The organism is Edaphobacter modestus (assembly GCF_004217555.1).
GTDB lineage: Bacteria > Acidobacteriota > Terriglobia > Terriglobales > Acidobacteriaceae > Edaphobacter > Edaphobacter modestus.
The window spans coordinates 5,644,947-5,874,541 of sequence record NZ_SHKW01000001.1 but is presented as its reverse complement, the minus strand read 5'-3'; the positions used below and the strand labels follow the sequence as shown (position 1 = coordinate 5,874,541).

Annotated in this window: 216 protein-coding genes, 5 tRNA genes and 1 riboswitch (2 of these 222 cut by a window edge); of the genes, 108 read left to right on the top strand and 113 right to left on the bottom strand. The window is 58.6% G+C overall.

Translation table 11 applies throughout. The features are described from left to right. Positions 1–788, bottom strand: the beginning of a protein-coding gene (locus BDD14_RS24895) for a hypothetical protein (protein ID WP_130422204.1). The gene continues 1,006 nt to the left of window position 1, outside the view; only the first 788 of its 1,794 coding nucleotides appear in the window; it begins with the start codon at positions 786–788; its stop codon lies off the left edge, out of view. Positions 789–1,051: 263 nt separating this feature from the next. On the opposite strand from BDD14_RS24895, the gene BDD14_RS24890 reads away from it, so the two are divergent. The 4 genes from BDD14_RS24890 to BDD14_RS24875 all read left to right on the top strand — a co-directional run bounded on the left by BDD14_RS24890 (position 1,052) and on the right by BDD14_RS24875 (position 7,243). Then, entirely contained in the window at positions 1,052–3,181 is a 2,130-nt protein-coding gene (locus tag BDD14_RS24890; RefSeq protein WP_130422202.1) for a glycoside hydrolase family 20 zincin-like fold domain-containing protein, read from the top strand. A gap of 104 nt (positions 3,182–3,285) precedes the next feature. Next, positions 3,286–4,452 (top strand): N-acetylglucosamine-6-phosphate deacetylase, encoded by a 1,167-nt coding sequence (nagA, locus tag BDD14_RS24885; RefSeq protein ID WP_130422200.1) that lies wholly within the window; start codon positions 3,286–3,288, stop codon positions 4,450–4,452. Positions 4,453–4,640: 188 nt separating this feature from the next. Next, a complete protein-coding gene (locus tag BDD14_RS24880; RefSeq protein WP_242618184.1) occupies positions 4,641–5,690 on the top strand; it encodes a YncE family protein in 1,050 nt (349 codons plus the stop codon). A gap of 398 nt (positions 5,691–6,088) precedes the next feature. Then, the gene (locus BDD14_RS24875) at positions 6,089–7,243 is read left to right on the top strand and encodes a DNA polymerase III subunit (protein ID WP_130422198.1); all 1,155 of its coding nucleotides are present in this window, start codon (positions 6,089–6,091) and stop codon (positions 7,241–7,243) included. 59 nt (positions 7,244–7,302) lie between these two features. Here BDD14_RS24875 and BDD14_RS24870 read toward each other — a convergent pair whose 3' ends face one another. After that, complete coding sequence (locus BDD14_RS24870; protein ID WP_130422196.1) at positions 7,303–8,349, bottom strand: L-threonylcarbamoyladenylate synthase; 1,047 nt, start codon at positions 8,347–8,349, stop codon at positions 7,303–7,305. Between the two features lie 53 nt (positions 8,350–8,402). On the opposite strand from BDD14_RS24870, the gene BDD14_RS24865 reads away from it, so the two are divergent. The 3 genes from BDD14_RS24865 (at position 8,403) to BDD14_RS24855 (ending at position 11,167) form a co-directional block, all read left to right on the top strand. Beyond that, positions 8,403–9,002, top strand: coding sequence for a class IV adenylate cyclase (locus tag BDD14_RS24865; protein WP_130422194.1), 600 nt, complete (start codon positions 8,403–8,405; stop codon positions 9,000–9,002). 62 nt (positions 9,003–9,064) lie between these two features. Continuing rightward, positions 9,065–9,391, top strand: a complete 327-nt coding sequence (locus tag BDD14_RS32580; RefSeq protein WP_207231821.1) for a TonB family protein — start codon at positions 9,065–9,067, stop codon at positions 9,389–9,391. A gap of 63 nt (positions 9,392–9,454) precedes the next feature. Beyond that, a complete protein-coding gene (locus tag BDD14_RS24855) occupies positions 9,455–11,167 on the top strand; it encodes a methyl-accepting chemotaxis protein (protein ID WP_130422192.1) in 1,713 nt (570 codons plus the stop codon). A 115-nt stretch (positions 11,168–11,282) separates the two neighbouring features. Here BDD14_RS24855 and BDD14_RS24850 read toward each other — a convergent pair whose 3' ends face one another. Beyond that, entirely contained in the window at positions 11,283–12,440 is a 1,158-nt protein-coding gene (locus BDD14_RS24850) for an energy transducer TonB (protein WP_130422190.1), read from the bottom strand. A 278-nt stretch (positions 12,441–12,718) separates the two neighbouring features. Here BDD14_RS24850 and ileS point away from each other — a divergent pair, with 278 nt between their 5' ends. Continuing rightward, a complete protein-coding gene (ileS, locus tag BDD14_RS24845; RefSeq protein WP_130422188.1) occupies positions 12,719–15,715 on the top strand; it encodes an isoleucine--tRNA ligase in 2,997 nt (998 codons plus the stop codon). 7 nt (positions 15,716–15,722) lie between these two features. Further along, positions 15,723–16,286 carry a signal peptidase II gene (gene lspA, locus BDD14_RS24840; protein ID WP_130422186.1) on the top strand — a complete coding sequence of 188 codons (564 nt, stop codon included), beginning with the start codon at positions 15,723–15,725 and terminating at the stop codon, positions 16,284–16,286. A 66-nt stretch (positions 16,287–16,352) separates the two neighbouring features. Here the strand turns inward: lspA and BDD14_RS24835 are convergent, their stop codons facing one another. Further along, positions 16,353–17,414, bottom strand: coding sequence for an NAD(P)-dependent alcohol dehydrogenase (locus tag BDD14_RS24835; protein WP_130422184.1), 1,062 nt, complete (start codon positions 17,412–17,414; stop codon positions 16,353–16,355). 145 nt (positions 17,415–17,559) lie between these two features. On the opposite strand from BDD14_RS24835, the gene BDD14_RS24830 reads away from it, so the two are divergent. The 3 genes from BDD14_RS24830 (at position 17,560) to BDD14_RS24820 (ending at position 23,527) form a co-directional block, all read left to right on the top strand. Continuing rightward, positions 17,560–18,468, top strand: coding sequence for a DUF5996 family protein (locus BDD14_RS24830; RefSeq protein WP_130422182.1), 909 nt, complete (start codon positions 17,560–17,562; stop codon positions 18,466–18,468). Positions 18,469–18,840: 372 nt separating this feature from the next. Beyond that, positions 18,841–21,933: an excinuclease ABC subunit UvrA gene (uvrA, locus tag BDD14_RS24825; protein WP_130422180.1), complete on the top strand. Its 3,093-nt coding sequence runs from the start codon at positions 18,841–18,843 to the stop codon at positions 21,931–21,933. Between the two features lie 265 nt (positions 21,934–22,198). Beyond that, entirely contained in the window at positions 22,199–23,527 is a 1,329-nt protein-coding gene (locus BDD14_RS24820; protein ID WP_165420228.1) for a sensor domain-containing diguanylate cyclase, read from the top strand. A 111-nt stretch (positions 23,528–23,638) separates the two neighbouring features. Here BDD14_RS24820 and BDD14_RS24815 read toward each other — a convergent pair whose 3' ends face one another. Then, a complete protein-coding gene (locus BDD14_RS24815; RefSeq protein WP_130422175.1) occupies positions 23,639–24,091 on the bottom strand; it encodes a hypothetical protein in 453 nt (150 codons plus the stop codon). A gap of 245 nt (positions 24,092–24,336) precedes the next feature. Between BDD14_RS24815 and BDD14_RS24810 the strand changes: the two genes are divergently transcribed. The 6 genes from BDD14_RS24810 to aqpZ all read left to right on the top strand — a co-directional run bounded on the left by BDD14_RS24810 (position 24,337) and on the right by aqpZ (position 29,782). Beyond that, a complete protein-coding gene (locus BDD14_RS24810; RefSeq protein WP_130422173.1) occupies positions 24,337–25,695 on the top strand; it encodes a tetratricopeptide repeat protein in 1,359 nt (452 codons plus the stop codon). Between the two features lie 75 nt (positions 25,696–25,770). Further along, positions 25,771–26,223, top strand: a complete 453-nt coding sequence (locus BDD14_RS24805; protein ID WP_130422171.1) for a hypothetical protein — start codon at positions 25,771–25,773, stop codon at positions 26,221–26,223. A 23-nt stretch (positions 26,224–26,246) separates the two neighbouring features. After that, positions 26,247–26,786: a hypothetical protein gene (locus BDD14_RS24800; RefSeq protein ID WP_130422169.1), complete on the top strand. Its 540-nt coding sequence runs from the start codon at positions 26,247–26,249 to the stop codon at positions 26,784–26,786. A gap of 68 nt (positions 26,787–26,854) precedes the next feature. Further along, positions 26,855–27,961, top strand: coding sequence for an oxidoreductase (locus tag BDD14_RS24795; protein WP_130422167.1), 1,107 nt, complete (start codon positions 26,855–26,857; stop codon positions 27,959–27,961). A 204-nt stretch (positions 27,962–28,165) separates the two neighbouring features. Further along, on the top strand, positions 28,166–28,885 hold the full coding sequence (locus tag BDD14_RS24790) for a M48 family metalloprotease (protein ID WP_242618183.1): 720 nt from the start codon (positions 28,166–28,168) through the stop codon (positions 28,883–28,885). Positions 28,886–29,056: 171 nt separating this feature from the next. Continuing rightward, the gene (gene aqpZ / locus BDD14_RS24785) at positions 29,057–29,782 is read left to right on the top strand and encodes an aquaporin Z (RefSeq protein WP_130422165.1); all 726 of its coding nucleotides are present in this window, start codon (positions 29,057–29,059) and stop codon (positions 29,780–29,782) included. A gap of 63 nt (positions 29,783–29,845) precedes the next feature. Here aqpZ and BDD14_RS24780 read toward each other — a convergent pair whose 3' ends face one another. Next, positions 29,846–30,709, bottom strand: a complete 864-nt coding sequence (locus BDD14_RS24780; protein WP_130422163.1) for a prolipoprotein diacylglyceryl transferase — start codon at positions 30,707–30,709, stop codon at positions 29,846–29,848. A gap of 111 nt (positions 30,710–30,820) precedes the next feature. On the opposite strand from BDD14_RS24780, the gene hpt reads away from it, so the two are divergent. Together hpt and BDD14_RS24770 are read left to right on the top strand one after the other, a co-directional pair. Beyond that, positions 30,821–31,396 carry a hypoxanthine phosphoribosyltransferase gene (hpt, locus tag BDD14_RS24775; RefSeq protein WP_130422161.1) on the top strand — a complete coding sequence of 192 codons (576 nt, stop codon included), beginning with the start codon at positions 30,821–30,823 and terminating at the stop codon, positions 31,394–31,396. A gap of 18 nt (positions 31,397–31,414) precedes the next feature. Next, positions 31,415–31,867 carry a glyoxalase superfamily protein gene (locus BDD14_RS24770; protein WP_130422159.1) on the top strand — a complete coding sequence of 151 codons (453 nt, stop codon included), beginning with the start codon at positions 31,415–31,417 and terminating at the stop codon, positions 31,865–31,867. 3 nt (positions 31,868–31,870) lie between these two features. On the opposite strand, the gene BDD14_RS24765 is transcribed toward BDD14_RS24770, so the two are convergent. Both BDD14_RS24765 and BDD14_RS24760 read right to left on the bottom strand, forming a co-directional pair. Continuing rightward, on the bottom strand, positions 31,871–32,344 hold the full coding sequence (locus tag BDD14_RS24765) for a RidA family protein (RefSeq protein ID WP_207231820.1): 474 nt from the start codon (positions 32,342–32,344) through the stop codon (positions 31,871–31,873). An 82-nt stretch (positions 32,345–32,426) separates the two neighbouring features. Further along, on the bottom strand, positions 32,427–33,512 hold the full coding sequence (locus BDD14_RS24760) for an LLM class flavin-dependent oxidoreductase (protein WP_242618182.1): 1,086 nt from the start codon (positions 33,510–33,512) through the stop codon (positions 32,427–32,429). A gap of 535 nt (positions 33,513–34,047) precedes the next feature. Between BDD14_RS24760 and deoC the strand changes: the two genes are divergently transcribed. Then, positions 34,048–34,824, top strand: coding sequence for a deoxyribose-phosphate aldolase (deoC, locus tag BDD14_RS24755; protein WP_130422155.1), 777 nt, complete (start codon positions 34,048–34,050; stop codon positions 34,822–34,824). A gap of 83 nt (positions 34,825–34,907) precedes the next feature. After that, positions 34,908–36,782 carry a SpoIIE family protein phosphatase gene (locus BDD14_RS24750; RefSeq protein ID WP_423201768.1) on the top strand — a complete coding sequence of 625 codons (1,875 nt, stop codon included), beginning with the start codon at positions 34,908–34,910 and terminating at the stop codon, positions 36,780–36,782. Between the two features lie 4 nt (positions 36,783–36,786). On the opposite strand, the gene BDD14_RS24745 is transcribed toward BDD14_RS24750, so the two are convergent. Further along, positions 36,787–37,860, bottom strand: a complete 1,074-nt coding sequence (locus tag BDD14_RS24745) for a hypothetical protein (RefSeq protein ID WP_130422153.1) — start codon at positions 37,858–37,860, stop codon at positions 36,787–36,789. Positions 37,861–37,964: 104 nt separating this feature from the next. On the opposite strand from BDD14_RS24745, the gene aroA reads away from it, so the two are divergent. Beyond that, positions 37,965–39,281: a 3-phosphoshikimate 1-carboxyvinyltransferase gene (gene aroA / locus BDD14_RS24740; RefSeq protein ID WP_130422151.1), complete on the top strand. Its 1,317-nt coding sequence runs from the start codon at positions 37,965–37,967 to the stop codon at positions 39,279–39,281. An 11-nt stretch (positions 39,282–39,292) separates the two neighbouring features. Here aroA and BDD14_RS24735 read toward each other — a convergent pair whose 3' ends face one another. From BDD14_RS24735 to BDD14_RS33265, 4 genes are all read right to left on the bottom strand, one after another. Continuing rightward, on the bottom strand, positions 39,293–40,405 hold the full coding sequence (locus BDD14_RS24735; protein WP_165420227.1) for a glycosyltransferase family 9 protein: 1,113 nt from the start codon (positions 40,403–40,405) through the stop codon (positions 39,293–39,295). A gap of 32 nt (positions 40,406–40,437) precedes the next feature. Next, complete coding sequence (locus BDD14_RS24730; protein WP_130422147.1) at positions 40,438–40,962, bottom strand: bifunctional nuclease family protein; 525 nt, start codon at positions 40,960–40,962, stop codon at positions 40,438–40,440. Position 40,963: 1 nt separating this feature from the next. Beyond that, the gene (miaB, locus tag BDD14_RS24725; RefSeq protein WP_130422145.1) at positions 40,964–42,397 is read right to left on the bottom strand and encodes a tRNA (N6-isopentenyl adenosine(37)-C2)-methylthiotransferase MiaB; all 1,434 of its coding nucleotides are present in this window, start codon (positions 42,395–42,397) and stop codon (positions 40,964–40,966) included. Between the two features lie 337 nt (positions 42,398–42,734). Continuing rightward, entirely contained in the window at positions 42,735–42,962 is a 228-nt protein-coding gene (locus BDD14_RS33265) for a hypothetical protein (protein ID WP_242618181.1), read from the bottom strand. Between the two features lie 31 nt (positions 42,963–42,993). Here BDD14_RS33265 and BDD14_RS33260 point away from each other — a divergent pair, with 31 nt between their 5' ends. After that, positions 42,994–43,287, top strand: a complete 294-nt coding sequence (locus BDD14_RS33260) for a hypothetical protein (RefSeq protein ID WP_242618180.1) — start codon at positions 42,994–42,996, stop codon at positions 43,285–43,287. A gap of 54 nt (positions 43,288–43,341) precedes the next feature. On the opposite strand, the gene BDD14_RS24715 is transcribed toward BDD14_RS33260, so the two are convergent. The 6 genes from BDD14_RS24715 to BDD14_RS24690 all read right to left on the bottom strand — a co-directional run bounded on the left by BDD14_RS24715 (position 43,342) and on the right by BDD14_RS24690 (position 45,804). Then, on the bottom strand, positions 43,342–43,938 hold the full coding sequence (locus BDD14_RS24715) for a hypothetical protein (RefSeq protein ID WP_130422141.1): 597 nt from the start codon (positions 43,936–43,938) through the stop codon (positions 43,342–43,344). Positions 43,939–44,570: 632 nt separating this feature from the next. After that, positions 44,571–44,647 (bottom strand) — tRNA-Glu (locus BDD14_RS24710). 24 nt (positions 44,648–44,671) lie between these two features. Then, positions 44,672–44,748 (bottom strand) — tRNA-Glu (locus BDD14_RS24705). 101 nt (positions 44,749–44,849) lie between these two features. Beyond that, positions 44,850–45,125, bottom strand: a complete 276-nt coding sequence (locus BDD14_RS33830; RefSeq protein ID WP_130422139.1) for a DUF507 family protein — start codon at positions 45,123–45,125, stop codon at positions 44,850–44,852. Next, a complete protein-coding gene (locus BDD14_RS33825; protein ID WP_423201767.1) occupies positions 45,122–45,331 on the bottom strand; it encodes a DUF507 domain-containing protein in 210 nt (69 codons plus the stop codon). Before BDD14_RS33825 ends, BDD14_RS33830 begins: the two co-directional genes overlap by 4 nt. Positions 45,332–45,453: 122 nt before the next feature. Further along, on the bottom strand, positions 45,454–45,804 hold the full coding sequence (locus tag BDD14_RS24690; RefSeq protein ID WP_130422135.1) for a (2Fe-2S) ferredoxin domain-containing protein: 351 nt from the start codon (positions 45,802–45,804) through the stop codon (positions 45,454–45,456). Between the two features lie 94 nt (positions 45,805–45,898). On the opposite strand from BDD14_RS24690, the gene BDD14_RS24685 reads away from it, so the two are divergent. The 7 genes from BDD14_RS24685 to hpnJ all read left to right on the top strand — a co-directional run bounded on the left by BDD14_RS24685 (position 45,899) and on the right by hpnJ (position 53,761). Then, positions 45,899–46,363, top strand: a complete 465-nt coding sequence (locus BDD14_RS24685; protein ID WP_130422133.1) for a hypothetical protein — start codon at positions 45,899–45,901, stop codon at positions 46,361–46,363. An 18-nt stretch (positions 46,364–46,381) separates the two neighbouring features. Then, positions 46,382–48,208 carry a single-stranded-DNA-specific exonuclease RecJ gene (recJ, locus tag BDD14_RS24680; protein ID WP_242618179.1) on the top strand — a complete coding sequence of 609 codons (1,827 nt, stop codon included), beginning with the start codon at positions 46,382–46,384 and terminating at the stop codon, positions 48,206–48,208. Positions 48,209–48,294: 86 nt separating this feature from the next. Further along, positions 48,295–49,536, top strand: a complete 1,242-nt coding sequence (locus BDD14_RS24675; RefSeq protein WP_242618178.1) for an efflux RND transporter periplasmic adaptor subunit — start codon at positions 48,295–48,297, stop codon at positions 49,534–49,536. A gap of 2 nt (positions 49,537–49,538) precedes the next feature. After that, on the top strand, positions 49,539–50,516 hold the full coding sequence (locus BDD14_RS24670; protein ID WP_130422131.1) for a tetratricopeptide repeat protein: 978 nt from the start codon (positions 49,539–49,541) through the stop codon (positions 50,514–50,516). A gap of 54 nt (positions 50,517–50,570) precedes the next feature. Continuing rightward, positions 50,571–51,902 carry a TolC family protein gene (locus BDD14_RS24665; RefSeq protein WP_130422129.1) on the top strand — a complete coding sequence of 444 codons (1,332 nt, stop codon included), beginning with the start codon at positions 50,571–50,573 and terminating at the stop codon, positions 51,900–51,902. Continuing rightward, positions 51,899–52,213: a hypothetical protein gene (locus BDD14_RS24660; protein ID WP_130422127.1), complete on the top strand. Its 315-nt coding sequence runs from the start codon at positions 51,899–51,901 to the stop codon at positions 52,211–52,213. Before BDD14_RS24665 ends, BDD14_RS24660 begins: the two co-directional genes overlap by 4 nt. 69 nt (positions 52,214–52,282) lie before the next feature. Beyond that, positions 52,283–53,761: a hopanoid biosynthesis associated radical SAM protein HpnJ gene (hpnJ, locus tag BDD14_RS24655; RefSeq protein WP_130422125.1), complete on the top strand. Its 1,479-nt coding sequence runs from the start codon at positions 52,283–52,285 to the stop codon at positions 53,759–53,761. A gap of 34 nt (positions 53,762–53,795) precedes the next feature. On the opposite strand, the gene BDD14_RS24650 is transcribed toward hpnJ, so the two are convergent. After that, positions 53,796–54,575 carry a hypothetical protein gene (locus tag BDD14_RS24650; RefSeq protein WP_130422123.1) on the bottom strand — a complete coding sequence of 260 codons (780 nt, stop codon included), beginning with the start codon at positions 54,573–54,575 and terminating at the stop codon, positions 53,796–53,798. Between the two features lie 163 nt (positions 54,576–54,738). Here BDD14_RS24650 and BDD14_RS24645 point away from each other — a divergent pair, with 163 nt between their 5' ends. Together BDD14_RS24645 and BDD14_RS24640 are read left to right on the top strand one after the other, a co-directional pair. Further along, the gene (locus tag BDD14_RS24645) at positions 54,739–55,446 is read left to right on the top strand and encodes a metallophosphoesterase family protein (RefSeq protein ID WP_207231819.1); all 708 of its coding nucleotides are present in this window, start codon (positions 54,739–54,741) and stop codon (positions 55,444–55,446) included. Positions 55,447–55,713: 267 nt separating this feature from the next. After that, positions 55,714–57,966 (top strand): PQQ-binding-like beta-propeller repeat protein, encoded by a 2,253-nt coding sequence (locus BDD14_RS24640; protein ID WP_207231818.1) that lies wholly within the window; start codon positions 55,714–55,716, stop codon positions 57,964–57,966. A gap of 117 nt (positions 57,967–58,083) precedes the next feature. Here the strand turns inward: BDD14_RS24640 and BDD14_RS24635 are convergent, their stop codons facing one another. Both BDD14_RS24635 and BDD14_RS24630 read right to left on the bottom strand, forming a co-directional pair. After that, positions 58,084–58,545 (bottom strand): ion channel, encoded by a 462-nt coding sequence (locus BDD14_RS24635; RefSeq protein WP_130422121.1) that lies wholly within the window; start codon positions 58,543–58,545, stop codon positions 58,084–58,086. A 175-nt stretch (positions 58,546–58,720) separates the two neighbouring features. Next, a complete protein-coding gene (locus BDD14_RS24630) occupies positions 58,721–58,909 on the bottom strand; it encodes a hypothetical protein (RefSeq protein ID WP_130422119.1) in 189 nt (62 codons plus the stop codon). Positions 58,910–59,002: 93 nt separating this feature from the next. Between BDD14_RS24630 and BDD14_RS24625 the strand changes: the two genes are divergently transcribed. From BDD14_RS24625 to BDD14_RS24615, 3 genes are all read left to right on the top strand, one after another. Then, positions 59,003–59,443 carry a DMT family transporter gene (locus BDD14_RS24625; RefSeq protein WP_130423585.1) on the top strand — a complete coding sequence of 147 codons (441 nt, stop codon included), beginning with the start codon at positions 59,003–59,005 and terminating at the stop codon, positions 59,441–59,443. Beyond that, a complete protein-coding gene (locus tag BDD14_RS24620; RefSeq protein ID WP_130422117.1) occupies positions 59,443–59,856 on the top strand; it encodes an EamA family transporter in 414 nt (137 codons plus the stop codon). The genes BDD14_RS24625 and BDD14_RS24620 overlap by 1 nt, the downstream gene beginning before the upstream one ends. 317 nt (positions 59,857–60,173) lie before the next feature. After that, entirely contained in the window at positions 60,174–60,392 is a 219-nt protein-coding gene (locus tag BDD14_RS24615) for a hypothetical protein (protein WP_130422115.1), read from the top strand. Between the two features lie 313 nt (positions 60,393–60,705). Here BDD14_RS24615 and hpnE read toward each other — a convergent pair whose 3' ends face one another. From hpnE to BDD14_RS24595, 4 genes are read right to left on the bottom strand one after another with little or no spacing between them, the layout of a single operon-like run. Next, a complete protein-coding gene (gene hpnE, locus BDD14_RS24610) occupies positions 60,706–62,088 on the bottom strand; it encodes a hydroxysqualene dehydroxylase HpnE (RefSeq protein ID WP_130422113.1) in 1,383 nt (460 codons plus the stop codon). Positions 62,089–62,093: 5 nt separating this feature from the next. Beyond that, a complete protein-coding gene (locus tag BDD14_RS24605; RefSeq protein ID WP_130422111.1) occupies positions 62,094–62,999 on the bottom strand; it encodes a phytoene/squalene synthase family protein in 906 nt (301 codons plus the stop codon). Further along, on the bottom strand, positions 62,996–63,937 hold the full coding sequence (gene hpnC / locus BDD14_RS24600; RefSeq protein WP_130422109.1) for a squalene synthase HpnC: 942 nt from the start codon (positions 63,935–63,937) through the stop codon (positions 62,996–62,998). Before hpnC ends, BDD14_RS24605 begins: the two co-directional genes overlap by 4 nt. Further along, a complete protein-coding gene (locus BDD14_RS24595; protein WP_130422107.1) occupies positions 63,934–65,001 on the bottom strand; it encodes a zinc-dependent alcohol dehydrogenase in 1,068 nt (355 codons plus the stop codon). The genes hpnC and BDD14_RS24595 overlap by 4 nt, the downstream gene beginning before the upstream one ends. A gap of 121 nt (positions 65,002–65,122) precedes the next feature. Here BDD14_RS24595 and BDD14_RS24590 point away from each other — a divergent pair, with 121 nt between their 5' ends. Both BDD14_RS24590 and BDD14_RS24585 read left to right on the top strand, forming a co-directional pair. After that, positions 65,123–65,902, top strand: coding sequence for an MlaE family ABC transporter permease (locus tag BDD14_RS24590; RefSeq protein WP_130422105.1), 780 nt, complete (start codon positions 65,123–65,125; stop codon positions 65,900–65,902). A 10-nt stretch (positions 65,903–65,912) separates the two neighbouring features. Further along, positions 65,913–66,755, top strand: a complete 843-nt coding sequence (locus BDD14_RS24585; RefSeq protein WP_130422103.1) for an ABC transporter ATP-binding protein — start codon at positions 65,913–65,915, stop codon at positions 66,753–66,755. 3 nt (positions 66,756–66,758) lie between these two features. On the opposite strand, the gene BDD14_RS24580 is transcribed toward BDD14_RS24585, so the two are convergent. The 3 genes from BDD14_RS24580 to BDD14_RS24570 form a co-directional block, all read right to left on the bottom strand. After that, complete coding sequence (locus tag BDD14_RS24580; RefSeq protein ID WP_130422101.1) at positions 66,759–67,397, bottom strand: flavin reductase family protein; 639 nt, start codon at positions 67,395–67,397, stop codon at positions 66,759–66,761. Positions 67,398–67,474: 77 nt separating this feature from the next. After that, positions 67,475–68,245: a phenylalanine 4-monooxygenase gene (locus BDD14_RS24575; protein ID WP_130422099.1), complete on the bottom strand. Its 771-nt coding sequence runs from the start codon at positions 68,243–68,245 to the stop codon at positions 67,475–67,477. 88 nt (positions 68,246–68,333) lie between these two features. Next, positions 68,334–69,656 (bottom strand): MFS transporter, encoded by a 1,323-nt coding sequence (locus BDD14_RS24570; RefSeq protein ID WP_242618177.1) that lies wholly within the window; start codon positions 69,654–69,656, stop codon positions 68,334–68,336. Positions 69,657–69,840: 184 nt separating this feature from the next. On the opposite strand from BDD14_RS24570, the gene BDD14_RS24565 reads away from it, so the two are divergent. Further along, the gene (locus BDD14_RS24565) at positions 69,841–70,425 is read left to right on the top strand and encodes a YceI family protein (protein ID WP_130422097.1); all 585 of its coding nucleotides are present in this window, start codon (positions 69,841–69,843) and stop codon (positions 70,423–70,425) included. A gap of 66 nt (positions 70,426–70,491) precedes the next feature. On the opposite strand, the gene BDD14_RS24560 is transcribed toward BDD14_RS24565, so the two are convergent. Together BDD14_RS24560 and BDD14_RS24555 are read right to left on the bottom strand one after the other, a co-directional pair. Next, positions 70,492–71,274 carry a response regulator transcription factor gene (locus tag BDD14_RS24560; protein WP_130422095.1) on the bottom strand — a complete coding sequence of 261 codons (783 nt, stop codon included), beginning with the start codon at positions 71,272–71,274 and terminating at the stop codon, positions 70,492–70,494. 4 nt (positions 71,275–71,278) lie between these two features. Then, positions 71,279–71,605 (bottom strand): PilZ domain-containing protein, encoded by a 327-nt coding sequence (locus tag BDD14_RS24555; protein ID WP_165420226.1) that lies wholly within the window; start codon positions 71,603–71,605, stop codon positions 71,279–71,281. Positions 71,606–71,885: 280 nt separating this feature from the next. On the opposite strand from BDD14_RS24555, the gene rpsP reads away from it, so the two are divergent. The 3 genes from rpsP (at position 71,886) to rimM (ending at position 73,333) form a co-directional block, all read left to right on the top strand. Further along, entirely contained in the window at positions 71,886–72,134 is a 249-nt protein-coding gene (gene rpsP, locus BDD14_RS24550; RefSeq protein ID WP_130423579.1) for a 30S ribosomal protein S16, read from the top strand. Positions 72,135–72,408: 274 nt separating this feature from the next. Further along, positions 72,409–72,702 carry a KH domain-containing protein gene (locus BDD14_RS24545; protein WP_130422093.1) on the top strand — a complete coding sequence of 98 codons (294 nt, stop codon included), beginning with the start codon at positions 72,409–72,411 and terminating at the stop codon, positions 72,700–72,702. A gap of 43 nt (positions 72,703–72,745) precedes the next feature. After that, on the top strand, positions 72,746–73,333 hold the full coding sequence (gene rimM, locus BDD14_RS24540) for a ribosome maturation factor RimM (protein WP_130422091.1): 588 nt from the start codon (positions 72,746–72,748) through the stop codon (positions 73,331–73,333). Here rimM and BDD14_RS24535 read toward each other — a convergent pair. Next, positions 73,330–74,256, bottom strand: a complete 927-nt coding sequence (locus tag BDD14_RS24535; protein WP_130422089.1) for a hypothetical protein — start codon at positions 74,254–74,256, stop codon at positions 73,330–73,332. The two genes, rimM and BDD14_RS24535, sit on opposite strands and share 4 nt — an antisense overlap. Before the next feature lie 104 nt (positions 74,257–74,360). On the opposite strand from BDD14_RS24535, the gene trmD reads away from it, so the two are divergent. The 8 genes from trmD to BDD14_RS24495 all read left to right on the top strand — a co-directional run bounded on the left by trmD (position 74,361) and on the right by BDD14_RS24495 (position 83,307). After that, positions 74,361–75,191, top strand: coding sequence for a tRNA (guanosine(37)-N1)-methyltransferase TrmD (gene trmD / locus BDD14_RS24530; protein ID WP_130423577.1), 831 nt, complete (start codon positions 74,361–74,363; stop codon positions 75,189–75,191). 110 nt (positions 75,192–75,301) lie between these two features. Next, complete coding sequence (rplS, locus tag BDD14_RS24525; protein ID WP_130422087.1) at positions 75,302–75,658, top strand: 50S ribosomal protein L19; 357 nt, start codon at positions 75,302–75,304, stop codon at positions 75,656–75,658. A gap of 85 nt (positions 75,659–75,743) precedes the next feature. Continuing rightward, positions 75,744–76,511, top strand: coding sequence for a ribonuclease HII (locus BDD14_RS24520; protein WP_130422085.1), 768 nt, complete (start codon positions 75,744–75,746; stop codon positions 76,509–76,511). Next, the gene (locus tag BDD14_RS24515) at positions 76,496–77,227 is read left to right on the top strand and encodes a PIG-L deacetylase family protein (RefSeq protein WP_130422083.1); all 732 of its coding nucleotides are present in this window, start codon (positions 76,496–76,498) and stop codon (positions 77,225–77,227) included. The genes BDD14_RS24520 and BDD14_RS24515 overlap by 16 nt, the downstream gene beginning before the upstream one ends. A gap of 285 nt (positions 77,228–77,512) precedes the next feature. Further along, positions 77,513–78,106: a pyridoxamine 5'-phosphate oxidase gene (gene pdxH, locus BDD14_RS24510; protein ID WP_130422081.1), complete on the top strand. Its 594-nt coding sequence runs from the start codon at positions 77,513–77,515 to the stop codon at positions 78,104–78,106. A gap of 90 nt (positions 78,107–78,196) precedes the next feature. Then, the gene (locus tag BDD14_RS24505; RefSeq protein ID WP_130422079.1) at positions 78,197–80,404 is read left to right on the top strand and encodes a carboxypeptidase-like regulatory domain-containing protein; all 2,208 of its coding nucleotides are present in this window, start codon (positions 78,197–78,199) and stop codon (positions 80,402–80,404) included. Positions 80,405–80,665: 261 nt separating this feature from the next. Continuing rightward, positions 80,666–81,871, top strand: coding sequence for a Gfo/Idh/MocA family protein (locus tag BDD14_RS24500; protein ID WP_130422077.1), 1,206 nt, complete (start codon positions 80,666–80,668; stop codon positions 81,869–81,871). A 56-nt stretch (positions 81,872–81,927) separates the two neighbouring features. Further along, positions 81,928–83,307 carry a Gfo/Idh/MocA family protein gene (locus tag BDD14_RS24495; RefSeq protein ID WP_130422076.1) on the top strand — a complete coding sequence of 460 codons (1,380 nt, stop codon included), beginning with the start codon at positions 81,928–81,930 and terminating at the stop codon, positions 83,305–83,307. Between the two features lie 9 nt (positions 83,308–83,316). On the opposite strand, the gene BDD14_RS24490 is transcribed toward BDD14_RS24495, so the two are convergent. The 6 genes from BDD14_RS24490 to msrP all read right to left on the bottom strand — a co-directional run bounded on the left by BDD14_RS24490 (position 83,317) and on the right by msrP (position 88,732). Beyond that, the gene (locus BDD14_RS24490; RefSeq protein WP_207231817.1) at positions 83,317–83,748 is read right to left on the bottom strand and encodes a low affinity iron permease family protein; all 432 of its coding nucleotides are present in this window, start codon (positions 83,746–83,748) and stop codon (positions 83,317–83,319) included. An 85-nt stretch (positions 83,749–83,833) separates the two neighbouring features. After that, positions 83,834–84,415, bottom strand: coding sequence for a cupin (locus BDD14_RS24485; RefSeq protein WP_130422074.1), 582 nt, complete (start codon positions 84,413–84,415; stop codon positions 83,834–83,836). A 6-nt stretch (positions 84,416–84,421) separates the two neighbouring features. Beyond that, positions 84,422–84,811 (bottom strand): MmcQ/YjbR family DNA-binding protein, encoded by a 390-nt coding sequence (locus tag BDD14_RS24480; protein WP_130422072.1) that lies wholly within the window; start codon positions 84,809–84,811, stop codon positions 84,422–84,424. Between the two features lie 35 nt (positions 84,812–84,846). Then, positions 84,847–86,943 (bottom strand): DUF1800 domain-containing protein, encoded by a 2,097-nt coding sequence (locus tag BDD14_RS24475; protein WP_130422070.1) that lies wholly within the window; start codon positions 86,941–86,943, stop codon positions 84,847–84,849. Between the two features lie 73 nt (positions 86,944–87,016). Continuing rightward, positions 87,017–87,724, bottom strand: a complete 708-nt coding sequence (locus BDD14_RS24470; RefSeq protein ID WP_130422068.1) for a protein-methionine-sulfoxide reductase heme-binding subunit MsrQ — start codon at positions 87,722–87,724, stop codon at positions 87,017–87,019. Positions 87,725–87,745: 21 nt separating this feature from the next. Further along, positions 87,746–88,732, bottom strand: coding sequence for a protein-methionine-sulfoxide reductase catalytic subunit MsrP (gene msrP, locus BDD14_RS24465; protein ID WP_130422066.1), 987 nt, complete (start codon positions 88,730–88,732; stop codon positions 87,746–87,748). A gap of 154 nt (positions 88,733–88,886) precedes the next feature. Between msrP and BDD14_RS24460 the strand changes: the two genes are divergently transcribed. From BDD14_RS24460 to ligD, 3 genes are all read left to right on the top strand, one after another. Beyond that, positions 88,887–89,657: a 2-keto-4-pentenoate hydratase gene (locus BDD14_RS24460; RefSeq protein ID WP_165420225.1), complete on the top strand. Its 771-nt coding sequence runs from the start codon at positions 88,887–88,889 to the stop codon at positions 89,655–89,657. Positions 89,658–89,889: 232 nt separating this feature from the next. Then, positions 89,890–90,828, top strand: a complete 939-nt coding sequence (gene ku / locus BDD14_RS24455) for a non-homologous end joining protein Ku (RefSeq protein WP_130422064.1) — start codon at positions 89,890–89,892, stop codon at positions 90,826–90,828. Positions 90,829–90,882: 54 nt separating this feature from the next. Next, the gene (ligD, locus tag BDD14_RS24450; RefSeq protein ID WP_130422062.1) at positions 90,883–93,627 is read left to right on the top strand and encodes a DNA ligase D; all 2,745 of its coding nucleotides are present in this window, start codon (positions 90,883–90,885) and stop codon (positions 93,625–93,627) included. Between the two features lie 18 nt (positions 93,628–93,645). Here ligD and BDD14_RS24445 read toward each other — a convergent pair whose 3' ends face one another. The 4 genes from BDD14_RS24445 to BDD14_RS24430 form a co-directional block, all read right to left on the bottom strand. Continuing rightward, entirely contained in the window at positions 93,646–94,527 is an 882-nt protein-coding gene (locus tag BDD14_RS24445; protein ID WP_130422060.1) for a dimethylarginine dimethylaminohydrolase family protein, read from the bottom strand. 183 nt (positions 94,528–94,710) lie between these two features. Continuing rightward, on the bottom strand, positions 94,711–97,896 hold the full coding sequence (locus tag BDD14_RS24440) for an efflux RND transporter permease subunit (RefSeq protein WP_130422058.1): 3,186 nt from the start codon (positions 97,894–97,896) through the stop codon (positions 94,711–94,713). A 112-nt stretch (positions 97,897–98,008) separates the two neighbouring features. Next, complete coding sequence (locus BDD14_RS24435) at positions 98,009–99,109, bottom strand: efflux RND transporter periplasmic adaptor subunit (protein ID WP_341273319.1); 1,101 nt, start codon at positions 99,107–99,109, stop codon at positions 98,009–98,011. A gap of 213 nt (positions 99,110–99,322) precedes the next feature. After that, positions 99,323–100,012 carry a queuosine precursor transporter gene (locus tag BDD14_RS24430; RefSeq protein WP_130422056.1) on the bottom strand — a complete coding sequence of 230 codons (690 nt, stop codon included), beginning with the start codon at positions 100,010–100,012 and terminating at the stop codon, positions 99,323–99,325. A gap of 136 nt (positions 100,013–100,148) precedes the next feature. Here BDD14_RS24430 and BDD14_RS24425 point away from each other — a divergent pair. Next, positions 100,149–100,226, top strand: a tRNA-Glu gene (locus BDD14_RS24425). 30 nt (positions 100,227–100,256) lie between these two features. Here BDD14_RS24425 and BDD14_RS33820 read toward each other — a convergent pair. From BDD14_RS33820 to BDD14_RS24410, 3 genes are all read right to left on the bottom strand, one after another. Further along, the gene (locus tag BDD14_RS33820; protein WP_278045533.1) at positions 100,257–100,568 is read right to left on the bottom strand and encodes a tyrosine-type recombinase/integrase; all 312 of its coding nucleotides are present in this window, start codon (positions 100,566–100,568) and stop codon (positions 100,257–100,259) included. Between the two features lie 67 nt (positions 100,569–100,635). Next, complete coding sequence (locus tag BDD14_RS33815; RefSeq protein ID WP_165420224.1) at positions 100,636–101,157, bottom strand: tyrosine-type recombinase/integrase; 522 nt, start codon at positions 101,155–101,157, stop codon at positions 100,636–100,638. 266 nt (positions 101,158–101,423) lie between these two features. Continuing rightward, positions 101,424–102,095 carry a hypothetical protein gene (locus BDD14_RS24410; RefSeq protein WP_130422050.1) on the bottom strand — a complete coding sequence of 224 codons (672 nt, stop codon included), beginning with the start codon at positions 102,093–102,095 and terminating at the stop codon, positions 101,424–101,426. A 318-nt stretch (positions 102,096–102,413) separates the two neighbouring features. Between BDD14_RS24410 and BDD14_RS24405 the strand changes: the two genes are divergently transcribed. From BDD14_RS24405 to BDD14_RS24390, 4 genes are read left to right on the top strand one after another with little or no spacing between them, the layout of a single operon-like run. After that, positions 102,414–102,620: a helix-turn-helix domain-containing protein gene (locus tag BDD14_RS24405; protein ID WP_130422048.1), complete on the top strand. Its 207-nt coding sequence runs from the start codon at positions 102,414–102,416 to the stop codon at positions 102,618–102,620. A gap of 57 nt (positions 102,621–102,677) precedes the next feature. Then, positions 102,678–102,980 carry a CHC2 zinc finger domain-containing protein gene (locus BDD14_RS24400; protein WP_130422046.1) on the top strand — a complete coding sequence of 101 codons (303 nt, stop codon included), beginning with the start codon at positions 102,678–102,680 and terminating at the stop codon, positions 102,978–102,980. Then, positions 102,980–104,833, top strand: coding sequence for a DUF3631 domain-containing protein (locus BDD14_RS24395; RefSeq protein WP_130422044.1), 1,854 nt, complete (start codon positions 102,980–102,982; stop codon positions 104,831–104,833). The genes BDD14_RS24400 and BDD14_RS24395 overlap by 1 nt, the downstream gene beginning before the upstream one ends. A 2-nt stretch (positions 104,834–104,835) precedes the next feature. Next, on the top strand, positions 104,836–105,240 hold the full coding sequence (locus BDD14_RS24390) for a hypothetical protein (RefSeq protein WP_130422042.1): 405 nt from the start codon (positions 104,836–104,838) through the stop codon (positions 105,238–105,240). Between the two features lie 6 nt (positions 105,241–105,246). On the opposite strand, the gene BDD14_RS24385 is transcribed toward BDD14_RS24390, so the two are convergent. Next, positions 105,247–105,630, bottom strand: coding sequence for a hypothetical protein (locus BDD14_RS24385; protein ID WP_130422040.1), 384 nt, complete (start codon positions 105,628–105,630; stop codon positions 105,247–105,249). Positions 105,631–105,671: 41 nt separating this feature from the next. Next, positions 105,672–107,948, bottom strand: a complete 2,277-nt coding sequence (locus BDD14_RS24380; RefSeq protein WP_130422038.1) for a winged helix-turn-helix domain-containing protein — start codon at positions 107,946–107,948, stop codon at positions 105,672–105,674. Positions 107,949–108,191: 243 nt separating this feature from the next. On the opposite strand from BDD14_RS24380, the gene BDD14_RS24375 reads away from it, so the two are divergent. Further along, a complete protein-coding gene (locus tag BDD14_RS24375) occupies positions 108,192–108,632 on the top strand; it encodes a hypothetical protein (RefSeq protein ID WP_130422036.1) in 441 nt (146 codons plus the stop codon). Positions 108,633–108,787: 155 nt separating this feature from the next. On the opposite strand, the gene BDD14_RS33810 is transcribed toward BDD14_RS24375, so the two are convergent. From BDD14_RS33810 to BDD14_RS24330, 9 genes are all read right to left on the bottom strand, one after another. Beyond that, complete coding sequence (locus tag BDD14_RS33810; protein ID WP_130422034.1) at positions 108,788–109,300, bottom strand: IS66 family transposase; 513 nt, start codon at positions 109,298–109,300, stop codon at positions 108,788–108,790. Beyond that, a complete protein-coding gene (locus tag BDD14_RS33805; RefSeq protein ID WP_165420223.1) occupies positions 109,227–109,793 on the bottom strand; it encodes an IS66 family transposase in 567 nt (188 codons plus the stop codon). Before BDD14_RS33805 ends, BDD14_RS33810 begins: the two co-directional genes overlap by 74 nt. Beyond that, positions 109,762–110,187, bottom strand: coding sequence for an IS66 family transposase zinc-finger binding domain-containing protein (locus BDD14_RS24360; protein WP_130422030.1), 426 nt, complete (start codon positions 110,185–110,187; stop codon positions 109,762–109,764). The genes BDD14_RS33805 and BDD14_RS24360 overlap by 32 nt, the downstream gene beginning before the upstream one ends. 21 nt (positions 110,188–110,208) lie before the next feature. Then, entirely contained in the window at positions 110,209–110,388 is a 180-nt protein-coding gene (locus tag BDD14_RS24355; RefSeq protein ID WP_130422028.1) for a hypothetical protein, read from the bottom strand. Positions 110,389–110,476: 88 nt separating this feature from the next. Continuing rightward, entirely contained in the window at positions 110,477–110,890 is a 414-nt protein-coding gene (tnpB, locus tag BDD14_RS24350; protein ID WP_242618176.1) for an IS66 family insertion sequence element accessory protein TnpB, read from the bottom strand. Next, positions 110,823–111,230 carry an IS66 family insertion sequence element accessory protein TnpA gene (tnpA, locus tag BDD14_RS32030; RefSeq protein ID WP_165419825.1) on the bottom strand — a complete coding sequence of 136 codons (408 nt, stop codon included), beginning with the start codon at positions 111,228–111,230 and terminating at the stop codon, positions 110,823–110,825. Before tnpA ends, tnpB begins: the two co-directional genes overlap by 68 nt. 505 nt (positions 111,231–111,735) lie before the next feature. Beyond that, complete coding sequence (locus BDD14_RS24340) at positions 111,736–112,032, bottom strand: type I restriction enzyme endonuclease domain-containing protein (protein ID WP_242618175.1); 297 nt, start codon at positions 112,030–112,032, stop codon at positions 111,736–111,738. A 381-nt stretch (positions 112,033–112,413) separates the two neighbouring features. Further along, on the bottom strand, positions 112,414–113,337 hold the full coding sequence (locus BDD14_RS24335) for a SphA family protein (protein WP_130422022.1): 924 nt from the start codon (positions 113,335–113,337) through the stop codon (positions 112,414–112,416). Next, positions 113,334–113,909: an NADPH-dependent FMN reductase gene (locus BDD14_RS24330; protein WP_130422020.1), complete on the bottom strand. Its 576-nt coding sequence runs from the start codon at positions 113,907–113,909 to the stop codon at positions 113,334–113,336. The genes BDD14_RS24335 and BDD14_RS24330 overlap by 4 nt, the downstream gene beginning before the upstream one ends. Before the next feature lie 139 nt (positions 113,910–114,048). Here BDD14_RS24330 and BDD14_RS24325 point away from each other — a divergent pair, with 139 nt between their 5' ends. After that, the gene (locus BDD14_RS24325; protein ID WP_130422018.1) at positions 114,049–114,984 is read left to right on the top strand and encodes a LysR family transcriptional regulator; all 936 of its coding nucleotides are present in this window, start codon (positions 114,049–114,051) and stop codon (positions 114,982–114,984) included. 254 nt (positions 114,985–115,238) lie between these two features. On the opposite strand, the gene BDD14_RS24320 is transcribed toward BDD14_RS24325, so the two are convergent. The 3 genes from BDD14_RS24320 to BDD14_RS24310 all read right to left on the bottom strand — a co-directional run bounded on the left by BDD14_RS24320 (position 115,239) and on the right by BDD14_RS24310 (position 120,607). Next, a complete protein-coding gene (locus BDD14_RS24320) occupies positions 115,239–116,135 on the bottom strand; it encodes a phospholipase C/P1 nuclease family protein (RefSeq protein WP_207231816.1) in 897 nt (298 codons plus the stop codon). A 242-nt stretch (positions 116,136–116,377) separates the two neighbouring features. Beyond that, positions 116,378–117,637: a YdcF family protein gene (locus tag BDD14_RS24315; protein WP_130422014.1), complete on the bottom strand. Its 1,260-nt coding sequence runs from the start codon at positions 117,635–117,637 to the stop codon at positions 116,378–116,380. 105 nt (positions 117,638–117,742) lie between these two features. Continuing rightward, entirely contained in the window at positions 117,743–120,607 is a 2,865-nt protein-coding gene (locus BDD14_RS24310; protein WP_165420222.1) for a TonB-dependent receptor, read from the bottom strand. Positions 120,608–120,831: 224 nt separating this feature from the next. Between BDD14_RS24310 and BDD14_RS24305 the strand changes: the two genes are divergently transcribed. Further along, positions 120,832–122,163 carry a hypothetical protein gene (locus BDD14_RS24305; RefSeq protein WP_130422010.1) on the top strand — a complete coding sequence of 444 codons (1,332 nt, stop codon included), beginning with the start codon at positions 120,832–120,834 and terminating at the stop codon, positions 122,161–122,163. 211 nt (positions 122,164–122,374) lie between these two features. Here the strand turns inward: BDD14_RS24305 and BDD14_RS24300 are convergent, their stop codons facing one another. Together BDD14_RS24300 and BDD14_RS24295 are read right to left on the bottom strand one after the other, a co-directional pair. After that, positions 122,375–123,106, bottom strand: coding sequence for an SDR family NAD(P)-dependent oxidoreductase (locus BDD14_RS24300; protein ID WP_130422008.1), 732 nt, complete (start codon positions 123,104–123,106; stop codon positions 122,375–122,377). 80 nt (positions 123,107–123,186) lie between these two features. After that, complete coding sequence (locus BDD14_RS24295; protein ID WP_130422006.1) at positions 123,187–123,933, bottom strand: glucose 1-dehydrogenase; 747 nt, start codon at positions 123,931–123,933, stop codon at positions 123,187–123,189. 164 nt (positions 123,934–124,097) lie between these two features. On the opposite strand from BDD14_RS24295, the gene BDD14_RS24290 reads away from it, so the two are divergent. From BDD14_RS24290 to BDD14_RS24280, 3 genes are all read left to right on the top strand, one after another. Continuing rightward, entirely contained in the window at positions 124,098–124,493 is a 396-nt protein-coding gene (locus tag BDD14_RS24290) for an ArsR/SmtB family transcription factor (protein ID WP_242618174.1), read from the top strand. A 200-nt stretch (positions 124,494–124,693) separates the two neighbouring features. Further along, entirely contained in the window at positions 124,694–125,965 is a 1,272-nt protein-coding gene (gene dctA, locus BDD14_RS24285; RefSeq protein ID WP_130422002.1) for a C4-dicarboxylate transporter DctA, read from the top strand. A gap of 89 nt (positions 125,966–126,054) precedes the next feature. Then, positions 126,055–127,143, top strand: a complete 1,089-nt coding sequence (locus tag BDD14_RS24280) for a tartrate dehydrogenase (RefSeq protein WP_130422000.1) — start codon at positions 126,055–126,057, stop codon at positions 127,141–127,143. Positions 127,144–127,210: 67 nt separating this feature from the next. Here the strand turns inward: BDD14_RS24280 and BDD14_RS24275 are convergent, their stop codons facing one another. The 4 genes from BDD14_RS24275 to BDD14_RS24260 all read right to left on the bottom strand — a co-directional run bounded on the left by BDD14_RS24275 (position 127,211) and on the right by BDD14_RS24260 (position 133,522). Beyond that, positions 127,211–127,438, bottom strand: a complete 228-nt coding sequence (locus tag BDD14_RS24275) for a hypothetical protein (RefSeq protein ID WP_130421998.1) — start codon at positions 127,436–127,438, stop codon at positions 127,211–127,213. Between the two features lie 158 nt (positions 127,439–127,596). Next, positions 127,597–129,072, bottom strand: coding sequence for an efflux transporter outer membrane subunit (locus tag BDD14_RS24270; protein WP_207231815.1), 1,476 nt, complete (start codon positions 129,070–129,072; stop codon positions 127,597–127,599). Then, positions 129,069–130,337 (bottom strand): efflux RND transporter periplasmic adaptor subunit, encoded by a 1,269-nt coding sequence (locus BDD14_RS24265; protein WP_242618173.1) that lies wholly within the window; start codon positions 130,335–130,337, stop codon positions 129,069–129,071. Before BDD14_RS24265 ends, BDD14_RS24270 begins: the two co-directional genes overlap by 4 nt. After that, a complete protein-coding gene (locus tag BDD14_RS24260) occupies positions 130,334–133,522 on the bottom strand; it encodes an efflux RND transporter permease subunit (protein ID WP_130421996.1) in 3,189 nt (1,062 codons plus the stop codon). Before BDD14_RS24260 ends, BDD14_RS24265 begins: the two co-directional genes overlap by 4 nt. Before the next feature lie 130 nt (positions 133,523–133,652). Here BDD14_RS24260 and BDD14_RS24255 point away from each other — a divergent pair, with 130 nt between their 5' ends. The 3 genes from BDD14_RS24255 (at position 133,653) to BDD14_RS24245 (ending at position 139,400) form a co-directional block, all read left to right on the top strand. Continuing rightward, complete coding sequence (locus tag BDD14_RS24255; RefSeq protein WP_130421994.1) at positions 133,653–134,555, top strand: LysR family transcriptional regulator; 903 nt, start codon at positions 133,653–133,655, stop codon at positions 134,553–134,555. A gap of 219 nt (positions 134,556–134,774) precedes the next feature. Beyond that, positions 134,775–135,935, top strand: a complete 1,161-nt coding sequence (locus BDD14_RS24250; RefSeq protein WP_130421992.1) for an alginate lyase family protein — start codon at positions 134,775–134,777, stop codon at positions 135,933–135,935. Positions 135,936–136,106: 171 nt separating this feature from the next. Then, the gene (locus BDD14_RS24245; protein ID WP_130421990.1) at positions 136,107–139,400 is read left to right on the top strand and encodes a TonB-dependent receptor; all 3,294 of its coding nucleotides are present in this window, start codon (positions 136,107–136,109) and stop codon (positions 139,398–139,400) included. An 80-nt stretch (positions 139,401–139,480) separates the two neighbouring features. On the opposite strand, the gene BDD14_RS24240 is transcribed toward BDD14_RS24245, so the two are convergent. From BDD14_RS24240 to kduI, 4 genes are all read right to left on the bottom strand, one after another. Then, on the bottom strand, positions 139,481–142,846 hold the full coding sequence (locus tag BDD14_RS24240; protein ID WP_130421988.1) for a carboxypeptidase-like regulatory domain-containing protein: 3,366 nt from the start codon (positions 142,844–142,846) through the stop codon (positions 139,481–139,483). 872 nt (positions 142,847–143,718) lie between these two features. Continuing rightward, positions 143,719–144,375 carry a bifunctional 4-hydroxy-2-oxoglutarate aldolase/2-dehydro-3-deoxy-phosphogluconate aldolase gene (gene eda / locus BDD14_RS24235; RefSeq protein ID WP_130421986.1) on the bottom strand — a complete coding sequence of 219 codons (657 nt, stop codon included), beginning with the start codon at positions 144,373–144,375 and terminating at the stop codon, positions 143,719–143,721. 94 nt (positions 144,376–144,469) lie between these two features. Beyond that, positions 144,470–145,579 carry a sugar kinase gene (locus tag BDD14_RS24230; protein ID WP_130421984.1) on the bottom strand — a complete coding sequence of 370 codons (1,110 nt, stop codon included), beginning with the start codon at positions 145,577–145,579 and terminating at the stop codon, positions 144,470–144,472. After that, a complete protein-coding gene (gene kduI / locus BDD14_RS24225; RefSeq protein ID WP_130421982.1) occupies positions 145,580–146,410 on the bottom strand; it encodes a 5-dehydro-4-deoxy-D-glucuronate isomerase in 831 nt (276 codons plus the stop codon). Between the two features lie 324 nt (positions 146,411–146,734). Between kduI and BDD14_RS24220 the strand changes: the two genes are divergently transcribed. Continuing rightward, positions 146,735–147,496: a glucose 1-dehydrogenase gene (locus BDD14_RS24220; RefSeq protein ID WP_130421980.1), complete on the top strand. Its 762-nt coding sequence runs from the start codon at positions 146,735–146,737 to the stop codon at positions 147,494–147,496. Positions 147,497–147,525: 29 nt separating this feature from the next. Beyond that, positions 147,526–147,717, top strand: coding sequence for a hypothetical protein (locus BDD14_RS24215; RefSeq protein ID WP_130421978.1), 192 nt, complete (start codon positions 147,526–147,528; stop codon positions 147,715–147,717). A 32-nt stretch (positions 147,718–147,749) separates the two neighbouring features. Here the strand turns inward: BDD14_RS24215 and BDD14_RS24210 are convergent, their stop codons facing one another. Continuing rightward, positions 147,750–148,829, bottom strand: a complete 1,080-nt coding sequence (locus tag BDD14_RS24210) for a Gfo/Idh/MocA family protein (protein ID WP_130421976.1) — start codon at positions 148,827–148,829, stop codon at positions 147,750–147,752. Positions 148,830–148,960: 131 nt separating this feature from the next. Between BDD14_RS24210 and BDD14_RS24205 the strand changes: the two genes are divergently transcribed. From BDD14_RS24205 to BDD14_RS24170, 8 genes are all read left to right on the top strand, one after another. Beyond that, positions 148,961–149,719, top strand: a complete 759-nt coding sequence (locus BDD14_RS24205) for a HoxN/HupN/NixA family nickel/cobalt transporter (RefSeq protein ID WP_130421974.1) — start codon at positions 148,961–148,963, stop codon at positions 149,717–149,719. Between the two features lie 32 nt (positions 149,720–149,751). Continuing rightward, positions 149,752–150,759 (top strand): 3-dehydro-L-gulonate 2-dehydrogenase, encoded by a 1,008-nt coding sequence (gene yiaK, locus BDD14_RS24200; protein ID WP_130421972.1) that lies wholly within the window; start codon positions 149,752–149,754, stop codon positions 150,757–150,759. A gap of 37 nt (positions 150,760–150,796) precedes the next feature. Beyond that, entirely contained in the window at positions 150,797–151,636 is an 840-nt protein-coding gene (larE, locus tag BDD14_RS24195) for an ATP-dependent sacrificial sulfur transferase LarE (RefSeq protein WP_130421970.1), read from the top strand. Between the two features lie 5 nt (positions 151,637–151,641). Then, the gene (gene larC, locus BDD14_RS24190) at positions 151,642–152,958 is read left to right on the top strand and encodes a nickel pincer cofactor biosynthesis protein LarC (protein WP_130421968.1); all 1,317 of its coding nucleotides are present in this window, start codon (positions 151,642–151,644) and stop codon (positions 152,956–152,958) included. Positions 152,959–152,967: 9 nt separating this feature from the next. After that, a complete protein-coding gene (larB, locus tag BDD14_RS24185; RefSeq protein WP_130421966.1) occupies positions 152,968–153,726 on the top strand; it encodes a nickel pincer cofactor biosynthesis protein LarB in 759 nt (252 codons plus the stop codon). A gap of 54 nt (positions 153,727–153,780) precedes the next feature. Beyond that, complete coding sequence (locus tag BDD14_RS24180) at positions 153,781–154,800, top strand: aldo/keto reductase (protein ID WP_130421964.1); 1,020 nt, start codon at positions 153,781–153,783, stop codon at positions 154,798–154,800. Between the two features lie 27 nt (positions 154,801–154,827). After that, positions 154,828–155,103: a hypothetical protein gene (locus BDD14_RS24175; protein ID WP_130421962.1), complete on the top strand. Its 276-nt coding sequence runs from the start codon at positions 154,828–154,830 to the stop codon at positions 155,101–155,103. 52 nt (positions 155,104–155,155) lie between these two features. After that, positions 155,156–155,232: transfer RNA gene (locus BDD14_RS24170), tRNA-Arg, on the top strand. An 82-nt stretch (positions 155,233–155,314) separates the two neighbouring features. On the opposite strand, the gene BDD14_RS24165 is transcribed toward BDD14_RS24170, so the two are convergent. Next, positions 155,315–156,088, bottom strand: coding sequence for an SDR family oxidoreductase (locus BDD14_RS24165; protein ID WP_130421960.1), 774 nt, complete (start codon positions 156,086–156,088; stop codon positions 155,315–155,317). Between the two features lie 93 nt (positions 156,089–156,181). Here BDD14_RS24165 and BDD14_RS24160 point away from each other — a divergent pair, with 93 nt between their 5' ends. After that, positions 156,182–156,631, top strand: coding sequence for a winged helix-turn-helix transcriptional regulator (locus BDD14_RS24160; RefSeq protein ID WP_130421958.1), 450 nt, complete (start codon positions 156,182–156,184; stop codon positions 156,629–156,631). Positions 156,632–156,697: 66 nt separating this feature from the next. Next, a tRNA-Arg gene (locus BDD14_RS24155) sits at positions 156,698–156,774 on the top strand. Positions 156,775–156,911: 137 nt separating this feature from the next. Here the strand turns inward: BDD14_RS24155 and BDD14_RS24150 are convergent. From BDD14_RS24150 to BDD14_RS24130, 5 genes are all read right to left on the bottom strand, one after another. After that, the gene (locus BDD14_RS24150; protein ID WP_130421956.1) at positions 156,912–158,075 is read right to left on the bottom strand and encodes a M48 family metallopeptidase; all 1,164 of its coding nucleotides are present in this window, start codon (positions 158,073–158,075) and stop codon (positions 156,912–156,914) included. 208 nt (positions 158,076–158,283) lie between these two features. Beyond that, the gene (locus tag BDD14_RS33240; protein ID WP_242618172.1) at positions 158,284–158,916 is read right to left on the bottom strand and encodes a PEP-CTERM sorting domain-containing protein; all 633 of its coding nucleotides are present in this window, start codon (positions 158,914–158,916) and stop codon (positions 158,284–158,286) included. Between the two features lie 224 nt (positions 158,917–159,140). After that, the gene (locus tag BDD14_RS24140) at positions 159,141–159,557 is read right to left on the bottom strand and encodes a type II secretion system protein (protein ID WP_130421954.1); all 417 of its coding nucleotides are present in this window, start codon (positions 159,555–159,557) and stop codon (positions 159,141–159,143) included. Then, positions 159,551–160,015: a type II secretion system protein gene (locus BDD14_RS24135; protein ID WP_423201766.1), complete on the bottom strand. Its 465-nt coding sequence runs from the start codon at positions 160,013–160,015 to the stop codon at positions 159,551–159,553. The genes BDD14_RS24140 and BDD14_RS24135 overlap by 7 nt, the downstream gene beginning before the upstream one ends. Before the next feature lie 77 nt (positions 160,016–160,092). Continuing rightward, positions 160,093–162,621: a cohesin domain-containing protein gene (locus BDD14_RS24130; protein WP_130421950.1), complete on the bottom strand. Its 2,529-nt coding sequence runs from the start codon at positions 162,619–162,621 to the stop codon at positions 160,093–160,095. Between the two features lie 168 nt (positions 162,622–162,789). On the opposite strand from BDD14_RS24130, the gene smpB reads away from it, so the two are divergent. After that, positions 162,790–163,332 (top strand): SsrA-binding protein SmpB, encoded by a 543-nt coding sequence (smpB, locus tag BDD14_RS24125; protein WP_130421948.1) that lies wholly within the window; start codon positions 162,790–162,792, stop codon positions 163,330–163,332. A gap of 110 nt (positions 163,333–163,442) precedes the next feature. Next, positions 163,443–164,999, top strand: coding sequence for a leucyl aminopeptidase (locus BDD14_RS24120; RefSeq protein ID WP_130421946.1), 1,557 nt, complete (start codon positions 163,443–163,445; stop codon positions 164,997–164,999). Positions 165,000–165,057: 58 nt separating this feature from the next. On the opposite strand, the gene BDD14_RS24115 is transcribed toward BDD14_RS24120, so the two are convergent. Both BDD14_RS24115 and BDD14_RS24110 read right to left on the bottom strand, forming a co-directional pair. After that, positions 165,058–165,654, bottom strand: a complete 597-nt coding sequence (locus tag BDD14_RS24115; RefSeq protein ID WP_130421944.1) for a type 1 glutamine amidotransferase domain-containing protein — start codon at positions 165,652–165,654, stop codon at positions 165,058–165,060. Positions 165,655–165,766: 112 nt separating this feature from the next. Further along, entirely contained in the window at positions 165,767–166,879 is a 1,113-nt protein-coding gene (locus BDD14_RS24110; protein ID WP_242618171.1) for a pyridoxal phosphate-dependent aminotransferase, read from the bottom strand. An 87-nt stretch (positions 166,880–166,966) separates the two neighbouring features. Here BDD14_RS24110 and BDD14_RS24105 point away from each other — a divergent pair, with 87 nt between their 5' ends. Both BDD14_RS24105 and BDD14_RS24100 read left to right on the top strand, forming a co-directional pair. Further along, positions 166,967–167,632: an HAD family hydrolase gene (locus tag BDD14_RS24105; RefSeq protein ID WP_130421940.1), complete on the top strand. Its 666-nt coding sequence runs from the start codon at positions 166,967–166,969 to the stop codon at positions 167,630–167,632. A gap of 64 nt (positions 167,633–167,696) precedes the next feature. Then, positions 167,697–167,948: a hypothetical protein gene (locus tag BDD14_RS24100; RefSeq protein ID WP_130421938.1), complete on the top strand. Its 252-nt coding sequence runs from the start codon at positions 167,697–167,699 to the stop codon at positions 167,946–167,948. Here BDD14_RS24100 and ribB read toward each other — a convergent pair. From ribB to BDD14_RS24080, 4 genes are all read right to left on the bottom strand, one after another. After that, complete coding sequence (gene ribB, locus BDD14_RS24095) at positions 167,945–169,090, bottom strand: 3,4-dihydroxy-2-butanone-4-phosphate synthase (protein WP_242618170.1); 1,146 nt, start codon at positions 169,088–169,090, stop codon at positions 167,945–167,947. The genes BDD14_RS24100 and ribB overlap by 4 nt on opposite strands. Positions 169,091–169,197: 107 nt before the next feature. Next, complete coding sequence (locus BDD14_RS24090; protein ID WP_020713518.1) at positions 169,198–169,425, bottom strand: hypothetical protein; 228 nt, start codon at positions 169,423–169,425, stop codon at positions 169,198–169,200. Positions 169,426–169,591: 166 nt separating this feature from the next. Further along, entirely contained in the window at positions 169,592–171,160 is a 1,569-nt protein-coding gene (locus BDD14_RS24085) for a S10 family peptidase (RefSeq protein WP_242618169.1), read from the bottom strand. A 127-nt stretch (positions 171,161–171,287) separates the two neighbouring features. Continuing rightward, positions 171,288–171,746, bottom strand: coding sequence for a rhodanese-like domain-containing protein (locus tag BDD14_RS24080; protein ID WP_130421936.1), 459 nt, complete (start codon positions 171,744–171,746; stop codon positions 171,288–171,290). A gap of 189 nt (positions 171,747–171,935) precedes the next feature. Between BDD14_RS24080 and BDD14_RS24075 the strand changes: the two genes are divergently transcribed. Further along, entirely contained in the window at positions 171,936–174,374 is a 2,439-nt protein-coding gene (locus tag BDD14_RS24075) for a RecQ family ATP-dependent DNA helicase (RefSeq protein ID WP_130421934.1), read from the top strand. 31 nt (positions 174,375–174,405) lie between these two features. Continuing rightward, positions 174,406–174,909: a PaaI family thioesterase gene (locus BDD14_RS24070; RefSeq protein WP_130421932.1), complete on the top strand. Its 504-nt coding sequence runs from the start codon at positions 174,406–174,408 to the stop codon at positions 174,907–174,909. Here the strand turns inward: BDD14_RS24070 and BDD14_RS24065 are convergent. Next, entirely contained in the window at positions 174,906–175,628 is a 723-nt protein-coding gene (locus BDD14_RS24065) for a glycosyltransferase (RefSeq protein ID WP_130421930.1), read from the bottom strand. The genes BDD14_RS24070 and BDD14_RS24065 overlap by 4 nt on opposite strands. Before the next feature lie 219 nt (positions 175,629–175,847). On the opposite strand from BDD14_RS24065, the gene pdxS reads away from it, so the two are divergent. Both pdxS and BDD14_RS24055 read left to right on the top strand, forming a co-directional pair. Next, positions 175,848–176,801, top strand: a complete 954-nt coding sequence (pdxS, locus tag BDD14_RS24060; protein WP_130421928.1) for a pyridoxal 5'-phosphate synthase lyase subunit PdxS — start codon at positions 175,848–175,850, stop codon at positions 176,799–176,801. A gap of 108 nt (positions 176,802–176,909) precedes the next feature. Then, entirely contained in the window at positions 176,910–177,254 is a 345-nt protein-coding gene (locus BDD14_RS24055) for a GIY-YIG nuclease family protein (RefSeq protein WP_130421926.1), read from the top strand. A gap of 150 nt (positions 177,255–177,404) precedes the next feature. On the opposite strand, the gene BDD14_RS24050 is transcribed toward BDD14_RS24055, so the two are convergent. Beyond that, positions 177,405–178,172 carry an SDR family NAD(P)-dependent oxidoreductase gene (locus BDD14_RS24050; protein ID WP_165420221.1) on the bottom strand — a complete coding sequence of 256 codons (768 nt, stop codon included), beginning with the start codon at positions 178,170–178,172 and terminating at the stop codon, positions 177,405–177,407. A gap of 421 nt (positions 178,173–178,593) precedes the next feature. Between BDD14_RS24050 and pdxT the strand changes: the two genes are divergently transcribed. After that, on the top strand, positions 178,594–179,214 hold the full coding sequence (gene pdxT / locus BDD14_RS24045) for a pyridoxal 5'-phosphate synthase glutaminase subunit PdxT (RefSeq protein WP_130421924.1): 621 nt from the start codon (positions 178,594–178,596) through the stop codon (positions 179,212–179,214). Here the strand turns inward: pdxT and BDD14_RS24040 are convergent. Next, positions 179,211–179,582: a hypothetical protein gene (locus BDD14_RS24040; RefSeq protein WP_130421922.1), complete on the bottom strand. Its 372-nt coding sequence runs from the start codon at positions 179,580–179,582 to the stop codon at positions 179,211–179,213. The genes pdxT and BDD14_RS24040 overlap by 4 nt on opposite strands. Further along, positions 179,564–180,109, bottom strand: a complete 546-nt coding sequence (locus BDD14_RS24035) for an RNA polymerase sigma factor (protein WP_130421920.1) — start codon at positions 180,107–180,109, stop codon at positions 179,564–179,566. Before BDD14_RS24035 ends, BDD14_RS24040 begins: the two co-directional genes overlap by 19 nt. A 100-nt stretch (positions 180,110–180,209) precedes the next feature. On the opposite strand from BDD14_RS24035, the gene BDD14_RS24030 reads away from it, so the two are divergent. After that, on the top strand, positions 180,210–180,656 hold the full coding sequence (locus tag BDD14_RS24030; RefSeq protein WP_130421918.1) for a DUF6249 domain-containing protein: 447 nt from the start codon (positions 180,210–180,212) through the stop codon (positions 180,654–180,656). Here BDD14_RS24030 and BDD14_RS24025 read toward each other — a convergent pair. Then, the gene (locus tag BDD14_RS24025; RefSeq protein WP_130421916.1) at positions 180,649–181,377 is read right to left on the bottom strand and encodes an SDR family NAD(P)-dependent oxidoreductase; all 729 of its coding nucleotides are present in this window, start codon (positions 181,375–181,377) and stop codon (positions 180,649–180,651) included. The two genes, BDD14_RS24030 and BDD14_RS24025, sit on opposite strands and share 8 nt — an antisense overlap. A gap of 8 nt (positions 181,378–181,385) precedes the next feature. Beyond that, the gene (locus BDD14_RS24020) at positions 181,386–181,976 is read right to left on the bottom strand and encodes a hypothetical protein (protein WP_130421914.1); all 591 of its coding nucleotides are present in this window, start codon (positions 181,974–181,976) and stop codon (positions 181,386–181,388) included. Positions 181,977–182,432: 456 nt separating this feature from the next. On the opposite strand from BDD14_RS24020, the gene BDD14_RS24015 reads away from it, so the two are divergent. From BDD14_RS24015 to BDD14_RS24005, 3 genes are all read left to right on the top strand, one after another. Beyond that, on the top strand, positions 182,433–182,726 hold the full coding sequence (locus BDD14_RS24015; protein WP_130421912.1) for a co-chaperone GroES: 294 nt from the start codon (positions 182,433–182,435) through the stop codon (positions 182,724–182,726). A gap of 132 nt (positions 182,727–182,858) precedes the next feature. Continuing rightward, positions 182,859–184,529 carry a chaperonin GroEL gene (gene groL / locus BDD14_RS24010; RefSeq protein WP_130421910.1) on the top strand — a complete coding sequence of 557 codons (1,671 nt, stop codon included), beginning with the start codon at positions 182,859–182,861 and terminating at the stop codon, positions 184,527–184,529. A gap of 212 nt (positions 184,530–184,741) precedes the next feature. Next, positions 184,742–185,848 (top strand): Gfo/Idh/MocA family protein, encoded by a 1,107-nt coding sequence (locus BDD14_RS24005; RefSeq protein WP_130421908.1) that lies wholly within the window; start codon positions 184,742–184,744, stop codon positions 185,846–185,848. On the opposite strand, the gene BDD14_RS24000 is transcribed toward BDD14_RS24005, so the two are convergent. From BDD14_RS24000 to BDD14_RS23950, 11 genes are all read right to left on the bottom strand, one after another. After that, positions 185,845–186,792, bottom strand: a complete 948-nt coding sequence (locus tag BDD14_RS24000; RefSeq protein ID WP_130421906.1) for a vWA domain-containing protein — start codon at positions 186,790–186,792, stop codon at positions 185,845–185,847. The two genes, BDD14_RS24005 and BDD14_RS24000, sit on opposite strands and share 4 nt — an antisense overlap. Before the next feature lie 116 nt (positions 186,793–186,908). Continuing rightward, complete coding sequence (locus BDD14_RS23995) at positions 186,909–187,091, bottom strand: hypothetical protein (protein ID WP_130421904.1); 183 nt, start codon at positions 187,089–187,091, stop codon at positions 186,909–186,911. An 86-nt stretch (positions 187,092–187,177) separates the two neighbouring features. Beyond that, complete coding sequence (locus BDD14_RS23990; RefSeq protein WP_423201765.1) at positions 187,178–189,727, bottom strand: TonB-dependent receptor; 2,550 nt, start codon at positions 189,725–189,727, stop codon at positions 187,178–187,180. Then, positions 189,683–189,887, bottom strand: a riboswitch (cobalamin riboswitch). Its footprint overlaps the gene before it by 45 nt. 93 nt (positions 189,888–189,980) lie before the next feature. After that, positions 189,981–190,337, bottom strand: a complete 357-nt coding sequence (locus tag BDD14_RS23985) for a hypothetical protein (protein ID WP_130421900.1) — start codon at positions 190,335–190,337, stop codon at positions 189,981–189,983. 11 nt (positions 190,338–190,348) lie between these two features. Continuing rightward, complete coding sequence (locus BDD14_RS23980; protein ID WP_130421898.1) at positions 190,349–191,320, bottom strand: quinone oxidoreductase family protein; 972 nt, start codon at positions 191,318–191,320, stop codon at positions 190,349–190,351. Between the two features lie 128 nt (positions 191,321–191,448). Continuing rightward, positions 191,449–191,781, bottom strand: a complete 333-nt coding sequence (locus tag BDD14_RS23975) for a YegP family protein (RefSeq protein WP_130421896.1) — start codon at positions 191,779–191,781, stop codon at positions 191,449–191,451. Positions 191,782–191,933: 152 nt separating this feature from the next. Then, complete coding sequence (locus BDD14_RS23970) at positions 191,934–192,908, bottom strand: glycosyltransferase family 2 protein (RefSeq protein ID WP_130423559.1); 975 nt, start codon at positions 192,906–192,908, stop codon at positions 191,934–191,936. A 185-nt stretch (positions 192,909–193,093) separates the two neighbouring features. Then, positions 193,094–194,053 carry an alpha/beta hydrolase gene (locus tag BDD14_RS23965; protein WP_130421894.1) on the bottom strand — a complete coding sequence of 320 codons (960 nt, stop codon included), beginning with the start codon at positions 194,051–194,053 and terminating at the stop codon, positions 193,094–193,096. 19 nt (positions 194,054–194,072) lie between these two features. After that, the gene (gene alaC, locus BDD14_RS23960) at positions 194,073–195,254 is read right to left on the bottom strand and encodes an alanine transaminase (protein WP_130421892.1); all 1,182 of its coding nucleotides are present in this window, start codon (positions 195,252–195,254) and stop codon (positions 194,073–194,075) included. A gap of 82 nt (positions 195,255–195,336) precedes the next feature. Further along, the gene (locus tag BDD14_RS23955) at positions 195,337–195,831 is read right to left on the bottom strand and encodes a protein-disulfide reductase DsbD domain-containing protein (protein ID WP_130421890.1); all 495 of its coding nucleotides are present in this window, start codon (positions 195,829–195,831) and stop codon (positions 195,337–195,339) included. Continuing rightward, on the bottom strand, positions 195,828–196,463 hold the full coding sequence (locus tag BDD14_RS23950) for a TlpA family protein disulfide reductase (RefSeq protein ID WP_242618168.1): 636 nt from the start codon (positions 196,461–196,463) through the stop codon (positions 195,828–195,830). The genes BDD14_RS23955 and BDD14_RS23950 overlap by 4 nt, the downstream gene beginning before the upstream one ends. A 148-nt stretch (positions 196,464–196,611) precedes the next feature. Between BDD14_RS23950 and BDD14_RS23945 the strand changes: the two genes are divergently transcribed. The 4 genes from BDD14_RS23945 to BDD14_RS23930 all read left to right on the top strand — a co-directional run bounded on the left by BDD14_RS23945 (position 196,612) and on the right by BDD14_RS23930 (position 202,770). Continuing rightward, positions 196,612–197,616: a KpsF/GutQ family sugar-phosphate isomerase gene (locus BDD14_RS23945; RefSeq protein ID WP_130421888.1), complete on the top strand. Its 1,005-nt coding sequence runs from the start codon at positions 196,612–196,614 to the stop codon at positions 197,614–197,616. Between the two features lie 51 nt (positions 197,617–197,667). Next, complete coding sequence (locus tag BDD14_RS23940; RefSeq protein WP_130421886.1) at positions 197,668–198,120, top strand: GNAT family N-acetyltransferase; 453 nt, start codon at positions 197,668–197,670, stop codon at positions 198,118–198,120. A gap of 219 nt (positions 198,121–198,339) precedes the next feature. After that, complete coding sequence (locus tag BDD14_RS23935; protein ID WP_130421884.1) at positions 198,340–200,148, top strand: proline--tRNA ligase; 1,809 nt, start codon at positions 198,340–198,342, stop codon at positions 200,146–200,148. 12 nt (positions 200,149–200,160) lie between these two features. Beyond that, the gene (locus BDD14_RS23930; RefSeq protein WP_130421882.1) at positions 200,161–202,770 is read left to right on the top strand and encodes a transglycosylase domain-containing protein; all 2,610 of its coding nucleotides are present in this window, start codon (positions 200,161–200,163) and stop codon (positions 202,768–202,770) included. A 56-nt stretch (positions 202,771–202,826) separates the two neighbouring features. On the opposite strand, the gene BDD14_RS23925 is transcribed toward BDD14_RS23930, so the two are convergent. From BDD14_RS23925 to BDD14_RS23905, 5 genes are all read right to left on the bottom strand, one after another. Continuing rightward, positions 202,827–203,651 carry a CheR family methyltransferase gene (locus tag BDD14_RS23925; protein WP_130421880.1) on the bottom strand — a complete coding sequence of 275 codons (825 nt, stop codon included), beginning with the start codon at positions 203,649–203,651 and terminating at the stop codon, positions 202,827–202,829. Beyond that, entirely contained in the window at positions 203,638–204,852 is a 1,215-nt protein-coding gene (gene cheB, locus BDD14_RS23920; protein WP_130421878.1) for a chemotaxis-specific protein-glutamate methyltransferase CheB, read from the bottom strand. Before cheB ends, BDD14_RS23925 begins: the two co-directional genes overlap by 14 nt. Positions 204,853–204,916: 64 nt before the next feature. Beyond that, positions 204,917–205,285: a response regulator gene (locus BDD14_RS23915; protein WP_130421876.1), complete on the bottom strand. Its 369-nt coding sequence runs from the start codon at positions 205,283–205,285 to the stop codon at positions 204,917–204,919. Then, positions 205,282–205,797, bottom strand: coding sequence for a chemotaxis protein CheW (locus BDD14_RS23910; RefSeq protein ID WP_130421874.1), 516 nt, complete (start codon positions 205,795–205,797; stop codon positions 205,282–205,284). Before BDD14_RS23910 ends, BDD14_RS23915 begins: the two co-directional genes overlap by 4 nt. Further along, a complete protein-coding gene (locus BDD14_RS23905; RefSeq protein WP_130421872.1) occupies positions 205,794–207,944 on the bottom strand; it encodes a chemotaxis protein CheA in 2,151 nt (716 codons plus the stop codon). Before BDD14_RS23905 ends, BDD14_RS23910 begins: the two co-directional genes overlap by 4 nt. An 81-nt stretch (positions 207,945–208,025) precedes the next feature. Between BDD14_RS23905 and cdd the strand changes: the two genes are divergently transcribed. From cdd to BDD14_RS23860, 9 genes are all read left to right on the top strand, one after another. Next, positions 208,026–208,460 carry a cytidine deaminase gene (gene cdd / locus BDD14_RS23900; RefSeq protein WP_130421870.1) on the top strand — a complete coding sequence of 145 codons (435 nt, stop codon included), beginning with the start codon at positions 208,026–208,028 and terminating at the stop codon, positions 208,458–208,460. Between the two features lie 26 nt (positions 208,461–208,486). Continuing rightward, entirely contained in the window at positions 208,487–209,920 is a 1,434-nt protein-coding gene (locus BDD14_RS23895) for a thymidine phosphorylase (protein ID WP_130421868.1), read from the top strand. Then, complete coding sequence (locus tag BDD14_RS23890) at positions 209,904–210,461, top strand: sugar O-acetyltransferase (RefSeq protein WP_130421866.1); 558 nt, start codon at positions 209,904–209,906, stop codon at positions 210,459–210,461. The genes BDD14_RS23895 and BDD14_RS23890 overlap by 17 nt, the downstream gene beginning before the upstream one ends. A 143-nt stretch (positions 210,462–210,604) precedes the next feature. Then, positions 210,605–211,915, top strand: coding sequence for a GGDEF domain-containing protein (locus BDD14_RS23885; RefSeq protein WP_130421864.1), 1,311 nt, complete (start codon positions 210,605–210,607; stop codon positions 211,913–211,915). Between the two features lie 80 nt (positions 211,916–211,995). Continuing rightward, positions 211,996–213,234, top strand: a complete 1,239-nt coding sequence (locus BDD14_RS23880; protein WP_130421862.1) for a NupC/NupG family nucleoside CNT transporter — start codon at positions 211,996–211,998, stop codon at positions 213,232–213,234. A gap of 108 nt (positions 213,235–213,342) precedes the next feature. Next, positions 213,343–213,687, top strand: a complete 345-nt coding sequence (locus tag BDD14_RS23875; protein WP_130421860.1) for a hypothetical protein — start codon at positions 213,343–213,345, stop codon at positions 213,685–213,687. 322 nt (positions 213,688–214,009) lie between these two features. Further along, positions 214,010–215,362, top strand: a complete 1,353-nt coding sequence (locus BDD14_RS23870; protein ID WP_130421858.1) for a Gfo/Idh/MocA family protein — start codon at positions 214,010–214,012, stop codon at positions 215,360–215,362. A 258-nt stretch (positions 215,363–215,620) separates the two neighbouring features. Beyond that, positions 215,621–216,745 (top strand): Gfo/Idh/MocA family protein, encoded by a 1,125-nt coding sequence (locus BDD14_RS23865; protein ID WP_130421856.1) that lies wholly within the window; start codon positions 215,621–215,623, stop codon positions 216,743–216,745. Between the two features lie 6 nt (positions 216,746–216,751). Further along, on the top strand, positions 216,752–218,080 hold the full coding sequence (locus BDD14_RS23860) for an FG-GAP repeat domain-containing protein (RefSeq protein ID WP_130421854.1): 1,329 nt from the start codon (positions 216,752–216,754) through the stop codon (positions 218,078–218,080). A gap of 250 nt (positions 218,081–218,330) precedes the next feature. Here BDD14_RS23860 and BDD14_RS23855 read toward each other — a convergent pair whose 3' ends face one another. The 4 genes from BDD14_RS23855 to BDD14_RS23840 all read right to left on the bottom strand — a co-directional run bounded on the left by BDD14_RS23855 (position 218,331) and on the right by BDD14_RS23840 (position 222,891). Beyond that, positions 218,331–219,911 (bottom strand): hypothetical protein, encoded by a 1,581-nt coding sequence (locus BDD14_RS23855; RefSeq protein WP_207231814.1) that lies wholly within the window; start codon positions 219,909–219,911, stop codon positions 218,331–218,333. Beyond that, positions 219,911–220,933 (bottom strand): glycosyltransferase, encoded by a 1,023-nt coding sequence (locus tag BDD14_RS23850; RefSeq protein ID WP_130421850.1) that lies wholly within the window; start codon positions 220,931–220,933, stop codon positions 219,911–219,913. Before BDD14_RS23850 ends, BDD14_RS23855 begins: the two co-directional genes overlap by 1 nt. 70 nt (positions 220,934–221,003) lie before the next feature. Then, positions 221,004–221,717 (bottom strand): class I SAM-dependent methyltransferase, encoded by a 714-nt coding sequence (locus tag BDD14_RS23845; RefSeq protein ID WP_130421848.1) that lies wholly within the window; start codon positions 221,715–221,717, stop codon positions 221,004–221,006. Between the two features lie 172 nt (positions 221,718–221,889). Then, positions 221,890–222,891, bottom strand: coding sequence for a hypothetical protein (locus tag BDD14_RS23840; RefSeq protein ID WP_130421846.1), 1,002 nt, complete (start codon positions 222,889–222,891; stop codon positions 221,890–221,892). Positions 222,892–223,235: 344 nt separating this feature from the next. Here BDD14_RS23840 and BDD14_RS23835 point away from each other — a divergent pair, with 344 nt between their 5' ends. Both BDD14_RS23835 and udk read left to right on the top strand, forming a co-directional pair. Next, positions 223,236–224,099 carry a purine-nucleoside phosphorylase gene (locus tag BDD14_RS23835; protein ID WP_130421843.1) on the top strand — a complete coding sequence of 288 codons (864 nt, stop codon included), beginning with the start codon at positions 223,236–223,238 and terminating at the stop codon, positions 224,097–224,099. An 89-nt stretch (positions 224,100–224,188) separates the two neighbouring features. Further along, the gene (gene udk, locus BDD14_RS23830; protein WP_242618167.1) at positions 224,189–224,866 is read left to right on the top strand and encodes a uridine kinase; all 678 of its coding nucleotides are present in this window, start codon (positions 224,189–224,191) and stop codon (positions 224,864–224,866) included. Here the strand turns inward: udk and BDD14_RS23825 are convergent. From BDD14_RS23825 to BDD14_RS23815, 3 genes are all read right to left on the bottom strand, one after another. Then, a complete protein-coding gene (locus BDD14_RS23825; protein WP_165420220.1) occupies positions 224,804–225,595 on the bottom strand; it encodes a lysophospholipid acyltransferase family protein in 792 nt (263 codons plus the stop codon). The genes udk and BDD14_RS23825 overlap by 63 nt on opposite strands. Position 225,596: 1 nt before the next feature. After that, positions 225,597–226,406 (bottom strand): GNAT family N-acetyltransferase, encoded by an 810-nt coding sequence (locus tag BDD14_RS23820; RefSeq protein ID WP_130421838.1) that lies wholly within the window; start codon positions 226,404–226,406, stop codon positions 225,597–225,599. 93 nt (positions 226,407–226,499) lie between these two features. Then, on the bottom strand, positions 226,500–227,279 hold the full coding sequence (locus BDD14_RS23815; RefSeq protein ID WP_130421836.1) for a lysophospholipid acyltransferase family protein: 780 nt from the start codon (positions 227,277–227,279) through the stop codon (positions 226,500–226,502). Between the two features lie 63 nt (positions 227,280–227,342). Here BDD14_RS23815 and BDD14_RS23810 point away from each other — a divergent pair, with 63 nt between their 5' ends. After that, complete coding sequence (locus BDD14_RS23810; RefSeq protein ID WP_130421834.1) at positions 227,343–227,885, top strand: DUF2062 domain-containing protein; 543 nt, start codon at positions 227,343–227,345, stop codon at positions 227,883–227,885. Positions 227,886–227,907: 22 nt separating this feature from the next. Here the strand turns inward: BDD14_RS23810 and BDD14_RS23805 are convergent, their stop codons facing one another. Both BDD14_RS23805 and pncB read right to left on the bottom strand, forming a co-directional pair. Continuing rightward, complete coding sequence (locus tag BDD14_RS23805; RefSeq protein ID WP_130421832.1) at positions 227,908–228,846, bottom strand: S1/P1 nuclease; 939 nt, start codon at positions 228,844–228,846, stop codon at positions 227,908–227,910. A 31-nt stretch (positions 228,847–228,877) separates the two neighbouring features. Continuing rightward, positions 228,878–229,595, bottom strand: the 3' portion of a protein-coding gene (gene pncB / locus BDD14_RS23800; protein ID WP_130421830.1) for a nicotinate phosphoribosyltransferase. It continues 587 nt past the right edge of the window; 718 of the gene's 1,305 nt are visible here — the last part of the coding sequence; its start codon lies beyond the right edge, outside the window; it ends in the stop codon at positions 228,878–228,880.

Here is a 229,595-nt window from a genome sequence, read left to right as displayed (position 1 = left end):
CCCGTCACCGCGAAGCCCGACTGTGTCGCCGCCTGACCCCAGATCTGGCGCTGCCGCAGCGTATAGCTGTTGCTCTGGTTGTCGTTCGAGGTCGCACCCGCCGAAAGGAAGTCCGCCTCCACATAACCGGACAGCTTGAACGGCCCCGTGTTGCCCTCAAAGAGCGCGCCCAATCGGCTCTGCCGGCCCGAGAAGTTCAGCTCGCTCACATGAGCCATTCCTGATCCCATGTAAGGAGTGGAGTTGAACGGCGTATTGACATCCGACGCCATCGCCCGCGACCGCCACACCGATTCAAGCGCGAAAAACGCGACCGGCGTAATCGTCACACCCTTGTAGTGGATCGTCGTGGGAGATTCGATCGCACTCGTAACATCTCTCTTCGTATCGCTGATCGTCTGTGCCAGTCCGGTATTGGCTACCTTCAGGTCAGAGACCGAGCTCGAGAGCGTCGCCATCTCCTCATGGTTCGATTGGATCGCCGTCAACGCCTCCTGTGCCCGTGCCGCCGCCGCATTCGCAGAGGCTGTCGCAGCCTGCGCATCCTGGGAAGTCGTGCTCAACTTAGCGTCTCGGTCAGCCAACAGGCGCTTCAGCTCATCAATCTGAGCCTGCTGAGCCTGCATCTGCTCCCGTAATTCCCTAAGGGTCCGTTCAAGTGGACTCTCAGCCTTCTTCCGAACCGCTCTCTTAGTAGCCGTTCGCTCAGACGTTCCCGTTTGCGCCTGCATCGATGCCGTACTCAAAATCAGCACCGCTGCGAGCGCAGCTCGTAGTTGCTTCGTCATGGACCCTCGCAATATTTAAGCGGCCGGATAAGACAGAGATAGGGAGCCCGGACCTGTTTTTGAAGCGATCCGTGGCTGCGCTGCTCTTCCGAGCCATTGCGCTGATTCTTCCAAAATCGTGTGAACAGGAAAATAATTAGCAATCCATTAACCTTCGAGATTGCAGTCCCTAACCGACCGCTGACGTAGAAATACGACCGATGTTCGACCTCCTGGGACTCACGGCCTGTCAGTTCAGCGCTAACTGATTTACCGTTATCGGCATGCGCTTTTTTTCCGTTGCCTCCCTGCTGCTCACTGCTCTCGCTGTGTCTACTGCCGCTCAGTCCCCCCTGAAGTTGATCCCCATCCCTCGCGAAGTGCGTGAAGCCACCGCCCAATCTCTCTCGCAGGGAGTTCAGATCGCATGCACCTCCCCTTGCGACAGCGAGGATGCCTTCGCCGTCGACGACCTCAAGAGCTACCTCGCCTCGCAGGGTGTGACCGTCAACGCAACCTCCCCGGTCAACATCCTCGTCGTGCGCTACGGTTCGCCGATCTCGAAATCGATCCTCTCCGACGCCTCCCCCGATAAAAAAACGCAGGCTGACTTCCCCGCCGAGATGAAGGCCGAAGGCTACGCCATCATTCCCGACGGCAAAGGCCTGGCGATCACAGCCGACAGCGGCTCCGGCATCTTCTACGCTCTCCAGACCGTCAAGCAGCTCGTCACCGGTTACGGCACAAACGCCACCCTCCACACCGCGACCATCCGCGACTGGCCCGCCATGCGCTACCGCGGCCTCAGCGACGACCTCTCCCGCGGCCCCTTCCCCACCTTCGAGTTCCAGAAGAAGCAGATCCGCACTCTGGCCGCCTACAAGGTCAATATCTACTCGCCTTACTTCGAGCACACCATGCAGTACACCGGCCACCCCCTCATGGCGCCCCCCGGAGGCTCCCTTACCCAGGCGCAGGCCCGCGAGCTTGGCGCCTATGCCTCGAAATACCACATCATCATCATTCCCGAGCAGGAAGCCTTCGGCCACCTCCACTATCTCCTCAACTGGGAGAAGTACTCTCCGATCGCAGAGACCCCCCACGGCCAGGTCCTCGCCCCCGGACAAGCCGACGCACAGAAGCTCACCCACGACATGTTCAGCGAGCTCGCCCAGATCTACCCCGGGCCCTTCCTCCATCTCGGGGCCGACGAGACCGTCGAGCTCGGCAAAGGCCAGACCAAGGCCGAAGTCGACTCCAGGGGCCTCGGAACCGTCTACCTCGACTTCCTCCAGCGAATCGTCACCGATCTCCAGCCTTTGAACCGCAAGCTCCTCTTCTGGGGTGACATCGCCTATAAAGAACCCGATCTCCTCAAACAGCTCCCCGACTCCTTCAAGAAAGCCACCATCGCCGTCCCCTGGGAGTACAACCCCCACCCCAACGGCTTCGATCGCTACATCAAGCCCTTCACCGACGCCGGCTTCGAAACCTGGGTCGCGCCCGGCATCAACAACTGGTCGCGCGTCTATCCCAACTGGAACAACGGCCTCGACAATATCCAGCGGTTCACCCTCGATGGACAGAAGCTAGGAGCCACCGGTCAGCTCAACACCATCTGGAACGACGACGGCGAAGCCCTCGTCAACGCCGACTGGTACGGCATCCTCTACGGCGCCGAGGCCGCCTGGCACAAGGGCGAAGCCTCGATTCCTGCCTTTCAGTCCAGCTTCGGCGAAAACTTCCACGGGGATGCTACCGGCAAGATCGACGAAGCCCAGCGCGAGCTGATGGCAGCTCACAAGCTCCTCAAGGACTCGCCCTATAAGGTCGACGGGCAGGACCTCCTCTTCTGGCAGGACCCCTGGAACTCCGATGGCCAGCGCATCGCCGGTCAGCTTCGTCCCCTCCTCTCCGAGCTTCGCCTGCACTCCGAGCGCGCCCTCGTTCTAGTCGCCGAAGCCCGCACCGCCAATCCCAACCTCCGCGAAACCGACGCGCTCGACGTGCTCGATCTCGGCGCCCGCCGCATGGATCTCATCGGGCTCAAGTTCCAGATCTCCGACGAGATCGCCAACAGCTACGCCCACGCCTTCGCCCTGCAGACCTCCAAAACCAAGGAGGATCATGAGGAGCTGGCCCGCGAGCTGAACTCCATCAACGCTGTAAACGGCAAGCTGCAGGATCTCCGTAACAACTATTCCCTCTTGCGCGACCTCTACGAGCAGGCATGGCTCAAGAGCTACCGGCCCTACTTCCTGCGCAACAATCTCGAGCGTTACGACTTCACCATCCAGATGTGGCTTGGCCGCATCGACCGTATGCGCACGGCACAGCGCCAGTGGACCAACTCACAGACCCTGCCCACAGCCGCGGAGCTGGGAATTCCCGCGCCAGCCTTGCCCCTCAACTAGCCCTTCCCTCGGAGAAACACTTCTGCATAAGTGTTTCTCCGAAAATTCTTCCTCTTCTCACTCATACTTTCGTTTTCGATTCAGGCGAGACTAGACTAACCGCGATGCTCCAGACTCTCTCAGCACGACGACTTATCACCGCTACAGAAACCATCGAGCGGCCTACCGTCACCATCCACCGCGACGGCACGATCGCGGCCATCGAGCCGGATTCCGCCCCCCAGGCCGCGGACACCACGCTGACCACAACCTTCCTGGACATTCATACCCATGGCGGTGCCGGTCACGACGTCATGGAAGGAACTCCCGAGGCTCTCTGCAACGTCAGCCGCTTCATGGCCAGCCATGGCGTCGGCCACTTTCTCCCCACGACCGTCACCGCTGCGATCGACAAAACCCTCGCCTCACTCGAAGGAATCGCCCAGGCGATCGATCGCGCCTCCACCTCTGCGTGGGACCCCGATCTCGCTCGCCCCATCGGAATCCATCTCGAGGGACCCTTCATCTCGCACGCCAAACGCGGCGTCCATCCACCCGCCCACATCCTTCCTCCCGATATCGGCCTCTTCGATCGTTTCCAGCAGGCCGCCGCAGGCCACATCCGACTCATCACCATCGCCCCCGAGATCCCCGGCGCAATCGATCTCATCCGGCACTGCGCCGAACAAGGCGTCCGCGTGAGCATCGGGCATACCAACGCGACCTCGGCGGAAGCCCGCGCAGGTATCCATGCCGGTGCCCGCAGCGCAACGCACACCTACAACGCCATGCGCGCCCTCGATCATCGTGAGCCCGGCGTCCTCGGCGTCGTACTCGACGACGACAACCTCTACGCAGAGCTCATCTGCGACGGAATCCACGTCGCGCCCGAACTCGTCCGTCTCTGGCTCAAGGCCAAAGGTCCCGACCGGGCCATCCTGGTCACCGACAGCATGGCTGCGGCGGGCATGCCCGAGGGCGAATACATGCTCGGGACCTTCGCCGTGACCGTCGCCAATGGCCGGGCTCTCTCCGCCGAGGACCTCGCCCAGGGCAAGCACACCCTTGCCGGAAGCGTCCTCACGCTAGATCGCGCTGTCTCCAACCTCCAGCAGTTCACCGGCGCCACGCTTCAGGTCGCATCCTGTCTCGCATCGCATAATCCGGCCAGACTCCTGGGCCTCGACGACAGCCTGGGCCTGATTCAGCCCGGCCAGCCAGCGAACTTCAACGTCTTCAACTCCAGCGGAGCCCGCGAGCGGACCGTGATCTACGGAAGAACTCTCGAATAGGGAAACCCCTGTCCGTTGTTGTTCGTCCCTCCATAGCCGCACAAAAAATCTGTCCTCGAACGCCACCGCAACCAACCAGCTACCTGGTATTCACCAGGAGCACAAATCAGCAGCCTGCGTTCCTTTCACCGCGGGGGCAAAGTTGTGAACCTGCACCTGTCTCCTCTAAAAGGAGGGATACCCGCTCGATGATCTCCAAGTCCTACGTTCTGGCCGCGGCCCTGACACTCTTCGCCGCATCGACCCACGCCCAGTCACCTTCAACACAGTCACCTTCACCACGCGAAGCTCTGCTCGTCGTCACCAAGCAGTCTCACGCTCTCGCCATCGTTGACGCCCTCAGCCTTCGCGTCCTCGCTCATGTTCCCATCGGCGAAGATCCTCACGAAGTCGTCGTAGGCCCCGACCATCGCACAGCCTTCATCTCCAACTACGGCGAAGGAACCCTCCACACGCTCGCCCGGGTCGATCTCGTCAATCAAAAGCCTCTCCCCCCTGTCGACCTCTCACCTCTGGTCGGTGCTCACGGCATCTTCCTGCACGATGGAAGCCTGTGGGTCACCACCGAAGGCTCCAAGTCTCTCGCCGTCATCAATCCCGCCACCAGCCGCGTCACCTCCGTCCTCGGCACCGGTCAGGACAAGACGCATCTCGTCTGGGTCTCCCCCGATGGCAAAAAAATAGTCGCTTCGAACGCCGGCTCACGCACCATGAGCATCTTCGATCAGGTCGAGATCAAACCCACAGTCGTCCCCGGCGCACCCGCTCCCCCGGCCTCCTACACCCACGCCGGATGGCACCACACCCTCATCCCGGTCGGCGAAGCCGCCGAAGGCTTCGCCGTCTCCCCCGACGCCCGGGAGCTCTGGGTCGGTAATGCGGACGGAACCATCTCCCTCATCAATCTCGTCACCGAAAAAGTTCAGGACATCCTCCATCCCGGCATCGTTGGGGCCAATCGTCTGAAGTTCACCCCCGACGGCCGCCTCGTCATCGTCACCACTCACACCGGCAAAGACCTCGTCATCATCGACTCCCGAAATCACGCCGTCGTAAAACGCATCCCCATCGAGCAGCGCGGAGCGTCGGGAATCCAGATCGAGCCCAACGGCAAGCGTGCCTTCATCGCCTGCCCGCGCGACCACTACGTCGCCGTCGTCGATCTCACGAAACTGGAGATGATCGGCAGAATCGACGCCGGGCGCGAACCCGACGGCCTCGCCTGGTGGACCTACTGAGGCGAGCCGTAGCGATTCAGTGCAGGACCCAACTACGGGTGCCCCATCTTCGCGACGGCTCCATCGTCGCTAAGGTGGGCATTCGAGCGAAGCTCGAACCGTTCCACATCCCTCAGATCGACCATCACGCTCGAGCGATTGGCCATCGCACGAAAAGGCTGTCAATTAGGCCCGGACTAAGATTTGCCCATGCGACGTCAACTCAAAACACATATTTTCAATTACTTAAATTGCATCCATCAAGTAAAACTAGAGGTGCCGATCAGTTTGCTCCCATAGCCTAAGATAGAAGGAGAGAGAAACTGAGCCGGATCGGATCGATTCCCCTGCGACATTTCGGGAGGTCCACCCCTAAGTTCTCTGAATCGAAGATTTTGCCCGAAAAGAGGGGGAGGGGCATGGCCCAGAATCCGGAGATCCAGATCGCCTATCCGGCTGACTTCAACGCCTTCCTCGGAAACGCCGCCGCCGTCGAGCACCTTCGCACCGCGATCGCCGCCGGCCGCTTCCCGCACGCTCTCATCCTCTCCGGCCCCGCAGGCGCCGGAAAATATACCCTCGCCCTCATGCTCGCGATGGCCATCGAGTGCGAGCGACAGCCCCGCGACCTCTGGTCGAACGGACAGTCTCTCGCCGGCTTCTGCGGAGTCTGTCGCAACTGCACCCGCATCGCCACCGCCTTCGCCCTCGACGACGAGATCGACAAGGCCGTCGCCGCCCGCGAAGAGCTGCGCGAGACCGACAAGAAAGAGACCCGCGTCCTCATCCAGCCGCACCCGGACGTCCTCATCATCCCGCCCGACCCGCCACAGCTGCTCATCAAGCTCGGCCAGGTCCGCACCCTCATCCACAGCGCCAACTACCTCCCCGGCGAAGCGCCGCGCAAGATCTTCATCCTCACCGCCTCCAGCTTCATGAAGGAGGCCGCAAACTCCCTCCTCAAAGTTCTCGAGGAGCCGCCCGCGACCGTCCACATCATCCTGCTCTCCGAAAATCCAGGCGAGCTTCTCCCCACCATCCGCTCCCGCGCCGCGCTCGTCCGCCTCGGAGCCCTTCCGGTCGAAGAGATCGAGATGCTGCTCAGCGATCGCCGCCCTGACGTTCCGCCGAAGCAGCGCACGCTCATCGCCCGCCTCGCTCAAGGAGCGGCAGGACGCGCCCTTGGCTTCGACCTCGCCACGTATACCGCCGCGCGTGCCGACGCCATGCTTCTGCTCCGTCAAGCCACACAGGAACCCGATCACACCGTCCTGTTCAAAATGACCGAGACCTATCGCGCCGGAGCGGAAGGCCAGCAGAAGACCGCCGATCTCCTGCGCACCCTCACCCTCCTGCTCGAAGACGTCCTCCTCATCCAGTCCGGAACCCCCGAGCTGGTGCGCAACACCGATCTGCGCGCCGAGCTCGATCGCATCGCACAGACGGTTTCCTTCCAGTGGATCGAGCAGGCCTCCCGCGCCCTTGACCAGGTCTGGAGCGGAATGCGCCGCAACCTTCTGCGCTCGCTATCACTCGACGCCTTCGCCGGTCAGCTCGCCACCGCCACCCGCTGACACCAGGCCATACTGCTGCCGTGTCATCCTGAGCGCAGCGAAGTCGAAGGACCTGGTGGTCACTTCTCCCGAGCGGCCTTCCCCAGCCGGTCACGAATCGCCTCGCCAATTCCGCCTATCTCCGGCACCGGGCAGACGATCACCGATGCTCCCGCCTCATCCAGCTCTCGCAGACCTGCAAACAAGCGCCGCGCCAGACCCGCTCCATCACTCCACGCGCCCCAGTGGTAAACCAGCGGAGCAGACGAGCTCTCCCATCCCTCCGGGAGCATCACCCCTACGGTCCCATCCTCTCGAGAGACCTCTTCAATCGCAGGAATAAGGCTTCCCTCCAGCGGAAGCGAAAGCTCCGAAACCAGCCGAAGTCGAGCCCGTGGAGCATAGTGACGAATCCCAACTCCCGGCGAAGGCAGGCTCTCCGGTGTGCCGGCATTCCCGGCCGGCCGATACACCTTCACCATCCCCGCTCCCAGCACCTGTTCCAGCTCCTCCCTGGAGACTCCGCCGGGCCGATACATCATCCAACCCTCACACTCCTCGGCAGGACCAATCACCGTCGACTCGACCCCAACCTCCGTCGATCCGCCATCCAGCACAGCATCGATCCGTCCATCCAGATCCTCCAGTACATGAGCTGCGGTCGTAGGGCTTGTCCTCCCAAACCGATTCGCGCTCGGAGCCGCAATCGGAACCCCAGCCGCGCGAATCAGCCCAAGCGCCAATTCATGGCGCGGCATCCTCACTCCGACCAGACGACGCCCCGCAGTCACCGCATCCGGCACCGCAGACGTCCGAGGCAGCAGGAGTGTCAATGGTCCTGGCCAGAACGCCGTGATTAGTGCCTCCACCTGGGTCTTCCTCGCAGCTGGGATCGCAGCCACCCTCTCTACCATCACAGGGTCGGAGACATGCACGATCACCGGATCCCATCCGGGCCTCTCCTTGGCCGCGAAGATCTTCGCAACTGCCTCTGCATCAAGGGCATTCGCTCCCAGCCCGTAGACCGTCTCCGTAGGAAACGCCACGGTTCCGCCCTCGCGCAGAATCTCCGCCGCACGCGGGATTCCCTGCGTTCCTTCTAAACGCTCCGTTTTTCCGCCGGACATATCTTTCCATCCTACCGCCGCCGCTCGAGCCCCAACCGCCGTATACTCACCCCATGTCGAACGCTGAGATCGAACTCAAGCTCCCCATCTCCGATCCCGCAGCCTTCCAATCTCGACTTCTCGAGCTGGGCTTTCACATCGAGACTCGGCGCACGTTTGAGCACAACACCCTCTACGACACTCCCTCTCGCGACCTCCGCGCCCGTACCGAGATCCTCCGCATCCGTCAGTACGGGAACACCTATATCGTCACCCACAAGGGGCTGGCCGATCCTCACAGCGCACCAGACTCCACCCGTTACAAGGTGCGTATCGAGACAGAAACGACCGTAGGCGACGGTCCCACCCTCGCCGCCATCTTCGAACACCTCGGCTACGCTCCGGCCTTCGTCTACGAGAAATATCGCACCGAGTGGTCTCATGCGTCCGAACCGTCCGCGCATGTAGTTGTCGATGAGACCCCCATCGGGACCTATGCCGAGCTCGAGGGGCCTCCAGACTGGATCGAGCGAACCCTCAGCCAGCTCTCGATCGACCCAGCGACCTGCCTCACCGACAGCTATGGAAAGCTCTTCCTCGACTGGAAGCAGCGCACCGGCAGTACGGCCGAAAATCTTACCTTCGCGGAGATCGGCGCTCCCGCCCTTGTCTAACCGCTAAAGCCCAAGGCTCCATCTGCCGATACAGCCTCTGAAATCTATTTTGGAGGCAAATCGTGGCACTCTCTCGTCGTTTTCTCTCTCCACTTCTTCTCATCGCGGTTCTTGCACTTGGTCCCGGCAGCGCATCGGCCGCGGGCCATCGCGCCATCGTCAGCAGGGTGCCGCCCGTTTATCCCGAACTCGCCCGCCGCATGCACGTCAGCGGAGTAGTTGTGGTTCAACTTGTGGTCGCTCCTGATGGCTCGGTCTCGGATGCGAAGGTCGAATCCGGCCATGCTCTTCTCGGCACAGCCGCGCAGGACGCCGTTCGCCGCTGGCGCTTCGAGCCGGCCACGGAGGCCACCAGCATGACGGTCGACGTCAACTTCGCCAATCAGTAATTCTTCGCACGTAAGCGGCGGCAACTCACAACTTCTATTCCACCCTCAGCGACGGGAAGGCTCATGAAACTCGAACAGAAACTCGGCCTCGCGACAGGCGCTCTCATCTTCGCCATGCTTCTAAGTGCATTTACTGCAACCATGCGCATCCAGGAGGCGAACCGCCTGGCCACAAGCGCCACAACTCAACACATCCCCCTCAATGCGGCCACACGCGATCTTCGTCTCCGCATGGTCTACAGCATCCATGCGCTTGAGTCCTACATGCTCTTTGGAGTCGACCCCGCCTCGTCGGCCGCCTTCCGCCGCGCACGACAGGAATATCTCGTCCAGGCCGATGAGTCCATGACGAAGCTCAGGCAGTATGCCGAACGCTCGAACCTTGGGTATGACTCCACACGCATCCAGGAGCTCGCGTCCGGACTCTCCACGTTGAAGAATCTCGAAGAAAAAGTGGAACAACTGAACGAGAGCAAGACCTCGCAGGGTACAGCGCAGGCATACGAGATCTTTCAAAATCAGATTCTGCCGCTCGAGAAGTCGCTCTTCGCTATGACCGGCGATCTCGGTGACTCCCAGATGACCCAGGCGGACCTTGAGATTACGCAACTTCAGCACGCCAACAGCTCCACGCTCTGGACTCTATGGATCGCGACCATCCTCGGAGCCCTGGTGGGCGGCTTCATCTCCTTTACCCTCTCGCGCCGCATCACCCGTTCGATCGATCTCGTTGCCGAACGCGCCGATTCCATCGCCGAAGGAGACCTGACTGGCGATGAGCTGGCGCATCTCTACGGCAGCGACCAGATCGGAACGCTCGCCAAAGCCATGCAGAAGATGCAATCCAATCTGGGCGCGATCATCGGCACCGTCGTCCAGACCGCCGGCTCCCTTACCGGAAGCGCGGTCTCCATGCGATCCGCCTCCGATCAGATTCATCGCCGCATCGATCAGCAGAGCCAGCAGACGCAACAGGCAGCCACAGCAATGCAGGAGATGTCCGCTTCCATCGCCGAGGTCTCCCGCCACACGCAGTCTGCTGCGGAGACGGCACGCAACGCGGCGCAAACCGCTCGCGACGGCGGAGACATCGTCAAGCAGGTGCTCGGTTCCATGCACTCGATCGCGTCGGCCGTCAGCGAGACCTCGTCCACGGTCGGCCTGCTCGGCGAGGACTCCAAGCGCATCTCGCAGATCGTTACGGTCATCGACGAGATCGCCCGCAAGACCAACCTGCTTGCACTGAACGCCGCCATCGAGGCCGCTCGCGCCGGCGACCATGGCCGTGGATTCGCGGTCGTCGCCGGCGAGGTTCGCCGCCTTGCCGAGAGCACCGCGCAGGCGACGGGCGAGATCGCAACCATGATTCAGGAGATCCAGGACCGTACCCGCGTCGCCATCTCCAGCATGGAAAGCGGTACCGGAACCGTTCAACAGGGCGTCGTCACCACAAACCAGGCCGGCGAGGCACTGGAGCGCATCATCGGAATGGCCGAACGCGTCGACAAGATGATCGCCCAGATCGCCATCGCCGCCTCACAACAGGCAGCGGCGGCCGATCAGTCCTCTGCGAGCCTCGACTCCATCCACTCTCTCAGCAATGAGAACCTGGCTGGAATGGCAACGACTACCTCGGGGATCGAGTCTCTCCGAACCACCGCAGTGACGCTCGAAGAGCAGGTTGATCGCTTTCAGCTACAGACCCAAAGCGTGAAGATGATCCGTTCCGCCAACACTCCTACGCCGCACGCGAGCCGAGCTTCGCACGCAGCATAACCTGCCTCGATACGCGCCAAAGGGAAAGACCTGCGGCAACGGCAGGTCTTTTCCCTTTGGATTCCTCTTCGCTGAAATCGATACCCCCGCGACACTCGCAGAGTTCCCCGAGATGCTAGAAGATCTGGAAGTTCACCTCGACATTCAGTTCCACCAGCACCGGCTTTCCATTCTCCATCGCCGGCTTGAACTTGTACTGCCGCACGGCCTCGATCGCCTTCTCATCGAGTCCCATACCCACTCCGCGGATGATCCGCACGTGGCTGGGATTGCCGTTGGTGTCGACCCACAGGTTCACAAGCACATTCCCGGCGACCTTGGCCTTGCGGGCCTCTTCAGAGAACTCAGGCTCGACCGAGTAGATCAGCTGCGGCGCCGAAACGCCTCCGCCGATGCGCCTCGGTCCGCCACCCGTATTCCCTCCCGAGCCCGGCCCGATTCCCGAGCCGCTGCCGGAACCCAGCCCGGTACCCGAACCGTTGCCCATTGACATACCGATCAGCGGCGAGTTCGCCACGCCGATCTGCGGGATGCTGCTCGCCATGTGAACGTCCTTCTGGACCTCCACCGTCGGCTCGATCTTGATCTTCGGCTCCTGCAGCGGGGGCGCCTTTGGAGGCACGATCTGGGTCTCCGCAAACTTTGGCGGAGTTCCCTTTGTGACCGGAGTCGGTCCACGCTGTCCGCCGCCTCCTCCCATCGCCTGGGCCCTCATGGGCGCCAATGGTGGAATCGACACATTCGTCAGCTCAGGCTGCTTGAACGGAGCCGCAAACGGTACCTTCTTGTGCAGCATCCATGCAACGAGAAGAAAGAGAAGAGCGTAGACCGCGATTGCGGATCCCGTCGCCTTCGGGTCCTGCTTGGCCCTCAGCAGATCCTGTACCGGGATCGGCTTCGACTCCAGGACCAACGGAGGCAGCTTCTGCGGGAAGAAGACATCGCGAATACTGTTCTTCAGCGAGGTGAAGACGCCCTCTTCCTCGATGACGAGGTCGCTCTCCACCGGTTGCGATTCCAGATTCAGCGGTGCCTGTTTTACGGGATTGAAGACATCACGCAGGTTCTCGATGAGGGAGGCCCACATCGAGCCTTCTGTCTCTTCGTTCAGCTTTGGAGCCTCTACCGCCGGACGCAGCGTCGGGCCTGCATCCTTGGTTTCCTCATCCGTTGAATTCAGCCAAGTATTTGCCATTAAGCTGCTTTGCCTCGACGACAGCTGAGCCACTTCGGCATCACCGCCGGTTTCCTGGGGAAGTCGAACATCTCCCATCTCTCCTACCGGTCTTCCGCCGGCTTCCTCTGTTGTACCGCGAAGGCAGGCAACTGGCTCCGGGAATATTCTACAAAGATTCGCCTCGCCGCGCTCGTCTCATTTGACTCGCGGCGTCATCGGATCGTCTCTTGCCTTTTCTCAGGAAATATGCAACCTCCCCCGCTAGCGTCTTCGACACACTCGCCCTCCGCTCCCGGAGAGATCCAACACCGGCCTTCCAGCCCAGATACAATAGACGTTTGCCGTACCTCCTGAAAAGCGAGCCAAACGAACCGATGCCGGAAGTAACCGCGACCAAGTCCGAGACCACCCAGACCGAACCTCAGGCCAAGCCCCTGAAGTCGACCCTGAACCTGCCCCAGACCGCCTTCGCCATGAAGGCCAATCTCCCGGTCAACGAGCCTATTCGCCTTGCCGCCTGGCAGCAACAGGATATTTACGCCCAGATTCGCTCTGCCCGTGCCGGCGCCCCCAAATACATCCTCCACGATGGCCCGCCCTACGCCAACGGAGCCATCCACCTTGGCCATGCGCTCAACAAGTGCATCAAGGACTTTGTCGTCAAAACCAAGACCATGGCGGGTTTCGACGCCCCTTACGTCCCCGGATGGGACTGTCACGGTCTTCCCATCGAGATCAAGGTCGACGAACAGCTAGGCCGCAAGAAGCTCGAGATGGACCCGCTCGCCGTGCGCAAGGCCTGCCGCGAGTACGCACAGAAGTACGTTGACCTGCAGCGCTCCCAGTTCGAGCGCATCGGCGTCTTCGGCCGCTGGTCAAATCCCTACCTCACGATGTCCCTCCCCTACGAGGCCTCCATCGTCGAGACCTTCTACAACTTCTTCGAGAAGGGCTTTGTCTACAAGGGACTGAAGCCCGTCTACTGGTGCATCCACGACAGGACCGCCCTCGCCGAGGCCGAGATCGAGTACGAGATGCACACCTCGCCCTCGATCTACGTCCGTTACGCGCTCACAAGTGAAGCCGCGGCCATCGATCCGGCGCTCGCGAACCTTCCCGTCTACACCATCATCTGGACGACCACCCCGTGGACGCTCCCGGCCTCCCTCGCCGTCGCTTTCAATCCCGAACTCGATTACGTAGCCCTCAAGAACACCGATGGCAACATCTACATCGTCGCCGAAGCGCTCGCCGCGCAGACCCGCGACGCCTGCAACCTTCCTGACGCCAAAGAAATCGCGCGCTTCAAGGGCACGCAGCTCGATCGCGTCACCTTCCAACACCCCTTCCTGCAGGAAAATGGAAAAGCGCGTGAGATCCTCGGCGTCAACGCCGACTACGTCACCACCGACCAGGGCACCGGAGCCGTCCACACCGCGCCCTCGCACGGCGCCGACGACTTCGCCACCGGAACCCGCTACGGCCTCTCCCAGCTCTGCGACGTCGACGCCGCGGGCCGCCTCCGCAACGGCCTGCCCGAGTACGACGGCCTGCAGATCTTCAAGGCCAACCCGGCCATCATCGAGCTGGTTCGAGCTCGCGGCGCGCTCATGGGCCTGAGCGAGATCCACCACTCCTATCCGCACTGCTGGCGCTGCCACAATCCCGTCATCTTCCGGGCTACCGAGCAGTGGTTCATCTCCATGGAAACTCCCATGCCGGCACAAACTTCAAATGCCGTCACTCTGAGCGGAGCGAAGAATCCCGGTAGCTCGCCCGAAGTGCCACAACCACCCGCTACCACTACGGAGACCTTCCGCCAGCGCACACTCGACGAGATCGCAAACGTCATCTGGGACCCGTCCTGGGGGCAGGAGCGCATCTCCAACATGATCGCCACCCGGCCCGACTGGACCATCTCCCGCCAGCGCATCTGGGGCGTGCCCATCGCCGTCTTCATGTGCGAGAAGTGCCACACGCCTCTCAACGATCCCACGATCAACAAGAGCATCGTCGATCTCTTCCACCGCGAGGGAGCCGACGCCTGGTACGCCCACGACGTCGCCGCGCTTCTTCCCGCCGGAACCGCCTGCGCCTCCTGCGCCGGAACCGCGTTCCGCAAGGAGATGGACATCCTCGACGTCTGGTTCGAATCCGGCGCGAGCTGGCACGCCGTTCTCGATGTCGAACCCGAGCTTGAATGGCCGGCCGACCTCTACACCGAGGGCGGGGATCAGCATCGCGGCTGGTTCCACTCCTCCATCCTTACCTCTGTCGCGGTTCGTGGCAAAGCGCCGTATCGCATGGTCGCCACCTCCGGCTGGACCCTCGACGAGCAAGGCCGCGCCTTCTCCAAGTCCCTCGGCAACGGCGTCGACCCCGTCGACATCGCCAAGCGCCTCGGCGGCGAGATCGTCCGTCTCTGGGTCGCCTCCGTCGACTTCCGCGAAGACGTCGCCGCCAGCGAGAACCTGATGCAGCGCGTCAGCGACAACTATCGCAAGCTGCGCAACACCTTCCGCTTCCTTCTCGGCAACCTGCACGACTTCAACCCGGCCACCGATGCCGTCCATAATTTTGCAAAGCTCGAACCCTTAGACCAGTACATCTTCGCCAGACTCGCCGAGCTGGACAAAAAGATCCGCCGCGCCTATGACGACTTCGAGTTCCACCGCGCCTATCACGCGCTCAACGAGTTCATCAACACCGACCTCAGCGCTCTCTATCTCGACGTGCTCAAAGATCGGCTCTACACCTTCGCACCCAACGCACCCGCACGCCGCTCCGCCCAGACCGCGCTCTGGCGCATCGCCGAGACGCTCACCCGTCTCGTCGCACCCATCCTCAGCTTCACCGCCGAAGAGGTCTGGCATTCACTCCCGAAGATCGAGAACCGCGAAGCCAGCGTCCATCTCGCTCTCTTCCCCAGCCTCTCGGAGGTCATCCCGGTTGACACGAAGAACCTCCTCGAAGACTGGCAGAAGCTGCTCGACGTTCGCAGCGAGGCTCTCGTCAGCATCGAGGCCGAGCGCAAGGCGGGCCGCGTCGGCAAGGGACTGGACGCCTCCGTCGACCTGCTCATCAGCGACGCTGCCCTGTCACAGCTCCTCGCTCGCTACTCCACCGCTCTGCCTGAACTGTTCAACGTCTCGCATGTCACGCTCAAAGGAGCGGTAGCCTCCAGCAACCCGCAGTCAGTACCTGTTGCTGCAATCACCGTTCCGGCCTCCGGCACCAAGTGCGAACGCTGCTGGCGCTACACCACCGACGTGGGCGATGAAGCAAAATATCCCACTGTCTGCCTGCGTTGCGCCGACGCTCTTGACGCTATCGGGTATCCTCCTTATGCCGCCTCATCTCCTACGGAGTAAGCCCTGAATGCCCGAGCGCTACGAGTACCCGCCAACCGAGTTCGACCCCCAGCCCCGCCGCGCCCGCGCCACAGGACAGCGGCGGCGCTACTTCCCCCTGCTGCTCGGGCTCGCGGCCTTCGTCGCCATCGCCGATCACGTCAGCAAGAAGTTCATCACCCACCGCCTTCCAGTGGGCCGCTCTCACACGGTCATCCCGGGAATCCTGAACATCACTCACGTCCTCAACACGGGCGCCGCCTTCAGCTTCCTCGCCGACACCGCCTCGCCCGACCTCGTTCTGCGCGGACTGATCCTCTTCTCCGTCGCCGCCGTTCTCATCGTCGGCGTAATGCTCATCCGCAGCTGCAATTGCCTCTCGTTGACCTGTATCGCACTCGCCCTCATCCTCGGCGGAGCAGTTGGCAACCTCTACGACCGCATCGTCTACCACTACGTCATCGACTTCATCGGCTTCCACATCGGCCCCTACCACTGGCCCGACTTCAACTTCGCGGACTCCGCCATCGTCATCGGAGCCTGCCTGCTGATGATCGAGATCATTCGCCCACAGCCGGAACCCCGGAGCTGACACCCTCGCCCCAAGGGAAACTCAGTCTCTCGGGAGGCGACAGCGAATGCCGACAAGCGCGTTTCGTCAAAACTTGACGACGGCTCGCCCCACAATATCGCCGCCGCGCATCAGCTCAATGTTTTCGTTGATCTTCTCAAACCGGACGATCTTGAGTTTGTGACGGATCTTTCCCTGCTGCGCGAGCGTGACGACTTCGCTGAGGTCGTTGTAGTTCCCCCAGAAGGAGCCGTGGTAGGTATATTCGCGGGCGACCAGGGGAAACAGTGGAAGGCTGATCTTGTCCCCCACCAGGCCGACCGAGCAATAATGACCCGAAGGCGACAATAGACTGAACCCTAACTGGATCATCTCTTCCGCCCCTGCGCAGTCGATCACCGCGTCAAGTTCGCCCTGTCCTATCGTCCGGCTCAGTTCTTTCCGAATCTCATCCAGAGATTTTCCCGTGGTGTTAATCACGAAATCGGCGCCGAGGTCTTTGGCTGCTTTGAGCTTTTCCTGATTTCGGGCAAAGGCGACGACCGTCGCACCGCCCGACAGCAGCTTCGCATATTGCACGGCATAGGTACCGAGACCACCGATGCCAAAGACCGCGAGGACACGATTGGGACCAAGGGCACCTGCATCGCGCAGCTTCTTGATTCCGCGATAGGGAGTCAGCCCCGCGTCCGTGAGCGGAGCGAGTTCTTCCGCCTTCAGCTTGAAGCGCTTGTCTACCTTGATCAGATATCGATAGGGCACCGGAAGATATTCGGAGTAGCCGCCATAAGGCCCAAACCCCGGCCATCTTCCATGGATGCAGATCTGCGTGTCGCCCTTCTGGCACCAGCGACATATTCCATCTCCCCAGCCGCCCACCACCACCACCTCGTCGCCGTCCTCGAAACCCGCAACCTTGGGGACCATGTTCCCGATCTTGTCGATAGTTCCGGCAATCTCATGACCGAGTATGGCGGGAAGTGGTATTGGGGCATATTTGTGGAAATATCCGTCAATCAGTTGCAGGTCGGTGCGACACATTCCAGCCGCCGTAACTCTGACAAGAACTTCGTCAGCAGCGATCTCGGGAACCGGCACCTCTTCAAGAACCAACGGCTGTTTGTAGGCATGCATCCTTGCTGCTCGCATCGTTCGTCGTCCTCAGTTTCTAAGCCGACCGTGCTCTGCAGGGCTTCACTTCACCGCGTTGGCGTTTTATGGTACGGGATTATAAGCGAGGCACGGTGAAACGTGCCCTTCGTGATATATCCTTCCACCAACAATGGGGGGCGCTATGAGTGCTGCTGCGTGGCCTGAGTTACCGTGGAGCGACTGGTCTGAAACCGCCGACACGCTGCATATGTGGACACAGATCGTCGGCAAGACACGCCTGGCGCTTACGCCGCTACAGAATCACTGGTGGAACGTCCCTCTCTATGTCACGGCACGTGGCTTGACGACGTCGGCAATGGATTACGGGGACGATGTCCTCGATATCGAGTTCGACTTCCTCAATCATCAACTGCTGATGCGCCTTGGCTCGGGAAAGAGTCAATCTCTTGCCCTGAAACCGAAGTCTGTTGCCGAGTTCTACCGCGAATACTTCCAATGCCTGGATGCGCTCGGCGTTTCCGTAAAGATATGGCCGATGCCGGTCGAGGTTAAGGATCCCATCCGCTTTGACCTCGATACACAGCACAACGCCTACGACCCGGAGTATGTGCACAGGTTCTGGCAAGTCCTGGTTCACGCGGAAAAGGTGTTTCGTGCCTGGGCTCCCGGCTTTCTGGGAAAGGTGAGTCCCGCCCATTTTTTCTGGGGAAGCTTCGATTTCGTGGTAACCCGCTTTTCGGGCCGTCCCGCGCAGCCTCGCGCGGGTGCTGACTCGATTCAACGGGAGGCTTACTCCCACGAGGTCATCTCTGCCGGATTCTGGCCGGGAAACGGCGGATACGGTGCTGCGGCGTTCTACTGTTACGCGGCTCCTGTGCCGCCCGACCTGTCGGAGAAGAATATCTCCCCCGCCGCAGCGAAATGGGACAACACGCTCGGGGAATATGTCTTCCTGTACGACGATGTGCGGCGTCAGGCGTCGCCGGAAGCAGCCCTGCTCGAGTTCTTCGAGAATGCATATTCCGCTGCTGCGGACTCCGCGAAGTGGGATCGAAATACCCTGGAACGGAAACCGCAAGAGGTCAGATGAACCTGGCATACTTCAACTTCGCCGACTCCACCATCGTCATCTGACCCTGCCTGCTCGTGCTTGAGATCTTCCCGCCGCAGTCCATAAGACAAGGGCCTCCGCATAACCGATACAGCCGTCATTCTGAGCGAAGCGAAGAATCTCAGTAGTTCGCCGGTAAAGCCACGGCTTTCCGCGCTAAAGCCAAGGCGGTGTGTCAATTTGATTGGAGTAGATGTGATTCGTTCCGTCGGCGCATAAGGTAAAGAACAGACAGGACGGAACCTTGGATAGCCAGCCCAACGACCGCAACCCCCCGGAAACGCAGCCTACGGTCTTGCAAGCCCAAAACTCGCATTTCCCCGCCTCATGCCTGAAAATAGAAGTTTGGCTATGAGCATCCCGAAGCCCGACCAGAACCTGAACCAGATCACCATCCGCGGTGCCCGAACCCACAACCTCAAGGGCATCGACGTCGACATTCCGCACAACGCCCTCACGGTCGTCTCCGGCGTCTCGGGCTCGGGCAAGTCCTCGCTCGCCTTCGACACCGTCTACGCCGAGGGCCAGCGCCGCTACGTCGAGTCGCTCTCCGCCTACGCGCGCCAGTTCCTCGAACGCATCGAGAAGCCCGACGTCGACCACATCGACGGCCTCGCCCCTGCCATCGCCATCAAGCAGAAGAACCAGACGCGCAACCCGCGCTCCACCGTCGCCACCGCGACCGAGATCTACGACTACCTCCGTCTCCTCTACGCCCGCTGCGGCAGCGTCACCTGCCTCCACTGCGGAGGCATCGTCAAGACCGACACCGTCGACGAGATCGTCGCGTCCGTCCTGGCGCAGCCGGAAGGCACACGCGTCTACGCGCTCTTCCCCATCACCCGCGCCGAGCTGAAGCTCGAGCCCATGCAGCCGGCCTCCACCGAGACGCCCGCCGCAGAAGCACCCAAGCCGAAGAAGGCCGCTGCCAAAAAATCCGCGAAGCCAGCAAAGCCCGAGCCCATACTCGACCTCGCCGATTCCCTCAAGGAACGTCTGGGCGAACTCCGTCGTCGCGGCTACAACCGTCTCTATCAAAACGGAAGCATCGTCGAGTTCTCCACCCCCGAGTCCCTCCTCGAACTCGACTTCTCGCAGCCCATCTTCGTTCTCGTCGACCGCCTCGCCCTCTCCCCCGAGATCCGCTCGCGCCTCGTCGACGCCATCGAGACCGGCTACCGCGAGTCCGGCGAGATCCGCTTCCTCACCGTTCCGCGCAATCCCGAACCCGTACAGGAAAGCGGTGTCATCCTGAGCGAAGCGCGCCAGCGCGGAGTCGAAGGATCTGCGGTTTCATCGACGCCCCGGCTCCTACGTTTTTCCGCCGCCTTCGAGTGCACCACCTGCCACCGCGCCTACCGTGAGCCCGAGCCGCGCCTCTTCTCCTTCAACAATCCCTATGGAGCCTGCCCGCGCTGCCAGGGCTTCGGCAACACCATCGACTTCGACCCCAACCTCATCCTCCCCGACAAGTCGAAGACCCTCGCGCAGGGCGCCGTCGCCCCCTGGACCACTACCAAGTACCGTCCCCACCACGGCGAGATGCTCCGCGCAGCGAAATCGGCCGGCGTTCCCACCGACGTACCCTGGTACGACCTCACGCCCGAGCAACAGAGCTTCATTCAGGAAGGCTCGGGTTCCTTCCCCGGCATCCGCGGCTTCTTCGCCGCGCTCGAGCACAAGAAGTACAAGCTCCACGTCCGCGTCTTCCTGTCCAAGTACCGCGGCTACGCCACCTGCCCCGACTGCCGAGGCCAGCGGCTGCGCGCCGAGGCCCGCGCCGTCTTAATCAACGACAAAAATATCTGTGAGGTCTCCGCCCTCACCGTCACCGGCGCACGCGACTTCTTCGACTCGCTCAACCTCACGCCCTCGCAGGCCGAGATCGCCGGAAAGATCTTCGAAGAGGTCCGCCAGCGCATCCACTTCCTCGACCAGGTTGGCCTCGACTACCTCACGCTCGACCGCCTCTCCTCCACGCTCTCCGGCGGCGAGTCGCAGCGCATCCAGCTCGCCACTTCGCTAGGCTCGCGTCTCGTCGGCGCGCTCTACGTCCTCGACGAGCCCTCCATCGGCCTCCACACCCGCGACACCGCCCGCCTCATCCACATCATGGAAGAGCTGCGCGACCTCGGCAACACCATCCTCGTCGTCGAGCACGACCCCGACGTCATACGCTCCGCCGACCACCTTCTCGATCTGGGCCCCGGCGCAGGCGAGCTGGGCGGACAGCTCCTCGCCAGCGGAACCGTCGCCGAAGTCACGGCGAATCCAAACTCCATCACCGGCAAATATCTCTCCGGCCGCGCCTCCATCGCCGTCCCTAAGCACCGCCGCGAACCTGGCCGCGAGCGCGTCAAGCTCACCGGCGCGCGTATCCATAATCTGCGCGGCGTCGACATCGAGATCCCACTCAACATGCTCGTCTGCGTCACCGGAGTCTCCGGCTCCGGCAAATCCACGCTCGTCCACCAGGTCCTCTACCGCGCACTCATCCAGGCGCTCGGACAGGAAGGCGCCGCCGACGGCATCGACCCCACGCACCTCTATCGCGAGCTCTCCGGCGTGCAGCACCTCAACGACGTCATTCTCGTAGATCAATCCCCCATCGGCCGCACCCCGCGCTCCAACCCTGTCACCTACATCAAGGCCTTCGACGACGTCCGCGCCCTCTTCGCCGCGCAGCCCGACGCCAAGCGCCGCGGCCTCACCGCCGGCCACTTCTCCTTTAACGTCCCCGGCGGACGCTGCGATGTCTGCGAAGGCGACGGCACCGTCACCGTAGAGATGCAGTTCCTCGCCGACGTCGAGCTGCCCTGCGAAGAATGTAACGGAACCCGTTACAAGCCCTCCATCCTCGAGATTCGCTACAAAGGCAAAAACATCCACGACGTTCTCAACATGACCGTCAAGGAAGCCCTCGTCTACTTCGCCGGCCACCCTAAGATCGTCGATAAGCTTTACGTCCTCGATGAGGTAGGCCTTGGCTACGTCCGTCTCGGCCAGTCGGCCACCACGCTCTCCGGCGGCGAAGCCCAGCGCGTCAAGCTCGCCTCGCACCTCGCCTCGGCACGCTCCGCCTCCAATCGCTCCAACGGCAACGACGCCGCGGCCAGGGCCCGCAGCCGCACCCTCTACATCCTCGATGAGCCCACCACCGGCCTGCACTTCGACGACGTCGCCAAACTCCTCGCCGCCTTCCGCAAGCTCATCGAAGGCGGAGGCTCGCTGCTCGTCATCGAACACAACCTCGACGTCATCAAGTCCGCCGACTGGGTCATCGACCTCGGCCCCGAGGGAGGAAGCCGCGGCGGCCAGATCGTAGCCACCGGCACCCCCGAAGAGATCGCAGCCAACCCAGCCTCCCACACCGGCCACTGGCTCGCGCCCGTCCTCAAGCCTTCTACTCCAAAGCCCGAGCCGGAGCTCCAGGTCACTGCATAGCGCGCAACAGGATCGATCGACAAGAAAACGAGCGTCCTCTGACACGGCAAGGGAGCGGCAGTTCCGCGAAGGCTCCCAAAGGAGTCGGCTTCGCCGCCCTCTGGATGCTCTTCGCTCCAGGCATCCGCGCACGAATTCGGGTCTGAACTAGGATTCAGTCCCAAAACGATTCTCACAGACACAATCCGCCCCCTCTGTAACCGCAGTGGTATTGTCGCTTCCCCGAAGATTTGCTCTAATTTGCGAAAGATCATCTGGATATTTCGTGAAAAGCACCTTGACCGCCTCACAGATCGTTCGAACGATTCTGTCCTTTGCCCTTTTTGCGTTAATTGCGGTCTTTACCCTGGCCCACCCTCTCGCCCTTCATCTGCCCGGTAGCGGATATGCCTTCCTTCGCGGCAACTTCGGCCTGAAGCTCGCTACGGCGTTCCTCTGTATCGCCGCTCTAATCCTGCTGGGACGAATTACCTATTCTCTGCGCGATTTCTCGCCGCTCCTCTATGCGAGCTACGTGCTATTTGCATTCATCGTCTTCTTCGTGCTGGAGCGCCTCACCTGCGATGTCGGACCATCCTCGCACTGGATTACGTACCGGATCCAGTGGATCCAGATACTCAGCGCGATCTCCGTCGCCATCATCGCTGCAACGGTCTCGCCGAACCTCCAACGCAGGTTCGAAGGCCCCCATGCACGCCTGGAGCATGACAAGTTTCTGGCCGCTGCGGAGAGCAGCCTGGACGACTTCTACATCTTCTCCGGCATCCCCGACTCCTCCGGCAACATCGTCGACTTTCGCTTCGCGTACCTGAACCCGAATGCAGAGCGCAGGCTCCATACCAGTCGAGAAACGCTGATTGGGAAAGTGCTCTCCGAGGTTCGTCCGTTTGCGGTATCCTCGGGCATCCTCGAGCGTTATCTGGAAGTTGTCCGGACAGGAGTTCCGTTCACGACCGAGGTTTTTATCGACGACGAGATGATCAAGGCGACCTGGATCCACGTCCAGGCGGTTAAACTCGGCGACGGAGTAGCCGTCACCAGTCGCGACTTCACCGAGCGGAAACGAATCACCGATCGCGTGAACTTTCTCGCGCACTATGATCCGCTGACGGAACTCGCCAACCGCACACTGCTCCAGTACCGTCTCGATGCGGCAATCGTCCAGGCTCAGCGGGAGAATCAGAAGGTCGCGGTCTTTATGATCGATATCGACCATTTCAAACAAATCAATGACTCGCTGGGCCACTCCGTCGGCGATCTTCTGCTTCAGGCTGTCGGCAAAAGACTGCTCTCCTCCGTGCGCGAAACCGATACGGTCGCCCGCATGGGCGGGGATGAGTTCGTCATCGTGATTCCCAACTTTAAAAGCCTGAGCGACGTTGAGCGATTTGGAATGCAGATGGTCAAGGCAGTCGACCAGTCCATTAGCATCGGGGATCACGAGCTCAACGTCACGGCCAGCATAGGCCTCTCCATCTACCCCGACGCTGGCCTGGAAGCAGAACAACTGCTCAAAAACGCCGACGCCGCCATGTACGTCGTCAAGGACACCGGTCGCAACGGCCTCCACCTCTTCAGCCAAACCATGTCTTAGACAAAGCGATCAGCCTGCAACCTGAGAGATAGCAGGATCCAAAACCCACTCACCGCAATAGGCCGAAACCATGCCAACTGCTCCCCAAACCTCTCCCGTTAAAACCTGTCGTCAGAGAGACTCAACAGAGGGCGTGGGCCGACTCGCTCCCAAACCCAAAAACCAGCGAAACAGCATCATCGCGCACGCTCCAATGCCTGCGCCAAAGGCTGGCAACGCACTCTTCTCGGAATTCCAGTCTTCCTGAAGATGTATGCTTCCGTTCAAAATCAATGCCGTAAGGACGAAAGGAAGCAACACCACCAGAATGCCCGCGATAGCTCCGGCGATTCCCATCAGTAGGATTGGAACTTTCAGCACGCGATCGCCCATCGCGATCATGGGAAGCCCGACCAAAACCCACCCCGCAATAAAAAATGGCACACTCCAGAAGAAGAAAGCAAGAGTAGCACCGCCATCCCGGAGGTACACTCCGAACGCAATAGATCCCATGAACCAGCAGATCGCTAAGGCTCCCACCGAGGCCCAGAGGCGCAGAATCACCGGTAGCGTCGTCTCTTTCATCGATCTTTCGCTCCCCGGAACTCCGCTCATCTTACACATCCCCTGATCCCTTCCGCAGCCGGCGAGGGGCGAAGCGGCTTGACAACGCTGGTAAAATTTAATCAGGAAAGAAGAGAAGACCCGGCGGGATGCCGGGTCTTTGCATTTAAACTGAGCTTGTCCGCACGTATACCAGGTCCGGGCTTATCTTACCTGTTTTGAATATTTTGAGTATTTTTTGACGGGAGGGGAGAGGGTACACATCGATGCACGAGGCGAATCACAATCCGGAGGAGCGGAACCGGTCGAGGCTCATCCGACGAACCACGCTCGCAACAATTTTCTGTATGGCCTCCATCGTCTACGCCCAGCTTCCCGCCGGAACCCGCGACGCCTCCTCCCAGGCTGAAGCCCACCAGGATCCTCTCCGCGCTCAGGCCGCCGACGCCCTGGCCAAACAGGATTACGCGACCGCCGTAAAGCTCCTCTCCACGCTGGCCGAGAAGAACCCCAGGGACGCCCAGGTTCTCTATAACCTCGGCTCCGCCCAGGACGCACTTGACCAGACCTCAGACGCCGAGGCCACCTACCGACGCGCCATCGCCGCCGGCCCTAACCTGCTGGAGCCACATCTCGCCCTGGGCCTCCTGCTCGCCCGGGCGGGCAAAGTCTCCGACGCCCATGCCGAGCTGGCCGCCGCAGCCGCCATTCCCAACGGTGACCCAGCTCTTCGTGCCCGCGCCTACCGCGCCATGGCCCGGCTCGACCAGCCCTCCAATCCCGCCGGAGCCAGCGACGAACTCCTCGCCGCCCTCAAGCTCTCTCCCGAGACGGCCGATGACGTCCTCCTCACCGGCGAGCTCGCCGAGGCCAACAACGATGCCGCCTCCGCCGAAGCTGCCTATCGTCGAATTCTCGCCGCCGACCCCGACAATCTGCAGGCCATCGCCGCGCTCTCCCATCTCCTTCTCCAGCAGAGAAAGCCCGATCAGGCCGAGCCCCTCCTCACCGCTGCTCTTCAGAAGCACCCCGACGATCCGATTCTCAGCTCCCAGCTTGCCGGCCTCTATGAATCACAGAACAAGGCGGATAAGGCGCTTCCCATCGTCGAACGGCTCCACGCCAGCCAGCCGCAGGACGCCGCCATCTCCCGTCTCCTCGCGAGACTCTACGTTCGGGACCGTCAATTCGAAAAGGCCCTTCCGCTCTATGCCTCCCTCTCCGCAGCCTCCCCAAACGACCCCACCCTGCTTGACGATCAGGCCGATACCCTCATCCGGATGCGCCGCTCCGCCGATGCGGAACCCCTGCTGCAGCGTGCGGTAGCCAATCCCAAAGCCTTTCCCACCCCCGAAGCCTTTGGCGCCGCCGCCAGTCACCTCGCCTTTGCAGCTACAAATAACAACGATCCGGCCACTGTCTTGCATGCGCTCCAACTTCGTGCTACAGTGCTGCCACCATCGCCGTCGACAATATTTCTTGCAGCGACGGCGCATGACAAACTCCACCAGGTCAAGGAGGCATCTGACCTGTACAAACAGTTCCTCGCGGTAGCCAAGGGCCAGTTTCCAGACGAAGAATGGGAGGCTCGCCATCGACTTCTCGCCCTGGAGCACATGAAGTAAGGTAGTTACAAAACACGGCACGACGTCGACTCCAACGGAACACTGAAGCCAGACGCCCCTACAACGAGGTGCGTTATGCGATTCATCCTTAAATCGTTTGCTATGCTTTTCCTGGTTCTCAACTGCATCCCTTCTCGCGCAGCCGACAAAGCAGCCATTGACGAACAGCAGCTCATCCAGCTTGAGCAGCGTGCCGAGCAAGCCAACCCTCGCGATCAGTGCTTCCTCTATACCGAACTCGTCTCGGTGATGACCGATGTCGCCGGACGCCAGCTGCGAGACGGTGATCCCGATCGCGCCACAGCTACCCTCAAGAAGATCGCCGGATACGCCCAGCGTATCCAGAACAGCCTCACCCACGATGCCAAGCGTCTGAAGAATGCCGAAAAACTCATGCACGACACCACGTACCGGCTCAATCAATATCTGCATAGCGCCGCGTACGAGGATCGTCCGACACTCCAGGCCACGCTCAAGCAGCTGAACCAGGTACAGACCCAGCTGCTCACCCAGGTCTTCAGCCGCTGAGACGACAGGCTACAATCACCCGGATGCGACGCCTCGCGCTGTCCCTCCTCGTGTTTTCTCTCCTCGCCCCCTGCGCTCTCGCCCAGCGCGGCGAGGCCCCGTTGTCAGAGGGCGAGATCGAACAGCTCCGCGACTCCGCGTATATCGCCAATGATCGGGTCGTGGTCTTTATCAAGCTCATCGATTCCCGCATCAAGTCGCTGCAGGACATGTACGCCAAACCACGCCGCCCAGGTCGTGAACAGGATACCCATGACCTTCTCGAGCAGTTCACCTCGCTGGCTGACGAACTCAGTGACAACCTCGACGACTACGGCCCCCGCCATCGCGATATCCGCAAAGCACTTCCCAAGCTGATTGAGGCCACCGAACGCTGGGCCACTGCGATCAAGTCTCCGCCCGATAACGATCTCTACAACGTCTCCCGCAGGATTGCGCTCGAATCCGTCCAGGACCTGAAGGGTCAGGCCAGCGAGATGATCGAAGAACAGAAGGCGTGGTTTGCGGCTCATCCGCCGCAGAAAAAGCAGAACCCCGCCGATGCCGACATGGCCCCGCGCTGACACCTGGGCATGCCCGGCGTGCCTTGGGTCCGCCGCATGCTGCTAGTCTGAATAGACAGACGAGCATCATGACAAAGCACTCCTCGGACCTCATTCGCACCGGACTGATCGGCTATGGCTACGCTGGCAAAACCTTCCACGCTCCACTGATTCGCGCTGTTCCTGGAATGGACCTCACGGTCGTCGGCTCAAGCAGGCCCGACCGGGTCCTCGCCGACATCCCGGGAGTTCAGATCTGTTCCGCCGAGGAAACGGCGATTCATCCTGATCTCGACCTGATCGTTATCGCCAGTCCCAACGAGAGTCACTTCCCTCTTGCCGCAGCCGCGCTCAAGGCAGGCAAACACGTCGTCGTCGACAAGCCCTTCACCCTGGACCTGGCCGAAGCCCGCGAACTCGTCGAATTGGCCCGGCAACAGAACCGGCTTCTATCCGTCTTTCAAAACCGGCGTTGGGAGAGCGATATTCTCGCTGCCAAATCCATTCTCGCGTCCGGCGTCCTGGGAACAGTTACGCACTTTGAAGCGCACATGGATCGCTTTCGCCCGCTGGTTCGCCAGCGCTGGCGCGAAGATCCCGGTCCCGGCGCCGGGCTATGGTTCGATCTCGGGCCACACCTCATCGATCTGACCCTGCATCTCTTCGGTCTGCCCGAAGCCGTCCTCGCAAGCTTTGCCGCGATGCGCCCGGGAGGCAAAACCGACGATTGGGCGCATGTGCAGCTCGTCTACCCAGGTCTGCGCGTCATCCTCAACGCTACCCTGCTCTCCTCCGGTGGCATGCCACGCACCTTGCTCCATGGCACGCGTGCAAGCTGGGCGAAGTACGGCCCCGACCTCCAGGAGAAGCAGCTCGTCGAAGGCATCGTCGCTCCCGGTACAACGGGCTTTGGCGACGATCCCGATCCCGGCATCCTCTTCGACGGAGCGACGGGGCAGCGCACAGAGATTCCCGTTCCGCCTGCCGACCAGATCGGCTATTACCTCGGCGTGCGTGATGCCATTCTCGGTCTCAGTCCGCTTCCGGTTTCGCCTGAGTCCGCAATCGCCGTGATGGCGATTCTCGAAATGTCCTTTGCATCCGGCGCTCAAGGCAAGCTGCTGCCCGTTCCCCTCACGCCCGAAGAGCGTGAGGCCTACCAGGAGCGAGAACAGCCTGTGCCGTCGCTCTCCTAACTCCGTCGATTCCCGTCGGGCGAAGTCCGTCCGCCTCACAATATCGTCGGATAAAATTCTCTTATCGGAAGCTCTCCGCGGCAAGGACCATCTCTGAGCACCTCGAACCATCCCGGCTCGTCTCTGCGCAAGTTTCTCCACCTGTTTTCGGAGAATGCAGAGACGCCTACGCTCTTTGATTCCCATCCTGAGCCCGCAAAGCTCGTGGTTAAAAAACGGCGCTCCACCACCTCCGTGGCCGCCCAGCCTGTCGTCTCCATCTTCGAGCAACAGTACCGCGAGCTTCGTCCACGGGCGCCCATTCCCGCGTTCGACATTCGCTTCCGTCGCTTCACCTCGCTCAATACCACGATTCGCCTCCGCGAGGGCCGTCTGCACGTCCGCCTCTCCGATCTGCTCGAGCACGCGCCTGAGACCGTCCACCACTCCATCGCGCACATTCTTCTCGCCAAGCTCTACCGCAAGCCCATCGCACCGGTCCACGCCGACCGCTACCGCCGCCACGTCTCTTCGGAGGCAGTCTCACGCCAGGCCGAACACATCCGTCAGACCCGGGGTCGCAAGCGCATCCTCACCCCCGTAGGCCACCACTTCGACCTCAACGAGGTCTTCGACTCACTCAACATGCGCTTCTTCCATGGCTTGCTGGGTAAGCCCGTGCTGACCTGGAGCGCCCATCACGCTCGCCGAATGCTCGGCCACTACGACGCCGCGCACAACACCATCATGGTCAGCCGCGTCTTTGATCGTCCCGATACCCCACGCTGTGCCGTCGAATATCTGCTGTACCACGAGATGCTGCACCTGAAGCATCCCGTCCGTGTAAAGGCGGGCCGACGCTGCGTACACTCCCGCGAATTCCAGGCCGAGGAGCGCCTCTTCCCTCATCTTGAAGAGGCAAAAGCCTACCTGCGCCGCCTCTAAGTCCCGCTAAACGAAGGAATTCCTGCCGTGCTGTCACGAAACCGTGGTAGCATCCTCCCGTCCAACGCTTCTTTCGGACGAACGTCGGCCAACCAGCAGGTTCGCCGACTATGGGCCATGCCACACATCAAGCACTGAAAATCTCACTTAGAAAACCGGGGGTATTTCACGATGCCGATGTACAAACGCGCAACCGCCGAGTTTTTCGGCACCTTCTGGCTCGTCTTCGGAGGCTGCGGCAGCGCGGTCCTCGCGGCAGCTTTCCCGCAGTTAGGCATCGGCTTCGCCGGTGTCGCGCTCGCCTTTGGACTCACCGTATTGACAATGGCCTATGCCATCGGTCACATCTCCGGCTGCCACCTCAACCCCGCAGTCTCGATCGGTCTCGTCGTCGGCAAGCGCTTCCCAGCCAGTGAGCTTCTGCCCTACATCCTTGCGCAGGTCGTCGGAGCCGTGGTCGCCTCGGGCGTGCTGTATCTCATTGCCAGCGGACGGCCCGAATTTTCACTCGCCGGCGGCTTCGCCTCGAATGGCTACGGCCCTCACTCTCCCGGAGGCTACTCACTCGTCGCCTGCTTCGTCGCCGAGGTCGTTCTGACCGCCTTCTTCCTTCTCGTTATCCTCGGAGCCACCGATCAACGTGCACCCAAAGGATTCGCTCCCATCGCCATCGGGTTTTGCCTCACGCTGATTCACCTCATCAGCATCCCGGTCACCAACACCTCGGTCAACCCGGCTCGCTCCACCGGCCCCGCAGTCTTCGTCGGAGGCTGGGCGATCTCCCAGCTCTGGCTCTTCTGGGTCGCGCCCATCCTCGGAGCCGTCATCGGCGGCATCATCTCCAACATCTTCTTCGAGGCGCCCCAGCCGTCGGTGCGCGAAGAGCTCTCCCGCTAGTTGTCGACACGCAAAATGGACCCGGATGCGGCGAAAACGCACCCATCCGGGTCCTGCTTTTCACTAAACTACCGAATCCTCCGCCAGCGCCGGATCCCACTGCACATTCTGCATCCTTGCTACTACGATCAGCGCCGCTCCGGCGAGAACCGATCCCAGGGCCGCCACCTGCGCGTTGCTCATACCCCAGTACAATCTCGGATTGATCCGCACAAACTCCACCAGAAATCTTCCGACCCCGCTCAGCACCAGGTACTCGCCCGTAATCACGCTCACCGGCGGACGACTCTTTGCCCTGCGCCACAGCCACCATGCCAGTGCCAGCGAATACAGCAGTTCGTACACTGGAGTCGGCTGCACCAGGTCCGTCGTCGGGACCAGCGCATCCGCCCGCATGTGTACACCCCACGGCAGCGTCGTCTTGATACCGTAATCGCCGTCCCCCGAGAGCAGGCAGCCGATTCGTCCAACACCATACCCAATCGCCGCCGCCGGGGCCGCCAGGTCCAGCATCCGCAGTGCGCCGACCCTCCTGCCCACGGTTCCCTCACTACCAGACCGAAAATGCGCCGACCTGCCCATCCACATCAGCGTCAGGATTCCGGCCAGCATTCCGCCGAACCAAGCGAATCCTGCCTGGAACCAGTGCAGAAATCCAATCACCACATCCAGAGGATGCTTCCATCCCGGAGCCGCGATCCGCGCCATCGCCATTCGCAGGGTGGCCGGGTCCTGCAGCTCGTGCCACAGCTTCGCTCCCACCACGCCTGCGATCACGACCAATGCCACTACATTCAGCGCATCCGCTTCAACACCGTTCCTGACAAAATTTCTATGCAGCACAACCGTCGCCACCACCGCAGCCAGCCACAACAACAGCCCGAACGTACCCAGGTGCACCGGGCCAATATCGATATAGGGATACATATTCCTCGCTTCGCTTCCAGTGTATCGCCCGCCCCGGCCAGAGCCGTGGGCAATCCGTCAGGCGACCGGCAAAACTTGGCCTGCGAGCCGGCTTCGCGTACCCTTTCCCATATGCCGACCAGTACCACGCCTGCCCCGACCTCCTCCTTCCCCTCGCCCGAAACCATGGAGGTCCTCATCTCCAAAGACCAGATCGCCAAGCGCACCCGTGAGATCGGCGCCCAGATCTCAGCCGAGTACGAAGGCCAGTCCATCGTGCTCATCGGCGTTCTGAAGGGAGCGGCCATCTTCCTTGCCGACCTCGCCCGTGCGATCCAGGTCGATAACACCTTCGACTTTGTCGCCGTCTCCAGCTACGGCCGCGCCCGTGTCTCCTCCGGCGCCGTCAAGCTCATCAAGGACATCGACAACCCCATCGAAGGCAAGCACGTCATCCTCGTCGAAGACATCCTCGACACCGGCCTCACCCTCAGCTTTCTTCGCCAGATGATGCTCCAGCACAAACCGGCATCGCTCAAAATCGCTACCTGCCTCGACAAGCCCGATCGCCGCCTCGTCCCCATTGAGGCCGATTACGTCGCCTTCAAGATTCCAAATCAGTTCGTCATCGGGTATGGTATGGACTACGCCGAGCGCTATCGCGGCGTCGAAGACATCCGCCTCTTCCCCGAGGACGCCGGCCACTGATCTTTATCAGGAGGTCCTATGAGACTGGACCCAGCTCCTCCGATCGCAAAGACGCTGTTCGAGGGCGTCAATCCTATACTCCGCATAGACAGCCTCACCATCAGTCTTGACTACTACGTTCGGACCCTCGGATTCAAGATTCAATGGGAGGCTCCTTTCTTCGTCTGCGTCTCGCGAGACCGCTGCCACCTCTTCCTCAGCGAAGGCGACCAGGGGCATCGGGGCACCTGGATATGGGCGGGCGTGACCGACGTCGATGCTCTCTTTGCCGAGTACACCGCCGCCGGAGCCAGAATCCGTCATCCTCCGACCAATTATCCGTGGGGCCGTGAGATGCAGGTGGCAGACCCCGATGGAAACATCCTTCGCCTCGGCTGCGAGACCAAAGGAAGCGAGGCCACCGGCGAATGGCTGGATATGGAAGGCCATCGCTGGGACTTCATCAAAGGTAGGTGGCATCGCGAAGTATAGGTCTTATGGGATCACAGCGACCGCTTCCACCTCGAGCATCGCGTCTTCACGAAACAACGCCCGCACCCCCGCGAGCGTGCTTGCAGGAGGATGCTCCTTATCAATGAACTGGTCGCGCACATCCCTGAGGGCGACCAGCTTGTCGTGGTTCAATCCCACAACAAGGTAGTTCAACTTGACGATGTCCTTCGGGGTCGCTCCCGCTGCGACCAAAACAGATTTCAGATTCTGAAACACCTGCGCCGCCTGGGCGTGGAAGTCATTCTTTCCCACCATCTCACCCTGTTTGTTCAGGCCCACCTGCCCGGAGACAAAGATCATCTTCCCGCCGTTGACCACAACAGCATGGGTGTAGCCGGCGGGTGAGGCGATCTCAGGAGAGTTCTGAAACGTTACCTGAGGTTGGGCCTTCGTTCCCTGCGCAGCCGCACTCAACGTCGAAGCGGCAGCCAACATCGCAACCCACAATATCCTCATGCAGTGCTCCCTTACCTGTTCATTCGCAAAATCAGCCTATCGTCTTTGCAGGAAATTCTCTCATCGCAGAATACCCGCTTTCTCAACTGCTGATCTTGTCAAAGTTCTTCTCCTCTGAATCCACGAGCGCTTCCCCCAGCCCAAACTCCTTCGCCAGCAGATCGTAGCTGCGGAGCCGCTTCTCCTGGTCCCACACAATCGTATTCACGATCACTTCGTCGATTCCCAGCTCACCGGCCATCTGCTCCAGCCGCTCTCGCACCACCGCCGGGGTGCCTACAAAGTATCGCGGCCACTCTCCCTCCTCCAACGGAAGCTCGCCCCGCATCTTCAGCTCGCGAAGGGCATCTTCAGGGGTGGCCACCGGCTTCCGCTCGCCCAGCCGAATCCGCTGCTGCAACAGCTTCACGCTCGAAGCCAGAAACTCTGCCTCCTCCTGGGTCTCCGCGCAGATCACCCCCACTGCCACCGTTGCCTCAGGCCGCTCCCGCCTAGGGCCAGGCCGGAAGTTCCGCATATAGGCCTCGATCGCGTCCCTGGTCTTCACCGGCGAAAAAAAGTGCGCGAACGAATACGGCAGCCCGAACTCCACCGCCGCAGCCGAGCTCCACATGCTCGACCCCAGCATCCACACCGCCGGCCCCACATACCTGCCCTCTGGTGCCGGCCCCGGCATCGCCTTCACCTTGCCAAATGGATGTGCCGTCGGGAAGTCGTCTTCGAGAAATGCCAGCAGCTCCGTCACCTGTTCCGGAAAGTCGTCCTCCATCGCCGTCTTCCGGCTGCGCCTCAGCGCCAGCGACTCCATCGGTCCCCCACCCGGAGCCCGCCCGATTCCCAGGTCCACACGCTCCGGATACAACCCATAAAGTGTGCGAAACACCTCTGCCACCTTGAGTGCCGTATAGTGCGGCAGCATAATGCCGCCCGAACCGATTCTGATCCGGTGCGTCTCCGCCCCAATCCTCGCCAGCATAATCTCAGGTGCCGTGCACGCCAGCAGATCCATCGCATGGTGTTCCGACATCCAGAAACGCGTGTAGCCCAACTCATCGACCCGTCTTGCCAGCGCAATCGAATTCTGCAACGCCCGCGCCGGAGCAGTTCCCTCGGCAACCGGCGACTGATCCAGCACAGAAAGCTTCAAACCGTTCATCGTCTTCCACATAGATATCTGATGTCGCTGCATCGAGATCGGACTTATCGCGTGCACAAGGACTTTTCCACCAACCGCATCGATCCATTTTCGCTTTTTATTCGCTATAATCGACAAGAGGATACGGTTCGCGTGAGTCACACCGCACAGCTTTACGAGTTCGGGAACGAAGATGGGGAAACTGGCGGCGAGTTCCGCAGTCTACTCACCAGATCGCCGCAATTCGCGCTCCCTGCCTGTCAACTGCGAGAGAGGCGCAAACAGTTGAAGTAAAAGGAGATATCGAATGCCGAATCTCACTGGGCCGACTGCTATAATCGATGCAGAGGCCCCGAGAATCTTCGGGGCCTCTGTATGCGATAAATGCATTGTTTTCAAGAATATATCTGGAAGTGTCGTATTTTGAATCGTTTACTCTTCTGGTCCCTGGCTAACCCCAGCTTTTTGAAGATTTTGCACGAAAACTATCGGGACGGTGGCGAAGCCAGAGCTATTCCTCCTGTGATAGAAACAGACCGCGCGAGCATATTCGCCCGATTGGAGAACCATGAGCAGCCTGTCTCACCTTGAACCACAAACATTTGATCCCAACGCTTTCGCAGCTCAGGCCCTCTCCTCCCCGCAGAATCTCGCCGCCGTACTCGATCACACGCTTCTAAAGCCCGACGCAAACCGCAGCCAGGTTCTCCAGCTCTGCCACGAGGCCGCCGAATACCGCTTCGCCTGCGCGATGGTGAACCCCACCTGGGTCCAGACCGCAGCCTCCGCGCTCCAGGGAACCGGCGTGCCGGTAGGAGTCGTCATCGGCTTTCCCCTCGGAGCGACCCTCTCCGCCTCCAAGCGCGACGAAACCGCTCGCGTCATCAAACACGGAGCCCACGACGTCGATATGGTTCTCAACATCGGCCTGCTCAAGAGCGCGACGCCTGCCGACTACGAAGCCCTCAAGCAGGACATCCGCGGTGTCGTCGAGCTGGCTCATGGCGGCGGCGCCATCGTGAAGGTCATCCTGGAGACCTGCCTGCTTACCTTCGAGGAGAAGCTTCGCGCCTCCGAGCTTGCCCTCTCCGCCGGAGCCGACTTCCTGAAGACCTCGACTGGCTTTTCGACCGGCGGGGCCACCGCTGACGACATCGCGCTTCTCCGCGGCGTCGCCGGCTCCCGCGCCGGCGTGAAGGCCTCAGGAGGCATTCGCTCTCTAGCCGACGCCTCCGCAATGCTTCACGCGGGAGCCTCGCGCATCGGGGCCAGCGCCAGTGTCAAAATAGTCCAGGAGCTCTCCGGTCGCGAACCTTCCTTATCTGCCTCCACAGGTAGCTACTGAGGCCGTACGAACCAAAGGAAGCCGCTCCAGGAAGAGAAACCGCACTCCCCACAGCTTCATCAGTAGTATCATCGGCTCTTCCCATGTCTATGGCCAACAAACAACGACGCGGAACCTCCCCCGCCGCGCCAGACCCGGAGGTCGCACCCGAACATAGCTTCGAGGGAGACTACCGGCCACGCACCGACGAGGCCCAGCAGACTCCGAATATCAGGGTCGACCCGCTTCACCAGGTCGAGTTCTTGCACACTCTCGCCGACGCACTGAATACAACTCTCGACCTCAATACCCTGATGCATCGGGTGTCGGACCTGGTAAGGGCCGTCATCGACTACAAGATCTTCGCCATCCTGCTGATCAACGATCGCACCCAGGAGCTGTGGATGCGTTTCCAGATCGGACACACTCCCGAGATCGAGCGCACCCGCCTGAAGATGGGCCGCGGCGTAGTCGGCCAGTCCGCGCTGCAGCGCAGAACCCTCCGAATCGACGACGTCTCGAAAGAAGAACACTACATCGAAGCGAATCCGACTGTCCGTTCCGAGCTCGCTGTTCCTCTGATCGTGAAGAATCGCGTCATCGGCGTCTTCGATATCGAATCCGAGATTCCTGCCTACTTTACCGCGGAACACCAGCGACTGCTCGAGCTGGTCGCGTCCCGAGTCGCCATTGCGGTTGAGAACGCCAGACTTTATACCCGCGTCTCCCGCCAAGCGCAGACCCTCGCAGTCCTCAACGAGATCTCTCGGGAGATCACCAGCATCCTCGATCTGGACGACCTGCTGGAACGCATCGGCCAGCTGATGAAACGGGTCATCGATTATCAGATGTTCACGATCCTGCTGTGGAACGAACGGAGTCAGCAGTTCGAGCATCGCTTTTCCTCCCGCTATGGAGAGAGAATCATGCGCGACCGCACCGTTCCGCTCGGAGAGGGCATCATCGGCTCGGCGGCGCAGGACCGTGAATCTATCCTCGCGCCGGATGTCCGAAAGGAACCACGTTACCTGGCGGTGAACCCCGAGACACGCTCCGAGCTGGCCGTGCCCCTCATTTACAAGGGGCAGGTAATCGGCGTCATCGATCTGGAACATACGCGCGTCAATTACTACAACGAAGACCATCAAAGAACACTTTCGACGCTGGCGGCGCAGGTTGCCATCTCGATTGCCAATGCGCGGCTGTATCAGCGTATCCACGAAGAGGAACAGCGCATGGAGCGCGACCTCGAGATGGCGCGCCAGGTTCAACTGCGACTGATGCCGCCACAACCTCCCAAGCTTGAGCGAGCCGAATTTGCCGCCCAATTCAATGCCGCCCGCTCGATAGGCGGCGACGTTTACGACTTTCTCGACTATGGCCCGGGGCGTGTTGCCCTGGCCGTTGGCGACGTCAGCGGAAAAGCAGCTCCGGCAGCACTGTACGCGGCGCTGGTAAGTGGCATTCTCCGTTCTCTTGCGACTCAGCACCTTTCCCCGGCCGCCCTGCTCTCCGCGCTCAACGACCAGCTTCAGGAACGCAGATTGGATTCGCAGTACGTGACGATGCTGGTGGCGATCTGGGATGACTCCAACCAGACGATCCAGATCGCAAACGCCGGCTCGGTACAGCCGCTTTTTGTCTCTCTCAGCTCGAGCGGTTCCCGTACCACGGTTGACATAAAAACCATCCAGGCTGAAGGTTTTCCACTCGGCCTGTTCCCGGACGTGGAGTACGAGGAATTCACGCTGTCGACCCGCACCGGCGACCTGATCGTCTTCTTCTCCGACGGTATCCCCGACGCGGAAAATGCGAAAGGGGACATGTTCGGTACCGATCGGCTCGCGAAGGTGCTCAAGTCTCAGCGTCAACCGACCGCTTCCTCGATGGTCGATGCAATTCAGAAGGCTGTGTCGGACTTCCAGTCCGGTACGGAGCATTTTGACGACGAGACGATCGTTGTGCTGCGCGCGCTCTAGCCGCCTATTGATTCGCGATCTTCGGTTCTACCTGTTTATAACCAGACGGAATGGCGAACTTTGATGGATCCGCAGCAGCCTGCGAAAATCCACTCATCTGCGTATTTGATTCCACAAGCACCGCAGGCCCCTGAGTCGCAGTGTCGGCTGCCGGAGCAGGGTCCGCGGCTTTTTTCTTGCGGCCAAATCCTCCCAATCCGCCCAGTCCCAGGCTGCTGGTGATTGCCGAAGTTGCGGAATCCTTCGCAACCTGTCCGGCACTGAGCATCTCCGGAGAGGTGGACGGAGGTAAGGGAGCCTCGGATGCGGCGGGCAGCGGCTCTCCGTTGGCCGTCGTTCCCATGCGTATCACCTGCAGCACAGGGATGCCTTTCAATTTGGACATCTCCTTCACCATGTCGGCCATCGCTTTTCCAGCGCCTGGCTGCGACGCAAGCATGGCAGGATTGAGAGACTCACTAAAGACGGTCCCGAGCTTGGCCGCGAACCGCTCCTGAAATCCCCTAACCTCTTCGTATCCGGGAACCTCGGGTGCGAGCCACATATCGTTGGTAATCGCCAGGGAACCCTTCTCGCCTGATTTTTTGTCGGTAGCATCCATCGCCATGCTTAAAATCGACTCGCTGGCGGTGACTCCTGCGACATCTTTGGTTGCACCCGTGGTGCGAACCTTCACCTGAAATGAGAGATCGGTGTTGGACGGCGGGGCCTGTGGATCAGAGCCCTGCTGCTCTTTGCCTTTCCTGATCGCAGCTTCGATCTGTTGTCTCATCTGTTCGAAGGTCATGGTTGTGTACTGTTTCCGTGTGTGATCGATCGTCGTGATGGTTTCGTTATCGAGATCCACGACCTCGGTCTGCATGGAGTTAGAGCGGACCATTCGATTCCCTTTGACCGTCACAGTAGACAGGATCGGTTCACCTGCCTGCCTCGCTTGTTTGCTGAAGGCCCCGGCTACCTTCATCATTCCGAGAACTGCCCCGCCGGTGATTTGTGTGGTCTCCGTATAGGTGAAATCGGCGTGCAACGAAGGCGGAAGAACTCCTAACAGGCAGAGGGCGAGATATTTCCTTTTCATGGGGTTTCTGCTCCCGATTGCGGCCCGATTCCAGGACCCGACTACAATCCAACTTCGGCAGGCAGTGTACCAACGCCAGGGAAAGAAAGGTTAGGATAAAAGAAATGTCCTCCATAATTTCTCAGCCGAATGCATCCACGACTCAGGTTGTCCGCCCAGCCCGCAGCTTCCAGGGCTCGGTTACAGTTCCAGGTGACAAATCGATCTCGCACCGCTACGCCATGCTGGCGGGGCTGGCAGAGGGGACTACCCGGTTGTCGAATTTCTCTACAGGCGCCGATCCGCACTCGACGCTGAGCTGCATGGAGGCGCTTGGAGCCAAGGTTACGAAAGATGGCACGGCGGTCGAAGTGACGGGAACAGCAGGCGCGTTTCAGCAGCCGACGTCTGAGCTCGACTGCGGCAACTCCGGAAGCACCATGCGTATGCTGGCCGGCCTCATCGCGCCGCATCCGCACACCTTCACGATGATCGGTGATCATTCGCTGACGATGCGCCCCATGGAACGGATCCGCAAACCGCTGTCTGCCATGGGAGCGCGAATCGATCTCGTGGACGGTCACGCGCCGATGACAATCCATGGCGGCCCGCTGAAGGCAATTGACTTTGACACTCCGATCCCTTCCGCACAGGTGAAGACGGCCGTACTCTTTGCAGGGCTGCAGGCGGAGGGAACGACGAGCCTTTCGGAGGCCGTCAGAACGCGCGACCACTCCGAGCACGCCTTGAAGGCCTTCGGGGCAAGCCTGACGCGGACAGGCGAACGGCTCAGCATCGCAGGCGGACAGAAGCTGAAAGCGATTGAAGCGACCGTGCCGGGCGATATTTCATCAGCAGCCTTCTTTCTTTGTGCGGCTTTGCTGTTTCCAGACTCAAACCTTGTACTCGATTCCTTAGGGATGAATCCGACCCGTGCCGCGCTACTGGACGTGATTACAACTCTCGGCGGAAAGATCAAGGTGCTGATGGTCGAAGAGCATAACGGCGAAACCATCGGGACCATCCAGGTGAATCGCTCTCCCGAAGGCTTGAAGGGTGCCGAGATTACGGGAGCGCTCTCAGCACAGCTGATAGATGAGTTGCCGGTGCTCGCAGCGATTGCGCCCTATACGCGCGACGGTATCGTGATCCGCGATGCGAAGGAGTTGCGCATTAAAGAATCGGACCGCATCGCGCTGGTTGCAAAGAACCTGAAGGCAATGGGAGCGGAGTTAACGGAGTTCGAGGACGGTCTGATCGTGCCTGGAAATCAGCAGCTCCATGGTGCGGAGATCGACTCGGGAAGCGATCACAGGATCGCAATGGCATTTGCCATCGCCGCACTTCGAGCCTCGAGCGAGAACGTGATTCACGGCGCCGAGGCCGCTGCAATCTCGTTTCCCGAGTTCTTCACCTTCCTGGAAGACCTCAGCAAACGATAGGCCCCTCGCCGTTAGCTGCGATCGCTTGAAAGTAGATCGTCAAGAGCCGATGTGACATCAGCGACACTCACCTCGTCGATGATGTAATCGGGCGTAGCCGAGGGCATATCCGCATTTTTGAGAATGCGGAATCTGTTATTGCCAACCGGGAGCCATTCAAGGGGTGGGGACCACGCCGGCGCGATGATGACCATGGGGAGTCCAGCTGCACGTCCAACATGCAGCGGCCCTGTGTCGAGAGTCAAACCGACGGTACACAGGCTCATGAGAGCAGCCAGCTGTGGCAGATTCGTCTTACCGGCGACGTTTGTCGTGGCAAATGGAAGACCATTTCGAAGCTCGTCGATGGCGGTAGATTCAGAGGCTGTACCGACAAAAAGAATGTGCGCACCATATCTCTCTCTGAGAAAGACGGCGGCTTCGCGAAACCGTTCGGGCCGCCAGCTTTTTCTCTGAGTGACACTGGTCTGCGTGACGAAGACGGCAACCGGTTGTCCATCTTCTACTCCGGAGGCGGCGAGAAGATTTCGGGCTTCGGCAATCTCCTGTTCACTGAAAAATATGCGGGGTTCGAAGTGGCTAACTTTATGACCGAGAGCCTCGACGATCCGCAGATTGTTTGCGATCTGGCTCCTCGTATTCTCAAAACGCAAGGGAACTCGAAACAAGTCGGGTTGCACGGTGAAGCCTACCCGTGTCGATGCTCCACCAAGCAGGGCCTGCAGGACGACGAGGGTGCGTTCGTTGCCGAGCGGTGTCAGAGTGGCAAAGGCTGAGCCCCGGAATGGAAGCCGCGAGCGAAGCAGGCGGACCGAGGCCTTGAGATCTTTCAACGGGCTCGGAGTAGCGATCAGGGTATCGACGTGGGGGTTGTGACGCAAGACGTCGAGGGAGAATCCGCTCCCAACGACAGCGATGCGTGCTCCTGGCACGGCTTGCTTTAGAGCGGCAAACAGGGGTGTTGTGTGGATCGCGGTCCCGAGGGCGCTGGCATGCTGAAAGACGAGGAAGTTTTCAATCTCGTGCAATCGATTTTGAGGAACAGAAGACTGGCGAGCCGTCACACGCTCGACCGTGGCGACGCCGGCGAATGCAGCGCCCTTCAGATTTCGGAAGAAACTCAAGATTGATCCTTACGGTTAGAGACCGCGATGGACTACATCTTATAGCGACCCATCTCGTCGTCGTTCAGGTTTTCAAGCCAGCGGCGCATCTCATCCGCGTTGATGGACTGAGCTCCCGTGCTTGTCTGGCGGGAGTTTTCGAGGACATCTCGATTGACGTAGATGGGACAATCCCAGCGCAAGGCAAGCGCGATTGCGTCGGACGGGCGAGCATCCATGGCTACCGTCTCACCCGCTTGCTCAAGCCAGACGACAGCATAGAAGGTATCGTCACGAAGCTCGGAGACGACCACCTTGCGGACCTCGGCATTGAGATTGCGCGCCATGTTCCGCATCAGGTCGTGCGTCATGGGCCGGGGTGTGGCCGTCTTTTCAAGCTCCAGTGCAATGGCATTGGCTTCAAAGATTCCCACCCAGATTGGCAGGACCGTGTCGCTTGCAATGTCTTTGAGAACGATGATGGGCATATTGGTGATGGGATCCATCATGAGGCCGCGAATCTGCATCTCGACCTCGTCGGGGGCATGCACGGGGGACTGGGGGGCCTGTGTGCTCATATCAATTCAATACGACGAAGGGTTGGGCCTGCAGGGTGGTCTGGAGTGGAAGGGCACCGGCGATTGATTCGCCAACAAGGCAATTCGGCATGGTCCGCGTAATTCGGATGGGAAGGTAGCTCCCAATCGGAGGTTCGAGCGCATCTGGCACAAGTGTGAAGTTTACGGTCTTGTTCTGCGTGGACCGGCCGACGATCTGACCTCGTGCGGCGTTGTAGCTCTCAACCATCACTTCCACGGTCTGGCCAAGGTGGCGGGCATAATGCTCGCGCTGAATCTCACGCTGCCGGTCATTCAGAATGCGGAGCCGCTCGGTCTTTACCTCGTCGGAGATGGTATCGGGCATTCCTACCGCGGGCGTGTTGGGACGCGGCGAGAACTTGAAGGCGAAGACTGCGTCGTAACGCACGGCTCCCAGAAGCGTGATGGTCTCCTCGAAGTCGGCATCGGTCTCACCCGGGAAGCCGACGATCATGTCACTGGTGATGCTGATATCGCGTTTGGCTGAGTGAATCCAGCTCATACGCTCGAGATACCAGTCCCGCGTGTACTCTCGGGACATGGCATGAAGGACGGAGGACGAGCCCGACTGGACCGGAAGATGGATGTGGTCGCACAGTGTAGGGGTGGCGTCGATCGCTTCGACGATGTCGCGGGTGAAGTCCCGCGGGTGCGAGGTGGTGAAACGGACCCGCTTGATGCCGGGGGTGCTTCCGACGGCGGTGAGCAGTTCGGCGAAGGAGAGGCGGCCGGAAGGATCGCGCCACGAATTCACGTTCTGGCCGAGGAGCTGGATATCCGTATACCCCTGGTCGGCCATGCGGCGCGCCTCCACCAGCACAGATGCCGAGGTGCGGGAGCGCTCCTTGCCCCGCGTGTAAGGAACCACGCAATAAGCGCAGAACTTGTCGCAGCCCTCAATGATGGTGATGTAGCCACGGTGAGGGTTCGACCGGACGGTGAACTCTGTGTCGAAGGTCTCCTCCGTCTGGCGGTCATCGAGGCCGGTGATGCGAGTCTCGCCTGCTTCGAGGCGAGCGAGCATGTCAGGTAGGTTGCGGTACGAAGCCGAGCCGGCGACGATCGAGACGTAGGGCGCGCGCTCGAAGATCCGTTCGCCCTCCTGCTGCGCCACGCAGCCGATGACGGCGAAACGTTTTCCCTCGCCTTGCAGCCGCTTGTATTCGTTCAGGCGGTGGAAGACCTTCTGCTCGGCCTTGTCGCGGATAGAACAGGTGTTGTAAAGGATGAGACCGGCCTCGGCCTCGTCGGAGACCTGGGCGTAGCCCTCGTGCTCGAGGGTGCCGATGACTTTTTCCGAGTCATGGGCGTTCATCTGGCAGCCGAAGGTTTCGATATAAAACGTCTTGCTCACGGGGACCAGTATATCGTTCGGTGACGGCTTTCCTGCCGGTTGTTCTGTGTCTGCCGTCATTTGCCTTGACCCACCCCCTCCCTACCGAATGTGTGCAAAGTCTTCAAAGGATAGAACATAGCCTGGTACTTCGATACCAGACGCTTCGTCTTTCGGTAGGAATACGAAAGCCCGGCTCAGAGGCCGGGCTTTATAGTCTTCCTGATTTAAGAGTATCAGGCAGTGTCAAGGGTTTTGCTGTGGAAAAAGCGGCCCTTCCTGCTCCAGTCGCCGAGTTCTAAGTCTGTTCGATGAAACCGCAGATCCTTCGACTTCGCTGCGCTTCGCTCAGGATGACACTTTCGCAATAAGCGGCGAACTCATGCTCGTCAGTTCCCCCTGCCGCGTGTGAGTTGGCTCAGTTCCCTTCAATAATAATGAGCCTTGCGTACCCTGTTCCGCACATCCCATAGATTGCTCCCGATTTGCAGGCTCCGGCGGAGTACTTGTAACAACCAGCCTTTCTTGCCACTACAGAAACGGAGCGATCGGAGCCGCCGATGATGGCTCCCGCCGGTTCGAACGGAGATGTGGTGCCCAGGTCGACAACGAAGCCTACCTCCTTGTCTGTGCTCTTCCATTGCACGGTCGTTCCTGTTTTTACGCAGAAGAGTGAGTTGCCTTTTGCGTTCCGGGTCATGGCTGTGGCGGAAGCCGCACTTGAAGTTCTTTTCACATCGACGACGCATGGTTCCGAAGCTGATCCACAGGTGTTCCCTGCATTGCACAGCTGTGCAGGATTTGCCTCGGGACAGGCATTTTTGCTGCCTTTTGATTGGGCGCTTGAATCATTGGTGAGTGAAAGGACCGATAACAAGACGACTCCGGAGCCGTGTACGACACATCGCTTGATTTCCATCGCAACCTCGCAAGATTCCGTTTACACCCACGCCACACGGGTGGCGGCCTGAGATGTCGAATCGAATCCATGAAAGAACGAACAATGCCGACTGCAGCAGCAGGCATCAGTTGTTGGCAGTTCCCTTCCAGTCGATGACGCCGGACAGTCTCCAGGGGTTTTGATTCAGCTCCAACTGCAACTCACCTTCCTTGTTCAGGACCAGCTGTGCCAGGGGGTATAGCATCCCTGTGCTCTTGCTCTTGTCCTGTTCATTGAGCTCGAACTGTCCAGCGGTTAGATCGAACGATTGCGATTGACTGTCGGTCCAGGCTTCCCCAAACGTAATCAGACGGTTCGTGACAAAGACAATCTTTCTGCCCGTTGGAGTCGGGGTCATCTTGATATAAGCGCAATCAAATCCGAGTGTGCCGGTGATCTCGATATGACCTACTGCTTTCATCTTGCTCAGCGCGGTTACCAGACCCTGGTTCTGCCCTTTCTCGTATGCCTGAATGAGGACCGCTCGGTCTGCAGGCGTTGAGAACTCGTAGATATTCAGGGTGATGCCGATATTTCGCCCCATTTGAGTTCCCGTACCGAAGGCCTGGGCATCAATGGTTTCATACTTGTCTCTTGCCGAAACTGGAGCAACGATCGTAAGTAATCCAGCGACCATGAGACTCATCGTGACTGTCTTGGGAAGATTCGAACGGATCAGCATATATTCTCCTTTCACGGCTGAACTTCAATAGAGGAGCCCTACGACCTACAGATTTTTCCGGGGTTTGGTTACTAGCAAAAATTGTCGGGCGCGAAGAAACATGGAGATGGACGAACAAAAAGGTCGCCGATCTCTCGGGGCCAGAGCGTTACGCACGCCCGTTTTGCGACAACGGACGCGTAGCAGCTTCAGAATCGCAAGGGCCCACGCACTGACCTGTCACTCATCGAAGACACCGGTCTCTAAAGCTTCCGACCTTCTGGATGCCCATGCCGGGAACTCTTGAGCGGCCTGCATCGAGCGGCGTTGTCTGTCATAGACCCTGCGTAGGCGTAACAGGGAACACTGTCGCAGCCATCAGAGCCGGGTAGCGCAGTCTGAGTTATCGATGGTTTTTCAACCGGCATCTCTCTTTCACCTTCCTTCGGTAACCGACTTTACGGGTCCCAACAGCAAGAAGACTGAGATTATGTGGCGTGTTCGACGCCTGCCTGGCAGGTAAGAAGAGTGCGGCCCAGTATAGTGCAAGCTGGGACAGCAAGTACAAGGGTTCCATCGGCAATGCTTTCCGACGTGGAACCAGCTGCGTTAAACAGCATTGGCATGTCGCAAAAAAGATTGTCTGTAAGGGGTGGTAGCGCCAACGGGGATCGAACCCGTACTCTCAGCCTTGAAAGGGCCGCGTGTTAACCAGTTACACCATGGCGCCAAAGGCTTCGGCTTGCGGAGGACTTGGTAGCGTCAACGGGGATCGAACCCGTACTCTCCGCCTTGAGAGGGCGGCGTGTTAACCAGTTACACCATGACGCCATCGCAGAGAAGAATCTCTGCTGCAATGAATTGATTATAGCAGTTTTATCGAGCCTATGGCGTGGCTCCGCGATGCTTTTGCCGCGGATCTCCGCCGGTGCCTAGAGGCCGAGTTTCTTGACCTCATCGTTGTAGTACTTGCGGTAGAGGATGTCCCACTCCTGGGAGCCTTCGAGAATGATCTTGCGCTGCGAAGCGATCTTCTGGCGCGCGGCCGCATCGATCTTCGTCTCTTCCGTCAGCAGCTTTTCGAGCGCCTTGCGGGCCTCCTGACGGATCGTGTTCCGGTCCTCGAGGAAGTCGCACTCCGGAATTTCGGCCAGGGTATCGGCGACCGTATGGGCGAGCTTATTGACCTTGTCGCGCGAGATTCTCACAGGACCGCCTTGTACTTGCGCGCCAACTCGTTTTTCACCTTCTTGAACATCTCCGGATAGCTTGCCCCGGTCTTGCGCATGTCCTCCTGGAAGGCTTCAAGGATGACCCGCACCTCATCGTTGATCCGGTCCTCGAGAGAAAGTTCATCCACCATGGCGGCTGCGACGCGCTCGTCAAGGCGCGCCGGTTTCTCGGTCTGGATCATCTTCTGCGCTATGAGCTGCTTTACCGTCTGGCGCGCGAGATAGCCTACGTAATCTTTAGAAAAAATCATTTGACTTTAAGTCGAATATATCACGCGGATATTAGTGAGGCAGCGGGGGTTCCTTACTTCCTGTGGGGACAGCGATCGCTATTAATACAGGCCTCGGACAGGCGCAGCCGCTCAACAGGGCGTCCCCCGACGAGATGCTCCCGAACGATCTCCTCGACGTCGCGGAGGTGTACCTTGCCATACCAAACCGCCTCCGGATAGACCACGACGACCGGCCCATGCTCGCATTGATCCAGGCAGCCCGACTCGTTGGCCCGGACCTTGTGCTTGAGACCGGCATCTTTGATTGCGTCCTTGAAAGCCGATTTAAGTTTTTTGCTTCCGTGCGGAAGGCAGCTCGGCCGGGACGCAGACTCGTCGCGCTCGTTGGTACAGAGGAAGAGATGATGTTCAAAAAGCGGCATTCAGGTTGGATTCCGCCGGAAGGCTAAGGATGCACGGGGGTCTTCTCAAAGGAGTGTCACGCCACCCCTGGTTTTTTGAGACAATAGCCTTTCGATGCATCCTGACAATCTCATCTCGCTCAAAGACGACATGGTGGCCTTCATTGCCGGCCACGGCATGCTACGAATGAACGGCTACGTCTCCGATGAGGTTCCGACGGTTCTCTTCGAAGAGGAGAATCCCGACGGGTGGAAGGACTTCGTGGAATTGGCCAAGGCCGCAGGAGCTCCCTTCGTCACCATGAGCGAGGCCGTTCTCGAAAAGTCGGATATCGCCATGATCATTGAACAGATCCGCGACCAGGTGTATCCGGACGACGAGTCTCCGGAGATCGATGACGCCGAGAGATTGCTTCGACACGTGGGAAAGATCGGCTACCTGCAGCTGGGCTTCGCTCACCAGGGGATCATGTTTCTCTTCGAAGTGGCCACGGACTGGTATGACAGCTTTCAGGACCTGATGGAGACCGTGACAGATCTTGGCGGTATCGTCGTGGACGATCGCGAAAAAGACGAATAGGAACGAGGCGGCGCTAGAGTGGTCTCCGGCCAGGCTGAGATACAACGGGAGTGGGCAGCGCGGGCCGCCGAGGAAGGGGCCATCCAACATGTGATGGCGACTGCCAGTTGTCCTCGCGGCATCGCCCATCTCCTGGTCTCTCGCGGCTTCACCGACGAAGCTGCGGTAAAGTCGTTCTTTTCGCCCTCGCTCGACGACCTGATCGATCCCATGAGGATGCTTGGAATGGATGCGGCTGTCGAGCGCATCCGGCGAGCCGTACGCAGCTCCGAACCCATCCTGATCTACGGGGATTACGATGTCGACGGCACGACGGCGACCGTCCTGCTGAAGACGGCCATCGAACGCAGCGCCACAAAAGAGAATCCGGCGATCGTGCGATACCACGTCCCTCACCGGATTCGCGAAGGGTATGGAATGCGAACCGGCGTACTGGCCGACGCGGCTGCGTCCGGAGTTCGCCTGGTGATCAGTGTGGATACCGGAATTCGCGCTTTTGCCGCGGCGAGCGAAGCCAGGGCATTGGGGCTCGATCTGATCGTCACAGACCATCACCTGCCGGATGACGCCCAGGGCGTACCCGACGCGCTCGCTGTCATCAATCCTGTGCAGGATGGCTGCACATACCCCTTCAAAGGGCTCTGCGGAGCGGCCGTTGCCTTCAAACTGGCGCATGCGATTCTGCGCGCGGCCTGCCTGAACGACCACGAGCGCCATCGGCTCGAGCGCACTCTTATACCTTCCTTTTTAAAGCTGGTGGCCATTGCCACCATCGCCGACTCGGTTCCTCTGGAGGGCGAGAACCGGGTCATCGCATCGCTGGGGCTTCGCGAACTGCGTAACCCTGTGCAGCCCGGTCTTCGTGCCTTAATGGAAATCGCACAGATTCCGCTGGACCGTCCGCCTACCGCAACCGAGGTAGGATTTCGAATCGCGCCGCGCATCAATGCGGCTGGAAGAATGGACGTCGCCAGCGATGTGGTCGATCTGTTCCTGACCCGCGACCCGGAGCAGGCGCGCGATCTTGCGGCCAAGCTCAACCGGTTGAACGACGACCGCAAGGTAACGGAAGCTCGAGCCCTTGAAGCGATCGATGAAGAATTATCCGGAATGCAAAGAAAACAAGGGCAGTTCCCTGCCATCTGTCTTGTAATGGACGACCCTGCGTGGCACCGGGGGGTTCTAGGCATTCTGGCCTCCCGCATTGTCGATCGCACTGGACGTCCCGCACTGGTGCTGACCCACGAGGATGGCCAGGCACATGGCTCTGGCCGGTCGATCCCGGGATATCATCTGCTCGACGCGCTTACCTCGGTCCACGACGAGGACAGGGCCCTCTTTGCTCGCTTCGGCGGACATGCTCATGCGGTAGGGTTCTCCCTGCCGTCCGAGCGAGTAGAGCTATTACGCGAGAGGATGGAGCATCACAGTGCCGCCATACTCTTGCAGGAGATGCTGGCACCGCCACTTGAATACGATGCGGAAGTATCCCTCGAAGAGTTGAGTGGGCGTTTCCATGAGTGGCTGGAACGCTGTGGCCCTTTTGGAGTCGGCAACCGCGAGCCGGTATTTATCACCCGTTCCGTCAGGCTGGCTTCGAGTGTTCGTGTAATCAAGGACAGACATGTCTGCCTGGAGATAAATTCCGGTGATATACGCCTCCGTGCGCTGGGTTGGAGCCGGTCAGGTATGCTCTGGACCGAACTCTGTCAGCGGATGCAACTCGACGTCGGCTCCCGAATCGACATTGCCTATCGACTGAAGGCCAAGAGCAATCCATGGTACACCGGTCTCGAGCTGGAGCTGGTTGATCTCCGTCTCTCAGAGAGTCCGGCGACCGCCTAGCGGTATGCGTCATGGTTCATCGCTTAGAAGTAATTCCTGCGCATCGTCTTAGTGGTGGAGAGCGTCTTATATACTGACCCTTTGTAATGCCGACAACCGAGACAAGACGGCTCAATCCTTATGCCATGGCGGGAATCATCCTCGCGGTGGTCGCATTGGCGATTCTGGCGATCCGTATGTTCACCCGTGATGTGGTGGAGATAAAGGCGACCCCAGTAACCCATCAAAATCTTCTGAGCAGCCTATCGACCAACGGGCGAGTTGAGCCAGTGGAGCCCTTCCAGGCTCATGCTCAAGCGCCTGGCGTGGTTGCGAAGATTGACGTCCAGGTAGGGCAGAAAGTAAAAAAAGGGGATCTCCTCCTCAAGATGGAAGATGCCGACGCTGTCTCCCGACTGGCAACAGCCAACGCAAGCCTGAGCAGCGCCCAGGCCACCCTCCATGACATACAGCAGGGAGGAACCCAGGAGGAACGGCTCTCCATGGCGGCCGACCTCAGCCGGGCGCAACAGCAAAAAGATCAGGCCGAAAAGAGCCTCGCTGCCCTTCGCCAGCTTCAGCAGAAAGGCGCTGCTTCCGCCAGTGAAGTTGCCGCTGCGGAGCAGCGTCTGCAGACTGCCAACGCGAGCCTTCAAAGCGTTCAGCAGCGGCAGACTCAACGTTACAGCGCGACCGACCGCAGCAAGGTAACTGCGCAACTCAACGATGCCCGCGCCTCCGTCGCAGCCGCACAGAACACTTACGGGAATGCGAACATTCGCTCTCCTCTTGCCGGGACGGTGTATTCCATTCCGGTCACTACGTATGACTTCGTCAACACAGGCGAAAGCCTGATGGATGTCGCCGACCTCAATCGCATCCAGGTGCGGGCCTACTTCGATGAGCCTGAGATCGGCAAGCTTGCAGTCGGACAGGCGGTAAAGATCACATGGGATGCGAAACCCGATGCGACATGGCATGGGCATATCAGCCGCGCCCCCTCTACGATCATCGTCTATGGGACGCGTAACGTGGGCGAGTGCATCATAACCGTCGATGATGCGCAAGGTGACCTGCTGCCCAACACCAACGTCGTCGTCACCGTAACTGTGTCCCAGCGCTTCAACGTCCAGAGTATTCCGCGGGAAGCCCTGCATACCGAGGGAACCAACGATTATGTCTATCGGGTCGTCCAAGGCAAACTGGTGCGTACGCCGGTGCAGGTGGGCGTACAGAACCTGAACCGCGTGGAGATCATCAGCGGCTTAACCGAAAAGGACACGGTAGCGCTGAATGCAACCAGCAATCGCGATCTGTCGAACGGTCTTGCCGTAAAGATCGTTGAATAGCCATGGCCTTTTTTCGCTCCCCATCCTGTGCACGACAGGCACTCCTGCTGATTGCGATCTTCGCTTGGGGAACTGCTCTGGTAGCCGAAGACACCCAGGCGGAATCCCTGCTGAAGCAGGGCCGGGTCGATGAAGCAGCTGCCATTCTGAATCAGGCGCTCGCAGCCAACGCTCACGATGGACGGGCGCACCAGCTCCTATGCCGCGTCTACTACTCTCAGGACATGGCCGATTCAGCCATACATGAATGCGAGCACGCCGTTGAGGACGACCCAGCGAGCAGCGACTCACAGGTGTGGCTTGGACGCGCCTACGGGATGAAAGCATCTCAGATCAATATGCTGAGCGCCTTTGGGTTTGCGAGGAAGCTTCACACCGCCTTTGAGCATGCGGTCCAACTGAATCCTGCTAACGTTCAGGCGATGAGTGACCTGGGCCAGTTCTACGTTGCAGCACCTGCCATAGTAGGCGGAGGCCTAGACAAAGCACAGGACTTGGTCCCGCAGTTGATGCCCCGTTCGGCTCAGAAGGCGCACCGCCTGCTGGCGATGATCGCGAAAAAGAAGAAGGATCTGGTTACTGCGGAGGCCGAGTATAAGAGTGCCGTCGCAGCCGGAAAAAGCCCGGATGCGCTGGTCGATCTCGGTCAGTTTTATCAAGAGCAGTCGCAGCCGGATAAGGCTGTTGCGGCGCTGGAAGCCAGCATCCAGACCAACCGTGCCAGGAGCTCCGCGCTGGTGGATGCAGCCAGCATCCTTACCGACCTTCAACGCCGGCCGGACCTGGCAGAGAAGGCGCTGCACGACTATCTCTCTTCACCCGCGAAAACGGACGAGGCTCCTGCCTTCAAGGTTCACTTGCAGCTCGCAGATATCCTGAAAAAGCGGGGCGACACCGCTGGCGCTCAGCGGGAGTATGCCGCAGCCCAAGCCCTGGCATCCAACTTTGTTCCTGCACGCAAGGCGGTACACGGTGGGTAAGCGCAAGCGCGATACCATGATCTACACCCGATATTGCAGGAGTCTTCCGGGCCTATGACCCTTTTCCGATATCTTCTGATGGCGATTGCCTGCATCTGCGCAGCGTCAATGCCTGCCGTCGCACAGATCTCATTCACCACCGCTATCGATCTCGCCCTGAAGAATAGTCCAAAGGTCCTGGCCGCGCAGGCTGATGTAGATAAGGCGCTTGCCGGACTTCAAGAGGCAAAAGACGTCTACATTCCAACTCTCTCCGGAGGTTCAGGGCTTGGCTACTCTTATGGCTTCCCTCTCGGCCAGCCGTCGATCTTCAATTTCACCTCGCAGTCACTGCTCATCAACTTCTCCCAGAAGAACTACATTCAAGCGGCGCGTGCTTCTCTTACGGCAGCGAACCTGACTCTCAGGGACATCCGTCAGGTGGTTGCCGAGGATGCTGCGATTACCTATCTGGCGTTAGATCGCGATCAGCAGAAGATCGCAGCCCTTAATGACGAGAGCAGTTATGCGGCCCGGCTCGTAACCATTGTGCAGGAACGCCTCGATGCTGGTCAGGACACTGCCATCGGCCTCACCAGTTCCCGCCTCACGGCTGCACAGATTCGTCTTGCGCGCCTTCGCGCTGAAGATGACGGCGATACGGATCGTCTCCACCTTGCTGCTATCACCGGTCTTCCGGCTGATGGCCTCACCGTCATCTCTTCGAGCATTCCACAGTTTGAGGCGCTCCACAGCGTAGATGCTGTCAATGCGGCGAAGACGTCACCTGCCGTTGAATCCGCATATGCGGTTGCACAGGCCAGGCAACAGACAGCTCGTGGCGATGCACGTTACTTGTGGAGGCCACAGATCAACTTCGTTGCTCAGTACAGCCTGTTTGCGAAGTTCAACAACTACGACCTGTACTACCAGCGATTTCAATACAACAACGCCGGCATTGGTATTGACATGAGGATTCCCATCTTCGACGCTGCCCGCAAAGCCAGGGCGCGAGGGTCCGCCGCCGACGCCGCACGCGCACAGCACGATGCCGACTCCGCCCGCATTCAATTTATCGAAGGCCGACAAAAGGTTCGCCGCACCCTGACCGAGCTGGCAGCCCGAGCTGAGATCGCCGATCTCGATCAGCAGCTTGCCAGGCAGCAGCTCGACGTTATGCTGGTCCAGTTGAGTTCAGGGAGTGGGAGTTCCTCTGGCCCCCAGATGACCCCCAAGGATGAGCAGACCGCCCGCATCGCCGAACGGGAAAAGTACGTGAGCTATCTTGATGCAGGCTTCCAAACCCGCCAGGCACAGATCAACCTGATGCGACAGACGGGTGATCTGGAAGATTGGATGAAGTCCGCAGCGCAATCGCAGGCTCTGGACGCATCTAAGCCACAATGAACTGGAAGGCGATCCTCGCCATCGTTGTCGTACTCGTTCTTGTGACAACGGCGGTGGGGTTTGTTCGCGACTCGCGCATCGAAGCAGATTTCCCTGCCCTTCGGGCCAAATCTTCAGAGGCAGATGTTCGCCGGATCATGGGTGATCCGAAGCAGATTCAGAAGCCGTGTGACGCCTATGGCACCTCCGTTACGCCGGAGTGCAACCACGTCTTTATCTACCGATCCACCTTCTACCCCGTCCGGGACAAGTACTGGCTTGTCTTTTTCAATGAAAACAATCAGGTTACGGCTACATCGAGCCAGCAGTAATCAACCAAGGGAACATCGCAAACAGGTTTCCCCAGGGTGGTTACCGAATGGTAAAATTTACTTAAGATCATGCCTCTCAAGACACTGTTTCTAAACCCGCCCTCCTTTGAGAACTTTGACGGCGGCGCCAGCTCCCGCTGGCCCGCGACCCGCGAGATCGAATCCTACTGGTATCCGGTCTGGCTGGCCTATCCGGCCGGAATGCTCGAAGGATCGCGCCTGCTCGATGCCCCCCCGCACCACGTCTCCGCCGAGGAGACGATCGAGATCGCCAAGGGGTTTGAGTTTCTGGTGCTGTTTACCTCGACAGTAGGTTGGAGCGGCGACCATGGGCTCGCCCAGGCCATCAAAAAGGCCAATCCGTCCATCAGGATCGCCTTCGTCGGGCCCCCGGTAACCACTGACCCCGACCGCGCTCTCAATGAATGTGAAGTCATCGACTTTGTCTGCCGCCGCGAGTTCGACTTCTCTGTCGTCGAGTATGCCAACGGCAAGCCTCTCAACGAGATCCTCGGCATCAGCTACAAGGACGCAAACGGCGTCATCCAGCACAATCCCGACCGTCCGCAGGTCGAGGACCTGGACGCAATGCCCTGGGCTACGAAGATCTACAAGCGCGACATGGACGTCACGCGCTACAACGTTCCCTTCCTTCTTCATCCATATATCTCGCTCTACTCCACGCGCGGCTGCCCGGCGCAGTGCACCTTCTGCCTCTGGCCGCAGACGCTCTCCGGCCATGCCTGGCGTAAGCGCTCTTCGGACGACGTTGCCGCCGAGATGAAGTGGGCCAAGGAGAACTTCCCCGACGTCAAGGAGTTCTTCTTCGACGACGACACCTTCAACATCCAGAAGGCCCGCACCATCGAGCTCTGCGCGAAACTGAAGCCGCTTGGCATCACCTGGTCCTGCACCTCGCGCGTCACCACGGATCGCGACACCCTCAAGGCCATGAAGGAGGCGGGTTGCCGTCTGCTGATCGTCGGCTTCGAATCGGGAGACCCGCAGATCCTGAAGAACATCAAGAAGGGCGCTACGGTCGAACGGGCGCGCGACTTCGTCAAGGACTGCCACGACCTCGGCCTGATCATCCACGCCGACTTCATCCTCGGCCTGCCCGGCGAGACGAAGGAGTCGATCTGGAACACGATCAACTTTGCCAAGCAGCTGGACTGCGAGACGATTCAGGTCTCCGTCGCGCACGCCTACCCCGGCACGGAGTTCTACGACTTCGCCAAGCGCAACGACTTCATCACGAACGAGAACATGGAAGACGGCGGCGGTCATCAGATGGCACACATCGAGTACCCCGGCCTGCCTACCGAGTACGTCATGGAGATGGTGCACAAGTTCTACGACGAGTACTACTTCCGTCCCAAGGCCGCGGCCCGAGTCGTCTGGAAGGCCATCGTCAACCGTGATGTGCCACGTCTCTACGTCGAAGCCAAGAGCTTCATGAAGCTCCGCTCGCAGCGCAACAAGGCTGCCCGCGCCAAGGCGGCTGAGAACGCACTCAAGCAGCAGGAATCCATCAGCATGAACGCGTAAATAGCGCTTACTAAGAAGGGCGACTGGACACCGTTCAGTCGCCCTTCGCTTTTAATAACGCTCTGTGTTCTTCCAATAACACTTGGCCTTCTGGCAAAATCTCTCGTTCGTTCTTGCACGGAATGAACCGAGTAATACAGTCAAGGCGAAAATCCATCAATTTAGCTCGCTCAGAGATATCTTCGTCTGGCGAATAGGTAACAACTAGGCCACGTTTATCTGCCGTGGCCGCGCTGTGCGGATGCATTCTCGATAGCTTATAGTCAAATCCGAGATAATATCTGGAAAAATCTGCCTCCTCGGCCGAATTAACGGATAGTTCCGACATATGGCCACTTCCTGGCAGAAACCAATCGCGAACCGGTAACCGGACCATTTCCCAAAAGCTTTTCGATGTCACGATACCCTTTTCTACTGTGAATACCGCCGAGATTACCGAAATCCGAAGTCCAACGTTGTCGGCAATTCGTGGCATCCAGTTCATAACTCCATAATCTGGATATCCCCAAAACCAACGTGGCAGAGTGTGCTCCATTCGAATCCCGTATTGGCATTTTTCAGGAGTGCACGAATCGCCTAAGTGGCGAAGACCCCGCTTCTTCATCAATGCCTCTGCATCGGTCCATGAGCTCTTCCCTACTTCGAGCGATTGAATATCGGCAAGCAATCTTTCGCCACGCCAACGCAACAACCATTGGTTAGCCTCACTCCAGAGCCAAGCAACGCCTAGAAGAACAAGCACTACGAATAAGACACGGCGACACCATTTAGAGACAGATTTCATTCGTAGAAGTAAAACACGATCTGCACTCAATCAGCTCCCGACTTTATCAAGCAGCACTTCCTCGCCCGGCAATGACGCCCCCTGACTTTTAATCACACAGCCACACGCATTCCCGGCCTCCGTTTTTACTCTCGTAAACCTATCCGCCGTATACTTACCCCCGGACATCACTCTGCCTTCAGGAGAACTCCCAATGCGTTCCATTCTTCCCTATGCCTTTGCCGCCTCCCTCGCCTGTACTCTTACCACCGGCGCTCTCTTCGCGCAGGAATCCCCCGACACCAACCGCAAGGTCGCCGGCGGAGGCATCACCGTAAAGGGCTGGGAGGGCAAGGTCGACGACGCCGCCGAGAAAGCTGGCCAGAGCGCAAACGACGCCAAGCTCTCGGAGCAAGGCAAAACCCTGCAAGTCACGACCGGCCCGGCGATCACCTACTGGAATCCCAAGAATGTTGCCAAGGGCGACTACACCGTCTCCGCCACCTTCAACGAGCCGAAGTTCCAGAATCTCAACAACCACCCGCATCCTTATGGAATTGTCATCGCGGGCAACGGCCTTGGCACCGCCGAGCAGAGCTACATCTACTGTGCCGCCTACGGCAACGGCAACTTCATCGTGCGCGGCTTCGGCCCCGAACCCTTCCAGTTGAACGGACGCCGCGAGGCAAATGATGCCGTCCACAAGGCCGCAGGCGTGGGTGAGCCCGTCACGCAGGAGATCGCCATGCAGGTAAAGGGCGACAAGGTCTCGTGCATCATCAACGGCACTGTCGTGAAGACGCTCGAAAAAGCGGACCTGGTCACGGCCGGCAAGCTCAAATCGACCGACGGCGTCTACGGCATACGCTTCGCTCATAACACCGATGCCACGGTGAGCAACCTGAAGATTACCAGGCCCTGATCTAATATCGCCTTTCCAAGGTCTTTGTTTGTGTGCACTCGTAGATCTTCCCCTCCAACATCCAAAAGAAAGGGCCGGCCCGATGCCGGCCCTTTCTCCCTTAATGGTTTTCAGGGAGCCGCTTGGAATTCCTTGCCTGCAAGGGATTTAGCCGCAGAAGACATCTCGGTGACAACTCAAGAAGGGCTCGGACTCTATCGTTGTCCTGCGGCAACGGCTGAACGAAAGCCTGATGTAAATCCGTGGCGGTAGTCCTGAGAGGTCTATATGACTTCCTTCTTGAAGATGCTAGTGGCCTGCTCCGGCTTGATTGCCTGTGCGCTGCTGGCGTCCTGCGGCGGTTCGTCGAAGCCTCCTGCTGATTTCTCGCTTTCTTCCGCACCAGGATCCATTACCCTTGCACCGGGTGGCCCCCCGCAACAGATCAGCGTCAATGCTGTTCCCGCCAATGGCTTTACTGACATGGTTTCAGTTGCGATCACCGGTCTACCCAGCGGAGTCACCGCCCAGCCCTCGTCGCTCATGCTTACTCCAGGCACCGCACAGAATATAGCTGTCTCTGCTGCTCCATCGGCCGCCGCTGGCAGCGCTACCCTGACTCTCACTGGCACTTCAGGAGCCATCTCTCACACGTCGGCGGTAACGGCGACCATTGCGCCTCCGCCTCCACCAGACTTCAGCCTGTCCGTGGCCCCAGCCTCGCTCACCATCACTGCCGGGGCCTCCGGCTCTCCGGTCAGCGTCACTGCGAATCCATTGAACTCGTTTGCGGGCAACGTCACGGTATCGATTGCAGGTCTGCCTGCCGGCGTTACCGCGAATCCCGCCACTGTCGGCCTCACACCCGGTACCTCCCAAAGCACAACCTTGAGTGCCACTCCAACTACACCGCCAGCCGTATCGACACTCACCTTCACCGGCACCTCCGGCGGTCTCACCCACAATGCGGTTCTCGCGCTGAATGTGCTCGGCGCCACAACCACCATCGCTCCCGACGTCACCACCTTCCATTACGATCTGTCCAGAAGCGGACTCAACGCCAAAGAGACGATTCTCACGCCTGCCAACGTCAATTCCACTCAGTTCGGCAAAGTCGGCTTCTACAGCATGGACGGCAAGGTAGACGCTCAGCCGCTCTATCTCGCCAACGTGGCGATGGGCGGCAAGTTTCACAACGTCATCTATGCTGCCAGCGAACATGGCAGTATGTATGCCTTTGACGCAGACGACGGCAGCCAGCTCTGGAAGGTCTCTCTTCTCGGAAGCGGCGAGACCCCAAGCGACGATCATCGCTGCTCGCAGATCAGCCCGGAGATCGGAATCAGCGCCACACCGGTCATCGATCGCAAGCAGGGAGCGAATGGAACGATCTTCGCCGTCGCAACCAGTAAAGACGCGAACGGCGGTTACCATCAGCGGTTACACGCGCTTGACCTCACCACCGGCTCCGAGATTGGAAGCCCCACTGAGGTCACCGCAACCTACCCCGGAACCGGTGACAACAGCCAGAACGGCAATGTCATCTTCGATCCGGCGCAATACGCCGAACGTGCCGCGCTGCTCCTGCTCAATGGAAACATCTATACCGCCTGGACGTCGCACTGCGACCAGGGACTCTACACCGGCTGGATCATCGCCTACAGCGAGTCCACCTTGCAGCAGACCCAGTTGCTCAACGTCACGCCAAATGGAAGCCGGGGGTCCATCTGGATGAGCGGCGCAGGCATGGCGGCCGATAGCAACGGATTTATCTACCTGCTCGATGCAGACGGAACCTTCGATACAACACTCGACATGAATGGATTTCCCTCGAAGGGAGACTACGGCAACGCAATCCTGAAGCTCTCCACTGCCAACGGGAAACTGACCGTCGCCGACTACTTCACCATGTACAACACCCAATCGCTCTCGGTTCAGGACGTCGACCTGGGCTCAGGCGGGCCGCTGTTGTTGCCGGACCAGATCGATTCGCAAGGAACAGTCCATCGCTTGATCGTCGGTGCAGGCAAGGACAGGAACATCTATCTCGCCGACCGCGACAACCTCGGCAAGTTCAATCCCGCTACGAACCCGATGGATAACAACATCTACCAGGAGCTGCCTGGAGCCAACTTAGGCCCTGCCTACTCCTCGGCAGCTTATTTCAACGGGGTTCTCTACTACGCCGCTGACGGCGATGCACTCAAGGCATATCCGATGACGAACGCAAAGATGGCGACAACACCCTCCAGCGTGTCGCCGACAAAGTTCTCGCATCCAGGCCCAACACCAACGATCTCGGCCAACGGTGTGCAGAATGGAATCGTCTGGGCGCTGGATTCGTCAGTCGGTCGGCTGGCAATCCTGCATGCGTATGACCCGGCAAATCTCGCCCACGAACTCTACAACAGCAGCCAGGCACCAAACGGCCGGGACAGCTTCGGCAACGGAAACAAGTTCATCACTCCCATGGTCGTCAACGGTAAGGTCTACGTCGGAACACCGACAGGCGTAGCGGTCTTCGGCCTGCTCTCTCCTTGAGTCGAACGTATCAGAAGGGCTAGCCGACGCGCGTCGGCTCTCGAACGAACGACCTTCCTGTATTTTCAAATAGGTGGGCAATGAGATGTTTGGACTTCTACCTACGCCAACGATTACTTAGTCTCTGAGATCCGCAAATCGAGTCTGAATCAAACGCAGAATGACGGCAAAAATCATCGCGGTCGATACCCCGAACATCAGCGATCCATCTGCTGCCTCGAGTGGTCCCAGCAATTTCCATGAAGGCGCCATGATCACATCACCATAGCCGAGCGTGGAATAGTTCACCGCCGAGTGATAATAGGCGGCTCCAAACTCCTGAAATTGCCCGCAAATCATGAATAACAACGCCCACACGGCGACTTCAATCATGTGTGCCACGAATGCGAATGACATTACCAGAACCACGATCGTGAGATCGATTAAGTACCTCATGCCAGCACGGCCGAGTCTTGTCTCACGACGAAAGAAGTTCACTGTCGCGCCCAAAGCCAGAGCGTGGATGAAGATTGTACAAAGAACCGCGACTGCACCCACGGTCAAAGGAGTGACGATCGCAACTTGATGAACCTGGGTCATCGGTCTCTGGCTTGTCTTGACAATAGGCACGAAGCGCGACTGCGCCAATTACATAAAGCTGGTATCGCAGTCGCCGTATGTGCTTGGCGGACGCTTACCTTCCTGCCGCGGACACGAGAAGAGGTCTTTGCCGATGTCGCATTTCGTGGACATCCAGCTGAGCGGCCCCTACCGCCTATGGCGTCATCGGCACGACTTCGAGGCCGCGCCGGGAGGAACGAAGATGCGCGACCAGGTCGACTACGATCTCCCGCTCCGTATCCTCGGTTCCGTAGCGCACAGGTTCTTCATCCGGCGAACACTCGACCAAATCTTTGATTTCCCTACCTTCGCGATCGAACGAATCTTCAGCAAAGCGGATCATGGCTCTTCCTTAGGCACGGATGACCCTTGTTTTGGTACCCTTTAATACAGGCTGCATGTCGTCTCGCCGGAGATGCCTGCACCGATCTCACGCATGAAGCACGCCCTCAGACCCTCGCAGTACGCCGTCCTCGTTACCATCATGCTCACCGCATCCGTTGGGGACACCCTTCTCTCCCGCGGCATGGCGCAGGTCGGCCAGGTCGATCTACACCACCTCGGCCTGCTCTGGCACGCTCTCTTCAATCCCTTCGTCATCTCAGGAATCGTTCTGCTCATCGGCTTCTTCGCCAGCTACATGACTGCGCTCAGCTGGGCTGACCTCACCTTCGTCATGCCCGCCACCGCCTTCGGCTACGTGGTGCTCGCACTCCTCAGCCGTTTCTGGCTGCACGAGCACCTGTCCGTCTATCGCTGGGCCGGAATCTTCCTCATCGTCTGCGCCGTCGGCTTTGTCGCCGGCGGTCCATCGCGCACCGAAGAGCCCGCCTCGCATCACGAGTTAGACGTGATGGACTCCGGAGCCGGACGCTGATGACGATGGCGACATCCTCCGTCCTCCATACCTGGTCCGCCATCGGTGGGGTTGCCGCACTCGCCATCGCCGGTGAGGTCCTCATCGCCTCTGCCATGCGCAATCTCGGCGACCTGGACCATATTCGCGAGCGTAGCGGCCAGACCGGCCTCAGCAGCTACCTCGCCCCCATCCGCGCCGTCCTCTCCAGCCCCACCTTCGTCATCGGTGCGCTCTGCATGGCACTCAACTTCTTCGCCATGCTCTACGTGCTCTCCATCGTGGACCTGTCGCTGGCTGCGCCTGCCATCGCCGCGCTCACGTACATCGGCAACGCCATCGCCGCAAAACTCTTTCTCGGCGAAAATGTAGACCGCCGCCGCTGGCTCGCCGTCCTCTTCGTCTGCGTTGGCGTTGTGCTCATCTCCCGCTAACTCATACATCTCGCGGTGCTAAACTCTCGTGCATGCGATTCCTGCTGAGAGCCTTCAAACCGTCGCAGTGGCTCTGGGCCACCGGCCTCTCCAATACAGCCGTCACCTTGACGGCTGTCCTGCTGGCCGTCAGATCATGGCATCTTCCACAAGGTCAGCACCTGCCTGCCAACATAAGGACTTTGGGTTTCTCTGCGATCTTCTTCTTTTTGGCCGTTGCGTTCGCAACAGAGTCGGCTTTGCAGCGAGGTGTGCGTTCCGGTCTATGGACAGAGGCAATGCTATCGTCTCCATGCAGATTGCTATAGAGTCCTGCGGTGCCGATCTTCGCGGCGGTAATGTTCGTCGCCTCCATCATCTACTTCATCGTTTCACCCCTGAACCATGCCCCTCTTGGCACTCTTTTCTTCACCTTCCCGCTTAGCCTGGCTCGTATGAGCCACCTCCTCAAATCGCCCGATCCGATCAGAGATTCTTCACTCCAGTCGGCCCTCTATACCGCTAAGCCGCTTCAGTCGGAGCAATGGGGGAGATGATCTGGCATCGCGACAGTCTGTCAAGCCCTCTCGCGTAACGAAAACCCCATAAACCATTGAAAAGTAGACACTAAACGTCACACATCAAAGTGCCGATTAGTTACATCTCCATCGATAGAATGGAACCAGAGGATAAGAGGAAGAAGGAACTAGAGGTAGAGGACAGGGGATAAGTCTCCAAAGGTTAATCTAACTCCCCTGTTTTGAATATTTTTACCCCTAAACCCTTATTTTAGAATATTTTACGTGGTGCAAATCGCGTATCGATAACATTCCAAAACACTTACATCGTCCCGTAGGGGAGGGTAGGTGGCTAGAGAAATTTCATTAATCCGGTAGCAGGCAGCTCAGGAGCCATGAACCTTCCACGGTCTCCCATCACAGCCCCGGCTGCCAGTCTTCCGCTCCGTACTGCTCCCTCCATCGTCGAAGGCCACTCCGTAGCGGTCCAGTCTCCCGCAAGAAAGAGACCTGGCCATTGGGTCGCCTGCGCAGGCCGATAGCGATCGAGTCCCGGCGTGACGGAGAAGGTCGCGCGAGCCTCCTTGAGCACACCGGTCTTCACCAGCTTCGCCTGGCGCGCAGCAGGAAAGAACGTCTCGAACTCGGCTATGGCTGAGGAGAGGATCTCCTCCCTCCCCATCTCAAGCTCAGGCCACGACGCGCTGATTACAAGCTCCAGATAGCAGCCGCGCTCCACCGGCCAGCGGCGGATCCGCGATTTGACGAAGACCCACTGGATGCGGGTATCCAGCAGCACCGCATGATCCAGCCCCGTAACATCGCGGTCGTACCAGAGATGAATCGTCGTAATCGGAGCGGGAACAAACGCCTCGAATCCGGCCTCCATGCGCGCCTTGTCTTCAACCGTAGCGGGAAGTGAGTTCAACAGGACGCGCGTCTGCTTGAAGTCACTCGCGAGAACGACAGCGTCAGCGCAGTGAGTCTCTCCCGCTGCGCGAACAGTCCATCTTCCATCGGATGTCTGCTCCAGAGACTCCAGCCCGGCCTTCAATCGAACATCGACACCGGCGCGCGAGGCGAGCGCGGCGATAGGAGCGAAGAACTCGCTCAAAGGAGCCGCAGGAACGCCAAGACGTCCGGCCTCCGGCGAACGCAGGAACGACTCATGAAACACCTTGCCCGCATACTTCACGGAGCAGCGTTCGAAGGTGTCGTTCAGAGCGCCAACAACGACCGGCTCCCAGAAGTGGCGGATAGCACGTTCGGTCTGACCGGTGCGCTTCAGCCACGAGGCGAAGCTCTCCGAATCATCCCGTGGGTAGTTGCGAAGAAATCGCAGCAATCCCGATGCGATGCAGGCCTTGTCGGCGAGTCCCAGCATAGGCGCCCGCAGGAAGCTCATCGTCTGGTGCATAGGAGCCGGGAGCCGCCCTGGCCGCAATGGTGTACGCTGCCCGTTGGGCTCCAGAAAGATGAGCTCGTCATACCACCGGATGGTCTCTGCCATCCCGGCCTGCTGCGCCAGATCGAGCAGATTGGTGCAGCAGCCCAGCACAACGTGCTGCGAGTCGATCGTCTCTTCAAGCGCGGGATGCTCATACGAATAAGCGCGCCCCCCGATGTAGGGGCGACGTTCCAGCAGCTTTACCCGGGCGCCGGCCTGTGACAGTGCCGTGGCGGCAGCAAGACCGGCGACGCCGGCACCGACCACAATCACATCGCTCTTAGCCATTCGACTCATCCGAATACTCGGCTGCCCAATGACATTGTCGTCCCACGTGCGAGAACCCAGAGCTTCTCTGCCGTAGGCACGCTGACTCGGCTGGAAAATACGTCGCCGTCCGCCTCACGGATCTTCAGTAACAAGCGGTGATAGATCTCAACCAGCACCCATAATGCGGCTCTGCTGTCGCTATCGATCATCGGCAGCAGCTTCTGAGCGGAGCGATAGTACTCTTCCGCACGCATCCCCAGCGCAGAAAACACCGCTCGATCCGCAGGCAGCAACGGTGCCCCGCTCGACAGAGCTTTCACTCGCTCGAGGGTTATCCCGCATTCGCTCAGCATGTCTATCGGGAGATAGACACGGCCTCGCTCGGCATCTTCCTTCACATCGCGAAGGATATTCGTGAGCTGAAAAGCGACGCCAGTCTCCTCGGCAAACGCTTCGGCACTGGAATCCGTATATCCGAAGATACGGATGCAAACCAATCCCACCACCGATGCAACCAAATAACAATAGCGGTAGAGCTCGTCGAACGTAGCATATGTCTGAATCTCGCCTGCATCGAGCGGACGAGGCTCAAGGTCCATCGTAGTTCCCTGCACCAGCTCTTCCAACAGATGGTCAGGGATCTTGAACCGCTGCTGCGAGTCATTGACAGCCAGAAAGACCGGATCGTCCGTAGGAGCACCGCAACGAGCTGCCCGCCAGGCTGCAACCCACTGCGCCATCACGACACGACGCTGCTCGATGGGCATCGACTCGTCGTCGGCGATATCGTCCGCGCGGCGCATAAACGCATAGATCGCGCACATGGCATCGCTCTTGTGCTGAGGAAGCACCCGAAAAGAGTAGTAGAAGTTTTTTGCTTCACGTTTCGCAATTTCGCGACAGGCCGCATAGGCCTCGGAGATCGTCACCGCGAGATCCCCGAACGAAGTTTTTCGAACAACGCACCGGCCAGCAGGCTCAACTTTTTTACCCTGGTTACGACAGGTCTGCCCCGCAGCACGTCATAGTCCTGGGCCACGATGCCGTCCAGAATGGCGTCGCCACCTTTGCGAAAGAGATTCAGCGTCACCGCAAGCTCGCGATCCACGTGACGGCTAATCTCGCCTCCCTCCGACAGCATCGCGCGCGTTCTGATTACGAGATCCCGTATCATCGCGCCGAACTCGGGCGTAAAGACACGTCCCTCAATCTGCCCCTCATCCACCTGGAAACGTACCATCGATTCCTCGGGAAGGTAGCGGCGGCCGCGCTCCTTGTCCTCGACGACGTCCTGCCAGAAGTTCGCCAGCTGCAGCGCCGTGCAGACCTTATCGGAGAGCTGCGCGATCGACTCCTCGCGATAGCCGCAGACCAGAAGCACCAGTCTCCCTACAGGATTGGCGGAGTAATGCGAGTACTCCAGCAGCTCGGACCACGTGGCATACTCTGTCTTTACCTGATCCATACGGAAGGCAACGAGAAGATCTGAGAAGAGCTGGCGAGGGAGATCGCAAGCCTGAATGGTCTCACGCAGCGCCACGAAGACCGGGTGCATGGAACGATCCGGGGTGTCGTAGCACTCATCCAGCATCGAACCCCATGCATCCAACAGACGCGTAGCTACCACCGGATCGGCAACCTCGTCTCCCAGATCGTCGGCGACTCGGCAGTAGGCATAGATACTTTCGAAGTGCGGCTTCACCCGTCGTGGAAGAAAGATCGTCGCGACGTGGAAGTTCTCATAATGGCTTCGGGTCAGTTCGCCGCACCAGGCCCGAGCCTCTGCGAGAGTTGGCCGTTCCAGGGGGGTAAGGTATTGGTGCGGCGCTCCTAAGAGCGCGTGCTCCGCCGTACTCAGCTCACTCACCGAGAAACTCCTTCGGGGAAGACAGCGGTCTTGATCTCGCGTGAGCCGCCAGTGCGCGTGAGCATACGCGCAAAGAGTTCCGGAACCTGATCGAGACCGACCCGGTCGGTAATGGCCTCCTTGCAATGAAACCGGCCGGAGGTAATCAGTTCAAAGGCGGTACGACAGGTGGAGGGCGTGTGATGAAAGCTGGCCTTCAGGGTGATATCGCCGTAGTGCAACCGGTTGGTATCCAACTGTACCCTGGTGCCTCTCGGCGGGCCTCCAAAGAAGTTGACCACGCCGCCTTTGCGCACCATGTCGACAGCCCACTCCCAGGTGGTCGGAGTCGCAACCGCCTCGATGACCGCGTCGGCGCCGCGGCCTTTCGCGGTAAGCGCTCTTGTCGCCGCAACCGTATCTTCCACCGCGGTCGTCTGCACGACATGCGCAGCGCCAAACAACTTTGCCGTGGCCACCTGATCGTCGCGCTTGACCACTGCAATCACTTCCATCCCGGCAAGCTCGGCGACATGCATGAACATCAGACCAATGGGACCCGCGCCAATCACCACCATGGTGTCTCCGGGCGAGGCTCCTGTCTCCTCCAGCCCACGTACGACGCAGGCGAGAGGCTCCGTCAGAGCGGCGTGTTCGAAGGGGACGCCTGCTGGAATCAGCAGCGTATTCTTCTCGACAATACGGCCAGGAATGCGGATGTACTCCGCATAGGCTCCGTTGTTGAACAACAGATCCTCGCACAGGTTCTGCTGGCCCCGGCAGCAAAAAAAGCAGTGATCGCAGGGAGCAGAGTTCAACGCCACCACGCGATCACCTTCCCGAAAGCCGGGAACGCCTTCGCCCGCCTCCGCCACGACGCCAGCCACCTCATGTCCGAACAAGATCGGGGGTTTCAGCATCATGGCGTGATAGCCGCGGCGATAGACCTTCAGATCGGTTCCGCAGGTCAGCGCGGCTCCCACCCGCACCACCAATTCCCCTCTTCGGGCACGGGGAGTGGCGATCCGCTCAAGGCGCAGGTCTTCTTTTCCGTACAAAACCGCCGCGATCATGTCACCAACCATCTTTATTATCTTCTCATCTCGCGGGGTAACATTCCTATCTCCTATCAACCTTCTCCCTCAACAAGATGCAATCGCTTCAATTCTCCCTGCATCTGATACTCTGAGCCACAGATACCGACACATGCCCTTTGTCTCTCCAGAAGAATTCGCAAAGCAGAAGATCGCAGCCATCCAGGACTATTCCATGCTCTCCTGGCAGGCGGTCGCAGCTCTCTTCTCTCGACCACGCTACTGGTCCGACATCTACACCCAAATGGACTCCATCGGGGTCGGCTCCATGCCGATCATCGTCCTGACGGGTTTTTTCACCGGCTGCGTCCTGGCCCTTCAATCGGCAACCTCACTCAAAGCCTTCGGTGCCATCAGCATGACCGGAAACCTGGTTGCGCTTTCCATGGTTAAGGAGCTGGGGCCGGTCCTGACGGGCCTCATGGTCTCCGGCCGCAACGCCGCCGGCATGGCCTCCGAGATCGGGTCCATGAAAGTAACCGAGCAAATTGACGCCATGCGGGCTCTCGGGACGGATCCGGTACGGAAGCTGGTCACACCAAGGTTGTATGCCACCATCTTCATGCTCTTCTTCCTCACCATCGTCGCAGACGCCGTTGGTATCGCGGGAGGTGCTCTGGTCAGCGTGACGCTCCTCGGCCTGAACGCTTCATCCTACTTCCATGCCTCCTATCGCGCCCTGGAATACGCCGATGTCGTGCAGGGCCTCACGAAACCCCTGTTTTCAGCATTCATCATCGCAACCGTTGGCTGCTATTTCGGAATGAGCACAAAGGGAGGAACGCAGGGTGTCGGCAGGTCAACCACGCAGGCTGTTGTCATCTCCTCCGTCTTCATCATCATCGTTGACTTCATCGTCAGCCGCGCCATGATCGGCATCTTCGGCAGGTGAGGACTTAACCATGGCTGAAGACCTGTTAACCCGCCCCAATTCCACACAGCAGAGCGCCGGCGACCAACCTTCTGTCGTCAAGTTCGACAACGTCTCGATTGCTTTCGATCGCAAGCCGGTTCTTGAAGAGATTTCCTTCACAGTCGTCAGGGGCGAGACCCGAATCATCCTGGGTCCTGCAGGAGGGGGTAAATCTGTCCTGATGAAGCTGGCCAACGGCCTGCTTCGACCCGATTCTGGCACCATCCGAATCTTCGGCGAGAACATTACCTCCCTGCCGGAACGGGATCTCTTCAAGCGGCGAGCGCGGATCGGCATGGTCTTCCAGGAGTCTGCCCTGTTCGATTCCCTCTCCGTCGAAGACAACGTTGCCTATCGGCTTCACGAAGAACATGTGCCTGAGCAGGAAGCTCACGCCCGGGTCGTAGAAGCACTGAAATTCGTCGAGCTCGAACAGGCCATTCAAAAATTTCCTCCGGAGCTCTCCGGCGGCATGCGTAGGCGCGTCTCCATCGCGCGCGCCATCATCTCCCAGCCCGACCTCATCCTCTACGACTCGCCAACCGGTGGCCTCGACCCGATCACCTCCACCACCATCGTTGAGCTGGTAATGAAGCAGCGTGATGTCAGCCATACCACGTCGCTGATGATCACCCACCGTCTTCAAGACGCCTTCACCCTGGCGATGAATCGATTCAATCCCGAAACCGGCAAGATGGTGCCCATTCCAGACGGCGGTGTCGATGAGAGTACAAAATTTCTCGTGCTGAACGAAGGCAAAGTCGTCTTTGATGGAACCACGCATGAGCTCGTCAGCTCAACCGATCCCTGGCTCCGGGCCTATCTTTCCTGAAAGTTACTCTTTCCCGTTCTTCCATACTTCATAAGGAATCCGCGGGATATTCATGAAGCTATCGCGCGTCCGCACATACGATCCCATACCATTCATGCGTCCAATCGCGTGCAGCTGGTCCGCCCGCACGTAGGGGCCCGCCGGGTCGACATATTCATCCTCGATGTAAATCGAAACTACGCGGCCCAGGATAATGCGCGAATGCCCTATTTCAAGCGTGGTGTGTTCGATGCACTCCAGTGCAGCATGCGCACTCGCGATTCTTGGCACCTTCACCACGGCCGAGGAAGCCGTCTCAAGATTTGCCATCTCGAGTTCCGAAATCCCTGCGGGAAAATCTGTCGCGCAGATGTTCATCTGTTGCGCAAGATCTTCTGTGACGACATTCACGACAAATTCGCCAGTCCGCCGAATATTGCGCGCCGTATCCTTGGGAACCAGCGCGTCCGTCGGTCGATTTGCAACGCCGATCCCCACGATCGGTGGATCGGTACATAAATAGTTGTATGCGCTGAAGGGCGCAGCGTTCAGGCCGCCGTTCTCATCCATACTCGTTATCAATGCGATGGGTCGCGGAGCAACCAGGCCGATCAAAAGGTTATAGATCTCTCGGGGTTTCGCTTTTTCCACATCAAACTTCACTTGTTCCTCACGCCCTTCAGTTGTTCTACACGCCGAAGACCGTGAGATTTCACACGAGCGGTCTCGGTAACTCCACTTTACTTCAGTCGGTCCGCCGCCATCTTCGTCGCCTCGTAGACCTGCTCGAACGAATTCACAGCAAAGAGGACCGGTTGCATCGCTCCGGTGTCGAGCTGCTGGTTCATCACTGCTTCGAGGTCGAATTCGCGAATCTCACACCCTCCGGCAAGCACCCGGGTGCATTCGCCATGGGAACTGACCAATCCGCTGCCATAGACCTTCAGCTCTCCACTCTGCCGGATAACCCCGAATTCGACGGTGAACCAGAAGATGCGCCCCATCCGTTCCAGCGCCACGGGATTGTTCATTAACCCTGAGCAGATTTGCCCATAATGCTGCAAAAAGTCGCCGAACACCGGATGCGCATGCATCGGAACATGGCCAAAAACGTCGTGAAAGATGTCGGGTTGAGGTGTGTACTCCAAGGAGTCCCGTCCCCGCAACCAGGTTGTCGTCGGAAACATTCTTGCACTCAGCATCTCGAAGAACGCGTCGGGGGGGAGAAAGCCGCTGACCGGCGTAGACTGCCATCCTGTTCGCGGCAATAGCTTTGCACTTACAGCCTTCAAGTCGGGAAGCCGATCCTCGCACAGGCCAATTCGCTCAAAACCTTCGAGATACTCTTTACATGCGTGCTGGCGCAGTTGTGGCATTCTGCGCCTGACCAGCTCAGCCCAGACTGCATGTTGGTCCGGTGTATAGGCTGCGAAGTCCTGTTCTGTCAGATATGGTGCGGCCGCCTCCAGGCGCCGCCCTTTGAGCTCCAAACCAGATTGTGCCGTCGTCATAAGATCTTCCTATCGGCTGACTGACCAGCAAAAGGATACATCTTCAGGAACAACCCCTGCTTTCGTCCTTCGCCTGATAGCGGTTCAATCATCGATCAATCGCGCTTTCTCTCTGGACCGCCGTATCTTCACTGGCAACCGACCAGTCCTCCCCTCGCGCCTCCCGTCCCAAGCCCGTCACGAGCGCGATTGACAGAGCACCCACGACCACGGTCCACGACATGACCGCATTCAACGCGCCTCCGGAAAAATGCTGGGCCAGCCTGGCTTGAAACACTCCGTTTCGCGAAGACACCAGATTTCCGAGCTGATAGGTGACTCCTGGAAATACAGCCCGAACCGGACCTGGTGCGAGCTCGTTCAGGTGCGCCGGAATCACACCGAAGGCTCCCTGGACCGCGAATTGCATCAAAAAACCGCCCAGAGCCAGCGCCGGAACCGTATGCGACCAGGCCCACAGAGGAATCATTGGAATTGAGCATAAGGCAGCGATGATGATCATCCGCTTTCGTCCCAGCCGTTCTGACAGCGCGCCGCAGACGATCCCTCCGAGCATCGCGCCTATATTGCTTATGACAACAATAAAGCCCACCCTGCCTGGATCGAGGGCGTGATCCTTTTCCAACAACGTCGGGTAGAGGTCCTGCGTTCCATGGCTGAACGAGTTGAATGCCGTCATCAGCAGTACCAGAAACAGAAAAGTCGGAAGATACTGCCGAAACTGCTGAAAACTCACTCGAGATCCGGCTCTGCCCTCAGAACGTCTTCGCCGCTGTGCCTCCAGCCAGGTTGGAGACTCCTCCACCTTGAACTGCATGTAGAACGCAAGCAGCGCTGGTAGGGCTCCGATCATGAACATGACTCTCCATCCAGTCAGCATGCCTGTGCCGTGGAGATGCGGGAACAACACACCATAGAGGGCCGCCGCCAGAAGATTGCCGACGACATACCCCTCCTGCAGCAGCCCGGAGAAGAACCCCCTGCCCCGCGCAGGCAGCGACTCGAGGGCGAGTGCCGCGCCGACGCCCCATTCGCCTCCCATCGCAATTCCAAACAGGGCACGGCATACAAGAAAGATTCCCAGGGTAGGAGCGAAGGCTGACGCAAGCTCGAAGATCGAAAAACAAATGATGTTGATAATCAGCGTCGGCCGCCGTCCGTATCTCTCGGCCAGCATGCCGAAGATCAACGCTCCCAGGGGTCGCATCACCAGAGTCCAGAAGATGGCCTCGGCGATCTGCGGAATGCCCACGTGGAAATCGGCGGCAATTGCCCGTAAACACACCGTAAGCAGAAAGAAGTCGAAGGCATCGAGCGTCCACCCGAGAAAGCAGGCCGCAAAGGTGGTGCGCTGTGCCGAGGTTAGAGATTTGAGCTCACCGAGGAAACCCATACCGCGAGATGCTAGCATCCGGTTTCGCCAATGTCTTCAACTTGTCAAAATCTAATCCGGTGAAAGATTTCGATAGCGCCACCGCCCTGCGTCTCGTTACATTCGAAACATCCAGATGGCGAATCAGAGACGTGCCGCGTCATCTGGCGAAAGCTATCACTTCCGATCGCAACGCTTCATTTTCGAAAAGAGGGACTTCTGTATGCGGAATCGATTTTTGGCGGCCATCGTTTTGGCCACCGCCTCCCTGGCCTGCACAGGCGCTCAAGCTCAAATCTCCACGTGGAGCATTGACCCGGCTCACTCCAGCATCAATTTCGAGATCCGCCACCTGGGCGTCTCCAACGTTCATGGCTCCATCAATAGCGTAAAAGGCACTGTTGTCTATGACGAGAAGGACATCGCCAAGTCTTCCGTACAGTCCACGGCCGATACCGCTACCGTCTCCACCAACAACGAGAAGCGGGACACGCATCTGAAATCTCCGGATTTCTTCGATGTTGCCAAGTATCCGCAGATCACCTTCAAGTCCACGTCACTCTCCAATGCAACGGGTAAACTCACCCTCACCGGCGACCTGACGCTCACTGGCGTCACCAAAACCGTCACCCTGGATGTCGACGGCCCTGCTCCCCCGCAGACCGATAACAAGGGCAAGACCCGCAGCGGCTTCTCGGCCTCCGGAAAGCTGAAGCGCAGCGACTTCAACTTTGGCCCGAAGTTCGGAGGGGCAACCATCGGGGACGACGTAAAGTTTTCAATCGATGTCGAGATCGACAAGGAATAGAGTCATCGAAGCCTGAAAAGAAAGAGGGCGCCAGTGGCGCCCTCTTTCCTTGTGAGTCGTAGTGCTTTACATCTTCGCCCGTAGAGGCTGCATGGGTTCGGTCTGGTGCACTAAAACTGCATCGATCTCCTGGGTGTACTTCTTCAAGAGCTCATGATGCAGGCAGTAGAGAGCGAGCTCCAACCGGTCGGAGACACCGAGCTTGTCATAGACTTTGCGGAGATAGTTCTTAATAACCTGTTCCGTAGTCCCTATCTGATAAGCGATCTCTTTGTTGCGCATGCCACGTGTAATACAGCTGATGATAGCTAGCTCTTTTTTCGAAAGCTTCGGCTGAATCTTGGGGTCGGTCAGAGTTGTCGCCTGGGCTCGATAAGCCTCAATGACCCAGTTGATCGACCGATTATCGATCCAGGTCTCGCCCTCCGCGATCTTACGAACGCACTTTACTAACAGATCGGGAGAGATCGAGCGTGGAACCACGCCTCGAACTCCCCTGCGATAAAGCTCGACCGTGTTAGATTCGTCGGTTTCGGTGACCTGAACGATCAGTTTGGCTTCAGGAGCACGTCGCACCAGCTCTGGAATCGCATCTACGGTACCCGCAATCAACTGCCCCTCCAGGACAACTACGTCCGTAGGGTAACGCTGAAGTGCGGCGTAGAGGTTACCAAGGGTCTCGACCTGCGCGACGACACGGATATCATCCTCAAGCGCAAAGACCTTCCGCATACCGACGCGATAAATCGCCTGTGAATCGGCGAGGATGATTCGGATCCCGGAGGGGGATCCACTTTCCTCGGCACTGTCTTCAACATCCTGGGAAGGGTCAAAGTGAAATACAGTCATAAGTTCAAGCCCTTAAGAAATATTCGTCGATTACAGCCGCAGCCTTTTTTACTCCATCCTGCTGAAAGGAGCGTACAACACGGCCGACGCAATGAATTTTTACGTCCGTGGCGGACCCCATGACGGCTGAAGGCATGGAGATCGTAAATTCGATCCTGCTGTTTACCTCAGGAAGGTGGTCGCTTATAAAAAGAAGACCGTTCGCAGAGATGTTCTCCGTAACTGCATCGAACTCACCTCGCGAGGTCTGAATCTGAAGAGGGAGTTTCATGGGAAATCTGACCGCGGTGCGAACCGGGTTCTCTTCTTTCAGCTTCATCCAATGGCCCATGAACCCTCCTTTCTGTCCGTGCTGGTAACGATTTGGATACCTGACACACAGGAGTCTACAGTACAAAGTAACCACTACCGCGCTTTTTTATGAGGTAAAATTTGCACCGAGGTACCACTCTTGAGGGACTGAGGATCTTCCCGCCAGTCTCATTGCGAAAATTTCCAATTTCCGCCATACTTAGGTGTTGGGTTCTGTTGTGCCTGCCGCATGAGGGAAGAGACTTGGCAGCTCTATCGGACCACCCAAAATAATGTACTGAGAGGCTTTTCTCGTGTTGATGATTCGTTTGGCGCGCGTTGGAGCGCGCAAGCAGCCCCACTACCGCATTGTCGTAATCGAAAAGGATCGTGCCCGCAATGGACGCTCGATCGAGGTAGTCGGCACCTACAATCCGCGCACCAATCCCGCCAGCGTTGATCTCAAGCGCGATCGCATCGACTATTGGACAAGCAAGGGAGCGCAGCTTTCAGACCGCGTTGGAAAGCTTCTGGCAAACGCTCCGGTGGAAGCGGCTTCGGCAGCCTAGGTTACCTTTCGCAATCTTTGGGAATCCAGTCACAGTTCCCAAAGATTTGATGATCCCGAAGGTTCCTCGTGTCCCACAAGGGAAACTCATCACGTAGACTTCAGGTATTGCGATTCCGATAGCTCGGGTTTCTCCACGAGAGAAAACTCTATGGATGCCGCCCGGGCATATCGATTAACTGTGGCTACGCTCGTGCAATACATCCTGAGATCTCGCAATAGACGAGGCAAAACGGTTGAGCAGAAGCCCGCGTTGAGATCCCAGGAGGTGTGTGATGACCCAATCCGCGCAAAGTGCGGGTGTAGATAGCTACGCGAACATGATCGAACTTGTCAGTGACATCGCCAGAGCCTTGGTTGATTTTCCTGAAAGCGTCTCTGTCGAAGCGTTCAATGAAGAGGAAGCCACGGTAATCCGGCTCCGCGTCGCAGCCAGCGACATAGGCAAAGTCATAGGAAAACAAGGGAGAACTGCGCGTTCCATGCGCACGATCCTTGCAGCCGCGAGCATGAAAATGAAGCACCGGTTCGCCCTCGACATCGTAGAAGACCATTCAACGCAGGCCTGAACCCCACCACCCCTCCGGGTGAGGAGACAGGTATTCTTATATCATGCAAGTCGATGCATCCACGTGGGTAGTCCTGGCTCACCTTCTTCGTCCGCAGGGACGCAAAGGTGAGTTGCTGGCTGAGTTGTTGACTGATTTTCCAGATCGATTTGTCGATCGGAAGGATCTCTTCCTGATTTCGTCCAGCAATGCCGAAGATCAATCTGCCAGGCCTGTCGATATAACCTCTTCGTGGCCCCCGGTCGGGAAAAACAAGGGAAGGATCGTTCTCCAGTTCGCCGGCGTCGATACGATCTCTGCGGCTGAAGCTTATGTAGGGATGGATGTTGTCGTTCCTGCCGATCACCGCGTCCCTCTCGAGGACGAATCGATCTACATTAGCGATCTCGTAGGCTGCATCGTGAGGGAAGAGACGCGTGAAATTGGACGAATCGGCGACGTGCAATTCCCTGCCGCACCCGACGGATCTCGGTTGTCAAACGCCGCTCCTCTGCTCGTAGTCACTACGAACGATGGCGAAGAGGTCCTGATTCCCTTCGTGAAAGCATTCGTAAAGAATCTCGACCTTACAGCCAGGCGACTCGTGATGAGCCTGCCGGCCGGTCTGGTCGAGGTCAATCAACAAGGTTAGAAACGATAACCGAACCCGATCGAGAGAACCGGATAGACCGGGACGCTGCTGAGGGTGTTGTTGATGTCCCTGATCTCGTCCTTCAAGCTCTGTTGTGCCTCCGCGTTATCAGCAAAACTGAAGCAGCCATCCGTAGCGCAGGCTGAACCAACGAGGGAGACGTCGATCTTTGGAGCTCCTGTATACGCCACGCCGAACTCCAAAGGGACGGAGATATGTTCGTGCCTTCCCGGCAGCACGTTACGAAAGCCGAACGTAAGCATCGGAGAGACGCGGCGAGGAAAGATCAATCGTGCGTCGCCATGCACCGGATCATCGACGCTGTTGACGAACGCCTCATCCCCAAGCTCAAACCGTGCTCCCGCAGGTACATGGGAGGGAGCGGTCACGTTGTTATTCGCGTAGAGAATGCCGGGACTGATGTGAAAGTTCCTCCGTCGTGGAAACCAGTCGAGGCGGAGATTCCCGGAACGTAGACGAATATCCGACTCATAGTGAAGACCATCGACGTCAAATGCGTAGCCGAAGGACACCAAATTTGCTCCGCCGCGCAGGTCGAAGTGGCGAGCGAGTGATGTAGCCAAATCGAAGCCGGCGCCGAGAGTGTTGACCATCAAATCGATCCGCCACGTCCTGAAGAGACCGTCCTCTCGAGTTGGTGCTGCGCCTCCGATCACTTCCGTCGCCGATCTCTCCGGAGAGTCGCTCGCAGCCCGATCTGCCTTAGTCAGTCCGCGTTCCGGCCGCTCCAGGGATGCAAGTTCTATGGATTGATCACTTGCACTGCGGGAAAACTGAGCTATCGATTCCTTCGGCGTCGCGGTCGCGGTCTGTGCACGAAGGGCGGGATGAGCCTGCACCAGAAACAGAGATAACGCTGCCGAAAGAACCTTTTTATAAAAGGCCGGCGAGTTCCTTTTCACTCGCTTCGTGCATGTTGTGGTTGTTGTGTTTACTCTGATATTCAGAGTTGAAAGTGCGCGAATCGATCGTGCAGTTCGCTCAGAGACGGTCCACTTTATCTCCAATGCGTTTTGACCTCATTTCCATCTTTCCGAATTTTTTCGCCAGCGTCTTCGAATACGGGATTCTCAACCGTGCTCGCACGTCGGGTCTGGTCGACATTGCGACCCACGACCTACGTGCTTTTACACAAGACAGGCATCGTACGGTTGACGACAGACCCTTCGGCGGTGGCGAAGGCATGGTCCTCAAACTAGGACCAATCTACGATGCCGTTTCTTCGTTGAATATCCCCCATAAGCAGCAGCGCGACCCCCAGCGCGAGACGGTGATCCTGCTCTCAGCCCAGGGACGTCCTTTCACCCAGAAGGTTGCACAGGAACTCGCAAAGAAAGAAAGGGTCGTACTCATTTGCGGGCGATATGAGGGCGTAGACGAGCGTGTGAGTGAGTTGCTGTGCGATCAGGAGCTTTCGATCGGCGACTACGTGCTCTCAGGCGGAGAACTTGCCGCCGCAGTGATCGTTGACGCTGTCGTGCGGCTCTTGCCGGGCGCACTCGGCCATCCGGATTCCTCGCGTTTTGAAAGCTTCGGGGCCCATGACGTCGCGGAAGATGTGAGTGGCGGACCTCCGCGGACGACCCATGGATCGGGTGGAATTCTCGATTACCCGCATTACACTCGACCGGCAGAATTTGAAGGAAGAGTCGTACCCGAGGTTCTACAGGGCGGAAACCATGATGCCATCCGTTTGTGGCGCAGGAAGATGGCGCTGCGCAAGACACTGGAAAACAGACCCGATCTGATTGAAAAGGTAGAGCTCAGCGAACAGGACCGCCGGTTGCTGCGGGAGATCGAGGCCGAGCTCAGACGGGGATCCGGAGAACCGGCCTGAACCAGGGCCGATTCCCTTCCTTGAGCCCGTGGTTTATATCCCCTAGTTTATATCCCCTAATTGCTTGAAATCGTGTACACTGAAGACTCGAGTTCATACAGGAAGTAGTCATGTCTATTCATCCCATCATGCAGAAACTGGCCGCGAAACTTGAGCGGACCGATATTCCCGATTTCGCTCCCGGAGACACCGTTCGCGTTCAGGTCAAGATTCGCGAGGGTGAGAAAGAGCGCCTCCAGGCATTCGAAGGAATTGTAATCGCCTGCCGCAAGGGACCTCAGGGTACCTTCACCGTGCGTAAGATGAGCTTCGGCCAGGGTGTCGAGCGCATCTTCCCCTACAACTCCAAAGTCGTCGACAAGATCCTGAAGGTTCGCTCGTACGAGGTTCGCCGTTCGAAGCTCTTCTACCTTCGCGGTCTGCGCGGCAAGGCTGCTCGTCTGCGCGAGGTCGAGCGCGCCAGCTAGCTTCATCCTTTATTTCCACAGAGGCCATGGCTTGTGAGCCATGGCTTTCTTCTGCACAGAAGGTTATACACTTTGCCATAAGGGTATGGCTTCTTCGACTCCGCTTCGCATCCAAAGAACCGTCACAGCAGCCACGGCGAAGCAGCGAATGCTGCGGCAGCTTGTATGTAGCGACGCTCCGGAACAGGCACTGCGCTACTGTGGCTTTCGCACGATCGCGGGAGTCGATGAGGTCGGCCGCGGCGCACTATTCGGTCCGGTCGTCGCGGCTGCGGTCATTCTTCCCGATCGGACTCGCGGACTTGCAAGCGCTGGACTCAAGGACTCAAAACAGCTGCTGCGGAAGGACCGTGAGCGACTGGATCGCCGCATCCGCAAGGTTGCCCTCGCCATCAGCGTGGCAGAGGTCGATGCCGAAACGATCGATCGCATGAATATCTACCAGGCGACGCGAATGGCGATGCTGGCAGCCGTCCAGGGCTTGCCGATCGAACCGGACCACCTGTTGATCGACGCGATGCGAATCGATCATCCCTGCCGCCAGACGAAGCTCATCTATGGGGACTCGCTGAGTCTCTCGATCGCTGCGGCTTCGGTGGTCGCAAAGGTGCACCGCGACGCTCTGATGCGCGAGCTCGACCACGCCCACCCAGGTTATGGGCTGGCCTCGCACAAGGGGTATGGGACTCCGGAGCACCGCCGTGCGTTGGCGCAACACGGGCCTTCCGTGCTGCATCGCCGCACATTTGCTCCGGTAAAGGCAGTCGATCCGAATGCTGTGATCGAAGAGATGGTCTCGGGCGAATTGTTCGATCTTGACCTTGAGGAGGCGGCCGATTGGGTCAGCGATTGATGTGCGTCGTCGCGCATCCGGACGATGAGTGCTTTGCGTTTGGTGGAGCGCTGGCTCTGGCGGCCGATCGCGGCATTGAAACCTATGTGATCTGTATGACCGATGGTCAGGCGGCAACTCATCGGGCCTCCGCTGCTACGGGCGTGGAGCTAGGAAAGATGCGACGCCAGGAGTTCGCTGCTTCCTGCAGGGTGCTTGGTGTAACCCAGCACGAGCTGCTGGACTATCACGACGGCCAGTTACAGAGTGTTGCGATTGCAGGTGCGACGGAGCATCTGGTGAAGCGGATGCGGCGCTTTCGTCCTAATGTCGTGATTACGTTTGGCGGCGATGGGGGGCTGAATACTCATCCCGATCACATGATGGTTTCCTTCCTGACGACGACGGCTTTTCACTGGTCCGGACAGGCGAAGAGGTTTCCGGAGAGCGGAGCGGTCTACCAGCCCGACCGCCTGTTTCACCTGACGACAAATTTCTTCATTCCGGACAGGCAGCCTCCATTGCCGATCCCGTGGACGACGGTTCTGGACATCGAGTCCGTGCGCGAACGCAAGAGCGAAGCGTTCCGACAGCACCTCTCGCAGGCGCCCTTGATGGAGCGGACGAAGGCCTTGTTTGCGAAGTTCGGCGGCCAGGAGTTCTATGCGCTGATGGCCACGCGTGATCCTGGAGCGGCAAAACAGCTGACGGACCTGTTCGAAGGGCTGCCCGACTGAGGGAGTCCCTCCCCCCATAATTCGCAAAATCTTAGAATATAAAGACTTAGCTTCGGACCTCTGTACTAATAATGCAGGCGAAATCCAGTCGAACTTCTCCATGACTCTCTCCCGTGGCATGGCTGCGCTTTCTTTAACAAAGCATGCCTCGGCGTGAACACGCCAAAATCGCCAGCTTTCTGTACTTCTATTTTACGTAACTTGCCACATGAAATCGGCACTTACATCTTATTGATGTAAATAGCTTTAGGTGAAACAGGGGCTTGACAGGATAGACTGGCGGTCATGGTTCGAATGATGGAAGAGATCCTCGATCCCCTTCTCCTTTTTCAGGATTGGTTACGCGAAGCTGAAACAACTGAGCCCAACGATGCCAACGCGGCGGCTTTGGCGACAGCGACGGCAGACGGCATGCCCAGCGTTCGAATGGTTCTGGTGAAACAGGTCGACCGGCGCGGATTCTGCTTCTACACCAATGCGGGCAGCAGAAAGGGCCGCGAACTGGCTGCCAATCCCAAGGCGGCGCTGTGCTTTCACTGGAAGAGTCTCGGAAGGCAGGTGAGGGTGGAAGGCCCTGTCGTCGAGCTTCCGTCCGCGGACGCCGATGAGTACTTCCACAGCCGCTCGCGCGAGAGCCAGCTGGGTTCCGCGATCTCGCGGCAGAGCAGACCGGTCGAGAGCCGGGAGCGCCTTGAGGAGTTGGTGAAGGAGTTCGCGGCAAGCCATCCGGGAGCGATTCCGCGCCCGGAGTACTGGAAGGGATATGCCCTTCGGCCCGAAAGGATGGAACTGTGGGTGAACGGAGCACATCGTCTCCATGACCGGTTTCTTTTCGTGCGCGAGGGCAAAGGCTGGGCTCGACAACGGCTATTCCCGTAGATCATTATCGACCGGACACCCAGGGACCGAGAGGCAGGGCCGCGATCTGTAAATCCGTTCTTTTCAAAAGGGCAAAAAGAGAGTGTGTTTATGTCCGTTCCGGCCCTTCGTATTTATCTCGCTGCGGCGGTGATGGTTATGATGGCGCTGTCGCTTGGAGCTCAAACTCCCGCGAGGCAAGTGCACCTGTCGGGAGTGGTGAGCGATATAGCAGGCGATCCGGTCGCCGGTGCGACGGTCTACGTCCGGGCGGGGTTTCAGGAGACGCAGACTACCTCTGATAGTTCGGGGCGCTACGATCTGGTCGTCCCCACGGGAACGGCCAAGATTGAAGTGGCCATAGGGCAACAGAGCTTCTTTCGCATTGCGCTGGATATAGAGGATAACCGGGAGCTGAACGTCACGCTAAGGAGCGGCGAGACGGTTACGGTACGGGCGGATCAAGACGCGCTAACGCCAGATCCGGCTACGCTCGGCTACTCCCATACAGAGCTTCTGGACGCCAATCCCGGCAGACCTGGAGTTCCGGTCTCCGTACCGGGCTATCCAACGGAGACGGCCTCGGGTGGAATCAAGGCTCCGCAGTATTTCGCGCCCGGCGTAGCCGGAGATCATGGCGAACCAGTCGCACAGTTCTTCGGGATCGGAAATTTTCTCTTTCAGAACAACCTGACCGCAAATGCACATGGCAACGGCTATGCCGACCCGAACTTCATCATCGGTTCGACGGTGGGCGGTGTTGTGATCGACAACGCTGGCTATAACGCGCGATACGGAGATCATTCCATCAACCTCGCAGTGACCTATGCGATCCGCAATCGTATTCCAACGTTCGTGCAAATGATCACAGACGGTCGTGATGGCGGATTTTCGGCGGGTTGGGCTCCACGGGACGACCGCAAGAAAGCATGGATTGCGGCCGAGGGCTTGTGGGGTAACGGTTTTCTGCGACGAGCGGAGGAACGGCAGCAGTACAAGGTGAATGCGCTTCGGGCGTGGGATGTGGGCCATCACGAGCTGACCGCCTATGGGATCGGCTACTACGGCTTTTCACGGCTGCCTGGATTGATTCCCATCGATACGCCGGTGAAGGACGACACCATCGATACCAGGCAGGCCGATCTGACCCATACCTCCATAGCTTTGATCGCCGATGACTGGCAGATCGCGGAGAAGAGGTCGCTGATGACGGGCGCTTACTTTCGAACCTACAGCCTCGCTCTCCGTTCGAACTTTGGCGATGGCCTGATTCGGCAGAGCGAATTCCGTACTGTCGTGGGAGGCAGTTCAACGTACTCGCAGTCCCTCTCCCCGAACTGGCTTCTTCTTGCAGGTCTTGAGCTGAGGCGAGAGGCTCCGCGCGGATTGGACCTGGCGCGCGCGGACGAGGAAGGAGTCTTCCAGCCGGTAACGAGCAACGACCTTACGATAACGACCACATCGCCATTCGCCGCAGTTACAGGTAAGCCAGTGCGGCACGTGCAGGTCTATCTCGGTCTTCGACGCGATCAATTGGCCTTCGACAACCGCGATCTGCTTTCACCCGCTAACTCGTTCGACCGGTGGCCGGGAGTTACGAGCCCGAAGATCAACGTGACGTTTGGAGAAGCGAACGCGGCTGTACTGCCACAGGTCTCCTTCAGCTTCGGGAAGGCGTTTCATGCAAATGACCCAAGGATCGGAACGGGCTCGGCGCAGGGTGATCTTCTCATTCAGGCACGAGAGTTTCAGATGGTTGCGCTGAAGGAAGTCGGGCGTACGGAACTGCGCCTTACGCTGAGTAAGGTTACCAAATCTGCCCAGTTGGCTAAGATTGACGCGGATACCGGGCTGCAGGAGAACGTAGGACCATCGACAAATCAATTTCTTACTTTGTTGGCGCGCCGGAGAGGATCGCGCGGCTGGTGGCAGGTTTCATGGTCACAGGCCGATGCACGTGATCGCGAGTCGGGTGAGCCAATTCCGGAGGCTCCACGAATGATTGTGGATGTGGTGGGTGGAATCAATCGGCTTCCTCTCGGATTGGACGCCAAAGGTGAGTTTGAGTATGTGAAGGCGAAGCCGCTGGGAGATGGATTCAATGGCATACCGGTCCGGGAGATCCGGCTTGCGTTGAACCGCAGCTTCGTCGATGGCCGGTGGCTGCTTTCGCTCAACGGTCAACTCAACAATGGCTATACGGGACAGACGCTGGAGACACTCGCTGTCGGCACAGAGACAGAAGCCTTTGAACGTCGCGTAGGAGTTCCGCTGCGATCCTACGGTTCAGTCTCGCTGAGTTATTTTTTCGGACGTTAGGAGATGTAGCCTTTCAGAACGGTTTCCAGACGGTTCCAGTGCGCTTCGCTCTCCTGCCCATACTGATTCAGAAGAGCAGAGGCAATCGATCGTTTGTCCGGAAAGTCGACGAAGAGGTCTGCGGCGGCGTCAAGAAATTCCGCGAGCCGGCGTGTCGAATCCTCATGCTTTTCTCCTCAATTTGAGACTCTGATGCCAAAGATGCGGGGTGGTTGATATAGTTCGGGGTGCAACGAAATTGCATTCCAGGGGAGAAGAGATATGGGATCGGAGATGTTTGGGCGGCGCGAGTTTCTGCGGGCGGTGGGTTCGGCGGGACTAATGGCTGGGGTTCCAGCGATGGCGGAGATGAGCGCAATCGATCCGGCACGGGTGGTGCATGAGATTGCTGAGCCGGGTCAGGATGCCGATGCGAAGCCGAAGCACTCGATCAAATTCGCCGTCTGCGGAATGAGCCACGACCACATCTTTGGGATGGTGGGAGCGATTCAGCGCGGCGGTGGCGTGCTGGTGGCGGCCTATGGAGCGGAGCCGGACAAGATTGCCGGGTTCAAGAAGAGATTTCCCGATGTGAAGATGGTGGATTCCGAGGATGCGATCCTGAACGATTCTTCGATCCAGCTGGTGCTGAGCTCGACGATTCCCGACCAGAGAGCGCCACTTGGTGTTCGAGTGATGAAGAAGGGGAAGGACTTCCTGAGCGATAAGCCGGGAGCGACGTCGCTGGCGCAGATTGAAGAGATACGAAAGACAATCGCGGAGACGAAGCGGATTTATGGGATTCTTTATAGCGAGCGGCTCGAGGTGAAGGCGGCGGTGAAGGCAGGCGAACTGGTGAAGGCAGGCGCCATCGGGCGTGTGATCCAGACGATCAACATTGCGCCGCATCAGATCGTGCAGCATGGGGCGGACCCCTATGCAGGCGGCTCGGGTGGACGACCGGACTGGTTCTGGGACCCGGCGCGGTATGGGGGAATTCTCACCGATATCGGATCGCACCAGGTGGATCAGTTCTTGTACTACACAGGGTCGACGCAGGCCGAGGTTGTGGCGTCGCAGGTAGCGAATGTGAATCATCCGCAGAAGCCGAAGTTTCAGGACTTCGGCGACATGATGCTGCGGGGCGATCGGGGGTTTGGGTATGTACGGCTGGACTGGTTCACACCGGATGGGCTTGGAACATGGGGCGATGGACGGCTGTTCATTCTGGGGACAGCTGGGTACATCGAATTGCGGAAGTATGTGGATGTAGCGCGGGGTAAGCAGGGAAACAATCTGTTCCTCGTAGACAAAGATCAGGCGCGTTATATCGATTGCAATAACCTTTCGCTTCCCTTCGGGCCGCAGTTCGTCTCCGACGTTGTAAATCGCACGCACACCGCGCAGGACCAGACGCAATGCCTGCTGGCAGCGGAGCTAGTGGTGCGAGCGCAGATGAAGGCGCAGCACGCGACGCTGAAGGCTTGAGAGTGGCCCGTCCTCTTTTGACGGGAGTAAAATCCGTTCGACCAAGGGGTCTGATCATGTCGGATATAACACGACGTAGGTTTCTTAAGAACGCGGCCGGAACGTCGGCAGTGGTGGGATTTCCAACCATCGTGCCGGCGACTGTCTTCGGCCAGATGGCACCGAGCGAGCGAATCCACATAGGCGCGATCGGGGTGGGGAGAATCTCGCGCGGACACGACCTGCCTGCGATCTTCAAGTACGACGGCGCGCGGGTGACCGCGGTATGCGACCTGGAAGAAGATCGGGCGGAACTGGGAAGGCAGTTCGTCTGCGAGGCTTACACCAAAAAACTGGGCAAGCCGTATGACGCAGTGAAGGTGTATCACGACTATCACGAGCTGCTGGCAAATAAGGAGATCGATGCGGTTGTGATCTCAACGCCAGATCATCAGCACGCAATCGTGGCCGCGGCGGCGGTGCGGGCGGGCAAGGATGTTTATCTGCAAAAGCCGGCATCGCTGACGATTGCGGAGGGGCGCTATCTGAGCAACGCGGTGCAGGCTTCGGGAAGGATTCTGCAGATCGGCAGCCAGCAGAGATCGTGGAAGCAGTTTCACCGGGCATGCGAGCTGGTGCGGAACGGACGTATTGGCGAGGTGAAGCATGTGGAGGTGGGTCTGCCGGGCGATCCGGCGGGAGGCAATGCTACACCGATGCCTGTGCCTAAGGGATTCAACTACGATGCATGGCTTGGGTCGACGCCGGAAGCGGCGTATACCGTCGACCGCGTAATGCCGCAGAAGGGATTCGATCGGCCGGGATGGCTGCGAATGGAGCAGTTTGGGGCGGGAATGATTACCGGCTGGGGAGCTCACCACGTGGACACCGCTCACTGGGGTATGAATACGGAGTACACCGGCCCGGTGGAGATATGGGGAACGGCGGAGTTTCCGAAGAGTGGTCTATGGGATGTCCATGGAAAGTTCCTGACCCATGCGCGCTATGAGAACGGGATGACCATGGATATCTCGGGAGATCTTCCGAATGGCATCAAGTGGTATGGGACGAAGGGGTGGATCTTCGTTACACGCGACGAGATGACAACGCCGACGGCCGGCTCCGGGCAGGTGACGAAGATTGAACCGCTGATGGCGAGTGATCCCAAGATTCTTGACTCGGTGATCGGACCGGACGAGATTCATCTGTACACGGCGAGCGAGCAACATGCGAACTGGCTGGACTGCATCAAGACAAGGAAGCAGCCGACGGCTCCGGTGGAGATCGGGCACAGGGCATGCTCCACTTGCCTGCTGCACCATATCGCGATGAAGACGGGCAGGCACCTGCACTGGGATCCGGAAAGGGAGCAGTTCGAAGGCGACGAAGCTGCAAATGCTATGCTGTCGCGACCGCAACGTTCGCCTTACAGCTTCGACAAGAGCAGCTGGGTCTAGCCGAGAACTCTATTTCGCTTCGTGTTCAGGTTCGCCAAGGCCACGCTCGGCGGCCTCGTTGCGAACCGCCTCGTAACGGCGAGCGAGGATATCGAGTTCGGCGTCGGAGAGATGCTCGATGTCGATCATCTCATTTCGGGCTGATTTAATGGACTCGATCAGTTCGTTGAGCTTGAGGTTGATGGCGCGGGCGTCGCGGTTTTGCGTGTTTTGAATAAGGAAGACCATTAGAAACGTGACGATGGTGGTGCCCGTATTGATGATGAGCTGCCAGGTGTCGGAGTAGTGGTAGAGAGGACCAGTGAGGGCCCATACCACGATGATTCCTATAGCGGCGGTAAAAGCCCAGCGTGACCCGAGATAAAGGCTGCAGGAGTTGGCGAATTGGCCGAAGTGATCTTTATGGGGCAGATCGAGTGAGTTGTTTTCCTTGCTGGTCACGGGCGCGCTCCACGTCGTGAGATGCGAAAGAAGGGTCCGCCTTTGCCTATACGTCTATCTCGGATCCCTTCCCCCAAAGAAACGTCTAAGTGATCCAGAGCCTAGGCAGCGCGCCTCCCTTACCCAAGACCGGATCAGAGTCTGGAAAGGAGACGCGACGCATGCGCTCGAGAACCTGAGGTGTAGCGGCAGTACGACAGATGTCCCAGTGTTCGTTTGGCGGGTAGGCGCCTATGACGAGAAAGTCGTCGGAGGCGGAGATGCGGCAGTGGCCTGTACCGGCGGGAAGTACGGCGACGTCGCCGGCACGGACCGTAACCGTAGTTCCCTGCTCACCGCCTAGCATGATCTCGGCATGTCCCGCTGCGAAGCCGAGGACCTCGTGGGCCGTCGAGTGATAGTGATGAAAATCGAAGACGCCGTTCCTCCATTGCGGAGGCCAGCCATTTTGCGTGAAGAGTCGCTCCATGACGTCAGCGAGATCGGGAGTCACGGCAACAGACCTGCGATAAAGAAGCACGGGCAGGGCGTTATTCGGCATCCATCCATTGGGCTTGAGATGGAGCTGCTCGGGTGAGACAGCTAAAGGAGAGGCGGCGACCTTTCCTGCAATGCCAGCAGCGACGATTCCGGCAGCGAACTTTCTGCGATTGATGGAGCTTTTCATGTTCCGTTAGACGATCCGAATGTCGGTAATGGAATGCAGCCGTTTCGGAGCGATCATGCGCCACGCCTCCAGGATGTGAAGACTAAGCTCTTCATCGCTGACCTCTCCCAGCTCGATTCCGACCCAGCCGCTTACCCCTACGTAGGGAGGCTTAAAGTATTTTTTCGCGGAGTAGCGGATAAGTGCATGTTGTGCTCCGGGCGGCGCGGGAATCCAAATGGCGATGTGTCCGTCGTGATGATGGTTGTTGGCGAACATGGTGAAGACCTTCTTGTTCACAAAGAAGGTTGGTTCGCCGTGCGAAAGCTTCTCAGAGGTGGCGGGGAGGGCGGAGCAGATTCTTCGTACGCGGCTGAGATGCTCGCCATCATTGGATATGTGCCGTTGCGCTGGCATAAACACACCTCCCGGTTGACCAGTGTAGCGGTTTCTTACCTCATCTGAAACTCCGGGCTACCCATCACGAGCGCCATGAGGAGGTTCAGGCTGTCCGTGGGAGCCGACGAAGGTGTGATGAGTTTCCCGAGTTGTTGGTGGATGAGTTCGTTCGTCTGAGCGGAGAGGTCGCCTCCGACAAGTGAGGACTCGAGAAGACTTAGAGCGAAATCCTGACCGGAGACTGCGGATCCAGATGTGCCCGGAACCGCGGCGAATGCTGCCTTACGATAGACCGGCTGTGTGGATTTTGAGGTACCTGCTGCAACAATCGACGGCTGACTCATCAGGCCAATCGCGAGAACGTGCTCGGAGTCGAACTTCTGATTGGGGAATTTGCCGCTCGTAAGCAGGTACGCAAAGTTCAGGCGAGCCACCAGCGCAGAAGAGTTCATCCAACGATCGGCGGTGATGGCGTAGCCGGTGGGAGGAAGAGCGTAGTAAGGCTGCATTCCCATGGTCTTGAGAGTTTGAACCAGAGCTCCAGGATTTACCGGATCGGTAGCTGTCGTGCGGAAAGCAGAGGCCACAAATTCGAAGGGCGTCTTGACCTTACTTCGGAAGGAGCCTCTTGAGTTGAACTCAGGGGATTCGACCATGGTACGGAGAATCGCCTTGATATCTCCATCGGTCGAGAGCCAGGTTGCCGCCATACGATCGACGAGAGCAGGGGGAGGGTCATCGGCGACAAAGCGCTGCGCCAGCTTGAAGCTCACGAAGTGCGCAGTCGCGGGGCTGGCTGCAAGAAGAGTAAGGGCCTGGATGCCTTCCTTCATGCCTGTTTGGTCCGATACGGTAGAAGCCTCCATCTTGTGGCCCATCCACTGTTTTGGACCGGGTTCGTGGCGACGGGGCTCAAAGACGAAGAGACCGGCCTGATGGGGGCGATCGACCGTCCAGCCAGTAAGGATGGCAGAGAGCGCGGTGACGTCGGCCTGGGTGTAACCTCCGTCGACTCCAACCGTGTGAAGCTCCATCAGCTCCCGGCCATAGTTTTCGTTGAGGCCACGGTTGCCTTTTTTTGCGTTCGGACGTGCGGGGTTAACTCCATTGGCAATGGAATTGGGGCCGACGGACTGCCAGTTATCGAGATAGACCATCATGGCCGGTGAGGTCGCCGTTGCCAGAAGCAGATCCCGAAACTTACCCAGGGCATTTTTACGGATAACGTCGCGCTCGTAGCTGGTGGTATACCACTGATCGGAGTTCTTTCCGATGAAGACGTTGAAGTGATTGAACCAGAAGTCGGTCATCACCTCCTGGACCTGTCGCTCGGAGAGAATGGCGCGAAGCACCTTCGCCTGAGACAGTTCGGTGACGATCTGGGAGGAGGAGTTGATGTTCGCAGCCATCGCGTTGAAGAGTTCGCGCTCCCGCGGTGTGAACTGGGAGAGGAGCAGTCCTCTCTGTTCGCCGGACACGTAGGTGGTGAATGCGATGCGATCGGCGACGGGCAATTTGATTAGCGCCGCCATGCGTTGTTCTTTCGGCAGAGCGAAGAGTTCTCCAGCGATGTGGGTAGCGGCCGCACGATCGCGATTCACCTGTTCGGCAAAATGGGGGTCGTTCGCTGAGGAATCTGCCGGGTCGGCACCAGCGTCTTTCCTCTTGCCGGTTTCCTGCTGATTGAGCTTCACGAGCTGGACTTCGTAAACGGCGGCAAGACTGGGATCTGCAGGAGGTTGGAGCTTCTCGTCCGCAACGGCTTTGATGGTGGCGCGATCAGGGAATGCCGTGAGCGCCTGTTCGGGCGTCATGGTAAGAGTTGGATAGGCTGCAAGACGTTTGTTGAGAGCGTCGTCCGTGATGCTATCCGGATTCAACTGTTGCTCAAACCATTTGTCCGCTCCCAGCGCGAGGACACGGTCGACATCACCTGGACGTGGACCGAAGGTAAAGCGATTCAGAATCTGGGTAGTGCGCTCACGCTGATTCAGAGGGATAGAGATGGGCTGCTTTGGGGATACGGACGACCTGGATTTTGCCGCTCTTGCGTGTGCCGATGGCTTGGGCCGTTGCTTTGCTGCTGGATCGCTCTGGGCCTGAAGAGGTGTTACTGCCAGGGCGAGAATTGCTGTAAAGACAACACGCATTAGCCTACCCCTCACCGTTAGACAAACGGCTTGCGTCAAAAGTTGCGGTCAGATTCGCGTGGCCTCGATAATCTCAGATTCTTGTAGTGTGCAGCTCGGGCCCTGATCCGCGGCGCTGCTTAAGGACGGTGTGGCCGAGACGTGCGAGCAGGAGAACGGTGAGAACCGCGGTTACCTTCCATGGGGTCCGGACGCCAGCTTTGACCAGCCACCAGTAGTGGATGACGGCTGCGGCTCCTGCAAGGTAGAGCAGGCGGTGCAGACGTTGCCAGGCTTTACCTCCCATGGCGCGCATGATGGAAGCAGGCGAGGTAAGGGCGAGGGCAAGAAGGATGACCCAGGCAAGAAAACCGACCTGGATGAACCGGCGCTTCAGGACGTCGTCCCAGATGGTCGGCCAGACGATCTTCCACTCATCGAGGACGATACTCAGGTGTCCGGCGCGAACGCCGGTGAGCACGGTGGGGAGATCGTAGCCGGAAAAGAGGAAGATGTAAGTCGCCAGGTGCAGCGACGCGTAGAAGAAAGCGTAAAGACCGATGAGACGGCGGAAGCGTATGAGCCAGGAGATTCGCGATGAAAGCCGGCGCACGGGCGTGACGGCGAGCGAGGAAAGAAGAATCCACAATGCCCAGTCGCCGGTAAAGTGCGTGATGTAAGCGACGGGATCGGGATCGAGCTCCAGGGCGCCTGAGGTGTAAAAGCGGACCAGCCAGAAAAACGGCGTCAGGCAAATAAGATGCACGACGGCTTTGAGAATCAGGATGGTGCGTTTTGACATTGCGAAGATTGGCTGCCGGGATCAGTAATAGCGCTTCAGATTCATCCCATTGTAGAGGCTTGCCACCTGGTCGGCATATCCGTTGAACATCTGTGTGGGTATGGTGCGAGGAAACGCGGAGCTGTCAATGCGGCGTTCGCGCGACTGGGTCCAGCGGGGATGGTCGACCTGCGGATTCACATTGGAGTAGAAACCGTACTCCTGCGAGCTGATTTCGTTCCAGGTGGTCTTCGGCTGCTTGTCCGTGAAGTGGAAACGGACGAGGGATTTCGCGCTCTTGAAGCCGTACTTCCAGGGCAGAACGATGCGAATCGGAGCACCATTCTGGTTGGGAAGAACCTGACCATAGCATCCGAAGGCGAGGAGAGCGAGAGGATTCATGGCCTCATCGAGACGCAGCCCTTCGCTGTAGGGCCAGTCATAGCCCCCCGGAAGATCCGGCATCTGCTTTTTATCGAGGAGCGTGACGAACTGCACATACTTGGCGCTCGGCAGAGGCTCGCAATAATTGATGAACTCCGAAAGAGAGTAGCCATCCCAGGGAATGACCATGGACCAGGCTTCGACGCAGCGATGGCGATAGATGCGGGACTCGATGGGCCGGTACTTCAGGAGGGTGTCGATGTCCAGCGTCTGCGGCTTTTTAACCATGCCGGTGACCTGGACGGTCCATGGACGAGTCTTGAGCGTGTGGGCATTTCGGGCCGGATCGCTCTTGTCGGTACCGAACTCATAAAAGTTGTTGTAGTGAGTCGCCTTCGCAAACGGCGTCTGATTCTCGGAGGTGGTGTACTTGCCGGGAGCAGTCGAAAGTGCCTGTGCATGGACGGTCGTGGAGGGAAAGAAGACGTCGGGAATGTAGCTCGCAGCGAGCGCTCGGGCAGTAAGTGTGGCGGCTCCTCCAATAAGCACACGCCGTTGCCGCCTGTAGCGTTCGAAGGCCTCCTGCGGCGTGATGTCGGAGGAGCGGATGGCGGAGTCAAGACTGTGGGACCTGCGGAGTAACATAACGATTCCCTTCTCTGGCGTGGTCTGTGCGGATCAGAGCCACGTCTCTATTTGATGGATAGGATAGCTAAAGGTAACTTGGCACTGCGATTTTCATCCTGTCGTGCGTCTGAAAAGTTGCGCTGCAGGACGACGAGGGAGCAAACTGTCATGCATGATAACCGCCGCACGCGAAAAGGACCTTATCAGCGCCGCCGACATTCTGCTCGATGCCCGGAGAACCTGCACGCCCATTGCTGATCTGCCAAAGGAACTGAGGCCTGCCACGCTCGAGGAGGCATACTTCGTCCAGGACAGGATGTCCTGGGCCTACGAGCGCGTTGGGGGTTGGAAAGTTGGCGCGCCGACGCCAGAGGCAACGCCGGCATTTGCCCCTATGCCAGCGGATTGGATGATCTGCAGCGGATGCCAGATGAGAGGGTTGAACCACAGGTATCGGGGGATCGAGGCGGAGATAGCCTTCAAACTGGGAGCGGATTTACCTCCCAGAGAGACCCCTTACACTCTTGAAGAGGTCATCGCGGCCGTTGCGAGCATGCATCCGGCAATCGAGATTCTGGAAACCGCTCTCGTAGACCCTGACCGGGCGACGAAATTGACCTCGGTGGCTGATATGGCGATGCATGGCGGCTTCGTGTATGGCGATCCCGTCCCCGACTGGCAGAGCATCGACTTTACGAAAGAGTCCGTGTCGCTTGCGGTGGATGGGGCAGTGCGCGTGGAGCGCATGGGGTCCAACACGGCTGGCGACCTGCTGCGACTGTTGCCATGGCTGGCCAACGAAGGTGCGAACCGGACCGAAGGATTGCAAGCCGGGGATTGGATTACAACCGGCAGCTGGACCGGAAACACGCTTGTGAAAGCCGGAGCCATTATTGAGGCAAAATTCGGTCGCGCCGGCAAAGTGGCCCTTCGATTCGCTTAACAGGCTGTGCAGCAGCAACATACAACCCGGTTTCTACATCGCAAACACCGTATAACGGGCATTCCATGGCCGACTACCGCATCTATGGTGTTTCGCCCCATGAGGCCCAAAATGTTGTATGAAATCTGGCATCTTTGGGGGTATTGTGGGGAATCTGATGGAAACAGGCGGATTCGCCTGCAATTTCTGAGATAGAGCGGGCAGGCACTGACCGCGAAACGTGAGGTTAGGAATGGCACGTCCTTATTGGTCTGGGCAGATACAGATTTCTCTGGTTTCTTTTGGGGTAAAGCTGTTTGTGGCGACAGAGGCAAAGAGCGAGATTCGCTTTCACCAGATAAGCCGAACGAGCGGCGAACGGGTTCGCCACCAGAAGGTTGCCGCCAGCGCAGTCGAGGACAATCCCTCCGAGGCAGCGGCGGCGCTCGATAAGAACGAGATCGTCAAGGGATATGAGTATCGCAAGGGCGAATATGTAACGATTGAGCCGAAAGAGCTGGAGCAGTTGCGTATTCCTTCCAAGCACTCGATCGAAGTATCCCAGTTTGTAAACCTCGACGAGTTGGAACCGGAATATTTGGAGAAACCCTATTTCATCGTTCCAGAGGACGATGTGCAGGCCGAAGCCTTCGCGGTTGTGCGCTCTGCGTTGAAGAAGACGAAAAAAGCCGCACTGGGCAAGATCGCCTTTGGCGGCCGCGAACATGTCTTCGCGATCACGGCCGACGATGACGACAAACTGGGCGGAATGATGGGCTACACGATGCGCTACCAGGAGGAGCTTCGCGACCCTGCTGAATACTTCAAAGACATCAAGAAGGTCGCAGTCAACGAGGACTCTCTCGAACTCGCAATGGAACTGATCAAACGAAAGGCGGCGAAGTTCGATCCAGGCAAGTTCAAGGATCAATACGAAGCCGCGGTGCGGGAGTTGGTGGAAGCAAAGGTCAAGCATGCGCCGATTCCGAAGGATGAGGTAGAAGCGCCACGACGCGGCCAGGTAATCAACCTTATGGATGCCCTCCGCAAGAGCGTAGGAGGCGACGCAGCGGCGGAGAGCTCGTCGGGCAAGAAGAAGCCATCGACTTCGGTGAAGGCAACTGCATCGAAGGAGGAGAAGGGCATTTCGTTGGTGAAGTCGGCGAAAACTTCGAAGCGCCGGTCGGCGTAACCGAGTCGATCCGTAGCGATACGAGCTTCGCCGGATACCGACCCAGGAGCGAGAATGGCGGGTTCCAAAGAGGCAGCCGCGAAGAAATCGACGAAGGCAGAGCAGAAGAAGACCGCAACGAAAAAACCGAAAGCCTCGGCCAACGGTGACTCTGCGGCCAATGCAGTCGACGAACAGCTTGCGCGCTATCGCTCGATGCGTGATTTCAACATCACTGAAGAGCCGAGCGGTGGAGACGAAAAGAAGGGTACGTCGAAAGGCCTTCCCTTCTGCGTGCAGAAGCATGCGGCTTCGCATCTCCATTACGACTTCAGGCTCGGATGGAATGGTGTCTTAAAAAGCTGGGCGGTGGCCAAGGGCCCGAGCTACTTTACCGGAGACAAGCGGCTGGCGGTGCAGGTAGAAGATCACCCCATGGAGTATGGCGGCTTTGAGGGAATCATTCCGCACGGTCAATATGGCGGAGGGACCGTGATGCTGTGGGACCAGGGAATGTGGGAGCCGCAGGCTGGCCACACGGACATCGATGCAGGTCTCCGCGATGGAAGTTTGAAATTTCTGCTCCATGGAACGAAGCTCAAGGGAAAGTGGGCTTTGATTCGCATGGGAGGAAAGTGGGCAAAGGAAAAAAAGCCGAACTGGCTGCTCATCAAAGAGCACGACGAGTTCGAGCGCCGGCAGGACGAAGAGCCGATAACGGAGTCCGAGGCTGACAGCGCGGTCACGGGAAGATCGATCGAAGAGATTGCGCGCAACGAAGACCACGTCTGGAATTCAAAGGACACGCGTTCGGGAAGCAAAGCATGGTTTCGAAAAGAGAGCCGCGATGCGAAGGCTGAAGCGCCGGCTGCGAAGACTGTGCCAGCGAAGTTGCTGGAACGGATCGACGAACTTCCGGAGGAGCAACAGCCAGGGTTTATTCCACCACAGCTCGCACTGATGGCAGAGACGCCGCCGTCGGAAGATGGGTGGCTGCATGAATTGAAGCTCGATGGATATCGAATGCAAGCGAGGAAGGACGGCACCAAGGTTCAGATGCTGACCCGAACGGGGTTGGACTGGACAGCGCGTGTGAAATCCGTCGCCAGTGAGATTGCGAAACTCGCAGTTGAGAAGGTCACGCTCGATGGCGAAGTGGTCGTGGTTGCACCCAACGGGACGACGAATTTCGCTGATCTGCAGGCCTCCATGCAGCAGGGTGCAAAGAACGCCCTGACCTACTTCGCCTTTGACCTGCTCCACCTGGAAGGTAAAAACACGCGTAATCTCCCCCTGAAACAACGCAAAGAGGTCTTAGGCGCGCTGCTGCAAGGAGTTGACGAGGATCGGCTGCGATTAGGCGAACACATAGAGACGGGCGGTGCGGCGCTTCTGCGCGAAGCCTGCAAACTGCAGGCGGAAGGAATCGTATCCAAGCGAGCCTCGGGAAAGTATGTGTCGGGTCGGAGCGGCGACTGGCTCAAGATGAAGTGCCTGCACGAGCAGGAGTTCGTTGTCGGTGGTTACACGCTTCCTACAAATAAGATTCACGGTGTGGGCGCTCTTCTGCTGGGTTATTACCTGGATGGAAAGCTTATCTATGCAGGACGTACGGGCACGGGTTTCACGCAGAAGACCCATCGCATCTTACGGGATCGGCTCGAATCGCTCGCACGAGATTCCTCTCCTTTTGAGAGTCTGCCAGGAGATGCCAGAAAGGGCGCACGGTGGGTGAAGCCTGAGATGGTGGTGCAGGTCCGATTTGCCACATGGACCGCAGACCATCTTGTGCGTCAGGCGGCATTTCTCGGCATACGCGAAGATAAGGCAGCAAAGGAAGTGACACGCGAGGAGCCCGATGTCTCCCTGGGGCCGAGGCGGTCTCGACCTAAAGCTGCCACTCATCGCAGCGATGCTGGCGAATCGAGCGTGTCGAGACGGTCCAATGAATCGATAGAACATGCACCGGTCCGTTTAACGCATCCGCAAAAAGTGCTGGATGATTCCTCGGCGATAACAAAGCAAATGCTTGCGGACTACTACTGGGCCGTGGCGGAGTGGATGCTGCCGCACATCGCCGATCGCCCGGTAAGCCTGGTCCGTTGTCCCGAAGGCGCAGGAAAACCCTGCTTCTTTCAGAAGCATGTAAACTCCATGCTTCCGAAAGGAATCGGCAGCGTAGATATTGCCGACAAGAACGGCAAGGTGGAGCCGTACATCACGCTCAACAGCGCCGAAGCGCTTGCCGGGCTGGCACAGATGGGGGTGCTTGAAGTACATCCGTGGGGATCGCGTAACGAGCACCTGGAACAACCCGATCGGCTTGTCTTCGATCTCGATCCAGATGAGGAGCTCAAGTGGATCGAGGTCGCTGAGGCTGCGAGTGAAGTTCGTGTTCGTCTGAAAAAACTGGGCCTTGAAAGCTTTGTGAAGACAACAGGAGGAAAAGGACTCCACATCGTTGCTCCGGTAAAAGCGGATCATGCGTGGCCTGAGGTGAAGGAATTTTCCCGGCAGTTTGTGGTCGCAATGGAAAAAGCCGACCCGCAAAGATACCTGACGAAGATGACGAAGGCTGCGCGGAAGGGAAAGATCTATCTGGATTACCTGCGAAACGAGCGGGGAGCTACCTCTGTTGCACCTTACTCGCCCAGGGCGCGGGAAGGAGTCGCTGTCTCGATGCCTCTGAGTTGGGCTGAGCTGAAGAAGATGAACGAGCGGCCCTTATTCCAGGTGGCTAACTTCTCGGAGTGGCGAGAGCGGCTCAAGAAAGATCCCTGGAAAGATATGGAAACAGTGAATCAGAAGCTCAATCTGTAAGAGCTTCTGACCGCGCTGTTAGTTCGTCGTCTGCTTCAAGAGCGGACTCAGCCTCATGACGAGGCATTTCGCGGCACCGCCCGCTTTGAGAAATTCGCTTAGTTGAAGAGGAATGACGGTGAAGTTCGCTTCCTTCAGCCGTTCTGTCAGTTCCCTGCTTATCTCGTTGACCAGAATGCTGCGATCGACATTGATCGCGTTGCACGCGAAACGTACTGCATCCGCCTCTGAGACAACGATACGTTTGTGGACCGGATAGAATGCTTCGATGCTAGAGACAGATGCTGCGTCGAAGGCGGCCGGATAGTACATGACGTAGCCATCGTTCAATGGTGCGAAGCAGGTATCGAGATGATAAAAACGTGGATCGATAAGGTGGAGAGAAACCACCTCCACATTCCAGACGTGTGCAAGCTGAAGATGACTTTCTTTTGTGCTACGCCTTCCGTAGCCCGCCCAAAGCGGGCCTCCATTCAGCGAAAAGAGCGCATCGCCTTCACCCTCAAAGGAAGTACTCTGCGGCAGCCGAATGACGGTATAGCCGCACTCTTCAAACCAACGAGCAAAGTGCAACTCTTCGCCCTGACGTTCTGAGTGAAAGAAACTGCTCACAATGACGATGCCATTGCGCTCGAGACCAGCATTGGCCGTAAAGACCATATCGGGCAAGCCAGGCTGAGGATCAATCAGCGTAACGTCAGCGATCTCCGATAGAGCGTTATGAAGATGTTGCCATTGTGCAGCGGCCCGCTCGGGGGATGCGGCATGAACATTGTCGGCCATCCATGGGTTGATGACGTAGTTGACATCGAAGAACCTCGGCGAACACATCAGGTAGGACGGCCTCGGTGAGGCAACAGGGGAGATCGTTCGGACGATCTCGATGGATTGCGTGCTCATAGTTCCTCTTCACTATGAGCATGTCCTATCCCGTAAACCCGCGTCAACACTAATGATTATGCATGGAAGGATGAATAATCATACAGGAGAGAGGCCGCGTGCTTTGACCTTCCAGGAGATGGTCATGGCCGAATTTGAAATCGCGGGAAGATGCCTGTAAGGCGTTCCTCCCGCGATCTCTTCCTACTGGCTGATCGTGATCTGTTGTTGTTCGAGTGTGCTTGCATCGTCATCGCAACCGTCAGGACGCGGCCGAGGTCTCGAGCTGAAGCGAATGAGAATGCTCTTGACGACAACATAGAGAACAGGAATGAAGAACAGATTGAGGACGGTCGAGAGCACCATGCCGCCTACGATTGCCGTACCTACTGAGTGACGACCGAGAGCTCCAGCACCGGAGGCAAAGTATAAGGGAAGCACGCCCAAGATGAAGGCAATCGACGTCATCAGGATAGGACGCAGTCGAAGTTCGGCCGCGATGACGGCTGCTTCAACAACACCTTTTCCATGTTCCATCTGCTGCTCTGCAAACTCTACGATCAGAATCGAGTTTTTAGCCGACAAGCCAATCAGCATAACAAGGCCGATCTGGACGTAGACATCGTCCACGAGTCCACGTGCCGACACCAGAGCGAGCGCGCCAAGCACGGCCATGGGAACCGCCAGGAGAATGATGAACGGCAGAACCCAACTCTCGTATTGCGCAGAGAGCGTGAGATAGACGACGAGCAAACCAAGGCCAAAGATAATGACAGCCTTGCCGCTGGATTCTATCTCTTCGAGAGCGAGACCCGTCCACGAGTACATCATGCCCTGAATCTTGTTTTTCTCGAAGAGTTGCTGCATCTTCTCGAGTCCCTGGCCTGAGCTGAGACCCGGCCCCGCGGCTCCGTCAATCTCCGCAGAGCGGAAGATGTTGTAGTGGTAAATAACCTGGGGACCCGCCGTTTCCGTGATGCTGACCAGATTGTCCAACGGAATCATCTGACCGCTGTCGGAACGGACATAGAACTGCCGGAGATCCTTCGAATTCCTACGGAAATTCTGGTCAGCCTGAACATAGACGCGATACGAGCGATTGTTGAAGTCAAAGTCATTGACGTAGCTCGAACCCATGTATGTTCCCAACGCAGAGGTAATCTGCGCCAGCGGGACGCCGATGGCCTTAGCCTTCTCACGGTTGATCGTGACGAAAAGCTGCGGGTCGTTCGACGTGTAAGGCGTGTAAAGACCGACCAGACCTGAATGTGGATCACGGCTCTGCGCGACCATGGTATGAGCCACGCGGTCGATGTCTCCGAAGGTGTTACGCCCCTGGTCCTGCAGCATGAATTGGAAGCCGCCGACCGAACCGATGCCCTGAATCGCGGGCGGTTCAAAGGCAGCTACGATGCCACCGGGAACCTGGAACAACTTCGGCGCAATTTCAGCTACGATGTCATGTGCGGAATGCCCCGGACCCTTCTTCTTGCGCTCATCGATGGGTTTGAGAGGAGCGAAGATGATGCCCGCGTTCGGAGAGCTTCCTCCGGTCAGTGAAAAACCCATAACGGAAAACGTGCCGAAGACATCATCGTTCTGGCGGATAATCGCGGCTGCTCGATCTGCAACTTCCGTCGTATAGGCGAGCGATGCGCCCGGAGGGGTCTGCACAATGTTGATGAAGTAGTTCTGGTCTTCCGAAGGAACGAAGGCTGTCGGCACATGGTTGTACATGTAGACCGTTCCGGCAAGACCCGCCGCGAAGAGCAGCATCATGATAACGCGGAGCTTGACCACATGCGTCACCAGGTACGCATACCCGGAGATAACTTTCTGGAGACCTTTCTCGAAAAGACCCAGCAGGCCACCATGTTTGGTTTCAGGCCGAAGAAGAATCGCAGCCAGTGCGGGTGACAGGGTCAGCGCATTGAAGGCGGAGATGGCGATCGAAAACGCGATGGTGAGCGAGAACTGCTTGTACAGGATACCGGTCGTTCCCGGGAAGAAGCTGACGGGTATGAAGACGGAGATCAGCACAAGCGAGGTTGCGATAACGGCGCTGGTTACCTCGGCCATAGCGTCGGATGTAGCGCGATGGCTGTCACAGTGTTGCTCGTGAATATGACGTTGGACGTTTTCAATGACGACGATCGCGTCGTCCACAACGAGTCCTGTCGCCAGGGTGATGCCGAAGAGAGTCAGCGAGTTGATCGAGAAGCCAAAGATCTTGATGAAGGCAAAGGTACCCACCAGCGAAACTGGAATCGTCGCAGCCGGAATAATGGTCGCGCGCCAGTCCTGAAGAAAGAAAAAGATCACCACGATGACGATGATGATGGCTTCGATGATGGTATGGACCACCTCTTTAACCGAATCCCCTACGACGGTGGTGGTGTCGAAGGCGATGATGTATTCGAGGCCTGGCGGAAATGACTTGTATAAGTCTGCAAGAACCGCCTTGCACTGCCTGTCCACTTCGAGCGCGTTCGCATTCGAGAGCTGCTGCACGCCGACACCTACGGCGTCACCGCCCGAAAACTTCAGACTGGTATCGTAATTTTCCGCTCCAACTTCGGCACGGCCCACATCCCTGAGCAGAACGAGCCCTCCGTTATTCGGTGAGTTCTTGAGGATGATGTTTTCAAACTGACGCGGATCGGAGAGTCTACCGACGACACGCACCGCCATCTGATATTCCTGCACGCTATCTGCGGGGGGGCGTCCCAGTTGGCCCGCGGCGACTTCCACGTTCTGCTCAGAGAGCGCGTTGGTAACGTCGAACGCGGTGAGGCCGCGGGCAGCGAGGCGAGCCGGATCGAGCCAGACACGCATGGCATACTTGCGCTCGCCAAAGATAAGGACATCGCCGACGCCTGGTACACGCTTAAGGGCATCTTTGACATAGACGTCGATGTAGTTGGAGATGAACTCCTGCGAGTATTTTCCATCGCGCGCGACAAAGCCCGCAGCAAAAACAAAGTTGCTATTGGCTTTGGTGATGGTGATGCCGGTCGCATTCACGGTGGCAGGCAGACGGCCCTGCGCGGAGGCAACTCGGTTCTGCACGTCTACTGCAGCGATCGACAGGTCGTACCCTGTACGGAAGGTAATCGTGATGTTCGAGGTTCCGTCGTTTGAGCTGGTCGAGCTCATATAACGCATCCCCTCAACGCCATTGATCGCCGTCTCCAACGGAATCGTTACTGCCGATTCCACGATCTGCGAGTTAGCGCCGATGTAGTTGCTGGTTACGACAACCTGTGGTGGCGCCAGTTGCGGGTAGAGTGAGATCGGCAAAGTGGGGATAACGACCGCGCCGGCGAGAACGATAAGCAAGGCGCAGACCGTAGCGAAGATCGGGCGGCGAATGAAGAAATCTACGAACAAGGTGACCTCTCACCGGCGCGGCTGGCACCGGGGGAAATACGAACGTCCTCATCCTTCGCAGCGCCCGAAGCCAAGAGACTGACGAAGAGATAGGTTGCGTCTCAATACAGCTCTAGCTCATGGGCTGAACGGGCGCACCATCCTGCAGGAACTGAAGGCCCGAAACGATCACCTTATCGTCGGGGTTCAGCCCCTTCAGTACAGGGTAGTTATTGCCGATCGGTTCCCCAAGCGTAACTGGAATCTGACGTGCGGCGTACTTTCCATCTTTCTGCGCAGCAACAAAGACGAAGCTCTGTCCGCCGACCCGGGTAACTGCAAGAACCGGAACGACAGGCGAGGGATTGGTGTTCCAGGTGACGCGTGCCTTAACCAATTGCTCTGTGCGAAGACCTTTGGCTCCACGAGGAATAGGCGCCTTCGCAAGAATGCTTTGCAACCCGTTATCTACCTGAGGCGAAAGAAAGTTTACCGTCGATTTGACCAGCGTGTTTCCGTCCGTATCGATGATCTCGACCGGCAGGCCGGTGCGAACTTCCGCTGCTCGCTCGGTCGGAATATAGATGTAAGCCTCCAATTCGACATTATCGTCGACCGTCGTCAGGACGGTGGTGGTGGATACGTAGTCGCCAACGTGCACAGGAACGTCACCCACAACACCCGCGAACGGGGCGCGAATCAGAAAGTATTCGAGCTGTTGTTGCTGCGTAGCCGTCAGGGCGGCATTCGCCTCGTAATCCGCCTTGGAGTTCTCAAACGCCTGGATAGCCTGGTCGTAAGCGTCGCGAGAGACAACGCCAGCCTCAAAGAGCTTCTTCTGACGATCGAGCTGGATCTTGTCGTAGTCGAAAAGGGCCTTCTTTTGGGCCTGGGTTCCCATCTGCGATTGGACTGTAGCGGATTGCTTCAGGGGGTCGATTTGCATCAAGGGCTGGCCAGCTTTAACGACGTCACCGGATTTCACAAAGATGCGAGTCAGATTGCCCTCGACCTGCGGCTGCATCGTCGCCGAACGTCTCCCTTTGATCGTGGAGACATAGGTATCGGAGATGGGAACGGGCGAGAGCGTAACCGGTGATACCTTGACCGGCATCGCCTGCGGCGGAGCAGCCGCCACCGTCTCGTGCTTGCAGCCGGAGAGTGTAAGACCCATCGCCGCAACGGCAGTAAGTGAAAGGACGAACTTGAATTTCAAAGACGCGATCTCGGACAAGGTGTTTCTCCTAAAAGCTACACAGAACGACAAGGCGGCCTACTCGGCAATGATGGTCCTTCGGAAGATTGGACTAGGTTGAGCGGCCCAGGATGCTCAAAATCTAACCCGCAATAACAGTTTGAGTTTCCAGTTAGATGTCCATGATAGAAGAAAGATGCGCAAAAGACTGGAGGCAGGGATGAGGCCAGGCTGTGCCTGTTTCTCAGTGCCTCAATCCTGGGAAAATGAGAACGGATTAAAGCTCTCATTCCTATCAAACGCATCGGCTCCTTCGGCCCGCTTAAGCCAGTGAATCACCACATAAGTTAAGGGGGTGGCAAGAACCTCGTATCCGACCTTGAGAAGATAGCCCGTCGCTATCATATTCCCAAGTGTCCGTACTGACACAGTGCCCGCAAAGGTAAGAAAAACAACAAGCGTCGTGTCTACCGCTTGTCCTACGATGGTCGACCCGATGGTGCGGGTCCACAACATGCGACCATTTGTAAGCAGTTTCAACCGTGCCATCGTATAGGAATTGGCAAATTCCCCTGTCCAGAAGGCGGCGAGACTGGCGGCGAGGATCCTGGGGATAAATCCGAATACGGTCGCAAAGGCCTGCTGGTTGTGCCAACCGGGAGCAGGAGGCAGGGCGATTGTGATGGTTCCCATCAGATAAAGCAGTGCTGTACCGAAGAAACCTAACCAGATGGCGCGCCGCGAAGCGGCAAAACCGTAGACTTCGGTAAAAACGTCTCCAAAGATATAGGTAACGGGAAAAAGAAGGACGGCTCCGCTGACTGCAAACGGCCCGATGAGACAGGCCTTTTGAGCCACAAGATTGGAGACGAGCAGGATGACGACAAATGCGGTTGTCAATGCGTCGAGGTATTTGTAGCGGTTCCCAGGGTTGTTGGTCATGCGCGGCGAGGTGCTCTTGCAGTATTTCCTTTTCCCGACAGAAATCGCCAATCGCCGGGAACGACGGCGATGACGTCGAATAAGCAATGATATTGTTAATGAAGATGAAGGGACGGCGTATTTTCGTCCCAGAAGCGTCCCCGTCGTCTAGCCCGGCCCAGGACACCGCCCTTTCACGGCGATAACACGGGTTCGAATCCCGTCGGGGACGCCAATCAAATCAATAACCTTGCACTATCATTTCCTACCCCATCAATTCGCGGGGACGATGGGGGACGATAGCACCATTATTGACAGGTAAGCCCCCTCCAAAAGCGGTATCGAGCTTTCCCATAGCTCCCGCCATGTAACCGGGCGACAGATGGGCATACCGCTGAGTCATACGTGGCGTTTTATGACCGAGTACCTGTCCCGTCGCATAGAGGTCTACGCCGCTCATCACCATCCAACTGGCCGCCGTATGGCGTAAGGTGTGAAACGACGCTCCCTCGATCCCTAGTGCATCAAAGAGCCGCTTGGCATAGACCGAGAGCTTCGCCGGGTCTACGTCGGCCAGTACCCGGTCTCCCTGCCGGAAGGCTCTCGATAACCTGTAATGCGAGATTGTTCAATGCGAGAATACACTAGTCTCTGTTTTTCGTCTCGCGTAGGTACACCCGGCGATTTTCAAGATCCACATCCCTCCAGCAGAGAGCAAGAAGTTCCCCACGCCGCATTCCTGTAAAGGCCGCAAGCGCGATCGGAGCGCGCAACCAGACCGGAGCGGTCACAACGTCTTCCCCGTTCTTCGACCGTCCACACGCCTCCAGCGCGGCCTTCAGTTCGGTCGGCGACAAGTAGCGCGTGCGCCCCAGAGGAAGTTTGGGGAGCTTCGCCCTCTGAGCCGGGTTACTGTTCAACAATCCCCAATCCACCGCCAGATTCAGGGCATGCTTCAAAACAGACACTTCTTTCGTAACACTCGCAGGCTTTACCGAATCGGAACGGGTGGAAATGTACTCTGCGACGACCTGCCGGGTAATATCCTTTGCCTTCGCAGGAAGATGACGTTTCAGCGTCTCCAGAATCCCGTTAAGCCGTACAAACGTGGTCGCACGTAACCGGAAGCGCTGGTGCTTGCTGTAGCGCTTCAGCAAGTCTTCCATCGAAATATCCGAATTGGCTTTGACACCTAGGAGCTTCATCCTTCAGAACATTCGTTTTTGCGATCCGAAGAAGTTCAGCCGCCTGCGTGCGGGTATAGCCACCGAACTTTTTGCGGCGTTTTCCATCCGCATCCACGTATGAAACCCAAAAACCCTTACGATCTTTCCGCTCGAAGATTCCATCACGGTCCCCCCTCGCGCGCTTGGTAGTGCGACGGATGGGACGGACTTCTTCCGACATTGGCTGACTGGCTATCCCAAGTTCATTAGTTAGCACGACGTATCTCCTCCAACCAGTCTTCAATCGCTTTGATATTCTTTTTCCGCCGCAGCCAATCCGGCTTTAATCGCTCGCTACCTTGTGGCAATTTGCCGGACTTGTTCACTTCTTCGACCACCCATCCAATCCGATCAACACGGCGTTTCTTTTCGTCATACTTCAGCCAGAACTCGGCGACTAGTTCGATCCGCCGTGCTCTCTCTCTATCCCGAGAACTGGTGACACGACGATTTACGCCTTTTTGGGTGCACTTCTGGCAATACATTCCCCGCTTGATAGGTTGACCTTTACGGGGAGCATTCTCGCGGGCAAAGTAAGTGGAACAGGAATCGCAACGCATCAGACGATGGGGAGCGTCTCCATCGAGCAGCATCGAAAAACAAAAGACGGCGATCTCTTCCGCCAGACGGATAAGTTCTCTAAAACGTGCCGTGACGTCTCCGCCGGAGAATTGCCGTCCGGCCTCGGGCCGAAGCTCCAACAGGCCAGCCTCATCCACCCACACCCGAACGCGATTGTTATCCCAGAACTGGCGAATCCGTTCACGATCAACAGGCGAGAGTGTGCGGTCTGACGGGGTTTCGCTCCCTTCGCTCTTCCCGGAATCAATCCAGCGATCGACCCGTAAGCGCAACGCCTTCAGAAAAGCCTTGTACACCTCCTCTTTCTGCTCTCGGCTCCAATCGTTGAAAAGCCCCGCCCGCCTCCCCCGTTCGTCTTCCACTGCGGCCGCCGCGCCAACGAGGCGGGTGATGATTGCCGTCTTATGTCTCCCCTCCAAAACGGCAGCAATCCAATGGGCTACTTCTTCTACACCGGCCATGAGTCCTGCCGAACTGATACGCATCGCTCTCCCTAGTAATTGAAACGCATAATCTGTATATCACGATACAAATTATGCAACAACAGGAAAGCTCCCTATCTCAAACTCAGAACATAAGCAGCGCTTCTGCTGCTACTCAACGGGAGGCACAGAATGACTTCAAAGAAGGTCGAGTTTGAACAGGAATATCTTTCGCCGCAACAGTGTGCGGCGCTCACCGGGGAAAGCCCGTGGACTTGGCGTAAGCGCGCCTATGAAGGAAGGATTGCCAGCGTAAAACTGGGGCGCTCCCTCCGCATCTCGCACGCAGAAGTTCGGCGGCTCGTAGCCGAAGGCACGCGCCCTGCGGTGAAGCAGTAGCCCCAAAAAAACAAACCCCGGCGAGCAGGCCGGGGTGAACTACAGAAAGGATTTCGTATGAAGACAAGCGTAACATGGCACGCGCGACGCCCTGCCTTCAATAAATCGCTTCTTCCACCAGCGGCTTCGTTCTACCAGCGCGAAGGCTTGAAGCTGATAGGCCGTGGGGTATGGCGTTCGGCCCTCTGCCCATTCCATCCAGACAGGCATCCTTCCCTGCGTCTCAACGTGCGAACCGGCGCGTTTCGCTGCTTCGTGTGTGACGCTCGTGGTGGGGACGTACTCGCGTTCCACCGTCTCCGCACGGGGATGGGGTTTGTCGAGGCGGCCAAGGTGCTCGGCGCGTGGGAGGGACGCTAATGGCAGAGACTCCACAGCAGGCCGCAGAGAGGCTCACGCGCAACATTGGAACGGTGGTGAACGTCTATCCGTACCGCAACATGGACGGAACGCCGTCCTTCTATAACCTTCGCATCCTTCAGGCCGACAACAACAAGACCTTCCGCATGATGTCAGATGGCGGCAACGGATTCGAGCTGAGGCGCCATAACTCACTTCGTCGGGAAACAGGCTGGCCGCTCTATGGCCTCTCTACGCTCAGCTGTGACGGCGCAGTGTGGGTTGTGGAAGGCGAGAGAGATGCCGACAGTCTCGCGGCGTTCGGACTGCCTGCGGTGACCTCAGGAGGTAGCAGCACAGACGAAGCCGCCGACTGGACCCCTCTAGCAGGCCGGGAAGTGGTGATATGGCCAGACAATGATGAGGCTGGCCGCAGCTATGGTGAGAGGGTAGCGAGGAAGCTTGGCACGCTGGGTACCAGCGTCTCTTGTATAGACGTCGGCTCTTTGGGACTTGGAGAGAAGGAGGACTGTTCGGATTGGCTGGCGAGGCACCGTTATGCATGTGCAGATGACGTTCGCGCGCTGATTCCTAAGCCGCTCGCAACCGCAGAACTACTCAATCTGTGCCGAAGCTGGGTTCTCCGGTATTGCGTCGTCTCGTTCGCGCAGAGCAATGTGCTTGCCGCCTGGATCATGCTCACATGGTCTGTCGGCGCCTTTGATCTCGTGCCTTACCTGCACGTGACCGCACCAGAAAAGCAATGCGGAAAGAGTAGGCTTTTGGAAGTCCTCGCTGCTGTCGTCAAGACTCCGTGGTTCACCGGAAGGGTGACAGCGGCCGTGTTAGCGAGGAAGGTGGACCAAGATAAGCCGACTCTACTTCTGGACGAGATGGACGCAGCGGCAGGCAGTGGAGATGAGTACATGGAAGCGGTACGAAACATCCTAAACGTCGGATACACCCGCAACGGCAAGACCTCTATCTGCGTGGGGAAAGGGGCGGAGATTGGATACCGTGATTTGAGCTGTTTCGGTCCAAAAGCGTTTGCAAGTATTGGGAAGATTCCCGACACGGTTGCAGACCGAAGCATTGTGATTGCCATGCGCCGGAAGAAGGAGTCGGAGAAAGTAGACCGCTTCCGGGACCGTGAGGTGCGGCAGCAGTCTAAGCCGATTGCAGAAGCTCTCAAGCGATGGGCAGACCGGGATATAGACGCTATGCGGGAGTTAAGGCCAGAACTTCCTGAGGAATTGACCGACCGGCAGCAGGACATCAGCGAACCTTTGATCGTCATTGCTGATCTCGCAGGAGGCGAGTGGCCCGCACTTATCAGGTCATCCCTCCTCGAAGTGTTCGGTTCGGTGGCCTCGGAGGACGGATCGACGGGTGTCATGCTTCTGCGGGACATCCGTGATCTCTTCGAGACGCGCATCGGCCGTGACAAAGATCGAATCTCATCGGTCGACTTGGTGGAGAGTCTTTGCTCACTGGAAGGTCGTCCATGGGCCGACTCAAACCGTGGCAAGGGAATGACCCCGAACAATTTGGCGAGAAAGCTGAAGGATTTTGATATCTACCCGAAGGATATTCGCTTCTCAAACGTACACCTGAAGGGCTACTCCAAGGACATGTTCGAGGACTCTTGGGCGCGTTATTGCCCCAATCATCCAACTTTGAATCGCGACAACGCGACAACCTGCATAAACATTGGCGATTTGTGTGATATCGAAACTGGGACGGATTCCTCGCGTCACGGTTTGAAGAGTGACGAAAACCCGCATCAATCCAGCGTTGTCACGGCGTCACGGCCTGAAACTTCATCGATGAGCGAGGAACTGTCAGAAGAGGCATTTGAGGTAGGGAGGATTTGACAATGGACGGCTTCGAGATTATCCGCGCTGTGGAGTCGTCGGGAGGGTCGCTTTGGGTTGATGGGGATTTTATCGGCTATCGCATACCGAAGCGTGCGACAGGCATTCTCCCGCAGATTCGGGACAGGAAGAACGAGTTGTTGAGGCTGCTGCAAGATCGCCCTCCCACGGTGCGTGGCGTTCGTATCATCCGCTGGGAGCCAGTCAACTACCCGGTACAAATCGACCGCTGGACAACTGTGACCAACTCACGGAGGTTCGCAACGAAGTCGTTGCTTCAGATTAAAGAACTGCTGGCAGGGGGGACCTGGCATGCAGGCAACTGGACGCTCTCGCAACTTGTGGAGCGCCTGAAGTCTGTAGGTGTGACGATTGAGATTGAGGACCAGGCCAAGCTGGTTCAGTGAGTTATCTCAACGATCCCCAGTCCGCAAATCCAACGTTGGACAACATTCGTCGATACTCCACGCGTTTGCGCCCAACTTGCGCTCAATCTCCTGCAACCATCGCATTTCGCAGGATTTATTGTGAGCGTTATGCGAACCACATCTTGCCTGGTGCTGGGTGAGGGAGCATAGTTGCGAGATGAGACGGGGCGTGACGGAAGCGTGGACGAAGTGCGTGGTTTGGTTTCCAAAAAGAGTCACAGCAGTGCCGCGTGACAGCAGGAGCAGAATGCGCCCCGGCTGTTCGCGCAGCTTGACGACGGTGCCATTGCGGCGCAGTTCTCCACTCGAGGCATCCAGTTCGAAGACGCCGAAGCGCCAGGTCCGTGGCGTGTTACCCGGCATGCCCATTGGCACGCTCCTCTGGGCTGGAGAAACTGCAGCGCTGTCGGCTATTCCTGGCGGAAGTTCTCTACCATCTTGATAACGCTCTGGGGATCGTACTGGGTGTAGAAGAGGGTGCGCCCGTCTCGCGACGCGCTCAGGCTGGGCTGCCAGTCGCTGGGGCTTTTTTCAAGTGACAGGACGGGCGTAATGCGGCCAGTGGCGAAGCTGTAGAACTCGATCGTGGGCCGGGGTTCGGCATCTGCGTCGAGCAGGTAAAGTCCGCTCTCCGTCACGGCCCAGTGTCCAAAGTAGCTTACTTGCGGTTTGCCGGTCACCACAGGCGACTCGCTGCCTCCGCTTGCGGACATACTCCATATGCCAGCCTCGTCAAATTTGCTGTAGTAGATCGTTCGCCCGTCGTAAGACTCAAAAGGAGCAAAGCCGCCATGCTCGGTCAGCTGCCTCTCTGCCCCGTCCTCAACAGAGTGCTTCCAGATCTGCCTGCTTCCCGTACGCGGCGAGGCGAAGTAGATGAACCTGCCGTCGCGGGACCAACTCGGCACTACATTGTCGGAGTCGCCATGCGTGATCGCATGAAGATTTCTACCCTCCGCATCGACGACATAGATGTGGGCGTAATCCCCTACGCGGGCATCGAAGGCGATCCATCGTCCATCGGGAGACCAGCGCGGAGTGCCCGAGTGCCCGCCTATATTCGTAAGTTGCACGGGATGATCGCCGTCAGTACTGTTCAGCCAGATCTGGTTTGTGCCGGAACGTCCTGATTGCAGCGCAAGACGCGTCCCATCCGGAGAGGGCTGCGCACAATCCTCCATGAACTGTGAATAGATGAGCTTCCTTGTACGAAGTACTGGACCGCCTGCCTTCGAAAGATCCGCTCGCCAGATTGCCGGGGCTTCCCCGGTCTGGCTCTCGGTATAGGCGAGCCTCCGCCCGTCCTGGGAGATCGATCCCACGCCCGGATAAACCATCTCAGGTTCGACCGGGCCGCCCGCGACCGGTACCCTCCAGGCGCGCATCATGTTTCCCCGGTTGGAGTAGAAAACAATGTATTTGCCGTCGGGTGTCCACATCAGGTTCCAGAAGTGAATACCGCCTGAAACAAGGCGCCTCGGTCCTTCGCCGGAGAGCGGCACGGCATAGAGCTCCCCATAGGTTGCGTCCGTATGATGAGAAAATGCAACGGTTCGTCCGTCCGGGGAGAGCGCATCCTCGGCGCCAAAGTCTCCGTGAGATCCGGTCGCGAGACAGCGCTTCTCACCGGTTGCGAAGGAGAAGAGCACAACCGCGCGCGGACCAGCTGGGGTGCACTGGTCGAGCATCACCATGGCTTTGCTGTCCGGAGTCCAGATAGGCCGGCCCGCGACCCATTCCCGGCAGGGCGAGTTCGTCAGTCGACGCTCGGGGCCGCCGAGTGCGGGGACCGTGTAGACCCCGTCGCGGTCGCTATTGCAGCGGGCAAAGGCGATCTCCCGCCCATCCGGCGACCACTGCGGCGGGCCGGGAACACCGTCGCCCCGCTTGTGGTGTGTGAGTTGTAGCGGCGTGTCACCTCCCACCAGCTGCACATAGATGTCGTAGTGTCTGCGCTCCACACCATTCCAAACGAACGCGATCTGACGCCCGTCCGGCGAAAACGACGGGGATCTCGCGTCTCCGGGCGCGCTCGTGAGAATCGAAGAACGCAGATTCGGCGACATCACGTTCGGCTCGCCCGAAGATGGCTTAGGCTGGCTCCCAAATTGAACAAGGGCGGATCGAAGAGACGAAGATCGAATGAGCGCGGCGATTCCAATCGCAGACACGACGCATACGATTATTAGGGCTAACTTCCTGGAGAGCAGCCTTCGACGGTCTTGCTTCTCGTCAGGCGTAATAGTGCGGACTTCAACGCTCCCATTGCTCTGTTTACGCGTGTTGAGTCCCACCATCTCGGATCCCGCAGTCGCTTGAGACGAAGCGCCGCCATTCTGCGTATCCCCCGGTTGGGAAACGGGCGCGACAAAGCGATAACCCTTCTTCGGGATGGTTTCGATGTAGAGAGGCTTGTCGGCCGAGTCGCCCAAGGCTTCGCGGAGCTTCATGACAGCAGAATTCAGGCTGTGGTCGAAATCGACGAAGGTGTCGGACGGCCAGAGATGCTGGCGCAATTGCTCGCGCGTGACCATCTGCCCCGCGTGCTCGAGCAGCAGGAGCAGAATGCGCGCCGGCTGTTCGCGCAGCTTGACGACGGTGCCATTGCGGCGCAGTTCTCCACTCGAGGCGTCCAGTTCGAAGACGCCGAAGCGCCAGGTCCGTGGAGTGTCGACCGGCATGCCCATTAGCGCGCTCCTCTGGGCTAGAAAACTTTACACCTTTCCCGCTCGGCAGGCCAACAGAACTCGAATCAGCAATTTACTCGATGGACAAAGTCCTTTCGTGTCAAGGGCGGAGAGCGCAATGAGTAGATGATGACGGAATGATCTCCAGAGCATTGAGCGGATCGCAGCAGCGGCGCACATTGCGAATATCCCAAGCGGTAGTTGGAACAGGACAAAGCCGCAGGATCATCGAGGAGGTTCGCCATGTTCCGTATATCTTCCATCCTTACCTGCGCAGCTCTGGCGCTTTCGCTCGGCGCGGCGCTGACTGGACCGGCGGCAGCACAGGCTCAGGCGGTAACCGTCAACATTCCATTTGATTTCTCCGCCAACGACCAGATGGTGCCTGCAGGCAGATATCGCATCTCACTGCAGGCACCACGGTATCTTTCGTTCGTCGATACCCAGGCCACCAAGAGGCAGTACCTGATGTTGGTCCAGCCCACCGGAGAGCAAAACAGTAAGGACCTGGGGCGGCTGATCTTTCGGTGCTATGGAGACAGCAACTATCTCTACCAGGTCTGGATGCCGGGCCAGGGTGAGGGGCGCCAGTTCGTACGCAGCCGGACCGAGCAGGAGACTCTGGAACGGAAATCTTCATCGCTCGCATATGTGCAACTTCCGACTGGGCCGGCACAGCAATAATCCATCCAGTTGTCCTTAGGCAGAGGCATGGAAACGTACGACCTCCCTGGGGGAGGGCTGCTGGGGCGAGCGGCGACGGGTGAGCGCAAAGGGCTTCGGCTTCCGTCGCTGTTCACCTCGGACCTGCTCCTAGAGAGGAGTTGCCTTTGCGGGACCTACCGGGGAGACGGGGCGGCACTTTGCAGGCTAGCCATTCTTGCGGCCTGAAGTTGCTTCCACTGATCTGGCAGCCACTGGGGCAGTTTGCTGATGGGTAGCGTTGGCAGGTTGATCAGCAACTGCGTGAGGTACAGTTGCGGGTCCACGTCATGTCTGCGGCAGGTACTGGTCAAGCTGGCCAGGATGGCGGCTGTTCTTCCGCCGCGAGCGTTTCCCACGAAGAGCGAGTTCTTCCGATTGAGAACGACGCGCTTCATCTCTCTTTCGCTCACGTTGTTGTCGATGGGCACAGCACCATCGGAGCAGAAGACGTTCAGTTCGTTCCATTGGCCCAGAGCATAGTTGATCGCCTCGGCCATGGGATGCTTGGGCAGCAGCTCTTGCTTCCACTGAAGAAGCCGATCCTGCAACTCCGCCAGCAGCGGCGCTGACTGCTCACGACGTAGTTTCAGGCGCTCTGCGATGGAGGCATCCTTGCCCTGCCGCTCGACAGCATAGAGCGCACGCACCCGCTCGACCGCCTCCCTGGCATCTCGGGAGCAGGCTTCTCCGCATCGATGATCTTCTTTTCATATGCGCCCAACACCCAGCGCGCGTGATCGCATTGCCGACCACAACACCGTTGTAGCCAGCATAGCCATCCGCCAACAAAACCTGCCCGTAATCTTTCAGGAAGCGCTTTGGTCCATCGCGGCCGCGATCCATCGTGAAGTCGAAGACGTTGTACGGTTGAGCCTCGTCGCCAACGTAAACCCACATGCGCGCATTCGCAACATTATCTTTGCTCTGCATGGGCATGATGGTGTCATCGGTAGCCACCACATGCGAGGCACGCACACGATCCGCCATCAGATGATAGAGCGGCTCAACCAAGTCTGCCACATCACCGGACCACACCGACTGCGTGGCCCGCGAGATCTCGAAGCCCTGCCGCGCGAAGATATCTTCAAGCCGGTACAGCGGCAGATAGTCAGAGTACTTGCTGGTTACGATATAGGCCAAGCAAGCCTGGACCGGCAAGCCCCTTGTCGATAGCCGTCTCCGGCCTTTTCGCCGCCTGGATGCTGGGGTTTTCGCCGTCGGTCTCGCAGCTTGTGCAGGCATACTTCTTGCGCACATGCTGGATGCGTTCGAAGTGGCCTGGCAAATACTCGACCTGCCAGCTCTCATCGGCGCCGATCTCCTTGCGCGCCAGACCACAGCAAGGGCAAGCCTGCTCTGCTTCGCTCAACTCGTAGACATGCGTGATAACAGGAAGGTTCTCGAAGTTGGCCAGATTGCGCCGACCCTTGCGGCGCTTCACACGACGCAACTCTTCGGCGGGCTTGGCGGCAGCAGACAGATCTTCTGCGTGAACAGGCTTGCGGTCCAGTTCCTCGGCGAAGTTCAGCAACATCTGCGCGAGGTCTTGATCGGACTACAACCGGTCCGCGCAAGGGCCGTAGTACCACTTCTGGTAGCGCTCCAACTCCACCTTCACACGGAGTAGCTCAACCTGCAACGCTGCGGCCTGCTTCCTATGCGCCTCGGCACGCTGTTTCTGTTCTTCTACGTGCTGCTTCTGCTGATCGCGTTCCTCGAGCAATGCAAGCACCATCAACTGCAGCGTGTCCTTGTCGCCGGGAAGATCAGTAGAGTTAGATAGAGAGTGACCCACTTAGTGGGTTAGACGTAAGTGATGCGCGTCAGGCAACTACTGTTTCTGCGTGTTTTGCACCCCTTTGCGCTGGCCGTTCATAGCGCGGCACACGCTTCAGCTTCGCCATGTCGATGCCACCTAACAACATCGCCAACTCGCTTGCGCGTAGCTCAACCGAACCAGCACCAAGAGCAACACGAGGAAGCTTGAACACTCCGACCTCAAGACGCTTGTACCACAGCACGTACCCGTCGCGGTCCCACGTCAGAATCTTCAAGCGGTTGCCACCGCGCGATCGGAACAGGAACAGATGACCGCTGAGCGGGTCCGCGCCGATCACCGCCTGTACGCGCTGGGCCAGCCGATCGAAGCCGCACCGCATGTCGGTCGCTTCAGCTGCCAGCCAGATCCGTGGACCCGGCGCGCCATCCAACGCCTGCAGACTCGGTAGACCGATCACGACGCCATCTCCAGAACGGCCAGCAACGACGCAGATGATTTGCATCGAAGCCCGGTTCCACGATCACGCTCCAACCACCGCGATGCCGTATCTCAATCCCTGACATCTGCCCTGACTGTGCCGATGCCGCCTCCGTGGATGCCACCGCCACCGCGATAAACGGCGCCGCCGCGGAGAAACGTAAACGCTTCTTCCACTCGTAGAACTGCCAGTCGCGTAATCCGCGATCACGACAGAACGCAGCCACACTCGTGCCGCTTGCTGCCTGCTCCGATACAAGACCACGCCACCGCGCCAGATCTTCTTCCTTGTGCTGTCCCATACCGTAAGAATGATCCACCAAACCGCCATCCACAAGATGTGGTTCGCGTAGCGCTCACGATTTATGGACCAGTGGCGACAAAAGTCGCCCTTCGATGATGATCCCAAATCGCCTATCTTCCAGTGGTCAAGAATAAATTGTTGCCTTAGCCGTAAAGTTTGGTGTGAGCAGAAGGCTCATTTTGATAGAGGTATTGCTGGAAACCAGAGAAGATGTGACCTATCTCCTCCGGTTGTCCCAAATCGGCCAACGCGTCGGAGATGGAGTTGTGATACCTGAGCCGTAACAGGGGTGTGAGCTTTTTCCTCGACCCCGACGCTGACGTAGTGAGCCAGCACGAAGTCCAGACGGTACGCCTTCACGAAATCGTAGATCCTGAAGTAGTCCTTCCCCATCGCAAAGCCGTGTGCCGCGTCCGATGATCGCCTTCGCCTCGCTTATCCAACACCTTATAGCTCCGCAATGTACATTCGGGCGTGACCCCGACGATCGATAGGTCAACGGCTCGCCTTTATGTGGGCGATCAAGCGATCTCCGCGGACATCGCCTCGGCCTGCTGGAGCACATTCTGAACCGCAGCATCCTGAAGATCCGGTGGGTATCCGTATTTGCGGAGAATACGTTTGACTCGCCGAAGGATGTCCGCACGTGCTGGTTCCCGATGCGCCCAATCCACGGTGATATTGTTGCGAATATCCTGCACCAACTCATGTGCGATCAACCGCAATGCGGGTTCGCCCATGACATCGCGGGCACTTCGATTGTCCGCTAAAGCATCATAAAAAGCGATCTCATCTTCACTGAGTCCGCTTACAACCACTGTCTTTACTGTGGATTTGCAAATGCATGCAAAACCAGACAAATGAGGTAAAAGTACCCCAGACTCGCTTTCACGGCGATAACACGGGTTCGAATCCCGTCGGGGACGCCAAATATAATCAGTGACTTACAGCAGATATTGAAGGGTGAGATTGAAAAATCTGACACTTTTACCACATTGAGCTACATAAAGCGTTATTAAGCAGGCGGTTGAATCCCCTTTTTAATAAAGCGCGCAGTAAGCTGATCATCATCACCTTTATTGGTTCAGCTTTCTGATCACCCATCTAAAGCCAATCTTTCTTTTCAGTTTCCGGCAACTCGCTAGAACGCGCCTAGCTTTCTTCAACAGCGGTCTCTCCTTCAGGGGAGGCACCACAGTTCAAAAGACCTTTTCTACACGGAGGACTAACTTTTGGCCGGTAGCCCGGTTTCGCGCGCCGAACTCCTGGTACTCGTTCGCATAGAAGAACCATTTATGCCTGTTCCAAACCATGCCCGGGCCGATGGCAGCTACTCGTTCCGGTGAATCGGGAACGGAGACGCCGTTGACCCGGCCGTCGGTAATCTGCGAGAGGAAGTAGGCGTTGGGTCCGATCCAGAGACCTTTGTAGATGTTATAGCCGGCCGTGGCATTGAAGTGGATCGCCTGTCCTGCCTGCGTGGAGCTGGCTCCCGTGCTCAGGGGCGGAGCATTGTTCGTCGAATTCCAAAGATAGTGTACCCGCCAGCTCGTCTCAATCCGTTTCGTCGGATGCGCCGTGATCGCATAGTAGGGATTAACCGCAAAGGTGTTGCTTCCGATGTTGACTCCCGAGCTCCGGCTGTAGCCGCCGACCGGCAATTGAAAATCCAGGGTCACACGTTGTTCTACCGGCATGTGAAGGAAGCGATGTTCCGTCCATTGCAGGATAAAGGGGCTGACCGTCAGGGCGCCGACACCGCCCGCCCTTCCCTGTGCACCGGCATCGACGTCAGCCGCGGCGCCCACAACCTCCACTCCGTACCAACCGCCGGCGATGCGCTTATGCGATAGCCACGCGAGGTGTGTCAGCCCACTGATGCTGTTCACCGAACCTGTCCCAGGAACAGCGTTCCCGCTCGCCCCGACGATTTTTCCATCGTGACCCCCGTCGGCAATCTGTTCGAGCACATAGCCGGGGCCCGCGATGCCATCGAGAAAGTTCGTATCTCCGAGATTCACCGGTGGCTCCGCGACGTGCGTCTGTGCCAGCACCGGCTGCCGAAGAAGACTCGAACCCAACATCGCACAGAGAACCAACCGAGCGAAGATCCGCCCGCTCACACCACCATCACACGACGGCCGACGACAGTCTCTCTCAATCGTTCGAGCGACTTGAGCATGAACAGGAGCCCGGCCTCGTCCGTGTAGATCTCATCTGAAAAGTGCCGGTACACCCCGCCCACCACGACCTCAGGTCCCATCACGAGATGCGCGTGCATCGAGATCAACGTCTCCCGCAGTTGATACTGGGCCCGGACGCCGCCGGTGAATGCCTTGGAGGAGCTGATGATCGAGACCGGCTTGCCTTTGAAACAGGATTCGAAGACCGGGCGAGAGAGCCAATCAAGCGTGTTCTTAAGCACGCCGGGAATGCCATGGTTGTACTCGGGCGTGGAGATGAGGACCCCATCACTTTCAGTGACCTTTCTTTTGAGCGCCGCCACTGCGGGGATTGCCGGATCGATGTCGAGATCTTCGTTGTAAAACGGAATGTCTTCGAGAGTAACGACCTCGAGATCGATCGCAGGCGCCGCTCTCTCCGCAAGAACCTTCAGCAGCGCGGTGCTGAAGGACACCCTCCGCAAGCTGCCTGAAATGCCGACGATCCGTACCGTCTCTCCTGCCTCGCTCATCACAAATGACCTCCTGGTTCCTGCCGTCAGCGATTGACAGCTCACATTAAGAAGCCTAGCTCTGATCGATTCAGGCGTAAAACAAAAGATTCTGATATGAGATATCTGTAATGATGATGAATAGGATTGATCGATCGCTATGGAAATACGTCACCTTCAGCACTTCGTCGCTCTTTCGGAAGAGGGCAGCTTCACCCGGGCAGCGCAACGGATGCACATCGTGCAATCGGGACTCTCTGCATCCATCAAGGAACTGGAGCTGGAACTCGGATCGCGGCTCGTTGAGCGCACGACCCGCAGGGTCGCCCTGACCGAGACAGGCAGATTATTCCTGGAACACGCCCGTGCCACACTCACGGCACTCGAGTCCGGAATCACGGCAGTCCGCTCTCAGGACGGCGTTGTTCGCGGTCGGCTGCATCTGGGCATCCTGCAGAGCCTCGGTCCCTATCTTGAGTTGCCGCTTCTTCTCAAGCGATTCCGCGCGGCCTACCCAGAGGTGGAGATAGCGGTTCGAGCTCTCAGTACCGTTTCCATCCCCGCGCTGGTCGGCTCCGGCGATGTCGATCTGAGCTTCCATGCTCTTGTGAACAGAACCGAGTGGCCAGGGTTGCAGGTCATTCCTTACGCTCAGGATTCGCTGGTGGCAATCTGTCCGTTGCATCACCCTCAGCGGTCAGCAAAGAGCGTTCGCCTGGAAGCTCTTGCCCAGGGGACGTTTGTAGACCTTACGCCGGATCGAGCTCTTCGGAGGGTGGTGGATCAGATGTTCGCGGAGCACCACATCAAGCGGAATACAGTATTCGAGGTCAGTGACGTACAGACCGCGCTGCAGTTCGTCGAGAATAGTCTGGGAGTCGCGGTTGTGCCCTCCGCGCTGGCGCGATCGCTTGCAGGCTCGCGTCGGATACTATCGCTCAAGATCAGTAATCAAGCCCCCCGCCCACCGAGATGGCGCATCGCAATCCTGCGGCGATCGCGGCAAAAGAGCCTGCCTGGCAAGAGCACGGTTGACCTTTTCCTCGAAGCTCTCACAGCCATGCCTCGCGTTCCGAAGACGGTTTCCGGCAGATGATGGATAGTTAGCTGGAAACGCCCTGTGTGGTGCAGGGCTTCCCTTAAGCAGGTGGGTGACTTTAGCGATTCGTCGTACGGGCGGGGTCTCGAGAATAGATAACAGCCAATGCAGTTCGGTCTTTAGCGGAAAGGCCGTGACGCTACTGAGAAACAAACCTGCCATAAAAAGGACGAGCCAGAATCGAATTGCTCGGAGGATGAGGATGCCAGGCACCGCACCCTCAAATCCTCCGGGCCGCGTTCGATGAAGCCCTATTTAACCACTTCAGGCGATACTCCGGCAGGAGCGGAACCGGTCTCCGGATTGTAGAGCGGATTATTCAGATCGATTGGGTTCGGCTTGCCTGGAGCTTGCGGAAGTGCGCTTTCAAGCCATGCCCGGTACACTAGGTCGCGGAGCATTCGGGCGCCAGCGGCCGTTCGACTGTAAACCATCTCTCGCGCCTCCTGGTCGTGTGCGTCACTAAAAGCTCCGCGCTTGTCGAGTTTGTAGATTGCCTCAACATTGTCGCCAGCTTCATCAAGATGAGCCAGAACTAAATCGAATACGTCGCCCTGCAGATGGCCGGGCTTTCCAATTCGGGGGGCGATGTCCTGTTCGGTAAGAGCGATGGCTTCCACATAAGCTGATTCGAAGCGTCCATGGATCTTGGGATCACGAGTATATCCCTTCGGATCTGGCCCCTGCCAGCCATCATGATGAATCGTGTCGTGCAATGGCTGCGCTCCGTCACCGATATAGTGGCCCATCCACGCCACATAAAATGCGCAGGTTTGCTCCAAAAAGGCTGTATCCCTACCCGCGGCACGCTCTCTTCGGAGAAGCCTCATATCTGCAACCAGATGTCCGTAGACTTCAGCAGCTGCATAAGGCAACGTGCCGGTCCAGCGTACATTCATTCGTTTGGCATCTTCGGGATCGGTTTTTTCAATGCGGAGATACTCGCGATACAACTCCAGCACAAACTCATAACGCGAGCGAGGAACTACTTTCATAAAGGCGAACTGCTCACGAAACCAACCATGGTTGGGATCCTCTTCGATCTTCGAAAAAGGCTCTGAGGCCACACGCCACGTATCAGGAATGCTTGCTGAACCAGCAATATAGTCCGCATATTTTTTAAGAAACATCGGGCCGTCCTCGGGCAACGTATCGACCGCGGTATGGTCGATCACGGAGTGCGCACGGACGCCCCAGGGATATGCGGCCTCCGGGAGGCAAAGCATGGCTATCAACAAAGCTGCGGTGGACGATCTGCGGTTCATTCTTTCGGCTCCAATCTCGTGGCCTGGTAACAGCACTCACCATTCGGCAGAAGTTATGTATTGTTGGGTCGAAGGTCTCTCACATCTGGCGGTTGCACAAAGAAGCAATCGCACGTGGTTGTGGGCTACGGGTCGAGAGGATCCAAAGGGTCCTGCTGCAGCGATTCAATTTCAGGAAGAACGACGAGACTCGTATCGGATGGATGGTCGAGAATCTTGTAGGGAAGGTACCCCATCTCTTTCAAGCAGCGGTACGCAAAGGCGTGGCTTGCGATGCTGGAGATTTGTCCCGTGTCGCTAATCACGAGCGCAGACTTCTCCATCGGCATCTTGTAGCGATAGATCTCTCTCGCCGCGTTTCTCATATTCGTCGTAGTGTGTCGGGCATGAGGATCGATCAGAATCGCCGTCTCCGGAACGTGGTAGTCGGCCAGGAGAGCCTTCTTCATCTCGAGCGCCTCAGCGAAGCGAGTTTGAGAGGGATGCACATACCCTCCGGAGACGAGGATGAACGGCGCTTTTCCTGCGTGATAGGCCTCCGCTGCAAGGGCCGTACGACGTCTGCATGCCTCGGAGAGAGCTGTATTCGGATCACCTGGTCCCGCTCCTGGGACGACGATCACAGAGTACGGATATTTGCTCCACTGAATACTTGGAATTGTCTTGATGGCGGCCGCATTTCCTTCCGTCTCCATGGGCTCTTCCCTGCCTGCTTCGTCCCGACGGTTCATAGCCAGCAGTTGCAACGCCGCCTGAAGCGAAGGAGAAAAGAAGAACTCAGAGTTGGGAGTCTCGGTAGAAAGACTCTGAGCCATGGTGGTGATCTTCTGCTGAAATTCGGACGACTTCACATCGAAGGAGATGGAATCAATCAGAGGATACCGAGGGGCTCCTCCCTGCCCATAGACCGCAATGATGTTGTTGATCCCTCGCGCGCAAATCTCCCACGCGTTGGCCAGGAGAGCCTCTCCATTTTGGCTTTGATAGAGAACATAGGCTCCGCTCGGACGGAGATCCCTGTTAACTAGCTCTCGCAGCGATGCATCCTCGCGGTAAAGCCGTTCGAGGGCGAACGAGACGATACGGATCTCTTCTTCTGTCCAGAGGAGACTTCTCGTCGTGCAAACGGCATCTCCTTTGCACGACCGAAGCGCCAGGGCAAGATATTGCTTACGCTCCGCGCTTATCTCGGAAAGATCCTTGTCTGCCAGAAGCGCGGAACGCACCTTCGGATCGTTTTCGATCGCTGACAACAGATAGAAGTTCTTATCCTGAACCGCATGTTGCAATTGCAGAGGTCCTGGAACAACCTGGGCAAATCCAACATGACCAAGAACAAGAAACGCTGCCGCTACAGCGGACTGCGCAAAGGGACGAAACTGCATGAGAAAAATCTCCCGGAGATCAATAGAGGGCTGGCCAGGGATCGTGCAGAAGGCCGGAGCATGAACATAGGTCCGGCCTTCTGCGTCGTGTCAGGTTCGTGAGTCTTAGAACTTCAGACTCATTCCGAATTGCATGTTGCGCGAAGTGCGAGCCGATTGTTCACTCAGGAAGTTGCTCGCATTGACCGTGTTGATGACGGCTCCTGTACAACCGGTGGTGGTATTGCAGTTCAGGTTGTTGGTGTTCAACAGATTTTCAGCCTGAGCAAATGCCGCCAGATGGTAGCGTTCGCCGAAGTTGAAGTAACGTTTGATCTGAGCATCCTCTTGAGAGAGGCCGCTGCCCCGCAAGCTGTTTCGGCTTACGAAGAGCGGCCGGTCATTGATCACGCCGTCCTGGTTAAGGTCGGTGCCTGCGATAGGGTTGATCGGATAACCGGAGTTTATAAAGGTCATCGAAGACAACTCGAAGCCATTGAGCCAGTGCCACGAATGAGCAGCAACCGAGGGTTGATAGATCCCCTGAATCACCAGATTATGTCGCGTGTCGTTGTCGGCATTGCCATAATCGCGTCGGAGATTGGTGGGATCGCTGACGCTGCCCCCCTCACCGATATTGTCGGCCAGGGCATGCGAGTACATGTAGTTGACGGTAAACTCCAGCCCGTGCGAGATGCGTTTCTGCAGGGTAAGGAATCCCCCATTGAAGTTGGTGTTGGCACCACTCCGGATAAGATTGATCGCTCCGAAGTTCGTATTCGGTCTGTTGGCCGTTCCCGCGAAGATCGGACGACCATCGGCCAGCGTGTTTCCAGTCGGGGTGAGGTTCGTGTCGGTGTAATAGAGTCCATGCTTCATGCCTGCGAACTGATATCCGACCGTCAGCTGATAATTACGTCCGAGATCCTGTTGAACTTGCAGATTAGCCTGATGCTGATATGCATTGTGAAAGTTGGGATCGAAGGCGGTGATACTCGGTTTTACCTGGAAGGCAGAGCCGCTAAGATCGGGGGTGTTGGGAAATACCGGCGCTCCAGTAGTTCCGCCAGCCACCTGATAGGAGAGAAGGCGATGCCCGTTGACCTGAGCAGCATTGTAAAAGGTGCCGAGACCAGGAACGTCATAGTACATTCCGTAAGCAGCGTGAACCACCGTCTTACTGTTGCCAAAAGGTGACCAGGTCATCCCAATGCGCGGAGCAATGTCTGTGTAATCGTTGGGAATACTACGCGATAACGGATAGGGTGCTTGAGCGTCGAAGGTGGGAAACAAGATCGCTTCGTAGCGAGCGCCGACGTTGAGGCTGAAGTTCTGACTGAAACGAATCTCGTCCTGAGCGAAGAAATTCAGGAAGTTGAATGCAATACGGATATTCGGGGTCCCGCCGTACGTTGTGAGGAAGGTATACGTATAAGGTTTGCCGGTCGCCGGATCGGTGGCCCCGGAGGTCGTGTTGAGGAACTGGTTGAGAGAACTCACCGCCGGGCGGCTATTTTGTGCGGCAAGACCGCTGAACGTAAACGTTGGGGCGGTGCCGGAGAGATTGGCAAAGAGTTCGTGATCGTATTCACCACCGAACTTAAAGGTGTGACGTCCCCGCGTCCAGGTCATATTATCGAGCACGCTGGAGCTGCGCTCTGTCGTCGTCGTCGTCGTAAGCGGGCTATATCCGATATTCGCTACGCTGCTGATGTTGACCAAGGCATTTCCATATTGCGACGCGTTGGCCAACGGAAAGTTCCCCGTGTCACGCTGAATCACACCAAAGCGCAGTTCGTTCAGCAACCGATCCGAGAGGACGGTCGCCAGCTGCACGCCGCCGCCATTCTGGTGATCGGTGTAGTGCGAGCCTCGATCGACAATGCTGAGTCCGCTCGCATTATTCGGTTGCTGGTTGGTAAAGCGGGCATAGCGAACATATCCGCTGTTCTTCGCATTCAGATTGAAGTCCACCTTACCTACCAGAGTGCGATACGTCTCGCCGAAGGGAGCCGTTCCAATTTGATTGGCGGCCAATCCCAACGCTGCTGCATTTGCGGGAGTAATCGTAATCGGATTTGGAAGCGTATAGGGGTTGTTCTCAAACTGACCAAAGAAGAAGAGCTTGTCCTTAATAATAGGACCGCCAAGGGTGAACGCGACGTCCCACCAGCTCCGGTTGGGTTGTGCAGTCGCCAGGGTTGGGATTGCCTGAAGGTCGAGAGGGCGCCACTGCCCGAGAGCCGATCCGTGATACTGATTGGTTCCGGATTTGAGAAGGACATTGATCTGTCCGCCGGCCGCGCGCCCAAACTCCGCGGAATATCCGTTCGAGAGCGTCTGGGTCTGCGCCACCGCCTCAGGAGTGACGATAATCAAACGGATCTGACGATTGGATCCATGTTGCGTATTGTCCAAACCATCCAGATTCCATTGCGACCTCTCTGTACCGCCAAAAGTGAACTGCGTCGTAGAAAAGGTGCTCGTCGGCATGCCGATCACGCCAGGCGAAAGGAGAAGATAGTTGAACAGATTACGGGATGCGATCGGAAGATTTTCAATCTCATGCTGATCGAGCACTGCCCCAATGGTCGAGGTACCCGTATCCATAATATTGGCTCCGGCCTCCACTTCAACAGTTTGAGAAGTGCTTCCAACCGAAAGAGCAATATCGATTCGAGCCTCCTGGCCCACGTTAAGGATGATTCCCTCTTGGGTGGTTTTCTGGAATCCGTCTGCCACCGCCTCCAAACGATAAGTGCCGACATGCACCAGAGGAAATCGGTAGTAACCGTTCGCATCCGTGCTGGTCTCTTGCGAGATGCCGGTACCGATATTGGTGAGAGTGATATGGGATCCAGTAATAGAACTCTTCGATGAATCGAGCACATATCCATTGACTGCAGCGTCGATAGCGTTCGCCTGGCCGAAAGAATCCACAGGAAACGCCACAAGGGCTAAGAGAAATAAGAAATAAAGTTTACGAGTCACGCTGGCTCTCCGAGTTGCGAAGATTTGCCGACGAGATCTCCGGCAAAATCTCCGCTTGTCTGCAACGCTAGAGGCCGACGACCCGCATGAGACAGTCTCAAGTCCATGTCACAATGTGATTTCACAATGTGACAAAATCCAAAGTACTTGCAAAGAGAACGACTTACCATGCCACTTCTCTGCCTGTTTACCAGAATTTCACGGCTTTTCGCTACAATGAGAAAGTGACAACGCTTCTCCAGGACCTGTCGTCATACACCGAATCTTCTTTGATGGAGGACGAGCGATGGCAGGCAGTCCTGCAGATCGTCAACTCTCCTCGATTCTCCAAGTCCTCGCGCCTGTCCCAGCTCCTGCTGTACCTCGCCGAACAAACTCTTCTCGATCGAACAAAGCTCCTTAATGAACAGACCATCGCGACTGAAGTCTTTGAACGGGGCGACGACTTCGATCCCGGCGTCGACACAATCGTTCGTTCGCATATGGTTCGCCTGCGACAAAGGCTCGACCAGTACGTAGCGGACGCTAAAGGGACTGTATTTCAAGTCACCGTCCCCAAAGGGGAGTACATCGTACGATTCGATCGCCTGGCCTCCTCGTTTCTTGAACCTATTGTAGAAGCGTATCCATTGGACCAGGTCGCTGCAGCAGCGCCACCTGTAATAGCAAAAGACTCTTCTTCTCGTACCCGTTGGGTTACAAATCCACTCTTTCTGCCGTGCTGCCTGATGAGTGTCCTCATCGTCCTTCTTTCCTTCGCTCTATTTTTCACTCGGCATAGAGCTACGGAAGCCGCGAACCGTCCCTCCCATCTGCTTTGGAATCGCATCTTCCAGTCTTCGCGACCGACGACCTTCGTGGCCGCTGACAACGGCCTGGTGCTGCTGCATTGGATGACAAGGAAAGACACCACGCTGGCCGAATACCTCAACCGCGACTTCCGCCAGGAGACCCAAGGACTCTCGAGGGAAAGAACTGACGAGATCCTCAATATCGCGAACCGTCGTTATACCTCATTCGTCGACTTGAATTTCTTTCGCCGGATTCAGCAGCTCCCCTTCTCTTCCTCCGACAAGCTCATTGTGAAATATGCCCGAGATCTTCGCATGGATGAGCTAAAGCAAGGGAACATCATTCTTTCCGGCGCGCGCGGGGCCAACCCATGGCTCGAGCTTTATGAGCCCCAGATGAACTTTTTCGGATCGAACGATGGCGTTCACCATATCTATAGCTTCATCAATCGTCATCCCCAGCCGGGAGAGCCGGATCGATACTTTGTATCTGACGCCGACCCGAAGCAACGCGTTCTTGGCGTATTAGCCTTGATCTCCAACCTGGACGGCAACGGAAACGCCTTAGTGATTGAAGGGAATTCGATGGCCGGTACCGAGGCGATCACCGACTTCCTCTTTAACGACGAAGCTCTTCTTCCCTTTCTCAGCCAGCTCAAAAAGCCTGATGGAACGCTTCCGCATTTTGAAGTCCTGATCGAATCCAACAGCGTTAACGGGAACGCCGGCTCATTCCATATTCTGGCGTACCGCACTCACCTCTGATGGCGAAGCCGCAATCGCTCCGCCGGTGGTCGAGAGGGTTCCGCGTCCTACGCCCTTCAGGTGGAAAGGCCATCGACTCAACGGCTAGTTGACCCGCAGGTTTAGAACGAACCACAATTCCGACACGGGTGGCCAGCACAAGAAGGCGGGCTCGCCAAAAGGAAGTTATTCCAGACGAGCCCGTCAATCCAGCTTGCAAGAGTTTTTGGACTTAGACCTGTGCAGTACCGCCATCGACGAAGAGTTCTATGCCATTGACGAAGCTCGAGTCGTCCGACGCGAGGAAGAGTGCAACTGTTGCGATCTCTTCCGGGCGCCCCATCTCACCGCGTGGGATCAGGGCTTTGAACTGCTCCTTCGCATCCGGGCCGAGCGGATCGAGAATTGGCGTATCGATTGTGCCGGGGCTGAGGATGTTCACCCGGATTCTGCGCTCTTTCAACTCGAGCAGCCAGGTGCGCGCAAAAGAGCGCACGGCGGCCTTGCTGGCGCTATAGACGCCGAAGGCCGGAAAGCCCTTGATGCTGGCGATGGATCCATTGAGAAAGATGGACCCGTTGTCGTTGAACAACGGAAGCGCCTTCTGTACGGTGAAGAGTGTGCCACGCACATTCAGGTCAAATGTCTTGTCAAAGTGCTCTTCGGTCACCTCTTCCAGCTTTGCTAATTCGCCCTGTCCGGCACTGGCAAAGAGAATGTCGATCTTGCCCTTCTCACGCCGGACCGTGTCGTAAAGCCGGTCAAGATCAGCGAGGTTCGCCGCATCGCCCTGTACACCGGTGACGTTTTTACCAATCAGCTTCACAGCCTCATCAAGCTTGTTCTGGCGCCGTCCGGTGATGAAGACGTATGCTCCCTCATCCACAAAAAGCTTCGCGGTTGCGAGCGCCATACCTGACGTCGCCGCGGTGATCACTGCTACTTTTCCATCAAGCTTTCCCATAACGCTCCTTGTCTCATCTGTATTCGGTGCGAGGGCCTGCGGCCGCATCGCTGCCAACTGCAGGCCCTCATCTCTGTTGCTTAGCGAAGGCCGCCGCCAACGCGAACCAGTTCTCCCGTGATCCATTTCGCGTCTTCGGTGGCCAGGAAGGTGGCGACCGTGGCGATATCGTCTACCTGCCCGATGCGGCCGAGAGGCGTCTGTGATACGGCTCCCTTTTCGAAATCGGAACCGATGAAGCCGGCGGCGTGTACGCCCTCGGTCTCAACCATGCCGGGATTGATGGAGTTGACGCGGATCTTACGACTGCCGAGCTCCTTGGCCAGGACACCGGTGATGGCATCCACTGCGCCCTTGGTTCCGGTATAGACCGTACTCGCGGGGGGCGTAAGGCTGCTGACCACCGAACCAATATTGATAATGCTCGAGCCTTCGCCAAGGTACTTCACGGCAGCCTGCGTGGTAAGCAGAAGGCCAAGGACATTGATGTTGAAGATCTTGTGAAACTGCTCCTCCGTGACTTCTTCGATCGGAGAAAACTCGTAAACGCCGGAGTTGTTGACGAGAATGTCGAGTCGCCCGAAGTTCTTGATAGCGGCCTCGATGATTCGCTGTACCTCAGCGGCCTTCGAGACATCGCCACCGACGGCTACCGCTTTGCCACCGGCAGCGGTAATTGCCGCGACGACCGAGTCCGCACCGGCCTTGCTGGAGGCATAGTTGACAATGACGGAGGCGCCTTCGGCGCCGAGCGATTTGGCGATGGCGGCCCCGATTCCCTTGGATGCGCCGGTGACGACTGCGACTTTACCTGTGAGCTTGCTCATTTTCCCTATCCTTGTTCCCTTCGCGTGTTTGCGTTGACCGATCCTCAGATCTCTTTGGCTGTTCCAATGAGGAGGCTGGTGAGTAGATGGGGGGAAAGAAAAGAAGGATTCATTTGTTCAGGATTTCAGAACTATTGAATCGATCGCCTCCTCCGTCTAGTCTTATGAGAGTGAGACCCCTGTTCCATCCTTCGATCGAAGACATCACCGTAGAGGGGATACTCTATGCTTTGTCGGATCCGGTACGGGTGGCGATCTATGCCGATATTGCGACGCAGGAGTGCACGCAGAACTGCTCGATCTTCCTGACGGTCAGCGATAAGGCCATCCCACGGTCCACGCTCTCACAGCACTTCAAAATACTTCGGGAAAACGGTCTGATTCGAGGAGAACGGCATGGAGTGGAGATGCGCAACACCTCGCGCTGTGCCGAAATCGAAGGGCACTTCCCAGGATTGCTTCGTGCGATCCTCCAGGCGCACATGATTCAATCGGCGGCGGCTCGAGCGAAGAAGCCAGCGGCGGCGAGAGCTCCCAAACGGGTGGCGAAAAAGATCTAGATTCCTGGCAGCAGCCTACGAGCTTCGCATCATTTCCCTACCCGTATCACTTCCTGTGAGCAAACGGCGCTACACCTCATAAGCGACAATCAGCGACTGCTCAGTGTATTCTGCCGTGGATTTCAAAATCCTCAATCAGGCGGTGCCAGCATAATTTTTCATGAACGATCTGCACTCGTCCTCAACGCGGTGGCCGTGCAATGAGACGTTTCTCCGAGACTTTATATCTCCAGGTCCTCGTGGCTGTCGCCATTGGAATCCTGATTGGCCTGTTCGAACCTCGCCTTGGCTTGCAGCTTCAGCCGCTCGCAAATGGATTCGTGAAGCTGATCAAGATGGTCTTTGCACCGGTCATTCTTTTGACCGTCGTGCTCGGCATCGCGCGGATGGAAAATCTGGCGGATCTGGGTCGGATCGGGGTGAAGTCACTTGTCTACTTTGAAGTCGTATCGACCCTGGCCCTGTTGATCGGACTCGGAGTGGTCGCTCTGGTCAAACCTGGCGTAGGGATGAACGTCGATCCTCACACTCTCGATGCAAAGGCCCTGTCAAGCTACACCTCTGCAGCACCTGACTCGATAGGCGATTTTCTGCTCCACATGATTCCCGACAGCGCCGTTGACGCGCTCGCAAAAAACGATGTCTTACCCATTCTCTTCTTCGGCATCCTGTTCGGGATCGCCCTGGCCCGCCTCGGGAGTCATGCCGCCCCCCTGGTGAACGTTCTCGATATCACCATGAAGGCGATGTTCCAGATCGTCGCCATCATCATGAGATTCGCGCCGATCGCTGCACTGGGGGCAATGTCGTTTACGGTCAGCAAGTATGGCTTTGCTTCCATCCTCTCCCTCGGCAAGCTCATGCTGACGATGTATATCACGTGCATCCTGTTCATCTTCGTCGTGCTTGGCGCGATTGCAAGGCTCTCCGGATTCAGTCTCTGGAGGTTTCTCCGGTACTTGAAAGATGAGATCGTAACTGTGCTTGGAACCAGTTCTTCGGAGTCGGTTTTGCCGCAGCTTATGCTCAAGCTCGAGAGGATTGGCTGCGCCCGGTCGACCGTTGGTCTCGTCGTGCCTGCCGGAATCGTCTTCAACCCCGATGGCCAGTGCATCTACTACACCATGGCCTCCATCTTCATCGCGCAGGCTACGAATACCCACCTCACAGCCGTTGACGTCCTCGTGCTCTTCGGCGTCCTCATGGTGTCATCGAAGGGCTCTGCGGGAGTCACCGGATCGGCATTCATCACTCTGGCTGCTACGCTGACATCCCTCGGCAAGATCCCGGTTGCGGGCATGGTACTCATCCTCGGAATCGACCGCTTCATGTCAGAGGCCCGCGCATTAACGAATACAATTGGAACGGCAGTCGGAACGATGGCCGTGGGTCGATGGTCGGGAACCCTCGACCTGTATAAAGTCAACCAGATACTCCATGATCAGCCCACGGTAGCTACATTCGACAAATAAACGCGCACAGCGAATCTCACAACTCAGGCTGGCGGTAGTTCCGCCATCTCATCCCCACACTCGAATCCCATCTCAGAGGAGCACCTTGCATGATCGCAACAGGCGGCAATGAGCGTACCTATAGAATCGCCGTAATTCCCGGCGATGGCATTGGCAGAGAAGTGGTGCCGGAAGGTCTGCGCGTGCTCGAAGCCGCCGCCAGGAAGTTCGGATTTCGATTGCATCTCGACGAGTTCGATTTCGCATCGTGCGATTACTATCTCAAGCACAACAAGATGCTGCCGGAGGACTGGAAAGAGCGCATCGGTAGCCACGATGCCATCTTCTTCGGTGCGGTCGGCTGGCCAGAAAAGGTTCCTGACCACATCTCCCTCTGGGGTTCGCTCATCCAGTTCCGGCGCGAGTTCGATCAGTATGCCAATCTTCGTCCCGTTCGATTGATGCCGGGAATTCCCTGTCCGCTCGCCGGCCGAGCTCCCGGCGACATCGATTTCTTCGTCGTGCGGGAGAACACCGAGGGAGAATACTCCTCCATTGGTGGCAGCATCTTTCCCGGAACCCATCGAGAGGTCGTGATTCAGGAGACGATCATGACTCGCATTGGCATCGACCGCATCCTGAAGTTTGCCTTCGAGCTCGCACAGAAGCGCCCGCGAAAGCACCTCACCTCCGCAACCAAGTCGAATGGAATCTCCATCACCATGCCCTACTGGGATACTCGCGTGGAGGAGATGGCAAAGTCGTTCCCTGATGTCACCTGGGACAAGTACCACATCGACATACTCGCCGCTCACTTCGTGCTCAACCCCGATCGATTCAACGTCGTCGTCGCGTCGAACCTGTTCGGCGACATCCTTTCCGACCTCGGCCCCGCCTGCACGGGAACCATCGGGATAGCTCCTTCAGGAAACATCAACCCGGAGCGCCTCTTTCCTTCTCTCTTTGAACCCGTCCACGGTTCTGCGCCCGATATCGCCGGACGAGGAATCGCAAATCCTGTCGCTCAGATATGGTCGGGAGCCATGATGCTTGACCATCTTGGCGAGACGGAGGCCGGCGCGGCGATCGTTCGGGCTATCGAACAGGTCCTTCCCCACAAACAACTCCGCACCCCCGATATGGGTGGCACCGCCAACACTGTGACCGCGGGGAAGGCGATCGCCGATGCATTGACATAGGCCCTCCGCGATCTGTCCACGAATGCACTAGCCGGCCGCATTCGTGGACAAGATTGTGCCCGCTAAATCAGTTGGGCATAGGGCAGGCAGCTTGCTCCTCGCTTAGTTCTCCCGATGCCACGATCACCGCGAGCGACTCCATCGCCTGGCGAATCAGTATTGCGGTCTGCGCGAAGACCTCAGGATCCATATTCAGAGTGACAGGCCCGACGCTCAGATGAACGGATTTGCACCCACACAGGCGAACGGCCCCAAATCCACCACGCTCCGCCAGTACCACGTTTATATCGCTCATCGATTCTCCTTCTGGTTCGATCTCCGGAAACCCTGCGGCGCTTCGCCAAAAAGACTCCGCAGCCTTCCGTCTTGAATGGAGACTAATTTAGTCCTATATCCGGGTCAAGCAAAATCTGTCGCTTGTAAACGACAGATTTTGCATGGGTCAATGGAATATTAGGGGTGCTGTGGGAGCTGCGAGGCGTTCCACCCTCCACCCAGAGCTTTGATCAGGAGCACGCTCGCCTCCAGGCGACGTTGGGTGATGTCGATATCGTTGCGTTCATTTTGAAGAAGCGCAGTCTGCCACGTGATCACCTGCAGATAGGTATCGACTCCACCTTCGTAGCGGGTCGTGAAGAGATCGAGAGATTGTTGTGCCGATGCGGTCGCGTCCTGCTGCTGGCCCGCCTCTGTCTCCAAACCATGAAGTGCGTTCAGATCATCCTCTACCTGCTGAAATGCGGTCAGCGTCGTCTGCCGATAGGAGGCAACGGTAAAATCGTAACCCGCGCGAGTGATATCGCTTGTAGCTCGCCTGCGGCCATGATCGTACAGGGTTTGGGACAACGTAGGACCGACCGCAAAGAATCGGCTTGGCCATGTGAACCAGGTCAGCGCCGAGGTTCCGGTGAATCCCGCAACTGCCGAGAGCGACAATGTCGGATAGAACGCAGCCTCCGCAATTCCGATCTGCTCGTTGGCCGCCGCCATGCGGCGTTCGTCGGCCGCGATATCGGGACGGCGCTCCAGTAACTGCGATGGCAGAGCACCAGGAATCTCCGGGAGCGTCGGGCCGGCAACGGTCACCGGGTTGCGCGGTAGCGTCAGCTGCGCAGGAGGCTTGCCAACCAGCATCGCAATCGCGTGCTCGTAGTCTGCCCGCATGATATCGACATCGGTCGCCTGCACTTGTGCCGTCTGTAGAACGGTGCGGGCCTGTGTGACGTCAGAGAGGGGTGCGGCGCCTCCGTTGTATCGATCCTCCGTCAATTGAAGCGCGTCCTGAAAGGCGCTCACGGTCTCATCCAGCAGTTTTCTTTGCGCATCCGCGGAACGAAGATCGAAGTAGTCGATGGCGAGTTCCGCATGCAGCGAAAGCCGGGTCGTCTCCAGATCGGCTGCAGAGGCCTGCGCCTGTTCCTGGGATTGGGTAATGCTGCGACGGATGCGGCCCCACAGATCGACCTCGTAGTTCAGGTCAATCGGAAGCGTGAAATCGCCCGAACCGTTACTGGTCAATGTCTTGTTGAAATAGGGCTGGTTTGTGGAATCCCGGACCACGCCGATACTTGGATCGGCACCGATCGTGGGTGCCTTATTGGCGCGATAAAAACGAACCGAGGCACGGGCTGAGCGGAAGTTAGCCTCTGCCTGCTTCAGGGTCTGGTTGGCTGGGTCGATCTGGGCTTCAAGAGTGTTCAACTCAGAATCGTGGAACAGTGTCCACCAGTCTCCCTTCAGTTGTGCGTCACTGGGTTGGGCCACCTTCCATCCGTCAGACGATTTGAAGTTGCTTGGCAGGGTCTCCTTGAACTCAGGTGCAACCGGAGCTGCCGGCCGAACATACTGCGGACCGACGCGGCATCCCGCCAATGTCACCGAAATCAATGCCGCCACTCCCATCGATGCAGATCTAAAAACGCGATTCATGACCGCCCCTTCGCTCCGCGATTCGCGCGGACCTGCATTCCGCTGGCAAGCGAGTCGGAAGGATCGATAACAATTTCGTCCGAAGATGTAAGACCCGAGGTTATCTCGACCGTGTTGCCATAATCCTGACCGATCGTCACCGGCGCAAGCTCGACGCGATCGTTCCGCACTACGGCCACGCGCAGACCCTCCGCGCGGAACAGAAGCGTATTCGATGGAACCGTGAAGGCATTGGCACCGCCCGGAACATGGAAATGTACGAAGACATAGGCGCCCGGAAGTAGCCTGTTGTCGCGGTTGTTGACATCTACTTCAACGTTCAGCGTGCGGCTCGCGAGATCGATTGCTTTGGCATTGCGCACGATCGTACCCGGAATCTTCTCACTCGGATTCGAATCCTGGGTGAGGTCGGCCGTATCGCCATTGTGAATCGAGTCAGCGTACACCTCGGGAACCGCAGCGTAGACACGCAACTTGCCCGTCGTAGCCAACTGAAACAATGCCCGGGGATTCGACGAACTGGAACCGGCATCGATCAGATCGCCTATATCCGTATTGCGTGCAGTAATTACACCATCGAACGGAGCAACAATCTTTTCGTAGTTCTGCAACTGCTCCAGGCGGCGAACGTTCGCTTTGCTTGCATCCACCGCAGCCTGGGCAGCGATGTAGTTGCTGCGGGCCTGATCCGTTTCCTGCTGCGATACCGCGTGCTTGGCAAGCAGGCTCTGCCAACGATTGCTCGTTACGCCCGCGAGCTCCATATTTGCCTGCATGCGATCCAGTTCCGCGCGCGACTGCTGAAGCTGCTGATCCACCTCAGGCGTTTCGATCTCAGCCAGCAACTGCCCTTGACGTACATGCGCCCCGATATCGAAATACCACTTCTTCAGGTAGCCGTTCGTGCGGGAGTAAATCGGCGCCTGGGTAAATGCCTGCACGTTTCCCGGAAGAACCAGATCCTGCGCCGCCCCCGATCCCGAATGAGGCTGCACAACGTTCACCGAAAGGATGGCAGCCTCATCGGTCGCTCTTGTGACTTCCTTCTCATGAGAGGAGCGGAGGTGGAGACCATACGAGATAGCGGCAATCAGAGCGACAGCGAAGAGAATCCCTACCGTGCGTCCGCTTCCTGGCCCTTCTACCGTACCGTTCGTGTGATCTTCCTTGTGCGCAGGCACAATATCCGTCTGCGCAGGTTTCACTGCTTCCTGTGTGCTGGGCATCCCGTTCTCCAAGGTGTGAGTTCCGCGGCTGTTGCTCATGCGTGCTCCTCGACAAGACGCTTTTGCTCGCGGCTGAGCCTGCGACTTTCGCTTCCGTGAATCAGCGCGAAGACGCAGGGAACAAAGACAAGCGTTGCGACGGTTGCGCAAAGAAGACCGCCGATGACTGCGCGGCCCAACGGAGCATTCTGCTCGCCGCCATCACCCATTCCAAGTGCCATCGGGATCATTCCGATGATCATCGCAAGCGCGGTCATGATGACGGGACGGAAGCGCGTCGTCCCGGCCTCGATCGCAGCTTTGATCGCGTCGCTGTGCTCTTCCAGGCGGATCTTCGCAAAGGAGATGACGAGAATGCTGTTCGCCGTCGCAACTCCCATACACATAATGGCCCCCATCAGAGCAGGAACGCTTAGCGTCGTATGCGTGAGGAAGAGGAAGAGCACGATCCCTGCAAGCGCCGCAGGCAACGCTGTAATAATGATGAAAGGGTCGATCCAGCTCTGAAAGTTGACCACGATCAGCAGGTAGACCAGCACGATTGAGAAGAACAGCCCTCCGATCAGGCCGATGTACGAGCTGCGCATCGTAACCACCTGGCCCTTCAGACTCATAAAGGTTCCGCGTGGAAGATTCTTCCTGTTCCGATCGAGAACCCTCTGAACATCCCGGCTTACCGCGCCAAGGTCCCTGTCCTGCACATTGCCGTAGATATCCACCACGCGTCGAATGTTGTAATGATTGATGACCGACATCTCGTGACCACGTTTGACACTTGCAAGATCACTTAGGATCTCCGGAGTTGCAGGTACCGTGGCCGAACCTGCTGTCGTCCGATTGATCGGGATATTATTCAGATCCTGCATCGAGGTCATCTTGTACTGCGGCGTCTGAGCAACGATGTTGTAGTTCACCTGGTTCTTCCAGTTGAGGAAGAACATCGGCGTCACCTGAAAGCTTCCACTCAGCGAATTCAGCACGCTGGTCGAAACATCGCTCTCGGTATAGCCGCCTTGTGAAGCCTTGGTACGGTCGACTGCGAGTTGCAGCGTTGGATAATCGAACGACTGCTGCTCACGAAGATCGACGAGACCAGGAACAGTGCGCAGCTCCGCCATTATCTTGTCTGCCTGCTCCTTGCTCGCTTCCACATCGTTGCCCTCAAGCTGAATGTCAATCGGAGCCGGAAGGCCGAAGTTCAGAATCTGGGTCGTGATATCTGCCGGAAGCATGTAGAACACGGCGTTTGGAAACTTGCGTGGCAGCTCTTCACGCAGTTTGCGGACATATCCTGCTGTAGGATGGTGATCCTCCTTGAGGGTCACCAGAACATCGCCATCGTTTGCACCGACAGACCCATTCGAAAGATGTTGGGTGTTCAACGCACTGTAAGGCAGGCCGATGTTGTCGAGGATGTTGTCGATCTCCGAGGCTGGAATCTCACGACGGATCTCATCTTCCACCAGGTCGAACAGCCTGGCCGTCTCCTCGATACGTAAACCGGAAGCTCCGCGCACATGCAGAATGAACTGGCCGCTATCGGTGTCAGGAAAGAAGTCTTCGCCCAGAGAGGGCACCAGAATAAATGCCGCAAGGCAAACGAGAAGGAACGACGGAATGAAGATCCGTCTCCGAAGAACCAGGCCCGATAAAATGCCTTGATAGCCGGCACGTACGCGCTCGAAGCCCCGTTCGAAGCCTTGTCGAAACCGTGCGAAAAATCCCGTACCCGGCGATCCATGCCCATGATCGCGAAGCAGGTACATCGCCAGCGTCGGCACCAGGGTTCGGCTCAATACGTAGCTTGCCAGCATCGCGAAGACCACAGCTTCGGCAAGAGGCACAAACAAATAACGAGCGACCCCTCCGAGAAAGAACATCGGCAGAAAGACGATGCAGATGCAAAGCGTAGAGACAAGAGCCGGGACAGAGATCTGGGCCGCACCCTCGAGAATCGCTTCACGTAGCGGAAAACCTTCTTCCAGGAATCGTTCGATATTTTCAATCGTAACGGTGGCATCGTCCACCAAAATGCCTACCGCAAGAGCGAGTCCTCCTAGCGTCATCGTATTGATCGTCTCGCCCATCAGACTGAGAACGATCACCGAAGTCAGAATCGAGAGAGGGATGGAGATCGCGATAATGATTGTGGAACGCCAGCTACCGAGAAACACCAGGATCATGATCGCGGTCAGCGCAGCAGCAATCACGGCTTCCCGGATGACTCCCTCCACCGCGCCACGCACAAACACGCTCTGGTCCGAGAGCGGCGTCATCTTCAGTTCGGGAGGCACCGTGGCAGCGATGCGAGGAAGAAGCGCCCGAATCCCCTTCACCACATCAAGCGTGGATGCGTTACCGCTCTTCAGGATGGAGATAAGCACTCCACGATGGCCGTCCTGGCGCACGATGTTGGTCTGCACCTGAAAACTATCGCTGACGCTGGCAACGTCCCGCAGATAAATCGTCGTTCCATTCACCTGCTTCAGCGGAATCCTGGAGAGTTCTTCTACCGTGCGGGGAGCTCCGTTCGTCCGGACGTCATACTCCGACTGACCAATCTTGATCGTCCCCGATGGCATCACGACGTTCTGCCGTCCCACAGCATTCAACAGATCTCCCGGAGCGATGCCTTTGGACTGCATCGCAGCCTGGTCCATATTAATGGTGATCTGGCGCTGCTTGCCGCCGTACGGCGAAGGAACCACAGAACCGGGAACCGTTACGAGCTGTGTACGAACATAATTGGTCGCGTAATCGTTGAGCTGCGACTCTGAAAGCCCGCGGCCAGAGATACCCAGCTGCAGAATCGGCACGCTCGATGCCGAGAAATTAATGATCTGTGGCGGTAAAGTGCCTGGAGGCAACTGACGCAACACGAATTGCGACGCTGCCGTCACCTGCGCGTTGGCCGTATCCAGCGAGGCCCCAGGCTGAAGAAAGATCTTCACAACGGCTACGCCGTTATACGTCGTCGATTCGATGTGCTGGATGTTATCCACCAGCGTAGTGAGCACCTTCTCGTAAGGAGAAGTAAGGCGCCCCTCCACCTCCTCCGGATTGAGACCCGTATACTGCCAGCCGACCGAGACCACCGGAATATTGATGTCGGGGAAGATGTCGGTCGGCGTACGCAGAATCACCACAGGCGCGGCGATAAGGATCAGAAGCGCAAGAACGATAAAGGTGTAAGGTCGATTAAGCGCTACTTTGACGATCCACATCGGATTTCGGGCGCCTCGTTTCCGCAAAAAACGGCAAAATGTTTCAACTATCTATTGGACACTTCTGACGGGCCCTCGATGCGCAGTTCTTTCCGACAGCATTTATCGGAAAAACCGATACCATATCTCTATGGAGTTAAGACACTTTCGCTATCTCGTTGCCGCCGCGGAACAAGGCAGCTTCAGCGGCGCTGCCCGACGCCTTAACGTGGCGCAGTCCGCCATCAGCGAGCAGCTCGCCGACCTCGAGCGGGAGATCGGAGTTCAACTCTTCACCCGATCCTCCAGAAGGACTGGCCTCACTCCCAGCGGCGAACTGTTTCTCAAGGAAGCCCGCCGCATCCTGGCAGACTCCGAGAAAGCCGTCGAGATCGCACGGCGAGCCCAGCGCGGCGAGATCGGAACCCTCAACATCGGCTTCTTTGTCGGCAGCGTTGGCGTCAACTTCCCCCGCCTTATCCGCGGCTTTCGAAAACAACATCCAGGAGTCAGGCTCTCTTTAGTCGAGATGACCTCCACTCGCCAGTGGCAGGCGCTGGTCGATGGCGAAATCGATGTCGGCTTCACCCGCCGGGTCGAACCTGAGTTCCGAACCGAGCTCGTCTCCGAGCTGATCCATCAGGACCCCATCAATGCCATCGTGCCCAAAGATCATCCTGTCGCTCCAGGCCCCGTCGATGTCCATGATCTCGCAGGCGAATCCTTCGTCCTCTCTTCGCGCGAAGCCTCACCGGCAGTCTTCGACAAAGTGATTGAACTCTGCTCCGAGGCTGGCTTCTCTCCGCGTATTGCCAGCATCTCGAGCGTCTGGTCCAGCGTCGTCATGATGGTCCAGGCCGGCGAGGGAATCGCTCTGCTTCCTCTCAACCAGCAACAGTCCCGTACTCGCGATCTTGCCTTTTGCCCGCTCCTGGCAAAGAACGCCTTCGTGGAATTCGTAATGGCGTGGTCCCCGAAGCACGACAGCGACCTGAATCGCAGCTTCCGTACCCTTGTGAAGGCACACTCCAACAACAGTGGAACCCGTCCATAGCCTTTACCACCGCCTGCAAGCTGGCTCGCACGCGAAACGCAATGCCTCGCGCTCTTGAGCGCTACTGTCCCGTCTCATAGCGAATGGCTCCACCATGCCATCCGGGTACGGTGATCTACACACGCTTTTATTTTGACGCCCCCGACCTCGCGCTCATAGTGCCTCGGCACCCATCTCTTCCGGGCCCGGCGTGATACCCTTCCGCCCAAGGTCGCCGACATGCTCACAACGCGTAGAGTCTTCTGTTCCCAGATCTGTTCTCAGACCGCAGCTCTTGTCCTGACGGCACGGCTTCCCGCCCAGACGCCCTCCACCGGAACCCCCACGCGCCCGAATGTAGCCGTCATCGACCACGACCGTATCCTCTCCGCCGCCGACCGCTTCCTCACCCAGGCCCCCGCGCCGCTCACCACTCTGCCCGCACCTCATCCCCCAGGCACGCCGCACGACTATTACTCCGAGCCCGAAAACCTTCCCGACGCCTTCACCGCTCACCGCGACGCCATCATCTCGCTCGCCCACATTGTGCCCGCACTCACCTCTGCCTACGTCCTCACCAAAGAGGAGCGCTACGCCCAACACGCCGTCACTCATCTCCGTGCCTGGTTCCTCTCGCCGGAGACCTCGATGACTCCCAACCTCGAGTACGCGCAGGTTGTCTCTCCCGCACCTTCCGGCCGCGCCGAAGGCATCATCGAGGCCGTCCACCTTACCGAGGTCGCTCAGTCCATTCCCTTCCTCTCGAACTCCGAAGCGCTCTCCCCGGCCGATCTCGAAGCAATCACCCTTTGGTTCACCAACTATCTCGACTGGCTCAACAACTCTCGCACCGCCGGCCTCGCCCGCGACATGCGCGACCACAACGGCTCCTCCTGGCTTCTGCAGGCCGCCGCCTGCGCCCGTCTCAATCTCAAGGACGACCGCGCGCTCACCACGTTGCGCCACCAGTTCCGAACCGCGACAATTCGCGCTCAGATCACCTTCGACGGCACCTTCCCACGCGAGCTCACTACTCCCAATCCCTATCGCAACAGCCTCTTCAATCTCGACATGCTCGCCGGTGCCTGCGATCTTCTCTCCACCCGTTTCGAAAGCGTCTGGAACTACGAGCTTCAGGACGGCCCCGGCATGCGCGTCGCATTCGCCCGGCTCTACCCCTTCATCGCCAACCGAAGAGCCTGGCCCTACAAGGCCGACGCCGCCTTCTTTACAGAACTCCCCTTGCGCCGCCCCGCACTCCTTCTCGCCGCCCGGGCCTACAGTCGGCCCGAATATGCAGAGACCTGGCGCGCTCTCCCAGCCGACACCTCCAACCCCGAGCTCGATCGTACCTTCCCCATCCGGCAGCCCCTGCTCTGGGTTACCCGGCCACGCCCCTGAAAACAAACGCCAGACAGCGCTGTCGATCTTTCGCCATCAATTCACACTACGCTCACACTTCAACAAGAAAGCGTCAGATTGTAGACACAAACCAGCCAAATAGTTCCGCTATTAATCAAAAAGTAACACGATTTTAATCTAGGCCTCCAATACTCGACCCATAGAGGCCCTATGAAACCCACACGTTTAATAATAATTTTGCTTGTCTTTCTATCCGAGAGTTTTGCCCAGACCAGCACAGGAAGCATCACCGGCTTCCTCACAGACAAATCTGAAGCCGTTCTCGCTGACGCTCAAGTCACGCTCACCGACGAGAACACCGGCAGGGAACGCGTCACCACGACCAACAACTCCGGCCACTTCGCGCTCGTTCAGCTCCTGCCGTCCATCTATACCCTCCAAATCTCACACCCCGGCTTCTCTTCCCTCCAGGCAAAGGGCATCGTGGTTCAGGTCGGCCAGGAGGTCAGCCGCAACTTTACCCTTGGCGTCGAAAGCGCCCAGAGCATGGTCACCGTCGAGGCCGGTAGCGTCACTCTCGATACCGACTCTGCAAAGATCGGTGCCAACGTCGCCAGCCGCGAGATAAAAGAGCTCCCCATCAACGGACGGCAGATCTCCCAGCTTTACCTCCTCGTTCCCGGCGCCACCAACTCTGGCTCCGGCACCTTCGGCGACATCCGCTTCTCCGGCCGCGCCGTCGAGCAGAACATCATCCGCGTCGACGGAATCGAAGCAACCTCCATCATCGACACCTCCCCGGGCAACCTCAACGGAGAACTCGGCTCCCTCTTCCGCCTCCAGCAGTCCCTCGAGGCCGTTCAGGAGTTCCGCATCGACTCCTCCAGCTATCCCGCGGAGATGGGAACGGGAACCGGCGGCCAGATCAGCTTCATCAGCAAATCAGGTACTAACAACTTCCACGGCTCCGCCTTTGAGTACGTTCGCAACGACTTCTTCGACGCGAGAAACACCTTCAACCGCAGAGCAACCCCGACCAGCCCCACAGCCGGCAACCCCAAATTCCGCCTGAACCAGTTCGGTGGCTCCATCGGCGGTCCCATCCTCAAAGACAAGTTCTTCTTCTTCGCCAACTACGAAGGCCTGCGCCAGACCTGGGCAGCCCCTTATACTCAGGCAACGCTCAGCAACTTTACAAAGTCGCAGATTCCGACGACGAGCAGCGTCTATCCTCTGCTCGCTGCCTTCCCTGCCGATCCCTTTCCGTTAGATCCTGCGTTCGCTTCACGAACCGTGACCACCGTGGGCGCCAACCGTATCCAGGAAGACTTCGGGGATATCCGCTTCGATTACCACATCAACGATCGCTTCGGCGTCTACGCCCGCTACAACATCGACCAGGGAAGCTCCACCCAGATTCAGGATGCCTCCCTCAGCCAGTTTGGGCAGGTCTCCGTACCTCAGAATGGCGTAATCGCCTTCACCCAGGTATGGACACCTCACATCTTCAACGAAACCAAGTTCGGCTACAACGGCATCAAGATGCGAGTTCAAGGTATCGCCGGCCCCAGCCCGAGCGCCGACATCAGCCGCGCGCGTATTGCTGTCGCCGGTCTCACCAACGTCGGTTCCCTCATCAGCCTCTCCAGCTCATTCAACGGCATCGGCGCGCCCTACACAGGTCAGAGCTACTCCTATATCGATAACTTCTCTCTGCTGAAGGGCAACCACAACATGAAGTTTGGTGTTGAGATCCGGCCCATCTCGCTCTATAACAATCAGCTCGGTGGAACGACCTATACCTTCAATAGCATCGGCGATTTCAGCAGCAATCGACCTTCTCAAATTGCCTTCTACGGCGATCTCAGCGATCTCAGCCCCTTCACCGGCCTCAGCGGCGATGCGCAGGTCAAGCAGAACTACTACATCGGCTACGCTCAGGACGAGTGGAAGATCAGGCACAATCTCACCCTCAGCTACGGTCTGCGCTACGAGTATTATTCGCCTCTCCACGAGGTCCGCAATAAGGTCGTTGTCTTCGACATGGCCGCCGGCACCATCCTACCCAACTACCCAGGAGATTGGTACGCCAGCTCGAAGAACAACTTTGGTCCACGTCTCGCACTCACATGGTCACCCGACGCTACCAATGGCAACACCATCCTCCGCATAGGTGGCGGCGTCTTCTACGGCCCCGGGCAGACCGAAGATCAAATCCAGCCCGAAGCCAACGACCGCGTTCAGCGCACATTCAGCCAGAGTAACGCTACGGGTTTCTCAAAAGTCTATCCGATCAATCCTCAAACTGATGTGTATGCCAACTACGACATCAACAGCCCAACGCTGGGCTACCAACCGCGCGCCTACGCTCCGAAGTACAAGGTTCCCGAGCGCGTCACCACTTACACTGCCTCCATCGAGCAGCGTCTCCCCGGCCAGGTTCAGTTCATGATCGGGTACGTTGGATCAACCGGCCGCAACCTCTTCCTCCGCTCCATCACCAACCTCATCACCGGCGTTAGCACCAATCCCATCACCGGGGTCGGCACTGCGACGCGCCAGTTCGGTGGGCGCTTCGCTGAGGTCGACTACAAAACCTCGGGAGGAACCGATATGTACAACGCCCTCCAGACCTCGCTGCAGCGTCGGTTCGCCCGCGGGCTTTCTCTGGGTGCGCAATACACCTGGGCCAAAGAGCTTGGAACATCCAGTGGATCGAACGAAGCCACAACTGCTCAGAATCCCTACGACTTCCGCACGGAATACGGCCGCGGAACCTTTGACATCCGCCACAGCCTCAACGCCACCGTCCTCTACGACCTTCCCTTCGGCCACGGAAAGACCTATGCTCTCTCCGGCCCGATGGATATCGTCGCAGGCGGCTGGCAGATCGGCAGTATCGTCAACTTCCGGAGCGGTGTCCCGATCGACGTCCTCATCACCCGCCCGGACCTCGCCTACGTCGGCAATCCCGGAACATCCATCGCTGGCCAAACCTTCGGGAGCCCGGTCATAACCAATGGCGTCGTGCAGACTACCGCTGTCGTCAATGTGCCCGGAGGCGGCAACAGCCGCAACATCCGCCGTCCCAACGTGGTGCCGGGAGTCAATCCCTACATCAAGAGTGGATACCAGTACCTGAACCCGGCGGCATTCTCCACACCGGCTCCAGGAACCTTCGGCAACTACCGGCGTAACGATCTGAGCGGACCGAATCTGGCCCAGCTCGACATGACGCTCGGCAAGCAGTTCCACGCCACGGAAAGAGTCAACTTCGAGTTCCGTGCCGATGTCTACAACATCCTCAACCACCCCAACTACGCTAACCCTGGCACCGTCCGGCTGAACCAGACGCTGAGCTCGGGTGCTTCGAATCAACCCGGAGCACCCTTCAGCCAGTCCGCCGCTGGATCGGCCTTCGGTGTCCTCTCTTCCACCGTCGGCAACCAGGTAGGAATCGGAGCCAACCGCCAGATCCAGCTCTCGCTCCGCGCCAACTTCTAGCTGTCCTGCTATACAAAGACTTCTGCCGCAGGGGAATTTCCCTGCGGCAGAAGTCTTTAAAGCACCGGAATGCAGAACAACTAGAAGTGAACTCTCAGAACAAACTCCATCGTCCTCGGATCGGTCGTTCCTGTAACCTGCCCGAAGTTTCCCGTGCCCATGGTGTTCGACACAGTAAACGAAGAAAGATGGTTCGGAACATTGAACATCTCCGCCCGAAAGTCCATTGCCACCTGCTCCCAGATGGGAATCGATTTCTGCAGCGATGCATCCCAGTTATTGAAGAGAGGTCCCTTCGTCGAGTAGGCCTGAAGATTGCCGTAGGTCCCCGCCGCCGGAATCGCGAATGCCGCCGGGTTCAGGTACTGCTTGCCGCGAGCCCCCGCAAAACGGTCTCCTACCAAGTTGGGCCGCTGCAGGACCGATGTCACCGTATTTCCCGACGTTGCCGAATTTGTCGCCTGCGTCACGTTGATCGGAATTCCCGATGCGATACGTGTGATGCCCGAGACCGTCCAGCCTCCCAGCGCCTTTTTGTACCAGACATCGCTTCTCTGCCAGAATGGCAGCGGATACACGTAGCTGATCGCCAGAATCTGTGGCTGGTTGAAAGACGCTGGACCGTAATCGCCTCGCAGATTGAAGGAATCCTGCGGAGAATAGTTATAGGCCTGCCCGTCGGTCAACGCCTTCGACCACGTATACGAGATGCTCACCGTTCCGCCCTGCCGCATCCTCGTCAACAAACGCGCCTGAAAAGAGTGGTAATTGGAAATAGCCCCATTGCGGCTTTCAAAAATATCCTGATAGCCAAGGTAAGGCCGCAACGCGTTGGCAGCTACTCCTGGATTCGCCTGAAGCGTTCCCGCCGGAGCCTGATTCAGATTGTTGTAATAGCTGAGATTCGCCGAGCTGGTGCCGACGTAGTTGAACTCAGCCACCGTATCGCCCTTCACCTTCTGCTGAACCCCAATGCTCCAGTTCTTCACCCGGGGCGGCTCAAGGTTCTGGTTGGGCGAGTTTGAAATGGTGCTGGGATTTGCAGCGGCAGGAGCAGCGCTCGCGATCGTATCTACATTGCCATTCGATACATTTGCCACCGTCGTAAAGGGAAGCTGTGAGACCGATCCGTAGTAATAATTCCCTTCAATGCGCTCGTACGAAAGCCCAAAGCCGCCTCGCAGGACTGTGCTCTGCCTGCCCGTCAGATCATAGGCAAATCCAACCCGCGGAGCCCACGCTCCCCAGTACGTATTCACCAGGCCCAGCGGCAGGTTATGGAAGAGAGCATTGACTGCGGGATTGTTATAAACAGAGACGCAGCAAGCGGCTTTGGATGGAAATCCAGAGCCCGGAAGGACCAGGCCGTTATACGGATAAGGATTGCTTGTGATGAACCCCGTACTGCGATCGACCGTTGCCGCGTGGCTCGGATCGTAGAAATCCGGCCGAAAGCCCGAGCCATTGTTGAATGTACTAAAGATGGGCTGCATATACTGCCATCGCAAGCCAAGATTCAACGTCAGACGATGACTTACCATCCAGTCATCCTGAACGTAGGTCTCAATCTGGGTAAAGCGAGCCTGCACCTGCTGAATGTTGCTGCCTTCCTGGTAGGTTGTAAAGTTTCCCTGTAATTCGTTGGCCAGCGCCTGGTTCGCCGCTGTCTGGGACGACTGTCCGGTAATTCCATTGTTGAATCCGAACGAGCCGTTGATGGCCGGGATCGACGTCTGGTTCTTTCGTCCTCGCCACGCGTAAATGCCCGTCTTCAAACTGTGGTTTCCGAGAATGCGAGTAAAGTCGTCCTTCCCCGCATAGATGCGTTGGTAATTATTAAAGTTGATCGCCGTCGCCGAAAGGCCGGTAAAGCCGGTCGTCGTCACCGAAGGAATATCGGGCGACGCGGGAAACAGCGTCGGATAGTTCATCCCGTTATCCGACCGCAGAATGCTCGTCAGACCGAACTGCGGATTCGGCGCAATCCCGTTGGTCTGCGAAATAACATTCCCGGAAAACGATCCCGTGAGCGTATTCACCGTCTTGCTGTTAATCGTCCGCGTCCACTGCACCGAAGAGGTCAGGCCGGGGAGCTGGCGTTGAAAGTTAATCAGGTTCGTAGGATTTCCCAGGCTGGTGTAGTAATCATGAACGTAGTGACCGGAGATCTGGTTCTTCTCGTTCATGTTGTAGTCGATCTTGAACAGATATTCCTGCGTATTCAGAACGTTGAAGTTGCCATAGTTGTAGCTGTTCCCGCCGTTGGAGTTTCCGGTAGGAAACAGGTTCACCAGCGCTCGCCCGTTCGCTGTGCTGCATCCAGCCACCGCAGCCCCCGAGCATTGCGGAACAATACCTCCTGCAAACGGCTGGCCCGTCGCCGGATTGATGGGCCACTGCGATGTCGGAAACGCGGAAAAATCGCCATTCTTCTGTGCGGCCGTCGGCACCGTGGTCGTCGTAATGGTCGAGGTCCGCAACCGCTTGAAGTCCTGCCCCACAAAGAAAAACAACTTGTCGCGATTCACATTGAAATGTCCCGGAATAAAGATCGGTCCGCCGAACATCCATCCAAAGTTGTTGTACCGCAGGGGAGGTTTCACCGGGTTGGTCGTGCCGAGCGGCTGGAAGGCATAGGCCTGGATCGCATCGTTTCGGAAATATTCGTAGGCCAGACCATGAAAATCGCGCGTGCCGTTCTTGATCCCAACGCTGATGCTGGCGCCGGAGGTCCCTCCATAGCTGGCATCGAAGCTTGAAGCAGCCGTCTTGAACTGCTCCAGAGCATCGGGCGAGATGTTGACGAAGTTATTTCCTCCGCCGCCATTGTCTTTATTGTCCACGCCGTCAATAAAGTAGTTGAACGTGTCCCCTCGGCTTCCATTTACCGACTGCGAGCTACCGTCGACACCATAAGTTCCAAAAAGGGCAAATCCGCTCGCAACCGTGGAAGAAACTCCAGGGGCCAGGGTAATCAGCTGAATATAGTTGCGTCCGTTAAGTTGGAGATGCGTCGCCTCTTCGCTCGTCACAACCGATCCCACCTCGGCGCTTGTCGTCCTCATCTGAACCACATCGGCTTCCACCGTAACGGACTGCGTCTCTTCTCCCACTGCCAAAGCGATCGGAATACTTGGCTTGCCACCGACATCGACCTTGACGTTCCGGATCACGACCTTCTTGAAGCCTTTGGCGGTCGCAGTTACCGTGTAGGTGCCCACAGGAAGATCGAGCGCAATATAGTTGCCGTCCGCGCTGGTGCGGACCTCCTTGATGAGCCCCGTCCCCTCGTTGGTGACCACGACGGTCGCATTCTGCACCATCGCTCCACTGGCATCGGATACCGCTCCTGAGATCTGCTGGCTATTCACAGTCTGCGCATGCAGACCTGCAGTCATCAGAAAACTGCATACCAGTGCCAGAACATAGCTTGAAAAACGTCTCATCTTGCCTCCCTGATTTTTTTTGAAGCGAGTTTCTATGTCGTTTCCGCTTATTTGTTGTTCAGATCAGGGAGAGAAAAACAGTCGGTCGAAATACCCGTCGCCTTGAGAACAGGCAGACCGGGGCGCCACGAGTCGCTCGCTCGGAGATCCCCAGAAAACTGACGGTGATCGACAAGACTATTTATTGCGCGCCGTGAAATATATCGACCTAACTTGATAGGTGTCAACACTAAGAACAAAATTGTGTGAGGACGGAAGATGCGGGAGGCGTCCAGGGCGGAGGCTCCCGGACGGAGTGCCTTCCATCGTTTTACCGTCGAGAAACAACCGGTCTCAGAGAAAATCTCTGGATATCACCGCGGCCGGAGATTCTCCGCGGGAAAAATAAAGGCTGGCGGAATAGGTATCGCTCCAGAGAGTGCCTTCGAAAGATGAAATCTCGAATCTCTCACCCGGAAGCGTGACGCGTCACACACCCTTCGACCCGCTTAGTGGTCTCGTTGCCGAGCGTACTCTCGCAGTTCATCACCTGTCGTTCATAACCTTTTACGGCTCTCGGTCGATCGAATCCCGCCACACTCAAACCTCGGATTCCAATTTAAAACCCGGCGACCTGCCGATCATCGCGGGGCAAAAACCTGTCAAGCGCAATTCTCCCTCAAGCAACTAAAAACAAACAAGATGCATTGTGCCGATCAGTTCCCTGTTCGCAGTTAAAATAGAAGTCAGGAAAGAAGAAGGCCCAGGGCATGCCCTGGGCCTTTCCTGGAATCGTTCGCTTGCAGTCTCTCCGGGAAAACAAGGGCCAAGGGGAAGTCCACCTATCTTCTATCTTTCCAAGACTTTACATCAAAAAGTCAGAGGGGGCCTTCCTACGATGCCTTCTTACCCTGGAACTCCCTGACGATGGCGAGATACTTCTTCGCGCTCTCCGTTACGATCTCCGGCTTGCCCTCGGCCATGGCCTTGGTGTTCACCAGATCAGCGCCAACACCCAGGGCGAACGCACCGGCCTGGAGGAACTCCACAGCCGTCGCCAGAGAGACACCTCCCGTGGGAATCATCTCCACCTGCGGCAGCGGAGCCTTCAGCGAGCTGAGATACTTCGCTCCGCCCATCGCGCTGGCCGGGAAGATCTTCACCACGTCAGCGCCAGCCTCCCAGGCGTTGACCACCTCGGTCGGCGTCAGCGCGCCCGGCAGAGCCGCGATCGAGTAGCGATGGCACATCTCGATTGTCTTCACGTTCAGCGCCGGGCTGACGACAAACTTCGCGCCCTCGAGGATGCAGGCCCGCGCCGTCTCCGGATCGAGCACCGTGCCCGCGCCGATCAGGATGTCCGGCCGCTGCTCGGCCAGCTTGCGCATCACCTGGATCGCGCCCGGAACCGTCATCGTGATCTCGAGCACCGTTACGCCGCCGGCGGCGATCGCCTCGGCCAGTGCCAGTGCCTTGTCGACCGACTCGGCGCGAAGCACCGGAACCAGGCCGATCTCTTTCAATGAAGCCAGAACAGCGGCTTTCGTCATGGAATTACTCGCTTTCTAGAAGTCTGGATGCTCGGTCGAATCAACGCTCGACCGAGCATCTGTAAATACTCTTGAAGATGCTCCGCTTACTTTTCTATCGCTGAACTCGAGCGCCGCCGCCCTTCATCACGCGCTGCACCTCGTCGAAGGTAGCCATCGTCGTGTCTCCGGGAGTCGTCATCGCCAGCGCGCCGTGAGCGCAGCCGCAGTTTACAGCCCAGTCAGCGCCCTTCTCGTTCAGGAAGCCGTAGACCAGGCCGGAGGCGAACGAGTCGCCGCCGCCGACGCGGTCAAAGATCTCGAGCTCAGGCATCGGACGAGCCTCGTGGAACTTGTCCTCGTAATAGCAGACAGCGCCCCAGTCATTGACGCTCGCCGTCTTGGCATGACGCAACGTCGTCGCCACAGCCTTGAAGTTCGGATACGCCGCAACCGCCTTCTCGATCATCTTGCGGAAGTTCGCCGAGTCAAGCTCGCCCAGATCGTCGCCAACGCCCTCGATCTCGAAGCCAAGCGCGGCAGTAAAGTCCTCCTCGTTGCCGATCATCACATCGACGTACTGGGCGATGTCGCGGTTCACCTCGGTGGCCTTGGCCTTGCCGCCGATCGCCTTCCAGAGGGAATCACGGTAGTTGAGGTCATAGCTGGTGATGACGCCATGCTTGCGGGCGGCCATCAGGGCCTCCTTGCAGACCTCGGGGGTGGTTTCGCTCAGAGCGCAGAAGATTCCGCCGGTGTGGAACCAGCGCGCGCCTTCCTTGCCGAAGATCTCGTCCCAGTCTATCTGTCCGGGCTTGAGCTGGCTGACAGCGGTGTTGCCGCGGTCCGAGCAGCCCAGGGCGGCGCGCACGCCGAATCCGCGCTCCGTGAAGTTCAGGCCGTTGCGAACCGTGCGGCCCACGCCGTCATACTTGACCCACTGCACGTGGCTCTGGTCGACGCCACCCTGGTTCATCAGATCCTCGACCAGACGGCCGACGGGGTTGTCGGCGAGCGCGGTCACGATCGCCGTCTTCAGACCGAAGCAGCGGCGCAGGCCGCGAGCGACGTTATACTCCCCGCCGCCTTCCCAGGCCTGAAACTGCCGGGCGGTTGCAACACGAACGTCGCCCGGATCGAGGCGAAGCATCACTTCCCCAAGGCTGACCAGATCCCACTTGCACTCTTCTTTTTTACGAATCGTTAAACTTGCCGAATTACTCATCTATCGAAGCTCCGCGATGGCAACGCCATCCATGTCGTCATACGCCTGGTTTTCTCCGCCCATACCCCAGCAGAACGTATAGTGCTTTGTTCCAACGCCGGCATGGATCGACCATCCCGGCGAAACTACAACTTCCTTGTTCGCCATCACCAGATGACTCGTCGCATCCGGCGGCCCCATCAGGTGCAACACGCGATGCGCCGGGTCCACATCGAAGTAGAAGTACACTTCGCTGCGCCGCATGTGCGTATGCGGAGGCATCGTGTTCCAGTTGCTTCCCGGCTCGAGCATGGTGAAGCCCATGACCAGCTGGCAGCTCTTGATGCCATCCTTGAAGATGGCCTTGTAGATCTTGCGCTTGTTGCAGGTCTCGACCGTGCCCAGTTCCACCGGCTTCAGGTCCGCGAACTTCACCATCGCGGTCGGATACTCTGCGTGCGCGGGGTAGCTCAACAGATAGAACTCCGCGGGTTTCGCGGCGTCCTTGCTGGAGAAGGTCACATCCTTCGACCCGCGCCCGATGTAGAGACAGTCGAGCTTATCCATCTCGAAGGTCTTTCCATCCACGGTGACTGTTCCTGCTCCGCCGATATTAAGGGCGCCGAGCTCGCGCCGCTCGAGGAAGTAGTCCGCTCGCAGCTCCGGTTCCGTCTCAAGCTTCAGCGGAGAACCGGTCGGGACGGCGGAACCTATGACGGTGCGATCGAGATCCACGTACGCGAACTCGATCTCATCGGGCTGGAAGAGGTCTTCCAGCAAGAAGGTCTCGCGCAGCTCCTCCGTATTCATCAGTCCATACCGGACCGAATCTGCCATCTGATACAGCCTCATCGCATTTCTCCTCTGTTGCGGAACCTCTCCGCAGCTGCTCATTTATGGTGGCGTGAAACAAGGATATCGTCCCTGCTTCCGCAGCCCTAAGCCATATGACCTAAATGTCCCGCCGAGCAAACCGGTCTCGTCTCATGTCCATCCTAAGCGCCAAAGCTCAACGCCCGGAACCGAGACGGCCCTACCCACGATACGAAACGAAATTCACGACCGTCAATAAAACACCAATAACCGCACGCGGAACACGGTCCGCCAGACTATCCGGGCAACAGTAGAAACTATTCAATTTGCTCGGCGGAGTAAGCGCCGGTACAGTGACGAAGTATGCAAAACATCCTCGATCTCTTCCGTCTCGACCAGAAAGTCGCCCTCGTGACAGGCGCCGCCACAGGCCTGGGAGCCGCCATTGCAGAGGCGCTTGCGCAGGCGGGCGCCACCGTCGCCGTCCATGGAAACCGCCGTGTCGCTACGGAGACCGCTGAAGCGATCGGCGAAAAGGCCGCCGCATTCCAGGCTGACCTTTCCTCGCCGACGGGAGCGGAGGAGCTTTTTGCCAAGGTCAAAGACAAGTTCGGCAGGATCGACATCCTCATCAATAACGCCGGAACCATCATTCGTCATCCAGCAGCAGAGTATCCGATAGAAGACTGGCAGACGGTTCTGCAGGTGAATCTGACCAGCGTCTTTCAGCTTTCGCAGCTGGCCGGACGCGACATGATGGCAAGAAATGCTCCCGGCAAGATCGTCAACATCGCATCGCTGCTCAGCTTCCAGGGAGGCATCCGCGTGCCTGCCTATGCGGCCAGCAAAGGCGGCGTGGCTCAACTAACCAAGTCGCTGGCAAATGAGTGGGCCGTGAAAGGAATTCAGGTCAACGCCATCGCGCCTGGGTACATTTCGACTACGAATACGGAACCCCTGCAGGCCGATGAGACCCGCAATCGCCAGATTCTCGAGCGCATCCCCGCAGCCCGCTGGGGTCAACCGATAGACATAGCCGGAGCCGCTTTGTATCTCAGCTCGGCAGCAAGCGACTACGTGACGGGCACAGTCATCACAGTGGATGGCGGATGGATGGGACGCTGAAACCGTTTTTCTGAACGGGGGAACAACCCATGTCAGAGAATCCACACGAACGCGCCGCAGAGCTTCATAACCTCGCGGCGCACGCCCACAGGGCGGCAGCCGCATCGCATGACAAAGCTGACCACCTCACCGCGCATGAGCTCTCACAGAAGGCGCACGAGCAGTCCATTGAAGCGCTGCGGCATTCGAAGGATGCCATGGATCGCTCCAGGAAGCCGTAGAGGTACGCTTTCGAAAAGCAGATGTCGTCCTGTCACTCGACAGGCGGAAGTTCCGTGCCTCCGCGTTCGCTTGAAAGATATGCCGCCTCCACTGTTCGCATCGTGTCGATGGCATCTTCGACGCTGGTGGGCAATGTGTTGGCCTCGCCCTGAACGTAAGCCTGCAATGACCCCATGGACCCCATAAATGCATCGGGGAACCAATTACCGCCTACCTCTGCCTGCTTCCAGCCAGTACCATCTCGCAGGACATATTCCAGGTTGTCCGGAAGGCCGGCGGGATAGTTGAGGTTGACGCCCATCTGCGCCCGCATGGCTCCGGTCATTCCTTCCCATTGCACGAAGCTTCGCTGCATTTGGGGATCGAAGTCGTGGCTGTGATTCGTCGCTACGAAAGCCCGCTTGTCGTCGCCATAGTCGAGAACGATAACGCTCTTGGTCGCCGCAAGAGTGGGCGTTCGTGGACTCTTGACCGTTTTCGCGTAAACGCTGCGAGGATTACCGAGCCAGCTCCGCACCAGATCGACGTAGTGAATGGAGTGATAGAGAATCTCCAGTCTGGGAGCGCTGCTAAGGAAGCTCCACAGCTCCCACGGCATGTGGACGCTGATCTTCACCTCCATGTCGTGCAGCTCTCCGAGTGCTCCGGAGGTGGTGATTGCGCGCGCAGCCAGCATGTTGGGGGCCCAGCGAAGCTGGAAGTTGACCGCAGCCGTGAGTCCCTTCCTGCGGCAGATGCGCAGAATTTCGACCGCCTCGCCGAGCGTATCTCCCATGGGCTTCTGCATCAGCACGGCCGCTCCATCGGGTAGCTGCGCAAGGATGGAAGGAAGGACTTTCGCGGGGATCGCGATGTCGAACACAGAATCTGGCGGCGAAAAGCGAATGGCTTCGGCGACGGACGAAAAGGCCCGGGGGATGTTGAACTCTTTCGCCAAAGCTTCCGCCTTTTTGAGGCTCACGTCCACCAGCGCCGCCACGGGAAATTCGGCCTTCGCATAGGCGGGCAAGTGTGCGTCATGAACGATGCCGCCGGCACCGATCATGATGATGGGCCGTGCTGCTCGCGGACGCGGCGCGGCGGCCCCGCTGACAATCTTCTCGAAATCCATTCCCAGAACCTCTCTTTTTACCTGTCCAACATGAGTTCTATTCACAAAAGTGATACCAGCTTTGACGGATAACCGCAAAGGACTGCAGGTTGCGCCCTCCTCCCGCACCTCGTACCCTACCAAAAGAAATCATGTCTTCCGCTCTCGAACTCGCCCTGTTCTCCTGCGCTTTACTGGGCCTTCGCCATGGGTTCGATTATGACCACCTGGCAGCAATCACGGATATCACGAGCGTGCAACGAACGTGGCGGGAAGGCATGCGGCTTGGGCTGCTCTACGCGCTTGGCCATGCGCTTACCGTGACTATTCTCGGAGCGGCGGTCATCTTTCTTCACCTTGGGATGCCTCCACATCTCGATGCCTGGGGCGAGCGGCTGGTAGGGGCCACTCTAATCGTTCTTGCGCTCTATGTGCTGATCACCTTCCTTCGCCGCCGGCCCAATGCGACGCATCAGCATGCCATCCCTGCCAGCCGTATTGCTCTTCTGGTCTCCGGGGCACGCTACGCAGGATGGAAGCTGCGCAGTCTTGGGAATCCCGAGCTGCCACGGCCAGAGCCGTTCCGCTTTCGGTACGATCGCAGCTCCGTCTTTGTTGTGGGTATTATTCATGGCCTGGGCGCTGAGACCCCCTCGCAGCTTCTGCTTTTTCTGCTGGCGGCTAATCTGGGCGGGACCAGCCGGGGCTTTCTTGGGTTGCTCTGCTTTATCGCCGGCCTGCTGGTGATGAATACGCTGATGACAGCCTCCGCCTCCGGCATCTTCGCTTCGAGCAAACATCGCCCGAAGCTGCAGATGTTCGTCACTTCGCTCACGGCGGCCTATAGCTTTGTGATCGGAGCGATTTTTCTGTTCGGCATCAGCGATAGGCTTCCCGCACTGATGCGCTAACGGACTGCCAGGCCTTCTTCTACACTGCATTCATGCTTCGTGTTCCCTTCGCTGATCTCTATGCCGCCCTTGAACAAGCGATGCTGCGCCTCGGTCTTCCCTCGGAAGCAGCACAGCTCTCAGCCCGTCTCTTTGCAGAGACCACTCGCGATGGCATCTACTCGCACGGCCTGAATCGCTTCCCTCGCTTTGAGGCGATGGTGCTGAATGGAAGCATCGACGTGCAAGCAAGACCAACTCGCACTGCGGCGTTCGGGAGCATCGAACGGTGGAATGGCAATCGGGGAGTTGGCAACGTAAATGCCCATCTTGCGATGCAGCGCACCATAGAACTCTCACGCGCGAATGGCATCGGTGCGGTAGCCCTGGCCAATTCGAACCACTGGATGCGCGGCGGAGCCTTTGGGTGGCAGGCCGCCGATGCGGGCATGTTTGCGATGTGCTGGTCTAACACGTTGGCGAATCTCCCGGCCTGGGGCACAGCGGTGCCGACGCTGGGCAATAATCCATTTGTGATTGCTGTCCCGAGAGCGAATGGAGAACACGTCGTACTCGACATGGCGATGAGCCAGTTCTCCTACGGTGCGCTCGCGTCTTACGCCAAGCGCAATCAACCGCTGCCGGTTCCGGGAGGATTCGACAGTGAAGGCCACCTTACGCAGGATGCCGCGGCGATCGAGGCATGCCAGCGCGCACTTCCGATCGGGTACTGGAAGGGGTCTGGGCTGTCGCTGGTCCTGGACATGATCGGCGCCATGCTCTCCGGCGGCCTGGCTACACATCAGCTTGCCTTGGAGCCGACGCTGGAGACCGGCCAGTCACAGATCTTCCTCGCAATCGACCCTGCAAACCTAGCTGCCTCGAACGAGTTGAACCATATCGCCGATGGCATCCTGGAACACCTTCATCAAGCCACTCCTCTGGACTCGAACGAGCCGATCCGCTATCCGGGGGAGCAGACTCTTCATCTCCGCGAGGAGAATCTTAGACTTGGGATACCGGTCGATCCGGATATCTGGCGCCAGATCAACACCCCTTAAGACAATCGCGGCGGACTGGTCTAGCATCTACAGAGGTATGGACCTTGCTTCAAAACGCGGCCTGCTCGAGACGACCCTCAAGGATCTTGGCAGCGTGATGGTGGCCTACTCGGGCGGGACCGACTCGGCCTTCCTCGCCTGGGCTGCCTTTCAGGCGCTCGGCGACGGCATGCTTGCCGTGATCGCGGACTCCGCCTCCCTGCCTCGCGCGGAGCTGGCGGCAGCCCTTGCCTTCACCGCTCGTCACAGGATTCCGACGCACATTCTGCCAACGTCGGAGCTCGACAATCCCGACTATCAGCGAAACGATTCTCAGCGCTGTTTTCATTGCAAGGATGAGCTCTTCACCCGGATGGAGACGGAACGCTCCGCGCGCGGTTTCCGGCATCTCGCCTACGGAATGAACCTCGATGATCGCGGAGAGTTTCGCCCGGGCCAGCAGGCCGCATCGCAACACAACGCGCTCGCCCCGCTGGTGACGGCACAGCTCACAAAGACCGAGATCCGGCAGCTGGCCCACGAGGCTGGCCTCGAACTGTGGGATAAGCCCTCCTCCGCCTGTCTCTCTTCCCGAATCGAATATGGCCGTCCAGTCACGCGCGAGAATCTGGCGCAGGTGGAACAGGCGGAAGAGGCGTTGCACGGTATGGGATTTCGCCAGGTGCGGGTGCGCCATCATGGCGATCTTGCACGTATCGAGATCGCACGTCCGGAGCTGCCCCGGGCTCTCGATGTCGAGGTACTCGACCGCATCACTGCGGCACTGCGCCCATTAGGTTTTCGCTACATCACGCTCGACACACAGGGATATCGCTCCGGCTCGATGAACGACATCCTGCCCGCTACCGCCATCACCTCGGCCACCGTGAAACAATAGCTCCCATGCGCATCGCTTATCTCGATTGCTTCGCTGGCATCAGCGGCGATATGTTTCTCGGAGCTCTTATCGACTCCGGTGTTCCGGCAGAAGTTCTCCACGATGCGGTGAAAACTCTCGACCTTGGCGCGTCGCTCACGCTCAGCAAGGCCGATCGCAGCGGAATCTCGGCCACCAGCGTGCGAGTTCTTGAGAATGGCAAGCCTGCCGAAGAGCCTGCCCTTGCGCACAGCCACACTCATGAGCACCACCATCACGAGGGTCAACAGCACTCTCACTCCCACCGCCATTCTCATTCTCATGATGCGCCGCAACAGCAGCAGCAGGAACCTGCGCACCAACATTCGCACTCCCACGGCCGCTCGCTCTCTGTGATTCGCAAGCTCATCGATTCAGCGAAACTTGCCGATCCCGTTAAGCGCACGGCGATCCAGACCTTTGAGCTCTTGGGAGCAAGCGAAGCGAAGATCCATAACGTCGACATCGAGAAGATTCACTTCCACGAAGTAGGAGCCGTCGATGCCATCGTGGACATCGTGGCCGCGAGCGCCGGGATTCATGCTCTCGGTGTGGATGCGTGGTATGCATCGCCTCTCAACGTTGGCGGGGGCATGGTGGACTGCGCGCACGGCCGCTTCCCCGTTCCTGCGCCCGCCACTGCCGATCTGCTTCGCGGATTTCCAACCTATTCGGCGCACGTTCAGCAGGAACTGGTGACGCCCACAGGAGCTGCCCTCGTGCGTGTGCTCTCTCCCACGTTCGGAGCGCAGCCCGCAATGCGCGTTCAGAAGATTGGATATGGGGCCGGCACACGAAATCCCAAAGACTTTCCCAATGTTCTCCGGCTTTCGATCGGTGACGCAGGGGATGGAAACCAGGCCTCTGTGGCTGTGCTTGAGACCGCTCTGGACGACATCTCCCCTCAGATTCTCGCGCACGTGACAGAACGCGCCTTCGCCCTGGGCGCGCTCGATGTGATGTCGACAGCGGTGCAGATGAAGAAAGGACGCCTGGGTACACTTCTTACGCTTCTCGCGGACGACGCGAAGGTCAGCGTGCTGGAAGACCTGCTGTTGCGCGAAACGAGCACGCTGGGGATTCGCATCCACCATGAACGTCGCTCCTGCCTCGATCGCACTTACGTTACAGTGAGTACTCCTTACGGTGAGATTCGCATCAAGGTCGGTTCCCGGTCGGGCGAGATCTTCAACGCGGCTCCGGAGTTCGAGGACTGCCGCACCGCCGCAGCAGCCCATAATGTCCCCGTCAAGCAGGTACAGCAATCTGCCATCGCCGCCTATCAACGCGTCCAGGGCGATTGAAGGAATCCGATGAACCGTAATCGTCTTCTCGAGCTTCTGGCCTCTGTCGAGCGGGGCAATCTCAGTGCCGATGAGGCCTGCGAGCAACTCGCCCATCTTCCCTTCGAGGACGTCGGCCATGCCCGCATCGATCACCATCGTGCGCTGCGCTCCGGACTTCCTGAGGTGATCTACGCCGCTGGGAAGACTCCTGACCAGACGGCAGAGATCTTCGCTCGAATGGCTGCGGCAGGGTCTGACGTGCTGGCCACGCGCGTCGATGAACCAACCGTAGCGGCCGTGCTAGCCGCGGTTCCGCAGGCGACCCACCACCCGCAGGCTCGCGCTATGAGCCTTCGCCAGACGACCGCAGAGATTAGCGGCCACATTGCAGTTGTCTGCGCGGGCACCAGTGACCTAACGGTCGCAGAAGAGGCCGCGATTACGGCAGAGTTGTTTGGCACCCAGGTCACCCGTCTGTACGACGTAGGAGTCGCCGGCATTCATCGTCTGCTGGCCGTGCGCGAACAGCTCAGCCAGGCGCAGGCAGTGATCGTCTGCGCCGGCATGGAGGGGGCTCTGCCTTCGGTCGTCGGGGGGCTGGTAGGCGTTCCAGTGATTGCCGTACCCACCTCGGTAGGCTACGGCGCAAGTTTTCAGGGGACAACCGCGTTGCTGGGGATGCTGAACTCCTGTTCGCCTAACGTTACCGTTGTCAACATCGACAACGGTTTCGGGGCGGCCTACACGGCGACACTGATCGCCCGCGCCGCGAACCATTCGCGCTAAATTGATCGGTAAGGCTCCAGAATATCGAACTCATTTTGGGGGTCAAGCATCCAAATGAGTATGCTTCGTCGCGACTTTCTCAAATCCGCCAGCGCTGTCGGGATCGCCTCTGCCGTTCCCCTAGCCTCCGCGCAGACGCCAGCGTCTCGGCCCACAACGCGGCCCGAGTCTCCGGGGATGATCTACCGCAACCTTGGCACCACGGGCGAGCGTGTCTCGGCCATCGGTCTGGGAGGTTACCACATAGGCAAGAGCCCGGATGCCGATGCCAGCATTCGTCTTATCCGGTCGGCGATCGACGCCGGTATCACGTTTATGGACAACTGTTGGGACTATAACGACGGCATCAGCGAAGTACGGATGGGGCATGCTCTTCGCGACGGTTACCGGCAGAAGGTTTTCCTGATGACCAAGATGGATGGCCGCACCAAAGAGTCTTACAACAAACAGCTCGAACAGTCGCTCGGCCGCCTCCAAACCGACATTATTGACCTGGTGCAGTTTCATGAGGTGATCCGTATGGAGGATCCCGACCGCATCTTTGCACCCGGGGGAGCTCTCGAGGCAGCAGTTGCGGCCCGCCAGGCTGGAAAGATCCGCTACATTGGCTTCACGGGACACAAAGATCCTGCAGTCCACCTCCGCATGCTGGAGATGGCACAGAAGCACAACTTTCATCTGGACACAGTTCAGATGCCGATCAATGTAATGGATGCCCACTTCCGATCCTTCACAAAGGAAGTATTGCCCGTGGCATTGAAACAGGGCGTCGGCGTGCTCGCCATGAAGACCTTTGGGGACCACTTCATCCTCGACAGCAAAACGGTTGAACCAATGGAAGCGTTGCACTATGGACTTACCCAGCCCGTATCCGTGGTCATTACCGGAATCGATTCGCCGCAGATTCTCGATCAAGCATTAACGGCGGCAAAGACATTCAAACCACTGAGCGAAACGCAAGTTACAGCGCTGCTGGACCGCACGAAGGACGCCGCCAGCGAAGGCCGCTTCGAGCTCTTCAAGACTTCGAGTCGCTTTGATGGAACGGCTGCCAATCCCAAATGGCTCGGTTAGTCTCCTGTCACTGGTATGATCAGAAGCATGACGCAGCTTGATGTTCTATACCGGTACGGCGTGCCGCCGACGGAGGCGAGTATGCTGGCCATGGCACGGGTTCGCGAAGTCTATGGCGTTCGCAGTCTCCTCTTCAACGAAGCCGAGAAGACAGTCCGGATAGAGTATGACGCGACCCGGCTCAACGAGCCTATGATTCACCAGCTCCTGCGTCGCGCCGGGCTGGATATCGTCGAAAGAGTAACGCTGTTTACAATACCGGAGCCTGTCGAGGCTCTGCCTGCTGCTGCTCTCGTCAAGTAAACGAAACCGGCACAAAATGCCATTCCTGGGATACATTAGAGACTGTCTTGCCGCGCCTGTAGCTCAGCTGGATAGAGCAACTGGCTTCGAACCAGTAGGTCGGGAGTTCGAATCTCTCCGGGCGCACCATTTCAAAAGCCAATAGGTTGAGTCATTCGACTTCAACCTATTGGCTTTCTCATTGCAATAAGAATGAGTTCTCTCCCTGGGATCAGTGCGGCGCGGGCACTGCGTCATTGAAGGTCTTGAAGAACGCCTCATACTTCTCCACACCATTCAATTCAGCGAACCGCAGAGGCTTCACCCTTTCGACGAGAACCTCGGTCACGTCGGGCTTCTCCTTGAGGATCGCGATCACCTCGTCGATGAACTCCTTCAAGGGCATGGCGCGGGGATCTGCGGCCTGTGCGCTGCCCATCAGCTCCGTCTGAACATAAGGAGGCACAAGCTCGATCACCTCGATATTCGTCGACTTCAACTGATACCGCAGCGACTGGCTGTAAGAGTGTATGGCCGCCTTGGTGGCGCAGTAGGTTGGAGTGAGTGCCAGCGGGATGTACGCAAGGCCCGACGAGACCGTCATGATGGTTGCCTTGGGCTGCTTTTCGAGCAGAGGCAGCAAAGCGCTGGTAAGGCGAATAGGGCCCAGAAGATTGGTTGCAAGCGTGGCATCCACGATCGCAAGATCGCCAGGCTGTGCAAGTAGATTCTCCGGTCTCATAATCCCGGCATTGTGGATTACGACGTTCAGCTTCGGATACTTTTCCGTCACCATGTCCGCGAAAGAACGAATGCTGTCCAGGCTTTCAATATCGAGTACGGCCGCCTGCATGCCAGGGTTTGCAGCCACCGTCTCGTCGAGAACCTGCTGGCGTCGTCCGGCGATGATGACGTTATTCCCTAGCTTCTGAAACGCCTCCGCGAGGCTGCGGCCAATGCCCGAGCCGCCTCCAGTGATCAGAATCGTATTGCCTGAAATGTTCATTGCCTTCTCCTTCAAGACGTACTATAGGGTTATTACTTACTTATAGGAAGTAGGCACCCAAAATATCTATACTTACATAAAAGAGAGTTACAAATGATCGAGAAATCCATTCCGAAGACATCCCGCCCTCCCAGCCGTACTACTGCGGCTGCGCCGCCAAAGGAGGTCGATCCCCGAATTGACGCACTTGTCCGCGAGATTATAGAGCGGGTGGCCGATAAATGGACCATGCTGGTGCTCGAGGTTCTCGAAGAACACGGCACGGTACGATTCACGCGCCTTGGAGAGTTGGTAGGCGGGATAAGCCAGAAGATGCTGACCAAGACCATACGCCAGATGGAGAGCGATGGCCTGGTCGTTCGCACGATTCATCCGGTGATTCCGCCTCGAGTCGAATACAGCCTGACGCATCTTGGACACAGTCTCGGTGCAGCCTTTTGCGGTGTGTGGATCTGGGCGGAAGAACACTATGACGAGATCACGCGGTCACGCGAGCAGTTTCAAAAACGCTCCGCCGAGAACGAAAGGATCTCTGGGGCTTAGCTGCGGGGGAAGTTGCTCTTGAACGCGAAATCCGGTATCTTGAGAAGGTTGCATTCAACGCAATGTGCGCCCGTAGCTCAGCTGGATAGAGCAACTGGCTACGAACCAGTAGGTCGGGTGTTCGAATCACTCCGGGCGCACCATTTCCCTCAGATTTCCTCCCAAATATCACAAGCCTTCAGGCGAGGTAGCATCGCTGACTCCAAAATTACAGGACGCAGCTGCTTGAGCTGGAAGAACTGTAGACATCGTCCTTCGCGAGGCTAATCCCGATCGAGAATCAGTCGCGGCGGCCCAGGGTCGGCCGGTCGTCGGAGTTCGACGGCGCGTTGGGGTTAGAGGGATCGTTGTTCCCTCCCCCAACTCGACGCAGCGTGGGCTTGTTGCCGTCCTTGTTATCGCGCAGCTTGCGCTTGTTCTCAATGCGAGCCAGCCGAGCCTTGATATCGTCAAACTCCGAGGTGGAGACAATGTAGTCTGGCCGCGCCGGCATGATGGTCGCAATCTCCTCTTCGGAGCGGGAGATACGGTCCGGGGTCTGCGGGTGGTCGGAGAAGACCTTGGACAGAGTTCCCGGCTTGTGCTTCTCGAGAGCGGCAATCTTTTCGAAGAACTGGATGAAGGCCTGGGGATCGTAGCCGGCCTTGTACATGTACTGGAGACCGAGCCAGTCGGCCTCCGCCTCGTCGACGCGGGAGAACTTGAGGAACGCGATAGGAATTGCGAGTTGGGTGGCCTGGTAGATGCCGTAACCGGTCCAGCTACCCGAGGTGAAGATGATGAGAGGAATGGATCCGATCTGCGCCATGTTCATCTTCGTCATCTGGCGGGCGGCGTGATGAGCGCATACATGCGCGGTCTCATGCGCCATGACGCCGGCGAGTTCAGCCTCCTCGTCAGCGGCCAGGATGAGTCCGGAGTTGACGTAGAAGAAGCCACCTGGAAGAGCCATGGCGTTGATCTCGTCGGAATCGATCACCTTGATGGTGAAAGGAACCTTGCAGTCTGAGTTCTTGACGATGTTCTGGCCGACGCGATTGACGTACTCATTGACGACCGGGTCGGTCACCATGTGAGCCGACTTTTCGATCTCCATGGAATAGCCCTTGCCGGTGCGGATCTCCCAGTCCGTGGAGTACCAGTTACCCAGACCGCGGCCGCCGATGTTGCGCGTCCCGATGGCATTGACATCATCTTCACTGCCGGCCTTGATGTGCGGGTCGAGGGCCTCGCCAGGGGATGGAAGAGAATCGGCTTTCTTGCTTGCTTCTTCCTTGGCCGCCTTGTTCTCCTCAGGAGTTGCGGTGGGAGAGCCCGGAATCGGCTTTGAGGATCCGGGAGGAGGAGGAGGCGTGGAGGTAGGAGTCTGGGTATTGGTCTGCGCGTAGGAGACAGTGGAGAGGACGAGAATGGCGGCCAAACCGAGGTGCGTTGCGGAACGCATGGGAAGTCTCCTATGGGAGCCGCTTCCAGATTGAGGGGTGGACGCAGCTCTGCAGCTCTTAGACGTAGTATGCTCCCGAAAGTTACGGAAGACAAACGAATGCCGGGTACCCAGCCTGGATAAATCCCTCTCCTTCGTCTGGACAGGGAAAATGGAAGAGGCCCCTTATGCGGGGGCCTCCAATGCAGAAATACAAAGCCGTTTTGCTTTACGAATTGAGCAAGCGGCGACGGAGGCAACCAGCGGCTCCCAAAATACCCGTTCCCAGAAGAGCCAAAGAAGACGGCTCAGGAACGGCGGGAGGTGTCGATCCGCGGGTATTGATTCCAGACAGGCCGGTGTTACCGGCAGCATTCATGATGTCCGCTGCAAAGTAATAACCGCTGCCGTTCGCAATGAAGTCACTGAAGGTGATTCCAGAGGCATCGTGAATGGTGAAAACGAGCGGTCCGTCGTTATGTTTGCTCGCTCCCGGACCCGGATTGTCGATGAAGTAATCGAATGTTCCCAGGCTTGGTCCATTGGTGCCCGTGGAACTCAGATTAACGTCTGAGAGGGTCCACGGTCCGCTGATGGAAGTAATGGAGATCGTGGGATCACCGGCTAGGTTGAAGGCGAATCCAGGATGGTTTCCTGAACCACTGCTCACAAAGTATTGAGCACCATTCGTCAGAGAAACAGTAACTTGCATATCCGTGGAGTCGACCTGGTGAAGATTTACGTCGAAGCAGCAGAAACCAGTTTGAGAACCTGTGAAGAGAGAATCGGCCTTCGCGGTGGACACGGAAAAACATGTCACTGCGAGAGCAAAGATGAAGCGAGACAGGGCCTTAATGCGCATTTGTAATCCTTCTGAGAGCCTTCTAAACAACAGGAACAGAACTTATAACAGCACGTAGAAGACCAATCTCGCGAAAGCCTGATAGGACTGCATTTCTGGGGGAATGAAGGAACTTTCATGCTCAAGGAGGTACAAGGCAGATGGGAAAACAATTTCACAGTCGGTGCATTTTTATGCCACAGAGTGAAATCGAATTCCATTTATGCGACAAGCAGCAAGTGGCTCTACCAGCTGGAGTAAGTCGTCCCGTCGGAGCCGACCTCCTGGGCTCCCGAGTGGACATCGTTGATACCGGCCTGAGTCTGATCAATGCTTTGAAGGGTATCGTCCTGGGCTGGGATCCAGGTGTCTGTCCGGTTGGTGAAGGGATCTTTGGGCATGGTCTTGATGTAACCAGCCTCGACGAGGTCGTCCAGCGACTGCGGCGCCTTCTGCTTGTCGACCGTATAGGCGTCGATGGCCCCACGCAAGGTGCGGAGATCTTCTTTCAGAACGGCCTCTCTGGCGTGCCGTACGCTCTGGACGTACATCGGAACGGCGATAGCGGCCAGCAGGCCGATGATGACCATGACGATCATCAGCTCGATCAGGGTAAAGCCCTGCTCGAGGCGGCTTGCGCGAGTTGGAGTCGAAGCTACCATGTGGAGTATTTTGAACCGTCCAGGGCCGTTCCCTGGCTCTTGGAATGTACGTCAAAGACGTTCTGTCCGCCGAAAGAATCGGACTCCGGATCGTCCTGGTTCGATCGCAGCCCCCACTCGGCGGTACCGGTCATGGGATCGACGGGAATGCGGCGAAGGAAGCGAACTTTTTTGCTCTGCACGTCAACCCCCTTGACAAGGATCTCAAGATCGGGAGGATAGCCCATGGAGTCTGCCTTGATCTGAAAGGCTCCCTTATCGGCTGCGTCTTTATAGTGGTCGATGGCGGATCGCATCTCCCACAGATCACGCCGAAGCTCGCGCTCCTTTTCGCGGCGAACCTGGAAGCGAGCGATGGGGACCGCAGCGCCGGCCAGGATGGAGATGATGGCCACAACGATGATGAGTTCAACCAGGGTCAGGCCGGCTTCGGAATCGCAGACCCTGTCGGGCCTCACCTTCAAAGACCAGCATGGCCGCGAAGGTAAGATTCCAAAAGCTGCGGCCCGACCAGTCGCCGGGTTGTTCCAGACAATCACTTCACATGCACCACGGACTGAGAGCCGACCGCCGGCAGATTAGCCTGAGTGCTGTTCCGCGCTCCGACCTTCACGAGCGCAAGGTTGGAATCGCCTGCGGCTATGGCTTTGAAGGTCAGGGTGGCAACGCTTCCCTGCCCGGTTACCCCCTGGACATTCGGAGGGCGTGAGGTGGAGATCGTGACCAGGCCATTCCCCTCATCCCTATGGACGATCGAAACCGCCTGACCGTCACGCGACAGCAGGCTGCCAGCATCCACATTAACTAGTTGCAGGACCGCCGGGTTGAACTGCAGTTGCATGGGCACGGCAAACAGATCCCGCGCGTCTGCCGCGTTCACGGAGACCTGGAAGGTGCTTCCAATAGCCTGCGTCCCGGCAGGCGGAGCGACAGAGAGGCTGATCGGCGGTCCGGCAGGAGATCCCTGAGCCGGCTGCGGCGTCGTTGCGGCCGGAGGCGTGGTTGTACCCGGAGGCGGCGGCGTAGGAGGCTGCGCCTGCTGCATGATCTGCTGCGCAGCCGCTGAGACGGCATTCGCTGCCGTGGTCGGCTGGCCGATCTGTCTCGGCCTACCTGGACTTATGTCTTCGTTCTGACCGGTGAGCGTGGGATCTTGACGCAACTGGAACGATGTACTGGTCCCGGTATCGATGGCCCGAGTATTGAGACGCGTAATAATCGACTCCCGCACGATATGAGGAATGAGGAGGAAGACGATCTCGTTTTCCAGGACTTCACGGGAGTTGGAGGCAAAGAAGTATTTGAAGAGCGGGAGTTCGCTCAGGCCCGGGGTTCCGCTGAGGTTACGGTTGTCCTGCTTGGTGACGAGACCGGCGAGGATGCTTGGCTCCCCTTCCTTGAGCTGAAGGACCTGCTCGACCACATTCTGGCCGATGACGGGCTCCGCTACACCGGAGATAGTCACCGTGCTTTGCTGGGAGGAGACCGTCATCTTCATCTTGAGACCGACCTGGTGGTCGTAGTGGACTGTAGGGGTCATGTCGATCTCGACGCCGACATCGATGTAGGTGAACTGGGTCTGGACTCCGATACTGGCCACTCCTGTCGCGACGCCGGCATTGTAAGAGCCGGTAGCGATAGGAATTCTCGAACCTATCTTGAGGTTGGCACGCTGACCATCGGTTGCCCGGATTCGCGGGTTTTGCAGAATTCGGGTGTCGCTATCGGTCAACAAGGCGTCGAGAGTTGCCGCGGGAATGGTGACGCCAAAGTTTGTGGCATTCATGTTGGCCAGCGTATTGAGGGTGAAGGGGTTCGTAGTCGTGGTGCTGGAGGTTGAGGTGGTCGTCGTCGTGGGACTCGCCTGCGGGGTGATCGTAATCGACTGCGGCAGCGTGATGCCCAGCTTTCGCATCTTGTCCCGGCTGACCTGAAGAATGGCAACGTCAACGACCACCTCGGGACGGGCGCGGTCCACGTCATTGATGAGCTTCTGAGCGAGCAGGAGCTGATCCGGGGTCGCCCGCAGGATGATCGCATTCTGACTGGGAACGAGAGTGATCTTTGAACTCGGGTCCAGAACATTGCGAAGCGCGGTGAGCACCTCATTCGCGTCCGATTGCTGGCTGGCGTTGGTCAGATAGAAGGTCTGGACAGCGAGCTCATCGAGGTCGGTGCGCTTCGTGCGATTGTTCTGCGCGACGAAGATCGTATTGGAAGTGACAGGCTTATAGAAGGTCCCTGAGACCGTACCAACGATGCGCAAGGCGTCGGAGAGAGACACATTCGTCAGGTCGATCGGAATGCGTTTGGACGTGTAGTCAGGGTCAAAGATAACGTTGAGGCCTGCGAGCTTGCCTATCGCCTGATAAATATTTTTGACGTCCTCTACCGCGTGCAGCGTGATGGGCTCGTCGGAGACAGGCTTCAGATCGATAGGGCCCGCGACGCTTCCAATAGCGGCGAGATTATCAATGCCGATCTGCTGCCCCGGTGTCGGAGCGGCCGAGGAGGACTGGGTTGCAATCTCGTGAGTAACCCGATCCAGCTCCTGCTGCGCCGTCTGATTGCCGGGATCGATCGCGATGGCACGGGTGAACTCATTGAGAGCCGCCGGCAAATCGCCGTTCTGTCGCAGAACGCGCCCGCGGTCCACATGGCTCACCGACGCCTGAAAGCGCATAAGCTCCAGATGAGTTTTATACCGAAGGTCTTTCGGATTTTTGAGCGTGGCCTGACGATATGCCTCGTAGGCGGCATCGTAGTCGTGGCGAAGCTCAGCGTCCTGTCCTCTCTTGTCCCAGGTCTTGGCAGACTGTGCATGCGCGGTGAAGCTGCCAAAGATGATGAGGCTGAAGAGAAGGGCCGGAAGCGCCTGAAACGCGCCCTGGGCGATCCTGGAGAGAGGTGAGGTATTACCGCGACTCATGCTGCGTTCGTCTGGGTCCTTTACACCGAAAAGAGTGAGGCGTTTGCCGGAGTACACGCCTGCCCCTGGATGGGGAAGGACGCTGCCTGTGGGGGCCTTACCTGCCAGGCGGGTACGTTCGGGTGAGTATAGCATTCGGAACTACAATTCCTTCTTACACGCGAATAAGGCATTGCATTGCCACGCGCGTCCACGCCGGCAGCAAGCAAATCAGGATTGGACAGGATCAACAGTTCTGAGGGTTAGACGGAGCCCAGGCCAACCCGTGAGACGGATCCTTCCGCATGTTAAAGTTAAAGATTCATGCCTCGTTCGCTTTCCAACCCGACAGCGGCCTATCAGCCGAAGTCTCCTGTAGCCAAGCCGAAGGACCGCGATCCCGTGGCCTCAGGACAGCGGGATGCTGCATTTAACCGCGCCGCCAGCCACAACTACTTCCTGACCGACCGTTTCGAAGCAGGAGTCTCCCTGCGGGGAACCGAGGTGAAATCAATCCGCGAGGGCAAGGCGAACCTGAAGGACTCCTATGGCCTGCTGAAGGACGGCGAATGTTTTCTGCTGAACGCCCACATCGGCCCCTTCTCTCACGGCAATCTGATGAACCATGATTCATTGCGCACCCGCAAGCTGCTGCTTCACAAAGGCGAGCTGCGGAAGCTGGAAGGCCTGACCCGGCAGAAAGGCTTCACCTTGATCCCAACACGGCTGTATTTTCGCAACGGGCGCGTGAAGTGCGAGCTCGCGCTGGCGAAAGGCAAGCAGGATTGGGACAAACGCGAGACGGAACGTCGGCGGGAGGCGGATAAAGAAGCACGGGCCGCCATGGCTCGCAGCCAGCGCCGTTAATTCCTCTTTCGGGCCCTTTTGAAGCCGGTAATTGAACTCAAGGATCTTCTGTGAATACTTTTGATCGTTCTGTTGTCAGGACTCGCTTCGGCTCGCGCTAGGATAGTGCCATGGATATGAAGCTTGTATTTCAGGACGCCGCCGGTTTTCAGACGCCGCTGTTGACCGTGTTCGCTGTCGATGTCGCAATCGGAAAAGATGCCGATCCCCTGATTGCCCTGCTGACGACATCTGATGCTGTGACGAACGCAGCAGCCGCCATCATCGCCTCGGATGAGTTCAAGGGTGCACTCGGAGAACAGGTGGTGCTCCATTCGCCCGGCGGTCTGAAGGCCGAACGGCTGCTGATCGTAGGGCTGGGAAAGGCGAAGACACTCTCTGTTGACGAGGTCCGTAAAGCCGCAGGCGCAGCGGTCCGGTGGGCCAAGCCTCGCGGTATGCGCCAGATTGCGATCGCGTTTCCGGAAGACCATGCGCTCTCCGACGAGCATCTGGAGAATTTGCCCTGCACCCTGCTGTCGCGCGCTCTGATCGAAGGCGCCGGAATCGCGGAGATGGACTGGGATACGTACCGAAGCGACAGAAAGGACCGGTCGATCGAAGTACTGACGGTCATAGCGCCTGAAAATGAAGAGTCCACCACCCGGGAGATCCAGACCGGATTCGAGGAAGGCAGGATTCTCTCGGAGGCACAGAATTTTGCGCGCGCGCTGGTGAACGAGCCGGGCAATGTACTGACGCCCACCGAACTCGGACGCCGTGCCGCCGCCATGTGTGGCGAGAAGGGACTGAAATGTGAGGTTTACTCGACGGAGAAGCTGGAGGAGTTGAAGATGGGGGCCTTTGCAGCGGTCGCAAAAGGATCGGCCCAGCCTCCCGCTCTGGTGGTGATGACCTATGAGCCCAAGCTCGAGAAAGGTAAGGTTCCAGCTAAGGACGCTCCTGTACTGGGCCTTGTCGGCAAAGGCATTACTTTTGATACCGGCGGCATCTCGCTGAAGTCCGCCGACGGCATGGAAAAGATGAAGTACGACATGGCCGGAGCCGCGGCGATGATAGGGGCGATGCATGCCATCGCTCAGCTGAAGCCCTCGGTAAAGGTGATCGGAATCGTCTGTTCCGCCGAAAACATGCCCAGTGGAACCGCATATAAACCGGGCGACGTGGTTACCGCGATGTCGGGAAAGACCATCGAGATTCTCAACACGGACGCGGAAGGCCGCATGGTGCTGGCCGATGGATTGCACTACGCGAAAACCCTGGGATGCACTCACCTTATCGATGCGGCGACATTGACGGGAGCGTGTGTCGTAGCCCTCGGAATGATCAACGCTGGCCTCTTCTCGAATGACGATGAGACTTTCGAAAACTTTTCGCGCGCGATCCAGGTCTCTGGCGAGAAGTTCTGGCGGCTTCCCTGCACCGAAGATTACAAAGATCAGATCAAGAGTCAGATCGCGGACATCATGAACACCGGAGGCACGCGCTGGGGAGGAGCAATTTCGGCGGCAATGTTTCTCAAGGAGTTCGCCGAGGATACCCCCTGGATTCACCTGGACATCGCAGGCTGCGCGTGGAACGAAGAGGTCAAGCCATGGCATCCGAAGGGCCCCAGCGGAACCGCCGTTCGATCCATCGTCGAGTGGGTACGAACCTATTCGGCATAAAGCGCCCGGCAAACCAAGCGGCTCACGGACACGTGAGCCGCTTTCCGCTTAACCTGCTTCAGGCAGCCGCGTGGTGCGATGTCGCGCGACTGAACAGATCGATCATCGCCTGGTTATATGCCGGGATGTCGTCCGGCTTGCGACTGGTCAAAAGGTTCCTGTCTTCGACGACTTCGCGATCCACCCATTCGGCTCCTGCGTTACGCAGGTCCACCTGAAGCGATGGCCACGATGTCATGGTATGGCCACGGACTGCATCGGCATTGATGAGTATCCAGGGCGCATGGCAGATTGCCGCGATGGGCTTACCCTCCTCGACGAAGCTGCGGACAAACGCGATAGCCTGTGGTTCCAGACGAAGGTAGTCGGGATTCATGACGCCACCGGGCAGGTGGAGGGCATCGTAGTCTCCGCTCTTCGCCTCCGAGAGAACGACGTCCACGTCGATCTCGTCACCCCAGTCGGTCACATCCCAGGATTTGATCTTTCCGGATTTGATACCGGACTCCGGCGCGATGATATCCACCGTAGCTCCGGCATCCTCGAGCGCTTTTTTGGGCTTCGTCAACTCAACTTCTTCCACTCCCTTCGTAGCGAGAATTGCCACGCGGCGCGCCCTCAGCCTATTACGGTCTTCGCTATTGAATATGGCCATAAACCCTCCATCCCCGACCTGGGGGCCGGGTAAGCAAGGTGAGATTCGCGGTTCTCTCCATTCGTTGTCCCCGCCGCTGTGGAGATCGGCGAGATGCCTGGCTTCAGTGCTCTTATCCAGCGAGATCTTTGATCTTCTTCACCGCCCCCGCGAATGAGTCGGATGGAACGATTAGGCTGACGACAATGCTCTCCCGCTCCGGTAAGCCATAGAACTCCGCCGGGTGAACAATCACATCTCCGTGCTCAAGCAACTCGGTGGCTCCAATCCCAACCCTCGGAAGGCGGAGGATTGCGCTCCAGCCCGCCTCCGTGTGCAACGGCTCGAGACCTGCTGCCCTGACGGCCTTAAGATTCTGCGAGATCCTCGCAAGAATCTGGCTCTGGATTTGCCCCCGGCCCTCAAGCCATCTCGGCAGGGCAAGCTGAGCCGGCGCGTTCATCGAGAGAAATGTGTCGGCGATTACCTCCAGCCGCGAAAGTGCCGACACACGATCCGGCTCCGGCCCGAAGACCGCGATCCAGCCTACCTTCATCTGCGGTAGTCCGGCGATCTTGCTCATGCCGCTCAGAACGAATGTTGTCACCCTGTGAGGTCCGTCGGCGAAGCTTCGCAAGAGCTCGGCTCCCAACGGGTAATCGAGGAACACTTCATCGACGATAAGCGCAAGCCGATGACGCAAACAGAGCCCCTCAAGTCTCTTTCGCTCTTCGGCTCCAGTGCCATGGCCCGTGGGATTGTTAGGGTGCACCAGTACGATCGCCCTGGTCCGAGATCCAATGCTTCGTTCGAGCTCCGCAAAATCGATCCACCAGCCGTAATCGTAGAAGAGCGGATACGACCGAAGTCTCACGTCTTCCAGCTCCGCCAGAAAGTCGAAGAGAGGATAGCTGGGTTGCGCCACCAGGACCTCATCGCCGGCGTCGCAAAGCAGGCGGAAGAGATAGCCATATCCTTCACTGGTGCTCGTCGTCAGGATCAGAGCATCGGGATTCACCTGGATTCCGTGGTCGGAGTAGTAACCGGCCACGGCCTCCCGTGCCGAATGCATTCCTCGCGGGTCAGGATCGTACATAAGCGCGCGGGGATCGCTCAACGGGGCGACAATGCTGCCTGAATCGTATTCGAAACCGCACAGAGTCGGATTGGAGATCGTCAGGTCTAACAGATCCCGGCCCGCGGATCGAGCCAGCCGAATCGACTCGGCGAAGGCGCTCTCCCTCAAATCCCACTCCGTCCGCGATGAAAAACGTTGACTCACACTTTCATGCTAATGGCTTCCGGCCACGCCTACCCTACAATGACCTCATCCATGAACTCCAATCCAGAAGTGAATTCCATCCAGGCGGTACTCTTCGACTACGGTATGGTGCTCTCGGCTCCCCCTGATCCCGCAGCATGGCAGCGCATGCGGGAGGTCACAGGCTTTGACGAGCCGACGCTCCAACGCGGGTATTGGGCTTTTCGTCACGAATACGACCGCGGCGATCTCAACGGTCAGGCTTACTGGGAGCAGGTAGCCAGAATTGGAGGGACGAGTTTCACTCCAGAACAGGTGGCCGAGTTAATCGATGCCGATGTCGAACTATGGACGCAGCTCAATGCCCCGATGCTCGACTGGGCCCAGCGACTGCAGCGCTCCGGAATTCGCACAGGAATCCTTTCGAATATCGGCGATGCGATGACCGAAGGCTTGCTGAAGAAATTCGACTGGATCTGCGGCTTCCACCATTGCACTTGGTCTTATCGCCTGCGCGTAGCCAAACCCGAGGCAGCAATTTACCACTCCGCCGCAGAAGGCCTGGGAGTTGCCCCGGGCAATATCTTATTCATCGACGACAAGATCGAGAACATCGAGGCTGCGCACGCCGCCGGAATGCAGGCGATCCAGTACAGCAACCATCCATCCTTCGTTCACGAGATGGAGAAGCGGGGACTTGCAGCGCTGCTCGCTCCTGAGACGGTGCCATCGCGATAGGCGAGCTACCTATCGTCTTTACCACTTTGGAATGACAGGTGACCTTCGGTTCGCTATTTAGGCCATGCTGTTGTTCCCTCGTCGCCATGCAACGCTCGCGATTGCGCATCTGGTCTCGGCCAGCCTCTTCACCTCGGGATGCGGCAGCGGAGGCACTGTCATCATCGACAAGGGAGACCCTAATCTGCGATACACGCCTCCGGGCAGCTACCAGTACCAGGTCACCGCGACGGACACGACCGGAGTTCCGCTCAGTCAACCGTCACCCTCAACCTCACGGTCACCGCACAGTAGCTCGCTGGAGCGAACCGCTTAGCGATGTTCGGCGGTAACCGATACCGGGATTTGTTCCACAATCTCGATCCCGAAGCCCTGCAATGCAGGTACGTGCGTGGGGGTATTGCTCAGCAGACGAATCTTGTGGATCCCAAGATCGGAGAGAATTTGTCCTCCCAGGCCAACTTGGCGAAGGGTCCGGTGCGCGCGGTCCTCATTGCGCTCCCGCGGCCTGTGGTCACGGTGGAAGACGACGCGATGTGGCGTCACGCTGCGGTCGATTCCAAAGCCTGCACTGCCATTGTGCAGGTAAACCAGGGTCCCACGACCATCCTGGGCAATCATTCGAAGGGAGTTCTCGACGACCGTCCGGCAGTCACACAGGGTCGTCCCAAAGACGTCACCCGCCAGGCAATGGGTATGGACGCGAACCAGAACCGGCTCATCGCCGCTGACGTCGCCGTACACCAGGGCAACGTGCGATTCCCCACCGTCCACCTCGCTTTCGTAGGCGATCACACGGAACTCTCCGTGCTCGGTCGGCATCAGAGACTCCGCCACCCGGTGGATATAGCGCTCGTTCTGCAGCCGGTAGCGGATGAGATCCGCCACCGTCACCATCTTCAGGCCATGCTCTTCGCAGAACTTCACCAGGTCCGGCACTCGGGCCATGGTTCCGTCGTCGTTCATGATCTCGCAGATCACGCCCGTTGGAATCAGGCCGGCCATCCGCGCCAGGTCGACTGAGGCCTCCGTCTGGCCGGCGCGCACCAGAACGCCTCCCTTTCGTGCCCTCAAGGGAAAGACATGTCCGGGCCGAGCCAGGTCTTGCGCAGTCGACTGAGGGTCGATCGCGACACGGATCGTATGCGCACGGTCCGCCGCAGAGATGCCGGTCGTCACGCCTTCACGAGCTTCGATGCTTTCGGTGAACGCCGTTCCAAACCGCGACGTGTTCTCCTGTGTCATCGGTCCCAGCCGAAGATAGTCCGCGCGTTCTTCCGTAAGCGTCAGGCAGATCAGACCGCGACCATACTTCGCCATGAAGTTGATCGCCTCCGGAGTGACAAACTCCGCGGCAAGGGTAAGGTCGCCCTCATTCTCGCGATCTTCATCGTCGACAACAACCACCATCCTGCCCGCTCTTATCTCTGCAACCGCCTCGCTGACCTCGGCAAACATAACGTCACACCTCCGCATCACTTTCGACTGTTTTCATCATACGTTCGACGCAAAAAGAAGAACGCCGCCCGAATAGGGCGGCGCTCTGTACTCTACGGTACCTCGTTCTACAGGGTCGACTCAATCTCGAAGCCCCAGGCCTCCAACAAGGCCTCCGGGATATACTTCGAGTTCTTGTTCCGGCGCGCCCATTCGCGCAGCCTGGTCGACCGGATGTACTGGTCGGGGGTCAGCTTGAACTCTTTCACGACCTGCTCGAACGATGTTACCGTTGGGACAACGGGGCCGATCGGCTCCGGCTTGCCCCAGTTCGGATTTCCACGACGTTTCGCCATAGTGTGCAAGTACCTCTTAAATTGTGTGTTGTGTCCAAATCTCCCTTCGACTGAGACCAAAGAGAAAACCGACCACAATACATTTTATTCCAATTAACCCTTGAAATCAAGGGATTTCAGGCCAAACCCGCTCCAGGCAGTGCGTCCGCCAACCCCTTTTCCTGCCTCAGTTATGGAGCGATTCCGCGTAGAAATTCACCATATCTGCCTTCAGGTCTTTCAAGGCCTGTACATTCAGGTACACCATATGTCCGGCCGGGTAGTACCCGAACTCCACATTACCTACCAGCTTCGCCGGAAGACTCATGTGGTTCAGGTCATATTCCGTCGCGAAAAACGGCGTTGCCAGATCAAAGTATCCGTTTGCGGAAAATACTCGCAGCTTCGGATTCTTCCGCATGGCATCGGCCAGATCGACCGCTGTGTCTGGACTGGGCTGGGTCCCTCGACCTCCGCCTGAAGCCCGATGCTTGAACTCCCAGGCCTCGTTCACCCCCGGCCCCGAGATGTAGTAGGTCTCCTGGCTCATATACTTCAACTCATGCTGGATGTAGTCGTGGAATGCACCGACAAACACCCCGCTGATTCCGGTATCGGAAGGATCAAACCCTGGCGACTCCCCCGCCGCGTCAGGGTCCCAGCCCATGAACCGGGCATCGTACCGCCCCATCGTTCGATCGTCATCGCGTAGAAGTTCTTTACGGAACCGCGCCGCCGCAATCCGAAGCTTCGCTTCGCGAACGTACTCCACCTTCAATCCCGTCAATGCGGCGACCCGGGTCGCAATGGCATCGAACTCCCCCTGGGGCAGGCGATCACCCTGCGCCAGAGCCTGGGCATAAGGGCCTCGCGCAAAGTCACGCGCCTGTTGAACCCAGTCCGCCAGTGTGCCGGGAGCCTTTACCTTCTTGTAGTAGTAGCCGATTGCAGCGAATGAGGGAAGATAGCCAATGGATTCAGCATCATATCCTGGATTCCTAATGCTGTAGTTGAGAATGGAAGACAGGAGAACCACCCCATTGAACGGCACCCCGTCATTCTGCAGCGCGGCTACCAGGCCGCCGGACCGTGTCGTTCCATACGACTCGCCAAAGAGAAACTTCGGCGAGGTCCATCGCTGGCTTACCGTGATGTAGCGTTCGATAAACCTTCGGAATGCCTGGATGTCCTGATCGGTCCCGGCAAAGTCCTTCACGGTTCCTTTGCCCACGACCCTCGAAAAACCGCATAGCGGAGCGTCGACAAAGACCAGATCGCTCTTATCAAGCAGGCTGTGTTCGTTCTGCACCCAGGTGTAGGGAGCCGGACCGCTGGCCTCCGGACTGTGTGTCACCACCCGTACTGGACCGAAGGAGCCCATATGCAGCCAGATCGTCGCCGCTCCCGGACCTCCGTTGTAGAAAAACGTCACCGGGCGCGACTTCGCATCCGCCCCGTCCTGCGTGTAGGCGACATAAAAGAGACTTGCGTTGGGCCGGTCCTGATCGTCACGGATGAGGAGGTTCCCCGCAGTAGCCGTGTAGTGGATCAGTTGTCCGCCAACGGTAAGGTCGTGCCGGGTCACCGAGGTCGTCTCCGGAGGGACGGGAACGCCAGCGTCCTCTTTCTGCCTGTTGTCCTGAGTCTTCTGATCCTGCGCACTCGGTCGGTTGTCCTGCCCATGTGCGAGGGCGCCAGTGACCCCCGCTGCCAAAATGACCGCCCAAACCGGGCGCAATCCCTTCCAAAAGTTCAATCGAGGATCCCCTGTAATGCAACGCTGCCTTCTCGGATGCCTCAATCATAATCGCCGGAGATTACCTGACGGAATCGAACTTCATACCAGTCCGGCCCCGCGCTGGATCGGACCACACATGCGGAACTTAGACCACCGTGTCCAGCCGGAAGGAATCCTTATACGGAATCACGGGGTACCCCTTCGCCTTCCATGCACTAAATCCGCCTCGAAGCAGCTTCACCCTTTGAAAGCCGAGCGACAAGCCTCGCCTAAGGATCTCGCGACTCGTCTTCTGACCTTCGCAGGTGCAGTAGAGAACAACATCTCTGTCAGATGGAATCAGAGACGGATCTGCCTCTACTTCCTTGGGAGAAAGGCGCTTGGCTCCGGGAATGATCTCTGAATGGGCCAGCAGATCCAGTGGCTGGCGCACATCGAGCACCAGGATCTTCGAATCGGAGTCGAGCAGCTCACGAAGTGTTTCAGCCTCGACGGTATATCGCTCAAGCTCTCGCAGCCGTCGTGACCGCCGCATCCAGATGAGAGCACCGACAATCGCGATCAGCACCGCCACCACAACCGATACCGCAGTTGCAAACAGCATGATTCGCTCCTCTACTTTTCCACCGAAAAATCGCTTATAAGTCAGATTCTCTCCCCTGGGAATCGGATTCGGAAGACTCGATCCGACTTAAAACTACTGCCCTCGTCTCCCACGTTCCTCCCTGTATGCGGGCTCTCGCCTTCCTCTCTCATCACGGGCAAACAATATGCGAAGATGACCCAAGGCCACATGGATTCGACCGACCTATCCGATCTGCTCCACCGAACCTTTGGCTTCTCCGGCTTCCGCGCCAATCAGGAGGCCGTATGCCGCGCCGCCACCTCCGGCCGCGACGTCCTGCTGGTCATGCCGACCGGCGCGGGCAAGTCCCTGTGCTACCAGCTACCTGCAATTGCCCGAGGAGGCACGGCTCTCGTCATCTCGCCGCTGATCGCCCTGATGGACGATCAATCCTCCAAGCTCTCTGCCCTCGACCTCAGAACCGCCCGCATCCACTCCGGCCTGTCGCGCGACGAATCCCGCCAGGCCTGTCGCGACTACCTCGACGGCTCCCTGCAATTCCTCTTCATCGCCCCAGAGCGCATGCGCGTTCCCGGCTTCCCGGAGATGCTCGCCAGGCGAAAGCCCGCGCTGATTGCCATCGACGAGGCGCACTGCATCTCTCAATGGGGTCACGACTTCCGCCCCGACTACCGCACTCTCGGCGACTATCTCCCCTCCTTGAGGCCCGCACCGGTCGTCGCTCTCACTGCCACCGCCACTCCTGCTGTTCAGCGCGATATCGCCACGCAACTCCGCCTCGATGATCCTGCGCTCTTCATTCACGGCTTCCGCCGCCACAATCTCGCGATTGAGGTCGTCGAGCTCTCCAAACCGCGACGCAACCAGTTCACCATCGACCTGCTGAAGCCCGACGGGAGCCGCCCAGCGATCGTCTATGCCCCTTCCCGTAAATCAGCCGAAGAACTAGCCGCGCAGCTGGGCGGACGTGCGGCGGCCTATCATGCCGGCCTCGATCCCGCGACCCGCGAACGGGTTCAGCGCCACTTCCTCTCGGGCAAGCTCGAGGTCGTTGTTGCCACCGTCGCGTTTGGCATGGGAATCGACAAGTCTGACGTTCGCAGCGTCATCCACACCGCTCTCCCCGGATCGGTAGAAGCCTACTACCAGGAGATCGGACGAGCCGGGAGAGACGGCAATCCCTCCCGAACCGTTCTTCTGCACTCCTTCGCCGACCGCAAGATGCACGACTTCTTCCTGGAGCGGGATTACCCGCCTGCCGACGAGCTCGCCCGCCTGGCCCGCGCGCTCTCCCCGGAGTTCCAGGAGCCCGACGATCTGCGCAAGAAGCTCCGGCTCGACCTTGAGACCTTCGAGCGTACCGCCGAAAAACTCATCGCCCAGGGAGCCGCCGCTATGGATATCGCAGGCAACCTGCGATCTACCGGCAGCAATAACTGGCGTACCAGCTACGACAGCCAGCTCGCGTTCCGCCGTGCCCAGATCGATCGCATGGCCCGGTTCGCCGAAACCCCTCAGTGCCGCATGACGGCTCTTATCCAGCACTTCGGCGACACCACGGACCACCTGCGCCCCTGCGGCCACTGCGACTTCTGCTCTCCCGAGCGTGCCTCCGCTCAGAGCTTCCACCAACCCACCACGCAGCAGGACCGCCAGCTCAGGGCGATTCTCCGCGCCCTCGACGGAGCCGCCGCCCGCCCCACCGGCAAGCTCCACACCGACCTCGCCCTCGGAATCGACCGCAAACAGTTCGACGTCTACCTTAACGCCCTCACCCGAGCCGGTCTCATTACTCTCACCACCGATACCTTCACCAATCCTGAGGGCAACGTCATCAACTTCAAGCGAGCCTCTCTCACCCACGAAGGCCGCACCCGCGACGAGGGTGACAATCTGGCCGTTCTGTTGCCAGAGGAGAGCGACGCCACACGGCCGACCAAATCTTCACGATCGAAGCGCACCGTCTCGCAATCCGGACGAAGAGAGGAATCGCGTGAGAGAAATCACCGCCAGCAATCCCCTCCTCCCGAACTCACAGCAGACCAGAAAAGAATCGAGCAACGCCTGCGAGAGTGGCGCAAGGCGGAGGCCGCAAAGACAGGTAAGCCCGCCTTCATCGTCTTCGGAGACTCGGTTCTGAACGCCCTCGCCCAGACCCTCCCAACTACGATTTCAGAACTGCTCAACGTCTCCGGCATCGGCCCCGAAAAGGCCGACCGCTACGGAGCCGCGATTGTCGCGATCTGCCGCGACAGCGCCCCTCCAGCCTCAACTCCAGCCCCTCATTCGAAGACGAAAGAGACGAAAGCAAAAGAGACGAGCACGCACAAGACGCAGAGAGAACGTCCTACTCCCAACCCAGTCAGCGGTACACGCATTGCCGCCGAAATCCGCGCAAGCGAGGCACCCCCTGCCGCTGCCCTCACTCCCGCACAGCAACTCCTCGACGACCGCCTGCGTGCATGGCGTACCTCCGAAGCCGAACGTCTCGGCCTGCCTCAGTTCTTCATCCTCGGCACCTCTACCCTGCGCAACATCGTGCTCGCGCGTCCTCGAACGCTTGCCGAGCTCCGTATGATCCAGGGGATCAGTCTCGACAAGGTCGAAAAGTTTGGTCCCGGCATCCTCGCCGCCTGCACCGCCTGACCCGCAGCCTGTGCTACCGTCACCACAGGCCATGTCTTCCCAGGACACAGTCCGCCACACCCCGCTCTCCATGGATGGCAACCCCACCATCGATGAACGGGCCAGCCACTGCTTCGGTTGCGGTCCAGCCAATCCCCAGGGTCTCCATCTTGTCTTCTCGACCGACACAACGGTCCCCGAACATCCCGCCGCCACCGCGCACCTTCAACTCGACCGCCTCCATGAAGGCCCGCCGGGCTACGTTCACGGCGGTATCGTGGCAACGCTGCTCGATGAGGCAATGAGCAAGCTCAACCGGCCGCTCGACGTCCTCGCCGTCACCCGTCATATGGAAGTCGATTACCTGCGCCCGGTCCCGCTCTTCCAGCCGCTTGTACTCATCAGCCGCCACTCGCACCGCGATGGACGCAAGCTCTTCCATCAGGCCGAGATTCAAACTACCGGCGGCGCGGTCCTGGCACGCGGAAAGGCCGTCTTCATCCGGCTCGACAAGGCCATCCTCGCCCGTGCGGGCTTTACACAGCCAGACGACTAGATCTCCGACTCCTCCCAGTATCCCTGGTCGCGCAGAAAGTACTTATCATTCCAGCTGTGCAGCATGGTCTTGAAGAACATCCACACCATCCTCCCGTGTCCCAGTTTCTGGAACCTCCGGTTGGTCGTCAGGATCTTCCCACGGACAATCCGAAAGCGCGTTCGAGCGACTCCCTTTGAAAGCAGGTAGTCTTCCGCAAACAGCGCCCGCTCGTTGAAGCCTCCCAGCGCCCAGAATGCCTCCCGATCGAACAGCATGAACATCCCCGTCGCAAATGGCTTCAGAAACGAGCCGATGTGCTGCATGAAGTTGTTGCCTGCATACAGCGCATCGTCGAAGAAGTTCCCTTCTCTGCACCCGATGCTGGTCGTCGCCAGGTGCAGCTTCCTCCTGCGCATCCTCCACAGGGCGCGGCGCAGCAGCGTCGGTTCGGGCAGCTCTACATCTGCATCCAGGAACAGCACATAAGGCGTCGTCGCCAGCCGGGCTCCCGCATTTCTTCCCACCGACGGCAGACCACCCTCAATCACCTCAACCTGCAGCCGGTCTCCGAAGCTCAGCGCCACTTCCACCGTTCCATCCGTCGATCCCGCGTCCGCTACGATCACACGGGTCTTCGCCATGCCCTCATAGTCCTGCCGGGCCAGCGAATCCAGCAGTCTGGGCAACATGCTGGCCTCGTTTTTCGCCGGAATTACCACCGTCAGCTCTGCGTTCATCCAACCTCCGGGCCCCGCACCGCTCCCTCAGGTCAGCTTGAACCGGTCACCCCTCCATCCGGTAAATGCTCTTTGAATATTCCATAAATACCGTCGGAGAGGCTCTCATGGATTAACCCGCGCTCTGCCCTTCATAGGAACGAAACAAACTGCTAAACTTGAATCTTTCGCGGGAACCCCCAATTTCACAATGGAACCGCGCTCCCAAGGAGAATCGTAATGGCAGACCATACCACCAACGGCAACCTCGGATCTTCTTCTCTCCGCCTCAAGACCGGCCTGGCCGAGATGCTCAAAGGTGGCGTCATCATGGACGTCATGAACGTGGAGCAGGCCCGCATCGCCGAAGAGGCTGGGGCCACCTCCGTTATGGCGCTCGAGCGCGTTCCCGCTATGATCCGCGCCGAGGGCGGTGTCGCACGCATGGCGAACCCGAAGCTTATCAAGCAGATCATCGCCACAGTCTCCATCCCCGTCATGGCGAAGGCTCGCATCGGTCACTTCGCCGAGGCTCAGGTGCTGCAGGAGCTCGGCGTCGACTTCATCGACGAATCCGAAGTGCTCACACCCGCCGACGAGACCTTCCACATCGACAAGCATGCCTTCACCACTCCCTTCGTCTGCGGAGCTCGCAACCTGGGTGAGGCCTGTCGACGCATCGCCGAAGGTGCAGCCATGATCCGCACCAAGGGCGAAGCCGGTACCGGCGACGTCGTTCATGCCGTCCAGCACATGCGTCAGATCGTCCGCGAGATGCGCGCCCTCACCGTCCTTGACGACTCCGAGCTCTACAACGCCGCCAAGGTCCACCAGGCTCCTTACGAGATCATCAAGATGGTCGCCGCAGCTGGCAAGCTTCCCGTTCCCAACTTCTCCGCCGGCGGCATCGCCACACCCGCAGACGCTGCCCTGATGATGCAGCTCGGTGCCGAGGCCGTCTTCGTCGGCTCGGGAATCTTCATGAAGGAACGCGCTACTCCGCTCGACGTCGAGAACGACCCCAAGGAGCGCGCCGAGGCCGTCTCCCGCGCCAAGGCCATCGTCATCGCAACCACTCACTTCAACGATCCGAAGATCGTCGCCGAAGCCTCGGAGATGGTCACCGGAACCATGAAGGGACTGGCCGCCGCCGCTCTCGAAGAACACGAGCTGCTCCAGACCCGCGGCTGGTAGCTCCCCTATGGAGTCGTCATTCTAAGCAAAGCTTCCCCTATGGAATCGTCATTCTGAGCGAAGCGAAGAATCGCAGTAGTTTCTCCGCTTCGCCAATACACTAAACCGATGCCACCCGATCAGGCGTATGTCTACATCCTGGCCAACAGCCGGCGGCGCCTCTATATCGGCGTCACGACTCGACTCGCCGATCGAATCCGCGAACACAAAACATCGATCGACCCAGAAGCCTTCACTGCCCGCTACAACATCAGGAGCCTCGTCTACTACGAGTTCTACGAGTCCATCTCCCGCGCCATCGCGCGCGAGACGGAGCTAAAAAGCTGGCTTCGCGCAAAGAAGATTCAGCTGATCGTAGTCAACAATCCCACCTGGCGCGACCTGAGCCTCGACTGGGGCAAGCCCATCGCAACATTCAGCGAATCGCAACGCCGCCCACCCGAAATGTTCTAAGCAAACCTGAAAATAACAACCTGAACCATCAAGCCGGGTGCCCCATTCATGACGCGCAGCGGCATGAATGGGAAATTCGAGCAGAAGCTCGAACCGCGTTACTTAAGGACACGGCTTCAACCGGCCAGAAATCCCTTTAGCCGAGACCCCCTATACCCATCCCCCATCGATCACATAGCTTTGGTTGGTAATCGCCGAGCTATCCTCCGCGGCCAGAAACAGCACTAGCCTCGCCACTTCCTCGGGCAGAATCAGCCGCTTCAGAGCCTGCCTCGCCAGAATCTCCGCCTTATAGGCATCGGTCAACCAGAGCCTCTTCTGCCGCTCCGTCGAAACCGCGCCCGGCATCACACAGTTCACACGAATATTGTCCGGGCCAAGCTCATGGGCCAGCGTCCGGGTCATCCCCACGATTGCAGCCTTCGCTGTTACATACACCGGCACATTCGTCGATGGGATCACCCAACTGATCGACCCCATATTGATGATGGAGCCGCGCCCTGCCTTCCGCATCGCCGGCACAATCGCCTGCGTCATGAAGAACTGGTGTTTCAGGTTTACTGCAATCGTATCGTCCCAGCTCTGCGGCGTGACCTCGTCGATGGTGTGGCGTGCGTCGTTCCCTGCATTGTTCACCAGCACGTCCACCGTCCCGAACTGCGCCAAGATCGCCGATGCCACCTCCTGCAGCCTCTCGGTCTTCGTAAGATCGCATCGGTGATAGACCGGAGCCTTCAGGCCTTTCGTGGCGAGCCGGGCAATCAACTGCTCCGCCGCATCATCCTGAATGTCGAGAAACGCCACCCGTGCGCCCTGCCCGGCGAATCCTTCGACGATCGCCTCTCCAATCCCGCTCGCCCCGCCTGTAACCACCACCACTCGATCCTCAAGACACGGATAGACGGCCATCCCGTTCATATTCTTTCCCTACCTCCTGCACAAATTGTTTCCGCGACCTCCTGCACAGTATGCCTGCGCCTCCCCACAGCATCACCCGCAATCGAGATGGAAGACTCATATCCCACGTCATTCTGAGCGAAGCGAAGAATCGCAGTAGTCTCTCCGCCTCGCCGCACAATAAACCAACGGCCGGCGCACCCTGCGTTTTCCGGTCAAAAATTCCTTGTCAAGCCCCGATCGCTCTATCTCTAAGCAAAGAAACTGCTTTCACTTGCCGAATCGATTCGGCGAATTCTCTATACTTAAAGAAGACCTCCCAGAGTAACCAGTCCGGCTCCTCGACGAAAATCGATACCGCAGCCCCTGGGTAACATCTGGCAGGTACCAGCCTAAGATCTTTTATTTGAATATTTTGCGCAAAATATGTACGGGGGGAGCAATGACGGAACACAGCAACGAGACAGGCGCCGATCAGAAAGCCCTGACCGTCGGCGTCCTGGCGCTCCAGGGAGCCTACGACGCGCACGCGAGCACCCTCCGTAAGCTCGGCGCAACCCCGAAGCTCATCCGCCTGCCGTCTGATCTTGGCGGAATCGACGGCCTCATCATGCCCGGCGGCGAATCCACCACGATGCTGAAGTTTCTGGAGCAGCACGGGTTTTTCGAGGTGCTGAAGGACTTTGTCCACTCCACGCCGACCTTCGGAACCTGCGCCGGCGTCATCCTTCTGGCGAAGGACGTAACCAATCCGACACAGAAGTCCCTCGGAGCGCTCGACGTAACCGTCGAGCGCAACTCCTACGGCCGCCAGATCGATTCGACCATTCTCCACGCCGCGTCAAAGCTCCCCGGCGATCCTCTTGAGATGGTCTTCATCCGCGCCCCGCGGATCACCCGCACCGGCAAAGAGGTCGAAACCCTGGCGAATCGCGAGGAACATCCGGTCCTGGTTCGCGAAGGCCACCTGCTCGCCGCGACCTTCCATCCGGAGCTAGGCCACGACACCCGCGTCCATCAGCTCTTTCTCGACATCATCGCGCAACACAAAGCGAACCGCTAATTCGATCTCCAGCGCTGCGTCCCCATCCAGACCGCGAGGACAAGAAACTGAATGCAAAGGCCCCACTCGACCATAAGCCCGATGGGAGAGCTTACGAAACCCCGCGCCGCCAGCACCACCAGCGCAACCAATAGAACCACCAGGCTGACTCCCATCAGGGTGCGGCCGTAATGGGTGACAGGAGCGACCCCAGTCTTCCGTTCTGGAACCTTCGCAGCGACGCGAGCAGCAAAATCCGCAGGAATCGAAAGAGAAACATCCGGCACACGCTCCAGTTCACGCACGATCCGGGCATCCAGGACTCGCTGCTCCATCTCACGCGTCCCCTGTTCCGACATCAGTTCAGAGTTCATTTCATCACCGGACATGCCGCGCTCCTCTCCTGCAGCCGTTCGCGAAGCTTCTTCCTTCCTCTATGCAGATGCGTCCTGATCGTCCCAATCGGCATGCCGAGCGCAGCCGCGATCTGCTCATAGCTGCGTTCCTCCTGATGATAGAGGACGAGCACCGTCCGCTCGACGTTGCTCAGGTCCTTGAGATGCTCTTCCAACCGCAGGCGAAACTCGCGCTCTTCCATCTGCTGCTCGGCATTGCGATCCGGATGCTCCAATCGCTCCCCCCACGCACTTGTCTCCTCAGAGATAGAGACAAGCGGGCGGTCCATACGCTTTCTGCGCTTCCATTCATTCTGCGCAACATTCACCGCAATGCGATAGATATAGGTTGTCACCAGCGATTCGCCCCGAAAGTTCGGCAGCGAACGATAGAGCCGAAGGAAGACCTCCTGCGCCAGATCCTCCAGATGCTCGCGGCTCCCCGTCAACCGATACAGCGTTCGGAACACCATCGCCTGGTTATCCCTCACAACCTGCTCGAAGCTGAGATCCGCACTCACAGAAAACGTTAGACCTCGATGCACTGCGAAAGTTTCACTACGAAGAATGAAACTTAATTGCATCGCATTTGTCTAACGCTGGCAGAAAGGGAGGTCCATCATGGAAGTCTTTGCAACCCCGTTTATCATCCCCCTCGGCGCTTTCGCCGTCGCCATCGTCGCCATCGTCGCCGGTATCTGGTCTGATGCAAACAACAAGCGAGTTCGCGCCGATCAGCGCATGGCCATGCTAGCCCGAGGCATGTCGCTTGAAGACATCGAGAAGGTTCTCGGCAAGGGCAGCGAAGAGCACGCCCCGAAAGATCCACTCCGCAGCCTCAGCATTGCACGACGTACGGGCATCATCCTGGTCTCCTCAGGCATTGGACTGATTCTCTTTTTCCTCACATTAGCAGCCATTCTTCACGAACACGATGTACTCGCCGGTGCTGCGGTCGGACTGATTCCACTCGCCATCGGAATCGGCTTCTTTATCGACTACTACCTGCAGAAGCGCGAGCTATCGCGCTTCGGCATGGAGATCGAACCGGACCAGTCCGCTAGCTGAGACCGAGGCCGCCGTCGACCGTCAGGATCTGCCCCGTAATAAATGTCGGCGCAGTGGCGAAGAACAGAACCGCAGCGGCAACATCATCAGCCGTTCCATTCCTCTGCATGGGCGTCTTCCTCGCAAAATGTTCGTAGGCCTCTTCGATCTCTCCCTGAACAATCATTCCCGGAGCCACGCAGTTCACGCTGATCTCCGGCGCCCAGGCCTTCGCCATCGTCTCTGACAACATGTGCAGCGCGGCCTTGGATGTGCAATAGTGCCCATGGGTCGCCCATGGGTGCATCCCCCCAAGCGATCCGATGTTCACGATTCTTCCCTGTACGGCCCGAAGATGAGGAAGTGCCGCTCGCGCAACTAAAAAAGGCGCCCGTGTATTTGTCGCGAAGATCCGATCCCATTGTTCGACCGAAATATCCTCGAGAGCGACCGACTCGAACACTCCCGCATTATTTACAACCAGGTCGAGCCGTCCAAACTGGCTTATAACCTCCGCGAGTGCTTCGTCAATTCCTTCGGGATCGCGAAGGTCGCAGCGCACCGCAAGAGCTTCAACGTCCTGCTCGGCAAGATCCCGTATCGTCTGGTCCGCCTCCTGCTGCGAGCTAAGATAGGTAATTGCCACACGAGCACCGTGCTCGGCGAGAGAAAGCGCAATCGCGCGTCCAATCCGCTTTGCCGCACCTGTCACCAACGCGACCTTTCCTGCAAGAAGCTTCATGCGCTGGACTACTGCTGTGGAGAAGTCTGTTGCGGGGAGTTGTTATTCGCTGGAGGCGCCGAGTCGGTCTTCGCAGGGGACTGCGACGAGCTGCCGGGATCAGGCTTCTGCTCGGCAGGCTTGGGCCGGACCGGCTCCTGCACACCCCATTTTCTGGATGAAGAGTCACCCGTGTTGTCCTTATAGGCAGAGACCTGTTCGCGCGGACGGACCATCTCAATCGTGATATCCCTGGTAGATTCGTCGACCTGATATTCCTGGGCAAAGGTAGCGAATCCATTCGCGATCACCTGCACCCGCACCAGCGAACCTGTCGGAATGATTTCGATCGTGGCCTTCCCGTCAGGGTCCGTTTTTAGCTCGAGGTTGCCAATATCTTTACCATCCTTGAATGGATTGAAGATCACGGCTGCGTTCATGAGGGGTTTGCCATTGAACTTTTTCGAAACCTGCACGGTGATCTTCGAGGTCTCCGGAGGAGGCTTGTACTTGCGTCCACGGCGGACGGGGGAATCCTGTGCCAGCAGACCGGAAGCAGCGAGCACGACGGTAAGGCATACCGGCATCAAGCGAAGCAGTAAAAAACGACGCGACATCATGGCGCTATTTTACGCTTCTCGAACATCTTCGTTCACTATTGAATATTCTGAGGAACCCCTGGCGGAAGCTGATTACAAACAACGAGAAGAGAGGGCTTCTCCAGCAAGCTATTCGAGGAACAACCACGCCTGCTACCTATATCCACTTTATTTTTAGCGACATCCGTAGATGCCGCTCTTGTTCTTGCGTGACTTTCACTCATATTTAATCTTCCTCAGTTGACATCAAGAGAGGCACTGCCCTATCGTTAGCAATCGGAAGCATAGAGTGCTAACCGATCGTTGTGATATTTGAAGAAGTGCGTCCGCATTGGAACGCGCGGTGCATGGGACGGAAGCAATTCCAACAGCTTGCATCGGTTCAATAGGAGAACCTTTCCCCTTGCACCGATGCGCAGTTCAACCTGAACAGGGATTTCCTGTTCGGAAAACAAATGCAACAAGGAGACGTAAGCAATGGCGAAGACATTTACACCGCTGCACGATCGCATTCTGGTCCGCCGCATCGAAGAGGGCGAGAGCGTCCGCGGCGGCATCATCATCCCGGACACAGCAAAAGAGAAGCCGCAACAGGGCGAAGTAATCTCTGTGGGCAAGGGCAAATCGAACGACGAGGGCAAGGTATTCCCGCTCGACGTCAAGTCAGGCGACCAGATCCTCTTCGGCAAGTATTCCGGCACCGAGATCAAGCTTGATGGCGAAGAGCTCCTGATCATGCGCGAAGAAGAAGTCCTCGGCATCCTCAAGTAGCGACTGCGCGTCGCGGCGGGAGGCGGCGTCGCCGCGTTCTCTCGACCAAGACGCAAAAGTAAAAGCGGATGGTTTCGCTGCAACTTCATAAATTCTGACCGGCTTACGAGCCGGGAAATAGGAGCAACACAAATGGCAAAGCAGATTCTGCATGGAGAAGATTCGCGTCAGGCGATCCTGCGTGGCGTCAACACGCTCGCTGACGCAGTCAAGGTGACGCTCGGCCCGAAGGGCCGCAACGTTGTCATCGAGAAGAAGTTCGGTTCGCCCACCATCACCAAGGACGGCGTAACCGTCGCCAAGGAGATTGAGCTTGGCAATGCGCTTGAGAACATGGGCGCGCAGATGGTGCGTGAGGTTGCTTCGAAGACCTCCGACGTTGCCGGCGACGGCACCACCACCGCCACCGTTCTGGCCCAGGCGATCTACCGCGAGGGCGTCAAGACCGTCGCTGCCGGTGCAAACCCGATGGCGCTGAAGCGCGGCATCGACAAGGCCGTTGAGGCTATCGTCGGCAAGCGCGATGCGAACGGCGTTGCGGTAGGCGGCTCGCTCAGCAAGCTGTCCAAGCCCGTCTCGGGCGACATGATCGCACAGGTTGGAACCATCTCAGCCAACTCGGACGAGCAGATCGGCACCATCATCGCCGAGGCGATGAAGAAGGTCGGCAAGGACGGCGTGATCACGGTCGAAGAGTCGCGCACCATGGAGACGCAGCTCGAGGTAGTCGAGGGCATGCAGTTCGACCGCGGCTACCTCTCGCCCTACTTCGTCACCGACGCGGAGCGCATGGAAGCTGCTCTCGAGAACCCCTACATCCTCATCTACGAGAAGAAGATCTCCTCGATGAAGGACCTGCTCCCGCTGCTCGAGCAGATCGCCCGCACGGCCAAGCCCCTCCTCATCATCGCTGAGGACGTGGACGGCGAAGCGCTGGCGACCCTGGTCGTCAACAAGCTGCGTGGCACGCTGAACGTCGCGGCCGTCAAGGCTCCGGGCTTCGGCGATCGCCGCAAGGCGATGCTGCAGGACATCGCGATCCTGACCGGCGGCAAGGCCGTCACCGAGGACCTCGGCATCAAGCTCGAGAGCGTCAAGATTGAGGACCTGGGCACTGCCAAGCGCATCACCATCGACAAGGACAACACCACCATCATCGATGGCGGCGGCAAGGGAGCCGAGATCGAGGGCCGCGTGAAGGAGATTCGCGCGCAGATCGACAAGACCACCTCTGACTACGACCGCGAGAAGCTGCAGGAACGTCTTGCGAAGCTGGTCGGCGGCGTCGCCGTCATCAAGGTCGGAGCTGCAACCGAGACCGAGATGAAGGAGAAGAAGGCCCGTGTCGAGGACGCAATGCACGCGACCCGCGCAGCTGTCGAAGAGGGCATCGTCCCAGGCGGCGGCGTCGCGCTGGTTCGCGCTTCGTCCGCTGTCGACGAAGTCATCAAGTCGCTCGAGGGCGATGAGAAGATCGGTGCTTCGATCATTCGTCGCGCTATCGAAGAGCCGCTTCGCATGATCGTCTCGAACGCCGGCGAAGAGGGTGCGGTTGTGATCGGCAAGATCCACGAATCGAAGGAGCCCAACTTCGGCTACAACGCCGGAACCGGCGCCTACGAGGACCTGGTGAAGGCTGGCGTCATCGACCCGACCAAGGTCACGCGTACTGCGCTGCAGAACGCGGCTTCGATCGCAGGCCTGATGCTCACCACCGAGGCCATGATCTCCGAGATTCCGGAGAAGAAGGAAGCCTCGGCCGGCGGACACAACCACGGCGGCGGCATGGACGGCATGTACTAGTCCTTCGCGGACAGCGAAACGCGCCTTGCGGCGCAGCAAAAGGCCTCGGAGCCTCTCCGAGGCCTTTTGCTTTTGTCTCGCTATCGCCCGATAAAAACGGGATTTGCTCAAAACGACCACCACTCTCACACAGCTGGACCTTTTCCTTTTCTGGCGAATCCACTTATCCTTATCGCGCAACCGAAGTTGAATAAAACAGAACGCGGAGCGCGATGACCATCTCACGAAGAGAGTTTTCCAGGCTGGGTGCACTTGGATTTGCGGCGCATGCCTTTTCAACGGTTCCTGTACTTGGACAGAGTGAGCAGAAAAAGATCGGCTACTGCGTTATCGGCCTGGGCCGCATCGCAGATCATCACATGAGAGGTATTGCGCAAAGCTCGACCTCGACCGTTACCGCCCTGGTGAGCGGACACCGTGATAAGGCAGAGAAGATCGCTGCGCAGTATGGCGTTCCGAAGATCTCGATCTACAGCTATGAGGATATGGACCGCATCCGCGAGAACAAGGCGATTGATGCTGTCATCGTCTGTCTGCCGAACAGCATGCATGCGGAGTACACGAGCAGGTCAGCCAAGGCAGGAAAGCATGTGTTGTGCGAAAAGCCGATGGCCATCTCCGTCGCGGAGTGCGAAGCGATGATCTCTGCCTGCAAGGCTGCCAACGTCAAGTTGATGATCGCGTATCGGCTTCACTACGAACCGCTGACGCTGAAGACCATCAAGATGATCCGCGATGGCGCGATCGGCAAGGTTGAGGCGATCGATAGCGCCAACGGTTTCAACATTGCGCCCAATGAGTGGCGCTCCACCCACGCCCTAGGAGGCGGCGGCCCTCTGATGGACGTCGGCGTCTACTCTTTGAATGCCACTCGCTATCTCACCGGCGAAGAGCCTGTCGCCTTTACCGCCGTCGCCACCACGCCGGACCACGACGGCCGGTTCCAGGGAGTCGAGGAGAACCTCGCATGGACGATGAAGTTTCCCTCGGGCGCAGTGGCCAGTTGCACGACGACTTACGGCGCTTCGATGCCGGGATATTACAAGGTATTCGGTTCGAAGGGCTGGCTGGAGGTCGATGAGTTCGGCTACGAGGGGCTGCATCTGACGGCGAACTATCGGAACGATCGCAACGCTCCGGCCACAAAGATCGACGAGAGGAACCCTGAGCCAGATCCCAAGCAATTCACCCGACAGATCGACCACTTCAGCCGGTGTATCCGAGAGAATCGAACTCCGGATACGCCCGGCGAAGAGGGCCTGAAGGATATGCAGCACATCCAGTCGATCTATAAGGCGGCTGGCATCACGCTAGGCTAGCTGCCCGGTTGGTCCGGGAGAACGCGCGTGCCCGGGCGGATGTAGCGAGGGGCCTGCAGCTTTGTGGACTTCAGACTGGTTGAGAGCTTCAGCTCGATGAGGTCGTTTTTCTTTACCGTCGCCGGGAAGGTCGCGACAAAGCTCTCCGCGATCGATTTCCGGAACTGTTCGAAGAAAGGTGAGAGCGAAACTGGATTGCCCAGCCCTTCGAAGTAAGCCGTCCCCCCGGTCTCGTCAGCGAGCTTTGCCAGATAGCTTTGGCCGCTGAAGCTGGCCGCGCCTCCGCGGAGGCCTGAGTTGCCGTAGTAGATGGAGTAGACCGGCACGCCTGCCCTTTGTGCGTCGTGGATCGCGGTATCGACATACGGGCTGTTCTGATTCAGGGGGCTGACGCTGCCGTTATAGGGGTCGACACCATTGGTCAGCATGATGATGAAGCGGGCCTTTGGCGAGAGGAGCGCGCCTTCGGAGCTGGGACCGCTGGGCCAGTGTTTCACGAAGTCCGAGAGGCAGAAGTAGGGGCTGGCACTGAGGCCAGGCGTACCCATGGGAAGACGGAGATTGCCAGCGGCAGCCTGGTAATCGGTGGTGAAGGGCTGCTGCGGCACAACTCTTCCGTTCTGCATGTAGCCAACGAAGATCTCTGTGCCTTCCGGCAGCGATTTGATGAACTTGCTAATGTCCGAAAGTTGGCGTCCGACCGAGGTGCGAAGGCCGTCGTCGATCAGAAGGGCAATCTGGGTGCCGTTCGGCTTGACCGGGGTGACCTCGGTGAGCTGGGTATTGTGATTATTGACCTTAGCCTTGAGGTTCTGCGTGGTGAGTGGCTGAGGTGCCTTCGTATCCAAGGTAATAATCGCCTGGGTGGGGGTGGGTCCCTCCTGAGCGTAGAGGGTGGGTGAAGCAAAAAGTGCAGTTGCAAATAAGACGTTCCGGATGGTCATTCCCTGTTTCCTTTCCCTCTCGATTAGACGCGCTGGCCCGATCTTCGACTCCGATCCCCTCCGGTATATTTTGCGCAAAGTCTTCGAAAAATTGAACTTAGACGGGTACTTCCGGCTCAGAGATTGCAGCCAAGTCCTTTGGGATAAAAGAGGAACGCAGATCCTTCGACTGCGCCTCTCGCGATGAGACCGCGAGAGGCTCCGCTCAGGATGACACCTTGACTAAGCGTTGCATGGCTGATGGCGCACAGCAGGAGGGCTTCGGGAATATCCCGAAGCCTTCCTGCTTCTCTTTCCATTTTAGTCCTTGGAGCCGAACTAATCGGCACCGCGTAAGCCTCGTCTCTTCATCAACTTCTGCGTGTTTGTCGCTTGACAGGGATCTCTAGTCGCCGCCGACCCGCACTTTGAGGCCGGTGCGGAAGGTGAATGGAAGCGCCGGATAACCGATAGGGCCGATGTGCTGCTGCGAGAGAAGATTGCCCAGCTCAGCGAAGACGGAGACACGACGGCTCGCCTGGTAGGTTCCATAAGCGTCGAGCTTGGCATAGCCGAAGTCGACGTTGCGGTTGGGCAGGAGCAGGGTGTTGCCGCCCTGGGTATCAGCGAAGGAGAGGAAGGTCGAGTCATCGGAGCGGCTGGCGAAGGCCCCCTTGAGCGCGGCGGAGAACTTCGTCGTCGTGTACTGCGCGGCGAAGAAGCCCGTCTGCGGCGGGCGGCGGAAGGGGCGCTGGCCGACGAGAGGATAGGAGGATCCGATGGGCACACCGGGAAGATTGGGATTCTCGGCAGAGGTTCCATTGGCCGCGGCGTCGGTGGAGAAGGACTGCTCCACCAGCGATGCCATATAGGTGTATCCGCCGCGCATCATGATATGGGTGGTAGGGGCGAACTGAAGCTCGCCTTCGAAGCCCTGGGCGCGGAAGGCAAGGGTGTTCAGAAGCGCGCCGAAGAGATTGGTCTTGGTGATGTCGATACCGAAGACGTTGAGCAGCGTGCCGGGATCGATGAAGTCAAGCTGGTGGCTGAACTGGTTGTGGAAGTAACCGGCCTTGAGAATGAGCTTCTGGTTGAGGATGTTTTGATCGACACCAACGTCAAAGGTGCGGGAGCGCAGGGCCTGGATGGGACGAACGTTGTAAGCCGTGATCAGGTCCGTCTCGCCCGCGTCGGCGAGTTGCTTGTAAAGCGAGTTGAATTCAGAGGAGAGCGAGGGCTCCTGTACGCCGGTGGCGGCGTTGGCGCGGATCTTCGTTCCATGCAGGAACTGGTTGCTGGGGCGCACGGGAACCCAGGCGATACCAAAGCGGGGAGTGCCTGCAGTGCCGTAGAGGTTGTTACGCTCGATAGCTCCGCCGAGTGAGTAGAACACACGATTGAAGAAGTCGCCCTGGAATTGCAGGGTGTACTGGTAGTTGGTCCGCTTGGTGGTGTCGAAGGAGAAGAAGGTGGGATTGTTGGAAGAGCCGCGCTCATCCTCGTAACGAAAGCCGAAGAGACCGATGAGATGTGGCGAGAAGGTGTAATCGGACTGGAAGTACAGCTCGTCTCGAAGCGACGATTGATCGTTTCCATTCGGAAAGGTTGTGCCGGCGAGGAAGGAGGCCTGGCCTGTAGCCGTATAGCCATTTGCTCCGCGAATGGTGACCGTATTGCCGAAGTAGTCCGGGTAAGGGCCGAAGAAGGAGGGCACCATCAGCAGTTCGCCGGAGGGCTGAAACAGCACAAGCTGCTCGCGCTTACGCGCAATGCCGTAACGAACGAGGTTGTGCCAGCGATGGTAGCGATTCTCGACGGTCGCGCCCGAGTACAGATCCTGATCCGATTGCTTTCCATCGGCAGAGACACCATAAAAGTCGTGCGCGTTGGGAGTCCCGGTCGCAGAGACGGCGTTGCGGATAGTAAAGCGCAGCGTCGTATTCGCCGTGATGTTGTAGCCGATGTTGGCCGCGCTGGTGGAGGAGTGATACCGATACAAAGGCAGGGCGTTCGAGGAGTCGAAACGCGAGAAGGCTCCGTAATAATCGAGACGGCTGTGCGCTCCTCCCACGGTGACCTCATTGCGCCAGGTATGAAAATTTCCCGCGTCTCCCGAGTAGTTGAGGACAGGGCGAAGGGTCGCGCCTCGGGGCGTGGTGAAGTTGACGACCGAGGCGATTGCGTCGGAGCCGTAGAGGACGCTGTTGGGACCGCGGTAGAGCTCGAAGCCATCGAGGGCCGTAGAGGAGACGGTGCCGAAGTCGAAGCGACCCCCGATATCCTCCGAAGTGACTCCGTCGATCATGACCTTGTTGGCATCGGAGTTTCCGCCGCGTACGAAGAGCGAACCGACACTGCCGTACTGACCAGTCTGCACGGCGACGACGCCGGGCGACTGACGCAGATCGTCGACGACTCCGACACGCGTTTGAAGCGCGGAGAACGGGACGAGATTGATGGCGGAGCTGGCCTGCTGGATGGGCGTGGGAACTCCGGTGGCAGTGACGGTGATCTGCGCCGTGACGGAAGCGATCTCCAGGGTAACGTTGCGGGTGATCACATCCGTGCGTCCACCATAAAAGCTTTGTCCGATGCCGGGAGTGAAGGTCGCCGCCGCGGTGAGCAGGAGGAAGCGACCGGAGCCGGTGCTGCGGATCTCGAACGAGCCATCGGGGCCGCTGAGAGCGGAACCCGCAACGCTCTTGCCCTGGACGAGTTGAACGCGCGCGCCCGAAATGGCCGCACCAAGCGGATCGGTGACAGTGCCGCGAACGATTACAGCCCGTGAGGAGACGGCAGCAAAGGAAAGGAGCGCTAGAAGAGAGAGAACACGGAAGACTGGCGAGAGCGCAGACGAACGCGCGGGTACGTGCATGTAGGTAAACTCCTCGTTCCCCCCTCGGGAACGTGGCTGCTGTGCGACAACGAAACCGGTCTCCTGACTGTCGCGTTCCATGCCTGCCAAGTTTACGGCTGTTCCCTTCCCGAGAATTGGTCAGTGGGAGTGAGCCAGGCAGCATTCACACTCGGCTAAGGCGAGTGTGCGCGAATCACAGTTGCGGGGCAGTGGCGGAATCTCACCGCGCTTCCCGAGCATTTCATTGCGGAACAAGATGAATTCAGGCGGCCTGCCGTATATAGAAACGGCGTGGCCGCAGGTTAATGCGCGTTTCCAGTGTGCGGTATCGGAAAGCACGAAGTCAAAACGATTACGGGGTAACGGCGTCGGGAATGAACTTTTTCGTGTCCTCGATGGCGAAGCGGCCCAGCTCAAAGGGATGCGAGGTCTGCGGCTTGTTGTAGACGGGATCGGACGGGTAAGGCAAAGGCGTAAGGGTGGGGAATCCCCAGACCCGGCCGTTCCGTAGATCGACGACGACCTTGGCATAGGCCTGCCGGCTGTCATCCGGACCGCGCACGAGGAAGACACCGGGCTCGAAGAAGAAGTCGGTGTCCGGCGATTGCGCGTAGACCGGGTCGGGCGCGCGCAGGGGCCGGAGGACAAGGGCGAGGAGGAGCACCGCAATCGCTGCCAGCAGGACGTTGGTCGTTCGGAGGGACTTCATCGTGACTCCTTTCAGGGAATGAGCAGGAGCTTTCCAGTGGTCTTGCGCCCCTCGAGATCTCTGTGCGCGTGGGCAGCGTCCGAAAGAGGATAGATATGCTCGATGCGAAGCGTGAGTGTGCCGTCCGCGATGGAGCCGAGAACGTCGTCTGCACGCTGCTCAAGGTCTTTGCGCGTGGCGATGTAGTCATTGAGTTTTGGGCGGGTGACATAGAGCGAGCCCATCTGCGCGAGACGGATGAGATCGAACGGAGGAACGGCTCCGCTGGAGCCTCCGAAAAGCACCATGGTTCCACGCGTGCGAAGAAGCGAGAGGGATTTATCAAAGGTGGTCTTGCCGACAGAGTCGTAGACGGCGTGGAGGCCGGCGGGCGCCAGCTTCTTGACCGCGACGGCAAAGTCCTCCTGGGTGTAGAGGATGACCTCGTCGGCTCCGGCGGAACGGGACAGCTCGGCTTTTTCCTCGTTGGAGACCGTGGTGAAGACACGGGCACCAAGCGCCTTGGCCATCTGGGTGAGCAGGAGGCCGACTCCGCCTGCGCCGGCATGGATGAGAACCTCATCGCCGGGGCGGATGGGGTAGGTGGAATGAGCGAGGTAGTGCGCCGTCATGCCCTGCAGCATGGCGGCGGCGGCCTGCTGAGAGGTTACGTCCGCAGGCACATGGACGAGCAGAGCGACCGGAGCTACGGCGAGCTGGGCATAGGTTCCGGGAAAGGTCGTCCAGGCGACGCGATCGCCGACCTTGAAACCGCTCGCGGCAGTGTCTTCACCGAGCGCAATGATAATGCCGGCGGCCTCCTGGCCGAGCGTATACGGCAGAGTGGCGGCGTAACGTCCCTCGCGCAGGTACGTGTCGATAAAGTTGACGCCGGCGGCCTCAATACGAATGAGAGCCTGGCCCGGGCCGGGAGTGGGTGTGGGAAGATCGATGAACTGAAGAACCTCAGGGCCGCCGTGCTGGAGAATCTGAATAGCCTGCATGGAGATTCGATGCCTCGTCTCGTGATTCGTTTCACGAGGATAGCAGGCAGGGTTCGGGCTCAGAGACGCAGGTAAGGCATCGTCTCTCTCTCTCCACAGGGATGGAAGAGCGAAACGGACGCGAAGGATCAGGTCAGATCGTTGAGGGTAGCTACTGGCCCATTCTTTTTGACCGACTGGATGCCCTTCTCGCGGGCGCCATCTGAGGTGTACGTCTCACTTTTGCCGATGACCTCGTGGTTTCCGGCTTTGAGCAAAAAATACGGCTGTGAATGGCTGGACGTCTTGCGCTCGAATCGCTCGTCGCAAAGAGAGTTCTTCCTGACGGATTCGATGCCATCGAGAGCGGCGCTTTTTGAGGTGTACGTTTCGCTGGCCAGAATGATCTCGCCGTTGACGGCCTTGAGATTGAAGAGGAACTGATGATTCGCTGCAGGCTTCAACTCGTAGTGGGCTGACATTCCTTCCTCCGGGCTCACCTTCGAACGCCAGACCGGCCTCCGCAGAGGTGCCGGCCCGATAGCCCCAACACTCTACCTGAATTCACAGATGAAGCGTCTAATTTCTTTGTAAAAGTGCTTCCACGCTCAGGAGTGATCGAGGGAACGTTCCTCTACTGCAACAAGCTCTCTTCAGAACGCAGCCGCAGGATGCGGTCCACAGCGTAAGGCGCGCGGTGCGATGCGGTATGAAAGTGACGCACCTGCAGCTCCCCGAGCAGACCGATGCCGATCATCTGCACGCCTGCGAGAATCAGAACTCCGGCCACGACGAAGAGCGGGCCGTGCAGATCCATCACCGGCTGGCCGGTGAGCAGCTTCAGGATCAGAAGCCAGGCGGCGAGAGCGGAACCGCCGAACGCGCTGAGAGTACCGATGGTTCCAAAGAAGTGCAGGGGCCGCGTCATGTACTTCAGCAGGAAGCGGATGGTGAGCAGGTCGAAGAAGACGCGGAAGGTTCGCGAGATGCCGTAGTGGCTCTTTCCGAACTCACGCTTAGGATTGGAGATGGGAATCTCGCAGATGCTGGCGCCGTACCAGGACGCGAGCGCCGGGATGAAACGATGCATCTCCCCGTAGAGCGGAATGTTGTGGATGACCTCGCGGCGATACGCCTTGAACGTCGTGCCGAAGTCGTGGATGTTGACGCCGCTGAGCGTCGCCATCAGCCAGTTGGCTGCGCGGGAAGGAATGCGGCGCATGATGAAGTTGTCGCCGCGCTGGGCGCGCCATCCGCTGACGACGTCGTAGCCCTCCTCAAGCTTGGCGAGGAAGTTGGGGATTTCATCGGGAGAGTGCTGGAGGTCTCCGTCCATGGCCAGGATAAATTCGCCCTGGGCGTGATCGAAACCAGCAGCGAGAGCCGAGGTTTGGCCGAAGTTACGGCGTAGCTTGATGACCAGAACGCGCGAGTCGACAGCAGCGATCTCTTCCAGCAAGCGGTAGGTGCGATCGCGTGAACCGTCGTCAACGAAGACGAGCTCGAAGGTCTCGCCGATGTGCTCCATCACTGCCTTCAGGCGGTCATAAAGCGTAGTTACATTGTCTTCTTCGTTATGAAACGGAACAACGATCGAGTATTTCGGCACCATATCATGATACTCCGGAATGAAATCATAGTGACGAAATCGTAACGATCGCGGAATCAGATGCTTTACCCCTTCGCTGAGATCGCAAACGGAGCATGCCTAGCCGCATCTACGGCCAGCATCAACTATTGGCTACATCTAATTGAAAACATGGGGTATAGGAAGCAATTGATAGTCCACAGCTTCTAGTTTCGGTCCTGACCGTTGAGGAAGCTTCCGATCCGTTCCATCACGGCATCGGGGCCCCAAACGGAGTCGGTCAGGGCTTTGCGGAATCGAAGGAAGCCGTGGATCTGGCCTGGGATCTCGATGTGTTCTACCGAAACACCCGCATCCGACAGTTGCTGTACGAGCTCGATGCCTTCATCGCGAAGCGGATCAAACTCCACGGTGATGACCATCGAGCGCGGGAACCGGTGAAGGAGCGGCGATCTCAATGGGGCAAGATAGGGATCGGCCTGCTCGGCGGCCGAGGAGATCTCCTCGCCCAGATACTGAGCCCAATACCATTGCATCTTCTCCGCGGTTAACTGATAGCCGGAGGCAAAGGTCTTGTAGCTGTCGTATTGCATGGACACGTCGGCGATGGGATAGAGGAAGAGAGCGGCCTGAGGAAGAGGCGCGCCGCTCGCGGCTAGATGATGCATCGCGCTAGCGATCAGGAAGCCGCCCGCGCTGTCTCCGCACACGACCAGATGTTGGATCGTGTGGCCGGCCTCTGCGGCTAGAGTGCACGCATTCTGTATGACGTCGGCGACTTCGTGGATCGCCTGGGGGTGTCGGGTCTCGGGCGAAAGCGAGTAAGCGAGACTGGCGACAAGCCGGGTACGCAACGCCAGAGCGCGGCAAAAGGTGTCGTAGGAGTCGAGGGTGCCGCTGACCCACCCGCCGCCGTGCACGAAGAGAATCAGCGAATCTGCCTGCGCATCGAAAGGCGAATACCAGCGCAGGTCCAGCGGTCCGCTGCTGGTTTCAGCGACGCTGTTCCAGACCTTCGCTACCTCCTCTCCCGGACCTCCCAGCAATTCCACCGTCGTGAGATTCGCCGCACGGACGTCCTCGACGGTAAGCGGGCCTGCGTTCGGATCGTTGCGCAGGACGCTGTTCATCAGCTCTTCGACTTCGGGATGCAGCGTCTTTTTCATGGGACCTTCGCTACTGAAGCTAACCGTTGCGGAACATCTGCTTGATTCCACGCAGGGCCTGACGGGTGCGTTCCTCGTTTTCGATGAGAGAGAAGCGGACGTGACCGTCACCGTGTTCGCCAAAGCCAACTCCCGGACTGACGGCGACCTTGGCCTCGTTGAGGAGTTTTTTGGAGAACTCGATGGAGCCGAGTGCACGGTACTGCTCGGGGATCTTCGCCCAAGCGAACATCGTCGCCTTCGGAAGCTCGACCGGCCAGCCAAGCTTGTTAAGCCCGGGGACCAGGACGTCGCGGCGAGCCTTGTAGTTGTCGCAGATCTCCTTCACGCAATTCTGCGGTCCTTCGAGGGCGGCGATGGAGGCGACCTGGATCGGCGTGAAGGTCCCGTAATCGAAGTAGCTCTTGATGCGACCAAGCGCGGCGACCAGTTTTTTATTGCCGACCATGAAGCCCACACGCCAGCCGGGCATGTTGTAGCTCTTCGACAGCGTGAAGAACTCAACCGCGATCTCCTTCGCTCCAGCAACCTCGAGGATGCTGGGTGCGCGGTAGCCGTCGAAGACGATGTCCGCGTAGGCGAGATCGTGAACGATATAGATGCCCAGCTCGCGGCAGAGTGCGACGATGCGCTCGAAGAAGGAGAGGTCGACGCACTGCGCCGTGGGGTTGGAAGGAAAGTTCAGGATGAGAATCTTCGGGCGCGGATCCATGCGCGGAAGTTCGTCTTCGAGACGCGCGAGAACCTCGTCGGCGGTGGCGTCGGCGACGGGAATGCTTTGCACCCGCGAACCCGCGATGACCGGGCCGAAGATGTGGATCGGGTAGCTGGGATTGGGCACCGCGACGGTATCGGCGTCATCGAGCACGGCGAGGCAGAGATGCGCGATGCCTTCCTTGGAGCCTATGGTGACGATCGCCTCGGTCTCGGGATCAATCTCGACGTTGTAGCGCGTCTTGTACCAGTTGGAGATCGCCCGCCTGAGTCGCGGGATTCCGCGCGAGAGCGAGTAGCGATGCGTCTGGGTCTTCTGGGCCGCCTCGATCAGTTTGTCGACGATTGCCTTCGGAGTCGCGCCGTCGGGATTTCCCATCCCGAAGTCGATGATGTCTTCGCCTCGCTTGCGTGCCGCTGCCTTCAGTTCGCTGGTGATGTTGAAAACATACGCCGGGAGCCTGGTCAGTCTTCTAAACTCTTCCATCGCCTTACCGCTTGCCCTCTCGATCCATCATGCCATTGCAACAGGATTGCAAAACTGCGCTGCTCAAGGAAATCCTCGCGCGCTACTTTGCAGTAACGACCACCTGCACGGGAAGACTCTTTGGCGGGTAACAGGCCGCATTGTCGCAGGCCTGGTAGTGCAGCACGCCGTTGACCGTATGCGGTCCCGCCTCCGCCACAACCGGGACCTTTACCGTAAAGGCGCCCGTATAGACGTCGAGCTTCTCGTTGGGTTCGAAGCTGAAGCTGTAGGCTGTGCCTGCCGGATATTCGGCTGCGGCAGCCTTTACTCCTTGAGCGGGGTCAAGGGTCAGCTTGGTGGGAATCAGCAACTCTGACTTTGGAGTGTGCGAGTTGACATGAAACCCATCGGTCACATGGAAGCGTAGCTCAACGACGCTCTTCTTCCCTGCCGACAGGTTCTGCTCTTCGGCCGCATAGCTTACGTACTGCTTCGTCTTTGCCGGAGGAGCAGAGAGGTTCACCTGCTGGGCTAAAGCGCAACCCGATGCCAGCCCAAAGACAAGCAGCGCCCGGAGTGAGATAGCCCGAATCACTGCCCACCCGCCTGGGCTACGCCGCCCGATGCGATGGTCTTCCTGATGTTCGCCTCGATCTGGTCCTTCGATCCCAGACCGGCGGTCTGTTCCACGATCACCCCATTGCGATCGACATAGAACGACATCGGGAGAACATCGAGGCCGCCATAGGCAGTCTGCACCTTTCCATCTGTCAACAGGATGGGGTAGGTTACTCCCGTTCGCTGCGCAACCTTCGCGATGGCGTCCTTGCCTGCATCGGCATCATCGGCAAGACCGAGAATCTCAAATCCCTGTGCGGCATACTGCTTCCGCAACTCCTCGAACCATGGCATCTCGACCTTGCAGGGACCGCACCAGGTGGCCCAGAAGTTCACCAGCACGGGGCGCCCCTTGTAATCGGCCAGGGAAACCTTTTTGCCTTCGAGGCTGGTCAGCACAAAGGCAGGCGCCTTTTTGCCGCGCATCTTGGGGGCGAGCTCGTCTTCACCCTCGGAGCCAGCCTGCCCCTGTTTCTCGGGAATCAGGACAACCTGATTCTCCCGCGCCTTCTGCATCGCCAGCTTGCGCTCGCGCAGGTTGTGCCATCCCGCCCACAACAGCAGCGCAACTCCCAAAATCATCACACCAAGAACCAACGCTCGCCGCATCACGTCCCAGCTTCCTTTCGCTCGTGTCCTATGCAGCACATACCTGCTGCCCGTCGAGCCTGTCTTCCTAGTTTAGACGGAAAGCGCCGAAGGCCGGTCACAGGGGCGGTGAGGACCGGCTCTGCTAGCATCGGAAAGGTCCAGAACCATGTCAGATGTTCCCCTTACCTCCGCAGACCACACTCTTCCCTCGGAGTATGTACGGATTGAGGCCCGCGCCCTGCTGGAGCTATCGCTGCGGCTCGACGGACCGATGCTGCCAGCCTTCACGCAGGCGGCGGATCTGCTGCTGGGTGCGCTCGCCGGACAGAATCGCATCATCGTCACCGGGATTGGAAAGAGTGGCATCATCGCCCGCAAAATAGCAGCAACGCTGCGTTCCACCGGAAGCCCGGCGAACTATCTTCACCCGGCCGAGGCCGTTCACGGTGATCTCGGCATGCTCTCCCATGGAGACACCGTCATCGCTCTTTCCGCCAGCGGCGAGACCGAAGAGCTGTTGCGGCTGCTTCCGCTGCTGAAGCGGCTGGCCGACAAGCTGATTACGTTCTCGGGGAATCTCTCCTCGACCCTTGCCGCAGCCAGCGACGTAGCCCTGGACACGAGCGTCTCCGCAGAGGCCTGCCCGCACAACCTCGCGCCAACCGCCTCCACCACCGTGATGCTTGCACTCGGCGACGCGCTCGCGCTAGAGGTAAGCCGCCGCCGTGGATGGAAGGCGGAAGACTTCGCAGACCTGCATCCGGGAGGGCGGCTGGGCAAGCGTCTGGCCCGCGTTGCCGAGCTGATGCACTCCGGCGATGCCCTGCCTCGCGTGCTCGCATCGACGCCGATGCCCCAAGTGATCTATGAGATGTCGCGGAGAAAGCTGGGCATGACGACGGTGTTGAACGAGAAGGGAGACCTGCTGGGGATGATCTCCGATGGAGATCTGCGACGCCTTCTGGAGCGGGACGGCGGCCGGGCGTTGGAGCACACGGCCGGCGAGATCATGAACCCGCATCCCGTCACCATCGACGCGGAAGCGTTCGCCTCTTCGGCGCTGGCGCTGATGGAGGAGAAGAAGATCACCTCTCTGATCGTCACGGCTCCGTCTGGCAGGGCAGAGGGTGTTCTCCACCTGCATGATCTCTGGACGCTCGAGTTGATCTGAGGATTTTGAAAACCTTGATCTGGGGATCCTGAAAACCTTATGGATGAGCGGATGGATCTGTCGATGCCGGTCACCCCGGGCCTTCTCTGCGATGGCGACCTCGCACTGGACCTGCTTCGCTTCGAAGCTCACCCCGCGCACCTGGTGCCTACCTATCAGTTTCGAATGGTTCATCGCGAGACGCATGAGGTGTTGGGAAACATCCGGCTGAGTCTTGGATCGACGCCCCACATTGAGCAGTACGCCGGCCACATCGGGTATGGGGTTCTGCCCGAGCACCGTGGACACCATTACGCTGCCCGGGCAGTTCGGCTGCTGCTTCCCCTTGCGCACCAGATCGGGATGGACGCGCTGTGGATTACGTGCGATCCGGAGAATCTGGCGTCACGCCGAACACTCGAGCTCGCCGGAGCGGAGTTTATCGAGATCGTCGATGTGCCTGAAACCTGCGTCATCTATCGCAAGGGGCATCCGCGAAAATGCCGCTACCGACTGCTTGCCTGATTCTTCGAGCGCCAAACCGGCAAAGTCCAGATAAACCCCCGCAGCGAATCTGCTTTTGGCGATTCCTGGCTCGCATCAAACATTCTTCAACTCAGTTCCCGCGACAGAAAGAGATGGAACGGTCTACAAATCGCCTGCTTTCTGTAATTAGCGACCGTGGACGGTAAAATAACGGAATACATCAGGAGAGAATCCTGATCGGAAGGTTATCTAGAACGCATGCAACGCTGGTCTCAGCTCTTTATCCCCACCCTTCGTGAAGCCCCTGCCGACGCAGAGGTCGCCAGCCACAAGCTGCTTCTCCGTGCCGGATACATTCGTCAGCTTGGTGCGGGTATCTATAGTTATCTCTTCCTCGGCAACCGATCGATCAACAAGATCGTTGCGATCGTGCGGGAGGAGATGGACAGGATCGGCCAGGAGTTTCTGCTGCCTGCGCTGAACCCTCGCGAGATCTGGGAGGAGTCGGGACGCTGGACCGTGATGGGCGACAACATGTTCCGCCTGAAGGATCGCAAGGGAGCCGACCTGTGCCTGGGTATGACGCACGAAGAGGTGATGACCTCCATCGCGCGGAACGAGCTGCGCAGCTATAAGCAGCTGCCGCAGATCTGGTATCAGATCCAGACCAAATTCCGGGATGAACCACGCCCCAAGTCGGGTCTGCTGCGCGTGCGCCAGTTCATCATGAAAGACGCCTATTCGTTCGATATCGACGAGGCGGGACTGGACGAGAGCTATACCAAACACGACAAGGCATATCGCGCCATCTTCTCGCGCTGCGGACTCGAGTTTGTCGCTGTTGAAGCGGACTCGGGCGCCATGGGAGGCTCAGCCTCGCAGGAGTTCATGGTGTACACCGACGCTGGCGAAGACCTGATCGCCAGCTCAGCCTCGGGGTATGCAGCGAATCTTGAGAAGGCCACCAGCCGTCTCGAACCCGTGGAGGATCTCGACCCTATCGGCGATGGACAGCCCGAACTGGTACATACTCCAGGCCAGCGGACTATCGAGGAGGTTGGAGCCTTCCTGAAGGTTCAACCTCAGTGCCAGATGAAGACGATGGCCTATATGGCAGCTTTGCCCGAGGCAGATCACGCGAAGCTGGGTGCGCTGCGTCCTGTCGTGGTCTTCCTTCGCGGAGATCACACGCTCAACGAGACGAAGCTCTCCAGCCTGGCAGGCGGTGAGTTGCGTCCCATGACGCTGGAAGAGATCGTCGAAGTCTTCAAGGCTCCTGCGGGATATCTGGGCCCGATTGGAGTTGAGGCAGCACCCCATCCGAAGAAGCCGGGGACACTGGTGATTCTCGATAAAGCACTCGAGGGCCGCACGAACCTGATCGCCGGTGCAAACAAGGAGGAGTATCACCTTCGCAATGTGACTCCGATGCGCGACTTCAAGCCGACGCTGGTTGCTGACATGCGCAATGTGATCGAAGGCGAAGGCTGCCCTATCGACGGCTCCCCGCTCCGCATCGGTAAGGCGGTGGAGATCGGACACATCTTCAAGCTTGGCTACAAGTATTCGAAATCGATGGGCGCTTCGGTGCTCAATCGCGACGGCAAAGAAGTTACCCCGATCATGGGAAGCTACGGCATCGGCATCGAGCGGATTCTTACCGCCGCCATCGAGAGCTCTGCCGCAGCCAATGACGGTGCGGCCTTTGCCCTGCATCCCGCCATCGCACCCTTTCAGGTGGTGGTAACCATCACCAATACGGCCGACGCCAACCTTCAGGCCGCCGGAGAAAAGGTCGCCGCCGATCTTAGCGGGGCGGGTCTCGACGTCCTGCTGGACGACCGCGACGAGCGTGCCGGGGTGAAGTTCAAGGACGCCGACCTCATCGGCATCCCCTACCGAATCAACATCGGACGCGGAGTTGCGGAAGGAAAGGTCGAGCTGGTCGACCGCCTCAATCGGCATACGCAAGAGATTGCACTTGATCAGGTCGTCCCCACGGTCACCGATCAGATAACATCCGCCAAACAACCCCTGCTCCCCGCTTCTGGCGTCAAAACGTCTTAAAGAAAGTGCCCTTTGCCAGTCAAACTCAAATACGGCAGCAATAAATCGAGCAGCAAGCAAGCAAGCATCGTGGACCGGCTCCACCTCGACAACCGTTTCGTACGGTATGCTCTGGTCGCGATGCTTGGTTGCTTCGTTGTCCTTCTCGGCGTACTCGGCTTCTATTACTTCAAATACGAGCACATTGTGAACGATCGCCTGGCCAAAGGCCCGATGTTTGCAAGTGTGTCGCAGATCTATGCTGCCCCGCGCGAGATTCGCGACGGCCAGAAGCTTTCCGTTTCTTCGATCGCCGCCGACCTCCGCCGGGCCGGTTACAACAACAATCCGCAGCTCGGCACCTTTCAGCAGAATGGCGACAGCCTCTTCATCAAACCCGGCCCGGAGAGCTACCACACCCCCGATGGCGCCACTATTTATGCACCAGGCGGCATCGTCGACAAGATCACCGCCGAGAACGGCGCCGCACTAAGTGCCTATGAGCTTGAGCCGCAGCTGATTACCGCACTTTCCGAAGAGAACAGCCGCACCAAACGGCGCATGGTCACCTATAAGGACATTCCGCCGGAGATGGTTAAGGCCATTACCTCAATCGAAGATCGCAACTTCTTCGAGCACAGCGGCGTGAACTTTCTGCGGATCGCGAAATGCGGCGTCGAGGACCTGACCAGCGGGCGCAAGCGTTGCGGCGGCTCCACCATCACCATGCAGCTGGCGCGAGGCTTCTTTCTCTCTCCCGAGAAGCGGCTGAAGCGCAAATTCATCGAGATTCTGATTACCTTCCAGCTCGAGTCCCGCTTCTCCAAGCAACAGATCTTCGAGATGTACGCCAACCAGATGAACCTGGGTCACCGTGGCAGCTACGACATTAACGGGCTGGGTGAGGCATCCCAGGCCTTCTTTGGAAAAGATCTCAAGCAGCTGGACACGGCTGAGTGCGCCCTTCTCGCAGGCATGTACCAGAGCCCAAGCCGTCTGAATCCGTATCGCCACCCGGAGCGCGCCATCGCCCGGCGCAATGTGGTGCTTGACTCCATGGTGGAGACGGGCGCGATCTCCGCAAGCGCTGCAACGCGGGCCAAGGCTGAGCCGCTGCGTCTTACTACCGCCGATGTGGACGCCAGCGAGGCACCTTACTTTGTAGACCTGGTACATGACCAGCTAGTGCAACGTATCAGCGATCAGGACCTCGCACACCAGAGCCTTCGCATCTATACCTCGCTCGATCCGGATCTTCAGCACGCAGCCTCCGATGCCGTTGAGATCGGGATGAAAAACGTCGATGAGATCATCCGCAAACGAAATGCAAAGAGCACAGCGCCGTTTACCTACCCGCAGGTGGCCCTGGTTGCGCTGAATCCCCACACCGGCCAGATCCTGGCCCTGGTTGGTGGCCGCAACTACTCCGCCTCCCAGCTCGATCATGCGATTTCAAAGCGGCCCACTGGTTCGATCTTCAAGCCTTTTGTCTACGCCGCGGCTTATAACTCCAGCCTCAATGGAACCTCGCTCGGCGAGTCGGGAGTCTTCACCGCCGCCACGCATCTCAACGACACTCCGACGACCTTTACCTTCGACCACGGACGCCAAACCTACAGTCCTAACAACTTCAAGGGAGACTTCCGCGGTGACGTCATCGCCGCGTACGCCCTTGCCCACTCTCTGAACAATGCGACGATCTCGCTCGGCCAGCAGATCGGCTTTGAGAATGTCGCTGCTCTCGCCCGATCGGCAGGCATCGCCGCTGCACGTGGCACTCCATCCGTTTCGCTCGGCGCCTATGCCGCAACCCCCATCGACATGGCTGGCGCCTATACGGTCTTCGCAAATGGGGGGGTTCGCCTGAAGCCATGGATGTTAGCCTCGGTTCGCAATACCAGTGGCGATATCGTCTCCGACTACTCGCCTGAAGCGAAACAGGTGATGGATCCGCGAGCCGCCTACCTGACGCAGTCCCTCCTCGAAGCCACAATGAACTACGGCTCGGCGGCCGTAGTCCGAGGGCGTGGGTTCAGCGCGCCGGGCGCCGGCAAAACAGGAACCAGCCACGACGCATGGTTCGCCGGCTACACCTCGAACCTCATATGCATCGTCTGGGTCGGAAACGACGACTACACCGATGTAAAGATCCAGGGCGCCGATGCTGCCGCGCCGATCTGGGCAGAGTTCATGAAGCGGGCAATCAAGCTGCCGCAATACTCTGACGTCAAGTCATTTTCTCCTCCAGACGGCGTAAGCATTGCCAAGATAGATAGCGACACCGGCCTGCTGGCCGACGTCTCTTGCTCGACCCACACGATGAATGTAGCCTTCCTCGATGGAACGGCTCCCACGGCCAGTTGCTCGCAGATGAATGAGAATCCCCAAAACTTCTTCCAGAAGCTCTTTGGGCTTGGCGGTCACGCAGCCCCGGTCTCACCCTACGCTCCACCAACGCCTTCCCCTGCAGGGACAGCGCCTCCGTCGTCTCCTACTTCCGCGCCCCCCGCCGGCAGCCCGGCCGCGCCGCAACCCGCCCAGCCGGAGCAGCCTAAGAAGAAGAAAAACATCTTCCAGAAGATCTTCGGCGGAGGCAACGACAAAGACAACAAGCAGCCGCAACCGGCGCAATCTCCCCAGTAGGGCTGTGGCCTGCGGCTTCCCAGGTGATGCGCTTATGGTTTGTCCTCTGGTTGAGACTAGTCAACCAGAGGCCGGTAGAAGAACGACTCCGCAGAGAACTCCGCCTCAAACAGGCTGGTTGACTCTTCGGCCTGCTCTGCATTTCCCAGCAACAGATATCCGTCCGGGGCTATCTGCCGATGCATCGTGGCAAAGACGTGGCTTCGATCTTCCTGCGAAAAGTAGAGGAGCACATTCCGCAGCAACACAAGATCGAAGGTCGGAAGCGGGGGCATCGGAGTGGTGAGGTTAAGCTGCTGAAACTCGCACAGATTCCGGAGATTCTGGCTCACCCCCCATTCCTCCTCGTCTCGAATAAGGTATTTCAGGAGCATGCGCGCCGGAAGGCCACGGTTCACCTCGAGTCTTCGATACCGTCCTCGCTGCGCATAGGCAACAACCCGCTGGGAGATATCGGTCCCCAGGATCTTCACGTCCCAGCGCTCGATATCCGGCACATGTTCGAGCAACAGCATCGCGAGGCTATAGGCCTCCTGCCCCGTCGAGCTTGCCGCGCTCCAGATCCGCAGCCTGCGCTCCTGCCTCCTTCGCTCCACCAGTTCAGGCAGGATGGCTCTGCGCAGCAGATCGAAGGTCTTCACATCGCGAAAGAAGCTGGTCTCGTTCACCGTCATCGCCTCTGCGACCGCCCGATGCAGATGCGCAGGACGATCCGTCTGCAGCAGCCGCACGAAGTCCTTGAGATTCGAGGCTCCGGCCATCTTCGCGATCGGGATAAGCTTCGCATCGAAGAGCGCATTTCGCGACGGATCGACCAGGTTGGCGGACTGTTTCAGTACAATCTCGCGCAGATACGCGTAGTCGGCTTCAGTACAGGCCATGCGCAACCTCCCGTCGCGAGCCAGGCACAGAAACTGTTCCCGGTGTCGCGCCGATCTCTCTCCGTCCCGCGCTGATTCTCTGGTTGACCTCACGGGCCATTCCGTCCAGAGGAAGCACGGCGGCGGCGATCCCGGACTCCGCAACCCTGCCCGGCATTCCCCAGACGGCCGATGAGGCTTCGTCCTGCGCCAGTACCACCCCGCCGCGATCGTGCACCGCGCGCGCGCCATCCAGGCCGTCCGATCCCATCCCCGTCAACACGACTGCCAGGGTCCCAGCACCGTACATCCGTGCCGCCGAAAGAAAGAGATAGTCAACCGCAGGACGGCAATGATGCAGCGGGTCGCGGTAATGCAGCCGTACCTGCCCGCTCGCTCCGCCCTTGTCCTGCAAACCGGCGCGAGGGGCGACCTCCATATGTGCATCGCCGGGCGCCAGCCATACTCCTCCCGGTTGCAGCGGTGCCCCGTGATAGGCCTCCGCGATTCTCAGGCCACAGCAGCGATCGAGCCGCTCGGCCAGGACATTCGTGAAGAGTTTGGGCATATGCTGCACGATCAGGATCGGAACAGGAAGGTCGACCGCCAACCGGGGCAACAGCTGCTCAAGAGCAGTAGGCCCTCCAGTGGAAACACCAATCACGAGGACCTCGATCGGTGTGCCAGCCGAAGCAACGCTCTCCCCTGGCCTCCCTGGGGTAGCGACACGCGGCAGCGCGGGCGGAACCTGCGCAGCGGATTCAGGGCGGTTTCTCTCCGCCGCAAAGGCAGCAATTCGCGGCAGCAGTTGTTCGGCCAGCGATGCGAGCGCGCTGGCAAGATCTCTCTGGCCGGCGGGTTTCATCACGTAGTCCGCCGCACCGCGCGCGAGCGCATCGAGCGTTGCGCGGGCACCCATCTCGGTATGCGAGCTGCACATGATGACCGGCAGCCTTGGCTTCGTATGGCGAAGGCGGTCCAGAACATCCAGACCATTCATACGCGGCATCTCGAGATCGAGCACAAGGACATCCGGGCTCAGCCTTGTGACCTCCTCGAGGCATTCCACACCGTCGCGAGAGAAGCCTACCAGCTCCATCTTCGGCAGCTCGCTTCGGCTGTCCTTCGCATGACGCTCAAACATCGTCCGCATAATGCCACGCATCACGGCAGAGTCATCCGCCGCAAGAATGCGCAAGGGCCGCGTCGCAAAGATACTCATCTTCCTCTGTCCTCTTCTTCGGCAACGAGCGGGTCTTTGTCATGGTTCGCGCCTGCGACGCGATTCAAGCAGCGAATCCCATCAGCATCATCTTTTCGCGCAGGCTCTCCGGGGTGAACGGCTTCATCAGAAACTCGTCGGCACCGTTGTCCAGAGCCTTCGAGATGAAGGAATTATCCGCCTCGGTCGTGACCATCATCACCTTCATCGCCGGATGCAGCTTGGCCTTGCGAAGCGCCTTGATACACTCCAACCCATTCATCACCGGCATATTCAGATCCAGCAGCATCAGATCGAAGTCCTTCTGGGCCTCCAGCACCGCAAGTGCGTCGCTGCCGTCCACGGCCTCCGCGCAGACCACGCCCATTCGATCGAGCAGGTGTCGAAGATACTCACGGATAAAGCTCGAATCATCCACAATCAACGCCTTCATAGGCTCTCACCCGTTCCTCCCTGCCGAAACAGTCCGGTCTCCGCCAGCCGCGAAGGACGCAATTTCTGGGGGTCCAGCTGCACCATCAGGCCGTTCTCCGTCTTATAGGCTCCATCGAAGAGCCATTTGCACTTCGCGTCCAGCGTGCAGGGATTCGCCTCGAGCATCTTGAGCTGAACCGTCACCACGCCTCCGACCGCATCGACCACCAGGCCAAATCTCTCGCGGCCTCCGTCGTCGTCCAGTACCAGAACGCAGCCTGGCTCGGCGTTGTCCGGTAGCCCCAGCAAGGCACGAAAGCTTACCGTCGTCAGCACGTCGCCGCGATAGGGAACCACGCCCGCAACGAATGGCGGAGCCATCGGAACCCGCTCCAGATCGCGCCGTCCCAGCACCTCGCGGATCTTACTCGTATCGATGCCGAAGCTATCGGCTCCCGCAAACATCGAGCATAGTGAAGCGCTTTCGGCCTCCTCCTGCATCTGCTCAGCATCCTGTCCGACGATCTTCATGCGACCTCCCTCCAGTTCTTCCCTGCCTCGGCGCCAAAGCCGCGAAAGATCGTTGTCAGCCGCTCCTTCACCAGCGCCAGATCCGTCTCCCCATTTGCTTCATCTTCCTCGAGCAGTGTTCCGTCGGAGACATCCAGAACGCGACGCACGACAATGCCCATCCGCCCGGACCTTGTCTGCGGATCCCCACAGATCAACACCGTCGCCGAGGCCTCCTCGTCCTTCAGCATCTCCATCTCGTCCAGAACGCGGCCGTCATCGCGAAGCTGCAGCAGTTCGCCGCGATATTGCAGCAGCGCACGCCCGTTCGCATACTCGATGCGGCTGAATGGAACGCTTTCGATCCGTTCGACCACGCCCAGCGGCAGCGCCGTCCTCTCCCGCGCCCGGTCTTCAAAGACGAGGAAGGACGCTTCATCCTGGTTGACGTCGACGACCTGCTCCTCGCGCTCTTCCAGAACCGGCTTCACCCCGGCACGAGCCGCCGTTGCTGCGATATCCAGAATCAGCGCCAGCGTTCCATTGCCCAATACGGTTGCCCCCGAGAACAGACCGATCTCGCGCAGCACCGCGGACAGCGGTTTGACCACAATCTCTTCCGGAGCAAGCAGGTCGTCCACGACCAGGCCATACCGGCAGCCCTCAGCCTCCAGCACCGCCATGTAGAATCCATGCGCTTCCGCCGTGCTCTTGAGTCCCAGGAGACGATCGAGCCATATCATGGGCAGCAGCCGCTCGCGCAGACGATAGACCTCGGACGCTCCCACTCGCTCCACCACCTGGGCTGCATCCCGCCCGGGAATATAGACGAGCTCCACAAGCGTCGTCTGCGGCAGGGCGAAGCTCTGACCTCCACTGCGCACCACCAGTGCCGGAACAATCGCAAGCGTCAGGGGAACCCGCAGACGCAGGGTCGTACCCACGCCGACCTTCGACTCCAGCTCGACGCTGCCTCCCACCTTCTCTACATTGGCGCGCACCACGTCCATGCCCACGCCGCGGCCGGACACCGTGGTCACTGCCGCCGCCGTCGAAAATCCCGGCAGGAAGATCAGCTGCAGCGCCTCGCGCTCCGTCATCTCCTTGGCCTGCTCCGGCGTAACCAGGCCACGTTCAACCGCCTTGGCCAGCACCCGCTCCATCGCAATGCCGGCGCCGTCGTCAGCCACTTCAATGACAACCGATCCACTCTGATGAAAAGCTCTCAGCCGAAGACAGCCCTCAGCCGACTTCCCTGCGAGCACGCGATCGGCCGGGGGCTCGATACCATGGTCCACCGCGTTGCGTACAGCGTGGGTCAGCGGGTCCTTGATGGCCTCCAGCAGGCTTTTATCGAGCCCCGTCTCCTGACCGGAAAACTCGATCCTCACATCCCGTCCGCAGGTTCGCGCAAGATCGCGGACCATTCTCGGGAATTTGCCGAAGAGATTTCCCACCGGCTGCATGCGCGCCTGCATTACCGTCTCGCGCAGGTCCGCCGTTACGCTGTCCAGTCGACGGGCAAGCTCCGGAAAATTGGTCGCCTCTACTCCGCTCTGCAGCATCTGGTTGCGGGTAAGAACCAGCTCGCCAACCAGGTTCATCATTCGGTTGAGGACCTCTACGTCGATCCTCAGCGTCTTGTCGCCGCTCGCCGATCCCCTGCTTTCCGTACTCGACGCTGCCTGCATCGCCTCCGGAAGAGCCGGCGTCGCGGTCTCCTCCGCCGCCTTGATCGACACCACAGGCGTTGCCTTCTCCTTCGACGGGGTTTTCGTCTCTTCGCCGTTCAGTTTGGCCAGCTCCGCGATCAACCCACTATCTTCGTCGGTGGTGCGGGTTCCCTCTCCGCCGGTCTCTTCGATCAGCGTGAGAATGGCGCGCAGCCCATCGAGAAGCCGCAGCAGACCGCTGATCAACTCTTCGGTCACGGCAAGCCGTCCCTCGCGCAGCGAGCCAAGCAGATACTCGCCGGCATGGGCCAGCTTCTCCAGCCGATTGAATCCCAGGAACCCTGTCGTTCCCTTGATCGTATGCACCGCGCGGAAGATCTCTCCCACGAGCTGCTGGCTATCCTGCGGTCGGGTCTCAAGCTCGGTCAGACACCGTTCCATGCGGTCCAGACCGTCCTGGCTTTCTGCGATGAATTCTTGGGTCAGGTCGTCCACATCTCTCTTATCGGGACTCGTGGACAAAGCATTAGCCCAGGATGACTTGTCAGCAATGTCGGTACCCGTTAACCTCTCCCCATGTCTCAAAACGAAGCATCGGCGGGCATCTCTTCCGCACAGAGAGACGATCTTCATCGGCGAGCACGTGCCGTCGCCGGCAACGCCTACGCCCCTTACAGCTCCTTCCGTGTCGGTGCCGCCGTTCTGCTAGAAGATGGCAGCATCGTAACCGGATGCAACGTCGAGAACGCCTCCTACCGGCTAACCACCTGCGCCGAGCAGACCGCTATCGCCTCAGCCGTCGCACTCCACGGACCTTCCATCCGCATCCGCGCCATCGTAATCGCCAATCTCAACGACACCGCCAGCCAGCCCTGCGGGGCATGCCGCCAGACCATCCACGAGTTCAGCACCCCCTCTACCGAAGTCTTCTTTCCCGCAGCCGACGGATCGCTCACTCGATCCACTATCGCCGACCTGCTGCCTCACGCCTTCCTCCTCAAGGACAATTGATTTCAGCCCGTACCTCAGCGAGAGCCATGAGCCACATCCACCCCATCGATGTCATCCTTCATAAACGCGACGGCCACGCACTCAGCGACGAAGAGATCCATGCCTTCATCCGAGCCATCGTGGACCGCACCCCCGAGAAGCATCTCGTCACCGACGCCCAGATCACCTCTTTCCTGATGGCGGTCTTCCTGCGCGGCCTCGACGCCCGCGAGCTCGCGACCCTCACCTCCGCCATGCGTTACTCCGGCGATACCTTCGATGCTGCGCCTCTCGATACGTTCACCATCGACAAGCACTCCACCGGCGGCGTCGGCGACAAGACCTCGCTGCTCATCGCCCCGATTCTCGCTGCTGCCGGCCTTGCGCATCCAACGGACGCCGGCGTTCCCGGCATCTGCGTCCCGATGATCAGCGGCCGATCCCTCGGTCACACGGGCGGCACTCTCGACAAGCTCGAAACCATTCCGGGCTTCAATACGCAGCTCGACCTGAAGCAGCTCGCCGAGACGCTTCGCGGCTCGGGCGCCGCGCTCATCGGCCAGACCCCGCGTATCGTTCCCGCCGACCGCATCCTCTATGCGCTGCGCGATCACACCGGCACCGTCGAATCCCCGTTCCTCATCACGGCCAGCATCATGAGCAAGAAGCTGGCTGAGTCCCTTAACGCGCTCGTTCTCGATGTGAAGGTTGGTTCCGGCGCTTTTATGCCGAGCTACGAGAAGTCGAAGTATCTCGCAGAGCTTATGGTGCAGACCGGCGAAGCCTCCGGCACCCGCACCGTGGCTCTTCTCACCGGCATGGACGAGCCCCTCGGCCGCTTCTCCGGCACCTGGGTCGAAGTGTGGGAGTGCGTGGACATCCTGCGAGGCAAACGCCATCCCATGTCGAAGGATCTCATCGAGCTCTCGAATATCCTCTCCGGCTGGATGCTGTACCTTGCAGGCCGGACTTCGACTCCCGAGGCCGGAGCACAACTTGCCGACCAGATCCTTCAGTCCGGCGATGCCTACAAGGCATGGCTGAAGATCGTCGAGGCGCAGGGTGGAGATACCTCTGTCTTCGAAGATCCCGCTTCGCACCATAAACCAAACGCCACCCTCGTCCTGAAAGCCGAACATGCGGGATATCTCTCTTCGATGGATTGCAAGCAGGCAGGCTGGGCGGTTCAGCGCCTGGGCGCCGGCCGCGCCAAGCCAGGCGATCCGGTCAGCGTGCACGCGGGGATCGAGTCGCACGTAAAACTCGGCGACCGCATCGAAGCAGGCCAGCCCCTCTTCACGCTCTTCAGCGAAGATGACGCACTGCTCGCCGAACCGGAACGCATGCTTCAGGAGACTGTTAGAATCGAGCCCGCCGCGCCAATAGCACAGCCGATTGTCCGTGAGATCGTCGCTTCGGCTACCACGTTCACCGCAACCCGATCGAACCTGGCAGGAGTCTCTGATGCCCTCGTCTCCTAAATCCGAGAAAGAGAAGATGATCTCCGGCGAGCTCTACAACGCCGAAGATCCGGTCCTCGTCGCCGACCGGTTGCATTCTGCCGCGCTCCTGCACAAATACAACGCAACGCCGCATCATCCAGCCACCCATCTGATTCAGTTGAAGGATCTCCTCGGCTCGGTCGGCGACCGCACCGAGATTCGCCCACCCTTTTTCGTGGACTACGGCTACAACATCCACGTCGGAAGCCGGGTCTTCCTGAACTTCAACTGCGTTCTCCTCGATGTCGCCCCGATCACCATCGGCGACCGAACCCAGATCGGCCCAGGGGTTCAGATCTACGCTGCCGATCATCCCCGCGACCCTTCCATTCGAAGGGCAAACCTCGAGAGCGGACGTCCTGTCCGGATTGGATCCAACGTCTGGATCGGAGGAGGAGCCATTCTCCTTCCGGGAGTTACCATCGGTGACGATGCGATCGTCGGAGCGGGTTCTATCGTCACCCGCGACGTTCCCGCAGGAGCGACAGTCGTCGGTAACCCCGCGCGGATCAAGCAATAGCAGTATTCTTTACACCCTCTGGACAATTCTTTTCACCGTTTCTGGTGCGATTTGACCGATAATCAGTTCTGAGAAGCAATTCCATCAGCAGGTTCACTGGGCCCCTCTTTGTAAAAAGAAGCCTGCACCAGAAAGCACACCTGATGAACTACGCTTTTCTTCCCGATCTCCTGGCTTTGACGATCCTCATCGTCATCCTGCTGTTGCTTCGCCGCGACCATGCGCAACGACAGACGAATCTCTGGCTCCTCGGACTGTTTTTTACCCTGATCGAGTCGAGCGCACACATCTTTTACGGTCCCAACGGACCGCCCGGCACCACCCTTCACACGATCGTGATCGTCTGCTACCTGCTGGCCGGTCTCGTCTTCGTGTGGGCCTCCGGGAATTATGAGATCACAGACAGGAAGAGCTTCCTCTTTCTCCTGATCAACTCCGTCCCGTTGCTCGCGCTCTGCGCCACCTATGGCCTGCACCTCTTCTCGAAGACCGCCTTCCTGCCATGGATCGCACTCGGGCTCATCCTCGGCGTGGCCACCTCGCTCTATCTTCGCCGTAGCCTGATCACGGCCCTGGTGCTCGCCATAGGATGGCTTGGGATGGGTTTGCTTGCCTCCGATGGCAGATACCGCCAGGTGGTCTACTGGTGCCTGGGCGTCGTCTATGCCGTTGCCACGGTGAACTTCTACCGTAAGCTGCCGCGTAACAGCACAGGCCGCCTCGCCATTATTACCGGCTTCTCCATCTGGGCGTTCTTCTTCTTTCTGCACCCCTTCATCGTTACTTACCGCACCTATGCCGACATCGCATCGCACATCTGGAACATGCAGAAGTCCCTCATCTCCATCGGTATGATCCTGGTCATGCTGGAAGAGCAGGTCTCCAATAACCGTTGGCTCGCCCTGCACGACGAGCTCACGGGGCTGGCCAACCGGCGGTCGTTCGAAGATCGCCTTTCCATCGCGCTCGATCGTTGCCGCCGCGCACGTTCTACGCTTGCCCTCTTCATGCTCGACCTCGACGGCTTCAAGCAGATCAACGACACACATGGACACCATGCCGGCGATCAGCTCCTGCGCCACGTTGCCGGCAATCTGCGCGAGCACGTCGGACATATCGATTCCATCGCACGAGTCGGCGGCGACGAGTTCACCCTGCTGGCCTGCGACCCCAGCCTCGTCCGATCCGTCGAACAGCTACGCGATGCCATTCGCGAGGCCACCGAGCTGCCTTTCTTCTTCGACGGCCACAAACTGAGCGTTACTGCCTCTATCGGTATCGCTCTCTACCCCGACGATGCGGACGACGCCACCCGCCTGCTTCGCATCGCCGATCTGCGCATGTACTCGCTCAAACAAGAGCGGACGCCTTTGCGGCATATCCGGCTCGACAGCGTCCCCTCGCTCACCGCCAGCGGACGGTTTCGCAGCAGGACAGCCTCAGGACGCTTCTAAAAGCTGCTGGTTCTCCCCTCCCCCGAACCGTTACACTCATCCCACACGATCCTTGCGACACTTGTAGGAGAGCCAACTCTTTGCATCGATTTACGGGACTTCTAGGCCTCATCGTCTTTCTCGGGCTCGCCTACGCCTTCTCCACCAACCGCCGCGCCATCCGCTGGCGCACCGTCGCGTGGGGACTCGGTCTGCAGATCGTCTTCGCCTTCCTCGTCATCAAGTGGACCTACGGCCAGACGATTCTCCATGCGGCCAGCAACGCCGTTACCTCCCTGCTGTCCCATGCCGTCGACGGATCCGCCATGGTCTTCGGCCCGCTCGGAACGCCCGGCCACCCCTTTGCCGTCTTCGCCTTCGCCGTCCTTCCCACCATCATCTTCATCTCCGCGTTTTTCGCCCTGCTGTACCACATCGGCTTCATGCAGCAGGTCATTCGCCTCGTCGCCTGGGTCATGCAGCGCACCATGGGCACCAGCGGAGCCGAATCCACCAACGTCGCCGCCTCCATCTTCATGGGACAGACCGAGGCCCCTCTTACCATCCGGCCCTTCCTCGACGGAGCCACCCGCTCGGAGCTGATGACCATCATGACCTCCGGCATGGCCCACGTCTCCGGAGGAATCATGGCTGCCTACATCAGCTTCGGCATCAACGCGCAGGACCTTCTCTCCGCCGTCATCATGACCGCCCCGGGGACCATTCTCGTCGCCAAGATGCTCGTCCCCGAGACCGAACAGCCCGCCACCGCCGGTACGGTGCGGATGCCGCCCAGCGAAGAGCACAAGAACGACAACTTCATCGCCGCCATCGCCCGCGGCACCATCGACGGCGGCAAGCTTGCCTTCAACGTCGCCATCATGCTGATCAGCTTTCTCGCCCTCGTCGGCCTGTTCAACGCGATCATGCTCGCCACCTCAAACTTTTTGTGGGCTCGTGGTCATATTCCCTTCCCCCACTCGCTCAACGCAGTCCTTGGTGTCGTCGGCGCGCCCGTCGCCTGGCTCATCGGCATCCCCTGGCGCGAGGCTCCCGCCATCGGCAACCTGCTTGGCACCCGCGCCGTGCTCAATGAGTTTGTCGCCTACACGCAGCTAGGCCTGCAGAAGTCTCAGCTCTCGCCGCGCACCTTCTCCATCGCCACCTTCGCGCTCTGCGGCTTCGCGAACATCGGCTCCATCGGGATGCAGATCGGCGGCATCGGAGCCCTCGTTCCCAATCGCCGCAACGATCTCGCACAGCTCGGTCTGCGCGCCATGCTCGCCGGAACCATGGCAAATCTCCTATCTGCGTCCATTGTCTCGATGCTTATTCGCTGAAGGCGAGGCAACCTTATCTCGACAACAACATTTTGATGGAACTGCGCGTTTACCTCTCTGAACGCTTCGCCGAGCACGCCAGGCGAAAGCGTGCAGTGAGGGCCCACTATGAAATCTCCCCATGTCGCAGCTTTCTTCCTCGCCGTTCCGTTGCTCTTCTCGGCCGGCTGCGCCTCTCCCCATCGTTACGCCTATATGCCGCCGCCCCCTCCCCAGCCGCCGTACAGCAGCGTTCCGCCGCTCATCGAACAGGCCAGCCGCGAGGGCTTTCGCATCGGCTCCGATGCCGGCCTGCGTGATGCCTATCGTGGCGCAGGCTATCAACCCAGGCGCGATCGCGCCTTTCACGACACTCCGGGATACGATCCGGCGTTCGGCCCCTATGGCCCCTATCGAGATGCCTTCCGTAACGCATATCTGCAGGGCTATGATCGCGGCTTCTATCGCAGGTAGGCAACTTAACAGCCGGGACAGGCTGCTCCACGCACACCCTTCTCTCCGTCCCGGACGAACGACCCCTCAACCTCAGGGGGCTTTGTCCGAGGACATAATCGGAGGGCATAAAATGTCGTATCTTCCATTTCGGAAAGGCTTCCTCTCTGCCGCTCACCTGCGAGACCAGCAGCGGAGTTGAGTCAACGTTTTCAAAACAGAGAATGAACACGTACAGGATGCGGATCTTGTATCGCCTCAACCTTTACAGCAGCCCGGAAATCCCCTACCCTTCCTCTCGCAAGCTAAATCGGTTTTTACCTCTTTGAAACGAGACGCAAGCATGAGCCTTAACCGCAGAACCTTCCTCAAGGTCGGCAGCCTCGCCGCAGCAGCCACCAGTCTCAAAGTCCTGGCCGAGCCTGGACAGGCCCCCGCACCGAAGTCCCCCAACGACACGATTCAACTCGCCCTCATCGGCGCCGGCATTCAGGGACAGTCCGATATGCGGCATGCCCTTCAGGTATCCGGCGTAAAGCTCGTCGCGGTTGCCGACTGCTACGACGGCCGACTCACCCATTGCAAGGAGCTCTGGGGCACCGGCACTGCCAATAACGTAGACCTCTTCACAACGCGCGACTACCGTGAGATTCTCGCCCGCCCCGACGTCGATGCCGTTCTCATCGCCACCCCCGACCATTGGCACAAACAGGCCGCAGTCGATGCGATGAAGGCAGGCAAAGACGTCTACCTCGAGAAACCCATGATCCACGTCTACCCCGACGGCCCCGAGATCATCTCCACCGCACGCTCCACCAATCGCATTCTTCAGGTCGGAAGCCAGCGCGTCAGCTCCGTCGCATATGCCAAGGCCAAAGAACTGCTTGCCTCTGGTGCCATCGGCGAGCTCAACATGGTCAGCGCCCGCTGGGATCGCAACTCGTCCTTAGGCGCATGGAACTACTCCGTTCCCCTGGACGCCAGCCCCGAGACCTGCGACTGGCCCCGCTTTCTCGGCTCCGCGCCCAAGGTTCCCTGGAACGCGGAACGCTTCTTCCAGTGGCGCAAGTGGAGCGATTACGGCTCCGGCGTCGCCGGCGATCTCTTCGTCCATCTCTTCAGCGGCACACACTTCATCACCGGCTCGCACGGCCCCACGCGAGCCCTGGCCACCGGTGGCCTTCGCTTTTGGAAGGACGGTCGGGACGCCCCCGATGTCCTGCTCGCCCTCTTCGACTACCCTCAGGGATTTAACCTGAGCCTTCGCGTAAATTTTGTAAACGGAGGGGAGGAAAGCGAAGGCTTCCTCTTCTCCGGCTCCGAAGGCACCATGGAGATCGCCGGACAGACCGTCACCGTCATACGTGCTCCCCGCGAGAAGGAACCGGGCTTCACCATCTCCACCTTCTCCACCGAGATGCAGAAACAGTTCCTTGAAAAGTATCTCCAGAAGTACCCCGACACCCCTCCGGAGGCCTCAACCTACACAGCCATCGAGAAGTTCTCCGCGCCGCATGGCTACTCCGACAACGTCGACCACTTCCGCAACTTCTTCTCTTCGGTCCGCACCCGCAAGCAGCCCGTAGAGGACGCGACCTTCGGCTTCCGCGCAGCCGGGGCCGCCCTGCTTAGCAATCTAAGCCTCGACCGCGGCCAGGCTGTTAAATGGAACCCCGAAACCATGAAGATTGTTTGAGGGTTGCACACCCCGGGAACATCTCCAATGGATCATGCATCTGGACCCATATACGATGAAGCATCGCACGAGGATGAAGTACCGAGACGAAAACGAAGTATCAGGATGAACACGAAGTATCAGGATGAAATTAAGTATAGAAATCAAACGAAGTGTCATCCTGAGCAAAGCCTCTCGCGGTTCTATCGCGAGAGGCGCAGTCGAAGGATCTGCGGTCTGCTTTTTCGCTGCAATCCTTCTCCAACCGTCATGAGGCTTATGAGAAAACTCTCCGTCATTGCTACTCTCTGTGCTCTCGCCGCTACTGTCCCGGCCTATGCGCAAACCGCTTCCGCATCCTCCACGCAGCCCATCCGCGTGGTCATCGTCGGTCTCGTTCATGGACACGTGAAGGGCTTCCTCACTGCCTTGCCGAAGAATTCCGCCGCCCAGCTCGTCGGCATCGTTGAGCCCAACACCACCCTCGCGCATCAGTACGCTACCCAGTACCACCTCGATCCATCGCTCTTCTCCACCGACCTCGAAAGCACGCTCACAACCAAACATCCTGATGCGGTGCTCGTCTACACGACGATTCAGGATCACCGTCGGGTCATCGAGGCAGCGGCGCGCCACAACATCAGCTCCATGGTTGAAAAGCCTCTCTCCACCACCATGGAAGACGCCCTCGCTATCCGCCGCGCCGCCCGCGAGCATCACGTCAACGTACTCGTCAACTACGAGACCACCTGGTACACCTCCAACACCGAGGCCATCCACCAGGCCGAGGCCGGCAAGCTCGGAACTCTTCGCAAGGTCGTCGTCCACGACGGACACGAAGGTCCCAAGGAGATCGGCGTCGGTCCCGAGTGGCTTCCCTGGCTCACCGACCCGGTACAGAATGGAGCCGGAGCCCTGTTCGACTTCGGCTGCTACGGCGCCGATCTGATGACCGTGCTCATGCATGGCAAGGCTCCGGAATCGGTCACGGCCGTCGCCCAGACCGATAAGCCTGGGACGTATCCGCATGTCGACGATGATGCCACCGTCATCCTTCACTACCCGGGCACCCAAACTGTTCTGATGCCCTCCTGGAACTGGCCCTTTTCGCGCAAGGATATGGAGGTCTACGGAGCCACCGGCTATGTAATCACCGTCGGACCCGATGGCCTTCGCACCCGCTACAAGGGCGAGAAGACTGAATCGCAGGCGACCGCTCCGCCATTACCTGCCGACCAGCACGACTCCCTGGCCTACCTTGCTGCTGTCCTTCATGGACAGGTTAAGCCGCAGGGAGATCTCTCTTCCCTCGATACCAACCTCGTCGTCATGCAGATTCTCGACGCCGCCCGCACCTCGGCCCAGACAGGCCGCACCGTTCAGCTGAAACCGCTTACTCAATAAATCGCCATGAAAACTCTTCTCAAGCTCTCTGCTCTCGTCCTCCTTGCCGGAGGTTCCGCGCTCGCGCAGGATCCCTCTCACGCAACCGAGTTCCGCAAACCCACCCCCGGCCCCGGCCCCGACGGTAAGCCACAGCCGACCTTTCTTCCCCATCGTCTCGGTACCGATCACGCGGAAGGCATCTCGCTGCTCGACATGAACGGCGACGGCTTCACCGACATCCTCAGCGGCGCCTACTGGTATCAAAATCCCGGCACGAATGGAGGCGACTGGACGCGCCATCAGTTCCGCACGGTAGGCACACATGAAGAGTTCGTCTCCGACTGCGGCGAGTGGATCGTCGACGTCAACCACGACGGTCTTCCCGACGTCGTCACGACCGGCTGGATCTCCAACGGCCTCTGGTGGTATCAGAACCCCGGCAAGTCAGCCGATGGCAAGATGTGGGAGAAGCACCTGATCACTGATTCCTACGACACTGAAGGCGGAGCCTTCGGTGACATCAATGGCGATGGCAAGCCTGACGTTGCCCTCGCTCACTACAACCACTCTGGCATCCTCTGGGCTGATTTCTCCGGTCCTCAGCCCCGCGTCCACCACGTCGGTACTAAAGAGCATGACGGCCACGGCATTGGCATCGCCGACATCGATGGCGACGGCAAGGCTGACCTGCTGACACCCTACGGCTGGTTCAAAAACATCGATGCCGACAACGACAAGTGGGAGTGGCATCAGGACTGGCACCTCGGCGATACCGGCTTCCCCATCGTCGCCTATGACGTCAACCACGACGGCAAGACAGATATCATCGTCGGCCAGGGCCATAGCTACGGCCTCTACTGGCTCGAACAGGGCGGCACACCGGCGCATCGCACCTGGAACCGCCACACCATCGACGAGTCTTTCTCACAGTCTCATGCTCTTCTGCTTGCAGACCTCGAGAGCAACGGCTCTACCTACCTGATCACCGGCAAGCGCTATCGCGGTCACAACGGCAACGATCCCGGCTCCTACGATCCGCTTGTCATCTACGCCTACCGCATTCAGCCCGCAACCGGCTCCAAGGACGAGGGCAACGCAACCTTCACTCGAATTCCCATCTCACTTGGCGGCACAGCGGGCGTAGGTACCCAGATTCTTGCGGCTGATCTCGATCACGACGGCGACCTCGACCTGGCTGTAGCCGGTAAAAGCGGCGTCCACTTCATTGAAAACCTGACGATCAACAAAGTCCCCAAGGCTACTCGGGAAGCACAGCAGTGGCCGCTGGACCGCCAATGGCCCTTCCCCGGCGAAGGCCAGGAGGTTCCACAGGAGAACGGCCCCAAACCTTAGGCGATTCATCCAGCACAGACGCGGAGTTCTTTCTTACAGACGCCTCGGAAAAAAGTGCGTCCTTACGAAGAACTCCGCGTCTGTCTTTCTGGAGGCGGCCCATCCGGTCGGCGGCCACCGCATCAACGAGCACTTCTCCATCGGCGTCCCCTGACGCTCTCGATACCGCCACAAAGCTCGCGCTGGAAAAGCTGCAGAGCGCTACGCCCCCTTCATCGCACTGACGAAATCTCGCCCGCAACAGTACTCCCTAAGGAGTACGAAAGTAGACGTCAAACGATGCCGGCCCTGCCGAATCGCGCCGATAGTGCGACCATGCCTCCACGAACCGTGAGTCCTCGAGAAACCACGAAAGCGTGTTGAAGGACTTGCCTTCGATAGCCTGACATTCATGCTCCCGGTCGCAGTGTTCGACCATCACCACCGACGGCTGAAAACGATTCAGGTCTTCTGCGACCTCGGTACGCTGAATTGATGAGATCGCTGCGAGCCTCTCCGGACCCAATCGCTTGAACGGCCTGCCCGCTTCCGGCAGCCCATGTTCATTCTGCACGATGGCAGGCACAAACCAGAGACAAGGAAAGCGCGCGCCCCAGTTCCATCTCAGATCGAGGACATCGGCCATCCAGCCCACCGTGGTGGAGAAGACAAAGACGGTGCGAGTCCCCTTCCGCTCCTCCAGAAAACGATAGACCTCCGAGCGTTGCAGCGGCGCTCGGGCCAACTGCCGTGGAAAGAATCCGAACCCCGCAAGCAACACCGCAGCCAGGCAAGCGTATGCGACGGGCCTTCCTACGGTTCGCCCCTCCCAGCGGCGAAGAAAGGGTTGGGAGATATTCAGAACCAACAGGACCGCCGCAAGAATAAGAAAAGAGCTGGATGGATAACGATGATACGGCCAGCCCGTGCGTTGCAGGGCGTAAGCCAGCATTGATCCGACGCTGCACGCCGCAAACGTTGCCACAGCCAAAGACAGCGGGTGCGAGTGCAGCAAAAAGACACTCACCCCAAAGAGCGCACACGCGACCAGCAGCCGCATCTTCATCGCGAAGAGAAGCCCCGCCACCGACGCCGTTCCATAAGCCCAGTAGGTATCCAGAAGCAGAGGAACAATCTCCTTCGTATACCGCGGCGTCACCACTCTCACCGCCACAAGGTAGACGACGCCGCTCACCATCAGCGTAAGCACCTCGGGACTGATCAGCCGCCGCAGCGTGCGGCGATTCACAAGCAGCACCATCTCCGCTGCGACCAACGCCAGCGCATGTTGCGGCTTGAAGCAGATGGCCATACCGGCCGCCAGACCGAGCGCACAGCGCTCTGCTCGCGAAAGCCCATCGACCGCTCCTGTACTCACCGCAAACAGATAAGGAAGCGTGAGAATCACGAAGAGGTGTTCTCTCTGCCCGAAGTTGCTGGGAACAATTCGCAGCCCCACATACAGGATGCCAAGACCGACCAGAGCACGGAGCGTCGTCTCCGCCATCCATGCAACGTGCCGCAGAATCCTAAGGCACCATGTAGTACTCCCCAGCAGCAGCACCAGGACAATCAGCCGCAGGCACAGTGTCTCTGAAAGTGGAAGCACGCGCGAAAGCAGCACCGGCAGCATGGAAAACCACACGATCATCGGTGGGTTGGTGTCCGACACGTACGGCCCATAAAGCTGCGCACCGTTCAGAACACGTTCTGCTGCGAACAGATACCACGCCTGATCGTGGCCGGAATACGTCACGTACAGCAAGGCCGCCTGATGAAACACAAGCAGCAAGGAGCAGGAGACCACGAACAGCGTAAGCGGAGAAGCTGAGGCCAGAATCCTCCTGTGCATCAAGCCAGCCTTTCCTTAAGCGGTTGCAGCGTAGGCTCGAGTACAGCAAACCTCTCCTTCACCGGGCTCAGGATCTGCTGCCGATAATCCACAAAGCACTTGTAATCGGCCAGGGGAACAATCAGCCGCTGCACACGGCTGTTCAGCAACATCAGAATCGACGAAAGCGTCACGCTCAGCACCTGCACCAGCAGAATCACCATCCCGAACGAGACCGTGGTCGCCCATCCCGGAGTGGCAAATCGCGGAAAGAACAAGCGCAGTGAGAGAACAATCGTGATGGAGACACCGCTGATGCTCGCAAGCACCAGCGTCAGGAAAAGCAGCCTTACGAAGATTGTTTCGGCGTAGACAGAGATACTGCTGAATCCGTGAACCACCAGCGAGGTAAGATTCATCTTCGACTGGCCCGCATAGCGCCGTGCGCGATCGACAGGAAGAGCCTGGATGGGAAGCCTCGATCGCAGAACTGCCGCCGGCAGGTTGTTCCACAGATCGGATACGCGAACCAGTCGCCTTACGTAGCTTCGAGAGAAGAGCGAGAAATTCCCGAAGGCGATCTGCCGTCCGGTCAACAGGCGGAACGCGCACTTATACACCACATAGGACAGCCTGAAGGTGAGGTTCTCCGACCGGCGGCGGCGTTGCGCGACAACGCAGAAGTCCCTTCGGTTCCCTGCCATCTCCAGCAGGCGGCCGATCGCCTGCGGGGAATCCTCTCCATCTGCATCCATCACCAGCACAGCATCGAAATCGTCATCCTCGGCGACCGTGGCAAGTCCAATGGCAATCGCTCGCTGATGCCCGACATTCGAGTAAAGGTGAATAATCTCCACCGCCTCCAGATTTCTCAGCTGGGCCACGTTGCTCAGTTCCTCGGGGTATTGGGTCGATCCATCATCGATCGCGCTGATCAACATACGAACGGGAAGAGTCCCGGCGACCTCGTCGAGTTCGCGGAGCAGGATGTTGAACGAGGTCCAGTCGTTGTACACCGGTACGATCAGCCGCAGTCTTTCCATGGCTGCCTCTCATCAAACTGATTTACCCATGTGGGGACCCGTGTTTGAATTCGATGCAATCTGGCCGCATTTACGCTGCAGCTCTGCGCCATATTCCAACAATCGACTTGCCAACCGCATATCGCAGAACCGGATCGACAACCTGAGAGGCTGGGATAATCCATCTGTCCCAGACACCAATCTGGCTGCGGGTAGGCATCGACTGCCGCAAAAACAACTGGTTCGCTGCGGAAGCGACAATCCCACAGGCATCCAGGTAGAACATCTCTTCAAGAGCCAGCCCCAGCGGCGAAACCCGTTTCAATGAAGCACGATCGTAGCGACGAAAGTGTCCGATGGACGAATCGAACGGCGTGTACAGCCACTGATGCGCCGGCGAAAGAACGATGATCCTTCCGCCCGGGCGAAGGCGAAGCGCAGCCTCTCTCATCTCGGCCGCATCGTCTTCGATGTGCTCGAGAACGTCGATATAGACGATCGTGTCGAAGTTCTCTTCTCTGTCGAGAGTCTCGAGGGTACCGCAAACACTCAAGAATCGTCCGTTGTGCCCCTTGCCCTTCAAGCTCTCTTGCAGTTGAGAGGCCAGGCCAGGATCCGGCTCCAGGCAAACCCAACGGCCCGTCGTACGGCGGCACATCAGCTCCGTATTCGAGCCGATCCCAGCGCCCACTTCCAGAACATCACCGGAGAGAAAGGATTGTATGCGGCCAGACCAGTAGGCCTTCCAATTTCTTGCTTCCGCGAACAGATCCAGTTCTGACCCGACATAGTGAAATTCACCCATGCGCCGGTTCCCCCGAAACTTTTTTCGTGGCCCGCGTTCGAGGCTAGCCTAGCAGATTGACGTGAAAACTCTTCAGTCGATTCCGACCGAGAGGCAATCCTTGTCCTGAGCCGTGACTGAATTCGTGGAATTCTCAATTGCTCTCTCTCTCGGCGCGGGATCCCACTCAAGCTCACTCTGGCGCTTTTTTGCTCTTCCCGTCTTCTATCCCGAGCGCCTTCCCGGTGCTGGAAGCGGCGCCACCCAAAGCCTTCACCACATTCTTATAGCTCTTCGTCAATGCATTGCCGGTATTGTGCTGCGCCTTCTCGATCGCCCTGCCAGTACTGCTGTTTGCAAGCACCAGAGCCGTATCCGTGCTGTGGCCTCCTGTCGCAATACCGTTCACGGCGGAGTTGCCACCGTAGATCGCCGCCTGCGCCGGTCGCTTTGCCGGGTTCGCCCACGCAACGTCTGACTCGGGCAGTCGTTCCAGCCGGACGATTCTGTCTTCCGGAAAGTCGCTGCGCCTCATCTTATCTGCCAGCGACCACCGCGGAGACGCCACCCAGATCGCATCATCGGCCGGCCTCGACAGCTCACCCAGGTTAACGACCTCGCCCGCCTTCATCCGGTCCATATCCTCGCAACGGTCGCCCCCGCAGCCATGGCTGCACAGCTCTTCACTCAGGAACGAGGCATGTTTTCCTGGCGAGATCCAGACGGTGGCGCCTTCATCCTCCGCCTCGACCGTCGGGGCCCGAGCAATCTGGCTGGCGTCGCACACCGTTTCCTCGTGCGCGGCCGTATACCAGTACAACGCCCTCCACCTCGGCGTTCCGCCATCGGGGCTCTCACGGCGCACCAGCACCGCAATATGTTCTGCATCGAGTGCGTGCCCCATCCGTCCGCAATCCTGCCGCCACAGGTGGTAGAAGTGCAGCTCCACCTCCTCTTGCTGGCCGCGGTACGGAGACGCCTGCCCATAGATCGTCCCATCGTCTCCAACCACCGTAGGGATCATTATTCCCGCGGTAAACTGCGCCGGCCTCACCGAGCAGTCCTCTTTGCCGATCATCCATCGCGGCTGGAACTGTTTAAGAAGCTCAGCCTCTAGCGGATCGCTCAGCCCGTCGCGATCGCTGTCCGGCAAAGCCCCAGGCTTCACCATCTGAGCCGCGGCCAGTGTTGCCATGCATCCTAGAACTCCTGCCACCACCATGCGGCCCATGGGTCATTGTTCTCCCCCGATCGCTCGCAAGTCCAATCCGGAATCTGCTTGTGGCGTGTCAAGCCCTCTCCGTCGGAAAATCTCCCTGCAGCCCCACCTAACTCCCAGTCATTGCGTCCTTTGCACTCAAGGAAATTTAGCTCGCAAATGCGCCGAATCGATTGGGGTGAATCGCTAAACTATTAACAAAGGCTCGTGGAGGAACTCTCGGCAACAAATCTCCGCCCCCGTGCATGGCGACCTTTTGACGAGGTCCCAGCCTTAAGTATCTGTTTTGAAGACTTTGCGAGATTTTAGATAGGGTGGGTATGACACAGACGAGCCAGCTTTCCGAGGCAGAAGATCACTATGCGCGCGCCACAGCGGCGGCCCGCTACATCAAGTTGCTCACACCGATTCAACCCCGCCTGGGATTGATCCTCGGCTCCGGCCTTGGAGACTTCGCCGGCAAAGTCGAAGGTGCCCTATCCATCCCCTACTCCGAGATTCCCAACTTCCCCGTCTCCACCGTCGTAGGTCACTCGGGAAAACTGGTGCTCGGAACCCTCGGCAGCGTCCCCGTAGCCGTCATGCAGGGCCGTGTCCACGCCTACGAGGGCTACTCCATGAAGGAGGTCACCTTCCCCACCCGAGTCCTGGGACTCCTGGGTGTCCAGCGCCTCATCGTAACCAACGCCGCCGGGGGCATCAACACCAGCTACGGCCAGGGAGCAATCGTCGCGATCTCCGACCACATCAATCTCACCGGCGCCAATGCCGTCACCGGGCCCAACGAACCACGCTTCGGCGACCGGTTCTTCGACATGAGCCAGGCCTACTCACCCGCCCTGCGCAAACTGGCCAAAGAAGAAGCCGAGAAGCAGGGATGGAAGCTCGATGAGGGCGTCTACCTTGGGGTCCTCGGTCCCAGTTATGAGACCCCCGCCGAGATTCGTGCCTTCCGCACCCTCGGAGCCGATCTCATCGGCATGTCCACCGTCCACGAGGTAATCGTCGCCCGGCATATGGGAATCGAGGTCCTTGGCCTCTCCGTCGTCACCAATATGGCGGCGGGCGTCCTCGATCAACCCATTAATCATGAAGAGGTGATGGAGACAGGCCGGCGCATCGCCGCACAGTTCACCAATCTGCTCACCGCTCTCATCCCGCAACTCGCCGCAGAGCCGAAGTGAGACTGCAAGCTCCTTGGACAATCGTGTCAGGCTTAGCGTTTCGAAGGGCAAACACCGTAGAGAATTAGAGCGAAAGGAAGCCGCTGCTTTTGGAAGATCAACCCGCGCTGCAACTCCTGCTCCCGCAGCGCCCCCTCATTCTTGGACTGGCTGGCTGCTCCGGCTCCGGCAAAACGACGCTGGCCCGCGAGCTCACCGCCCAGCTCTCCGCCACGCTGTTGCCGCTGGACTTCTACTATCGCTGTCTCAGCCACCTTCCGTCCGAAGATCGCTCGCTGCAGAACTTCGACCATCCCGATTCGCTCGAGCACCTGCTTCTGGTTCAGCACATCGAAGAGCTGGCCGAAGGCCGCAGCATCGACCGGCCCATCTACGACTTCACCACGCACACCCGCGTGCCGGATCAAACGGAGACGATCGTATCCGCGCCGGTGCTGATCGTCGAAGGTATTCTTGCGCTGCACTATCCTCGCCTGCGCACCCTCTACGACTTCAGCATCTACGTCAATGCTCCGAACGAGATCTGCCTCAACCGCCGCATCTATCGCGATATGCGCGAGCGAGGCCGCACCGAGGCCAGCGTTCGCGCCCAGTTCGAAGCCACCGCCAAGCCGATGGCCGATCTGTACGTGATTCCTTCCGCCCGGCACGCATCCGTAACGGTCGAAGGAACCGATGCACTGGACTGGTCCGTCGAGCAGGTCCTACAGCGCCTCCACCAGCTCGATCTCGTTCGCGTGCATCACGCCAGGCGCAGCGAACGATAGCTCTGCGTGCATCTCCGCGACCTGCAGACGGGCCTGCTGAGACAAAACGAAGCGGTCATCCCGCTCCTCAACCGCACGCCCAAATCGCACGGTTGCTCTCACTCCACGGGCCCCTGCAAGCCGCCACAGGTGAGGAGCCAGCAGAGCGTCGCCCCACCAGTACACATCGTCAGCGAGCGAAACGTTCTGGTCGTCGCACGAATAGCTGAGCGCAGCCGCGTGAAGGGCGACGTCTTCATTAAAGACAGAGTGGAAGAGGCCGCGCCGGAAAGACAACACCTCCGATCCGTCGGTCGTCGTTCCTTCGGGGAAGAACAGCACAGGAAGGCCGCTGCGATATGCCTGCGCCATGGCGCGGTTCACCTCCGGATACGTCGCAGGGCCGCCACCGCGCACCACGTAGACGGTTCCGGCCTGCCTGGTCAGCCAGCCGATTCCCGGCCAGCCTCGAACCTCCGCCTTCGCCACCATGATGAACGGCCGGATGGAAGCATAGAGCAGAATGTCGACATAGCTGAGATGGTTCGAGACGACGGCGCCCGCGTCCGGAGATATCCCTTCCACACTCCATTCCACACCCAGGGCTCGAACAATTCTTCTGCAATAGCGATGAAGCTTCTCCGCACCTTCGACGGCAGAGCGTGCGGGGCGTAAGAAGAAATCGATCGCCGCCGCCAGAAGCAGAGCGACGACCTGCGCAATTCGCCATGCCGAGCGCAGCGAACGCAACTCAGCGTCCCTCGAGGAATCGCGTGGCGACTCGCGGATGCAGCATCTGAAGATCGAGCAGCGTCAGAAAATCGATCGTTCGGAACTCACGGTCGATGGCAGGCGGGCCACAGATCTTCGCTCCGATGGCGAGGTAAGCCCGAAGCAGCTTCGGTGCCCGCTGCGGCGCAGGTTGGACGACGGGTGTGGGCATTGCAAAGGCGGGAGTAGGCAACGTTCTCAACTCGGGTTCGACCATGAATTCCTTCAGCGAGGCGTAGACAGCGTGCCCCATCTCAGGATCGAGGGAGTTCAGCGAGCAGCAGCCCATCATGTAACGCCCGCCGTTTGCCAGCGCATAACGAGCGATTCCGCGCCACAGCAGGTGGAGAACCTCCGGCGAGCGATGCTCGCGATGAATGCAGGCACGGCCCAGTTCTACGACCTGGTTTCGCATGGATTCGTAAGGAGCAAAGCAGAACTCCTGCTCACTGTAGTAGCCGAAGCTGCGCCCGGCGACGTCGCCCATCTGCAGCCGGTATGTGCCTATGATTGCACCCGTTGTGCGCTCTTCCACCACAAGATGATCGCAGACGTCATCGTAGCGATCGTAGTCGTAGCCGTCGGCGTAGGCTGACTCCAACCCCTCGTTCATCTCGAGGTTGAAGACCAGGAAGCGGAGACGATAGGCTGCCGCGCGCTCGATCTCCGTCAGGGCAAGGCGAGCGACGTACTGCCCGGCTTCGAGGCGGATATCTCGTCTGGAGGGAAGTGCGGTAACAGTTTCAGAGACCTGAGGAACGAGGGAAGGCAACTCTTTGACTCTGACCATCGACTCTCCTTGATGCCCGGGATGAGTGCATTCGAAGTCAGTGTGCGGTGATTTTTGTTACAGGATGTTCACGCCAAGTGAAGATTCGTTGAATCAAAAATAGTGCACCGTTTCGGTACTGGTCTGGACCTGGCCAAGTTCGGCCACGGCCACCCAGGCTTCCTGGGCCGTACGCTTCCTGTTTTCCAGCTCGGAGGAGAAGGCGATTGGCTCCGCGGCGAAGCGGACCTCCGCCCGAATCCCCCGCAGGCCCAGCAGCCGGAAGATGTGCGGCATAAGGACTACATGATCCCCCCAGTAGCAGACGTCGTCGCCGACGGTTGCGTCGCCATTTCCTTCCCCGAGCCGATAGCATAGGTGCGCCGCGGTCACCGAGCCGCCGGTGGCACGAACCTGCGCCAGAAGACCGCTGTGAAACTTCAACATTCCGTCACCGTTCGTTGTTGTTCCTTCGGGAAAGAAGACAACGGGCAGCCCGGCGTGAAGGACAGCTTCGAGATCGGCCCTGGCCTTCAGGGCCGAGCCACCATATCCCCGTGCAACATAGACGGTGCCGGCCATCGTCGTCATCCATCCCAGAACGGGATAGTCGGCTACCTCTACTTTCGAGACGAAGACGCACGGGCGAAGTGCCGCAAAAACAATGATATCGAGATAACTGAGGTGGTTGGAGATCACGGCCCCCTGGGTTGGAAAGCCTCCGCTCACCTCGATCTCTATTCCAAGTCTCTCAAGAGCTATGGAGGCGAACCGGTGCAACCACTCTGCACGTGCCTCACGTGTGGATGGCCGGCGGATGAGGAGTTCCGCACCGAAGCGGACAAAGTGTCCGGCAAGATGAATGCTGCGTGTCACAGACCGAAAGAAACTCACCCGCACCTTCCCCCTGGTGCGCAGTCTATCCTGAGAGCTGTGAATCACGACCTGTTAAGTCTCATGGCAGATAATGGCGCGCCTGAAAGTCGACCAGCTTCTCCCGGGCCGCCCCTGGCCCGCGGCAACATCCTCTATCGTCGCGTCGCACTGCCGATCTTTGCTCTTCTGCGCCGTGGGGCCTCTCCAGAACGCCTGGCCTGGAGCATTGCGGTTGGATTATTGATTGGAATCAATCCCGCGCTGGGTACGACCACGGTCTTGTGTTTTGCAGTCGCGATTCTTCTGCGGTTGAATATCGCTGCCTCGCAGCTTGCCAACCACATTATCTATCCCCTGCAGCTTCTTCTCCTCGTCCCCTTCCTTCAACTGGGCAGCCGCATCTTCCATACGGAGCCGATACCGTTTTCGACCCACGCGATGATCGACTCGGCAAGAAAGGATCCTGTCGAACTCATTCGCAGGATCTGGCGCTGGGAATGGCATGCGTTTCTTGTATGGGCGGTAATTGCCGCCCTGCTGATTCCCCCTATTGCGCTTGCGCTCACACCGCTGCTCCGCAGGCTCTCGATTCGTCTGCAACGGTCCGGTAATTCAACAGGTTGAAAGGTGACCTGAGGCGATTCCCCTAATTCGCCCCGTGGAACTCCTGGACCGGATCGCCACTGCGTACCCACGCCGTGTAGATCATGTCGCGCAACTCGATCGCTCCGGCTGCGAGCCGCTCCTCAGCGAAAGCCTGCCCTTCGGGGTCCCCGGCACCGTTGAATCCGCCCGCCTTCTCCAGCTGATACGTCTTCTCCACCAGGGTGGCCGAATGCCGCAGATAGGCCAGGTAATCCGTCCATTCGTCGTTGAGCAGCTTCGGCTGAGCCGCTGCTACCAAGGGAGCCAGATCGGTTGACTTGATGTTCTGGCTGACAAAGATGGATTCGAACAGCGAATGGATCTTGTGTTCCGTCGTGTATCCGTTGGGATTCGGTCCAGTCCAGCCGTTGTACTGGATGGTTACATGCAACGGTTGTGAGCCATCGGCGACGTAATGACCTAGCCAGCCAGCATAATAGAGAACTGCGGTCTCGGCCGGTTTGGTATCCTGCCCGGCTGCCAGCAGATGGCGGTACTCTCGCATGCCCACCTTGAGCCGTTGCCAAACCTCCTCTGTGACATAGGGCTGCAGGCCCACCTTTTCAGGCGTCATCTGGACATCGGGGTGCGCCGCCTGTGCCTGCGCGAGGGCACGAACAAAGTCGTAACGCTTCCGGGGCAAGGTTCCGATCAGATCGGCATATTCGAGATCGATGAAGTGCTCCGGAGACTGAGCATCGCCAAGCTCCGGTTCGGCATGATTACGCCAACGGTCGGGCTCCGGGCCAAGATACTCCATGGTGTCGAGAGCGTTGCCGTTTCGAAGAAACGCCGGCACATCGGTGGGAAGATAGGTCGCGGCAAGCCGGTTTATCATCCGGTGACCGTCGCCTCCCCAGGCAAACGAAGGCTGTACCGTCATCCATGGCACCAGGGCAGAGGCCACGACAAAGCGCATCACACGAACCAGCTTAGACATAGAGCAAGTATATCGAGCCGTCCAAACTCTGCTAGACGAGCACTTCGGCTCCCAGCACAGGGCTGGTGCCGAAGATTCGCCGATAGCGTTCGATCTCCTCGACCGGCCCCGTGGCTTTGTGAGCGTTGTCACTAAGCTTCACCGCCGGTCTTCCCTCCACGGATACGATCTTGCACACCAGGCTTATGGGTTCCAGGTCATGCTCACCCCGCGGGTGGCAGTCCCGAAAGTCATTGGTGAGCAGGGTTCCCCAGCCAGCACTGAAACGGATTCTTCCCTTGAAGTACTCCTGGAGGGCGAGAATCTCGTCCACATCCAGTCCGTCGGAGGCAATAAGACGCTTGCGGCGAGCATCCCTGCCTCGGCTCATCAACCAGGCTATGTACTCGTCTCCAGCCACGAAAGGGTCCTTCGAGTCGCAGCGCTGGCCGGTCCAATCGGCAACCCAGTCCGGCGCGCCCTGGAGGAACTGGGTGGTCCCGAAGGTATCGGGTAGAAGGATCAGGAGCTCGCCCCCGTAGCTCTTCTGCCACAGCTCGAGGACACGGTACTGCGACTGATGAAGCTCCTCCTCGGAGTTGGAGAGCGCGGCAAGAGCCATCGGCAACTCATGGGCATTGGTTCCCATCGCTTCGAGGTCATGCTTATAGGCAAAGTAGGTGTTGGAGGTTCCGGAGAGGCTCTGGCCAATGCCCGCTCGCATGGCCATCACCGCATACTCCTGCCATAGAAAGGAGTGGCGGCGGCGG

What these genes read in the sequence shown, in the direction of transcription:
- BDD14_RS24890 (WP_130422202.1), top strand. Translation starts at nt 1,052, where the DNA reads ATGCGCTTTTTTTCCGTTGCCTCCCTGCTGCTCACTGCTCTCGCTGTG.
- nagA (WP_130422200.1), top strand. Translation starts at nt 3,286, where the DNA reads ATGCTCCAGACTCTCTCAGCACGACGACTTATCACCGCTACAGAAACC.
- BDD14_RS24880 (WP_242618184.1), top strand. Translation starts at nt 4,641, where the DNA reads ATGATCTCCAAGTCCTACGTTCTGGCCGCGGCCCTGACACTCTTCGCC.
- BDD14_RS24875 (WP_130422198.1), top strand. Translation starts at nt 6,089, where the DNA reads ATGGCCCAGAATCCGGAGATCCAGATCGCCTATCCGGCTGACTTCAAC.
- BDD14_RS24870 (WP_130422196.1), bottom strand. Translation starts at nt 8,349, where the DNA reads ATGTCCGGCGGAAAAACGGAGCGTTTAGAAGGAACGCAGGGAATCCCG.
- BDD14_RS24865 (WP_130422194.1), top strand. Translation starts at nt 8,403, where the DNA reads ATGTCGAACGCTGAGATCGAACTCAAGCTCCCCATCTCCGATCCCGCA.
- BDD14_RS24855 (WP_130422192.1), top strand. Translation starts at nt 9,455, where the DNA reads ATGAAACTCGAACAGAAACTCGGCCTCGCGACAGGCGCTCTCATCTTC.
- BDD14_RS24850 (WP_130422190.1), bottom strand. Translation starts at nt 12,440, where the DNA reads ATGGGAGATGTTCGACTTCCCCAGGAAACCGGCGGTGATGCCGAAGTG.
- ileS (WP_130422188.1), top strand. Translation starts at nt 12,719, where the DNA reads ATGCCGGAAGTAACCGCGACCAAGTCCGAGACCACCCAGACCGAACCT.
- lspA (WP_130422186.1), top strand. Translation starts at nt 15,723, where the DNA reads ATGCCCGAGCGCTACGAGTACCCGCCAACCGAGTTCGACCCCCAGCCC.
- BDD14_RS24835 (WP_130422184.1), bottom strand. Translation starts at nt 17,414, where the DNA reads ATGCGAGCAGCAAGGATGCATGCCTACAAACAGCCGTTGGTTCTTGAA.
- BDD14_RS24830 (WP_130422182.1), top strand. Translation starts at nt 17,560, where the DNA reads ATGAGTGCTGCTGCGTGGCCTGAGTTACCGTGGAGCGACTGGTCTGAA.
- uvrA (WP_130422180.1), top strand. Translation starts at nt 18,841, where the DNA reads ATGAGCATCCCGAAGCCCGACCAGAACCTGAACCAGATCACCATCCGC.
- BDD14_RS24815 (WP_130422175.1), bottom strand. Translation starts at nt 24,091, where the DNA reads ATGAAAGAGACGACGCTACCGGTGATTCTGCGCCTCTGGGCCTCGGTG.
- BDD14_RS24810 (WP_130422173.1), top strand. Translation starts at nt 24,337, where the DNA reads ATGCACGAGGCGAATCACAATCCGGAGGAGCGGAACCGGTCGAGGCTC.
- BDD14_RS24805 (WP_130422171.1), top strand. Translation starts at nt 25,771, where the DNA reads ATGCGATTCATCCTTAAATCGTTTGCTATGCTTTTCCTGGTTCTCAAC.
- BDD14_RS24800 (WP_130422169.1), top strand. Translation starts at nt 26,247, where the DNA reads ATGCGACGCCTCGCGCTGTCCCTCCTCGTGTTTTCTCTCCTCGCCCCC.
- BDD14_RS24795 (WP_130422167.1), top strand. Translation starts at nt 26,855, where the DNA reads ATGACAAAGCACTCCTCGGACCTCATTCGCACCGGACTGATCGGCTAT.
- aqpZ (WP_130422165.1), top strand. Translation starts at nt 29,057, where the DNA reads ATGCCGATGTACAAACGCGCAACCGCCGAGTTTTTCGGCACCTTCTGG.
- BDD14_RS24780 (WP_130422163.1), bottom strand. Translation starts at nt 30,709, where the DNA reads ATGTATCCCTATATCGATATTGGCCCGGTGCACCTGGGTACGTTCGGG.
- hpt (WP_130422161.1), top strand. Translation starts at nt 30,821, where the DNA reads ATGCCGACCAGTACCACGCCTGCCCCGACCTCCTCCTTCCCCTCGCCC.
- BDD14_RS24770 (WP_130422159.1), top strand. Translation starts at nt 31,415, where the DNA reads ATGAGACTGGACCCAGCTCCTCCGATCGCAAAGACGCTGTTCGAGGGC.
- BDD14_RS24765 (WP_207231820.1), bottom strand. Translation starts at nt 32,344, where the DNA reads ATGAGGATATTGTGGGTTGCGATGTTGGCTGCCGCTTCGACGTTGAGT.
- BDD14_RS24760 (WP_242618182.1), bottom strand. Translation starts at nt 33,512, where the DNA reads ATGTGGAAGACGATGAACGGTTTGAAGCTTTCTGTGCTGGATCAGTCG.
- deoC (WP_130422155.1), top strand. Translation starts at nt 34,048, where the DNA reads ATGAGCAGCCTGTCTCACCTTGAACCACAAACATTTGATCCCAACGCT.
- BDD14_RS24750 (WP_423201768.1), top strand. Translation starts at nt 34,908, where the DNA reads ATGTCTATGGCCAACAAACAACGACGCGGAACCTCCCCCGCCGCGCCA.
- BDD14_RS24745 (WP_130422153.1), bottom strand. Translation starts at nt 37,860, where the DNA reads ATGAAAAGGAAATATCTCGCCCTCTGCCTGTTAGGAGTTCTTCCGCCT.
- aroA (WP_130422151.1), top strand. Translation starts at nt 37,965, where the DNA reads ATGTCCTCCATAATTTCTCAGCCGAATGCATCCACGACTCAGGTTGTC.
- BDD14_RS24730 (WP_130422147.1), bottom strand. Translation starts at nt 40,962, where the DNA reads ATGAGCACACAGGCCCCCCAGTCCCCCGTGCATGCCCCCGACGAGGTC.
- miaB (WP_130422145.1), bottom strand. Translation starts at nt 42,397, where the DNA reads ATGACGGCAGACACAGAACAACCGGCAGGAAAGCCGTCACCGAACGAT.
- BDD14_RS24715 (WP_130422141.1), bottom strand. Translation starts at nt 43,938, where the DNA reads ATGCTGATCCGTTCGAATCTTCCCAAGACAGTCACGATGAGTCTCATG.
- BDD14_RS33825 (WP_423201767.1), bottom strand. Translation starts at nt 45,331, where the DNA reads ATGATCCAGACCGAGAAACCGGCGCGCCTTGACGAGCGCGTCGCAGCC.
- BDD14_RS24690 (WP_130422135.1), bottom strand. Translation starts at nt 45,804, where the DNA reads ATGCCGCTTTTTGAACATCATCTCTTCCTCTGTACCAACGAGCGCGAC.
- BDD14_RS24685 (WP_130422133.1), top strand. Translation starts at nt 45,899, where the DNA reads ATGCATCCTGACAATCTCATCTCGCTCAAAGACGACATGGTGGCCTTC.
- BDD14_RS24675 (WP_242618178.1), top strand. Translation starts at nt 48,295, where the DNA reads ATGCCGACAACCGAGACAAGACGGCTCAATCCTTATGCCATGGCGGGA.
- BDD14_RS24670 (WP_130422131.1), top strand. Translation starts at nt 49,539, where the DNA reads ATGGCCTTTTTTCGCTCCCCATCCTGTGCACGACAGGCACTCCTGCTG.
- BDD14_RS24665 (WP_130422129.1), top strand. Translation starts at nt 50,571, where the DNA reads ATGACCCTTTTCCGATATCTTCTGATGGCGATTGCCTGCATCTGCGCA.
- BDD14_RS24660 (WP_130422127.1), top strand. Translation starts at nt 51,899, where the DNA reads ATGAACTGGAAGGCGATCCTCGCCATCGTTGTCGTACTCGTTCTTGTG.
- hpnJ (WP_130422125.1), top strand. Translation starts at nt 52,283, where the DNA reads ATGCCTCTCAAGACACTGTTTCTAAACCCGCCCTCCTTTGAGAACTTT.
- BDD14_RS24645 (WP_207231819.1), top strand. Translation starts at nt 54,739, where the DNA reads ATGCGTTCCATTCTTCCCTATGCCTTTGCCGCCTCCCTCGCCTGTACT.
- BDD14_RS24640 (WP_207231818.1), top strand. Translation starts at nt 55,714, where the DNA reads ATGACTTCCTTCTTGAAGATGCTAGTGGCCTGCTCCGGCTTGATTGCC.
- BDD14_RS24635 (WP_130422121.1), bottom strand. Translation starts at nt 58,545, where the DNA reads ATGACCCAGGTTCATCAAGTTGCGATCGTCACTCCTTTGACCGTGGGT.
- BDD14_RS24630 (WP_130422119.1), bottom strand. Translation starts at nt 58,909, where the DNA reads ATGATCCGCTTTGCTGAAGATTCGTTCGATCGCGAAGGTAGGGAAATC.
- BDD14_RS24625 (WP_130423585.1), top strand. Translation starts at nt 59,003, where the DNA reads ATGAAGCACGCCCTCAGACCCTCGCAGTACGCCGTCCTCGTTACCATC.
- BDD14_RS24620 (WP_130422117.1), top strand. Translation starts at nt 59,443, where the DNA reads ATGACGATGGCGACATCCTCCGTCCTCCATACCTGGTCCGCCATCGGT.
- hpnE (WP_130422113.1), bottom strand. Translation starts at nt 62,088, where the DNA reads ATGGCTAAGAGCGATGTGATTGTGGTCGGTGCCGGCGTCGCCGGTCTT.
- BDD14_RS24595 (WP_130422107.1), bottom strand. Translation starts at nt 65,001, where the DNA reads ATGGTTGGTGACATGATCGCGGCGGTTTTGTACGGAAAAGAAGACCTG.
- BDD14_RS24590 (WP_130422105.1), top strand. Translation starts at nt 65,123, where the DNA reads ATGCCCTTTGTCTCTCCAGAAGAATTCGCAAAGCAGAAGATCGCAGCC.
- BDD14_RS24585 (WP_130422103.1), top strand. Translation starts at nt 65,913, where the DNA reads ATGGCTGAAGACCTGTTAACCCGCCCCAATTCCACACAGCAGAGCGCC.
- BDD14_RS24575 (WP_130422099.1), bottom strand. Translation starts at nt 68,245, where the DNA reads ATGACGACGGCACAATCTGGTTTGGAGCTCAAAGGGCGGCGCCTGGAG.
- BDD14_RS24570 (WP_242618177.1), bottom strand. Translation starts at nt 69,656, where the DNA reads ATGCTAGCATCTCGCGGTATGGGTTTCCTCGGTGAGCTCAAATCTCTA.
- BDD14_RS24565 (WP_130422097.1), top strand. Translation starts at nt 69,841, where the DNA reads ATGCGGAATCGATTTTTGGCGGCCATCGTTTTGGCCACCGCCTCCCTG.
- BDD14_RS24560 (WP_130422095.1), bottom strand. Translation starts at nt 71,274, where the DNA reads ATGACTGTATTTCACTTTGACCCTTCCCAGGATGTTGAAGACAGTGCC.
- BDD14_RS24555 (WP_165420226.1), bottom strand. Translation starts at nt 71,605, where the DNA reads ATGGGCCATTGGATGAAGCTGAAAGAAGAGAACCCGGTTCGCACCGCG.
- rpsP (WP_130423579.1), top strand. Translation starts at nt 71,886, where the DNA reads ATGATTCGTTTGGCGCGCGTTGGAGCGCGCAAGCAGCCCCACTACCGC.
- BDD14_RS24545 (WP_130422093.1), top strand. Translation starts at nt 72,409, where the DNA reads ATGACCCAATCCGCGCAAAGTGCGGGTGTAGATAGCTACGCGAACATG.
- rimM (WP_130422091.1), top strand. Translation starts at nt 72,746, where the DNA reads ATGCAAGTCGATGCATCCACGTGGGTAGTCCTGGCTCACCTTCTTCGT.
- trmD (WP_130423577.1), top strand. Translation starts at nt 74,361, where the DNA reads ATGCGTTTTGACCTCATTTCCATCTTTCCGAATTTTTTCGCCAGCGTC.
- rplS (WP_130422087.1), top strand. Translation starts at nt 75,302, where the DNA reads ATGTCTATTCATCCCATCATGCAGAAACTGGCCGCGAAACTTGAGCGG.
- BDD14_RS24520 (WP_130422085.1), top strand. Translation starts at nt 75,744, where the DNA reads ATGGCTTCTTCGACTCCGCTTCGCATCCAAAGAACCGTCACAGCAGCC.
- pdxH (WP_130422081.1), top strand. Translation starts at nt 77,513, where the DNA reads ATGGTTCGAATGATGGAAGAGATCCTCGATCCCCTTCTCCTTTTTCAG.
- BDD14_RS24505 (WP_130422079.1), top strand. Translation starts at nt 78,197, where the DNA reads ATGTCCGTTCCGGCCCTTCGTATTTATCTCGCTGCGGCGGTGATGGTT.
- BDD14_RS24500 (WP_130422077.1), top strand. Translation starts at nt 80,666, where the DNA reads ATGGGATCGGAGATGTTTGGGCGGCGCGAGTTTCTGCGGGCGGTGGGT.
- BDD14_RS24495 (WP_130422076.1), top strand. Translation starts at nt 81,928, where the DNA reads ATGTCGGATATAACACGACGTAGGTTTCTTAAGAACGCGGCCGGAACG.
- BDD14_RS24485 (WP_130422074.1), bottom strand. Translation starts at nt 84,415, where the DNA reads ATGAAAAGCTCCATCAATCGCAGAAAGTTCGCTGCCGGAATCGTCGCT.
- BDD14_RS24480 (WP_130422072.1), bottom strand. Translation starts at nt 84,811, where the DNA reads ATGCCAGCGCAACGGCACATATCCAATGATGGCGAGCATCTCAGCCGC.
- BDD14_RS24475 (WP_130422070.1), bottom strand. Translation starts at nt 86,943, where the DNA reads ATGCGTGTTGTCTTTACAGCAATTCTCGCCCTGGCAGTAACACCTCTT.
- BDD14_RS24470 (WP_130422068.1), bottom strand. Translation starts at nt 87,724, where the DNA reads ATGTCAAAACGCACCATCCTGATTCTCAAAGCCGTCGTGCATCTTATT.
- msrP (WP_130422066.1), bottom strand. Translation starts at nt 88,732, where the DNA reads ATGTTACTCCGCAGGTCCCACAGTCTTGACTCCGCCATCCGCTCCTCC.
- BDD14_RS24460 (WP_165420225.1), top strand. Translation starts at nt 88,887, where the DNA reads ATGATAACCGCCGCACGCGAAAAGGACCTTATCAGCGCCGCCGACATT.
- ku (WP_130422064.1), top strand. Translation starts at nt 89,890, where the DNA reads ATGGCACGTCCTTATTGGTCTGGGCAGATACAGATTTCTCTGGTTTCT.
- ligD (WP_130422062.1), top strand. Translation starts at nt 90,883, where the DNA reads ATGGCGGGTTCCAAAGAGGCAGCCGCGAAGAAATCGACGAAGGCAGAG.
- BDD14_RS24445 (WP_130422060.1), bottom strand. Translation starts at nt 94,527, where the DNA reads ATGAGCACGCAATCCATCGAGATCGTCCGAACGATCTCCCCTGTTGCC.
- BDD14_RS24430 (WP_130422056.1), bottom strand. Translation starts at nt 100,012, where the DNA reads ATGACCAACAACCCTGGGAACCGCTACAAATACCTCGACGCATTGACA.
- BDD14_RS33815 (WP_165420224.1), bottom strand. Translation starts at nt 101,157, where the DNA reads ATGGAAGACTTGCTGAAGCGCTACAGCAAGCACCAGCGCTTCCGGTTA.
- BDD14_RS24405 (WP_130422048.1), top strand. Translation starts at nt 102,414, where the DNA reads ATGACTTCAAAGAAGGTCGAGTTTGAACAGGAATATCTTTCGCCGCAA.
- BDD14_RS24400 (WP_130422046.1), top strand. Translation starts at nt 102,678, where the DNA reads ATGAAGACAAGCGTAACATGGCACGCGCGACGCCCTGCCTTCAATAAA.
- BDD14_RS24395 (WP_130422044.1), top strand. Translation starts at nt 102,980, where the DNA reads ATGGCAGAGACTCCACAGCAGGCCGCAGAGAGGCTCACGCGCAACATT.
- BDD14_RS24390 (WP_130422042.1), top strand. Translation starts at nt 104,836, where the DNA reads ATGGACGGCTTCGAGATTATCCGCGCTGTGGAGTCGTCGGGAGGGTCG.
- BDD14_RS24385 (WP_130422040.1), bottom strand. Translation starts at nt 105,630, where the DNA reads ATGGGCATGCCGGGTAACACGCCACGGACCTGGCGCTTCGGCGTCTTC.
- BDD14_RS24380 (WP_130422038.1), bottom strand. Translation starts at nt 107,948, where the DNA reads ATGGGCATGCCGGTCGACACTCCACGGACCTGGCGCTTCGGCGTCTTC.
- BDD14_RS24375 (WP_130422036.1), top strand. Translation starts at nt 108,192, where the DNA reads ATGTTCCGTATATCTTCCATCCTTACCTGCGCAGCTCTGGCGCTTTCG.
- BDD14_RS24360 (WP_130422030.1), bottom strand. Translation starts at nt 110,187, where the DNA reads ATGTTGCTGAACTTCGCCGAGGAACTGGACCGCAAGCCTGTTCACGCA.
- BDD14_RS24355 (WP_130422028.1), bottom strand. Translation starts at nt 110,388, where the DNA reads ATGGTGCTTGCATTGCTCGAGGAACGCGATCAGCAGAAGCAGCACGTA.
- BDD14_RS24330 (WP_130422020.1), bottom strand. Translation starts at nt 113,909, where the DNA reads ATGAGCGAGGCAGGAGAGACGGTACGGATCGTCGGCATTTCAGGCAGC.
- BDD14_RS24325 (WP_130422018.1), top strand. Translation starts at nt 114,049, where the DNA reads ATGGAAATACGTCACCTTCAGCACTTCGTCGCTCTTTCGGAAGAGGGC.
- BDD14_RS24315 (WP_130422014.1), bottom strand. Translation starts at nt 117,637, where the DNA reads ATGCAGTTTCGTCCCTTTGCGCAGTCCGCTGTAGCGGCAGCGTTTCTT.
- BDD14_RS24300 (WP_130422008.1), bottom strand. Translation starts at nt 123,106, where the DNA reads ATGGGAAAGCTTGATGGAAAAGTAGCAGTGATCACCGCGGCGACGTCA.
- BDD14_RS24295 (WP_130422006.1), bottom strand. Translation starts at nt 123,933, where the DNA reads ATGAGCAAGCTCACAGGTAAAGTCGCAGTCGTCACCGGCGCATCCAAG.
- BDD14_RS24290 (WP_242618174.1), top strand. Translation starts at nt 124,098, where the DNA reads ATGAGAGTGAGACCCCTGTTCCATCCTTCGATCGAAGACATCACCGTA.
- dctA (WP_130422002.1), top strand. Translation starts at nt 124,694, where the DNA reads ATGAGACGTTTCTCCGAGACTTTATATCTCCAGGTCCTCGTGGCTGTC.
- BDD14_RS24280 (WP_130422000.1), top strand. Translation starts at nt 126,055, where the DNA reads ATGATCGCAACAGGCGGCAATGAGCGTACCTATAGAATCGCCGTAATT.
- BDD14_RS24275 (WP_130421998.1), bottom strand. Translation starts at nt 127,438, where the DNA reads ATGAGCGATATAAACGTGGTACTGGCGGAGCGTGGTGGATTTGGGGCC.
- BDD14_RS24270 (WP_207231815.1), bottom strand. Translation starts at nt 129,072, where the DNA reads ATGAATCGCGTTTTTAGATCTGCATCGATGGGAGTGGCGGCATTGATT.
- BDD14_RS24265 (WP_242618173.1), bottom strand. Translation starts at nt 130,337, where the DNA reads ATGAGCAACAGCCGCGGAACTCACACCTTGGAGAACGGGATGCCCAGC.
- BDD14_RS24260 (WP_130421996.1), bottom strand. Translation starts at nt 133,522, where the DNA reads ATGTGGATCGTCAAAGTAGCGCTTAATCGACCTTACACCTTTATCGTT.
- BDD14_RS24255 (WP_130421994.1), top strand. Translation starts at nt 133,653, where the DNA reads ATGGAGTTAAGACACTTTCGCTATCTCGTTGCCGCCGCGGAACAAGGC.
- BDD14_RS24250 (WP_130421992.1), top strand. Translation starts at nt 134,775, where the DNA reads ATGCTCACAACGCGTAGAGTCTTCTGTTCCCAGATCTGTTCTCAGACC.
- BDD14_RS24245 (WP_130421990.1), top strand. Translation starts at nt 136,107, where the DNA reads ATGAAACCCACACGTTTAATAATAATTTTGCTTGTCTTTCTATCCGAG.
- BDD14_RS24240 (WP_130421988.1), bottom strand. Translation starts at nt 142,846, where the DNA reads ATGAGACGTTTTTCAAGCTATGTTCTGGCACTGGTATGCAGTTTTCTG.
- eda (WP_130421986.1), bottom strand. Translation starts at nt 144,375, where the DNA reads ATGACGAAAGCCGCTGTTCTGGCTTCATTGAAAGAGATCGGCCTGGTT.
- BDD14_RS24230 (WP_130421984.1), bottom strand. Translation starts at nt 145,579, where the DNA reads ATGAGTAATTCGGCAAGTTTAACGATTCGTAAAAAAGAAGAGTGCAAG.
- kduI (WP_130421982.1), bottom strand. Translation starts at nt 146,410, where the DNA reads ATGAGGCTGTATCAGATGGCAGATTCGGTCCGGTATGGACTGATGAAT.
- BDD14_RS24220 (WP_130421980.1), top strand. Translation starts at nt 146,735, where the DNA reads ATGCAAAACATCCTCGATCTCTTCCGTCTCGACCAGAAAGTCGCCCTC.
- BDD14_RS24215 (WP_130421978.1), top strand. Translation starts at nt 147,526, where the DNA reads ATGTCAGAGAATCCACACGAACGCGCCGCAGAGCTTCATAACCTCGCG.
- BDD14_RS24210 (WP_130421976.1), bottom strand. Translation starts at nt 148,829, where the DNA reads ATGGATTTCGAGAAGATTGTCAGCGGGGCCGCCGCGCCGCGTCCGCGA.
- BDD14_RS24205 (WP_130421974.1), top strand. Translation starts at nt 148,961, where the DNA reads ATGTCTTCCGCTCTCGAACTCGCCCTGTTCTCCTGCGCTTTACTGGGC.
- yiaK (WP_130421972.1), top strand. Translation starts at nt 149,752, where the DNA reads ATGCTTCGTGTTCCCTTCGCTGATCTCTATGCCGCCCTTGAACAAGCG.
- larE (WP_130421970.1), top strand. Translation starts at nt 150,797, where the DNA reads ATGGACCTTGCTTCAAAACGCGGCCTGCTCGAGACGACCCTCAAGGAT.
- larC (WP_130421968.1), top strand. Translation starts at nt 151,642, where the DNA reads ATGCGCATCGCTTATCTCGATTGCTTCGCTGGCATCAGCGGCGATATG.
- larB (WP_130421966.1), top strand. Translation starts at nt 152,968, where the DNA reads ATGAACCGTAATCGTCTTCTCGAGCTTCTGGCCTCTGTCGAGCGGGGC.
- BDD14_RS24180 (WP_130421964.1), top strand. Translation starts at nt 153,781, where the DNA reads ATGAGTATGCTTCGTCGCGACTTTCTCAAATCCGCCAGCGCTGTCGGG.
- BDD14_RS24175 (WP_130421962.1), top strand. Translation starts at nt 154,828, where the DNA reads ATGACGCAGCTTGATGTTCTATACCGGTACGGCGTGCCGCCGACGGAG.
- BDD14_RS24165 (WP_130421960.1), bottom strand. Translation starts at nt 156,088, where the DNA reads ATGAACATTTCAGGCAATACGATTCTGATCACTGGAGGCGGCTCGGGC.
- BDD14_RS24160 (WP_130421958.1), top strand. Translation starts at nt 156,182, where the DNA reads ATGATCGAGAAATCCATTCCGAAGACATCCCGCCCTCCCAGCCGTACT.
- BDD14_RS24150 (WP_130421956.1), bottom strand. Translation starts at nt 158,075, where the DNA reads ATGCGTTCCGCAACGCACCTCGGTTTGGCCGCCATTCTCGTCCTCTCC.
- BDD14_RS33240 (WP_242618172.1), bottom strand. Translation starts at nt 158,916, where the DNA reads ATGCGCATTAAGGCCCTGTCTCGCTTCATCTTTGCTCTCGCAGTGACA.
- BDD14_RS24140 (WP_130421954.1), bottom strand. Translation starts at nt 159,557, where the DNA reads ATGGTAGCTTCGACTCCAACTCGCGCAAGCCGCCTCGAGCAGGGCTTT.
- BDD14_RS24130 (WP_130421950.1), bottom strand. Translation starts at nt 162,621, where the DNA reads ATGCTATACTCACCCGAACGTACCCGCCTGGCAGGTAAGGCCCCCACA.
- smpB (WP_130421948.1), top strand. Translation starts at nt 162,790, where the DNA reads ATGCCTCGTTCGCTTTCCAACCCGACAGCGGCCTATCAGCCGAAGTCT.
- BDD14_RS24120 (WP_130421946.1), top strand. Translation starts at nt 163,443, where the DNA reads ATGGATATGAAGCTTGTATTTCAGGACGCCGCCGGTTTTCAGACGCCG.
- BDD14_RS24115 (WP_130421944.1), bottom strand. Translation starts at nt 165,654, where the DNA reads ATGGCCATATTCAATAGCGAAGACCGTAATAGGCTGAGGGCGCGCCGC.
- BDD14_RS24105 (WP_130421940.1), top strand. Translation starts at nt 166,967, where the DNA reads ATGAACTCCAATCCAGAAGTGAATTCCATCCAGGCGGTACTCTTCGAC.
- BDD14_RS24100 (WP_130421938.1), top strand. Translation starts at nt 167,697, where the DNA reads ATGCTGTTGTTCCCTCGTCGCCATGCAACGCTCGCGATTGCGCATCTG.
- ribB (WP_242618170.1), bottom strand. Translation starts at nt 169,090, where the DNA reads ATGTTTGCCGAGGTCAGCGAGGCGGTTGCAGAGATAAGAGCGGGCAGG.
- BDD14_RS24090 (WP_020713518.1), bottom strand. Translation starts at nt 169,425, where the DNA reads ATGGCGAAACGTCGTGGAAATCCGAACTGGGGCAAGCCGGAGCCGATC.
- BDD14_RS24080 (WP_130421936.1), bottom strand. Translation starts at nt 171,746, where the DNA reads ATGCTGTTTGCAACTGCGGTATCGGTTGTGGTGGCGGTGCTGATCGCG.
- BDD14_RS24075 (WP_130421934.1), top strand. Translation starts at nt 171,936, where the DNA reads ATGGATTCGACCGACCTATCCGATCTGCTCCACCGAACCTTTGGCTTC.
- BDD14_RS24070 (WP_130421932.1), top strand. Translation starts at nt 174,406, where the DNA reads ATGTCTTCCCAGGACACAGTCCGCCACACCCCGCTCTCCATGGATGGC.
- BDD14_RS24065 (WP_130421930.1), bottom strand. Translation starts at nt 175,628, where the DNA reads ATGAACGCAGAGCTGACGGTGGTAATTCCGGCGAAAAACGAGGCCAGC.
- pdxS (WP_130421928.1), top strand. Translation starts at nt 175,848, where the DNA reads ATGGCAGACCATACCACCAACGGCAACCTCGGATCTTCTTCTCTCCGC.
- BDD14_RS24055 (WP_130421926.1), top strand. Translation starts at nt 176,910, where the DNA reads ATGCCACCCGATCAGGCGTATGTCTACATCCTGGCCAACAGCCGGCGG.
- BDD14_RS24050 (WP_165420221.1), bottom strand. Translation starts at nt 178,172, where the DNA reads ATGAACGGGATGGCCGTCTATCCGTGTCTTGAGGATCGAGTGGTGGTG.
- pdxT (WP_130421924.1), top strand. Translation starts at nt 178,594, where the DNA reads ATGACGGAACACAGCAACGAGACAGGCGCCGATCAGAAAGCCCTGACC.
- BDD14_RS24040 (WP_130421922.1), bottom strand. Translation starts at nt 179,582, where the DNA reads ATGTCCGGTGATGAAATGAACTCTGAACTGATGTCGGAACAGGGGACG.
- BDD14_RS24030 (WP_130421918.1), top strand. Translation starts at nt 180,210, where the DNA reads ATGGAAGTCTTTGCAACCCCGTTTATCATCCCCCTCGGCGCTTTCGCC.
- BDD14_RS24025 (WP_130421916.1), bottom strand. Translation starts at nt 181,377, where the DNA reads ATGAAGCTTCTTGCAGGAAAGGTCGCGTTGGTGACAGGTGCGGCAAAG.
- BDD14_RS24020 (WP_130421914.1), bottom strand. Translation starts at nt 181,976, where the DNA reads ATGATGTCGCGTCGTTTTTTACTGCTTCGCTTGATGCCGGTATGCCTT.
- BDD14_RS24015 (WP_130421912.1), top strand. Translation starts at nt 182,433, where the DNA reads ATGGCGAAGACATTTACACCGCTGCACGATCGCATTCTGGTCCGCCGC.
- groL (WP_130421910.1), top strand. Translation starts at nt 182,859, where the DNA reads ATGGCAAAGCAGATTCTGCATGGAGAAGATTCGCGTCAGGCGATCCTG.
- BDD14_RS24005 (WP_130421908.1), top strand. Translation starts at nt 184,742, where the DNA reads ATGACCATCTCACGAAGAGAGTTTTCCAGGCTGGGTGCACTTGGATTT.
- BDD14_RS24000 (WP_130421906.1), bottom strand. Translation starts at nt 186,792, where the DNA reads ATGACCATCCGGAACGTCTTATTTGCAACTGCACTTTTTGCTTCACCC.
- BDD14_RS23995 (WP_130421904.1), bottom strand. Translation starts at nt 187,091, where the DNA reads ATGGAAAGAGAAGCAGGAAGGCTTCGGGATATTCCCGAAGCCCTCCTG.
- BDD14_RS23990 (WP_423201765.1), bottom strand. Translation starts at nt 189,727, where the DNA reads ATGGAACGCGACAGTCAGGAGACCGGTTTCGTTGTCGCACAGCAGCCA.
- BDD14_RS23985 (WP_130421900.1), bottom strand. Translation starts at nt 190,337, where the DNA reads ATGAAGTCCCTCCGAACGACCAACGTCCTGCTGGCAGCGATTGCGGTG.
- BDD14_RS23980 (WP_130421898.1), bottom strand. Translation starts at nt 191,320, where the DNA reads ATGCAGGCTATTCAGATTCTCCAGCACGGCGGCCCTGAGGTTCTTCAG.
- BDD14_RS23975 (WP_130421896.1), bottom strand. Translation starts at nt 191,781, where the DNA reads ATGTCAGCCCACTACGAGTTGAAGCCTGCAGCGAATCATCAGTTCCTC.
- BDD14_RS23965 (WP_130421894.1), bottom strand. Translation starts at nt 194,053, where the DNA reads ATGAAAAAGACGCTGCATCCCGAAGTCGAAGAGCTGATGAACAGCGTC.
- alaC (WP_130421892.1), bottom strand. Translation starts at nt 195,254, where the DNA reads ATGGAAGAGTTTAGAAGACTGACCAGGCTCCCGGCGTATGTTTTCAAC.
- BDD14_RS23950 (WP_242618168.1), bottom strand. Translation starts at nt 196,463, where the DNA reads ATGCGGCGAGCGTTGGTTCTTGGTGTGATGATTTTGGGAGTTGCGCTG.
- BDD14_RS23945 (WP_130421888.1), top strand. Translation starts at nt 196,612, where the DNA reads ATGTCAGATGTTCCCCTTACCTCCGCAGACCACACTCTTCCCTCGGAG.
- BDD14_RS23940 (WP_130421886.1), top strand. Translation starts at nt 197,668, where the DNA reads ATGGATCTGTCGATGCCGGTCACCCCGGGCCTTCTCTGCGATGGCGAC.
- BDD14_RS23935 (WP_130421884.1), top strand. Translation starts at nt 198,340, where the DNA reads ATGCAACGCTGGTCTCAGCTCTTTATCCCCACCCTTCGTGAAGCCCCT.
- BDD14_RS23925 (WP_130421880.1), bottom strand. Translation starts at nt 203,651, where the DNA reads ATGGCCTGTACTGAAGCCGACTACGCGTATCTGCGCGAGATTGTACTG.
- cheB (WP_130421878.1), bottom strand. Translation starts at nt 204,852, where the DNA reads ATGAGTATCTTTGCGACGCGGCCCTTGCGCATTCTTGCGGCGGATGAC.
- BDD14_RS23915 (WP_130421876.1), bottom strand. Translation starts at nt 205,285, where the DNA reads ATGAAGGCGTTGATTGTGGATGATTCGAGCTTTATCCGTGAGTATCTT.
- BDD14_RS23910 (WP_130421874.1), bottom strand. Translation starts at nt 205,797, where the DNA reads ATGAAGATCGTCGGACAGGATGCTGAGCAGATGCAGGAGGAGGCCGAA.
- cdd (WP_130421870.1), top strand. Translation starts at nt 208,026, where the DNA reads ATGTCTCAAAACGAAGCATCGGCGGGCATCTCTTCCGCACAGAGAGAC.
- BDD14_RS23895 (WP_130421868.1), top strand. Translation starts at nt 208,487, where the DNA reads ATGAGCCACATCCACCCCATCGATGTCATCCTTCATAAACGCGACGGC.
- BDD14_RS23890 (WP_130421866.1), top strand. Translation starts at nt 209,904, where the DNA reads ATGCCCTCGTCTCCTAAATCCGAGAAAGAGAAGATGATCTCCGGCGAG.
- BDD14_RS23885 (WP_130421864.1), top strand. Translation starts at nt 210,605, where the DNA reads ATGAACTACGCTTTTCTTCCCGATCTCCTGGCTTTGACGATCCTCATC.
- BDD14_RS23875 (WP_130421860.1), top strand. Translation starts at nt 213,343, where the DNA reads ATGAAATCTCCCCATGTCGCAGCTTTCTTCCTCGCCGTTCCGTTGCTC.
- BDD14_RS23870 (WP_130421858.1), top strand. Translation starts at nt 214,010, where the DNA reads ATGAGCCTTAACCGCAGAACCTTCCTCAAGGTCGGCAGCCTCGCCGCA.
- BDD14_RS23865 (WP_130421856.1), top strand. Translation starts at nt 215,621, where the DNA reads ATGAGAAAACTCTCCGTCATTGCTACTCTCTGTGCTCTCGCCGCTACT.
- BDD14_RS23860 (WP_130421854.1), top strand. Translation starts at nt 216,752, where the DNA reads ATGAAAACTCTTCTCAAGCTCTCTGCTCTCGTCCTCCTTGCCGGAGGT.
- BDD14_RS23855 (WP_207231814.1), bottom strand. Translation starts at nt 219,911, where the DNA reads ATGCACAGGAGGATTCTGGCCTCAGCTTCTCCGCTTACGCTGTTCGTG.
- BDD14_RS23850 (WP_130421850.1), bottom strand. Translation starts at nt 220,933, where the DNA reads ATGGAAAGACTGCGGCTGATCGTACCGGTGTACAACGACTGGACCTCG.
- BDD14_RS23845 (WP_130421848.1), bottom strand. Translation starts at nt 221,717, where the DNA reads ATGGGTGAATTTCACTATGTCGGGTCAGAACTGGATCTGTTCGCGGAA.
- BDD14_RS23840 (WP_130421846.1), bottom strand. Translation starts at nt 222,891, where the DNA reads ATGGCAACACTGGCCGCGGCTCAGATGGTGAAGCCTGGGGCTTTGCCG.
- BDD14_RS23835 (WP_130421843.1), top strand. Translation starts at nt 223,236, where the DNA reads ATGACACAGACGAGCCAGCTTTCCGAGGCAGAAGATCACTATGCGCGC.
- BDD14_RS23820 (WP_130421838.1), bottom strand. Translation starts at nt 226,406, where the DNA reads ATGGTCAGAGTCAAAGAGTTGCCTTCCCTCGTTCCTCAGGTCTCTGAA.
- BDD14_RS23810 (WP_130421834.1), top strand. Translation starts at nt 227,343, where the DNA reads ATGGCAGATAATGGCGCGCCTGAAAGTCGACCAGCTTCTCCCGGGCCG.
- BDD14_RS23805 (WP_130421832.1), bottom strand. Translation starts at nt 228,846, where the DNA reads ATGTCTAAGCTGGTTCGTGTGATGCGCTTTGTCGTGGCCTCTGCCCTG.